Source organism: Streptomyces sp. NPDC008163 (assembly GCF_042956885.1).
Classification (GTDB): Bacteria; Actinomycetota; Actinomycetes; order Streptomycetales; family Streptomycetaceae; genus Streptomyces; species Streptomyces drozdowiczii_A.
Window position 1 is genome coordinate 170,333 of record NZ_JBIBHG010000011.1, and the last position, 179,685, is coordinate 350,017.

Sequence of the window (179,685 nt, forward strand, 5' to 3'; positions counted from 1 at the left end):
AACCACGCAACCCCCCGCCCCGGGGCGGCCCCGGGGCCCGGGGTGGGGGGGCCCCGCCAGCCGGGCGGGGCCGGACCGTACGACCCCGCCCGGCCCCCGCCGTGCTGCCGGGCCGCTCAGAAGCGCAGTTCCGCCGCGATCCGGCCGTGCGCCTTGAGCGAGTCGTCCGCGACGAAGAACACCTCCGCGCCACTGTCCAGCGCCGCCTCGACCAACTCGTCCACGATGTCCTCGCGGACGCTCGCGTCGGAGGGGTCCACCACGTCGTCGGTCACCGGCTTCAGGTGCTCCTGGTCGACCCGTACCGTCTGCTGGTAGTGCTCCTCGACGGCCACCAGACCGGCGCGGCCCTCGCGCACCGCGGCCCACACCTCGTCCAGGCCGCCGGCGAACGCCTTGCGGCCGCGCGCCGCGTCCAGCCGTCCCTCGATCTCCTGGGCGAAGTGCGCGCGCCGGGCGTCCAGGGCCGGGCGCAGCTCGGTGAGCAGATCGCGGGGCGCGTTGTCGGCCGGCGCGCCCTTGGTGACCCGGCCGACCGCGTCCTTGGCGCACTCGCTGACCTCGTCGAAGAGGGCGAGCGCCGGCGCGATGCCGACCAGGTAGAGCGGGCGGGGGTCGGTGGCGAGGACGGTACGCAGCTTCTCGTCCACCGTGCGCAGGAAGTTCCGGGTGTCCTCGCTGGCGAAGTTGCTCGCGGTGTCGCCGATCCGCTCCATGCGCTGCGGGTTGAACTCCTCGCGCGGGGCGGCCAGCGGGAAGCCGCCGACGTGCGCCTCCTGGGCGGACTCGGTGGTGCCGCTGAACAGGGCGGCGTGGTCGGCGGCCACGGTCAGCGCCCAGTAGGGGCGGGCCTGGGCCTTGGCGGCGACCAGGTTGCGGGTGAGGTAGCTGTCGCTCAGTACCACCCGTTCGGGTGCGGTACGCGGCAGCCGCCAGATCTGGAACTCGTCGGACGTGGCGAGGAGCACGAGCGCGTCCAGGGCCCGGCGCTGGTCGAGTTCGCCGGCCGCGCGGTCGAGCTGCTGCTTGATCGCGGCGCAGACCTCCCGGCTGACCTCCGGATCGGCTTCCAGCCGGTTGTGGGCATCGGAGAGCAGGTTGCGCAGCCGTACGGCGTCCTGGGCGTTGTCCGGGGCGCGCCGGTGGGTCGGCATGGTCAGGGACAGGGCCGGATAGGGGCGGGTCCGGCGGAGCTCCTGCAGCAGGCCGGCGGTCAGGGCGTCCGTGTCCATCAGTTCCCTCCCGGGGAATCGCGCGCACTGCGTGCGGAGCGGGTGAATCAACGAGTCAATTCATACCTTTTGATCCTAATATGGGCGAGTTGGTCATCCCGGGTGCGGGAAGCCCTGCTTCCCCGTGCCCGCTTCAGTGGACGGAGCGTTTGTGAACCGGACCGGCCCCGCGCGGCGCCCCTTCCCAGGCCGCGTCATCCGCAGCCTGACCCCTGCCGCGCTCGTCGCGGTGCTCGCCGCCGGAGCGGCCGCCTGCGGCGACTCCGGCACCCCGTCCCCGGGTACGGCCAGAAGCACCCGCACCCTCTCGGCCGAACCGACGGCGAGCCCGAGTCCGACCCGCAGCGGGCGCACCCCGGACGAGTTCGCCGCCTCCGTCTCCGCCGACGCCGAGCGCAATCGGCAGAAGGCCGCGGCGACCCTCAAGGGTGTCGAGGGCAAGGGCAACGCGGTGGACGACGTCTCCGTCAACGGCATCGCGGTCGCGCCCGGGGAGAAGTTCCGCAGCGCCCTGGTGCGGGTGACCAACCGGAGCGGCGAGCAGGCGTTCTTCGCCGTGCGCGTCGAGTTCGTCGACGCCTCGGGCAAGGTGCTGGACTCCGTGGTGCTCGGCTTCCCGGACGCGCCGACCGACAAGACCGTCAGCCAGCACGCGAACAGCCGCAAGGCCGCCGGCGTCAAGTCGTTCCCCCGGATCGCCCAGGCGGAGCGGAGCTGACGGCCGACGGCCTCGCGGTGGCTCAGCAGGGGCCCGTCACCAGATGGCGTCCACCCACTCGGGGTGGTCCACGAACGGGTTCCGGTTGTGCTGGTAGTCCTCGTATATGACGTCGTTGCGCCGCTTCTCGAACGCGTCCGGCGGGTCCTGCTCGCTCCATGCCTTGAGTACGGAGAGCCGGCCGATGTGCGGTGAGGAGCCGTTGGACACGCTGTCGTTGGGTTCCAGGTCCGGGAAGCCGTCGTCGCCCTCGTAGCGCACGGCCATGTAGAGGATCATCCGCGCGACGTCTCCCTTGACGGCGTCGCGCGGCTCGAAGGAGTCGGAGTCGGTGTAGTTGCCCGGGGCGTCGCCCAGCTCCGTACCGCCGTTGTCGAAGTCCTTGTTGCCGCGTGTGGAGTTGACCTGGACGTCGGACGGGCGCAGGTGGTGGATGTCGGTGCCGGGGCCGGTGGCCGTGCCGAAGTCGCCGTGGGACTTGGCCCAGACGTGCTCGCGGTTCCACTGGCCCGGGCTGCCGCCGTTGTCGCTCTTCGGCTCGGAGCGCCCGGTGTACAGCTCGATGATGTTCGAGGGGTCGGCCGGGTCCTCGTCGGTGTCCTTCAGGGCGTCCCAGACCTGGCTGTAGGTGAGCTTGCTCTGGTCGCTGATGATCGTGTGGAGGGCGCTCTTCAGTGCGGCGCCCGTCTTGCCGGTCGCGTCCTGGTAGTACGTGTCGTCCAGGGCGGTGAGCGAGGAGGCGGTGGTCCGTGGTGGCGTCGGGACGGGTGCGGCGGCCGCCGTGCCGCTGAACACCGCGAGGGCGGCGAGCGCGGCCGGCAGGGCGCGGCGCACGGGAAGGTGGCGACGGGACATGTGGGGTGTCCTCTCCGGGAATACGCGCACCGCGACGCCGTCGCGGGGTGGGGGACGGTTCCGCGGTGCGTCGTGTCCGCTATGTGTACGCGGGAGCCTTCCATGCGCACCGTCACGATGTGTGAACCCGGCGTATCTATCATGTGCAGGTCAAGTGAGGACCCGGAACCCGTTCCGGGTCCCCGCCCCGGCCTCGGATGCGGGAGCGCCGGGGGAGGGCGAGAATGACGGGAAGGACAAGGAGGCGGCATGAGCGACGAGTCCGATTCCGTATCCAGCACCCGGGGCGTGACTCCGGACGACCTCTTGCACACCGGCGCCACCGACAACCCGTCCCCGGAGGACCTGGTACTCGCCTCGGGGAAGGACCTCACCCCGGCGAACCTCGAGTGGGCGGAGCGCACCCTGGCCAGGGAGGGCCGGGCGGCCATCGACAAGCGACTGCCGTAGACAGCGGTACGGCGCGGCGGCCCCGGCCGTCGCGCCACCGGCAGGTACGGGCGCCGGGCGCCGCTCGGTTAGCCTGAACGCACAATGAACCGTTTGACGACGTCAGAGGCCGGATACGACCTCGCCCGCTTCCCCGAGGACCCCCGCGACCCGTTCCGTGCCTGGGACGCGGCCGACGCCTATCTGCTCCAGCACCTGGAGGAGGCGGTCGACGTCTCGGGGAACGTCGTCGTCATCGGCGACCGCTGGGGCGCCCTGAGCATGGTCCTGGCCGCGCACCGCCCCGTACAGATCAGCGACTCCTACCTCGGGCAGCGGGCGACCGCCGCGAACCTGGAACGCAATGGGCTGCCCGCCGACGCGGTGCGCCTGCTGTCGCCGCGCGACACCCCGCCGGACCACGTCGACGTCCTCCTCGTCCGCGTACCGAAGAGCCTCGCGCTCCTGGAGGACCAGCTCCACCGCATCGCGCCCGCCGTGCACGCCGGGACGGTCGTCGTCGGCACCGGGATGGTCAAGGAGATCCACACCTCCACGCTCAGCCTCTTCGAGCGGATCATCGGCCCGACCCGGACCTCCCTCGCGGTCCGCAAGGCCCGGCTCATCCACTGCACCCCGGACCCGGCCCTGTCCCGCACCCCGAGCCCCTGGCCGCTGCGCTACGAGCTCCCCGCGGACGCCGGACCGGCCGCCGGTCACACCGTCACCAACCACGCCGGCATCTTCTGCGCCGACCGGCTCGACATCGGCACCCGCTTCTTCCTCAAACACCTGCCGGACCGCAACGGCCCCGACCGGGTCGTGGACCTCGGCTGCGGCAACGGCGTCCTCGGCCTCGCCGCCGCCCTCGCCAACCCCGACGCCGCCCTCACCTTCGTCGACGAGTCGTACCAGGCGGTCGCCTCGGCCGAGGCGACCTTCCGCGACAACACCGGGCCGGACGCCCGGGCCCGCTTCGTCGTCGGGGACGGCCTGACCGGAGCCGAGCCCGGCAGCGCGGACCTGGTCCTCAACAACCCGCCGTTCCACTCCCACCAGGCCACCACCGACGCGACCGCCCGGACCATGTTCCACGGGGCCCGGCGCGCGCTGCGCCCGGGCGGCGAGCTGTGGGTGGTCGCCAACCGCCACCTGGGCCACCACGCCACCCTGCGCCGCGTCTTCGGCAACTGCGCGACGGTGGCGGGCGATCCGAAGTTCGTGGTGCTGCGCGCGGTCAGGCGCTGAGCGCCGCCCACCCCGGCAGCGGTTCGCGGGCCGTGTGCCAGGCCGGCGGGAGGGCGGCTACGCCGGTACGGGCGGCGATCACGCCGCCCGCGATGGCACAGGTGGTGTCGATGTCACCGCGTCCCGCGACCGTGCACCACAGGCCCTCCTCCAGGTCGTCCAGGTGCCCCGCCGCACACCACAGAGCGAACGGGACGGTGTCCGGCCCGGACATCCGGTAGCCGGAGCCCAGCACCTCCGCGGCGTGCCGGACCGAGGTGTGGGCGGGCATCCGGGACGCGATGCGGACGCCCGAGCGCACATCGCTGTCGGGCAGGTGCGCGGCGACCTCCTGGAGGAACGCGGTGCGCTCGGGGGCCGGGCCGCCCCGGCCGCGCACGGCCAGCGCCGCGGCGACGGCGACCGCCACCGCCCCGGCGGCCGCCTCCGGATGGTGGTGCGAGACCGCGCTCTGGCGGGCGGCCTGCTCGACGGCGGTGTCCAGGTCGGCGGCGTGCCAGGCACCGAGCGGGGCGACGCGCATGGCCGCCCCGTTGCCCCACGAGCCCATGCCCTCGAACTGCGCGGTCACCAGCTTCTGCCAGGGCTCGCCCGCGCCGATCCGGCGCAGCACGTCGTGCATCGATGCGCCGTAGCCGCGGTGCGTGTCGGCGGCGTACTCCTCGGCCAGGCGCCGGGCGAACCGGTCCTGGTCCACGGCGCCGTCCCCTTCGGCCAGTTCGCGGACCAGGACCAGCGCCTGCGCGGTGTCGTCGCTCCACCGCCACACGGGCTCCTCGGGCAGCGCCCGCGCCTCCAGGGGCGCGGAGCCCCCGCGGCGCAGGATGCCGAACCAGCGGTCGCCGAAGGCGTCACCGAAGGCGAGCCCGGCCAGCGAGTCGAGTGCGGGGGCAGGTACGTCGGTCATCGGAGCAGTATGACAAGCCGGGCGCTCCGCCCGCCCGGTCATTCCGGTCGTTCCGCCGCCCCGCGCCGCGCGGCGGCCGCCGCCACGGCCGCGCCGGCGGAGAGCAGCGCGCACAGCAGCCACACCGTGACGTACCCGGACTCGTTCGCCGCCTCCTGGGTGTCGGGGACGGCGCTCCCGGTCTCGGACGCCGGGGTCGCCAGGATGACCGCGATGACAGCTCCGGCGACCGCCCCGCCCAGGGTCTTGACGTTGTTGTAGAGGGCCGTGGTGATGCCCGTACGCGAGGGGGCGCCGGCCTCCGCGATCACCGTGGGCAGCGCGCCGAGCGCCACGCCGATCCCGGCCCCGGCGAGCACCTTGGCCGCCACGAGCTGCCAGATCGCCGTGTGGAACGCGGCGGTGGACAGGAAGCTCACGGCGATCAGGGCGAACGAGGCGATCAGAGCGGGGCGGTAGCCGATGCGCCGCGCGACGAGCGCGGTCAGCGAGGAGCCGACGACGGCGGCGACCCCGGCCGGCAGGGCGATCAGCGAGATGGCGAGGGCGGAGAGCCCGAATCCGTAGCCGGTGCGCTGCGGGTCTGCCGCCAGGAAGGTGGAGTCCGGGGCCAGGCTGCCGAAGTAGATGACGCCGAACGCCGCCGCGCACAGGAAGTACGGGGCGACGCTGCGGTCGGCCAGCGCCCGCAGGTCCACCAGCGGCTCGGGCACCCGCAGCTCGCGGACCGCCCACACCGCCCCCGCCACCAGGGCCAGCGGCACCGGGACCAGCACCGCGCCGGAGAGCAGGGGGCCGGTCTTCGCCGCCGAGATCCCCGCGAGCAGCAGGAGTACCGCCAGGCTCAGCAGGCCCACGCCCGGCCAGTCGAGCCGGGCACCCGGCGTCCGGCCGGACTCCGGGATCGCGAGGAACGAGACCGGGACGCAGAGCAGGGCCAGCACGGCCGGGAGGAGCAGGGTGATCCGGACATCGCCCGTCGTCCTGTGCGCCAGGCCCATCACCACCCCGCCGAGCAGCGTCCCGAGGGTCAGCGCGCCGACCAGGCGCGCGATGGCCCCGCGGGCACGTTCGACGGAGAGCCGGTCCCGTACGAGAGCGATCTCCAGGGGCAGCAGGGCCGCGAGCGGGCCCAGCAGCACCCGCCCGGCCAGCAGCACGGGCAGCGAGGGCGCGAAGGCGACGAGGAGCGAGCCGACGGCGACGCACACCAGCGAGACCCGCAGCATCCGGCGGTGCCCGTACACATCGCCGAGCCGGCCGAAGGCGGGCACCGAGACTGCAGCGGCGAGCAGTTGCGCGGCGATCACCCAGTTGAGGTCGGCGTCCGCGATCCCCAGCTCGGTGCCGATGTCCGGCAGCAGCGGGGCGATCCCGCCCTGAAGGAAGCCGCTGGTCAGCTCGAAGAGGACGAGGAGGCCCACGACGGCGCCGACCGACGCGGTCTCCGCCGGAGCGGGCCTGGTGGACTCGGTCGTGCTCATGACGGCTGCTCGGAGTCCTGGAGGCGCCGCGCCGCGAGCCCGGCCAGCAGGGCGGCGGCGTCCGCCACCGACCGGTCGTCGTAGACCGCCTGCGCGGAGTGGTTCATGGGGGCGGCCGACGGATCCTGGCCGGACGGGCACGCGCCGAGGCCCACGTAGGCCCCCGGGACCTCGTGCAGTACGTACGAGAAGTCCTCGGAGCCGGCCATCGGGCGCGGCGCCTCGAAGACCTGTGCGGCGCCGAGCACTTCGCGCGCGGTGCGCAGCGCGAACGCGGCCTCGGCGGCGTCGTTGACGGTGACCGGGTAGCCCTCGCGGTAGTCGCTCTCGGCGGTCAGGCCGTGCGCGGCGGCGATCCCCCGCACGGTCCGTTCCAAGGCGGTCCGGACCCGGGCCCGGGTCTCCTCTGAGAACGTCCTGATGGTGGCGGTGAATTCGGCGGTCCCGGGGATGACGTTCCCGGCGGACCCCGCGTGCAGCGAGCCCACCGTGATCACGGCCGGGTCGAAGATGTCGACGGTGCGCGTGACCAGGGTCTGGAGCGCGGTGACCATCTCGCAGACGGCCGGGACCGGGTCCTTGGCCAGGTGCGGCGACGACCCGTGGCCCCCGGCGCCCACGACGCGGACGGTGACCTCGTCGGAGGCGGCGAGCATCGGGCCCGGCCGTACGGCGGCGGTGCCGACGGGCAGCACCGCCGAGGTGACGTGGAGCGCGTACGCGGCGACGACCCGGGTCCCCGCCGCGTCGAGCACGCCCTCCTCGATCATCAGCCGCGCCCCGCCCATGCCCTCCTCCCCGGGCTGGAACATGAACACCACGTCGCCCGCCAGCTCCTCGCGCCGTGTGGCCAGCAGCCGGGCCGCCCCGACCAGCCCGGCGGTGTGCACGTCGTGGCCGCAGGCGTGCATCCGCCCGGGCACCTCGGAGGTGTACGGCACACCGCTGTCCTCCTGCACGGGGAGCGCGTCCATGTCCCCGCGCAGCAGCACGGCGGGGCCGGGGCGGCCACCGCGCAGGACGGCGGTCACCGAGGTGAGCTTGCCGCCGGTCGTGATCTCCAGGGGCAGCCCGGACAGCGCGTCCAGGACGGCCCGCTGGGTGCGGGGGAGGTCGAGGCCGAGCTCGGGCTGCCGGTGCAGGGCGTGGCGCAGGCGGACCAGGGAGTCGCCGAGGGCGAGGGCGTCAGTGCGTGCGAACATGCCTGGTATGGTGCCGATCCGGTCGAACGGACCGGAGCTTGTGCTCGTATCCTCCGGAACGTATAGATCGTTTGCCGATAACCACCACCACCCGGAGGCGGCCCCGTGCTGGACGAACTCGATCTGCTCCTCGTCACCGCGCTCCAGATCGCCCCGCGCGCGGACTGGCGGACCATCGGGGACGTGCTCGACATGGACGCCTCGACGGTCGCCCGGCGCTGGGCCCGGCTGACCCAGGCCGGGCACGCCTGGATCGGCGTCCACCCCTCGGTCGCGGCGAGCGGCCCGCACACCTGGACCCTGGTCGCGTTCATCGAGGTCGACTGCGTCCCCGGGCGGCTGCACGAGGTGGCCGACCACATCGCCGACGACCCGCACGTGTTCAACCTGGAGCACGTCAGCGGCAGCCGGGACCTCGTGATCACCGCGGTCTTCACCGACCACGCCCAGCTCGCCCGGTACGTCGGCTTCCGCCTCGGCGCCCTCGACGGCGTCGCGGCCTCCCGCACCCAGGTCGCCACCACCCTGCACACCGAGGGCAGCCGCTGGCGGCTCGACCGCCTCACCGAGGAGCAGCGCCGCAAGCTCGCCCCGCCCGCCCCCGGCCGGCAGCCGACGTACACCGTTCCCGAGCGCGACCTCGAACTGGTCCGGGTCCTCGGCGAGGACCCGCGCCGGCCCGTCGCCCACATCGCCGAGCGCACCGGGCTCAGCCCCACGACCGTGCGCCGCCGCCTCGACCGGCTGGACGCCGACCGGGCGCTCGCCTACCGGTGCGAGGTGGCGCGGTCGCTCTCCGGCTGGCCGGTGTCGGTCTCGTACTGGGCGGCGGTGCCGCAGAGCCGGGCGCCGCAGCTCGCGAAGAGCATCAGCCAGATCCGCGAGATCCGGCTCTGCGCCTCGCTGACCGGCCCGCACAACCTGCTCCTGGCCGCCTGGCTGCGCTCGGTGGACGACATCGGCGCCTTCGAGTCCCGGCTCACCGCCCGCCATCCGGAGCTGACGGTGGCCGACCGGGCGCTCACGCTCTGGCCGATGAAGCTCGCCGGCCACCTGCTCGACCCGCAGGGGCGCCACCTGCGCGCCGTGCCCCTGGCCAGTTGGGAGGGCACGCACTCGGACACCGCGGAGGCGGCCCTCCTGGACCGCCTCCGGACACCCCCTGGGCGCGCGCGAACCGGGTGAAGTACTCCAGCGCCGAGAAGGCGTCCACCGCCTCCTGCCCGGCCACCTTCTCGATCGGCGCGCCCTGGACCCGGCCGCCGCCGACGGGCCGCGCCGCCCGCTCCTCTTCCACCGGGGCCGGCTGGTCCGTCCCGACCGCGCGCACGCGGTGCACGCGCCCACCCCCGGTTCCTCGGCGAGGCGGGGACGTCCGGCCGCATCGCCCCCGGCATGCCCGCCGACCTGGTGCTCCTCGACGAGGACCCGCTGACGGACCACACCGCGCTGCGCCGGATCGCCGGGGTGCTGCGGGAGGGCTCCTGGTGGTCCCGCGCCGACCTCGATACCGTGCTGGAACGCGTCGCCGCCGCGCCCGGCGCCCGCTGACCACCGCACCCGTCCGCACCGGCCGGACCGCCCCCGAGCGGGAGGGACACGCACATGACGGAAGCCGACCCCGGGCTCTTCGGACCCGCATCGGTCACCTGGCAGCTGCACGGCGACCCGATGATGTGGATCGCCGGGGTGCGGGCCCTCTACCTCCAGGCGCTCCACCCCCTCGCCGTGCGCGGCGTGATGCAGAACTCCGACTTCCGCCAGGACGCCTGGGGCCGGCTCATGCGCACGGCCGGCTTCGTCGGCACCCTCACCTACGGCACCACCGAGGCCGCCGAGAAGGCGGGCGCCCGGGTCCGGAAGATCCACGCCCGCCTGAAGGTCACCGACCCGGCGACCGGCACCACCCACGGCGTGGACGAGCCCGAGCTGCTGCTGTGGGTGCACTGCGCCGAAGCCGACTCCTACCTCCAGGTCCTGCTCCGCTCCGGCTACCCGCTCACCGCCCGGCAGGCCGACCAGTACCTCGCCGAACACCGGCACAGCGCCCGGCTCGTCGGCCTCGACCCGCAGGACGTGCCCGCGACGACCGCTGAGATGGCCGACTACTTCGCCGGGATACGGCCCCGGCTCGCCCGCACCCCGGAGGCGCTGGACGTCGACAGCTTCCTGCGCCGCCCGCCCGTGCCGCCGCTCCTCGTTCCCGCACGCGACCTGCTCTGGCGGCGCGTGGCCGCCCTCGCGTACCAGTCGCTGCCGCCGTTCGCCCATGAGCTGTACGGGAGAACGGCGCCGCCGCCCGCCGCCGTGGACCGCCGGCTGCGCACCGTCGGGGCGCTCCTGCGGGCCGTCCCCGCGCGGCTGCGGTGGCGGCTTCCGCCCGGTCACATCATGAACGCGATGGCCCGGCTCGGACCCGGCAGCCGCCCCACCCCGTACACACTGAAGAGGCAGGCAGCCATACTGGACCGACCTGGGAGGGTGCGGCGACAGCGGGCTGAACGACGGGGGCGGCAACAGGGATGGCGGAAACCAGGCTGATCCAGAGCCGGTACCGGCTGCTCGACCTGATCGGTCGCGGCGGCATGGGCGAGGTCTGGCGGGCCCGCGACGAAGCGCTGGGCCGCCAGGTCGCCGTCAAATGCCTCAAGCCCATGAACGCCCAGCACGACGAGGACCACACCCGCATCGTCCGCGAACGCTTCCGCCGCGAGGCCCGGGTGGCCGCCGCCCTCCAGCACCGGGGCGTCACCGTCGTCCACGACTTCGGCGAGTACGAGGGCGTGCTCTACCTCGTGATGGAGCTGCTGGACGGCCGCAACCTCAGCCAGCTCCTGGAGGACAACGCGCAGCACCCGCTGCCCGTGGACGACATCGTGGACATCGCCGAACAGGTCGCGGACGCCCTCGGCTACACCCACCAGCAGGGCATCGTCCACCGCGACCTCAAGCCCGCCAACATCATGCGGCTGTCCGACGGGACGGTGAAGATCTGCGACTTCGGCATCGCCCGGCCGGGCCACGGCATCCCCGTCACCTCACGGCTCACCGGCGTCGGCATCGCCATGGGAACCCCGCACTACATGTCGCCCGAGCAGATCAGCGGCGGCCAGGTCGACCACCGCAGCGACCTCTACTCGCTGGGCTGCGTGCTGTACGAGATCGCGACCGGGGCCCCGCCCTTCGACCTGGAGGACTCCTGGGGCATCCTCGTCGGCCACCGCGACACCCCGCCCGAGCCGCTGCGTTCCCACCGCGCCGAACTCCCCGGGTTCTTCGACCGGGTCGTCCTCGACCTGCTCGCCAAGACCCCCGAGGAGCGCCCGGCCGACGCCCACGACCTGCGCCGCCGCATCGCCGTCGGCCGCACCGGCGAGCAGCCCTCCCTCGGCCCGGCCGGCGAGGCACCGCCCGCCCCGGTCGCCCTCTCCGGCCGGACGCCCGCCCCCGCCGCGCCGCTGCCCGCCTGGGCGGACACGATGACCGGCGGTCACAAGGCGACGGGCGCGGTGACCCCGCCCGACCACTCGGCGGGCCTCACCCTCGCCTGGACCACCGGAACCGCCCCGCCCGGCCCACGGGCCGACCGCCAGGTCCTGAGCCCCGGCCCCAGCCGCAAGGACCGGGCCGAGAACGCGCTGCGCGAGTTCGGCCGCATCGCCGAGGACCGCGCCCGCGCCCTCGGCCCCGAGCACAGCGAAACGCTCAACGCCCGGCAGCAGATGGCGTACGCGCTCGGCCGCCTCGGCCGGCACACCGAGGCCCACGAACTGCACACGGCCGTGCTCGCCGCACGGGAGCGCGCGATGGGCCCCGACCACCCCGACACCCTGCGCTGCCGCCACAACCTGGCCTTCAGCCTCAGCCGGCTGGGACGCCTGGAGGACGCCTACGGCATGGCCCGCGACGTGGCCGCGGCCCGCGCCCGGGTGCTGGGGGCCGACCACCCGGACACCCTGGTCACGCTCTACGAGGTCGGCTACACCCTGGGCCGGCTCGGCCGCTGGACGGAAGCCCTGCACACCTACCGCCAGGTCGCCGAGGCGCGGACCCGGCTGCTCGGCTCCGACCACCCGGACACCCTCGCCACCCGCTACGAGGTCGGCATCAGCCTCGGCCGCCTCGGCCGCAGCGCCGACGCCCTGGAGCTGTACCGCGCGCTCGTCGCCGCCCGGACCCGGGTCAACGGCCCCACCGACCCGGAGACGCTGCGCGCCCGCCACGGACTCGGCGTCAACCTCGGTCGGCTGGCCCGCTGGGACGAGGCCCTGGCCGAGGCGCGGGCGGTGTGCGGGGGCCGGGAACACGTCCTGGGCCCCGACCACCCCGACACCCTCGTCAGCCGCCGTGAGGTCGCCGTCGCCCTCGGCTGGCTGGGCCGCTGGACCGACGCGCTCGCCCTGTACCGCCAGGTCGCCGACGCCCGGACCCGGCTCCTGGGCCCCGCCCACCCGGACACGCTCGCCGGCCGCGACGACGAGGCGCACTGCCTCGAACAGCTGGGTCGGACCCACGAGGCCGCCGGCCTCTACCGCGAGGTGGCGGCGCTCCGGCAGCGCGGCCACGCACCGCTCTGACGCGGGCCACGCGCACCGGAGCGAGGCGGACGGCCGGGCCCGCCCCCCCGCGTCCCGGACGGCCGGGCCCGCCCGCCCCCCGTCCCGGACGGCCCGTCAGTCGGCCGACGCGGCCCAGCCCGTCGCCTCGATCCGCCGGGCGTCCGGCGGACGGCCCTCGTCGAAGACCGTACGGCCGCCGTCCTCCACCTTGATGGCGTCCACGTACACGCCCCGGCCCACGTACAGCTGATCCGTGGTGTAGCGCCACCTCAGCAGGACCCCGGCGCCGCGCACTCCGGCGAGGCCGGCGTCCAGGCGGTGCCAGACCCGGCCCGACCAGCCGGAGAGCGAGCCGTCCGGATGCGCCTCGGGCCGGGGGCGCCCGCCCTGCCCCGTCGCCGTCGTGGTGAACGGGACCGGCTGCCAGGTGGCGCCGGCGTCCGTCGAAGCCTCCAGGTGCAGGAAGTCCGAAGCCGGTTCGGTGTCCCACCACAGCGCGCAGCTCAGCCGGGCCCGCGAGGAGTCGAGCGGAAGGGCGGGCAGCGCCAGGGTGGCCGTCGACGCGCTCGTCATCCCGGAGAACCAGGCGGTGCGGCCCCGGGCCGGGCGGACCGCGACGGCGCGGGCCATCTGGTTGGCGGTGGCCACCCGCGGCGCGCTGCCGGACCGCCAGTTGCGCACCGGATGCACCGAGTTGCCCAGCACGATCAGGAACGAGTCCGTGGACGGGTCCAGGACCAGGCTGGTCCCGGTGAATCCGGTGTGCCCGGCCGTCCGGGGCGTGGCCATGGCGCCCATGTACCAGTGCTGGTAGAGCTCGAAGCCCAGGCCGTGCGCGTCACCAGGGAACGCCGTGTTGAAGTCGGTGAACAGCAGATCGACGGAGTCAGCCGAGAGGATGCGGGCCCGCCCGTACACCCCGCCGTTGAGCAGGGTGCGCGCCAGGACCGCCAGGTCCCAGGCGCAGGAGAACACCCCGGCGTGCCCGGCGACCCCGTCCAGGCTGAAGGCGTTCTCGTCGTGCACCTCGCCCCAGACCAGGCCGCGGTCGAGCCCGGACCAGGGGAGCCGGGCGTCCTCGGTCGCGGCGATCTTCGGCTTCCAGGAGGCGGGCGGGTTGTACTGGGTGCGCCGCATCCCGAGCGGTCCGGTGATCCGCTCGCGCAGCAGGACGTCCAGGGTCTGCCCGGTCAGCTTCTCCAGGACCAGCTGGAGGGAGATCAGGTTGAGGTCGGAGTAGAGGTAGACCGTGCCCGGCGGATGGGCCGGGACCTCCTTCCACAGCAGCTCCAGCTTCCCTTCCCGGGTCGGCGCGCTGTAGAGCGGAATCCAGGCGGTGAAACCCGACGTGTGGGTGAGCAGCTGACGGATCGTGATGTCCTGCTTGCCGCCGCCCGCGAACTCCGGCAGATAGGAGGCGACCGTCGCCTCCAGCTCCAGCGTGCCGCGCTCGATCTGCTGCACCGCCAGGATCGAGGTGAACAGCTTCGAGACCGACGCCAGGTCGAAGACCGTGTCCTCGGCCATCGGGATCTGCTGGTCCTCGGGGAACTCCACCCCGGTGTCGGTGGTCTCGTCGTACGCCGCATAGCGCACCGCCTTGCCGATCGGGTGGTGCAGGGCCACCGTGCCGCCCCGGCCCGCGAGCAGCACCGCACCCGCGTACCACGGGTGCTTCGGCGAGGCGGTCAGATAACGCTCCGCCTCGGTGACCAGCTGGTCGAGCGGTGCCTGCAACAGCCCGGCACGGTCGGCCGATCCGCGCCGCAGCGTCGGCCTCGCGCCCCTGCCCGCGTGCATCTGTGACGACCCCGCCCCCGACTCCGTGGCAGACGCCGTGCCCGCGAACGGGATCGGCGCCAGGGCGAGTGCCCCGCCCAGGGCCAGCATCCCACCACCGAGCCTGCGCCGGCTGATCTCCCCGGCCGCCGTGTCCTCCGTCATGCACAACCCCTTCTCACTGCCTGAAAGTAACTTTCGAAATCTCTTCCGAGCGTGAAACTTCCTGCCGAGCAGAGAGTACTGTCAGGACCCGCCGCGCCGTAGGGGCGGGAGCGGGAAAGAATCTGATGTCGCGTCAGGCCCTTGACCGCCGGACCCCGGCCGCACAGGATCACGCCATGACCGGTGTACGCAGCAGCACAGTCGACGGCGTCCTGACCCGCAGCGCACGGCGCACCCCCGAACGGACCGCCCTGCGGTACGCCGGCCGGGCCTGGACCTACCGCGAGCTGGACGAGGCCGTCTCCACCGCGGCCGCCGCCCTCACCGAGGTCCACGCGCTGCGCCCGGGGGACAGGGTCGCCGCCTACGCCCACAACTCGGACGCCTACCTCATCGCCTTTCTCGCCTGCGCCCGGGCCGGGCTCGTCCACGTGCCCGTCAACCAGAACCTCACCGGCGACGACCTGGCGTACATCCTGCGCCAGTCCGCCAGCTCCCTGGTCCTCACCGACCCGGCCCTCGCGGACCGCGTCCCCGAGGGCTTCGCCGTTCGGGCGCTGCGCGACGACGAGGGATCGCTGCTGGCCGGGCTGGGCACCCCGCGCCCGTTCACCCCGGTACGCGAACCGGCCGCCGACGACCTGGTCCAGCTGCTCTACACCTCCGGGACCACCGCGCTCCCCAAGGGCGCGATGATGACGCACGGCGCCCTCGTCCACGAGTACGTCAGCGCGATCACCGCGCTCGACCTGCGCGCCGGGGACCGGCCCGTCCACGCGCTGCCCCTCTACCACTCGGCGCAGATGCATGTGTTTCTGCTGCCCTACCTCGCGGTGGGCGCGGAGAACACGGTCCTGGACGCGCCGGACGCGGCCCGGATCTTCGACCTGGTCGAGTCGGGGCAGGCCGACAGCCTCTTCGCCCCGCCCACCGTCTGGATCGGCCTCGCCAACCATCCCGGCTTCGGTGCCCGCGACCTCGGCGGCCTGCGCAAGGCGTACTACGGGGCGTCGGTCATGCCCGTCCCCGTGCTGGAACGCCTCCGCGACCGGCTGCCCGGTCTCGCCTTCTACAACTGCTTCGGGCAGAGCGAGATCGGCCCGCTGGCCACCGTGCTCGGACCGGACGAGCACGAGGGCCGGATGGACTCCTGCGGCAGGCCCGTCCTCTTCGTGGAGGCCCGGGTCGTGGACGAACACGGCGAGGAGGTCCCCGACGGCACCGCGGGCGAGGTCGTCTACCGCTCGCCCCAGCTGTGCACCGGCTACTGGGACAAGCCGGAGGAGAGTGCGGAGGCGTTCCGCGACGGCTGGTTCCACTCCGGCGACCTCGCGGTCCGGGACGCGGACGGCTACTTCACGGTGGTCGACCGGGTGAAGGACGTCATCAACTCCGGCGGGGTCCTCGTCGCCTCCCGGCAGGTCGAGGACGCCCTCTACACCCACCCCGCCGTCGCCGAGACCGCTGTCGTCGGGCTGCCCGACGAGCGCTGGATCGAGGCGGTCACCGCCGTCGTCGTCCTGAAGGGCGAGGTCACCGAGGACGAGCTGATCGCGCACGCCCGCGAACGCCTCGCCCACTTCAAGGCGCCCAAGCGGGTCGTGTTCACGGACGCCCTCCCGCGCAACGCCAGCGGCAAGATCCTCAAACGGGAACTGCGCGACCGCCTCGCCTGACGGCCGCCCGGCCGCGTCTCACCGGACGCGGCCCACCCCCGCGTGGATGGTGTCGGTGGCGTCCAGGGTCTCCGGCGGCGGCGTGCCGTTGTGCCACCGCGGCGCGGGCACCAGGCCCGGGTCGACCATGTCGAGCCCGTCGAAGAAGCGGGCCACCTCCGCACGGTCGCGGGGCTGCAGCGTGATACCGGTCCCGATGTCCAGGCACTGGTCGATGCCCGCCCGCGCGGCCCAGCCGGCCGACCGGTGCATGAAGGCCCGGTTCTGTGCGACCCCCACCTTCGCCGGCTCCGGCACCTGCTCGCCGAGGGCCTGGTCGACCGGGTAGTGGTCCTTGCCGCCCAGCAGATAGTCGTGGACGCGCGCCGGGTGCGGCCTGCCGGTGTCGACCGGTGTGCCGGACGGGCCTGCCGTCATGGTGTGCTCCCCAACCCCTCGGCGGGAGAACACGGGTCCCCCTGCGGACGACGGTCATTCCGGCCCATCGTGCCACAGCAACCCCACCGGCCTGCGCGGAAGTTACGGGCGCTCGTCCACGATCCGCCGGAACTTCCCCACCGACCGCTCCAGCGTCTCCGGGTCCACGATCTCGACGCCCACCGACACCCCGATCCCGTCCTTCACCGCCGCCGCGACCGACGCGGCGGCCGCCGCCCGCTGTTCCGGCGTCGCACCCGCCCGGGCCTCCGCCCGCACCGTCAGCACATCCAGCCGGCCCTCCCGGGTCAGCCGCAGCTGGAAGTGCGGCGACACCCCCGGGGTACGGAGCACGATCTCCTCGATCTGCGTCGGGAAGAGGTTCACCCCGCGCAGGATCACCAGGTCGTCGCTGCGCCCGGTGACCTTCTCCATCCGCCGGAACACCCTGGCCGTGCCGGGCAGCAGCCGGGTCAGGTCCCGTGTCCGGTACCGGACGACCGGCATGGCCTCCTTGGTCAGCGAGGTGAACACCAGCTCGCCCCGCTCCCCGTCCGGCAGCGCCTCGCCCGTGACCGGGTCGACCACCTCCGGATAGAAGTGGTCCTCCCAGATGTGCAGCCCGTCCTTCGTCTCCGCGCACTCCTGGGCCACGCCGGGACCCATCACCTCGGACAGGCCGTAGATGTCGACCGCGTCGATCGCGAACCGCTCCTCGATCTCCCGCCGCATCTCCTCCGTCCAAGGCTCGGCCCCGAAGATCCCCGTCTTCAGCGAGGTCGTGCGCGGATCGACGCCCTGCCGCTCGAACTCGTCCAGGAGGGTCAGCATGTACGAGGGCGTCACCATGATGATGTCGGGCCGGAAGTCCTGGATCAGCTGGACCTGGCGGGCCGTCATGCCGCCGGACGCCGGAATCACCGTGCAGCCCAGCCGCTCCGCCCCGTAGTGCGCCCCGAGGCCGCCGGTGAACAGTCCGTAGCCGTACGCCACATGGATCTTCTGCCCCGGCCGGCCACCCGCCGCCCGGATGGACCGGGCGACCACATCGGCCCAGGTCTCCAGGTCCTTCCCGGTGTAGCCGACGACGGTCGGGCGGCCCGTCGTCCCGCTGGAGGCGTGGACCCGGCGCACCTGGTCCTCGGGGACCGCGAACATCCCGAACGGGTAGTTGTCCCGCAGGTCCGCCTTGGTGGTGAAGGGGAAGCGGGCCAGATCGCCGAGCGAGCGGCAGTCCTGCGGCTTCAGCCCCGCCCGGTCGAAGGCGGCCCGGTAGTGCGCCACGTTCTCGTAGGCGTGGCGCAGGGTGGCCCGCAGCCGTTCGAGCTGAAGCGCCTCCAGCTCGGTGCGGCTCATCCGTTCCGCCGAGTCCAGCAGAGCCGTCATGTCGGGCCTCCCTCGTCCGTGCGCGCCGTGCGGGCGACCGATCATTCGGTCGTTTCCTCCGGGAGCAGTAATTCAGGATCTTGCACCCCCTGGCAAGAGGGGTGACGCATCCGGACCGGACGGCGAATACGCCCGTACCGAACACGGCTGCGTCACCCGGACGGCCCTGTTTGGATGGGGGCATGCCGACCTTCCACTCGTACGACGGAACCGAGCTCGCCTATCACCTCGTGGGGGAGGGGGCACCGCTGATCTGCCTGCCCGGCGGTCCGATGCGGGCGAGCGCCTGTCTCGGCACCCTCGGCGGTCTGGCGGACCACCGGCAACTGGTCCTCCTCGATCTCCGGGGCACGGGGGACTCCGCCGCCCCCGACGACCCCGCCACCTACCGCTGCGACCGGCAGACCGAGGACGTCGAGGCCCTGCGCGCCCACCTCGGCCTCGAACGCGTCGACCTCCTCGCCCACTCCGCGGCCGGTGAACTCGCCGCGCTCTACGCCGCCCGCCACCCGCACCGGCTGCGCAACCTGGTCCTCGTCACCCCCACCACGCAGGCCGCCGGCCTCCCCTCCTCGGTGCGCGAGTCCCGCGAGGCGGCGGCCCTGCGCTCCTCGGAACCGTGGTACGAGGACGCGCTCGCCGCCCTGGAAGAGATCTGGGCGGGCCGGATGACCGGCGAACTGCGCGCCAGGACCCGGCCGTTCATGTACGCCCGCTGGGACGCCGCCGCGCAGGAGCACGGTGCCGCCTCGCCCGCGCAGATCAACGCCGAGGCCGCCGCGCGGTACGCCGGGGAGGGCGCCTTCGACCCGGCCGCGACGGTCCCCGTCCTGCGCACGCTGGCGGCACCGGTCCTGGTGCTCGCCGGGGAGTACGACACCGTCGTCACCCCCGACCGCGCCGCCGGACTGGCCGCGCTCTTCCCGCACGCCGAGTTCGCCGTGCAGCGCGGCGCCGCGCACTTCCCGTGGATCGACGACGCGGGGGCGTTCGCCCGCACCGTCGAGGCGTTCCTCGACCCGGAGGTGCACAGCGTCCGGGCGGGCGGGACGCGGCTCGCGTACCGGGTGTGGGGCGACCCGGCCGCGCCGCCGGTCGTCCTGGCCCACGGCCGGTGCGGCAGCAGCCGCGACTGGAACCACATCGCCGCCCGGCTGGCCGCCACCCACCGGGTGTACGCCTTCGACTTCCGGGGCCACGGGCTCAGCGACTGGCCCGGCCGCTACAGCTTCGAGCTGTTCCGCGACGACCTGCACGGCTTCCTGGAAGCCCGCAACCTCGCCGGTGCCACCGTCGTCGGACACTCCATGGGCGGGGCCGCCGCCTATCTCCTCGCCGAACGGCACCCCGGGCTGATCGGCCGCCTGGTCATCGAGGAGGCACCCCCGCTCATCCCGCTCGACCCGCCCCGCCCCGTACCCCAACGGCCGGACGAGGAGCCGGACTTCGACTGGCCGGTCGTGCCCGCCATCGACGCCCAGCTCAACGACCCGGACCCGGCCGGCCGCGAACTCCTCGGCGAGATCACCGCCCCCACCCTCGTCATCGGCGGCGGCCCGAGGAGCCAGATCGCCCAGGAGGACCTGGCGGGGATGGCCCGCGCCATCCCCGGCGCGGAGCTCGTCACCATCGACGCGGGCCATCTCGTACACACCGAACGACCGGAGGAATTCCTCACCGCCCTCCGGTCGTTCGGGGTCTGACCACCGCCTGACGCTGCGTCAGTCACGGTGCAGGAGCGCCACCAGGACGTCGTGCAGCGTCGCCTCGGCGTCCTCGGAGCCCGACTCCGTACGCCAGGCGACGAATCCGTCGGGGCGCACCAGGACGGCGCCGTCCCGGCCCGTCCCGTGCGCCTCGGCCCAGTCCGCCCCGTCCTCCGGCTCCAGCTCGCCACCCGCACCGATGCCGAACGCGTCGAGCCGCACCCCCAGTCGTCCGGCCACCCGGTCCGCGGCCCGCCGCCACACCGCGTCCGCACCGTCCGTCAGCAGCACGAACGACCGCTCGTACAGATCCAGCGTCGAGATCCGCTCCCCGTCCCGGCGCACCCAGAGATGGGGTGCCCGGCTTCCGGGCTCGCCCGTCAGCCGCATCCCTTCCGGGACCACCGGCGCGTCCGGCGCCACACCCAGCACCGCGCCCGCCGGGTAGCGGTAGCCCAGCGCCACGTTCAGCATCCCGCCCCGCTTCCCGCCGCCCACCGAGGGCGGGGGAGCGTAGCCGGGGTGGCTGTGCTCCTCGGACCGCGCCGACGCGCGCTCGCTCGTCGCCCGGGCCACCGGCAGCCGCTCCTGCCCGTACGTCTCCAGCAGCCCCCGGCCCGCCTCGCCCCGCAGCACCGCGGCCAGCTTCCACGCCAGGTTGTGCGCGTCCTGGATGCCGGTGTTCGAGCCGAAGGCCCCGGTCGGCGACATCTCGTGCGCCGAGTCACCGGCCAGGAAGACCCGCCCCCGCGCATACCGCTCGGCCACCCGCTCCGCCGCGTGCCACGGCGCCTTGCCGGTGATCTCCACATCGATGTCCGGCGCGCCGACGGCGGTACGGATGTGCCGGGCGCACCGCTCGTCCGTGAAGTCCTCCAGCGTCTCGCCGTGCTCCGGCTGCCACGGGGCGTGGAACACCCACTCGCTCTCGTTGTCCACCGGCAGCAGCGCACCCTCCGCCTCCGGGTTCGTCAGGTAGCACACGATGAACCGCCGGTCGCCCAGCACCTGCGCCAGCCCGCGCGAGCGGAAGGTCACGCTCACGTTGTGGAACAGGTCGCCCGCGCCCGAACGGCCGATGCCCAACTGCTCACGGACCGGGCTGCGCGGCCCGTCCGCCGCGATCAGGTAGTCCGCCCGCACCGTCGTGTGCTCACCGGTCTCCCGGTTTTTCAGGGTCGCCGTGACCCCCGAGGCGTCCGGGTCGAACGACATCATCTCCGTGGAGAAGCGCAGGTCACCACCCTGCTCCCGGGCCCGATCCAGCAGGACCGGCTCCAGGTCGTTCTGGCTGCACAGGCACCAGCCCGTCGGGCTGAACCGCGCCAGCGCCCCGCCCGGGTCGATCTCCTTGAACAGCCACTCCTGGTCCTCACCGGTCAGCGAGCCCGCCTGGAGGATGCCGTGGTTGTCCGCCAGCACCGAAGCGGCCGCCCGGATCTCCTCCTCGACACCCGCACGGCGGAACACCTCCATCGTGCGGACGTTGTTGCCGCGGCCACGCGGATGCGTCGAGGTGGCCGCGTGCTTCTCGACCAGCAGGTGCTCGACGCCGAGCCGGCCGAGGAAAAGGGACGCGGACAGACCCACCAGCGAACCGCCCACGATGAGGACCGGTACATGGAGGTCGACGTTCTCGTTCATCAGTTGCTCCAGCTCCGACGCCGTACAGATGCTCTGTCCATGCCCGTGCCGGACCCGGGTCGGAGCCCTTCGGACGCCTGCTCACCTGAACGGTTCATAAATCTCGCGTCGGGCGGACCAGCGTTTCACGATCGGTCACGGAGACGGCCGGGTCTCCCCGCATTCCTGCCTCCCACCGTCGAAGGAGTTCACCAGATGACCACCACCCTCTCGGAACGGATCTCACAGTCCGCCTTCGACGGATCCCGGCTGCGCGTCGTGCTGCTGCTGGACCTGCACGACGGCGCCCAGAAGCAGTTCCTGGAGGCGTACGAGCACATGCGCAACCAGGTCGCTTCGATCCCCGGTCACATCAGCGACCAGCTGTGCCAGTCCATCGAGAACCCCTCGCAGTGGCTGATCACCAGCGAATGGGAGAGCGCCCCGCCCTTCCTCGCCTGGGTGAACAGCGAGGAGCACGTCGCCACCGTGCAGCCCCTGCACAGCTGCGTACGCGACACCAGGTCGCTGCGGTTCAGCGTGCTGCGCGAGACCGGCAAGGGCTTCGAGGCCGTCCCCGACCCGCTCAAGGGCGGCCTCCAGACCTCCCCGCGCCTCGGTGACGGCGTCGTGCGCCACGCGCTCACCTTCACGGTGAAGCCCGGCACCGAGGACATCGTGGCCAAGCTCCTCGCCGACTACGAGTCGCCCCGCTCCCGCGTCGACGACCAGACCCGGCTGCGCCGCACCTCGCTGTTCATGCACGGCAACCGTGTCGTGCGCGCCGTCGAGGTCGAGGGCGACCTGATGGCCGCCCTGCGGCACGTCTCCCGCCAGCCCGAGATCCGAGCCGTCGAGGAGGCCATCAACCCCTACCTCGAACAGGACCGGGACCTCGCCGACCCCGACTCCGCCCGGATGTTCTTCACCCGCGCGGCGCTGCCCACCGTGCACCACGTCTCGGCCGGCCGCCACGCCCCCGAGAGCCTGCGCCGGCACGCCGTGTTCTACCAGGCCAAGGAGGGCTGCGGAATGGCCCTGGCCCGCCTCCTGGCCGGCCACGACGAGGAGGCCGCCGACGACACCGGCAGCCCCATCGACAGCAGCACCATCTTCCAGCGGGACGACGTCGTCGTACGCCTCCTGGAGGCGAGCGGCCCGCTCGACGCGCAGCCCGCCCAGGCCCTCGGCATCCACGGCCCCGGCAAGGCGGCCCGCCTGGCCCGCCTCCTCGACGGCGAGGCGACCACCGTCCCCGCCACCGACCAGGACGCCGCGCGCTTCCTCGCCCGGTCCGAGATGCGGCTGATCACCGACCGGCGCGCCGCGGATTCCTGAACCGCGCTCCGGCACCCCGGGCCCTCGCCCGACCCGACCACCACGCGCCCAGCGCCCAGGAGGAGAAGCAGAGATGACCACCCACCGGCCACGCATCGTGGACCTCAGTGAGACCCAGCCCAACACCAGGCGCGGAGGCGACCTGCGCGCCCTGCTCACCCCCACCGCGGTGGGCGCCACCAGCGGCTTCATGGGCCTCGCCCTCGTCGACCCCGGCGACCGCATCGGCGAGCACTACCACCCGTACTCCGAGGAGTTCGTGTACGTCGTGCAGGGGCACCTGGAGGTCGACCTGGACGGGGAGACGCACACCATGCGCCCCGACCAGGGCCTGCTGATCCCCCCGCACGTCCGCCACCGCTTCCGCAACGTCGGCGACACCGAGGCCCGCATGGTCTTCCACCTCGGCCCGCTCGCCCCCCGCCCCGAACTCGGCCACGTCGACACCGAGGTGACCGAGACCGCCGAGCGGGGTGCCCCGCCAGAACGAACCGAGGCCGCCTCATGACCCGGCGCGTGGCGGTCACCGGAGTCGGCGTCGTCGCCCCGGGCGGCATCGGCGCCCCGGCCTTCTGGGACCTGCTCTCCAACGGCCGCACCGCGACCCGGGGCATCACCCTCTTCGACCCGGCGGGCTTCCGCTCCCGGATCGCCGCCGAGTGCGACTTCGACCCGGCGGCCCACGGCCTCGACGACGAGGAGACCGCACGCGCGGACCGCTATGTGCAGTTCGCGATGGTCGCCGCCCGCGAGGCACTGGCCGACGCCGGCCTGGACCCGGAGCGCACCGACCCCTGGCGGATGGGCGTCTCCCTCGGCACCGCGGTCGGCGGAACCACCCGCCTCGAACACGACTACGTCGCCGTCAGCGAGAAGGGTGCCCGTTGGGACGTCGACCACCGCCGGGCCGGCCCCCATCTGGAACGGGCCTTCTCACCCAGCTCGCTGGCCTCCGCCGTCGCCGAACAGGTCGGCGCCCACGGCCCCGTGCAGACCGTCTCCACCGGCTGCACCTCGGGCCTGGACGCCATCGGCTACGCCTTCCACTCCATTGAGGAGGGCCGGGTCGACGTCTGCATAGCCGGTGCGTCGGACTCGCCGATCACCCCGATCACCGTGGCCTGCTTCGACGCGATCAAGGCGACCTCCCCCAACAACGACGACGCGGAACACGCCTCCCGCCCCTTCGACGCACGCCGCGACGGCTTCGTCATGGGCGAGGGCGGAGCCGTACTCGTCCTGGAGGAACTGGAGCACGCCCGGGCCCGCGGGGCGACGGTGTACTGCGAGATCGCCGGCTACGCGACCTTCGGCAACGCGTACCACATGACCGGGCTCACCCCCGAGGGCCTGGAGATGGCCGAGGCCATCAACCGGGCGCTCGGCCACGGCCGGATCTCCCCGCAGGACATCGACTACGTCAACGCGCACGGCTCGGGCACCAAGCAGAACGACCGGCACGAGACCGCCGCCGTCAAACGGGCCCTCGGCGCGCACGCCCACAAGGTCCCGATGAGCTCCATCAAGTCGATGGTGGGCCACTCCCTCGGCGCGATCGGGGCGATCGAGATCGCCGCCTGCGTCCTGGCCCTGGTCAACCAGACGGTGCCGCCGACGGCCAACTACGAGTCCCCGGACCCGGAGTGCGACCTCGACTACGTGCCGCGCACCGCCCGCCCCCTGAAGCTGCGCAGCGTCCTGTCGGTCGGCAGCGGCTTCGGCGGCTTCCAGTCCGCGGTGGCCCTGACCCGAGGGAGGACATGATGAGCACCCGAAAGGCCCGGCGCACCGTTGTCACCGGCATCGGCGTCGTCGCCCCCAACGGCACCAGCACCGAATCCTTCTGGAAGCGCACCCAGGAAGGCATGAGCGTCCTGGACCGGGTCACCCGCGAAGGGTGCGAGGACCTGCCGCTGCACGTCGCCGGCGAGGTCCGCGGCTTCGACCCGGTCGCTCTCATCGAGGAGCGCTATCTCGTCCAGACCGACCGGTTCACGCACTTCGCGATGGCCGCCGCCGACATGGCGCTGGACGATGCCCGGCTCGGCCGCGCCGACTACGAGGACCGGCCGTTCGGCGTCGGCGTGGTCACCGCGGCCGGCTCCGGCGGCGGCGAGTTCGGCCAGCGCGAACTCCAGCGGCTCTGGGGTCAGGGCTCCACGTACGTCGGCCCCTACCAGTCGATCGCCTGGTTCTACGCGGCGAGCACCGGCCAGATCTCCATCCGCGGCGGCTTCAAGGGCCCGTGCGCGGTGGTGGCCAGCGACGAGGCGGGCGGCCTCGACGCGCTCGCGCACGCCGACCGCTCCGTGCGGCGCGGCACCGACGCGGTCGTCGTCGGCGCCGCGGAGGCCCCGCTCGCGCCCTACTCCGTGGTCTGCCAGCTCGGCTACCGCGACCTGAGCGCGGCCGAGGACCCGACGCGCGCCTACCGCCCCTTCACCTCGGACGCCTGCGGCTTCGTGCCCGCCGAGGGCGGCGCGATGTTCGTGGTCGAGGAGGAGGAGTCGGCCCGCGAGCGCGGTGCCCGGGTCCGGGCGGAGATCGCGGGCCACGCCGCCACCTTCACCACGGCCGCCCACTGGGAGGAGTCCCGCGAGGGCCTCGCCCACGCCATCGAGGGCGCGCTGCGGGAAGCCGGCTGCGCCCCCGACGAGGTCGACGTCGTCTTCGCGGACGCGCTCGGCTCGCCGGCCGCCGACCGGGCCGAGGCGCTGGCCCTGGCCGACGCGCTCGGCCCGCACAGCCGGCGCGTCCCGGTCACCGCCCCCAAGACCGGCATCGGCCGGGCGTACTGCGGGGGTCCGGTGCTGGACGCGGCGGCGGCCGTCCTGGCCATGGAGAACGGCCTCGTCCCGCCCACACCCAACGTGTTCGACGTCTGCCACGACCTCGACGTCGTCACCGAGCGGGCCCGCCCCGCCGAACTGCGCACCGCACTCGTGCTCAGCCGCGGCCTCATGGGCTCGAACGCGGCCCTGGTGCTCCGGCGCCCCGCCTGAGCCCGTCCATCCCTCGCGTCCCCCCTCGTGAGAAGGAGAAGTCCCTCATGACCGAACGACTGACGTACGCAGAACTCGCCGCCCTCATGAAGAAGGGCGCCGGCCTCTCCGTCGACCCCAAGGAGATGGAGAACCGCTCCGACGCCGCCTTCGACGAGTACGGCCTCGACTCCCTCGGCCTGCTCGGCATCGTCGGCGTACTCGAGAACCGGCACGGGCAGCCGCTGCCGGCCGACGCGGACCGGTGCAAGACGCCCCGCGAGTTTCTCGACCTCGTCAACAACAGCCTCATGACAGGAGCCTGACGTGTCCGGACACACCGAGAACGAGATCGTCATCGCCGCCCCCCTGGACCTCGTCTGGGACATGACGAACGACCTGGAGAACTGGCCGCAGCTCTTCAGCGAGTACGCGGCCGTCGAGGTCCTGGAACGGGACGGCGAGCGCACCACCTTCCGCCTGACCATGCACCCCGACGAGAACGGCAAGGTGTGGAGCTGGGTCTCCGAGCGCACCACCGACCGCCCGGGCCGCACCGTGCGGGCCCGCCGCGTCGAGCCCGGACCGTTCCAGCACATGGACATCCGGTGGGAGTACGCCGAGGTAGCCGGCGGCACCCGCATGCACTGGCAGCAGGACTTCGCGATGCGCCCCGACGCGCCGGTGGACGACGCCTGGATGACCGACAACATCAACCGGAACTCCAAGGTCCAGATGGCGCTGATCCGGGACAAGATCGAGCAGCGCGACCGCGAGCGCCGCTCCGCCGCCGTCCCGGCCAACTGACCGGCAGAGAGGCACCGCTCATGCATCACGCACTGATCGTCGCCCGGATGGCACCGGGGTCCGCCCCGGACATCGCGGAGCTGTTCGCCGCGTCCGACAACAGCGAACTGCCGCACCTGGTCGGTGTCACCCGCCGCAAGCTCTTCCAGTTCGGCGACGTCTACCTGCACATGATCGAGTCCGAGCACCCGCCCGGCCCGGAGATCGCCAAGGTGACCGAGCACCCGGAGTTCCGGGCCATCAGCGAACGGCTCACCGCCTTCATCAGCCCGTACGACCCGGAGACCTGGCGCGGGCCGAAGGACGCGATGGCCCAGGAGTTCTACCGCTGGGAGCGCGGCGCCTCCGCCTGAGCGACGACCACCGCCCCGGTCCCGGCCACAGAGGCCGGGACCGGGGCGGTGTCGCTTACGCCCGGGGGGTCAGTCCGGGACCACGCACTCGAAGGCGTGCAGATACGGATTGACCGGGCGGACGCCGTCGATCCGCAGCCCCGCCTCGGAGAGCCGGTCCACCAGGCTCTGCCGGGTGTGCTTGGCACCGCCCACGTTCAGGAGCAGCAGCAGGTCCATGGCGGTCGTGAAGCGCATGGACGGGGTGTCGTCCACCAGGTTCTCGATGACGACGACCCGGGCGCCGGGGCGGGCCGCCCGGACGACGGCGGCGAGCGCCCGGCGGGTGGACTCGTCGTCCCACTCCAGGATGTTCTTGATGATGTAGAGGTCGGCGGCGACCGGGATGCCCTCCCGGCAGTCTCCGGCCACGATCGACGCCCGCCCGGCCAGCGCGCCGCCGTCCCGCAGCCGCTCATCGGCCCTGGCGATCACCCCCGGCAGGTCCATCAGGGTGCCGTCGACCGACGGATGCTTCTCCAGCAGGCTCGCCAGTACGTGTCCCTGGCCACCGCCGATGTCGGCCACCGAGCAGACGCCGGTGAGGTCGAGCAGGGCGGCGACGTCCAGCGCCGACTGCACGCTGGAGGTGGTCATCGCCGCGTTGAACACCTGCGCCGACTCGTGGGCGTCCTGGTGGAGGTAGTCGAAGAACTCCTTGCCGAAGACGTCCTCGAAGACATTGCCGCCGGAGCGCACCGCGTCCTCCAGGCGGGGCCACACCTCCCAGGTCCAGGGCTCGGTGCACCACAGCGAGATCGCCCGCAGGCTGTCCGGGGCGTCCTCCCGCAGCAGCCGGGACATGTCGGTGTGCGCGAAGGTGCCGTCGGCGTTCTCGGTGAAGACGCCGTAGCAGGCGAGCGCCCGCAGCAGGCGCCGCAGCGGCCCCGGTTCGGTCTTCACGGCGGCCGCAAGCCGCTCCGCTGTCTCGGGGGTGTCACCGAGGGCGTCGGCGACACCCAGCCGGGCTACGGCGCGCACGGCGGCGGAGCGGGCCGCGCCGAACACGAGCTCGCGCAGCCGCATCGCCGGCTGCGGGGTGGGAAGGGGCTGGACGGGAGTGGTGCCGGGGGTGGTGCTCACGGTGGTCATGCCGTCTCGCTTCTCCTCGTGCGGGGGGTCACCGGTCAGCACATCCCGGCCGGTGCGGAGGTCGTGCAGACATTGCCGGTGAACCGGTTGCCCGTGCCGGTGTCCCGGTTCGCCAGGTCGGCGGGCTGATTGCCGAGGACGACGTTGCCGCTGACGGTGTTGTCGGTGTTCTTCGCACCCACGAAGCTCTTGAACAGCACGACACCGCCCGACAGCGGGGTCGCGCCCACGTTGTCGCGGATCACGTTGTTCCGCACCTCGGTGGACGCGGTGCCGGTCAGCACGATCCCGGAGCCCTGGATCGCGGGCAGCCGGTCGGTGGCGGCGCAGAACTTGTTGTTGCCGGTGATCCGGTTGGAGCGGACCGACATGGCGCCGGCCTGCGGGGTGCCCTCGTCGCCCACGACGAACACCCCGCTGCAGTTGGCGGTGAAGGTGTTGTCGCGCACCGACAGATTGCGCACCCGCCGCGCGGTGAACCCGATCCGGTTGTCGGTCAGGGTGTTGCCCCGGACCCGGGTGCCGCCGGTGTCGGTGGCGCCGCCCTCCTCGTCGACGCTGTTGGCGACGAAGATGCCCGCGTCCCCGTTGGAGCGGGCGGCGCTGTCCCGGATGTCGGAGCGGGTGGACCGCTGCTGTGCGATGCCCCAGACACCGTTGGCGTCGGCCGTCACCGAGCGGACCGACAGCCGGTCCGTCCAGGACGCCCACAGGCCGCTGCGGGCGAACCCGGTGACGCGCAGGGACCTGACGGTCACCCCGTCCGCGGTGCGGTCCTTCGTCCCCAGGACGCAGATCCCGTTGCCCGCACCCGCGCAGTCGTCGCCGGCGGCGGCCCGGCCGGCCGGGGGCATGATGACCGTGCCGTCACCGGAGCCGCGCAGGGTCAGGCCCGGCGTGCTGATCCGGACGCTCTCGCGGTAGGTCCCCGGCCGGACGACGACGGTGTCCCCGGGCCGTGCGGCGTCCACCGCCGCCTGGATGGACTGCCCCGGTGACACCACGCGCGCACCCACCGCGGCGGCCGGTGCGGCGGGCACCGCCGCGACCAGTCCGGCGGCCGATGCGGCTGCGACGCCCACGAGACGTGTGATGTGTCTATTCCTCATGAGCCGAAGCTATGGGCGATCCCGGCCCGGTGCCACGCACGGTGACCGGTTGGACGCGGGACGTGCCCGAATGGCTCACGTCCGGGCCCCCTCGGTAGCGTGGTCGCCGTGACAGCCGAACGTGATCTCCGAGTCCTGCTGAGCGACCTGAGCCCCGAGTCGCACCCCGGCCGGTACGTCTACGCCACGGTGCCCGACGGCGCCCTGCCCGGCGGTGTCGCACCCGTCGTCACGGTCCGCGAGAGCGAAGGACTCACCCTGGTGCTCCCCGAGGCCGAGGCCGCGGCGGCCGGGCTGGCGTACACCTATGTCGCCGGCTGGATCACCCTGCGGGTGCACTCGGCGCTGGAGGCGGTGGGGCTGACCGCCGCGGTGTCGCTCGCGCTCACCGACGCGGGTATCAGCTGCAACGTGGTGGCGGGGTTCCACCACGACCACCTCTTCGTGCCCTACGAGCGGCTGGACGAGGCCGTGGCCGTGCTGAAACGCCTGGCCACGGAGTCGCGTACCGGGTGAGGGGTGTGCGTACGGGGGAGGTGTGCGGTGTGTGGAGGTGTGCCCCCGGGCCTGGGCATATGCCGGTCCGGGCCCGGCTCGGCGAGGTGAGCTGGGACACGTAACATATGTGCATGTCCTTCCTCCGCCGCCGCAGCGCCGCCACACCCGCGGGCCCCGACTTCGACGTCCTGGCCATGGACCCCGGTGACTGGCCCGGCAACCTCGGCGCCGGTCTGCTCCCCGCCCCCGATGGCAGCTGCCAGGGTGTGTTCCTCCGCTACGACCTGTTCGGCGGTCGCGGCCCCGCGATGATCATCGGCAACCTGCCGGAGGGCTCGCCCGCGCGCGAGACCGAGGAGGGGCAGGTCCCCTTCGAGGTGGCCCAGTTGCTGCTGGCGCTGGAGAACGACGAACCGGTCGAGGTCACCGGCACCGAGGACATGCCGGTCATGCAGGGCGACAACCTCATGATCGTGCGCCGGGTGAAGCTCTCCGAGAGCCGTATCTCCTGTGTGCAGTTCGACCGCAGCGACGGTGTGCTCGTCACCATCGCCAGCTGGGACCGGCCCATCACCGACGACCTGTACGCCCTCCTGAAGCCGCTGCCCGCCGAACTCTTCCAGCAGGGCTGAGCACACCCCACGGTCACCGGGCCGCGCCGCCCGGTGATCCCACTTCCGAATCCCTGCCCATCGGCGGTGGCGCCCTCGGTGCGAGCATCTGGGGGACCCTCGCATCCGAACGCATCACCTTCAACGAGAAGACGCTGTGGACCGGCGGCCCCGGCTCCACCGAGGGCTACGACTTCGGCAACTGGACCGAGCCCCGGCCCGGCGCCCTCGACGGCGTACGCCGACGCCTCGACGCGGAGGGCACCCTCGGCCCCGACGCGCTGGCCGCCGAACTCGGCCAGGCCCGCCGGGGCTACGGCGCCTACCAGGTCTTCGGCGAACTCGGGCTCGACGTCCCGGGCGCACCGCCCTCGCCACCGTCACCTACACCCACGGGGGTGCCGCCCACACCCGCGACCACCGCGCCCTCTTCGACCGGGTCGCCCTCGACATCGGCCAGCAGCTCCCCGACACACCCACCGACCAGCTCCTGAGCGCGTACACCGGGGGTGGCGGCGCCGCCGACCGGGCGCTGGAGGCGCTGTTCTTCCAGTACGGCCGCTACCTCCTCATCGCCTCCTCGCGGGCCGGGTCACTGCCCGCCAACCTCCAGGGCGTCTGGAGCAACTCCACCACCCCGCCGTGGTCCGCCGACTACCACAGCAACATCAACCTCCAGATGAACTACTGGCCCGCCGAGGTCACCAACCTCGCCGAGACCACCGCCCCCTACGACCGATACGTCCACGCCGTGCGCGAACCGGGCCGGCGCACCGCGAAGGAGATGTTCGGCACCGCCGGCTGGGTCGTGCACAACGAGACCAACCCCTTCGGCTTCACCGGAGTCCACGACTGGTCCACCGCCTTCTGGTTCCCCGAGGCCGCCGCCTGGCTCACCCAGCAGATGTACGAGCACTACCGCTTCAGCGGCTCCACCGACCACCTGCGCTCCACCGCCTACCCCGCGATGAAGGAGGCCGCCACGTTCTGGCTGGCGGCCCTGCGCACCGACCCCCGCGACGGCCTCCTCGTCGTGACCCCCGGCTACTCGCCTGAGCACGGCGACTTCACCGCCGGGGCCGCGATGTCCCGGCAGATCGTGCACGACCTGCTCACCAGCACCCTGGAGGCGGCCCGCACCCTCGGCGACGCCCCCGCCTTCCGGGACCGGCTCGCGACGGCCCTGGACGGCCTCGACCCCGGGCTGCGCACCGGCTCCTGGGGGCAGTTGCAGGAGTGGAAGGCCGACCGGGACGATCCGGCCGACACCCACCGCCACGTCTCCCACCTCTTCGCCCTCCACCCCGGCCGCCAGATCGAGGCGGGCACCGCCTGGGCCGAGGCCGCCAAGGTCTCGCTCACCGCCCGGGGAGACGGGGGCACCGGCTGGTCCAAGGCATGGAAGATCAACTTCTGGGCCCGGCTGCGGGACGGCGACCACGCCCACAAGATGCTCGCCGAGCAGCTGAAGAGATCCACCCTGCCCAACCTCTGGGACACCCACCCGCCGTTCAAGATCGACGGCAACTTCGGCGCCACCTCCGGTATCGCCGAAATGCTCCTCCAGAGCCAGCACGACACCATCGACGTCCTCCCCGCCCTCCCGGTGAGCTGGCCGCAAGGATCGGTGCGCGGACTGCGCGCCCGGGGCGGATTCACCGTGGACATCGAGTGGGCCGGGGGCGCGGCCCGCCGTGTGGTGATCACGGCGAGCCGCACCCGTACGGCGACGGTACGCGCCACGCTCTTCGCCGGGGGTACGAAGACCTTCCGGGCCCGCGCCGGCCGGAGCTACACCTTCACCACCGCCGGCTGACCGAACAGCGCCGCCACCTGCGCCGCCGAAGTGCCGAGCCCCGTGGGACCGTTGAGGTGCCACGGGGCGCCGGTGCCCCGCCGCAGATCCTCCTCGCGGTAACGCCGGCAGCCCCGGTGCCAGATCAGAATCCCGGCCAGCCAGTGCTTCAGCTCCCGCACATAGCCCGCAAGGGTCTCCCGCGCCTCCGCGTCCAGGCCGAAGTCGTCGTACAGCACCGGCAGTTCGTTCTCGGCGACATGGAGGAACTGCCGCAGCCGCGACTTCATCAGGTCGTAGAGGATCGCCATCCCCGTCGGGTAGTCCACCCCGAAGAAGTTCTGCACGACCAGGACCCCGTTGTGCACCTCGCCCTCGTACTCGATCTCCTTCTGGTACGAGAACAGGTCGTTGAGCAGCGCCGCGTAGTCGGCTGCCGCGTTCTCCAGCGAGCGCAGCGGACCGCTCTCGTAGATCTCCCGCGGCACCTTCCGGCCGTGCCCGATCCGGCACAGGCTCATCGTCAGGTCCGAGCCGAACGTCATGCGCCGCATCTCGACGTAGTCCACCGGATCGGGAATCCGGTGCTGCGCCTGGTTCGCCAGCTCCCACAGCCAGCTCTCCGTCATGTCCTCCACGGACTTCCGGAACGCGCGCCGCCCGGCGTCGTCCATCGGCCCCGCCGTACGCTCCCAGAGGTCGCCGAGCCCCCGCTCCAGCGCGTTGACCGGCTCCGGAACCGGGCTGCCGTCCAGCGGCATGAACAGCGACAGACGCTCGTTGGCCAGCCGGGCCCCCGCGAGATCGCGCGACCGGCCGTGCACCACCGGGAACCAGTCGTCGCCGTACGTGCCCCAGGCCAGCCACCCCGAGGACAGGTCGAGTCCGTCCGGCGTCGCGTCCGGGTGGATACCGGCCGCGCACAACGGCAGGTCGATCGCCCGCAGCCGCTCCTCGTCCCAGATGTGCGAACCCGGCACCCCGGGCTGCGGCCCCAGGATGCCCATCCGGTCCGCCCAGACCACCAGCCGTTCCCGGGCGCCCTCCAGATGAGGGCTCAGCGTCGTGTCGAACGGCAGGTCGAAGTCGGGCAGCAGGGACGGGCCCACGTGCTGGAAGAGCACATGGCTGTGGCTGCGCAGCCGGGCCGACTCGGAGCGCCGGGTGAAGCGGATCGAAGCGGCGGACATCCCGAAACCCGGCTCGGCCCGGCCGGCGCCGCCGTCGTTCATGTAACGGCTGGAGCGCATGTGCCACTCGTGGCCGCCGGACTGCCAGTCCTGCAGCCCCTTCACATACGCCCCGACGGCGGCGGTCTGCGCCGCGTCCAGCCCCTTGGCCGCGCAGAGCGGGCCCACCTCGGTCAGCGCGGTGTTCTCGAACTGCTGGAGCCTGGACGTCAGCAGGTCGTTCACCGCCTCGGCCGCCTCTTGGGTCGAGCAGCCGAGGAAACGCTCGAGCACCAGCACCCCGTTGCTGTTCTCGCCCTCGTCCTCCACCTCGCGCTGGTACGAGAAGAGGTCGTTGCGCAGATGGACCCCGTCCGAGAACGCGTCGCGCAGCACCCGCAGCGCCCGTTCACCGGCGACCGCCTCCGGCACCTCGGCCCCCGCCGCGTACTCCACCAGGCCGGCCGACCAGGGGGCCCCGCCCACCTTGCGGCGCATCTCGATGTACTCGACGGGGTTCGCGATGCGGCCCTCGTTGATGTTGGCGAGCTCCCACAACGACTCGTTGAGGAGGTTGCGCGTCGACTCCGCGAACCGCACCCGCCACGCGTCCGACATCGCGGGCACCGTACGCGCCCACAGATCCGCGAGCCCCGCCTCCACCGGATTCTCCGGCTCGGGCACCGGTGCACCGCGCTCCATCGGCATGAAGGCGGGCAGCCGGTCGAGATACCGCTTCCCGCCTTCGCGGTCCGGGGTCCGTTTGAACAACTCCAGGAAGTGGTCGTCGAAGAAGAAGACCCACACGTACCAGTCGGTGACCAGCGACAGCGCCTCCGCCGAGCAGTCGGGATGGGTGTACGCGCACAGCAGCGCGTAGTCGTGCGCGTCGAGGTCCCTCTCCTCCCAGATACCGGACCCCTCCAGCATCCCCATGGCCCGCGCCCACGCCTTCGTGTGCTGCCTGGCCTCCTCCACTTGGGGGTTGAGACGCGCCGGATACGGAACATAGAAGTCCGGCAGGGTGAACGGCTGAGCCATGTGCGTCCGGCCTTTCCGAGAGCCATCGCGTGCGTTCCACGCGCATCGGTCCTGTCGGCGCCAGCACTACCCTTGGTCCGTTCGGGGCACGCACCCCCGCGATTAGTCACACCGCAGAGCGCCCGTTCGAGGGACACCCGTGCCGGTCCGGACACGTAAAACCCTGGTAACGCGCCATCGCCACACCCCCGCCGATTCCCGCCCATCGCAGGTCACAGGCCCTGTCAGTGGTCTGGTCCAGTGGCTCAACGCGCGGCCCTCCCAGCACTCTTGACGCCTCTTCACCTCAGGTCACAGAGTGTGCGCGCACGCCCGAACGGCTCCACCCGGCTCTACGAAGGGTTGTCATGACGTCCAAGCAGAGGACCAGGCTCGCACTCGCCTTCACCACCGCCGGGGCACTGAGCCTCGCGCTGCTCAGCCCGGCCGCCCAGGCCGGCGCCGACGGGGTCCGGCCCGAGTGCCCGCGCGGTCTCGCCTGCGACTGGGTCCCGGCCGCCTACCAGCAGACCGGCGACCCGGCCGACAAGGAGACGTACGGCAACTACGACACCGCCGACCGGCCGCACACCAACAAGATCAAGTTCATCGTGCTGCACGACACGGAGGAGGACTTCGACACCACACTGAAGATCTTCCAGAACCCGCTGAAGCAGACCTCGGCCCACTACGTCGTACGCTCCGCCGACGGCCACGTCACCCAGATGGTCAAGAACAAGGACGTCGCCTGGCAGGCCGGCAACTGGTACGTCAACAGCCACTCCATCGGCATCGAGCAGGAGGGTGTCGCCGTCGACGGCGCCCAGTGGTACACCCCCGAGATGTACCGCTCGACCGCCACCCTGGTGCGCTACCTCGCCGCCAAGTACGACATCCCGCTCGACCGCCAGCACATCATCGGCCACGACGGCGTTCCGCCGACCAGCGCCGCCGGCACCAAGAACATGCACTGGGACCCGGGCACGTACTGGGACTGGAACTACTTCATGACGCTCCTCGGCAGGCCCACCGTGCCGACCGCCCTCCCCGGCAGCCAACTCGTCACCGTCAGCCCGAGCTTCAAGAAGAACAAGCAGGCGTTCCGCGACTGCGAGAAGAACGTGGACCTGCCCGTCCAGGGCTCCAGCGCCGTCCCGCTGCACACCGCGCCCTCCGACGACGCGCCCCTCTTCTCCGACCCCGGCATCCACACGGACGGCTCGCCCGGCACCAACTGCGCCGCCGACTGGGGCAGCAAGATCAGTGCCACCCAGCAGGCCGTAGTCGCCGGCCGCGCCCCCGGCTGGACGGCCATCTGGTGGTACGGCGAGAAGGCGTGGTTCCGTACCCCGGCCTTCACCCACACCACCGTTCCCACCTCCGGCTACGTCGTCCGCCCGAAGGCCGGCAAGGCGGAGGTGCCGGTGTACGGGGTGGCGTACCCGGACAAGTCGGAGTACCCGGCGGACTTCGCGGACCAGCGGGTCGGCACCCCGCTCCAGTACACGATCAAGGCCGGACAGTCCTACCCCGGCAGCGGCGAGGCGCCCACCGGCTTCTTCTACGCACCGACGATCGACGCCTCCCTCCCGCTGGACCACTCGTACTTCAAGGGCAAGGAGAAGTACGTGACGGTCCAGATCGGCCACCGCGTCGCCTTCGTCAAGGCGTCCGACGTGGACATCGTGCGCGCCCGCTGAACCACCGGCGCCGGTACACACAACAGCGCGCCGCGGTCCCGGTGTGTCGGCACCGGACCCGCGGCGCGCCCCGTGGGGCCGGCCGGTCAGCGCGTGCCGACCGCCGCCCGCACGGCGTTCCGGGCCATCGCGCAGTCGTCGTGCAGCCGGCGCAGCAGCAGCCGCTGCTCCTCGCCCGGGGCGAGCGCCCCCGCCCGGTCCTGCACGGCCCGGGCGGGCCCGGCCTCCCGCATGGCCCGTTGCACGGCCGTCTCGTACCGGCGGATCTCCCGCGTGAGGACGAGCATCAGGTTGACCAGGAACGCGTCGCGCGCCGCCGGGCCCGCGACCTGCGCCAGCTTGCTGATCTCGCGCCGCGCCACCGGGGCGTCACCCAGCACGGTCCACAGCGTCGCCAGGTCGTACCCCGGCAGATACCAGCCCGCGTGCTCCCAGTCCACGAGGACCGGCCCCGTGGGCGACAGCAGGATGTTGGACAGCAGGGCGTCCCCGTGGCAGAACTGTCCCATCGCGCCGCGCCCCCCGGAGTGGGCGATCCCGTGCAGCAGCTTCTGCAGGTCGCCCAGGTCCCGGTCGGTGAAGAGACCCAGCTCGTGGTAGCGGGCGATCCGCGCCGCGTAGTCCAGCGGCGCCTCGAACAGGCCCGCCGGCGGACGCCAGGCGTTGACCCGGGCGACCGCTCCGAGCACGGCGCGCAGGTCCGCGCGGGGCGGCGCCTCCGCGGGGTGGCGCGTCAGGGCGGCGACCCGGCCGGGCATCCGCTCGATGACCAGCGTGCAGTTCTCCGGGTCGGCGGCGATGAGCCGGGGCACCCGTACCGGCGGGCGGTGCCGGACGAACGCCCGGTATGCCGCTATTTCGTGCCGGAACCGCTCCGCCCACGCGGGGGAGTGGTCCAGTAAACACTTCGCCACCGCCGTCGCCCGCCCCGTGGAGCCGACCAGCAGCACCGAACGCCCGCTGCGCCGCAGTACCTGCACCGGATTGAACTCCGGGCAGATCCGGTGCACGGACGCGATCACCATCCTCAGCTGGGCGCCCTGGGGGCCCGACAGGTCCAGCCGGCCGCCGAGCGAGGGGACGCCGGGCCCTCCCGGCCGCCGGGGCCGCCCGATGCCGGGCGCCGGGACGGTGGCGCGTGGGTCGAGATACGGTCCGCCGCCCGCCTGGAGGGGACGCAGCGGCCGGGGCGGGGCGGACACGGAGGACGATGCTGTGTACATGGGCGATACAGATCCCTTCGTGCGCCGACAAGTTGCGTGCGCCACCCCGGCCGGCGGCCGTTCGGCACCCTGGGGAGTACCTAGGGCTGCCGGGCGGGGTTGCGCTTTCTTACCTGACACCGGCGCGCGGGTGTCTCTCGACATAGCGCACCCTGGCGAACCCTGGCGAATAGTCGCAAGGCATCTGACACGGGGTTACTGTCAACACAGCCGAGAACCTGGGGGCTTGACGTGACCGGAGAACCCAACACCCGCCTGTCGGACCTGTTCGGCCTAGCCGGCTGGTCCAAGGGCGAACTCGCGAGAATGGTGAACCGGAAGGCGGCGGCCATGGGCCACCCGCAACTGGCCACCGACACCTCGCGCGTGAGGCGCTGGATCGACATGGGGGAGTCCCCCCGCGATCCCGTGCCCAAGGTGCTGGCGGCTCTGTTCACCGAGCGGCTCGGTCGTGTCGTGACCATCGAGGACCTCGGGTTCGGCCGGCGCGGGCGTGCGGGGAAACGGCGAGAGGCCGGGACGCAGGACAATCCCGAGCAACTCCCGTGGCCGCCCGAACGGACGGCAGCGGTCCTCACCGAATTCACGGGAATGGACCTCATGCTCAACCGACGCGGCTTGATGAGCGCGGGCGCCGTGCTCGCCGCCGGCTCCGCCATCGCCGGCCCCATGTACGACTGGCTGCACACCGACCCCGCCCTGGCGGCACAGGCCCCGCGCGCCGGCGACCCCCAGTACGCGGACCCGGCCGGCTTCGACCGGTACGAGGCCGCCCCCATCGGCTCAGAGGAGATCGAGGCGCTGGAGCGGTCCGTCGAGGTGTTCCGGGCCTGGGACGCCTCCCGGGGCGGCGGCCTCCAGCGCAAGGCCGTGGTGGGCCAGCTCAACGAGGTGGGCGGCATGCTCGCCTACCACCACCCCGCCCACCTCCAGAAGCGGTTGTGGGGTGTCGCGGCCAACCTCGCCGTCCTGGCGGGGTGGATGTCGCACGACGTGGGCCTCGAACCCACCGCGCAGAAGTACTTCGTCATCGCCGCCCACGCGGCCCGCGAGGGCGGCGACCGCCCGCGCGCCGGCGAGGCCCTGTCCCGCGCCGCCCGGCAGATGGTCCACCTGGGCCGTCCCGACGACGCGCTGGACCTGATGAAGCTCGCCAAGTCCGGCTCCGGCGAGGCCGTCCTGCCACGCACCCAGGCGATGCTCTGCACCATCGAGGCATGGGCGCAGGCGTCCATGGGCCGGGGCCAGGCCATGCGGCGCACGCTGGGCCGGGCCGAGGAGCTCTTCGTATCGGACAAGGCCGATGTGCCCCCGCCCAGTTGGATGCAGATGTTCGACGAGGCCGACATGCACGGCATGCAGGCCCTGGCGTTCCGTACGCTCGCCGAACACGACCCCTCGGCGGCGGTCATCGCCCAGCGGCACGCGAAGCAGGCCCTGGAGCTGCGGGTCAACGGCCGCGAGCGGTCCAAGATCTTCGACTACATCTCGCTGGCCTCGGCGTGCTTCATCGCCGACGACCCGGAGCAGGCCGACCGCTACGCCCGGCTCGCCCTGGTCACGATGGGGGAGACCTCCTCGCACCGGACCTGGGACCGGCTGCGCGAGATGTACCGGCTGACCGGGCAGTTCTCCGGCTACGCGAAGATCGAGGACCTGCGCGAGCAGATCCAGCTCGCCGTCCCGCCGAACCAGCGCAAGAAGCCGGGGAGCGCGGCGATCTGAGGGGCCCGGGACGCGAGGGATCAGCGGGCTCCGCCGAAGGGGGCTGTGGCTTTCCTACGCCCCGACGCGGGCGATCAGCACGCACGCGTCGTCCAGTCGCTCGGCCGCGCCGAACGTCTCGACGACGATCCGTACGCACTCCTGCGCCGAGCGGGCCTCGGCGAAGCGAGGGGCGAGCCCCAGCAGCTTCTCCGTGCCCGGGCGCGCACCGCCGTGCCCGGCCGCGTCGTCGCGGGCCAGTCCGTCGGTGTGCAGCACCAGCACGTCCCCGGGCAGCAGGTGCGCCTCGACCTGCTCGTAGACGGCCCCGGAGGCCGCGCCGAGCAGCACCCCGTCCGGCAGCGGCAGCGGGCGTCCGGTGCCGTCGCGGAAGAGCAGGGGCGCGGGGTGTCCGGCCTGTGCCCAGTCCAGGGTGCGCGTCGCCGGGTCGAACCTGCCGCACACGGCGCTGCCCAGCGCCGGCTGAATGGAGGTCTCCAGCAACTGGTTGAGATGTCCGAGCAGGGCACCGGGCTCGATGCCGGCCGTCGCCATGCCGCGCACCGCGCCCATCACCACCGCCATGGCGGAGGTGGCCTGGACGCCGTGGCCGGTGAGATCGCCGACGGTGAGCATCGTCCTGCCGTCGGGCAGTTCCATGGCGTCGTACCAGCCGCCGCCGACCAGGGCGCTCGTCTCGGACGGCAGGTAGTGCGCGGCGATGTCCAGGGCGCCGGGACCGTGCTCGGGAAGCCGGAGGGAGGTCTGCCACGGAGGGAGGACGGCTTCCTCCGGATCAGCCGCCGCCCGGTGTCCTGTGCCGGGCTGTTCGCGGCGCAGCGAGTCATGGGTGCGGCGCACCACCCGCTGGCTGCGCCGGAGCGCGCTGACATCGCGCAGCACGGCCCACATGGAGGCGGTGCAGCCGTCCGTGTCCAGGACGGGCTCGCCCATCATGTGCAGGGTCCGGACGCGCCCGTCGGTGTGCCGGATGCGGAACTCGCCGTCTATCGGCTTGCCGTCCACCAGACAGTCCGTGACGAGCGCGGTGAGTAACGGCTGGTCCTCGGGGAGCAGCCGGGAGGGCAGGGCGTCGAGCGAGAGCCCGCCCGCCTCCGGGTCGCGGCCGAAGATCCGGAACAGCTCGTCGGACCAGCTGACCTCGTCGGTGAGCAGATTCCACTCGGCGCTGCCGACCCGGCCGATCAAGGAGCCGGCGGGCTCATCGGCCGTGTCCGCGGGCCGTTCGGAGGGCTCCGCGGACAGGCCGTCGCGGAGCTGTCCCAGATGGGCGCCGAGGTCGTCCAGGTGGTGCACCGCCAGCTCGCACAGCGCCCGCTGCCACCGCGTCCGGGGATCGTCCTCGTCCACGACGCGCACGGCGTCGCGCCGCACCGCGTCCACGTCGCCGCGCAGCCGGCGCGTGCGGTGGATCAACGCGTCGACGGCACCGCGCTCGGGCGGTTGCGGGGCGGGACGGTCCGCGGAGAGGGGGGACGGCATGTCGTACTCCGATACAGGGCGGCACAACCAGTGACGAAGGGTGGACCGCATACGACTTTCGCACAGCCGGAAGGGGCCCGTAAGTGGTTTGGCAACACTCGATGCGTTCTTGCACGGGGCATATGCCAGCGGCTGACTGTAACCCATCCTCTTTCGAACAGCCTTGCTGGTTACGGCGGTTGGTGCAAGTCGCGCGGTGCGCGGAGAGGCTTCGGTGGGCGGGAATGCGGGGGAGGGGTGCCGTGTTGTATGGGCAGAACGAAAACGAATCCCGTTCCCAGGAAGGGATGGGGGTCGTGATCGTCACCGCGTACGACCGTCCGCGTCCAGGAAGGAACGCCTCATGAAGTCCCGTATCCACCCCGTCTCCCGTCCGGTGGTCTTCCGTGACCGCGCCGCCGGGACCGCCTTTCTCACCCGCTCCACCGCCGACTCCGACCGGCGCGTGACGTGGGAGGACGGCCGCAGCTACCCGGTCATCGACGTGGAGACCTCGTCGGCGAGCCACCCCTTCTACACGGGCGCCCGCCAGGTGCTGGACACGGCGGGCCGCATCGAGCGGTTCCACCGCCGTTACGGCACCGAGGCGCCCGCCGCCCGCTGAGCCCCCTGCGGGCCGCCCCGCCCGTGCCCTGGATCACAGTCCGGGGGTGGGATTACGGGGAACAGGCAGTGGTGGTTTATCGTTCACCTATATGTGGATGACGCGCTGAGCGCCCGCATTCAAGCCGCCCCGGCTGGATTCCCCCGATCCGGCCGGGGCTTCCCCTTTCCCGGCCCGGCCGCCGCCCGGCCCGCCCCCGCCGAGGCCTCCACCAGCAGCGCGGCCAACGCCAGCGCCGCGGCCACCACCGCACCGCCCTCCGGCCACCACCTGACCGTCAGCGCGGCGAGCGCGGCCCCCGCCACCACGGCGGCCAGCCGCCCGGCGGCCCAGCCGTCGTCGCCCCGCCACGCCCCCACCGTGAGGCGCCCGACGAGCGAGGTCAGCGTCCCGGTGAAGTAGTTCGTGGGCGTCGACCGCAGCCGCCCCTGGACGCCCATCGCGAGTCCCATGAGCACCAGCACACCCAGCCGGTCCCCGTCCGACGCCGCCGTGCGGGCCGCCCACAGCCACGCCCCCGCCGCGAGCAGCACCACCTCGGCCGGCAGCATCACCGGCACCCGCCGCCACATCCGCTCACCCACCAGCGCGGCACCGGCCACCCCGCAGCCGTACGAGACCAGCGCGGTGACCACCCGCAGCGCGACGCCCTCCTCGCCCGCCCCGGCGGCCGAAGCGCCCAGCAGCACCAGATTCCCGGTCATCACCCCGGCGAAGACCTGGCCCACGCAGAGGAAGACGAACGCGTCCGCCGCCCCGGACGCGGCCGACAACAGCACCAGCGCGACGCGCTCCCGCGCCGTCACTCCAGTCCACGCGCCTGCCGGAACCTCGCCAGGCCCTCGGCCAGCTCCACCACCGGCTCCGGATAGCCCAGCCGCTCCCGCTCCTCATCCGGCAGCTTCCACGGCTCGTGCACGGCGGATCCGGACACCGAAGCCAGCTCCGGCACCCAGCGCCGGACGTACGCCCCGTCCGGGTCGAGCCGCTTGCCCTGCACGACGGGGTTGAGCACCCGGTTGGGGCGGCTGTCGGTGCCCGTGCCCGCCATCCACTGCCAGTTCATCTGGTTGTTGGGGATGTCGCCGTCCACCAGGAGATCCAGGAAGTGGCGTGCCCCCACCCGCCAGTCCACGTACAGCGTCTTGGTCAGGAAGGAGGCGGTGAGCAGCCGGCCCCGGTTGTGCATCCAGCCCTCGTGGCTCAGCTGGCGCATCGCGGCGTCGACCATCGGATAGCCGGTGCGCCCCCGCCGCCATGCCTCGACCTCGTCGGACGCGTCGGCCTCGGACCGCCACCGGTCGTGCTTGTCCCGGTAGTTCTCGTGCGAGGAGGCGGGCCGGGCCGCGAGGACCTGGTAGTGGAACTCCCGCCAGCACAGCTGCCGCACGAAGGCCTCGGCCCCCGCGCCGCCCGCCTCCCGGGACCGGTGCACCAGCTCGACGGGGGACAGGGTGCCGAAGTGCAGATGCGGCGAGAGCCGCGACGTGCCGTCCGCCGCCAGATCGTCGTGCCGGTCCTCGTAGGCGGCGAGCCCGTGCCGCCGCCAGTCCGTGAACGCCTTGCGCCCCGCCTCCTCGCCGCCCTCCGCGAGCCCTTCCGACAGACCGGAGACGTCACCGCGCGACGGCACCTTCTCGGAGCGCGGCCCGTTCGGCACCCGTACGGTGCGCGGCGCGCCGAACACCTCGCGCAGCCGCTCCTGCGACCAGCGCCGGAAGTACGGCGTGAACACGGCGAAGTGGTCCGAGGAGGCGGGCGTCACCGCGCCGGGCGCCACCGCCGTGACCACCCCGTCGTGGACGCGCAGCCGGCGACCGTCCGCCTCCAGCGCCTCGCGCAGCCGCTCCTCGCGACGGCGGGCGTACGCGCTGACGCCCGCCGCCATGTGCACCTCGTCCGCGCCGGTCTCCGAGGCGACCGCGCACACCTCCTCTGCCACGTCCCCGGACCGCAGGACCAGCCGGCCGCCCCGGTCACGCAGTCCGGCGTCGAGATCGCGCAGACAGTCGGCGAGGAAGGCGCGCCGGTTCGGGGCGTCGAAGCCCGCTTCCCCGATCGCGTGGTCCCGGACGAACAGGGGCACGATCTCGTCGGCCGACGCGAGCGCGGCGTGCAGCGGCGGATGGTCGTGCAGACGGAGGTCGGCGGTGAACAGGACGACCGCAACGGTCATGACGCAACTCCAGATGGGGACGGGGACAGCCATGCTGCCGTTACCCCGCCGCCCCGGGACGCACCGGTCAGGGCGACACCGCCGGTACCGCCCGTTCGGGTGACGTCCGGTTCTCCGCCGCCCGCGCGATGTTGCGCGCCATCCCGCCGAACACCACGGCGTGGAACGGCGAGACGCTCCACCAGTACGCGTGGCCGAGCAGCCCGCGCGGATGGAACAGGGCGCGCTGCCGGTAGCGCGAGCGGCCCTCACCGTCCCGCTCCACGTACATCTCCAGCCAGGCCGGGCCCGGCAGCCGCATCTCGGCCCGCAGCCGCAGCAGGCGCCCCGGCTCGATCTCCTCGACCCGCCAGAAGTCCAGCGAGTCGCCCACCCGCAGCCGGTCCGTGTCACGCCGGCCGCGCCGCAGGCCGACCCCGCCCACCAGCCGGTCGAGCCAGCCGCGCACCGCCCAGGCCAGCGGGAACGAATACCAGCCGTGCTCCCCGCCGATGCCCTCCACCACCCGCCACAAAGCCTCCGGCGACGCGTTCACCTCGCGCTCCCGCACGTCCTCGTACAGGCTGCCGCCCGCCCAGTCCGGGTCCGTGGGCAGCGGGTCGCTGGGCACGCCCGGCACCGAGGCGGACGACCACCGGGTGGTGACCCGGGCCTCCCGGATCCGTTGCAGGGCCAGGCGCAGCGCCGTGTCGAAGGCGAACGGCTGCCCCGCGCCGTCGTGGACGTACCCCGCGATGTCGTGCTCCCGGCACACCACCTCGTACCGCAGGGACTCGGCGAGCGGCCGGGCGATCGACGCGGGCACGGGCGTGATCAGCCCGACCCAGTGGCTGGAAAGGCCCGGTGACAGCATCGGCACGGGCAGGATCAGCCGGTGCCGAAGCTCCGCCACCTCCGCGTAACGCTGCATCATGTCCCGGTACGTGAGGACGTCGGGGCCGCCGATGTCGAACGTGCGGTTGACGTCCCCGGGCATGCGGGCGCTGCCCACCAGATAGCGCAGCACATCGCGCACGGCGATCGGCTGGATGCGGGTCGACACCCAGCTCGGCGTCACCATCACCGGCAGCCGCTCCGTGAGATAGCGCAGCATCTCGAAGGAGGCGGAGCCCGAGCCGATGATCACGGCCGCCCGCAGCGCGGTCGTCGGCACGCCGGAGTCCAGCAGGATGCGCCCGACCTCGGCCCGGGAGCGCAGATGCGGCGACAGCTCCCGCTCGGGCACGTCCTCGGGGGCGAGGCCGCCCAGATAGACGATGCGGCCGACCCCTGCGGCCCGCGCCTGCTCCGCGAAGGCGGTGGCGGCCCGCCGGTCGGTCTCCTCGAAGCCGGCCCCGGTCGTCAACGCGTGCACCAGGTAGTACGCCACGTCGATGCCGTCCATCGCCGGGGCGAGCGAGGCCGCGTCCGTGACATCGCCGCGTACGGTCTCGACGTCGCCGGCCCAGGGCTGGTCGCGCAGCTTCTCCGGGGTGCGGGCCAGGCACCGCACCCGGTGCCCGGCCGCCAGCAGCTCCGGGACCAGGCGGCCGCCGATGTAGCCGCTGGCGCCCGTGACCAGGCAGTTCAGGGGTGCGTTGGCGTGATCGCCCGTCATGAGACCTCCGCATCGGATCCGGATGCGCCGGGCCCGCGCGACCGGCCCGCCGCGACCAGTCTGACGCCGGTGGGCCCGCCCCGCACGGCGCGGGGGTGTGGTCCGGCGCTCGCGGGGCATCCGTCGCCCATGGACGCAGTGGCGGCAAGACCTCGGAGCGGTTCGGCCCGGCGCAAGGGATGGGGGCGGCTCCTGCTGCGCGTCTCCATCCTCGTACTGGCCTTCGTGGCCATGGTCGCATTCTCGGTGGTGCTGGCGAAGGTGACGCTCACCCCGTCGCCCGCCTCCGAGGAACTCGTGAAGTCGAACCTGCACCCGGGCCGCTCGCTGCGGCAGTACGCCGAGGACTACACGTTCCTCGCGGCGTGCAAGCAGGCCGGCGGCAACCTGGTGCTGGGCATGCCCTTCGGCATCCTGCTGCCCATCCTCGTCCCGCGGCGGCTCCGGATGCTCCGCATGTTCGTGCTGACCGTGGTGGTCATCGTCCTGGTGGAACTGGTGCAGGGGGCGATCGTACGGGGGCGCGCCTTCGACGTGGACGACGTCATCCTCAACACGGCGGGCGCGCTGCTGGCCTATCTCTTCGTGGGGCGGCGCCTGAGCCATCGTTACCACGTCCTCGCCGAGGACCCGGAGCCCGAGCCGGACCGCCCGAAGGCCGAACCCCGTACGAAGGCGGCCCCGCGTGCGAAGGCCGAGCCCGGGACGAGGACCGCGCCCGGCACCAGGACGGCTCCCCGCCCGAAAGCGGCGACCGGACGCACCGGGCGGTCCTCGACGGCCTGGTCGCGGCTGCGCCACGGCGTCCGCCGCCGGGCCGCGCGCGGCCGTCCTCGCAAGCGCTGACCTGCGGCGGCACGGCTACCCGATCGGCCCGTGGCCGATTGCGGACCGTGTCCGGGGGGCCGACGGTGGAAGGCCACCGGGAGTGCCGCGTACCGGCGCCCGGTGGCCAGGATCGCGGGCCCGGCGCGGTCACCGCCGAGGAGGAGCGATATGACGGACGCCCAGTGGAGCCCGGGGCCGCGCGCCGGGGACGCCGACGAGTTCCGGCCCGTGCTGGACGTCGTGGAGCCCGCCCGTCAGCGACGGCTCACCGTCTTCTTCCGGCTCCTTCTGCTGATCCCGCACCTCGTCGTGCTGTTCTTCCTGGAGATCGCGGCCTTCTTCACTGTCGTGTTCGGCTGGTTCGCCGCCCTGGCGCTCGGCCGGCTGCCCGGACCCGTCTACCGCTTCCTCGCCCAGGTCCTGGCCTACCGGACCCGGGTCGGCGCGAGCGCCATGCTCCTCGTCGACCGCTACCCGCCGTTCAGCCTGTCGCAGCCGCCGGACCACCCCGTCCGCATCGACGTCCGCCCCACGCGGCTGAACAGGCTCGCCGTCTTCTTCCGGCTGATCCTGGTCATTCCCGCCGCGATCGTGCAGGGGCTCGCCACATCCGGGTGGTCCGTCCTGGCCGTCCTGTGGTGGCTCATCACCCTGATCCTGGGCCGCATGCCCCGCCCGCTCTTCGAGGCCACGGCGGCCACCCTGCGCTACGAGATGCGGGTCTCCGCCTACTTCTCCCTGCTCAGCCCCGCCTACCCCAAGGGACTCTTCGGCGACGACGACCTCTCCGTACCGCGGGGACAGCCGCGCTCCGCCACCAGGCCACTGGTCATGGGCGGCGCGGGCAAGGCGCTGGTGGTCCTCTTCCTGGTCCTCGGGCTCGTCGGCGGCGCCACGACGTCCGTGACCCGCTCCGGCTCGGACGGCGACGACTACAGCCTGCGCGCGTAAAACGGCTCGTGCGAACAGCTGTCCAGGGTGCATGATCGCCGGATGACTTGGACCGCACCCTCAGCCACCCGTACGCCCGGCTCGCTCGTCGCCGCCGAACGCGAGATGCTCACCGGCTATCTCGGCTGGTTCCGCTCGACCCTCCTGCGCAAGTGCGCCGGGCTCACCGGTGAACAACTCGCCGAACGTACGGTGGAGCCGTCGAACCTGTCCCTGCTGGGGCTCGTACGCCACATGGCCAAGGTCGAACGCACCTGGTTCCGGCAGCGGTTCGCCGGGCAGGACCTGGAGCCCCTGTACGACCCCGCCAAGGGCAAGGACGCGGACTTCGAGGACCTGGACCCCGCCACGGCCGCCGAGGACTACGCCCGGCTGGTCGAGGAGTGCCGCCTCGCCGACGAGATCGTCGCCGGCGCCTCGCTGGACGACACCTTCACCCACGACGGGGAGGTGTACTCGCTGCGCCTCGTCCACGTCCACATGATCGGGGAGTACGCGCGCCACATCGGCCACGCCGACCTGGTGCGGGAGCGGCTGGACGGGGTCACCGGGGACTGAGGGGCCTGCGAGGGGCCCGGGAACGGTCCCGGGCCGGTTCGCCCTGCGTGAACCCGGCCGCCCGGGTCATACGGATCGTATGACCTCCACCGACTCGGCGACAGAACCGTCCACGAAGCCCGGCCCGGCCGACGACGGCCGGCGCCGCCGTCGCTGGGGCCGTGCGGCCGCCCTCGTCGCGGCCGCGCTCGCCCTGCTGTTCCTCGGCACCCGCCTCAGCCTGCTGCCCGGTTTGGGCGACATCTTCGGCGAGGAGACCCACGACCGCTCGGGCCCCGCCGTGCTCAAGTCGATCCAGGACATGAGCAGGTACGAGGCCGCGGCCGGCAGCTTCCAGGTCGTGGTCGACCTGGAGAAGGACACCAAGTACGTCCCCGACGTGATCCGGGGCAGCCGCACGCTGTACGTCGGCGCCGGCACCGTGTCCGCCTACGTCGACCTCGGACGGGTGACGAGCGGGGGAGTGGTCGTGAACAAGGACCGCACCACCGCCGAGATCCGCCTCCCGCACGCGGTCCTGGGCAAGCCGGCGCTCGACCCCGACCGCTCCTACGCGGTGTCCAAGCAGCGTGGCCTCCTCGACCGGCTCGGCGACTTCTTCTCCGACAATCCCGGCAGCGAACAGGCCGTCAACAAGCTGGCCGCACTGCACATCGGCGACGCGGCCAAGGAGAGCGGTCTGGCGGAGCGCGCCGAGAAGAACACCACCGCGATGCTCAAGGGACTGCTGGAATCCCTGGGCTTCGAGCAGGTCACGGTCAGCTACGGCACCGAGGGCACCAGCGGTTCCTGACCGCGACACGACGGCCGGGGCGGATTACCCCGGCGGCAGAAGTCGTTGAAGCCATGATGAGATGCCGCGGCCGACCCTGCGCCACGGCCGGACAGACCGACGACGGGACAGAACGCATGCCTCTCCAGGGCGAGTACGAGCCGAGCCCCTCCCAGTGGGTTCGCGACCAGGTCGAGCAGTACGAGAGCTCGGGCGGCACGGAAGGGACGACGATGCGCGGCATGCCCGTCATCGTGCTGACCACCGTGGGCGCCAGGAGCGGCAAGATCCGCAAGACGCCCCTCATGCGCGTCGAGCACGACGGCCGGTACGCGGTGGTCGCCTCCCAGGGCGGCGCCCCGACCCACCCCGTCTGGTACCACAACCTCAAGGCCGAACCCCGCGCCGAACTCCAGGACGGCCCGGTGCGCAGCGACATGACGGCCCGTGAGGTCACCGGCGCGGAGAAGGAGCAGTGGTGGGAGCGCGCGGTCGAGGCGTTCCCCGACTACGCCGACTACCAGAAGAAGACGGACCGGCAGATCCCCGTCTTCGTACTGGAGCCGGTGGACGGGAGCCACTGACGCGCCCTCGGGATAGTGTCCAGCTCGGCCCCCAGGGGGTGGGGCCGAGCGGAAGGATGCGAAACCAGATGACGACAGACAACTCCGACCTCGTCGCCTTCGTCAGGGCGCGCCTCGACGAGGAAGAGGACCTCGCGCGGGCGGCCGGCGGCGACGCCTGGCGCTGCCCGGCCGAGAAGCCCGGCGAGATCCACGACCGGGGCGGCGCGATCGCCTTCACCCTGCGTACCCACGGCCACGCCTACGACCGGCACATCGTCCGCCAGGACCCGGCCCGGACGCTCCAGCGCATCGAGACCCACCGGGTCCTCCTGGACGAGTACGCCGAGGTCGCCGCGCTCGACGTGGACCGCCCGGAGCGCGACTTCGCGTCCGGCCGGGCCTTCGGCCTGGGCTTCGTGGTCCGGCAGCTGGCCGCCGAGAACGCGGGCCACCCCGACTACCTGGTGAAGTGGCTGCCCCGGTTCACCCAGTAGACAGGCGGCGGGCCCGTCGGCTCAGAGCGCGTTCGTCCCGTGGTCGCCCCTGGTGCTCACCTGGTCGCTCCGCTCCTGGAGCCGGCGGGCCTTGTCCTGGAGACGCCGCCGCTCCCGCGGGTCCGCTGTGCGCTCCGCGGTCTCCCGCATCTCCTCGGCCTTCGCCCGGATGCGCTCGGCCCGGCCGCCGGTCTCGTCCGCAACGCTCATGATCACTCCAGGTTCTCGTCGGAGAGCCGTCCATCTCAGCGAACCAGGGCGCCCGCACGCCCGCATCCCGAACGCGGGGGCCGGTCCCGCCGGTGTCCGAATGTGACAGGGAACCGTCATTGCGGCCACCGGTGCGGTTGAGCAGGATGGAGTCATGTCCACCGCACACCGCGTCGTCATCGCGGTCTTCCCCGGCGTCGATCTCCTCGACGTCTCAGGCCCCGCCGAGGTCTTCGCCCTGGCCAACAGGGTGTCCGAGGGCCGCGACCGCTACGAGGTCCGGCTCGCCGGTCCCGAGGCGGGCGAGGTCCGGACCTCGGCGGGGGTGCGGCTGCTGGCCGACCTCACCTTCGGCGAGGTGGGCCGGGAGGTCGACACCCTGCTGGTGCCCGGCGCGGTCGACGTGACCGACGACGGGCCCGTCGCCCGGATCGACCCGGACATCGTGGCCTGGGTGAAGGAGACCGCCCCGCACGCCCGCCGGGTGGCGTCCGTGTGCGTCGGCGCACATCTGCTGGCCGCCGCCGGGCTCCTGGACGGCAGGACGGCGACCACCCACTGGTCGACCGCCGCCCAGCTCGCCGCCGCGCACCCGGAGGTCACGGTGGACGCGGACCCGATCTTCGTCCGCGCCGACCGGGGGCGGGTGTGGACCGGGGCCGGCATCAGCGCCTGCCTGGACCTCGCGCTCGCCCTGGTGGCCGAGGACCTGGGCGAGGACACCGCGCTCGCCGTGGCGCGCCAGCTGGTGATGTACCTCAAGCGGCAGGGCGGCCAGAGTCAGTTCTCCGTTCCCCTGAGCAGACCGGCCGCCTCACGGCGCGAGATCGACGCGCTGCGGCTGTGGATCGCGGACCACCTCGACCAGGACCTGTCCGCGCCCGTGCTCGCGGCGCGGATGTGCCTGAGCGAGCGCCACTTCGCCCGGGTCTTCAAACAGGAGACCGGTGTGTCGCCGGCCGCCTATGTGGAGTCCGCCCGCGTCGAGGCGGCCCGGCGCCTCCTGGAGACCACCGACGACCCGCTCGACCGGGTGGCGTCCGCCACCGGGCTCGGGTCGACGGAGACCCTGCACCGCGTGTTCCGGCGGCAGATCGCCACCACACCGGCCGCCTACCGCCGCAGCTTCCGCACCCACGCGGCCTGACCGCTCCGGACACACCCCACTGGGCACGGCGAACGGCTTCGCCCTGCCCGAAAACCTGCTGCCAACGCCCGAAAAGTCCTACCGACAACCCGAGAAAGGCACCACCATGACCACGAACCAGCCCTCCGCGACCCTCCGCGAGGTCTCCGGCCTCGACGCCCGGCTGCCCCGGCTGAGCGAATCCGTCCTGATCCTCATCGACGTCCAGAACACCTACCGCACCGGCGTCATGGCCCTGGAGGGCGCCGAGGAGGCCGTCGCGGCCTGCGCCCGGCTGCTGGAGCGGGCCAGGGCCGCCGGCACCCCGGTGGTCCACGTCATCCACGACGGCGGCGAGGGCTCCCCGTACGACATCCGCGAGCACATCGGCGCCCTCAGCGACGAGGTGGCGCCCCGGGAGGACGAGGCGGTGGTCGTGAAGCAGTTCCCGAACTCCTTCCACCGCACGGAGCTGGAGAAGACCCTCACCGCCCTGGGCGCGGAGCCCGGCAGCGGCAAGGACCTGGTGCTCGCCGGGTTCATGGCCCACATGTGCGTCACGCACACCGCCCAGGGCGCGTTCAACCTCGGCTACCGGCCCGCCGTCGTCGCGGAGGCCACGGCCACCCGCAGCCTGCCCGCGCCCGACGGCACGGTGGTGGCGGCGAGCGCGCTCAAGACCGCCGCGCTCACCGCCATAGGCGACCTGTTCGCGCCGGTCGCCCCCACGGTGGACGACATCCCGGCCTGACGGCGACGCCCGCCGGGCCGGGAGGTCAGCGCTCGACCGACGTGGTCGTGAAGCGGTCGCCGCAGACGCGGATCTGCGGGTCCCGCAGGGTCAGCGCCTCCTTGGAGCCCGGCGGGTACACCCGCAGATAGGCGCCCTGCTTCCAGCAGCCGCCGTCCGCGATGCCCTGGTTCAGCGTGTGCAGCACGACGTGCGCCGTCTTGCCGGTGGCCAGCACCGTCGCCCCGTGCGAGGCGCCGTCGCGCTTGGCAGGGGCGCCGATGACCTGGCCGTCACGCTGGATCAGGGACACGCCGGGGAAGCCGTTCAGGGTGCAGGAGTGCCCGGACTTGTTCACGAACGTGAGCTCGTAGTAGACCTGCCCGGCGCCCCCGTCGCCCTGCTTCACGCTCATGCCCAGCCCTTCGGCCGTGCACCGCGCCGGACCGGCGGCGTCCGCCCCGGACGACGCGCCGGAGTCGTCGGACGCGGCGGGGGAGGACGGTGCCGTCTCCGGGGGCGAGGAGGCCGGGTCGGACGGCTGCGGTGAGGACTGCGCGGGGCCCGTGGTCCCGGCGTGGGCCGCGGGGGAGGCCGCGTCCTCCGATCCGGAGCCGTCGTCGTTGCAGCCCGCCGCGACGAGGGCGAACGACATCATCGCGACGGGCACGAGAAGGCGGCGGCGGAGCGTACGAGTGGTGGTGCGAGAAAGTGTGCCCATAACGGGCGCCTGCTCGATTTTCTGTGATCCCAATCTGATGATCTGGCAAAAAATCCCGTGGGGCGGCGAACCGCCCCGAAGAACGCCGTTCACCGGCCCGGTCACTCCGGCTCCGGCCGGACCACCGGCAGCCCCGCCGCCTCGGCCGCCTCGGCCAGCACCTCGCGGAGCATCGCCGGGGTGAGCCGGCCGGTGAAGACGTTGCGCTGGCTGACGTGGTAGCAGCCGAACACCGTCAGCGGGCCGTCCACGCCGTCGGCCGGTCGCAGCGCCGTACGGGCGCCGTGGCCGAACACCGGCCGGGGCCGGGGGATCTGCCACCCGGCCCGTTCCAGGGCGGCCAGGGTCGCCTGCCAGCCGAAGCCCCCGAGCACGACGACCGACCGCACCGTGGGCCGCAGCAACTGGAGCTCCCGGGCCAGCCACGGCCGGCAGGTGTCCCGCTCGCCCGGCGTGGGGCGGTTGGCGGGCGGCGCGCAGTGCACGGGGGACGTCACCCGGACCCCGTACAGTTCGAGCCCGTCCGCCAGGTCCGTCACCGTGGACCGGGAGGCCAGCCCCAGCTCGTACAGCGTGGCGTACAGCAGGTCCCCGGCCCGGTCGCCGGTGAACATCCTTCCCGTCCGGTTCCCGCCGTGCGCGGCGGGCGCCAGCCCCGTGACGGCCAGGGAGGCGTCGGGGGGCCCGAAGCCGGGGACGGGACGCGCCCAGTACTCCCAGTCGCGGTACGCGGGCCGCTTGATCCGGGCGGTCTCCTCCCGCCACTCCACGAGGCGGGGACAGGCCCGGCACGCGACGAGCCGCCCGTCCAGCCCGGACAGCGTCCGGGAGCGGGCGGCGGCCCGTGCCGGGTAGTCATCGCTCATCGAAACGAGCGTACCCAGCGGAACGGACGGCCGGCCTAACCGCCCCACGACCGATCCGCCGCCCCCGATCCGCCGTGCCCGGGCCAGGGGCGCAGTTTCTCCGGGTTGCGCACCGCCCAGATGCGGTGCACCCGCTCCCCGGCGAGGCCGAACGCGGCCACGGTGACCGTGATCCCGGCGTGCTGGGCGACCAGACCGGGCCGGCCGTTCACCGTGCGTTCCAGCAGGAGGAGTTCGGGCACCTTGTCCGCGAAGTGGACCAGGTACTGGGCGACCCGCTCGGCGCCCTCGACCGGGCGCAGGGCCGCTCCGGCCAGGCCGCCGCCGTCCGTGATCATCGCGGCCTCCGGGTCGAGGAGGCCGATGAGCGCCCCGATGTCCTTGGCCTCCCACGCGCCCTTGAACGCCCGCACCAGAGCCGCCTGTCCGGTCGCCGGGACCGCCTCGGCGCGGGCCTCCCGGACGCGGCGGCGGGCCGAAGCGGCGAGCTGTCGGCAGGCCGGGGCGCTGCGGCCGACGATGTCCGCCACCTCCGCGAAGGGGTACCGGAACACGTCGTGCAGGACGAACGTCACCCGCTCGGCCGGGGTCATGGCCTCCAGGACCACCAGGAAGGCCATGTTCACGGACTCGTCCAGGGTGACCCGGTCCGCGGGGTCCGTCCGGTCGTCGCGGCCTCCGTCGGCCCGGCTGCCGACCCACTCGGAGCGGTCCGGCAGCGGCTCCGGTATCCACTCGCCGACGTAACGCTCCCGCCTGACCCGCGCCGAGCCCAGCACGTCGAGGCAGACCCGGCTGGCCACCGTCGTCAGCCACGCCCCGGGCGACGCGATGGCGTCGCGCTGCTCCGGTGACATCGCGTACCAGCGGGCGTACGTCTCCTGTACCGCGTCCTCCGCCTCGGCGACCGAACCGAGCATCCGGTACGCGAGGTTCATCAGCTGCCGCCGCTCGCCGATGACGGCGCTCAGGTCCGGCTCGGAAGGTGTGCTCATGTACGTGACCGCCCCTGGTTGCCGTCGTGCGTTTCCGCTGCTGACGGTCCGACGGAACAGCGCGCCGGAATGTGAGGCCGCCGGCGGCCTCACATTCCGTGGATCCACGTCGTCGGACCGTCGGGACAGTACCGATCCACCGCCGCGAGGCAGAAGAGAGGACCGCGTCATGGCCGCACCGACGACGGCAGCACCGAGCAGGACCACCCCCGTGAGGGCGGCGGCCCCGGGCCGGACCACGTTCGTCGAGGTCTCCCTCGCCCTGCAGACCCTGGCCGTCTTCTTCCAGGCGGTCACCGCGGGACTGCTGCTCTCCACCTCCTACGGCGAGACCCTGCACGGTATCGGCGCCCGCGTGATGTACGGCGCGACGATGCTGTACGTCCTCGCGGCGGTCCTGGCGTGGCGGCCGGGCGGCGGATCGCCCCGCCCCATCCTCTGCGCGACCGGCTTTCTCGTACTCGCCTCGGTACAGGTGGTGCTGGGCATCGCCCACGCGGCGGCGTGGCATGTCCCGCTGGGCGTCCTGATGTTCGGCCTGAGCACGGTCGCACTCGGCCACGCGGTGTTCACCAGGATGCTGCGCCGGGCGGCCGGGGGATAGCAGGGGCGGCCATTGATCCTGCTGATGGGGGGTACGCGCCGGGGACCCCACGAAAGGACGACGCATGTCCCCACAGCGCAAGAACATCTTCGTGCTCGGCCTGGACGAGGCGAACCTGCCGACTCTGAACGCCGTCCCCGACGCCGCCGGCTACCGGTTCCACCCCCTGCTGACCATCGAGGAGTTGCAGGGAGGCGAGGTTTCGGTCGCGGACCTGATGGACCGGGCGCGTACGGTGCTCGACGCCCACGAGGGCACCATCGACGCGATCGTCGGATACTGGGACTTCCCCGTCAGCACGCTCGTGCCGATGCTCGGCCGCGCGTACGGCACCCGCACCACCAGCCTGGAATCCGTCGTCAAGTGCGAGCACAAGTACTGGAGCCGGCTGGAACAGAAGAAGGTCACCGACGCCCTGCCCGGCTTCGGACGGGTCGACCTCGACAGCGACGACCCGCAGCCGCCCGAGGGCGTCGGCTTCCCCATGTGGCTCAAGCCCGCCCTCGCCTACTCCTCGGAACTCGCCTACGGCGTGGCCGACATGACGGAGTTCCGAGTGGCCGTGGAGACCATACGCAAAGGCATCGGCAGGGTCGGCAAACCCTTCGAAGAGGTGCTGGAACTCCTCGACCTGCCGCCCGAGATGGAGGGGGTCGGCGGGCAGGTCTGCCTCGCCGAGGAGGCCATGACCGGCATCCAGGTCGCCGTCGAGGGCTACGCGAACGACGGCGAGGTCACCGTCTACGGGGTGCTCGACTCCATCAACTACCCCGACTCCCCGTGCTTCCTGCGCCACCAGTACCCGAGCACCCTGCCCCCGGCGGTGGTCCACCAGCTCCACGAGGTCAGCGAGCGGACCATCCGCCAGATCGGCATGGACGCGGCCACGTTCAGCATCGAGTACTTCTACGACCCGAAGACCGGCCGGGTCAGCCTGCTGGAGATCAACCCGCGCCACTCCCAGTCCCACGCGGAGCTCTTCCACTACGTCGACGGCGTCCCCAACCACCACCGGATGATCCGCCTCGCCCTCGGTGAGAACCCCGTGGTGCCCGGCGGCGACGGCCCGTACCGCATGGCCGCCAAGTGGTACTACCGGTGGTTCGGCGAGGGAACGGTCCACGAGGTCCCCACCCCGGAGCGGATCGCCGCCATCGAGCGCGAGATACCCGGTGTACGCATCGACATGGTGCCGTCCGAGGGCCAGAAGCTCTCCACCGTCCCCCAGCAGGACAGCTACAGCTACGAGATCGCCCACATCTTCACCGGAGCGGACGACGAGGAGGGCCTGCGGCGCAAGTTCGACCAGTGCGTCGCCGCGCTCGGCCTCACCTTCGAGGACACCGCACCGGGCGGCCGCGACGTCAAGGCGTCGTGAACAAAGCCGCGAAGAGTAAGGAGCAGAGTACAGGTATGCGACACGTCGACCGACTGCCGTACGAGGTCAGCCAGCAGGACCACGTCACCATCACCATGTCGGACGGGGTCCGGCTGTCGGCGAGGATCTGGCGGCCCGTCACCTCCGACCGCCAACCGGTCCCGGCGATCCTGGAGGCCATCCCGTACCGCAAGAACGACCTGACCTCCACCCGCGACGCGATCCACCACCCCTACATCGCGGGCCACGGCTACGCCTGCGTACGCGTGGACGTGCGGGGCACCGGCGAGTCCGAGGGCGTCCTGCTGGACGAATACCTGGAACGCGAACAGCGCGACGCCGAGGAGGTCCTCGCCTGGCTCGCCGAACAGCCCTGGTGCGACGGCAAGACCGGCATGATGGGCATTTCCTGGGGCGGGTTCGCCGCGCTCCAGGTCGCCGCCCGCCGCCCGCCGAGCCTCGGCGCCATCGTCATCGCCTCCTTCACGGACGACCGGTACGCGGACGACATGCACTACGTCGGCGGTGCGATGCTCTCCGACAACCTGGCCGAGGCGGGCACCATGTTCGCCTACGCCACCTGCCCGCCCGACCCCGAGGCCGTCGGCGACCGCTGGCGGGACATGTGGCACCAACGGCTGGACTCCGCCCGCCCCTGGGTCCTCGAATGGCTGCGCCACCAGGAACGCGACGACTACTGGCGGCACGCCTCGCTCAGCGAGGACTACCAGGCGCTGCGCTGCCCCGTACTCGCCTCCAGCGGCTGGGCCGACGGCTACTCCAACGCCGTCACCCGGCTCCTGAGCCGCGTCGACGTCCCGCGCAAGGGCCTCATCGGGCCCTGGTCGCACAAGCTGCCCCACCTCGGCGAGCCCGGCCCGGCCATCGGCTACCTCCAGGAGGTCGTACGGTGGTGGGACCACTGGCTCAAGGGCGTCGAGAACGGCGTCATGGACGGGCCCATGATCCGCGCCTGGATGCAGGAGAGCGTGCCCCCCTCCACCTCCTACCAGGAACGGCCCGGCCGCTGGGTGGGGGAGCCGAGCTGGCCGTCCCCGCAGATCGAGGAGGTGCCGTACGCGCTCCGCGACCGAGGCATCGTCCGCGGCGACGAGGACCCGGCTACCGAGGTGCCGGAGCGCGTCCACACCGTGCAATCCCCGCTGTCCGTCGGGCAGTTCGCCGGAAAGTGGGCCTCGTACAACGCCCCGCCGGACCTGCCCTACGACCAGCGCGAGGAGGACGGCGGCTCCCTGGTCTTCGAGACCGCGCCGCTGCCCGAACGCGTCGAGATCCTGGGCGCGCCCTCGGTGGACCTGCTCGTCTCCTCGTCCCGCGAGACCGGGCAGGTCGCGGTGCGGCTCTCCGACGTGGCACCGGACGGCCGGGCGACCCGGGTCACCTACGGCGTGCTCAACCTCGCCCACCGCTCCGGCGCGGACCGGCCCGAACCCCTGGAGCCCGGCGAGGCGTACCAGGTGCGGGTCCCGCTCAACGGGGTCGCCCAGGTCTTCCCGGCGGGCCACCGCATCCGCCTCTCGCTCTCCACCTCGTACTGGCCGCTGGTCTGGCCGGCCGCCGCGCCCTCCTGTCTGAGCGTGTACGAGAGCGGCAGCCGCCTCACGCTGCCCGTCCGCCCGGCCGGGGTGGCGGACGGGATGCCCGAGGTGCCCTTCGGTGAGCCGGAGGGGTGCGCGCCGCCCGAGGTCAGCCGGCTCACCGAACCCGAACAGGCGTGGAACGTCTCCAGGAACCTGGTCGACTACCGCTCCGTGCTCGACATCGTGAAGGACCGGGGCATCCAGCGGTTCGAGGAGAACGGCATCGAGGTGGGGCTGCGGGCCTGCGAGAAGTACACCTCCGTCGCGGACGACTTCGGATCGGTGAGCGGCGAGTCCGCATGGACCATGCGATTCCGGCGTACCGACTGGGACGTACGCGTGGAGACCCGCACCCTGCTGACCTCGGACGACACCGCGTTCCACGTGGACGCCACGCTCGACGGCTACGAGGACGGCCGGCGGGTCTTCTCCCGCACCTGGAACGAGAGCGTGCCGAGGTCGAACCTCTGACCGTGAGCGGACCCGGCCCTGATCGGCAAGACACCCCCTAGGACTCCCGGGGGCTGGGGCGCCACTCCAGCATCATGATCGTGGCGTCGTCGGTCAGCCGGTCGTGCTGGTACTCGCGGATGGAGTGGATGAGCTGCCGCAGGGCCTCCGACGCGGGCTCACCGGCGGCCGTGGCGCGGATGACCGAGGCCGTGAAGCGGTTCAGGCCGAACTGGGTGCCGTCCGCCATGCGGGCCTCGGTCACCCCGTCCGTGTACAGCAGGATCCGGTCACCGGGCAGCAGGGGCACCTCGTGGACCACCCGTTCCGCCTCGCAGATCTTGCCCGGGGTGCCGAGCGGCGGTTCGCCGGGGCGGTCCAGCGCGTTGTCCAGGACGCGGTTCTCGCGGATCAGCAGCGGCGGCGGGTGGCCGCAGTTGATCCAGCTCAGGATGCCGCTGGACATGTCCAGTTGCAGGGCGATGCCGGTGCAGAACTGGTCGGGCAGCCACTCCGCCAGCGCGTCGTCCACCGTCCTGACGAGCTCCCGCAGCCCCGACCCCTTGCGCCGGGCGCTGCGGCAGCCGGCCACCGCGATGGCGCTGGTCAGCCCGGACGCCAGGTTGTGCCCCATCGCGTCGAGGATGACCGCGTGCAGCGTCGACTCCGTCAGCGAGTGGTCGAAGGCATCGCCGCCCAGCTCGTACGCCGGTTCCAGCACCGCCGTGGACAGCGCCCGGTCCTCACCCACCGCGCGCGGCGGCAGCAGGGTCCGCACCATCTCGGCGGGAAGCGTCATCGTCTCCGTACGCGCCCGCTGGACGAACCGGTCGCTGAACGCGCGCTTCGACGTGATCGCCATCGCCAGGACGGACGCCAGACTCGCGCACCGTTCGAGCAGCGTCCGGTCCAACGCGTCCACCTGCACGCCGATGACACCCAGCCGCTCCACCCCGTCCACCAGAGGCAGCCACGCGACCAGCGTCTCGGTGTCCGTCGTCTCGACACGCAGGGCCAGGGAGCGGAAGGCCGAACCGGCCAGGGACGCGTCCACATCGAGCTGCGCCTCGCCCGAGAGCGGGGAGAGGCGCTGCTGCTGAAGGTCGACGATGTAGATCTCCACCCGGCGCAGGCCCAGCAGACCCGCGTACCGGTTGACCAGAGCCAGTAGATCGGTCGGCGCGGTCGCGTGCACCTCCGCCAGGAACTCGTGCAGCAGCCGCTCGCCGTCACTGGTGGGGGAGTGTGTCATGGGGATATCACCCGTCCGGCAGATGTGTACGCACCGAAAGCCATACGGAAAAGTGAGGGCGGCCGGGAATTTCCCGGCCGCCCTCACTTTATGTGCCGCTTCGACGTATCGCCCGGTCAGATCTACCAGCGGTACCAGCGGCCTCGCTTTCCACCGCTGCCCGCCGGGCGGACGACGAACCCGAGCAGCCACACCACCAGGACGGCGATGGCTATCCACCACAGGGCCTTCAGGGCGAAACCCGCCCCGAAGAGAATGAGCGCAAGCAGAAGAACCAGAATCACGGGAACCATGGGTATCAACCTCCGAAGCATCGGATGCCCCGGCCCTCCGCCTGTATTCCTGAAAGAGCCCCGACTTTCCGGAGGTGGAGCGGGAAGGGGATTCCACGATGCCGGTGCCCAGGTGCGGAGACCACGTCAGGTGACACACCTGCCAAGGATCTTGCCGCACGGGTGTGTGGAACGCATGGCTCCGGGTAGTCGCTGCTTCGCGCATGCGTAAGCAGCCGCTGTCCGATGGAAGGAATGATCGCCATGCCGACATCCGTATCTGCCCAGGTGCCGGGGACCAAGACAGGTGCGCCGGCCGAACTCCCGGAGATCGCAGACCCGTTGAAGGTCGCGCCCAAGGACGCCCGGGAACTCAGCAAGCTGTTCTTCGACCGGTTGCAGACCCTCGAAGAAGGCACTGCGGAGTACCAGTACGCCCGCAATACGCTCATCGAGATGAACCTCACCCTGGTCCACTTCGCCGCGGCCCGCTACCGCAACCGCGGCAACGGGCAGATGGAGGACATCATCCAGGTGGGCACCATCGGGCTCATCAAGGCCATCGACCGCTTCGAACTCACCAGGGAAGTCGAATTCACCTCGTTCGCCATTCCCTATATCGTCGGTGAGATCAAGCGCTTCTTCCGCGACACCACCTGGTCCGTTCATGTGCCCCGACGGCTCCAGGAACTCCGGGTCACCCTGGCGAAAGCCAAGGAAGAACTGGCCACCTCGCTCGGCCGCGAAGCCACCGTCGCCGAACTCGCCGAACGCCTCGGCATCAGCGAGGAGGACGTCATCGAGGGCCTGGTCGCCTCCAACGGCTACACCGCACACTCGCTGGACGTGCCCCTCGACGGGGCGGAGTCCGACAGCCCCAGCGGGGTGAGCCGCACCCATGCGGACATCACCGGCGAGTGCGACCCGGGGATCGAGCTGGTCGAGAACCTGCACGCCCTGGCACCCCTGCTGGAGACCCTGGACGAGCGGGAACGCGCCATCGTCCAGATGCGCTTCGGAGAGGAGATGACGCAGTCCCAGATAGGTGAACGCCTCGGTCTCTCCCAGATGCATGTCTCACGGCTGATCGCCCGCATTCTGGGCAAGCTCCGCGCGGGCATCCTCACCGAGGACTAGGGCCTACTGGACGCGCGACGTGCGCGTGGACGACTCGTCCTCGTCCTCGTCGTCGTCCGAACCCGGCACATGGACGTCGTTGACATTGATGTTGATCTCGACCACATCGAGACCGGTCATCGTCTCGACGGCGTCCGTGACGTTGTTACGGAGGCTGCGGGCGGTGTCCAGGATGGGGGCGCCGTACTCCACGACGATGTCGACGTCGATGGCGGTCTCCTTCTCGCCGACCTCCACCTTGACGCCCCGCCCCGGGTCACTGGAGCGGGAGACCTTGTCCCTGACGGCTCCGATGGCCCGCGAAGGGCCCTTGCCGACGGAATAGACCCCGTCGGTCTCCCGTACCGCGATACCGGCGATGGTCGACACCACGCTGTCCGCGATGGTCGTCGTCCCTCGCGTGCCCGCCGCACCGCCGTCCAGCGTGGTGCCGCCGCTTTCGTTGGTCGCCATGAGTTCCTCGCACAGAGAGAGGTGGAGTGGGGGAGGGCTGCCCGGCGGAAGCCGTTCCGCCCTCCCTTCCACTTTCCTCCGGCTCCCGCGCCCCCGCCATTCGGGTGATCGCCGCACCCGGGGAAACCTCGGCCGGCTCAGTCGCGCGGCAGCAGCGTCCCCAGCGGCCCGAGGTCCAGATTGAGATCCTCGGGACGCACTCCGTGCTGCGCGCACAGCTCCGTCATCCGCTGCTCCAGGAGCATCAGGGTCGTGCCGATCTCCTCGGTCTGCTCCTCGGTGAGTTCACCCTCGTCGATGCGCCGGATCGCCTGGCGCTCCATCAGCTGGCGCAGCAGCTCCACCACGGTGAGCACCAGCGTGACGAGGTCCTGGCCCACTTTGCCGGACTCCAGCTCGACCCGTGCGTCCGTCACAGTGGCCCGCCGTCCGCCCAGGGCGCCGGGACCCGCTCGCTCACCGAGGACAGCAGCGCGTGCAGCGACAGGCGTACGAGAGGCACGTCGGCGATCGCGATGACCAGGTCCCCGCTGATGACCACCCCGGTCGCAAGCACCCGGTCCAGCAGATCGACCAGGGGCACCCCGATCGGCCCGCTCAGGGGTTCCGGTTCGTCCCAGGGCACGACGGAGCGCTCCACCTCTACACCTCTCCGACGAAGGAGTACGGGACCCAGGGCCCCGACAGCTCGACCTGCGCCCCGGTCCGCTCGCGCAGGCTCTGCGCCAGCCGCGCCAGCTCCGCCGCTCGGTCCTGCGCCACCAGATACGTGGCGTTGAGTACTTGGACGCGCCGGTCGTCCGGCACCCGGGCACAGTGGGAGGGCAGCCTGCGCGAGGCGGTGGCCAGGCCGCTCACGTCCGCGTCCACCACCTCCGCGATGCGCAGGCCGTCCGTCCGGTGCCGTTCACGCCGGTCCCGCAGATTCCGCTTCCGGTCGAGGTAGGCGCGGCCGGCTCCGGGCGCGGGCCGCTGCGGGCCGGCCTCGGGCGCCTCCCGGGCCGGTGCGTCGGCCACGTACACCTTCACACCCCACTCGGAGTGGTGGGCCGTACGTTCCAGCGCGGCGTGGAAGCGCCGGGCCTCCTTGGTCAGCGCCGCCCGGGCCCGCTCCTCGTCGTGGTACAGCGTGGCCAGCGGGAGGGGCACCGTCGGGTACCGGGCGGCCATCGCGCACACGACGTCGTGATGGGCCCGTGCGTACCGTTCGAGTTCGGGCTCGTCGGCCAGCCGGGCCTGCCATGCCTCGTCGGTGAAGTCCGCCGCCCGCACGGTCTGGACGACCGCGGTGAGCGCGGGGCCGAGGGGCAGGGTGCGCAGCGGGCTCCCGTCCGTGACGCCTGCCGGGCCGGTGAGATCCGGCCGCACCTCGGTGCGGCACACGGCGTAGACGTACACGGCGCGGGCGCCCGCGGGCGAGCGGACGTCCTCGGTCATGACTCGGACGCCTGTGACTCGAGGGCGTCCAGGCGGGCCCGCAGCTCCCGGTTCTCGTCCTGCAGCGCGTTGCGTGCCGCGTGCGAACTGAGCGCGGGATCGGTCTCCCACCAGTCGATCCCGGCCTTCTTCGCCGTGTCGACGGAGGCGACGAACAGGCGCAGCCGGATGGTGAGCAGTTCGATGTCCAGCAGGTCGATCTTGATGTCACCGGCGATGACGATGCCCTTGTCCAGGACGCGTTCGAGGATGTCGGCGAGGTTGGTCGTGTGCGGGCCGGCGGGTGCGTAGGCGGCGTCCTGCCGGAAGTCGAGATCAGTCACGACGGGACCTCCGCCCGCGCCGCCTGCTCGGGGCGGGCTCCTCCTCGCCGTCCTCTTCTTCCTCTTCCTCGTCCTCTTCGTCCTCCGGTTCCTCTTCCGGTTCCTCGTCGTCCTCCCACTCGTCCTCGTCCTCGTCGCCTTCCTCGTCCCCGCCTTCGTCCTCGTACTCCTCGTCCTCCGGCTGTTCCTCGCCGCCCTCGGACTCCTCCTCCTCGGCCACGGCGTCCTCGTGGGAGACGACGACCTCGCCGTCGCGGATCTCGCCGCGCCAGCCGTCGGGCTCCTCGTCGGTGAGGCTGATGTAGCGCTGGAAGTGCTTGAAGTCCAGGCGGATGCGGCGGCCCTGGGCCCGCCAGAGGTTGCCCGTCTTCTCGAAGAAGCCGGACGGGTAGTACTCGACCACCAGCATGATGCGGGTCAGATTCGGTGTCAGCTCGTGGAAGCTGACGACACCCCGCGTCGTGCCCTTGGAGCCCTCCGAGGTCCAGGCGATGCGTTCGTCGGGGATCTGTTCCTGGACGGTCGCCTTGAAGCTGCGCGAGGACGGCCCGATCTTGACCTTCCAGTCGCTCGTGACCTCATCCTCCGTCGAGACGTCCTGGACACCCTTCGCGAAGCTGCTGAAGCGGTCGTACTGGGTCCAGTAGTCGTACGCCGTACGCAGCGGCACACCGACGTCGAGGACTTCCACGATGTTCATCGACTTGCCGCCACCGCTCGATTTGCTCTTCCCCTTGCCACCACCGAACGCCTCTTTGGCCTTCTCCGTGACGTTGTCCTTCACGCCCTTGGCCTTTTCCGAGACGAACGACTTCAGCGGCGATTCGCCCTGGAGGACCCGGGAGGCCACAGCGGGCAGGGAGCCGCCGTCCCCCGCGGAGTCGGTGAGCTGCTGTGCGACATCCGTCAGCTTGCCGCTCGCCTTGCCCGTGAGGTCCTCCACCTTCGCGCTGAGGAAGCCCGACAGCTCCTCGCGGAGCCGGTCGAGACCCGACTCCTGCGTTCCGGACTCGTCCTGATCTGTCCTGGCCATGACTCGCTACCTCCGACGGTCGGTGCGCTTGGAAGCGGTCCGCTTGGACGCCGACTTGGACGCCGACGTCTTCTTCGACGCGGACTTCTTCGCCGGGGCGGTCTTCTTGGCCGCGGCCTTCTTCGCGGGTGCGGCCTTCTTGGGCGTCGCCTTCTTGGCCCGGGCCGCCTTCTTCGCGGGTGCGGCCTTTTTCGCCGCGGGCTTCTTCTCCGCGCTCTTCTTGGCGGGTGCCGCCTTCTTGGCCGGGGCGGACTTCTTGGCGGCCTGCTTCTTCGCCGGCGCCTTCTTGGCGGCTGTTCTCCTGGACGGTGCCTTCTTCGGCGGTGCCTTCTCGGCGGGCGGCTCGGCGGACTCGTCCTCTTCCTCGTACTCCTCGCCTTCGCCGTCGTCCCAGGGCTCGTCCTCGGACGATTCGTCCTCCTCCTCCGGTTCCTCCTCCTCCGGTTCCTCGTCCTCCGGTTCCTCTTCCTCTTCGTACGCGTCGTCGTACTCGTCCTCGTACGGTTCGTCGTCGTACTCGTCCCGGTCCTCGTCCTCCTCGCCCCGGCCCTCGGAGAGCCGGGCGGTGCGGTCGCCGATCGCGTCGGCCAGCGAGGACATGCTGCGGTTCGCCGCGGCCGTCACCGCCTTGCGACCCGCCTCCAGGACCTCGCCCCGCAGCTGTTCCTGGAGCTCGGCGACCTGGGGGACACCGCCGAGGCGGCGCACGCCCTCGGCGGCGAGCTGGCGGGGTTCGAGCCCGAACCTCCGGCCCGCCAGGTAGGTCGCGAGGGTCAGGGCCATGCGGCCCTTCTTGGTCCGGCCCAGCACGTAACCGCCGACCACCGCGGCTGCGAGCGCTACCTTGGCCTCGTCATCCATGAGCACGTCACCTTCGATCGTTTGGCAGTCGGCCCGCCCGAACGGCGTGCAGCCGGTCGAGCAGCCGCTCCTCTTCCCGTTCGAACTCCTCGAGCGTGATGTCTCCGGCCTCCAACTCCTGGTTGAGTACGGCCAGTTGCGCGCGCAGTACGCGGGGGTCGCGCAGTTCCCGCTCGGCGGCGTCGTTCAGCTTCCCGGCCACCCACACCACCCCCCGCACGGGTGCGACGGGCAGCGTCAGCAGACCGGTGATGAGACCCATCTCAGCCACCGCCCACGGGGACCGGCCGGGCCTCGGCGGAGACGAAGCTGTAGCACGGCAGCGGCCCGGCCAGGCGGAGCTCCACATGGCCGCGGTTCCCGGCCGCGAACCGGCGCGCCTCGGCCAGGAACGCGTCACCGGCCTCCCGCTCCACCAGGAACGACACATTGAGCGCGCACCCCTGGACCTCCGGGCCCGCCGCCACCGCCCGGGCCCTGGGCGTCAGCTCCCGAAGCACCCGCCGCCCGGCCTCGCCGGCCCGCCGCGCGAGGGCGGCGGCCACCGCCTCGCCCAGCCGCAGACTCGCCTCGTAACCCGGACGCCGCCGCGCAGCCTCCCGCAACGTGCGTACGGTGCCGTCCTCGGCGACCACATCGGCGAGCGCGCCCTCGGCGGCGAGGGCCTTCACATTGATCTCGTGGCAGCCGGCGAGCCGCTTCAGGGCCGCCACATGGCCGTGCTCACCGGCGGCGAGCTGCCGCTCCACGGTGTCCAGGTCGGGGGCCACCATGCCGAACCGCATGGGCAGCACGGGCCCCTCGTCCATCAGGCGCAGCAGCAGATCCTGGTGGGCCAGCAGATCGCGGCGGCGCGCCCGGAGGTCCGGGGGAGCGTCGCTGACGACCGCGGCGAGCCGTCCCCGCCGGACGGTCCGCAGCCGTGCGGGCGGGCCGCCGACACCGCCCTGCCCGGGCGGGAGCACCGTCCCGGCCCGGGTGATCGCGTACACGTACACACCGTCGGCCGTCACCGCTCACACCTCCGCACGGCGGCGCCGGCTCTCGCTGTCGCGCGCAGGGGCCCGCCGCTTCCTCGGCCGCTCCTCCTCCGGCTCGTCGTCGTCGCCGCCGACCGCCTTGCGCACGGTGTCGCCCACCGACTCGGCGGCCCTGCGCACCTTCCGCTTGCCGATGGACTTGGCGGCGCCGCCGCCGATCAGCTCCGGAACCGTGGTGCTGCCGGAGTCCCGTTCCAGGTCGAGCCGGTTGCACGCCTCGGCGAAGCGCAGATACGTGTCCACGCTCGCGACGACGATGCGCGCGTCTATCTTCAGGATCTCGATGCCGACCAGGGAGACCCTGATGAAGACATCGATCACCATGCCCCGGTCGAGGATCAGCTCCAGGACGTCGTACAGGGTGCCGGCCCGCGGCGGGCAGGCGACGACTTCGTCGGAGTAGGTGGTCGCGGTCATGGGAATGTCCTTCCGGCAGGGGAGTGGACGCCGCTCACTCGTCGGCGGCGCCCCGGCGGTACCGGCGGACCCTGCGGTACTCCAGGAGCTCACCGGCCCGGTCGAGCTGCACCTCGTAGGAGGCGAGGAGGCTCGTGGTGTCCGGAATCCGGGGCACTTCGAGAACGTCCACGACAACGCACCAGCCGTCGTCGGTGCGCCGGACGGCGGACACGCCCTCCGCGCGGTGGTCGATGAGACCCTCCAGGCTCTGCATGGCAGCGCGGGCCGCGTGCTCGGGGCCCCGTGCGGACGGGGCACGCCGCTTGGTCGCCGTTTTCGTGGTTCCCGCCTGGGAGCGCCGCTGATCTGCCATGGGACCCAGTCTGCTCACTCCCGCCGTCCCCGCATCTTGGGCGGGGGCATCGGGGTGCGTGCCTCGCGGTGGCGCCGGGCGCAAGGTGTAGACACTGTCTACGCGAGTCTGGTAGACAGTGTCTATGGATCAAGCACGTCAAGCCGATTCCTTGCGGGAACGCCTGATCGACGCAGGTGTCGAGCTCGTCATGAGCGAGGGGGCCGCGTCGCTCGGCCTGCGCGAGATCGCCCGCCGCGCCGGGGTCTCCCACGGCGCCCCGCGCCGCTACTTCCCGACCCACCACGCCCTGCTCTCCGCCATCGCCCGGCGCGGCTTCGCCCACCTCGCCGCCCGGTTCGCGGTGGCGGGCGAGGCAGCCGGGACACCGCGCGACCAGCTGCGGGGCCTCGCCGACGCGTTCCTGGACTACGCGGCGGAGTACGGCGGCATGTTCGAGCTGATGTTCCGCCACGACCTGCTCGACAGCGAGGCCCATGCGAGTGACGCGGACGAGCCCGGGCCGCGCCTGCGCGAGTCGACCCTGCCGTTGTTCGCGCGGCTCGTCGCACTCGTCGCCCAGGACCGCGCCCACCGCACGGAACACGGCGACGGACCCTCGTACGCCTCCGCCCCGCCGCCGGCGCTGACCGCGGCCGCCCTCTGGACCAACCTGCACGGCATCGCCGTCCTCCGCGCGAACGGCAGCCTCCAACTGGCCTTTCCCGGAGCGGGCGAGGGACCGGATCCGCTCGTCACGGCGGCACTCGACGCCCACCTCGGCCGGGCGGACGCATGACCCTCACCGCCGTACGGCCCCGCGCCGCGCTCCTCGCCTCGGTCGCGGGCGCGATGATCGTCGCCCTGGACGGCACCGTGCTGCTCGTCGCCCAGCCGGACCTGCGCGTCGGCCTCGGGGCCACCGTCACCCAGGTCCAGTGGACGAGCACCGCCTACCTCCTCGCGGTCGCCGCGCTCCTCGTGATCGCCGGGCGGCTCGGGGACCGCTACGGGCACCGGCGGCTGCTCTGCGTCGGCGTGCTCGGCTTCGGCGCCGCTTCGGCCGGCATCGCCTTCGCCCAGGGCATCGGCCTCGTGATCGCCCTGCGCGCCGCCCAAGGGGTGTTCGGCGCGCTCCTGCAACCGGCGACCCTCGCCCTGCTCAGGCTGGTCTACCCGGCCGACCGCCTCGGCCGGGCCGTCGCCTTCCGGACCAGCGCGATCGGGCTGGCCGCCGCGGCCGGTCCGGTGCTCGGGGGAGTCCTCGTCACGCACTGGGGCTGGCGCGCCGTCTTCCTGATCAACATCCCGGCCGCCCTCGCCATCGCCGCGCTCGCCCTCGCCGTGCGGACCCCGGAGGTGCCGCGCCCCGCGGACGGGCGGTTCGACCTCACCGCCGGCGCCCTCCTCGCCGCCGCGCTCGCCACCCTCGTCCACACCCTGGCCGGCATCCCGGACGAGGGATGGACCGGCACCCGGACGGGGCTCGGGCTGCTGCTGAGCGTGCTCATCGGGGCGGCGCTCGTCGCGTACGAACGCCGCAGCGCCCAGCCGGTCGTGCCGCCGACCGTGACGCGCTCGGTGCCCGTGACGGCCTCGATGGCGCTGCTGCTCACCACCTCCGGCGGACTGTTCGGGGCGCTGTTCGTCGTCACGTTCTTCCTGCAGCAGGGGCTCGGCCTCGATCCGCTCAGCACCGGACTGCGCTGCCTGCCGCTGACCCTGCTCATGATCGCCGGGGCGCCCGTGGCCTCGGCAGCGCTCAGCCGGTTCGGGCCGCGCCGCACCGCGATCACCGGCCAGCTGTGCGTCGTCCTCGCCGTCCTCGGCCTTTCCCGGCCGGGTTCCGCGTGGGAGACCGGCCTCGTCCTCGCGGTGCTGGGGGCGGGCTTCACCGCGGTCATGGTCACCGCCACCGGGACCGTCGTCGGGGACGCCCCGCCCGGGTACGCCGGGGTGGTCGGCGGCCTCAAACAGACCGCCATGAACGTGGGGCCCGCCCTCGGGATCGCCGTCGCCGCCGGCCTGATGCCGCTCACCCCTCCGGCCCTCGGCGGCCCGGGACATCAGCTCCTGCCCGTAACGGATCTCGCCCTGGGCCGGGCGCTGCCCGCCGTGGCGGCGCTCGCCGCGCTCGGTCTGGTCCCGGCGTCGCTGCTGCCCCGGCGCCGAACTCTCGCTCGAACGCCCGCCCGCGTCGTGGGGTGCGGCGACCGCCAGTAGGCTGCCGAAGGATCACGCACCCGTGGACGAGGAGCAGACCGATGGACCTCCGCCTGAGGACGATCAGCCGGGAAGAGCACCTGGCGTACGTCGGCAGTCTCCCCTCCGCGAGCCACATGCAGGTCCCGTCCTGGGGCGAGGTGAAGCCCGACTGGCGGGCGGAGAGCCTCGGCTGGTTCGACGGCGCCGGCAGGATCACCGGCACCGCCCTGGTCCTGTACCGGCCGCTGCCCAGGATCAAGCGCCATCTCGCCTACCTCCCCGAGGGCCCCGTCATCGACTGGTACGACGACGATCTCGACCGGTGGCTGAACCCGCTCCTGGAACACCTCAAGGCGCGGGGCGCGTTCACCGTGAAGATGGGCCCGCCCGTCGTGGCCCGGCGCTGGGACGCGGCCACCGTCAAGGAGGCCATCGCCGATCCCGGGGCGCACCGCCTCGGCGAGGTCCCGCCCACCGGACAGGACCCGCGCGCCCTCGCGCTGACGGACCGTCTGCGGACCATGGGCTGGCAGCGGTCCGGGGGCGACGGCGAGGACGGATTCGCCGCCGGACAGCCGCGTTACGTCTTCCAGCTCCCCCTCGCCGGCCGCTCGCCCGAGGACATCCTGGCCGGGTTCAACCAGCTGTGGCGGCGCAACGTCAAGAAGGCCGAGAAGGCCGGCGTCAAGGTCGTCCAGGGCGACTACGCCGACCTGGACACCTTCTACGCGCTCTACACCGAGACCGCCGAGCGCGACCGGTTCATCCCGCGCCCCCTGGCGTACTTCCAGCGCATGTGGAAGGCGCTCACCGCTGAACACCCCGACCGGATGCGGCTCTACCTCGCCGCGCACGACGGCGAGGTGCTGGCCGCCGCCACCATGCTCACCGTCGGCGGACACGTCTGGTACTCGTACGGGGCGTCCACCAGCCGCCGGCGCGAGGTCCAGCCCAACAACGCCATCCAGTGGCAGATGATCCGCGACGCCCACGCCATGGGCGCGCACGTCTACGACTTCCGCGGCACCACCGACACCCTCGACGAGAGCAACCACCTGCTCGGGCTGCTCCGCTTCAAGGTCGGCACCGGCGGACAGGCCGCCGAGTACGTCGGCGAGTGGGACTACCCGCTCAACAAGGTCCTGCACAAGGCGTTCAGCCTCTACATGGCGCGGCGGTAGCTCACCCCTCGCCGTCCAGGTCCAGCGCCTCCAGCGGCCGCACCGCCGGGCCCTGGAGCACCGAGCCGTCGACCCCGAAGCGCGAACCGTGGCACGGGCACTCCCACGCCGTCTCCGCCTCGTTGAACGCCACCAGGCACCCCAGATGCGTGCACCGCGCGGACACCGCCCGCACCGTGCCGTCCGGCGCCCGGTACACCGCGCAGCGGCGGCCGTTCACCCGGACCACCGCCCCCGTGCCCGGAACCACCTGGCTCACCGAGTCCAGGTGGCTGACCCGCAGCCGGTCGCCGACGAAGTGCTTGGCCACCTCCGCCTGCGCACCCAGCAGCGACCCCGCCTCGCGCACCGCGCTCCCCAGCCGCCGGGGGTCGTACAACTGCGCCCACGGCAGCGGCGGGACGCCGTCCGCGATGAGCGAGGTCAGCAGCCGGCCCGCGAGCACCCCGCCGGTCATGCCCCAGCCGCCGAACCCGGTCGCCACATAGGTGTGCCGGGCCCCGATGTGGAACGGTCCGATCAGCGGGACCGTATCGCTGGGATCGTTGTCCTGCGCCGCCCACCGGTACGCGGTCGGGCCCGCCGCCGGGAACCGCTCGTGCATCCACGCGTCCAGCCGCCGGAACCGCTCACCGGGGTCCCCGGTGCCCGGCGTGAAGCTCTCCCCGGTCACGATCAGCAGGCGCCGGCCGTCATCGAGCGGAGTGGAGCGCACCGAGCGCTTCCCCTCGTCCTCGGTGATGTACATGCCCTTCGGCGCCAGGTCCGCGGCGATGGGCGCGGCGACGACCAGCTCCCGCCGGGGTGAGAGCCGGGCGAACAGCATCGCGCGGTCGAAGACGGGGTAATGCGTGGCGACCACCACGTCCCGGGCCGTCACACTGTGCCCCGACTCGACGGTCACCCGGCACGGTGTCCCCTCGGACAGCCCGGTCACCCGGCTGCGCTCGAAGACCCGTCCTCCCTGCGCGATCAGATCCCGGGCCAGCCCCAGCAGGTATTTGCGCGGGTGGAACTGGGCCTGGCCGTCCGCCCGGACCGCCCCGCCGACCGGGAAGGGCAGTTCCGTCCCGGAGACGTACGCGACATCGAGCCCCGCGTCGGCGGCGGCCCGCGCCTCCGCCTCGATCAGGTGCCGGGACCGCGCCCCGGCCGCGTAGCTGTACGCGCTCACCCGCTCCAGGTCGCACGCGATCCCCAGCTCCGCCACGATGCCGGCCACCCGGTCCACCGCGTCCAGCTGCGACGCCGCGTACAGCAGGGTCGCGTCCAGACCCCGGGTCCGCCGCAGCCGGTCGTACACCAGCGACTGGAGGGCGGAGACCTTGGCCGTGGTATAGCCGGTCACCCCGGAGGCGACGCGGTCCGCCTCCAGGACCACGACGTTCCGGCCCGCCCGGCTGAGCTCCCACGCCGTGCTCAGGCCCGCGATGCCGCCGCCGATCACGACGACGTCCGCATCGGTGTCCGACGCCAGCCGCGGGTGCTCGGGTGCGTCGGTGCTGTCCATCCAGAAGGACTCGTCCAGCCCCGGAAGAGGGCGGGGGTGGTTCATCGTGTGCTCTCCCAATCATTCGGGGCCAGGAGGTGTCGTGCCGGTCGGGGGCGGTCATGACGCACACCACGGACGGAAGGTGCTCTGCGTCATACGGAGGCCGGGGAGCGGCGCAGTACGCTGCACGGCGATCCAGCACCCGAGGGGACGCCCCGATGCCCGCAGACCTTGCCCCGCTCATCGCCGCCACCACCCAGTGGCTGACGCGCGCGTTCCCGGCCGGCGGCGGCCCGCTCACCGCCGCGCTGGCCGAGGCGCAGGCCCGCCAAGCCGTCACGGTCGCCACCTGGCTGCGCTATCCGACCGACCTGGACGCCGCCCTCGTGGTCCTGACCGGGCCCGGCGGATCCGCCCGCCTGGACGAGGTCACCGGCGGCCACGGGCGTGCGACGCCCGGCCCGGCTGAGGTGGCCTGGCGCAGCTGGGTGGACGAGGTCGTCGCCAGCTGGGCCGCCCATCTGCTCACGGCGCCCGACGCGGCGAAGGAAGCGGTGAAGGCGCTCGACGGGACCGAGCACGGGGTGACCGGACCCGCCGAGTTCCGCCGCCTGACCGAGCCCAGCGCGTACGACCTGGCCGCCACCGCACTGCTGCGCCACCCCGACCTGCTGGAGCCGATAGCCCGCCTCCACCACACGGACCTGCTCGACCGCCTGCGCCTCGGCCCGGCCCGCGCCTGCTGAGAGCCGGGGCGCCCGGGTACGTCGGCGCCCGGTTCGGCCCAGCGCGCTTCAGCCCTTGCCGCGACCGCTCAGCAGGTCGCGCGCCCGGTCGACCAGGCCCGCACCGGGGCCGAGGAGCTTGTTGCCGGGCGGGGTGTCGGGCATCGAGGGGTGCGGACGCGTCGGGGCGGTCTTCTTCGCCGCGCGCACCTTCTCGCCCAGCTGGTCCAGGGTCTCCGGGGAGACGGCCGCCGCCAGGAGCGGGAACAGCCGGTTCTCCTCGTCGCGCACGTGCTTGGTCACTTCGAGCTTGAGCTGCGCCACCAGGTGGTCGAACTGCGGGTCGTCCGCGGGCAGCCCCTCCAGCTCCTTGAGGTGCTGCTCCACCTTCGCGTGGTCCTCCAGCTCCTCGTCGGCCATGTCGTCGCCGTCGTCCACGAACCGCCGGACCACCGGGTAGAGGTGCATCTCCTCCGCCACGGAGTGCCGGACCAGCTCGATCGTCAGCTCGTCGGCGAGCTTCCTGCGCTGCTCGTCGCCGACCGGCTGGGCCTCGATCTTCGCGAACAGTTCGTCGACCTCGCGGTGGTCCGTGGTGAGCTCCGCGATCACGTTCCCGCCGTGTCCCATGAGTGCAACCCTCTCCGCTTGTGTGGTGCGTGCGAGCCCAAGTCAGCTCACCGTTCCACAGCGGTACCCCCGAACCCCACCAACACACGGAGCCACGCCCCACTCCGGTCAGGCTGGCGTAACGGTCCCGTGCCGCACACCGTCAGGGACGTACCGGCGGCGCGGTGACACCGGAAGCCGTGCCGAGCGGCCAGGCCTCGATGTCGCGGTAGCGGATCTGCCCGGGTCCGCTCCCCGCGTTGCTGCCGACCAGGTGCAGGCGCTTTGCGGGCCACGGGCGGCCCCGGAACTCCGTGAGCAGCGCGGCGATCTCCCCGGCCGACGTGTGGTCGCCCCGGCGCACCCGGGCGAGGGTGAGATGGGGGCGCAGCGGCCGGCCCTCCAGGGGGATCCCGCAGTCCCGGACCACGGCCCGTACGCCGTCGGCGAGCCGGTGCAGTCCGTCGAGGTCGCCGGCGACGCCGCTCCACGCCACCCGTTCGTCGAACGTGCCGCCGCCGTGCAGCGCCAGGAGGGGAGCGGGGTGGGAGGCGGCGAGAGCGGCGAGCGGCGGACGCAACAGCGGAACGGTGTCCACCGGGAGGGCGCCCAGGAAGGCCAGGGTGATGTGCCAGTCCTCCACCCGGTTCCACCGCACCTCGGGGTGCGTCGCACAGGCGGGGCGCAGCTCCCGGGCCAGCTCGTCCTTGGCCGGGTCGGGCGGAGCGAGGGCGATGAACACGCGCACGGTCGCGGGCGGGGGGTCTGTCGCTGCCGGGGTCTCTTCGGTCACCCGGCATTCGTATCGCATGCGGGACCGGCCGCTCCCGCCGGGTGGCCGGCGGCGCCGCGGACCGGAACATTACGCAGGGTGAGAGGAATGGCCATTGATCCCGAATGGGGCGCGCACCCGGCGCACGGGAGCGCGATGTGTTCGGCGCGTGTCCGTGGACGAGGGGGTGTACGCCGGCGGTTATCCGAATGTGCGCGGGTCGTATTCAGCGAAATGCGCACAATCGGGACATCGAGTGGCTGAAAATTTCCGGGGGAGTGGGCCTGGCATATGTCTCCGGCCGGCCTTCCCGCATGTCGCGGCCGTACGGGCTGATAAGTAATGGGTCGAATTCGACTCTTGTGCTGTCGGCGGTCCTCTATGGTGATTGGCGTGAACGGGCGAAGCCGGACGACCGGCCGGCCATCGGCGCCACGTCGGTATCCCGAGGCGTAACGTATCTCCGGCCCGTGCGGCCGGACTTGCGCGGTAGGGACGGGCGGTGCGGTGGCGGGGGAGCGGTGAATCCGTGCGGCGCGCCCGCATATATCTGAAGAACATGCGGTGGCATGTGGGAAAACAAGTGGGGGGACAGTCGTGACCAATCCTTTCGATGACGAGTCGGGCCGGTTCGTGACGCTGGTGAACGGCGAGGGTCAGTATTCGCTGTGGCCGGCGCACATCGAGGTGCCGGGCGGCTGGAGCGTCGGCGGTCCGGAGGGTTCGCGACAGGAGTGTCTGGACGCCATCGAGGCCGCTTGGACGGACATGCGGCCCGCCGGCCTGGTGCGGGCGATGGAGGCCGACGCCGGATAGATCCGCGCGCGGGCCCGCGCGCCGCCTCGGCCCGCGGGCCGCCTGTGCGCCCCACTCGATCAGTGCCGTTCCCATTCGGGCAGAATCGATCAATCCGCAGCGGTGATCGATCACGCAATGGCGAGAATTGTTCATGCCGCTGTCACGCGGCTTTATTTCCCCATTGATGAACTGCATTGACGGACCATGCGTAGGCCTGTCCTCGATAAGCGTAAAAACCGAGCCCGCTCCCGGTTTTCGGAACGGGAAGCCGGTCCCGTGGTGCCCGATGCCCCGGCCCGGTGACGTTCTCCGCGCTTTTACCCGCCCGTAGTAGGCCCTGGACGCCGCACCGGCACAGCCGGCTTCGTCCTGCCCTCTTCGTCCCCCCGAAAGCTCTCCCCAAAGGTGTGTCCCGGCATGCGCGAAAACGGCTCTGTCTCCCCGGAATCCGCTCCCGAAGAGTTCTTCGGGACGACCGCAGCCCAGCAGGGCGTCTGGTACGGGCAACTGGTCGACCCCGACAGTCCGAAATACAACATCGGTGAATGCTTCGAGATCCGGGGCGACCTGGACGAGGCGCTATTCGCCGCCGCGGTCGACCGGGCCTGCGCGCTGTGCGACAGCCTCAACCTCGAGTTCGTCACGGAGGGCGACACCCTCCTCCAGCGCGTCGTCCGCGAGCCCGGCGCCCGCCGGCTCCGGATCGTGGACGTGTCCGGGGCCGCCGACCCCGCCGCCGAGGTCGAACGCTACCTCGCGACCGACATGGCCACGCCCGACAGCCTGCACCGCCCCCGCCACCACATGGCCCTGCTCCGCGCCGGCGACGGGCTCTCCTACTGGTACGTCCGCTTCCACCACATAGCCGTCGACGGCCTCGGCGGCGCCGTCTTCACCCGCGCCGTGGCCGACCTCTACGGACGCGCGGTGCGGGGCGAGGACCTCGCGGAGGCCACGCTGCCCGCCGCGCCCCTGCGCGAACTCGTCGCGGACGAGACGGCCTACCTGGAATCCGGCCGCCACGAGGCCGACCGCGCCTACTGGACCGCCAGGTTCGCCGGCCCCGCTGCCGAAACCGGGGACGACGACACGCACGGCGGCCGGACGCTCGTCCGCCGCCGCACCGACCTCCCCGCGCCGGCCGGCTCCGGCACACCGACCGCCACCGGCTCAGCCGGCATCCGGCTGCACAACGGCGAATCGCTGTCCGCCGAGGTCTTCGAGGACCTGCGCCGGCTCGCCGCCGCCCACCGCACCACCTGGAGCGCCGTCCTGGTCGCCGCGGTCGCGGCGTACACCGCCCGGGTCACCGGCACCCGCGAGGTCACCGTGGGCCTCGCCTCCAACGGCCGGCACGGCGGGCTGCGGCACATCGTCGGCATGACCGCCAACATCCTCCCGCTGCGCCTGACCCCCACCGGCACCATGTCCGTCGGCGACCTCGTCCGCGCGGCGGCGGCCGAGATGCGCGGCGCCCTGCGCCACCGCCGCTTCTCGCGCGAACAGCTCGCCCGCGAACTGCACACGGGCGACGACGCGGCCCGCCTCACCGGCATCGTCGTCAACATCATGGGCTACGACTACGACCGGGACTTCGCCGGAATCCCGGCACCGTCCCGGGTGCTGTCGGTCGGCCAGGTGGACGACGTGTCCCTCTTCGTCTCCGAACGGGCCGAGGGCAAGGGGCCGTTGATCGGCTTCGACGCCCGGCCCGACCTCTACCGCGCCGAGGACGTGCGACTGCACGAACAGGCCGTCGTGTCCTTCGTCTCCGCCCTGGCCGCCGCCGACCCCGGACTGCCCCTGCGCGACCTACCGCTCGTGGACGAAGCCACCGCGCCCGCCCTGCGCGCCCAGGGGCTCGGCGCGGACCTGCCCGGGAAGGCCCTCGCGCGGACCCTGCCGGAGGCGTTCCGGGACCAGGCGCGCCGGACCCCGGACGCCCCGGCCGTCGTGGACGGGGAGCGCACCCTCTCGTACCGGCAGCTGGACCGGGCGGCCGACGGTCTCGCGAGCGCGCTGACCGGCCGGGGCATCGGCGCCGAGGACGGCGTCGGGGTGCTCCTGGGACGCTCGGCCGCCGTGCCCGCCGCCACCCTCGCGACCGTCGCCGCGGGCGCCGCCTACGTCCCGATGGACGCGTCCTGGCCCGCCGAACGGCTGGGCCGCGTCGCCGAGTCCGCCCGTGTCCGCGCCCTGATCGCCGACGAGAGGACCGCCCGCGAACCCTGGGTCCGCGAGGCGGCCGCGCATCTGCCGCTCCTCGTGGTGGACGGGTGCGGCCGGGTGATCGACGGTGCGCCGGAACGGCACGGACCGCTGCCCCGCATCAGCAGACCCGACCGGCTCGCGTACGTCATGTTCACCTCCGGCTCCACCGGCCTGCCCAAGGGTGTCGGCGTCACCCATGCCGACGTGCTGGCCCTCGCCGCCGACAGCACCTGGACCGACGGAGTGTCCGACGCGGTCCTCATGCACTCCGCGTACGTCTTCGACGCCTCCACCTTCGAGCTCTGGGTGCCGCTCCTGAACGGTGGCCGGGTGGTCGTCGCCCCGGGCGGCGTCCTGGAGGCGCGCACCGTCCGCGAGGCGGTGGAACGGCACGGCGCCACCGCGCTGTTCCTCACGACCGCCCTGTTCAACGTGATGGCCGAGGCGGACCCGGCGGTCTTCGCCGGGCTCCGCGTGGTCGCCGCCGGCGGCGAGGCCGCGACCCCCGACCTCATGCAACGGGTGGCCGCCGCCTCGCCCCGCACACGCGTCCTGCACGTGTACGGCCCCACCGAGACCACCACCTTCGCCACCCGCCACCCCGTCACCGCCGAAACACCCGGAGTGCCGGCCATCGGACGCCCGCTGGACGGCATGGGCCTGTACGTCCTCGACGGCACCCTGGCCCTGGTGCCGCCCGGCGTGGTGGGGGAGCTGTACGTCAGCGGGCACGGCGTCGCCCGGGGCTACCAGGGCCGCCCCGCACTCACCGCCACCCGCTTCGTCGCCGACCCGTACGGGGGGCCCGGCAGCCGGATGTACCGCACCGGCGACCTCGTGCGCTGGACCGCCGCGGGCGACATCGAGTACGTCGGGCGCGCCGACGGCCAGGTCAAACTGCGCGGCTTCCGCATCGAACCGGCCGAGACCGAGCACGCCCTGCTCACCGACCCGGACGTGCGCGGCGCCTGCGTCGTCGTCCGCGAGGACACCCCGGGCGACCGCCGGCTCGTCGCCTACGTGGTGCCCGCACCCGGAGCCCCCACGGACACCGCCGCACTGGCCCGCCGCGTCGGGCGCACGCTGCCCGCGTACATGGTGCCGTCGGCCTTCGTCGTCCTGGACGCCCTGCCCCTCAACCCGAACGGCAAGGTCGACCGCCGCGCGCTTCCCGCGCCCCGGACGGCCACCGGCACCGGCCGGGCGCCGCGCACCGCGTACGAGGAAGTGCTCGCCGGGCTCTTCGCCGACGTCCTGGGCGTGGACGCGGTCGGGGTGGACGACAGCTTCTTCGCCCTCGGCGGCCACTCGCTGCTCGCCACCCGGCTCACCGGCCGGGTCAGGGCCGCCCTCGGCGTCGAACTCGCCCTGGCCACGCTCTTCGACCACCCCACGGTCGCCGCCCTGGCCGCCGCCCTGGACACCGCGGGCGCCGCCCGCCCCGTCCTCGTACCACAGACCCGGCCCGAGGAGCTGCCGCTGTCCTTCGCGCAGCAGCGCCTCTGGTTCCTCAACCGGTCCGAGGCGCTTGGCGACACCTACAACGTGCCGCTCGTCCTGGAGCTGGACGGCCCCCTGGACACCGAGGCGCTGCGCGGCGCCCTGGCCGACGTGGCCGTCCGGCACGAGAGCCTGCGCACCACGTTCACCGAGCGCGACGGCGTCCCCCGCCAGCTGGTCATCGCGGCGGAGGCCGCCGCCGCCCTCGTCCCCCTCACCGTCGAACAGCCCCCGGCGGGCGGGGAAGCGGACGCCTGGGAGGCGGAGACGGTACGCCGGCTGAGCACCACACCCTTCGACCTGGGCCGCGACCCCGCCCTCCGTGCCCATCTGCTCCGGCACGGGCCCGCCCGGCACCTCCTGGTCCTCGTCCTGCACCACATCGTCGCCGACGGCTGGTCCCTCGCACCGCTGTGCCGCGACCTCTCCGCCGCCTACCTGGCCAGGACCGAGGGCAATGACAGCCCCGACTGGGCGCCGCTGCGCGTGCAGTACGCCGACTACACCCTCTGGCAGCACCAACTGCTCGGCGACGACAGCGATCCGGACAGCCTCGCCGCCCGGCAGACCGCCTTCTGGCAGGAGGCGCTGCGCGGCGCCCCCGGCCTGCTCGCGCTGCCCCTCGACCGGCCGCGCCCCGCCGTGCCCAGCCACCGGGGCGCGTCCGTCCCCTTCGACCTGCCCGCCCCGGCGCACGCCGCCCTCGTCCGGCTCGCCCGCACCGCCGGGTGCACACCGTTCATGGTGCTCCAGGCGGCCCTCGCCGTGACGCTCGGCGCCCATGGCGCGGGCGACGACATCCCGCTGGGCACCGCGGTGGCCGGACGCACCGACGAGGTCCTCGACGAGCTGGTCGGCTTTTTCGTCAACACCGTCGTCCTGCGCACCGACCTCTCCGGCGGGCCGACGTTCCGCGAACTCCTCGACCGAGTGAAGCAGTCCGACATCGCCGCCTTCGGCCACAGCGACCTGCCCTTCGAACGGATCGTGGAGGCCGTCAACCCGGAGCGGTCCGGCGACCACCACCCCCTCTTCCAGACGATGCTGGTCCTCCAGAACCAGGACCGGGCCGAACCGGAACTGCCCGGCATCACCGTCCGCGACCGGTCCCGCCACCAGGGGGGCAGCAAATTCGACCTCACGTTCTCGCTGACCGAAGCGGATGAGGGGCCGGAGGACCCCGGGGGCATCGGCGGCTATCTGGAGTACGCCACCGACCTCTTCGACGGCGCCACCGCCCGCGCCCTCTGCGCCCGCTTCGCCCGCGTCCTCACCCAGGCCGTCACCGACCCCGGCCGCCCCATCGGCGACCTGGACCCCCTCACCCCGGCCGAGCGGGACGACCTCCTCGCCCGGGGACGCGGTGAACTCCGGCCCCTGCCGGTGCTCACCGCTCCCGAAGCGGTCCGGGAACAGGCCCTGCGTACGCCGGAAGCCGTCGCCGTGCGCGACGCGCACACCCACCTCACCTATGCCGGACTGGACGCCCGGGCCGACGCCCTCGCCCAGGCGCTGCGTGAGCGCGGTGCGGGCCGGGAGACTCGGGTCGCCATCGCCGCGCCGCCCTCCGTGCACACCGTCGTCGCGATGCTGGCCGTGCTGCGGTCCGGTGCCGCGTACCTGCCGGTCGACCCGGCCTACCCGCACGCCCGCATCCGGCACATGCTGGACGACGCCCGTCCCGTCCTCGTCCTCACCGCCGGGGACGTGCCCACCGGCGACATCCCCCGGCTCGCCGTCGACGCCCCGTATCAGCCCGCGACCCCGCCCCCGTACACACCGCACCCGGCGGATCCCGCGTACGTCATCCACACCTCCGGGTCAACCGGCCGTCCCAAGGGAGTGGTCGTCACCCATGGCGCGCTTGCCAACCACATGGCCTGGATGGCGCGGCATCTGACGATCGGCCGGCACGACCGGGTCCTCGCGAGGACGTCCGCCAGCTTCGACGCCTCCGTGTGGGAGGTGTGGCTGCCCCTGATGTACGGCGCCGAGGTGTGCGTGCTGCCGTCCGGAGCCAATACGGAGCCGGACGCGCTGGTCTCCTGGATGAGCCGATTCGGCGTCACCGTCGCCCAGTTCGTGCCCTCCCACCTCACCCTCGTCCTGTCCGAGGCGGGCCACGCCGCACCCCTGCCCGGTCTGCGCGCCGTGCTGTGCGGCGGCGAGCCCCTGCCGCGCGCCCTCGCCGAGGAGACGGCCGCGCTGTGGCGTGCGGAGGTGCACAACCTCTACGGGCCGACCGAGGCCACCATCGACGCGACCGCCCACCGCGTCCCCGCCGCGCCGGACACCCCGTACGAGACGGTGCCGATCGGCCGGCCCGTCGACACCATGCGCGCCTACGTCCTGGACCACCGGCTGCGGCCCGTGCCGCCCGGGGTCACCGGTGAGCTCTACCTGTCGGGCCCCAACCTCGCCCGCGGCTACCTGGACCGGCCCGCGCTGACCGCCGCCCGCTTCGTCGCCGACCCCTTCGGCGGCACCGGCGCCCGCATGTACCGGACCGGCGACCTGGTCCGGTGGAACGCGGCCGGGCTGCTCGACCACGTGTCCCGCGCCGACGACCAGGTCAAGCTGCGGGGCTTCCGCATCGAACCCGGCGAGATCGAGGCCGCCCTGCTCGCCCGCCCCGGGGTCACCGCTGCCTGCGCGGTGATCCGCGAGGACGCGCCGGGGGAGCGCCGGCTCGTCGCCTACGCCGTCACCACGGACCGGGGCCCCCGCCCGGCCGCCCTGCGCGACGCCCTCGCGGAGGCGCTTCCGCACTACATGGTGCCCGCCGCGGTCGTCGTCCTGGACGACCTGCCGCTTCTGCCCAACGGCAAGACGGACCGGCGCGCCCTGCCCCGGCCGGAGGAGGAGGCGGGGGACGGCGCCGGCGTGCTCGGCCCCCGCGAGGACCTGCTCGCCGGCATCTTCGCCGAGGTGCTGGGCCGCCCCGCTGTCGGACCGCACGACAGCTTCTTCGACCTGGGCGGGCACTCGCTCCTCGCGATGCGCGTCGTCAGCCGGGTCCGCACGGTCCTCGGCGCCGACCTCGCCGTACGCACCCTGTTCGAGCACCCGACCGTCACCGGGCTCGCCCGGGCCCTGGACACCCGGGGGCACTCCCGCCCGCCGGTACTGTCCGTGGCCGAGCGGCCCGATCCGCTGCCCCTGTCGTACGCGCAGCAACGGCTCTGGTTCCTGAACCGGCTCGAAGGCCCCAGCTCCTCGTACCACATCCCGCTGGTCCTCGACATCGACGGGCCGCTGGACACCGACGCCCTGCGCGCCGCACTCCGGGACGTCGTGGAGCGGCACGAGGCGCTGCGCACGGTCTTCCCCGAACGGGACGGAGTGCCGTACCAGTTGGTGCTGCCCGCCGATGCCGTCGCGCCCCGGCTGCCCGTCGAGAGCACCGCCCCGGCCTGGCTGGACGCGGCCGTCGCGGCCGCCGTGGACGAGCCGATCGACGTGGCCGGCGATCCGCCGCTCAGGGCCAGGCTGCTGCGCACCGCGCCCGGCCGGCACGTCCTCGTGCTGGTCCTGCACCACATCGCGGGCGACGGCTGGTCGCTCGCCCCGCTCGCCCGCCACCTGGGCGACGCCTACCGGGCCCGCCTCGCCGGCCGGGAGCCCGAGCCCGGCGGCGGAATCCAGTACGCGGACTACACCCTGTGGCAGCAGACCGTCCTGGGCGCCCCGGACGCCCCAGGCAGTGTGCTGCGCGAACAGCTGGACCACTGGCACACCGCGCTCGCCGGACTGCCCGGGCTCATCGACCTGCCGCTTGACCGCCCGCGCCCGGTCACCACCGACCCCTCGGGAGGCGTGCACTCCTTCGACGTACCGCCCGCCCTGCACGCCGCACTCCTGCGCGTCGCCAGGGAATCGGGCACCACGCTGTTCATGGTGCTCCAGGGGGCCGTCGCCACGCTGCTGCACCGGCACGGCGCGGGCGACGACATCCCCCTCGGCACACCCGTCGCGGGCCGCACCGACGAGGCGCTGGAAGACCTGGTCGGGTTCTTCGTCAACACCCTCGTCCTGCGCACCGACCTGTCCGGCGCGCCCACCTTCCATGAACTCCTGGAACGCGTACGGGAGTTCGACCTCGCGGCCTACGCGCACCAGGACGTGCCGTTCGAGCGGCTGGTCGAGAGCGTCAACCCGGTCAGGGCCCGCAACCACCACCCGCTGTTCCAGACCATGCTGGTCCTCCAGAACCAGGACGCCGTACGCCCCGAACTGCCGGGACTCGACGTCGAGGACCGGCTCGTCCACAACGGCCTGAGCAAATTCGACCTGACCTTCGCCTTCGGCGAGGAGCGGGGCGCGGGCGGACTCACCGCCGGGATCGAGTACGCCGCCGCCCTCTTCGACCACGCCACCGTCGAGGCCCTGGCGGCACGCTTGCTGCGGCTCCTGGAACAGGTGGCGGCCGACCCCGCCCTGCCCCTCGCGGACTACGACCTGCTGACCCCGGACGAACGGACCCGCACCGCCCACCGGGGCACCGGCCGCGAACTGCCCGCCCCCGCACCGGACACCACCCTGCCCGCGCTCTTCGCCGCGCAGGCCCGCCGCACCCCGGACGCCGTGGCCGTGACCGGCGACGGCACCACCCTCACGTACACCGCCCTCGACACCGTCTCCGCCGGGCTGGCCCGCGCTCTCGCCGGTCTCGGCGCGGGCCCGGAGACCGGTGTCGGCGTGCTGCTCTCCCGGTCGCCGGCCGTCGTCTCCGCATCGCTCGGCGCGGTGCGCGCCGCCGCCGCGTACGTGCCGATGGACGCGCGCTGGCCCCGGGAACGGCTCGACCAGGTCGCCGACGTGGCGGACGTACGGGTCCTCGTCGTGGACGAGCAGGCCGCCGCGTCCGCCTGGGTGACCGAGACCGCCCGCCGCATCCCGGTCCTCGTCGTGGACCGCACCGGACACGTCCTGCGCGGCGCGCCCCCGGCACCCGGCAGGCCCGCCGCCGTGCCCGGCCCGGACGCGCTCGCGTACGTCATGTTCACCTCCGGCTCGACCGGACTGCCCAAGGGCGTCGGGGTCAGCCACGCCGACGTGGCGGCGCTGGCCGAGGACTCCGCCTGGCACGGCGGCGCGGCCGACGCGGTCCTCATGCACTCGGCGTACGTCTTCGACGCGTCCACCTTCGAGATGTGGGCGCCGCTCCTGCGCGGCGGCACGGTCGTGGTCGCACCCGAAGGCGTCCTGGAGGCCGGGACCCTCCGCGACGCCGTCCTCGAACAGGGCGTCACCGCAGTGTTCCTGACGACCGCTCTGCTCAACGTGATCGCCGACACCGACCCCGGCGCCTTCGCCGGACTCCGCCTCGTCTGCGCGGGCGGCGAACTCGCCTCGCCCGACGCCATGCAGCGGGTCGCCGGCGCCGCGCCCGGTGTCCGCGTCCTGCACGTCTACGGCCCCACCGAGACCACCACCTTCGCCACCCGCTACGACGTCGCCGCCGACCTCCCGGCGGGCCCGCCGCCCATCGGCCGCCCCCTGGACGGCATGCGGCTGTACGTGCTCGACGGCTCGCTGGGCCCGGTCCCGGCTGGCGTCACCGGTGAGCTGTACCTCGCCGGACGCGGCGTCGCCCGCGGCTACACCGGCCTGCCCGCCCTGACCGCCACCCGGTTCGTCGCCGACCCGTTCGACCCGGACGGCGGGCGCATGTACCGCACCGGCGACCTCGTGAAGTGGACCCCGGACGGGCAGATCGCCTACGTCTCCCGAGCCGACAGCCAGGTCAAGCTGCGCGGCTACCGCATCGAACCCGGCGAGATCGAGTCCGTCCTCGCCTGCTGCGACGGGGTCGCCGACTCCTTCACCGTCGTACGCGAGGACGTGCCGGGGGACCGGCGGCTCGTCGCGTACGTGGTGCCCGCAGGGACCCTCCGCCCCGCCCCGGCCGACCTCGCCGAGGCCGTCGGCCGGTCCCTGCCCGCCTACATGGTGCCCTCCGCGTTCGTCCTGATCGACGCCCTGCCGCTGACCGTCAACGGCAAGGTGGACCGGCGCGCCCTGCCCGCGCCCGACCAGCACGCCGCGCCACGGGGGCGCGCGGCCCGCACCGCGCGCGAGGAGATCGTCTGCGGGCTCGTCGCCGACGTTCTCGGCCTCCCGGCCGTGGGCGCCGACGACGACTTCTTCGCCCTGGGCGGCCACTCCCTGCTCGCCACCCGGCTCGTCGCCCGCATCCGGACCGCGCTCGCCGTCGAGGTCCAGGTCAAGGCGGTCTTCGAGCACCCCACGCCCGCCGCGCTCGCCGCCGCACTCGACGGTGCCGGAGCCGCCGCCCCGCCCCTGGTGCGCACCCCGCACCGGCCCGACCCGCTTCCGCTGTCCTTCGCGCAGCAGCGCCTGTGGTTCCTCAACCGGTTCGAGGGCCCCAGCCCCACCTACAACGTGCCGCTGGTGCTGCGTCTGGAAGGACCGCTCGACGCCCCGGCCCTGGAACGCGCCCTCCTGGACGTCGTGGAACGGCACGAGAGCCTGCGCACCGTCTTCCCCGAGACCGGCGGCGTGCCCCGTCAGCTCGTCCTCGCCGCCGACCACGCCGACCTGGACCTGACCCCCCGCGCCGTCCGCCCGGACGACCTGGACCAGGCGCTGGCCGCCGAGGTCTCGCACGCCTTCGACGTCACCGCGGACCTGCCCGTGCGGGCCCGGCTGCTCGGCCTGGGCGCCGAGTCCCACGTACTCGTCCTCCTCGTCCACCACATCGCGGGCGACGGCTGGTCACTCGCCCCGCTGGCCCGCGACCTCGGCGACGCCTACCGCCGCCGCAGCCGGGGCGAGGCACCCGAACCGCCGGAACTCCGCGTCCAGTACGCCGACTACACCCTCTGGCAGCGCACCCTCCTCGGCGACGAGAACGACGCGGACAGCCGGGCCGCCCGGCAGCTGGACTTCTGGCGCACCGCGCTGGCCGGCAGCCCCGGCCTGCTCGCCCTGCCCCTGGACCGGCCGCGCCCCGCCGTCCTCACCTACCGGGGCGACGCCTTCACGTTCCCCGTGGACGCGGACACGCACCGGGCGCTCGCCGAGCTGGCCCGCGCCCGGGGATGCAGCCTGTTCATGGTGCTCCAGGCGGCCCTGTCCGTCCTGCTCTCCCGGCACGGCGCGGGTGAGGACATCCCCCTCGGCACCGCCGTCGCCGGACGCACCGACGAGGCCCTGGACGATCTGGTGGGCTTCTTCGTCAACACCCTCGTCCTGCGCACCGACCTCACCGGCGACCCCACCTTCACCGAAGTGCTCGACCGGGTCCGGGCGTTCGACCTGGCCGCCTACGCCCACCAGGACCTGCCGTTCGAACGGCTGGTGGACGCCCTCGCCCCGGCCCGGGCGCAGGACCACCACCCGCTCTTCCAGACCATGATCGTCCTTCAGAACCAGGCGGACACCGCTCTCGGCCTGGACGGCCTCACCGTGACCGAGCAGCCCGTGCGGACCGGGATCAGCAAGTTCGACCTCACGTTCACCTTCACGGAGACCCGCGACGGGGCGGGCCGGCCCACCGGGCTCGACGGGAACCTGGAGTTCTCCACCGACCTGTTCGACCCCGCCACCGCGCACGCCCTCGCCGCGCGCCTGACCCGCCTGCTCGCCTCGCTCGCCGCCGACCCCGAAGGGCGCGTCCGCACCGCCGCGTTCCTGGACGCCGCCGAGCGCGCCGCGCTGGACCGGGCCACCCCGGGGCCCGTCCGCCCGGTCCACGCCAGGACCGCCCCCGAGGCGTTCCGCGCCCAGGCCGCCCGGACCCCCGGACGGATCGCGGTCCGGGCCGGCTCCCAGCAGCTCACCTTCGCCGACCTCGACGCCCGCTCCGACGACCTGGCCCACCACCTCCACGACCGGGGCATCGGCCGCGGCGACCTCGTCGCCCTGGCCGCCGAAGGCACCGCCGACCGGGTCGTCGCGATGCTCGCCGTCGCCAAGGCCGGGGCCGCCTGCCTGCCCGTCGACCTGGACTATCCCGAGGCCCGCGTCACCCACATGCTCGACGACGCCCGCCCGGCCCTGTTCCTCGTCCACGACGCGGCGCGGGCCGCCCGGTTCACGGCCTTGCCCCGCCTCGCGCTCGGCGACCGGTCCGCCTGGCCGGCCGGACGCGGGGCGCCACCGGCCGCCGCCGCGCCGGGCCCGGACGACGCCGCTTACGTCATCTACACCTCCGGCTCCACCGGCCGCCCCAAGGGCGTCGTCGTCACCCATGGGGCGCTCACCAACCACATGGCCTGGATGGCCGCCCACCTCACCCTCACCGACGACGACCGCGTCCTCGCCCGCACCTCACCCAGCTTCGACGCCTCGGTCTGGGAGACCTGGCTGCCCCTGCTGCACGGCGGCGCCACCTGCCCCGTACCGGCCGCGCTCAACCACGACCCGGCCGGGCTGCTGGCCCGGATGCGCGACGAGGGCGTCACCCTCGCCCAGTTCGTGCCCTCCCACCTCGCGCTCCTGCTCACCGAGACCGGGGCCGAGGCGGCGCCCCCGGCGCTGCGGGCCGTCGCCTGCGGCGGCGAGCCCCTGACCCGCGCCCTGGCGGCCCGGGCCGGCCGGGCCTGGGGCGCCGAGGTGCACAACCTCTACGGCCCGACCGAGACCACCATCGACGCCACCGCCCACCACGTCCGCCCCGAGGACGCGGGCGAGGACGGCGGCATCCCGCTCGGCCGCCCCGTCGACAACACCCGCGCCTACGTCCTGGACGCCGCGCTCCAGCCCGTACCGGCGGGTGTCACCGGCGAACTCCACCTCGCGGGAGACGGCCTCGCCCGCGGCTACCTCGGCCGCCCCGGGCTCACCGCCACCCGCTTCGTCGCCGACCCCTTCGGCCCGGCCGGCAGCCGCATGTACCGCACGGGCGACCTCGTCCGGCGCGACGCCGACGGGCTCCTGCACTACGTCGCCCGCGCCGACGACCAGGTCAAACTCAACGGCTTCCGCGTCGAACCCGGCGAGATCGAGGCCGCCCTCACCGCCCTCGACGGCATCACCGCCGCCTGCGCCCTCGTCCGCGAGGACCGGCCCGGCGAACGCCGCCTCGTCGCGTACACCGTGGGCGCCCGCCCCACCGACGCCGAACTGCGCACCCGGCTCACCACGGCCCTGCCGCCGTACATGGTGCCCGCCGCCTTCGTGGCCCTGGACGCGCTGCCGCTCCTGCCCAACGGCAAGACGGACCGCGCGGCCCTCCCGGAACCGGAGCGCCCGGACACCACCCGGCCGGGCCGGGAGCCGCGCACCGCGCCCGAACGCGTCCTGTGCGAGGCGTACGCCTCCGTACTGCGCACCACCGCCGTCCGGACCGACGACGACTTCTTCGCGCTCGGCGGCGACAGCATCCTCTCCATCCAGCTCGTCAGCCGCGTCCGGGCAGCCGGGCTCGCCGTCACCCCCCGGGACGTCTTCGTCCACCGCACCCCGGAGGCCATCGCGGCCGTCGCCACACCGCTGGACGGCGCCACCGGCGAACCGGACGGCCACGGCACCGGCACCATGGAACCGACACCCATCGCCGCCTGGTTCCTCGAACGCGCCGGCACCACCGACGGCTACAACCAGTCCGGTGTGCTGAGCACCCCCGCCGGAGCCCGCGAGGACACCCTCGTCGCCGCGCTCCAGCTCCTCGCCGACCACCACGACATGCTCCGCCTGCGCGTCACCCGCACCGCCGGGGGAGACCCCGTACTCGAAACGCTGCCGCCCGGCGCCGTCACGGCCCGGCGCCGCTTCACCCGTATCGACATCGCCGGACTCGGCGCCGACGCCGCCCGGGCAGCGCTCACCGACGCGGGCGAACGGGCCCGCAGGCGCCTGCGGCCCTCCGCCGGAGCCGTCTTCGAGGCCGTCTGGGGCGACGCGGGGCCCGGAGCGCGCGGACGCCTCCTCCTCGTCGTGCACCACCTCTCCGTCGACGCGGTCTCCTGGCGCATCCTCGCCGACGACCTCGCCCACGCCTGGCAGGTGGCCACCGGCACGGCAACCGCGCTGCCCGCCGCGACCACCTCGTACCGGCGCTGGTCGCAGCTCCTCGCCGAACAGGCCCGCACACCGGCCCGCACCCGCGAACTCCCCCTGTGGGAGGAAGCGCTGCGGACACCGGACCCGCAGCTCGGCTACCGGCCGCTGGATCCCTTCCTGGACACCGCCGACGGCACCCGGACCCTCACCACCCACCTGCCCGCCACCTGGACGAAGCCCCTCCTCACCACCGTCCCCGGCGCGTTCCACGCCGGAGTCGACGACATCCTGCTCACCGCGCTCGCCCTCGCCGTCAACGCCTGGCGGAGCCGTCCGGACACCGGCGTGCTCCTGGACCTGGAGAGCCACGGCAGGGAACAGATCGCGGACCACATCGACCTGTCGCGCACGGTCGGCTGGTTCACCAGCCTCCACCCCGTCCGGGTCGACCCCGGCCCGCTGGACGTCCGCGACCCGGCACGCTTCGGCGCCTCGCTCGTTGAGCGTGCAGTGAAGCGCGTCAAGGAGCAACTGCGCGCCGTCCCCGACCACGGCGTCGGCCACGGCATGCTGCGCCACCTCAACCCCGCCACCGGCCCGCGCCTGGCCGCCGCCGCACCCCAGATCGGCTTCAACTACCTGGGACGGTACGCGGCCCCGGGCCAGGCGGCGGCCGGCGACTGGGAGGTCCTGCTCGACGCCGGCGGACCCCGCAGCCAGGACCCGGACATGCCCGTGCACCACGTCCTCGACATCAACGCGCACACCGAGGACCTGCCGGAAGGCCCGCGCCTGGTGGCCCGCTGGACCTGGCCCAGCGACCTGCTGAAGGAGGAGGACGTGGGCGCACTCGCCGAGGCGTTCAACCGCGCCCTTCGCGCCGTCGCGGAACACGCCGAACAGCCCGGAGCAGGCGGCTACACGCCGTCCGACCTTCCCCTGGTCTCGCTCAACCAGGCCCAGATCGACCGACTGCAGAACAAGTGGGGTGGACGCAAGTGAACGGGTTCCAACTGGAGGACGTACTCCCGCTGACGCCGCTGCAGGCCGGGATGTACTTCCACGCCCTGTACGACTCGCACGCCGTGGACGTCTACACCGCGCAGTTCGTCTTCGACCTCGAAGGACCCGTCGACGTCGCGACCCTGCGCGCCGCCGTCGCCGGCCTGCTCCGCCGCCACGCCAACCTGCGCGTCGGGTTCCTCCACGAGGACCTGGACGAACCCGTGCAGGCGGTCGCCGCCGAGGTCCCCGTACCGCTGGAGGAACTGGACCTGACCGGTGCCGACGAGGTGCCGGACCGGCTCACCGCCTTCCTCGCCGCCGACCGCACCCGCCGCTTCGACCTGGCCACACCGCCCCTGATGCGGTTCACCCTCGTACGGACCGCGCCGGACCGGCACCGCCTGGTCATGACGAGCCATCACATCCTGTTCGACGGCTGGTCGCTGCCCCTGCTCGTACGGGAGCTCTTCGAGCTGTACGCGGCCGGCGGCGACGACAGCGCACTGCCGCGCGTCGCCCCGTACCGCGCCTACCTCGTCTGGCTCTCCCAGCAGGACCGCGCCGCCGCCCTCGACACCTGGTCCGCCGCGCTCGCCGGCATCGAGGCGCCGACCCTCCTCGCGGAGCGGGACGGCCCGGACGGCGCCGCCGAACTGCCCGAGACACTCGTCCTCGACCTGGACGCGGCCGTAACGCACCGGCTGCGCGAGACGGCCCGCGCCCACCGCCTCACCCTCAACACCCTGGTCCAGGGCGCCTGGGGCCTGCTGCTCGGCCACCTCACCGGGCGGTCCGACGTGGTGTTCGGCACCACCGTGTCCGGGCGCCCGCCGGAGCTCCCCGGCGTCGAGTCCATGGTCGGCCTGTTCATCAACACCGTGCCCGTGCGCACCGAACCGGTGACCGGCGAGAGCCTGGCGGAGTTCCTGACCCGGCTCCAGGCCGAGCAGGGCCGGCTCCTCGACAGCCAGCACGTGGGCCTCAGCGACATCCGGGGCGTCACCGGACTGGACGAACTCTTCGACACCCTCGTCGTGTTCGAGAACTACCCGATGGACGCCGAGGCCCTGCGCACCGCCCAGCGCGGACTGCCCGGCCTCGCCGTCACCGGCTTCAGCGGCACCGACGCCGCCCACTACCCGCTCACCCTCACCGTCGCCCCCGGCGACCGCCTGCGGATCACCTTCGGCTACCGGGCCGCCGTGCTCGACCGCCAGGAGGTGGCCCGGACCGTCTCGCGCATGCGGCGGCTCCTGACGGCCATGGCCCAGGACCTCGGCCGGCGCGCCGACACCGCGCCCTTCCTGCTCGACGGCGAACGCGAGGAGCGGATCGCCCGGGGGACCGGCGCCGCGCTCCCCGACGGCACCACGGCCCTGAGCATCCCGGCGGCCGTCGCCGAACGGGCCGCCCGGCAGCCGGACGCGGTGGCCGTCTCCGGCGCCGGCGAACAGCTGACGTACGCGCAGCTCACCGGCCTCGCGGACCTGCTCGCCGCCGCCCTGACCGGCCTCGGGACCGGGGCCGAGGACGGCGTCGGCATCCTCGTCGCCCGCTCCGCCGCCACCGTCACCGCCTCGCTGGCCACCCTGCGCGCGGGCGGGGCCTATGTGCCGCTCGACCCCCGCTGGCCCACCGAACGCCTCAACCGGGTCACCGACGTCGTCCCACTGCGCGTCCTCGTCGTGGACGAGACCACCGCCTCGCTGCCCTGGGTCCGCCAACTCGGCCCGGACACCGCCCTCCTGACCGTCGACCGGGCCGGCCGCGTCCTCACCGGCGGCCCGGCCGTCACCGGCCCGCTCCCCGCCGCACCGGGCGGCGACCGGCTCGCGTACGTCATGTTCACCTCCGGGTCCACCGGACTGCCCAAGGGCGTCGGCGTCAGCCACGGGGACATCGCCGCGCTGGCCGCCCACCACGGCTGGGACGGCGGCGCCGCCGACGCCGTCCTGCTGCACTCCGCGTACGTCTTCGACGCCTCGACCTTCGAGCTCTGGGCCCCGCTCCTGCGCGGCGGGAGCGTCGTCGTCGCACCGGAGGGCCCGCTCCAGCCCGACACCCTGCGGGACCTGGTGGCCCGGCACGGCGTCACGGCCGCCTTCCTGACGACGGCCCTGTTCAACGTCCTGGCCGAGACCGACCCCGGCTCCCTCGGACAACTGCGCCTGGTCGCCGCCGGGGGCGAGGCCGCCGCGCCCGGGGTCATGCAGCGCATCGCCGCAGCCCACCCCGGGACGACCGTGCTGCACGTGTACGGCCCCACCGAGACCACCACCTTCGCCACCGCCCACCACGTCGGCCCCGACCACACCCCGGGCGGCGCCCCGCCCATCGGCCACCCGCTCGACGGCATGCGCGCCTACGTCCTGGACGCCGCCCTGAGCCCCGTGCCGTCCGGCGCCGAGGGCGAGCTGTACCTCGCGGGCCCCGGCGTCGCCCGCGGCTACCTCGGCCGGGCCGCCCTCACCGCGACCCGCTTCGTCGCCGACCCCTTCGCGGGCGACGGGGCCCGCATGTACCGCACCGGAGACCTGGTGCGCCAGGACGCCGACGGCACCGTGCGCTACGTCGCCCGGGCCGACCAGCAGATCAAGCTGCGCGGCCACCGCATCGAACCCGCCGAGATCGAAACGGTCCTGCGCGACCACCCCGCGGTACGCGCCGCCTGCGTCCTCGTACGCGAGGACCTGCCCGGCGACCGCACCCTCACCGCCTACGTCGTCCTCGCGCCCGGTGAGACGCCCGACCCCGGACTGCTCGCCGCCCACGTCGGCCGGCTGTTGCCCGCGTACATGGTCCCGGCCGTCATCCAGCCGCTGGACGTCCTGCCGCTGACGCCCAACGGCAAGATCGACCGGGCCGCCCTGCCCGCGCCCACCGCACCCCGCACGGCGGCCGGGCGGGCACCGCGCAGCGCCATGGAGGAGATCCTGGCCGGGCTGTTCGCGGATGTGCTCGGCGTGGACCGGGTCGGCACCGACGACAGCTTCTTCGCCCTGGGCGGCCACTCGCTGCTCGCCACCCGCCTCGTCGGCCGCATCCGCACCGCCCTGCACACCGAGACCGACATCCGCACGCTGTTCGAGCACCCCACCGTCGCCACGCTCGCCGCCGCCCTGGAAGGCGCCGAGGGCGGCACCCGCCCCGCCCTCGTCCCGCAGCAGCGCCCCGCCGAACTCCCGCTGTCTTACGCCCAGCAGCGGCTCTGGTTCCTGCACCGGCTCGACGGGCCCTCCGCCACGTACAACATCCCGCTCGCCGTGCGCATCGACGGACCGCTCGACGCCGACGCCCTGTGCAGCGCAGTCGCCGATGTCATCACACGGCACACCGCGCTGCGCACCGTCTTCCCCGAGGGGGAGGACGGGCCGTGCCAGCACATCACCGCACCCGGCGACGTCGTCATCCCCTTCGCGATGGAGAGCGTCGAGGAGGCGAAGCTGCGCCACCGCGTCGCGGCCGCCACCGCCGAGGCCATCGACATCGAGCGCAGCCTGCCGCTGCGGGCGACCCTGCTCCGCCTGGCGCCCGACGCCCACCTCCTCGTGCTCGTCGTCCACCACATCGCGGCCGACGGCACCTCGCTGGCGCCACTCGCCCACGACCTCGGCCTCGCCTACCGCGCCCGCGCCCGGGGCGAGGCGCCCAACTGGGCCCCGCTGCCCGTCGACTACGCGGACCACACCCTCTGGCAGCGCGACCTGCTCGGCGACGAGAAGGACCCCGACAGCCTCGTCTGCCGGCAGCTCTCCCACTGGCGGCACGCGCTGGAGGGGCTGCCCGAGGCGATCGAACTGCCCTGGGACCGGCCGCGCCCCGCCACCTCCCGGCACACCGGCGCCACCCTCGGCTTCACCGTGGACCGGGCCACCGCCCGCCATGTCACGGAGCTCGCCCGCACCTGCGGCTCCAGCGCCTTCATGGTCCTCCAGGCCGCCCTGGCGACCGTCCTGTCCCGGCACGGCGGCGGCGAGGACATCCCCCTGGGCACGGCCGTCGCGGGACGCACCGACGAAGCGGCGAACGGTCTCGTCGGCTTCTTCGTCAACACCCTCGTCCTGCGCACCGATCTGAGCGGCGACCCCACCTTCCGCGAACTCCTCGGCCGCGTCCGCGCATTCGACCTCGCCGCCTACTCCCACCAGGACGTACCCTTCGAGCGGCTGGTCGAACTCCTCAACCCGGCACGTGCCCAGAGCCACCACCCGCTCTTCCAGACCATGCTCGTCCTCCAGAACCAGACGTCCGCCGCCCTCGACCTGCCCGGCCTCACCGTCACCGGCGTGCCCGCCGAGGCGGAGGTCAGCAAGTTCGACCTGTCGTTCGCCCTCACCGAGACCTACGACGAAACCGGCGCGCTCGACGGGATGCGGGGCACCGTCGACTACGCCACCGAACTCTTCGACGAGCCCACCGTCCAGGGCCTCGCCGACCGGCTCGTCCGGCTCCTCGGCGCCGTCACCGCCGACCCGGACCGCCCCCTGCACACGTACGACCTGCTCACCCCCGCCGAGCACGGCCGCCTCACCGCCCTCGGCACCGGGCCCGCCGACGACCGGCCCGCCACGACGGTCCCCGCGCTCTTCGAGGAGTGGGCCCGGCGCACCCCCGCCGCCCCGGCCGTCCGCGACGCGCACACCACCCTCACCTACGGCGAACTCGACGCCCGCGCGGGCGCCCTGGCCCGCCACCTCACCGAGCGCGGAGTGGGCCCCGAGGACCGGGTGGCCGTCGCGCTGCCCCGGACGTCCGAGCTCGTCGTGGCCCTCCTCGCCGTCCTCAAGGCGGGCGCCGCCTATCTGCCGCTGGACCCGGACTACCCGGCCCAGCGCCTGTCGTACATGCTGGACGACGCGCGCCCCCGCCTGCTCCTCACCACCCCGGAGCTCCACCGCCGCCTGCCCGGGCACCCGGTGCCGCACCTCTGCACCGACGACCTCGGCGCGAGCGACGCGACAGCCCCTCCGGTCCGCGTCGACCCGGCCAACCCGGCGTACGTCATCTACACCTCGGGGTCCACCGGCCGCCCCAAGGGCGTCGTCGTCACGCACCGGGGCGTGCGCGCCATGGCCAGGACGCAGAGCGAGCGGCTGCGGGTCGGACCGGGCAGCCGGGTGCTGCACATGGCGTCGGTCAGCTTCGACGCCGCGTTCTGGGAGCTGTGCATGGGGCTGCTCACCGGCGCCTGCCTGGAGATCGACACCCGCGACGCCCTGCTGCCGGGACCGGCCCTCGCCGGGCTGGTCCGCGACCGGGGCGTCACCCACCTCACCATTCCGCCCGCCGCCCTCGCCGTGATGCCCCCGGACTCCCTGCCCGCCGGGCTCACCATGGTGCTCGCCGGGGAGGCGTGCCCGCCCGCGCTCGTCCACGCCTGGGCCGGGGGCCGCTTCCTGGTCAACGCCTACGGCCCGACGGAGACCACCGTCTGCGCCACCATGAGCACTTTCCAGCACGCGGAAGGACCCCTCGCCCCCGACCGCACCGTCCCCATCGGCGCCCCCGTCGACGGCACCCGCGTCTACGTCCTGGACGACCGGCTGGTCCCCGTGCCGCCCGGTGTCACCGGTGAGCTGTACGTGGCCGGCGAGGGCGTCGCACGCGGCTACCACGGCCGGGCCGGCCTCACCGCCACCCGCTTCGTCGCCGACCCCTTCGACCGCGCGGGCGGCCGGATGTACCGCACCGGCGACCTGGTGCGGTGGACACCGGACGGGCGCCTGCTCTACGTCTCCCGCGTGGACGACCAGGTCAAGCTGCGCGGCTTCCGCATCGAACTCGGCGAGATCGAGGCCGCGCTCGGCTCGCACCCCCGGGTCGCCGCCGCCTGCGTCGCCGTGCGCGAGGACCGCCCCGGCGACCGGCGCCTCGTCGCCTACACCGTGCCCGCCGCCGACGGGCCCGCCCCCGGCTGGGCCGAACTGCGCGCCCACCTCGCCGCGACGCTGCCCGAACACATGGTGCCCGCCGCCCATGTGAGGCTCGACGCCCTGCCCGTGACGCCCAACGGCAAGACGGACCGGCGCGCGCTGCCCGCCCCGGAGAGCTCGGCGGCGGCCGGCGGGCGGGCCCCGGGCACCGCCCGTGAACGGGAACTCTGCGAGGTGTTCGCGCAGACCCTCGGCGTGCCGGAGGTCGGCGTCACCGACGACTTCTTCGCGCTCGGCGGCCACTCCCTGCTCGCCGTCACGCTGGCCCGCCGGATCGGGGAGCGCTGCGGGGTGCGGCCCTCCCTGCGCGCCCTGTTCGCGACGCCCACCGTCGAGGGCGTCGACCGGCTGCTCGGCCGGGCGCCGGGAGCGGAGGAGCAGGAGGAAGCGGCGGCCCCGGACTTCGCCGCCGAGGTGCGGCTCGCGTCGGACATCACCGCCGGGCGCAGCAGCACCGCCGGGCGCGAGGGCCCGGGGGAGCGCCGCCCCGTACGGCCCTCCGCACGGCCCCTGCTCACGGGTGCCTCCGGCTTCCTCGGCGCGTTCCTGCTGCGCGACCTCATCGAGGCCACGGACGGCCCGGTCGACTGCCTGGTCCGGGCCGCGAGCCCCGACAGCGCGGCCCAGCGGCTCCGGGCCAACCTGGAGCACTACGGCCTGTGGCAGTCCCGGTACGCCGACCTGATCCACCCCGTTCCCGGCGACCTCGCGGCCCCCGGCCTCGGCCTCGACCCCGGTGAACGGACCGCCCTCGTCCGGCGCCTGGGACCCGTGCTGCACAACGGGGCACGCGTCAACTTCGCCGCCCCGTACGGTGATCTGCGCGCGCCCAACGTGGCCGGCACCGAGGAACTGCTGCGCCTCCTCGCGGACTCCGGCTCGCCCGGCCTGCACTACGTCTCCACCACGGGCGTGTACGCCCCGTCGCGCGGGACGGACCCCGCACCGCTCACCGAGTCCTCCCCGACCGGTCCGGCCGACGGCCTGCCGGACGGGTACGCGCAGAGCAAGTGGGTCGCCGAGCAGCTGGTGGGCCTCGCCCGCGAGCGCGGCCTCCCGGTGACCGTGCACCGCCCGGGCCGGATCAGCGGCGACACCGCCACCGGTGCCTGCCAGGACCGGGACCTGCTCTGGCAGCTCATCAAGGGCTGCCTCCAGGCCGGAGCGGTGCCCGACCTGGCGCACGGCACGACGGACTGGGTGCCGGTGGACTACGTCAGCGCCGCCGTGGTGGCCCTCAGCACCGCCGAACGGCCCGGGGCCCCGGCGTACCACTACACCAACCCGGACGCGCCCGGCCTGGACCGCGTCTTCGAGGCGGCGGCCCGCCTCGGATACGAGCTGCGCCCCGTGAAGCCCGAGGAATGGCGGGCATGCGTAGCCGAACACCCCGACAACGCGGCGCAGTTGTTCCTCGGCGACGACGGGTCCGGCGAGCACGGGACGGACCACCGCCGCTTCGACTCCGGGCGCACGGCACGGGCGGCCGCGGAGGCGGGTGTACGCCAACCACTGCTCACCGACGAGGTTCTGACGCGCTATCTGACGTACTTCCAGGTCACGGGCTTCCTGCCGGCCCCCGGAGCGCTTCCCGGAGCGTGAACGATCACCAACCATCAGGTTCCCGGCGATTCGCATACAACCATCCGTGCCCCTCGGAGGTCCCAACAAGTGGGAGCAAAAGACTCCTGGAGCTACAAGGGGGAAATATGCGAAACATCCGTACTCTCGCCACCGCCGGGGCCCTGACCACCCTCGTGGTGGGCGCGACGGCCGCCTTCGGCCCGACCGCGTCGGCCGCGCCCAACACCACCCCGCAGAAGGTCTGCGGCAGCGCGTACAAGACCGTCAACTCCGCCGCCGTGGGCTCCCTCGGCACGGTCTACCTGACGTACAACGCGTCGAACGGCAAGAACTGCGTGGTGACCATCCGGTCCACGCCCGGCGCCGCGAAGGACATGTCGGCGTACCTCTACGTCCCCGACACCGACGCGTCGGCGAGCGACTACGGGAGCTACACGTCGTACGCCGGTCCGGCCTATGCCTACGGCAAGGGCCACTGCGTCAGCTGGGGCGGCCAGATCGCCAACGTGTACGTGTCCGTGGAGAACTCCAACTGCGCCTCGTTCAAGGAGCAGCGGAGCCTCGAAGTCCGCTGATCCGCACCGCTCACCGGGCCCGCCCCCGCATCCCAGCGGGGGCGGGCCCGTCCAATTCCCCGCTTCACGCCTGACGGCCACTCCGTATTCCGTACGCTGCCCGGGACGGACGGACTGCTGAGGGGGAGCCACATGTCGTTGCGCAAGGGTGCCAACACGCCGGTCGCGAGCCCGCTCGTACGGGTGGAGCTCGGCTGGCGCACCGGTCCGGGCGCGCCCGACGTCGACGCGTCGGCGCTGCTGCTGACAGCGGGCGGCAGGGTCCGTTCGGACGACGACTTCGTGTTCTACAACCAGCCCGTCCACCCCCGGGGTGCCGTGCGCCACGAGGGCCGGAGGCAGGACGGCGCCGGGGTGGTCGAGACGATCCAGGTGTCGCTGCCTTCGGTGGAGCAGGACATCGCGACCGTGGTCCTCGCGGCTTCCACGGACGGCACCTTCGGCCGGGTGTCCGGCCTGTACATCCGGGTGCTGGACGCTGCGACCGGTGCCGAGACGGCACGGTTCGACCCCGTGGACGCCACCACCGAGACCGCGTTCGTGCTCGGGGAGCTGTACCGGCGCGACGGCGCGTGGAAGTTCCGCGCCGTCGGCCAGGGTTACGCCTCCGGCCTGGCCGGGCTCGCCACCGACTTCGGTATCACCGTGGACGAGCCCGCGGCCCCCGCGCCGGTCACCGCGCCCGTTCCGCCGCCCGTACGGCTGACGAAGATCACGCTGACCAAGACCGCGCCGTCGGTCTCCCTCACCAAACAGGGAGCGACCTCCGGCGCGATGCGGGTCAACCTCTCCTGGAGCGCCCGCACACCCCCGCGCGGCTGGATGAACAAGGGCCGCGACGCCGTCCGCCTCGAAGACGTCGACCTCGACCTCTCCTGTCTGTGGGAGCTGCAGAACGGGGCGAGCGGGATCGTCCACCCCATCAACAACCAGTTCGGCTCGTACGACGAGCCGCCCTACGTCCTGCTGGACCACGACGACCGGACCGGAGGCAGCGACGAGGGCGAGAACCTGACGATCAACCTCGACCACACCTCCGAGATCAAACGCCTCCTGGTCTTCGTGGCTGTCTACTCCGGCGCGTCCAGCTTCGCCGGCCTGCACGGCGTGGCCACTCTCTACCCGCCCGCCGGACCGCCCATCGAGGTCCAGCTCGACGAGTGCACGGTCCCCGCGCCCGTGGCGGCCATCGCCCTCATCGAGAACATCAACGGCGAGCTCATCGTCCGCCGGGAGGCGAAGTACCTCATCCTCCCGCCCGGCGTCTTCAAGCAGCAGGCCGTCGACCTCGCCTACGACTGGGGCCTGTCCTGGCAGTCGGCCAGCAAGGACTGACCGACTGCCGGGCCGCTGCTACCGGTATGTGACGGTGACCGGCGCGTGGACGTTGCGCTGCGGCAGGGTGACGTTCAGGGTCTTGGAGCCCGCGTCCCACGTGTACGCCTGGGCGGACAGGTGGGCCCCGTTCGCGGTGACCTGCCGGGGCGCGTGGTCCACCCTGACCGACAGGGTCCACACGCGGTCCTTCGGCTGACCCCGGAAGGACCCCTTCGCCGGGGCGATGGACACCGTGTGGCGCCCGCCGGACTCCCGGTGGGAAACCTTCGTCGTGGCGCTCCGGGCCTTGCCCGCGGCGCCCCCGTCGTCCTCGTACAGGCTGAACGAACCGGAGCGGCCCGGGGCGACGGTGAGCGTGAGGTCGTTCGCACCGGACGCCCCGTCGTGGGCGACGTCATGGGTGCGGCTCGGGACGACGGCGCCCGCCCTGACGAACACCGGCATGGTGTCCAGCGTCGTCGTGACGTCCTGCGTGGTGCCGCCCTCGTACGTCTTGCCGGTGAAGTAGTCCGTCCACCGCCCCGGCGGGAACCACACCGACGTCTTCGCGGAGGTGCCGGGCGTGGTGACCGGGGCGACCAGCATGTCGGAGCCGTAGAAGTACTCGCTGCCGGCCGTCTCGTACGCCTGCCGCTCCTCCGGATACTCCAGATACATCGGCCGGACGATCGGCACACCGGTCCGGTTGGCCTCCTCCGCGAGCGTGTACGTGTAGGGCAGCAGCTTCTCCCGCAGGTTGAGGAACTTCTTCGCGGACGCCGACGCCTCCGCGCCGTACTGCCAGGGCAGCCGGTCGCTGTGGTTGCTGTGCAGCCGGTCGACGGGCTGGAAGGTGCCGAACTGCACCCAGCGCGCGTACAGGTCGTCGGGCAGCTTCGTCGTGGTGTGCGTGCCGCCGCCGTCGGTGTACGTCTCCGAGCCCTTCAGGCCCGTCGTGTCGTTGTGGCCACCGATGTCATGCGTGACGTTGGCCATCCCGGTCGCCGCCGACTCGGCCGGGGTGTACCCCACCTCGAACTTCAGCGTGCCCCAGGTGGACGAGGTGTCGCCGGTGAAGTGGACCGTGGTGCGCTTGTCCGCCCAGGGCCCGGTGGGCACCGACTGCTGGCCGCTGTAACCGGCCGCCTGGAGCGAACCGTAGGCGCGCGAAAGGACGAACGGCCGGTCGAGGTGTGTGCCGGTGGTGTCCGCGTACTGCTGGTTGATCCACGCGTCCGGGGTCACACCGGGCAGCGAAGACTGCGAGGCGTCGCAGCACCAGTCCAGCCACCAGAAGTCGTTGCCCTGCTCGTCCATGGTTCGGTGCAGATCCATGTACGCCTGCAGCTGATCGGGGTCGCCGAAGTCGAAGACGTAGCAGTCCGGCCCCGCACCGCCGCCGCAACTCCCCTTCTTCAGCTTGCCCTTGGCGGTTCTCTGTGCCTGGTCGAACTGCGGGTCGGCCGCGAGGATGCTGGGGTGCACATTGAGCGTGTTGTGCAGCCCCTGGGACTCGGACCAGTCGAAGAACCCCTTCGGATCGGGGAACTTGGCCGTGTCGATCTCCCATCCGCTCCACGCGTTGACGGCCTTGTAGTCGGTGTCCGTCACCAGCACGTCCAACGGCACGTCCTCGGAACGGAACTTCGGCAGGATCGTGTTCCGGTAGTCCGCGTCCGTTCGGTCGATGTACTCCGAGTACCAGACCCCGTACGCCCAGGAGGGCAGCAGCGCGGGCGGCCCGGTGAGGGTCGCCAGGTCGCCGAGGCCCTGCTTGTAGTCGTGGCCGTAGCCGAAGAGGTAGCCGTCCTGGTACGGGGCGCCGCCGTGCCCGGAGCGCTGGGTCACCTTGCGGGTGGCGGAGTCGTAGAGCGCGGACGGGGTGTCGTCCAGGAGGTACCAGCCGTCCTGGTTGAGCAGGCCCGGTGTGGTGGCGGGGGCCGCGCCGTTGCCGGTGACGCCGTCGAGGCCGCGCCGGTAGCCGCCGAGGGCCAGATGGGGCTGCGGGGCCGGGTCCCCGGTCGCGGCGACGGATACGGTGTCCGCGTTCACATGGCAGCTCCCCGCGTCCGGGCAGGCGAGCGTCACGTCGTTGGCGCCCGCCTCCAGGTGGACGGGCACGGTGGCCGTGGACCAGGTGTCCCAGTCGTCCGTCGCGGGGAACGACAGGGTGCCGGTGGCGCCGCCCGCCGACACGGTGGCGGTGCGCGTCTCGTGCCGGCCGTCGCCGCCCGGGCCGTTGGCGTAACGGACCCGCAGGCTGTACGTGCCGGCCGAGGGGACCTCCACCACATGCGTGGTCAGCGACGAACCCTGGTTGAGCTCCGCGACGAAGCCGGTCCCGGCGAAGCCCGTGTGATCGGTGGCGGCCGCCGCCGAACCGATGACGCGCCCCGCCTCCGCCTCACAGCTCACCCCGAACCGGCAGTCGCCGATCGTCGTGCTGGACGCGGGCGGGAACGCCTCTCCCTCGCCCAGCAGCGCGACGCTGTCCACGTTCACACTGCCGGAGTCCGAAGCGCCCCGGGTCAGACCGACCGAGTGGTGTCCGGCGCCCAGCCGGACATCGGCGTAGACCGTGTCCCAGGTGTCCCAGTCCGCCGTCGGCGGCAGCGTCACCCGTTGCTCGTCACCGCCGTCCACCGACAGGGTGAGGGTGCGCGGCTCGCTCTTGCCGTCGCCGCCGCGCGCATTGGCGTACCGCACGGCGAACCGGTAGGCACCCGCTGCTTTGACATCGATGTCAGAGGACAGGGAGGCGCCGGTGCTCTCGAAGCCGGCGGCGAACCCCGACCCGGTGTAGCCGTCGTGGTCGGACGCCACGGAGACCCCGCCGGCCCGCAGGTTCTCCGCCTCGCACAGCTCGCCCGGCGCGCAGGTGATGCGGTGCCAGGGGCTGGCGGTCACGGGGGAGTCGCCGGCGTTGAGCCGGACCGACAGGTTGCTCGCGTCGAACGGCCCGGAGCCGACCTTGTACCGCAGGGTCACCGCGCTCGTCCTGACGGTGAGCCAGCCGTCCGCCGTCTTCGCGGTGTACGCGGTCGGAGCGAAGGAGCCCCGGCCCAAGGCGTTGAACGTCGCCTCGTCGGTGAACGCGCCGTCGCCCGCGTACTCGGTCCGGATCAGCGTGGGCGACAGGACCTGGAACCGGGCGTCGCCCGAGGTGACCGTCGGGACGCGGTGGCTGTGCGGACCGCCGGCCGACGCCGGACCCGCCGTCCCCGTCACCGTCATGGCCGCGGCGGTCCCGAGGACGGCGGCTCCACCGATCCACCGCCGCAGCCCTCTGCGTCGCCTCGCGGATGGAGGTTTCATGTGCGACTCCGTTCTCACGCCGACCGGTCGGCCCGTCCGCACCGCACCGCTCGTTGTGCATCGTTGGAAAAGTGCAAGTGGCATGAGAGTACGCCCATGGGACGGTGTCCATAAGGCGGGCAGCGGAAGCGAGTCGCCGCCGCCGCGTGGGCCACCGGGAATTCAGCCGGTTCGCCCGCTCGCCCCGGCGGCTCCCGCTGGTCGGAGGCGTCGGCGGGCTCACCGGGATCGGGCTCGGTGTCCCCGTCGCCGCGACGGGCCGCAAGGACTGAGGCCGCCCGAGTGCCCTGCTACACCGGCGGGTTGAGCTTGCGGAAGTACGTCCAGCTCGTCTCGTTCGGCTCCCTCCACTTCTCCGGTGCGTGCGCGAACTCCGGGTGGCGGTCGGCGATGTAGGCGCGGGTGCGCTCGGGCACCTCCGCGTACGAGCCCAGCTTGCGGCCCCGGCAGTGGAACGTCAGCCCGCCCGGCGCCCGGCCGCGGGCCATCCACGGCAGCCAGGGGGACATCCGCGTCCACGACATCGCGGCGGGCACACTCGGCGCCGGACCGGCCAGGTCCGCCCGGTCGGCGAAGAACTGGAACAGCTCCAGCGCCCGGTAGGTGTCCCCGGACGAGTGCGCGGGGTACTCCGCGACGGTCAGAGGGGACGGATAGGCCAGCGGGATCTCCAGGCTGAAGCACACCTGGGTGCCCAGCTCCGTCATGGGCACCGGGAAGGGCCGCCACTTCTGGTTGGCCGGGTCGTTCCAGACGTGCACCACCGGCAGGTCCTGCCAGGTATCCAGGATCTCCCGGGTGAGCGGGTCGAGGTAGAAGGCGGCCTCGCGGGTGAGCAGTTGGTACGCGTCGGGTCCGGCTTCCGCGTCCTGGACGAGGCGGGCCGCGTTGACCCCCTCGAAGCCGAAGAGGCGCTGGTAGGGCTGGTCGGGAGCCCAGGAGTACACATCGCCCGACCACCAGTACGTGACCTCCTCCCCGTCGAGGGAGGCCCGGGTGCGGGCGAGGAGGCGGAGCAGCTCAGCGGGTGTGGTCATACGCAGCACTCTGCGCGAGCACCGCTCCGGCCGGGGGCGTAACACCGCGTCCGGGGGCCGAACGGCTGAAAACCGCCGTTCCCCGGGCCCCGGCCGCCACGGAACACCCGCACACGGTTCACGAAGACCGGTGAATTCGCCGATGGCGTGGGCACCCCCTGCCCGGCACCTTGTGCGGGCAGGCCACCACATCCCCACGTTCCCCTCAGGAGTGCCCATGCCTCGTCGTTCACCGCACAGGCTCCTCGGCGTCCTCGCGGCCGTCACGGTCGCGTTCACCCTGTTCTCGCCGTCGTCCGCGGCCGGAGCCGCCGAGACGGCCGCCCCGGCCCGCGCGGCCGCGGTGCAACCGCTGGCGACCAGCACCCCGGTCGTCTTCGTCCACGGCTACACCGGCAGCGCCTCCAACTGGGTCACCGCCATGAGCGTCTTCCGCCTCAACGGCTGGTCGAGCTCGAACCTCTTCGCGTACGAGTACGACTCCTACGGCAACAACATCACCAACGCCCAGGGCCTCGCGGCCTTCGTCAACGACGTGAAGTCCCGGACCGGGGCGAGCAAGGTCGCGATCGTCAACCACTCCATGGGCGGCCTGGTCAGCCAGTACTACCTGAAGGTGCTCGGCGGCAACACCAGCGTCAGCCACCTCGCGTCCCTCGCCGGCGCCAACCACGGCACCACGGCCGCCGGCGCCTGCCTGATCTACACGACCTGCCAGCAGATGTACCCGGGCTCCTCGTTCATCGCGCAGATCACCTCGGGTGACGAGACCCCCGGCGACACCAAGTACGCCACCTGGTACTCGGCGTGCGACGGCGTCATCCTCCCGTACACCAGCACCCGCCTCAGCGGCGCGACGAACAACAACGTGGTCTGCCAGACCCACATCGGATACCTGGCCGACACGGTCGTCCTCGGCCAGGTCGCGCGGTTCATCGCCTCCTGATCCGCGCGACCCGGAAGGGTCCGGTCCCCGACGCCCTGCCGCCGGGGACCGGATCCTCCCGCCGTCCGGTCAGGCCCGGCCGCCCCGACGGCGCATCGCGGTGAAGCCCAGGGCGCCCGCCCCGGCCGCGACGAGGCCCGCCGCGCCCACCGCGGTCGCCGAGAGACCGCCGCTCCCGGTCTCCGCCAGCTGTGCGGACATGCCGGACGTCGAGGAGCCGGTCCCGGTGCCCGACGCGGCGGGGGAGGACGACGCGCTCGCGGTGACGGACGGGGAGGGGGACGGGGTACCGGTGGTGGCCGCCGCCTTGTTCACGGTGACCACGGCGCCCTTGCCGCAGCTGGTGATGCCCCGGAACGGGATCGCACCCCCGTTGACGATGGCGCACGGGGACACTTCGGTCTTTCCCAGCGGCGCGTCCTTGCGGTAGGTCACGCGGATGTCGACGGACGTGCTGCCGTGCGCCGGGAGGGAGGCGTCCTTGCCGATCACGTCGTACCCGAAGACGTCCGGTTCGGCGTTCGAGGTGATCGGCTTCAGCGTCGTCCACGCACCCGAGCGCCGCACCTGGACGGTGGTGTACCGGTTGGTGAACAGCACGTCCGTGACGTTCTCGTACGCCGAGGGGGTCGGGTTGTCGACCGTGGCCTTGAAGGCGATCGCCGGGCCGCCGGCCGTCGCGGTGGCCGGCACACCGGACAAGTGGGTGTCCAGCCCGTCGACCTGCACGTCGTCCACATCGGTGTCGTTGGCGGCGCCCGCAGCCCCGTAGGAGATCATCGTCGTCAGCTTGAGGTGGTCGGTGCCACCGTTGCTGGCGCCGTTGTGCGGGGTGCCCATCGGCAGGCCGAGGCGCAGCTGCACCGTCCGGGACTTTCCGGCGGCCAGCGGGAACTGCTCGGGGAGCTCACCGCCGTACACGGTGCCATCGATGATCTCCAGCGGCACGGACTTCCAGGTCGTTGCGTCGAGCCGGTACTCCAGGCTCAGCCCGTGCTCCGGCAGGTCGTTGACGCTGTCGATGCGGTAGATGAGGCGCGCCGACGAGGTGTCGTTCGAGCCGGTGTTGGACGCCGTGGTGGTGAAGGCGACCGGCAGACCGCCGAGGCCGACTGTCGCGGGCGCCTCGGTTGCCACGGTCAGTTGGGGCATGCCGGTGTCGGCCAGGGCGGCGGGGGCCAGGGCGGCTCCGGTGAGGGTCAGGATCAGGCCGGCGGCCGAGGCGACGGCGGACGAACGCAGGCTGCGCGCAACGGTGTTCAAGATTTCCCCCCAGGGAATGTGGGCGGCGCGGCCGGTTGCCGCGTCCCGCCGACGACGGGTGGATCAGCCCGTCGTCTCACCCAGTTGGACAGGCCGCCCGCGCTCCGGGTTGTGACCCCGAGTGTCATGGTTCTGTGACAGCCCCGCCGGCCGCTCTCACCCCCGCAACCCGTAGAAGCGCATGGCCGAATTCGGGGCGAAGCCGATCCGGGGGTAGACCGGGGCCCCCGCCGCCGTCGCGTGCAGGGTGGCACGGGTCAGACCGGTGGCGCGGGCCCCCTCGTACAGCGCCTTGCGCGTCACCGCCTCCCCGTAGCCCCGGCGCTCCCACGCCGGATCGGTGGCGACCAGCACGACGAAGAGCCGGCCCGCCGCCTCCACCGTCGCGGCACACGTCACCGGCACACCGTCCCGCAGCCCCAGGTACGCATGGACCCCCTTCTTCCACAGCGCGGACCCGGCCAGCCCGTCGCGGCCCGCCTCCAGGGGAAAGCCGTACGCGCGCGAGTTGAGGTCCGCGTACGCCAACAGGTGGGCGTCCTCGCTCACCCGTACGAACTCCAGCTCGGGGTGGGCCGGTTCGGGTAGCGGGAACAGGTCGCCCGCCATGCCCGTGCCGGGGAAGGCGTAGGCGAGACCGGCGCGCTCGGCCGCCGTGTCCAGCGAGGCGCGCGCCTCCGCGTCGAGCAGCCCCTCGAAGACCCAGAGGAAGCCCGGCCGGCTCTTCGCCCGCATGATGTCCGCCGCCTCGCCCAAGCGCCGGGCGGCGAGCTCCGTGTCCGCGCCGACCTCGGTCAGGGTGACGCAGTTCCAGAACGCGAATCCGCAGTCGGCCCAGCGCACCGCGATCCCGGGCAGGTCCCGTACATCCGCGCCTGCGTCCCGGTCGAGCACCATGGTCCGCCAGCCGACGGTGAGTTGTTCCATCGATTCGACCGACTCCGCGAGATCCGCCACCACAACTCCTGAAGGTTTCGAAGAACGGGCTTGACCTGGAGCGCACTTCAACGCCGAGCATGACGGACATGAACGCGAACACGAACCGCACCGACGCGCACACCACCCACCCCAACGACGCGAGCCCCCGGATCGTTCTGGGCACCATGGGCTTCGGCACACAGGTCGACCCCGACACCTCCTTCGCCGTCCTGGACGCCTTCGTCGCCGGTGGCGGCGGCTGGCTCGACACCGCCAACTGCTACTCCTTCTGGGCCGACCCCAGCGGCGTCGGCGGCGCCAGCGAACGCGTCATCGGCGCCTGGCTGGCGGCCCGCCCCGGCGCCCGCGACGCCGTACGCATCGCGACCAAGGTCCGGCAGAATCCGCTCGTCCCGCACTCCTGGCCCGAGAGCGCCGAAGGCCTCTCCGCCCGCGCCGTCCACGCGGGCATGGCGGAGAGCCTGGAACGCCTCGGCGTCGATCACGTCGACCTGCTGTGGGCGCACGCCGAGGACCGCACCGTCCCCCTGGAGGAGACGGTCGGGGCCTTCGGTGAACTGGTCACCAAGGGACTGGCGTTGCGGGTCGGCGCCGCGAACCACACCGCCTGGCGCGTCGAGCGGGCCCGGTCCCTGGCCCGTGAGCAGGGCGCGGAGCCGTGGACCGCCCTGCAACTGCGCCACTCCCTCGTCCAGCCGCGTCCGCTCACCCCCGTCGCGGAGGGCGGCCACCGCCACCTCACGCCCGAGGACCTGGACCTCGCCGAGGCGGAAGGGCTGGAGGTGTGGGCGTACAGCTCCCTGCTCTGGGGCGCCTACACGCGCCCGGAGAAGCCCTTCCCCGACACGTACGACCACCCCGGCAGCACCGGGGTGCTCGCCGTCCTGGACGAGGTCGCCGACGAGGTCGCCGCGACGAAGAACCAGGTCGTCCTGGCGTGGCTGCTGCACCAGGGCATCGCCCCCATCGTCGGCGTGAGCCGCGTACAGCACGTCGAGGAAGCGCTCGCCGCCCGGGACGTCCGGCTCACCGACGACCACCTGGCGCGGTTCGAGGCGGCGCGCTAGCGGGGCGCTCCTCGCGGACCCGGGGCCGGTCGGGGGCCTCCTCGCTCCCGGCTTCCGTGCCCAGCCCGGCCAGCAGCCGCAGCCCGTCCTCCGCGGGGCTGCCGGGCGCCGCCGACAGCACGATCATCTCCCGGCCCGGTGGGTCGGCAAGCGAGAAGTTCTCCTGGTGCAGCTCCAGCAGGCCGACGAGCGGATGCCGGTAGACCTTGCGCCCATGCGTACGGGCGCGCACGTCCGCGCGGGCCCACAGCCGGCGGAAGCGGTCGCTGCCCATCGACAACTCCCCGATGAGCGAGGCGAGCCGCGCGTCGTCCGGGTACTTCCCGGCGGCCAGCCTCAGATGGCCGACCGCGTCGAGGGTGCACTGCTCCCACTCCGCGTACAGACCCCGCTCGGTCTCCTCCAGGAAGAGGTGGCGGGCGGTGTTCATCCCCGGCAGCGGCCGGCCGTACAGCAGCCGGGCCAGGCGGTTGCCCGCGAGGACGTCCATGCGGTGGTCCATGATCAGCGCGGGTGCGTCGGTCACCAGGTCGAGCACCCGCAGCACCTCGGGCCGGACCCGCCCGCCGGGCGTCTTCGCGCGACGGCGCGGCTGCCGGGCGAGCCGGTCGAGGTGCTCGCGCTCGGTCTCGTCCAGGCCGAGGACGCGGGCGAGCGCGTCGAGGACCTGTTCCGATGGCTGGGTCGCGCGCCCCTGTTCCAGGCGTACGTAGTAGTCGACGCTCACCCCGGACAGGTGCGCGACCTCTTCGCGGCGCAGCCCGTCGACCCGGCGGCGGCTGTCGGCCGAGATGCCGGCGGAGGCCGGATCGACCCGGGCGCGCCGGGTCCGAAGGAATCCCGCGAGATCGTCCATGCCCCCAGTATGGCCACGCCCGGCCCGCGCGAGGGTGGCCCTGCCGGTACCAGGAAGTCCCGTCCGACGGAAGCGGCGCCCCTGAACAACGGGCGTTCCGGCCTCCAGGATCGAACCATCCGATCCGAAGGAGTGCGGTTCCCATGAAGACGCTCATCGTCCACGCCCACCCCGAGCCGAAGTCCCTCAACGGCTCCCTCAAGGACCTCGCGGTCTCGACCCTGGAGGCGGCCGGTCACGAGGTGCGGGTGAGCGACCTGTACGCGATGAACTGGAAGACCACCGTCGACGCGGCGGACTACGGGCCCGACGCCTCGGACCCGCTCCGGCCGGCCCGTGACTCCGGCCGAGCCTTCGACGCCGGCACGCTCACCCCGGACGTGCGCGCCGAACAGGAGAAGCTGCTGTGGGCGGACACCGTCATCTTCCAGTTCCCCCTGTGGTGGTACACGATGCCGGCCATCCTCAAGGGCTGGGTGGACCGCGTGTTCACGTTCCACTTCGCTTACGGCGTCGGCGAGCACAGCGACACCAAGTACGGCGAGCGCTACGGCGAGGGCACCCTTGCGGGCCGCCGGGCGATGCTCTCGGTGACCGTCGGCGGCCTCGAATCCCACTACGCGCCCCGCGGCATCAACGGCCCCATCGACGACCTGCTGTTCCCGATCCAGCACGGCATCCTCCACTACCCCGGCCTGGAGGTGCTTCCGCCGTTCGTCCTCTACGGCACCGACCGGATGACCGACGCGGACTACCCGGAAGCGGCCAAGGCCTGGCAGGAACGCCTGCTCACGCTGGAGACCACCGCCCCGGTCCCGTACCGCCGCCAGAACTTCGGCGACTACGAGATCCCGTCCCTGCACCTCAAGGAAGGCCTGGAACCGGCGGGCCGCACGGGCTTCGGGCTGCACGTTGGGGACTGACCGACGCGGGAAGCCGTCGATTGCATTAATGAGCGTGTGCAAGTATTGTCGATGCATGTAAAAAGCGCCTGCATGCATGAGCGGCGGGCCGGACCGGCCCGGCCCGCCGCACGGCGTACGACGAACACGCAAAGGACCACCCCCCATGACTTCCGTGCCCTCGATCACGCTCAACAACGGCGTCCGCATGCCCCAGCTCGGCTTCGGCGTCTTCCAGGTCCCCGACGAGGAGACCGCCACCGGGGTCGGGCACGCCCTGGACGCCGGCTACCGCAGCATCGACACCGCCGCGGTCTACGGCAACGAACGCGGCGTCGGCCGGGCCATCGCCGACTCCGGCCTGCCGCGCGAGAAGCTCTTCGTCACCACCAAGCTGTGGAACGCCGACCAGGGTTACGACCGGACGCTCGCCGCCTTCGACGCCTCCCTGGACAAGCTCGGCCTGGACCACGTGGACCTCTACCTCATCCACTGGCCCACGCCCGCCCGGGACCTCTACGTGGAGACGTACAAGGCGCTGGAGAAGATCCTCGCTGACGGCCGCGCCCGCGCGATCGGCGTCTCCAACTTCCAGGTCCCCCACCTGCGGCGGCTCATGGAGCACACCGGCACCGTCCCCGCCGTCAACCAGGTCGAGCTGCATCCCGGCCTCCAGCAGGCCGAGCTGCGCGCCTTCCACGCCGAGCACGGCATCGCGACCGAGGCGTGGAGCCCGCTGGCCCAGGGCGCGGTGCTGGAGGACGAGGCGGTCACGCGGATCGCTCAGGCCAACGGCGTAACGCCCGCACAGGTCGTGCTGCGCTGGCACCTGGCGACGGGCAACATCGCGATTCCCAAGTCCGTCACCCCCGCCCGCATCCGGCAGAACCTCGACGTCTTCGGCTTCGAGCTCACCGACGCCGACCTGGCCGACCTCGCCGCCCTCGACCGGGGACTGCGCATCGGCCCGGACCCCGACACCCTCAACTGACCCGCGCGGGCCGTGTCGCCGGCCCCGGCGCGAGGAGGACCCGCCATGCACATCGATCTCTCCGGCCGTACCGCCCTGGTCACCGGCTCCACCCAGGGCATCGGCGAGGCCATCGCCGTCGGGCTGGCCCGGGCCGGCGCCCATGTCGTCGTGAACGGCCGCGGTCAGGAACGGGTCGCCGAGGCCGTCCACGCCGTACGGACCGCCTCGGGGAACGACGAGGTCACCGGCGCGGCGGGCGACCTCGCGACCGAGGACGGCGCCGCCGCCGTCCTGCAGGCCGCACCGGCGGTCGACATCCTGGTCAACAGCCTCGGTGTCTTCGGGTCCGCCGCCCCGCTGGAGATCGAGGACGCGGAGTGGCGCCGCTACTTCGAGGTCAACGTCCTCTCCGCCGTCCGGCTCATCCGCGCCTACCTGCCGGGCATGAAGGGCAACGGCTGGGGGCGCGTCCTCAACATCGCCAGTGACTCGGCCGTGGTCATCCCCGCCGAGATGATCCATTACGGCATGACCAAGACCTCGCTGCTCGCGGTCTCCCGGGGCTTCGCCAAGGAGGCCGCGGGCACCGGCGTCACGGTCAACTCGGTCATCGCGGGCCCCACCCACACCGGCGGCGTCGAGGACTTCGTCCGCGAACTCGTCGGCGACGACCTCCCCTGGGGCGAGGCCCAGCACGAGTTCATGGTCAAGCACCGCCCCCAGTCCCTGCTGCAACGCCTCATCGAGCCCGAGGAGATCGCCAACATGGTCGTCTACCTCGCCTCGCCGTACGCCTCCGCCACCACGGGCGGCGCCCTCCGCGTCGACGGCGGGTACGTCGACTCGATCCTGCCCTGAGCCCGCCGGCCGCTACCGCTCGTCCACGCCCGCGTCCTGCGCCGCCATCACCTCGTCGCCGTGCTCGAAGGCCCACGCCCCGATGGCGTCGATGGATCCCGGCAGGGTGCGCCCCAGATCGGTGAGCGCGTACGCCCCTCGGGTACGTGCACCGGCTCGTACGGGACACCGGGTGCGAGCCCCTGCCGGTGGTGCGATCGCCTGGGCGTCGGCTCCCTCGCCGACCCACAGTCCGATGAACAGCGCCGCCGTCGCTTCCAGGAGCCCCGCGCGTTCCAGTCCGCCGCCCCTGGCGTACGCGGCCGGTTGACAGGGCCCGGGCCCGCGAAAATCGTCGGGGCCCGGCCGCGCGTTCGTGAAAGGGTGCGATCCGGCAGGGCCGAGGGGGAGGGGCATCGCTCATGGGGCTGACCTACGGCTACGACATCTACCTGCGCCCGCAGAACGTCGCCGGGGCGCTGGCCGCGCTGGCGGAGCTGGCGGCGCCGGACCCCGACGGGACTCCGCTCCACGTCACGCTGCCCGGTGGTGACCGGATCGCCCTTCCCTTCACCTCGCGGTTCGGGAGCGACCCGGTCGACTGCACCACGGGTGAGGACCTCGAACTCGACACCTCCCTCATGTTCGGCCCGGACGAGGCGATACGCGCGTACGCCGACCGGCCCGGCTACCCACCGGAAAGCGGCGGGCGGCTGGAGGTCGGCTACATCTACGCCACGGTCCGCTTCTCGTCCGCCCACCACCCGGGGTACGCGTCCATGGAGTTCTGGGCGGCGACCTCGGCGATGAGCCGCCTCTTCGAACGCTCCGTCACGGTCCGGGAGACGTTCACCGGCCTCGCGGCGGCCGCCGGGGGAGTGTGCTGCCTGTTCGACATCGGCGACGGCAGCCCAGGCGACGTGTGCTGGCTCAACGGGGAGACGCTCCGGGCGCCGATCGGCGGCCCCCGCTTCCCGGACGTGGACACGCTGGTCGCGGCCTGGCCGGACCCCGGCGCGGGGTGACGGTCCGGGAGGCGGGCCGGGGCGCGGTCCGGGAGACGGTCTGGGAGGCCGGTCGGGACGCTGTCCGCCGTAAGGCCGCCGCACGCGCCGTTGACGTGCCCATGGCGCTTCGCTAGCGTCGGAGAGCGTTCTCCTGCGCGTCGGCGGAGCGCTCTCCGCCGCCCCCACACACGTTTCGGGAGCCCCCTCATGAAGCCTGCGCGTCCCCGGGCAGCCCTCCTCGGCGCTGTTCTGACAACGTTGTCCGCGCTCCTCGTGGGCGCCGTCCCCGCCGTCGCCGCCCCGGAGGCGGCGGTGTGCAACAAGTACTGCGACGCGCGGGACCCGGCGCTCAGCCCCCAGGACCGTACTCCCGTCACGGCGACCGTGGACTCCCGCACGATCGCCCTCCACTTCGACGACACGGACGCGATGGGCTGGGGCTCCATCGACAACGGCGGGGCCGGCGACCACGTCTGGCTGGACCGGTCCATGGACGGCGGCAGGACCTGGGCATCGGGCAGCAAGCTGGGTGACACCGCCGTGCCGTCCGGGGGCCGGGGCTGGCGCACCCAGATGTACAACGTGGACGACTGGAACACCCAGGGCGTCGGAGCGCTGCGCGCCTGCGGGCAGCCGGCGGGCGGCGGCGCCATCGCGTGCACCCCCTGGGCCCGCACCACCTGGAACGCGGCACCGCCGCCGCGACCGCCCTGATGATGTCGTTCGACCGGGGCACCAAACTCTTCGGCGGCAACGGCTGGTGGACCGCGGCCAACGCGCTGACCGCCGTCATCGACAACATCCGGATCACCGGCATGGGCAGTTACCGGTACGCCATCGCCGACACGTACGAGAAGAACATCAACGCCCAGGGCGGCCAGTTCCGCAACGAGTACCTGGACGACACAGGCTGGTGGGGCCTCGCCTGGATCGCCGCGTACGACCTGACGGGGGAGAGCCGCTACCTCGACACCGCACGGGCCGACGCGGACCACATGTTCGCCAACTGGAACGGCACCTGCGGCGGCGGGGTCCGGTGGAACACCGACGGCAACTACAAGAACGCCATCACCAACGAACTCTTCCTCGCCCTCACGGCGGCCCTGCACAACCGCATCCCCGGCGACACCGTGTACCTGGACCGGGCGAAGAACGAATGGGACTGGTTCCAGCGCAGTGGCATGATCAACGGTGACCGCATGATCAACGACGGTCTCGACGGCAACTGCGCCAACAACGGCCAGCCCACCTGGACCTACAACCAGGGTGTCGTCCTGGGCGCGCTCACCGAACTGCACCGGGCCACCGGCGACCAGGGCCTCCTGACGACCGCGCGCGGCCTCGCCGACGCGTCCACCGTCCGGCTCCAGACCGACGGCGTCCTGCGCGAACCCGGCGAGGGCGACGGCTGTGCCGGGGACGGCCCCAGCTTCAAGGGCGCCTATGTGCGCGGCCTCGGCGCCCTCAACCGCACGCTCTCCGACCACCCGTACGCCGCACCCCTCACCCGCTGGGCCGACAGCGCCCACGACCGCGACCGCAACGCCCTCGACCAGTACGGCCCGCACTGGAACGGCGGCGGCGGGACCACCGACTACGGCTGCCAGCAGAGCGCACTCGACCTGCTCAACGCCGCCACCGGCTGACCCGGCGGGGCGCCCGGTACGCGAAATGCCGGGCGCCGTCACCCGGGAAGGAGCACGCGGCTGAGTACGATCCCCTGATGAGCGATGCGCATGCGGCCGGAGTGATCCGCGTGGTCGGCGCGGCGACGAACAACCTCAAGGACGTCACCGTCGACGTGCCCAAGAAGGCGCTCACCGTCGTCACGGGGGTGTCCGGCTCGGGCAAGTCGTCGCTGGTGCTGGACACGATCGCGGCCGAGGCCCAGCGGCTGGTCAACGACGCCTACCCGACGTTCGTACGCAACCGGCTGCCGCAGCTGCCCGCGCCCGAGGTCCAGTCGATGGACGGGCTCACCTTCACGGCGCTGATCGACCAGCGCCGCTTCACCGGCAACGCCCGCTCGGTCGTGGCGACCGCCTGCGACGTCGCACCGCTGATGCGGCTCGTGTTCTCCCGGATCGGTGAACCCTCCGCCGGCTACACACCCGCGTACTCCTTCAACGACCCGACCGGGATGTGCCCGCGGTGCGAGGGCATCGGCACCGTGGTCGACATCGACGCCGCCGAACTCATCGACCCGGAGAAGTCCATCAACGAGGGGCCGGTCCGCTTCAGCCTGTTCCGGCGGGGCGGATACCGGTGGAAGCGGTTCGCGTACAGCGGACTGTTCGACCGGGACAAGCCGCTGAAGGACTACACGGACGAGGAGATGGACCTCTTCCTCCACGCCGAGCAGCTGAAACTCCCGGACCCGGACCCCGAGTTCCCGAAGACCGCCCGCTTCGACGGCGTCGTCACCCGTATGCGCGACACCTTCGTCAAGAACCACCCGACGAAGATCTCCGCCCAGGTCCGCGAGGAGCTGGACCGCATCACCACCCGCCACACCTGCCCGGAGTGCCGGGGCACCCGGCTCAACGAGGCGGCCAGAGCCAGCCTGATCGACGGCCGTTCCCTCGCGGACTGGTCGGCCATGTCGGTCACCCGGCTGCGGGAACTGCTGGCGGACACCCACGACCCGCGCGTCGAGCCCGCGCTCGACGGCATCCGCGCCACGCTCGACGCCCTCCGCTCCGTCGGCCTGGGCTACCTCTCCCTGGACCGGACCTCCTCCACCCTCTCCGGCGGCGAGGCCCAGCGGGTGAAGATCGTCCGGCACCTGGGCAGCGCCCTCACCGACGTCACCTATGTGTTCGACGAGCCCTCCGTCGGTCTGCACCCCGTCGACGTCCACCTCCTCACCCATCTGCTGCTTCGGCTGCGGGACTCGGGCAACACCGTGCTGGTGGTCGAGCACCACCGGCAGATGATCGGCATCGCGGACCACGTCATCGACGTCGGCCCGGGCGCCGGGGCGGACGGCGGGCGGATCGAGTTCGAGGGCACGCCCGACGCGCTGCGCACGAGCGGCACGGTGACCGGGCGCCTGCTCGGGACCCCGCTGGAGATCGCCACCACCGCCCGCCCGTGGCAGGGCTCCGTCGTCGTCCGCAAGGCCCGCGCCAACAACCTGACCGGCTTCGACGCGGAGTTCCCGCTCGGCGTCCTCACCGCCGTCACCGGAGTCGCCGGCTCCGGGAAGAGCTCCCTCGCCACCCGGGAACTCCCTGCCCAGCAGCCCGAGTTCACGGTGGTGGGCCAGGACCCGCTGCGCGGCGGGCAGCGGTCCACCTCGCTGTCCATCCTCGGCGTCGCCGACCACGTCCGGGGCGCGTTCGCCCGGGCGTCGGACCTGGACCCGTCCTGGTTCAGCTTCAACTCCAAGGGCGCCTGCCCCGCCTGCCGGGGCAAGGGCCACCTCACCACCGAGCTGGCGTTCCTGGACGACGTCTCCACCCCGTGCGACGTCTGCGGCGGCCTGCGCTTCAACGACACCGCCCTCGCCGTCACGGTCCGGGGCAGCACCATCGCCGATGTGCTCTCCATGGCCGCACACGACCTCGCGGACCGGTTCCCCGACGATCCCGGGATCGTCGCGGCGATGTCCTGGCAGCAACGCGTCGGCCTCGGCTACATCGCCGTCGGCCAGTCCCTCGACACCCTCTCCGGCGGCGAGAAGCAGCGACTCCTCCTGGCCCGCCACCTCAGCGGCGTCGACGACCTGGCCGGCGAGCGGATCGTCCTGGACGAGCCGACCACCGGACTGCACCCCAGCGACGTGGACCGGATCAACGTGCTCTTCGACGACCTCCTGGAGGCCGGGGCCACGCTCGTCGTGGTCGAGCACAACCTCCGCGTCGTCGCCCGCGCCGACCACGTCATCGACATCGGGCCCGGCGCCGGCACCGACGGCGGCCGGGTCGTCTTCACCGGCACCCCCGCCGCCCTTCTCGACGACGATGCCTCGCTGACCGGCCGCGCCCTTCGGCTCGCCTCCGCACCCGAGACCCGGCCTCGGCGCAGGAAGGCCCGCGGCCGTACGGCAGAGTAGGGGCATGCCGACCTACACGACCATGCCGTACCACCTGGAGACCGAGCGGCTGACCCTGCGCCCCTGGGCCGAAACCGACGCCGCCGAGTTCAGCGAACTCCTCTCCGAGCGCGGCGAGGAGAACTACACCGTGGAACGCGCCCGCAAGGGCATCGCCGGTCTCCTCGCCGGCACGGAGAACACCGGCATCGCGCTCCTCCCCATCCAGCGCCGCGACGAGGGCGACTTCATCGGCTACTGCGGACTGATCATCGGCCGCTCCACCCTGGAGGAGCCCGAGATCGCCTACGAGCTCTTCCGACGTGCGCACAACAAGGGTTACGCCACCGAGGCAGCCCGCGCCGTGCTCGGCGCCGCCGCCGCGACCGGGCGGCGACGGCTCTGGTCGACCGTCGCCACCTGGAACGCGCCCTCGCTCCGGGTCCTGGACAAGCTCGACTTCGTGCGGGACCACCTGTCCATGGAGGAGAACGGCGAAGTCGTCTGGCTCACCCGCGAGTTGCCGTAAACGCTAGATCCGGCGCCGGTACGCGAACACCCACCTGTTCCCCTCCAGCGCGTCGTTCGGCTCCGGCAGCGGGCCGCGCCCGTGGCGGCGGGTGAACTCGAAGGGGGTGTGCGTCGACGCGGACCAGCCCCGCGCGGCGAGCCGCCCCGCCGAGTCGGGGCGCGGGCCCAGGTCGAAGAGGCCGAGCAGGTCGATGCCGATCTGTTCCCGTGTCGCCGTGTAGATCGCGCTGTCCCGGTACGCCAGGAGATCCGCCTCCAGCTTCGCCTCGAAGGCCAGCGCGCTTCCCTCGGTGGCCAGCAGGTCCACGGTGTCCACGAGATACGTCTCGGCGGGGCCCGGCAGGTAGAACAGCAGCCCCTCCGCCAGCCAGATGCTCGGCGCCGCCGGATCGAAGCCCGAAGCGGTCAGCGCGGCGACCCAGTCGTCGCGCAGGTCGACCGGGATCAGCACACGCTTCACCCTCGGCGCGGCCGACAGGTCCGCGAGGACCTGGTGCTTGAAGGCCAGCACGCCCGGCCGGTCGACCTCGAAGAACACACAGTCCGACGGCCAGTCCAGCCGGAACGCCCGGGTGTCCAGCCCGGCGCCCAGGAGCACCACTTGACGGGCGCCCGTCAGCACCGACCGGACGACGAAGTCGTCCAGGACCCGGGTCCGCAGCCCGAAGTAGCGGGCGAACCGGCCCCACAACGCGTTCTCGTCCCCGTCCGGCACCTCCTCGATGCGCACGGGCCACCCGTCACAGGCCGGCGCGGCCCGCACGAAGTGCTCGGCGTAGATGTCGCGGGCCAGGCTGTCCCGGCGACGGGTCTCGATCGCGCGGGCGGCGGCGACCAGCAGAGCGGTCAGCCCCACACCCCCGTCCACGCCTTCCGCCGCCAGGCCCTGGGACGTCGTACCGCATACCTCGTTCATCGGTTCCTTCCCTCCGGGATCAGGACCGGTTTGACCACCCGGCCCGCTTCGCAGTCGCGTTCGGCCTCGTTGACGTCGGCCAGGGGATAAGTACGGATCAGCTGGTCGAAGGGGAAGCGCCCGGCCCGCCACAGCTCCGTCAGGACGGGGATCAGCAGCTCCGGCACCGCGTCCCCCTCGCAGATGTGGCGGACGCTCCGGCCCCGGTCCAGCGTCCCCGGCTCCAGCGGCAGGGCGCTGTGCAGCCGCGCCACCAGGCCCAGCGTCCCGGTCGGGCGCAGCGCCCGGAGCGCGTCGTTGATCAGCGCGGGCGACGCCGTCGTGTCCAGTGCGTACCGGGCGCCGCCGTCCGTCAGCCGGCGGATGTGCTCCGGCAGCCCGGCCGCGTCGGTGGGCAGCGGGACGGCACCGAACCGCTCGGCGAGCTCCAGCCGCTGGCGGTGCCGGTCCACCGCCACGACCGCAGCCCCGGCCGCCCCCGCCGCCATGACCGCGGCGAGCCCCACCGCCCCGGCGCCGAGGACCACCAGCGTGTCGCCGGGCCCGGCGCGGAAGGTGTTCAGCACCGCCCCGGCCCCGGTGAGGAAGCCGCAGCCGAGCGGCCCGAGCAGTTCGACGGGCAGCGCGGGGTCGACGCGGACGGCGTTGCGGGCGGAGACGAGCGCGTACTCGGCGAACGAGGACTGGCCGAACCACCGCGGAGCCAGCGCCATCCCGTCCGCGTCGCCGAACCGGGGCGGCTCCTGCGCACGCCCTCCGAAGAGATTGAGCGCGGCGAAGGAGTCGCAGTACGCGGGGGCCGCGCCGCGGCAGTTCCGGCAGTGTCCGCAGGAGTCGAAGCTCAGCACCACGTGGTCGCCGACGCCCGTCTCCGTACCGGGCCCGCCGCCCGACGCCACGACGACCCCGGCCCCCTCGTGGCCGAGGACCGCCGGCAGCGGGCTGCGCCCGGCCGACCCGCGCACCGCGAGGTCGGTCCGGCACATTCCGGCGCCCGCGATCTCCACCAGCAGCTCACCGGCGGCGGGTTCGGTGTGCAGGACGACGTCCTCGACCGCGAACGGCTCCTCGTACGCGCGCAGCACCGCCGCCCGGAATCTCCTGGTCACGGCTCCTCCGGGCGGTGGACGACGAACGGCCGCAGATTTCCATAAAGCCCCCAGGGCCCGCCCGCGACGCCGACGCCGCTGTCCTTGATCCCGGCGAACGGCTGGGCGAGCGACAGCTCCGCGTGATGGTTGATCCACGCCGTGCCGCACTCCAGCCGGTCCGCCACCGCCTCCGCCCGGTCGAGATCGGTGCCCCAGACGGAGCCGCCCAGACCGAAGCCCGTGCCGTTCGCCGCGGCGACCGCCTCGTCGACGCTTCCGTACGGCAGCACCGGCAGGACCGGCCCGAACTGCTCCTGGGTCACCACCGCGCTGCCGGGCGGCACATCGGTGAGGACCGTCGGGGCGAAGAAGTGGCCGGGCCCGGCCGCCCGGTGCCCGCCGGCCGCGGCCCGGGCGCCGTCGGCCAGGGCCCGTCCGGTGAGCTCCGCCACCCGGGCCAGCTGCGGGGCGTTGTTGACGGGACCGATGCGGGTGTCCGGGTCGAGGCCGCTGCCCACCGCGACGGACTTCGCCCGCAGGGCCAGCGCCTCGACCACCTCCGCGTGCAGCCGGGCCGGGGCGTACACCCGCTTGACCGCCATGCAGACCTGCCCACAGTTGCGGAACGCGGCCCAGAACAACCGGTCCGCGATCCCCTCCACGTCGACGTCGTCCAGCAGGACCGCCGCGTCGTTCCCGCCCAGTTCCAGGGTGACCCGGGCGAGGGAGGAGGCCGCCCCCTCGGCGACCGCCCGCCCGGTGGCCACCGAACCGGTGAACGTGACGTGCCGGATGCCCGGATGCGACGCGAGGCGCGCCCCGAGGGGTTCGCGCCCGGTGACGACGGTCAGCACGTCCTCGGGCAGGACGGCCGCCAGCAGGGACCCCAGCAGCCGGGTGGCCAGCGGGGTGTACGGGGACGGCTTGAGGACCACGGTGTTGCCCGCCGCGAGCGCGGGCGCGAACTTCGCCGCCGCCAGTTGCAGCGGGAAGTTCCACGGCACGATCGCGGCGACCGGCCCGACGGGACGCCAGCGGACCTCGCTGCGCACGGGCCGCCCGTCGCTGATCCGCCGCGTCCTGGGGGCCAGGTCCGCGAAGTACCGCAGCCGGGCCGCCGTGCGGGCGACCTCGGCGTACGACTCGGCCAGCGGCTTGCCCTGCTCCCGGGTGAGCAGCCGCGCCAGGTCGTCACCGGCCGCCTCCACGGCGTCGGCCGCGCCACGCAGCGCGTGTGTCCGGGCGGCGGCGTCGGCCCGCCACCCGGACCAGGCCCGGTGGGCCCGGTCGACCACCGCGTCCAGCTGGTCCGGCCGCAGGTCGGGGGCCTCGCCGCAGGTCTCCCCGGTGGCCGGGTCGGCCACGGCGAACCACGCGTCCCCGCCCCCGCGCCCCACCTCGTCGAAGGTCCGCATCCCGGCGGTCAGCCCGCGAGGGTGACGCCGGCCGCGAACTCCCGGGCATGCCGGTCCATCTCCGCCCGGAACGCGGCCACCAGATGCGGCTGAATCCTTCCGGCATTGCGGTCACCGCCCTCGCAGACCGCCCCGCGCACCCCCACGATGTCCGTGCCGATCCGGGTCAGCGTGGCGAGGTCCGCCTGCTTCACGCTGCCCGCGAGGGCCGCGAGCAGCCCGGAGGCGTGGGCGAGTCCGACGAACTCGGCGCAGACGTCCGGCGGTACGTGGTCGAACAGCCGTGAGCCGTCCTTGATCGCCGTGTCGAGCATGGCCGCGTCGGCGCCGGACCGGGCGGCGATGTCGGGCAGCGCGAGCGGGTTGACGCAGCCGACGCGGTGGGCGTCGGCATAGCCCGAGGCGACGACCAGGGCCTCGGGGCGGTAGTCCTTCACCGCCCGCACGACCGCCCGCATCACCTCGATCCCCTGCTCGGGAGTGGTGCACCCGTAGAGCCCGACCTTGATGTACGTGGCACCCGAGACGACGGCCCCCAGCGCCGCCTGGGCCACCGTGCCGGGCTTGTACGGAACGTCGCCCACGGTCGCGGACACCGGCTTGCCGGCCGGCACCGCCTCCCGGATCTCCCTGATCACCCAGGGGAAATTGGCGCCGAGCGACCCCTCGTCGGGCTTCTTCACATCGACGATGTCCAGATACTCCGCCGCCTTCGCGCAGTCGACGGCTTCCTCGACGCTGTCCGGAGAGATGAGAAGCAACACCTTGGGCTCCTTCCGCCGCAGGGGTGCGGATCACCAGGTTGACCTGCGGTGCGCTTATCATTTCCGCCGCCCAGGGCCCCCGGTAGAGCGTGCGGAGACCCCCGGGAGCACGGCGGCCCGAGCGCACAGCGCCGCACGCCCCGGCGCGCGGAGGCGCGTGGGATCATGCGGGGATGAGCACAGACCTGGAAGTGAGCGCGCTGGCGGTCAACATCACGATCCCGGCGGAGCTCCGCTGGACCGACACCCGGCGCGGGACGGAGTTCCAGCTCACCACCCTCAACATCCGGCTCCTGCCCGACGGCCGCCTGGCCGCGAAGGCGTACGGGCGTCCGGTGGAGGGCGGACGCGGCGCCTATGTGTCGTTCCCGGTGCCCGACCGGCCGGAACTGGCGGCCCTCGTCGCCGAGGGGGCGAGCCGCGCCGGCACGCTGTGGGCGGCCCATCGCGGACTCGGCTGAGCCCGGCGGCGGACGCGCGAAGCCCCCGCGAGCGGACCGCTCGCGGGGGCACACGGCCGGGGTGCTCAGCTCTCCAGGGAGAACGTCTGGGCCGCTGATCCGTCGCACGGCTGCTGCGAGAGGTGCGCCCCGTTGGCGGTGGACGCACCGTCCACGGCCAGGCACTTGCCGCTGTTGCGGGCGACGAAGCGGTAGCGGCCGGCCGTGCCGGAGGGCTCCGCCCGCCACTGCTGGTTGGTGCCGCCCACGTAGGACCACAGGTGCACCCGGGTGCCGGACGCGGTCGCGCCGGGGCCGCCGTCGACGTCCCACACCTTGCTGTTGTGCCGGTTGACGACCTGGTAGGTGCCGTCACCGGCGGACCGGAACTGCCAGCCCTGGTTGGCGCCGGTGGTGCAGCTCCACTGCTGGAGCGCGGTCCCGTCGGCGGTGCCCCAGTCGGCGGCGTCCAGGCAGGCACCGCTGTTGGCGTTCTTCACCCGGTACCAGGCGGACGAGTCGATGGAGCCTGCGGGAGGCTCCGTGGTGCCGCCGTCGGTGCCGCTCCACACGAAGGTGGCGACCGCGCCCGCGGGCAGCGTGTAGACGAGCGACCTGCCGTTGTCGGTCAGTGAGAACTTCTGCGCGCTCGTGGCCGAGTTGACGACGTACGCGGCACGGGTGCCGTCCGGGTTCTGGAAGGCGACGTTCTCCACCCCGCCGTTGCCCTGGCTGGTCGAGCCGATGCGGGTGGCGCCGGGCTTGACGAACTTGGCGAGCTGGCCCAGCACGTAGAACTCGGCGTTGCGCGTCACGTTGCCGTTCGCGATCTCCACGACGCCGTTGCAGCGGTCCGAGCAACCGCCCTGGTGGGGGCCGCCGTTCTGGTCCAGGGCCAGGTTCCAGTCGATGACCGTCTCGCCGCCGTTGCGCATGTTCTGCACGACGAGGTTCTCGGCGTGCCACTTGAGGGTGTCGGCGAACGTGGTGGACCGGTCGGCGCTCTCCGTACCGGAGCACTCGGTGAAGAAGACCCGCTTCCCGGCGTTGACGACCTGCTGCTGGGCGGACGGGTTGCCGCCGTAGCAGTGGAACGCGGCGCCGATCACCCGGCTCATGCCCGGGGTCCCGTTGAACACCTCCAACGGGTAGTTGGGGTGGTCCCAGTTGTGGTCGAAGGCCAGCAGGTTCGTCGGCAGGTTCGCCGCCGTCAGCGTACGGTCGAGCACCTTGAAGAATTCCGCCTGCTGGGACGACGACATGGTCATCGACGGGTAACTCGCGGCGAACTCGGGCTCGTTCTGCACGGTGAGGTCGGTCAGCGTGATGCCCTGCTGCGCGTACGCCTTGATCGCCTTGACCAGGTAGTCGGCGTATGCCTGGTAGCTGTCCGTCTTGAGGCTGCCGCCGTTCAGCGCGTTGTTGGTCTTCATCCAGGCGGGCGGCGACCAGGGCGTGCCCATGAAGCGGATGGCCGGGTTGACCGAGGTGGCCTGCTTCAGGACCGGGATGATCTCGGCCTTGTCCCGGTCGATGGAGAAGGAGCCGCGGGTGTCCTCGTACGTGTAGAGGCTGTTGTCCGCGTTGAAGTCGCTGCTGCCGAGCGGCTGGCGCAGATAGCTGAGCCCGATGCCGTCGCCGGCGGACGAGAACAGCGAGCTCATCAGCGCGTTCCGCTTGTCCTGCGGCAGGCCCTGGATCAGGTGGGCCGAGGCCCCGGTGACCGAGGCGCCCGCCCCGGTGAACTTCTGGCCCTTGCTGTTGGCGTCGACGCGGATGTCGACGCTCTGCGGCGAGCCCGTGAAGGCGACGGAGCCCTCTGCGGACAGCCTCTTCGCGCCGTCGGGGGTGGTGACCCATACCTGAGCCGTGGGGTCGGCGGCCTGCGCTGCCGTACCGCCGCCGGCCAGGCCGACGGCTGCGACGGCCATCGCCAGGGCCGCGCCTGCGGCGCGCGCCCGGGGGCGTGGGGGAGTGTCGTGGGACATGTGCGGCTCTCCTTCGGTCATGCCTGGGGGAGGACATGGCGCGTCCCCCGGACACCGCAGCGGGCCGCGGCTCCGTGGACGACGGCGATATGAAAGCACACCCACTAAGTGGTTAGTAAGTAGTCGTGCGCGCATTGGTGCGGGCGGTTTCCGCGCCCCCGCCGACCCCAGGTCAGCGGGCCGGACGCCCCCGTTGACCCCTGTTCCGGCCGGTCTAAGCTGTGCCGGTGAGCAACCAGTCAGCAGGCAGGTCCGGCCGGTCGGCCAAACCCCGCACGCCCAGGAGCCCGGAAGCCCAGCAGCGGCAGCGGGACATCCTGCACATCGCGATGGACACCTTCGCCGCCCGTGGCTACAACAACGCCTCGCTCGCCGAGATCGCCGACCGGGTCGGCCTCACCCAGGCCGGTGTCCTGCACTACTTCCGGTCCAAGGCGCTCCTGCTCACCAGCGTCCTCGAACTGCGCGACCAGTCGGACATCCAGCAGCTCGGCCCGGACCGCCCCCAGGGCCTGGCGTTCCTGCGCCACCTGGTCGACACGGCGGTCCGCAACGCCGAACGCGAGGGCATCGTGCGTCTGTACGCCGTCCTGTCGGCGGAGTCCGTCACGGACGACCACCCGGCGCAGGAGTACTTCCGGGACCGCTACGACGGGCTGCGAGGCCTCGTCGCCGACGCCCTCCGCGAGGCGTGCGGCCTCCCCGACGACGGGACGGAACAGGTCGCGCACGCCGCCGACGCGATCATCGCCGTGATGGACGGCCTCCAGGTCCAGTGGCTGCTCGCGCCCGGCGCCGTGGACATGGCCGCCTCGACGGACCTGGTCGTCAACGCCCTGCTCAGGACGCTGGCCCCGGACCGCTTCGGCGCGAACGGCTGAACGGCCCATAGGGCTCCTGCGTTCCGGTGATCTTCCGGCGGAGGTCGATCCGTTCCGCTCCCGGACGCCGTTGGCCATGGGGTGCGACCGCGCACCGCGCAGGAGACGAGCAAGGGTGTGAGGCACGGATGACCCGCATGGACCGCAGAAGCATGATGCGACTGACCTCGGCGGCGACGATCACCGGGGGACTGGCGGCCGGAGCCGCCGGAACCGCCCACGCGACGCGCAGGGCCGACCGGCAGTTCACCCTCGACGGCAGGCGCACCGGCGCGAACATCCCGGACGTGCTGACCGTCGGCGTCCCGTACTACGTGCGCTACGAACTGACGGACACCGAGGGCCGCGCCGCCGGCACCGAGAATGCGCACTGCCTGCCCGTCACCGTGGGGCCCGACGGCGCCTTCGTCATGGCGACCCTGGTCCTGGACCTCGCCGACGGGATGATCACGGCCTCCACCGCCTTCCAGCGCCCGCTCCCCGCCGTGACCGAGCTGCCGCTGGGCTCGCGCCGCTGGACCCACGAGTTCGCCGTCACCGGCGGCACCGGCGGCTACAACGGTGCGGAGGGCTCGGTCAGCATCGAGCACCTCACCCGCGACGAGGACACCCTCACCGTCACCCTGACGGACAGCGCCGGCTGAGACCGGGCGGCCGTCACGGTTTCAGCGCGTCGTGGGCCCCGTCACGAAGACCGTCGGCCGGGTCTCGTCCTCCTCGCGGAAGAAACCGCCGGGGCCCGGGTGTGTCCGTCAGGCTTCGCGCACCGCCGCCAGCACCTCGTCGCGGACCTGCTCCATCAACTCCTGCGTGCGCGCCTCCACGTTGAGCCGCAGCAGCGGTTCCGTGTTGGACGGGCGGAGGTTGAACCACCAGTCCGCGCCGCCGACGGTGAGGCCGTCCAGGGTGTCCGCCGTGACGCCGGGGCGGGACTCCCACACCGCGCGCACCGCCGCTGTACGGGCGGCCTGGTCGGTGACCGTGGAGTTGACTTCGCCGGACGCGGCGTACCGCTCGTAGCGGCTGGTCAGCGCGGACAGCGGGCCGTCCTGGCCGCCGAGCGCGGCGAGGACGTGGAGCGCCGCCAGCATGCCCGTGTCCGCGTTCCAGAAGTCGCGGAAGTAGTAGTGCGCGGAGTGCTCGCCGCCGAACGCGGCCCCGGTCCGGGCCATTTCGGCCTTGATGAACGAGTGGCCGACCCGGGTACGGACCGGTGTGCCGCCCGCCGCGCGGATCACCTCGGGCACCGCGCGCGAGGTGATGAGGTTGTGGATGACGGCCGCGCCCGGGTGCCGCGCCAGCTCGCGCGACGCGACCAGGGCCGTGATCGCCGACGGCGAGACCGGGGCGCCGTTCTCGTCCACCACGAAGCAGCGGTCCGCGTCCCCGTCGAAGGCCAGCCCGAGATCGGCGCCCTCGGCACGCACCCGGGCCTGGAGGTCCACGATGTTCGCCGGCTCCAGCGGGTTGGCCTCGTGGTTCGGGAACGTGCCGTCCAGCTCGAAGTACATCGGCACCACCGTCAGCGGCAGCCCCGCGAGCACCGTCGGGACCGTGTGGCCGCCCATGCCGTTGCCCGCGTCCACCACCACCTTCAGCGGGCGGATCGCGGACAGGTCCACCAGGGAGTGCAGATACGCGGCGTATCCGGCCCGGGTGTCCCGGCCGGTGACGCCTCCCGCGCGGGCGGCCGGGGCCGGGGCGCCCTCGTCCGTCCACCGCTCCACGAGCGCGCGGATCTCGGCGAGCCCGGTGTCCTGGCCGACCGGCTCCGCACCCGCCCGGCACAGCTTGATTCCGTTGTAGCGGGCCGGGTTGTGCGAGGCGGTGAACATCGCACCGGCGAGGCCCAGCGAGCCCGACGCGTAGTACAGCTGGTCCGTCGAGCAGAGCCCGATCTCCGTGACGTCGGCACCCTGCGCCGCGGCGCCGCGCGCGAACGCCCCGGCGAGACCGGGGGAGGAGGGCCGCATGTCGTGCCCCGTCACGATCGCGTCCGCGCCGGTCACCCGGACGAACGCGGCACCGAACAGCTCCGCCGTCGTCTCGTCCCACTGGTCCGGCACCACACCGCGCACGTCGTACGCCTTGACGAGCCCCGACAGGTCGGTCCGGGGCGTCGGGTCAGTCACGGGCGTCGTCATCGGTGTCTCCATGGGCGGTACGGAAAGAGGGCGGGGCGAGGAACCACACGGCGGTGTCGGGCGGCAGGGCGTCCCCGTCGAGCGGTCCACTGCTGAGCAGCGGGCGCCCGAGCGTACGTACGGGCGCGGCGCCAAGATTGACGGCGCACCCCAACTCCCCGCGCCGGAACACCAGGACGGGCGCGCCCGGCTCCGAGAGCCAGACGGGCGGCGCCGCCGGGTCAGGGGCCGGATGGGCGCGGCGCAGCCGCAGCGCCGCACGGTACAGGGCGAGCGTCGAGCCGGGGTCCGTCTCCTGCGCGGCGACAGTGAGACCGGCCCAGCCATCGGGCTGCGGCAGCCAGGTGGCCCCGGCGTCCGCCGTGGTGAAGCCGTACGGCGCCCGCGCGCCGGCCCACGGCATCGGCACCCGCGCCCCGTCGCGCCCGCGCTCCGTGCGGCCGGACCGCTCCCACAACGGGTCGCGGATGCGGTCGACGGGCACATCGGCCTGCGGCAGGCCCAGCTCCTCGCCCTGGTAGAGGTACGCGGAGCCGGGCAGCGCCAGCATCAGCAGCGCGGCGGCGCGGGCCCGCGCCGGGGATCCGTACCGGGTGACCGGGCGCACCGCGTCATGGCTGGAGAGCAGCCAGGTGACGGCCGCGCCCGGCACACCGAACGAGTCGTCGATGACGCGGCGCAGCTCCGCCGGATCCCAAGCCGCTTCCAGAAACGCGAAGTTGAACGCCTGGTGCATCTCGTCGGGCCGGATGTAGCGGGCCAGCCGCGCCGGATCGAACACGGCCGACTCCGCGACCATCACCCGGTCGTCCGGCGCCACCGCGCCCGGCGGCGCCGGATGCGTGTCGAGCAGCGCCCGCCACTCGCGGTACAGCGGGTGCAATTCCTCCTGGTCGTAGTACGGCATCAGGTGGTTGCGCAGCGGGTCGGCGTGCTGCCCGGGCCCGGCGTCCGGCAGGCCCTCCGCCTTGAACAGGGCGTGCGCCACGTCCACCCGGAAGCCGTCCACGCCCCGGTCGAGCCAGTAGCGCAGGACCTCCATGAACGCGTCGCGGACCTTCGGATTGCGCCAGTTCAGGTCGGGCTGCTCGGGGGCGTGCAGATGGCAGTACCACTCGCCGTCCGCGGCCCGCGTCCAGGCCGGACCGCCGAACGCCGACTGCCAGTCGTTCGGCGGCAGTTCGCCGGCCTCGCCCCGGCCCGCCCGGAACAGGTACATCTCCCGCTCCGCCGATCCCGGGCCGGCGGCGAGCGCGTCCAGGAACCACGGGTGGCGGTCCGACGTGTGGTTCGGGACGAGGTCCACGATGAGCTTGAGGCCCAGCTCGTGGGCGCGGGCCGTCAGCCGTCCGGCGTCCGCGTCCGTCCCCAGGTCCGGGGCGACACCCGTGTAGTCGGAGATGTCGTAGCCGCCGTCGGCCAGCGGCGACGGGTAGAACGGGGTGCACCACACGGCGTCCGCGCCCAGGTCCCGGATGTGTTCCAGGCGCGCGGTCAGGCCTACGAGGTCGCCCGTGCCGTCCCCGTCCGAGTCGGCGAAGGACCGGGGGTACACCTCGTAGCAGACCATGTCCTGCCACCAGCTCATGCGGGAACTCCTTCGAAGAGGGCCGGGCGGGGGGACAGGACCCGCTGCTCGGCGCCGGTCGCGGCGGCGACCGTGGCCGCCTCGGCGACCGCGACCGCCGCGAAACCGCTGACCGGGCCGGCCACCGGGGGCTCACCCGTGCGGACCGCCCGCACCAGATCGGCCATCGCGGCGCGCACGCTCTGCGCGTACACGTACGGCTTGCGCGGCTCGCCGCCCAGGTCCAGGACGGCGGTCACGCGGTGCGGCACGGTGCGCTCCTCGCCCCGGCCACGGGCCGGCGCGGCGGACCCGGCGTCCCGCTCCACGCGCACGGTGATCCGCTCGCCGCCGCCGGGCCGGAACCCCTCGACGGCCAGCAGGTCGTCCCGCAGCTCCGGCAACTCCTCCCAGGCACGGGCGCCGTCCTCGTCCACCCACGCGGTGATTTCCGCGTGCACGGGGATCCAGCCGCTGATCCGCGTCTCCGCGAACCCGTGGTCCAGGCGCATCAGCTGCCGCTCGGCGCGATGGGCGTGCGTGAAGGAGTGGAGGTGCGAGGCGAGGACGCCCCCGGGGTGCACCACATCGGCGCTGACCATGTCGACCGGGCCGCCTGGGCGGCCGACCGCGGTGGCCCGCACGCTCAGCGGATCGGTGCCGAGGAGGGCGCGGGCGGCGTCGAAGAAGTGGACGCCGTGCTCGATGAAGATGCCGCCGCTGTGCGCCGCGTCCCAGAACCAGTGGCCGGGGCCCAGGTCCTCGTCGGACGCGTCGTTCTCGAACAGGAACCGGCGCGGCGGCGCGAGCAGCCCCCGCCCGGTCAGCCGCTCCACCGCCCGCAGCAGCGGGTTGTAGCGCAGCACATGGTCCACGACCAGGGCACGCCCGGCGCGCCTCGCCTCGTGGACGACCGCCGAGGCGTCCTCGGTCGTGGTGGCGAGAGGCTTCTCGCAGAAGACATGGCGCCCCGCGCGCAGCGCGGCCGTGGCCATCGCGGCGTGGGTCGCGGGCGGGGTGGCGATCAGTACGGCCGCCACGTCGTCCCGCCGAAGGAGCTCGTCCAGCGAACCCAGCGCCGGAACGCCGTGCCGCTCACCGAGCAGCCGGGCCCGCTCCGGCGAAGGGTCGGCGACCGCCGCGAGCCGCAGACCGGGCAGCCCGGCGATCGCGTCGAGGACGAACTCCGCGAACCCGCCGCAGCCGGCCAGGCCGATACCGAGGGCGCCTTCTGTCATGCCGTGCGCTCCAGGAGGGCCACGCCGATGTGCGCGTCGGCCATGCCGTAGAACACGTACAGCTCGCCGTCGATCTCCTCGATCGCCGTGGGGAAGACGACGTTCGGGACGGTGCCCGAGCGCTCCTCCTCGGTCTCCGGCGCCATCAGCGGCTGGTCCGAGCGGGCGAGGACGCGGGACGGGTCGGCCGGGTCGAGGATCATCGCGCCGGCCGCGTACGACACGTCCTGGTTCTGCGCCCACGGGTCCTCGATGGAGCCCGACACGCCGTGGTGGATGAGCAGCCAGCCCTCGGGCACCCGGATCGGGGCGGGGCCGCCGCCGATCTTCAGGGACTCCCACGGGTACTCGGACAGGGCCAGCAGCCTGTGGTCGCGCGGCCGGGTCAGCGCGGAGATGTCGGCCTCCACCTCGGCGACGGGGACATAGCTGATCCAGATGCCGGGGCGCTCGTCGGTGACACCGGCGGGCAGGTGGACGCCCTCACCCGGCCGGAACCAGCCCAGGTCCCACATCGGGCGGTGCAGCATGGCGTACGCCATCTCGCCGTCCGGGCCCGGGACCGGCTCGGGGAAGTGGACGACGTCCTTGTTCGGGAAGAGGTTGAGGTCGGTGTCCAGGTCCGGCTGGTAGGCGAACTGGATCGGGCCGAGACGGGTCCAGTCGGTGAGGTTCCCGGACACGGCGAGCGCCGGCTTCGGGCCGAGCGGGCCGTAGGCCACGTAGCTCATGACGTGCTTGCCGAGCGACGGGATCCAGGTGACGCGCGGGTCCTCGACCCCGGCGTTGTTCTTGCCGCGCTCCCAGCCCTCGTCGGGGGAGAGGACGGTACCGCGGCGCTCGACGCCGTTCGGGACGCCCGCCCCGTCGAAGGTCACCTCGGCGAGGCCGACGCGGGAGACGTTGCCCTCGGCGACCAGGCGCGGCAGCAGGTGCAGGGTGCCGTCCGGGGTGCGGCCGGAGGCGGGGTTCAGGACGCCCTCGACCTCGTTCGCCTCACCGGCCAGCGGGGACATGACCACACCCTTGCGCACCATGCGGTAGGGGATGTGGGTGGCGGTGGTGGTGGTGCTCATGGCGATCAGCCCTTTACTCCGGAATCGATGTCGGTAGAGGTGAAGTGGCGCTGGAACAGGAGGAACAGGATCACCGCGGGGAGGGCCAGCACACAGGCGCCGGCCAGCAGGGCACCGGACGGATTGGCCACCGTGCCCTGAAGGTTGGAGAGGAAGCTCGCGAGCGAGACGGCCAGCGGCTGCATGTCCGCGTTCTTGGTGACGAGGAACGGCCACAGGAACTCGTTCCACGGGCCGATGAACGTCAGCAGCAGTGCGGTCAGCACGGCCGGGCGTGCCATCGGCAGCGCGATCCTCCACAGGATGCGCAGCTCGCTCGCGCCGTCGATGCGGGCCGCCTCGAAGAGCGACTGCGGCATCTGCGCGAAGAACTGGCGGAACAGGAACACGGCCGTCGAGTTGATCGCGAACGGCAGGATCATGCCCAGGTAGTTGTCGCCGAGTCCGTAGTCGCGGACGACCAGGACGTACAGCGGCAGCGTCAGCAGCTGGAACGGGATCATCTGCACGAGCAGGAGGGCCGCGAAGACCGCCCCCTTGCCCCGGAAGCGCAGCTGTGCCAGCGCGTATCCGGCGAGCACCCCGAACACCAGCGTGCAGATCAGCACCCCGATGGTCATGATCCCCGAGTTGAGCAGGGACCGGCCCAGCGAGATCGCGCTGTTGACCGCCGCGTAGTTGTCACCGGTCAGCCCGGACGGGACCGCCGCCGACAGGTCGCCGACGGTCTGGCCGCGCAGCGAGCCGACGATCATGTAGTAGAAGGGGAACAGGAAGGCGACGGCGCCCAGCGACAGCAGCACGTAGCGGACGGCGCTGCCCCCGGCGGAGCGGCGGGCGGGCCTGCGGGTGGTGGCGCTCATGTCAGTCGCCCCTCTCGGTGAGCTTGCGGGCGGCGATCGACACGACCATCACGAAGGCGACGAGTACGACGCCCAGAGCGGCCGCGAAGTCGGGATGCCCCTGCTCGATGCCCTTCTGGTACATCAGCAGGACGGGCGAGGTGGAGGCGTGGTCGGGTCCGCCACCGCCGGTCAGCAGATACGGCTCGCTGAACAGGTTGGCGCCGGTGATGATCGCGTAGATCACGACGAGCGTCGTCGCCGGCCGTACGCCCGGCACCGTCACCGAGAAGAACTGCCGCACCTTGCCCGCACCGTCCATGGCGGACGCCTCGTACAGCTCCTTGCCGACGTTCTGCAGCGACGCCAGGTACAGCATCACGAAGAAGCCGAGCTGCTTCCAGGTCACGAACGCGGCGATCATCGGCATCGCCAGATGCGAGTTGACCAGCCAGGACGGATCCGGGGCGTGCGAGCCGAGCAGGTGGTTGACGAACCCGTCCGAGCCGAACAGGAACTGCCATACGGCGACCAGGGCCACGCTCGCCGTCACATACGGCACGTAGAACGCGGCGCGGAAGAAGCCGCGCCCCCGGATCTTCGAGTTCAGCGCCGCCGCCAGGACCAGCGAGAGGCCCACCGTCAGCGGCACGTTGATGACGAGGAAGATCAGGATGTTGAGGAACGCCTGCCCGACGACCGGGTCGGTGAACACGTCCCGGTAGTTCGACAGGCCCACCCACGGCGAGTCGATGTCCGTGCCCGGCGCGGTGAAGTAGAAGCGGTGGAAGGAGATCCACACCGTGTAGACCAGCGGGACCGCGAAGACCACCACGATGAACAGCACGTACGGCGACACGAACAGCGCGCCGGCCCGCGAGATGCCACGCCGTGCCTTGCCGCGCGGGGCGGGTGCGCTCGTGCGTACGGCGCCGGGCGCCGCGTCCAGGTTCACGCTCATGACGGGTCCCCGTACTCGTTCAGCAGGTCGGTGATCTCGGACGACGCCTTGCGCAGCCCCGCGTCCGCGGACTCGCGGCCGAACACGACCGACTTCGTCCACTCGTCGCGGAACGCCTGCCAGATGTCGATGGAGCCCGGCACGTTCGGCACCTCGACGACGCGCTGCGCCTGGTCGGCGAACGCCCTGTACGTCGGGTTCTCGGCGAAGTAGCCGGGATACTTCGCCGTCAGGTCCTCGCGCATCGGCATCTGGCCGGTGGCGTCGAGGAACTTCCCGTCCTGCGCGGCGGAGGTCGCGAACTTCAGCACGTCCCAGGCGGTGCCCCGGTTCTTGCAGGCGCTGAACATCGCCGCGGACTTCTCGTCACTGAAGGAGTGCTTGCCGCTCCCGCCGTCCGCGGTCGGCACCGGTGCCACGCCGATGTCCACGTTGTCCTTGTACGCGGCCACCGCCCACGGGCCCACGGTCGCCATGGCGGCCTTGCCGTCGTTGAGCGAGTCGCCCGGATACTGCTCCTGGGGCGCCAGCTTCTCCGCGTACAGGGTGCGCCAGAACGCCGCGACCTGCCGGCCCGCCGCCGAGTCGAACTGCGGCCTGCCGTTCTCGATCAGCTGCTTTCCGCCGCTCTGCGCGGCGAACGCCGGATAGAAGTCGTACCAGGGCTGGAAGAAGTCACTGCTCGGTGAGGGCCATATCGCGGCCTTCGCGGCGCCGCTGTGCACGAGCGTCCGGGAGGTTTCGAGGAATTGCTTGTACGTGGCCAGCTTCGGGTGCTCGGGATCGAGACCGGCCTTCGCGAACAGCTTCTTGTTGTAGAGGATCATGACCGGATTGCTCTTCCACGGCAGCTGGTAGAACTTGCCGTCGGTGGAGCGGTACTGGTCGGTGAGGGAGCCGCCGCGTCCGGCGATGTACTTCTCGCCGTCCGGGAAGTCACTGAGGGAGACGAGGCCGTTCTGCTTCTGGAACGTCGGCACCGCCGCCGGCGAGGTGTTGAAGGCGAGACAGGCCGTCGTCCCCGCGATGATCGAGGCGCTGATGGCCTCCTCGGAGGTCTTGCCCGCCGGGATCTGCTGCGCGGTGACGTGCTGGCCGGGATGGGCCTTGTTCCACGCGGCGACCATCGCCCTGCCCCACTGCACCTCCTGCGCGTTGTTGGAAAGCCAGACCGTGATCGGGCCGCGCGCCGTGGCGGCGGTGGCCGGATCGGGAGCCGACCGGCCGCAGGCCGTCGCCGTGCCCGCGAGAGCGAGCACGAGCAGCGCGTACGCCGTTCTCCTCAGCATGATTGATCTCCGAACTGTTCACGCGCGGCCTCGTCGCCGCACGGAATTGCCGGTCGGCGCGAGCACGACCGGTCGATTGCCCCTGTTACGTCACCGGCGGGGCGCCGGCCCCATCGACGCCCGGGGCACGAACTGAGCCGGGGGCAGCCGCACATGGTCGGCGGCGCCCTCGGCGACGACCGCGTCGAGCGCGCGGGCCGCCGCCTCGCCCCAGCCCCGGGCGTCCGCCCGCGCGGAGGCGAGCGGCGGGTAGCTGTACCGGGTCAGCGGCGCGTCGTCGTAACCGACCAGCGACAACTGGTCGGGCACCCGGACGCCCAGCTCCTGCGCGACCGAGAGCCCGGCCATAGCGGCCAGGTCGTTGCCGTAGACGATCGCGGTCGGCGGCTCGGCCGAGGCCAGCAGCTGCCTGGTCGCCCGCGCGCCGCCCTCGGGCGTGAACCCGCCGGGCAGCACGGGTCCTTCGGGCAGGCCGAGCGTGCGCAGGGTCTGCTCCCACGCGGTCCTGCGCCGGTGGGCGTGCAGCAGCTCCTGCGGCCCCTCGACGTGGGCGATGTCCCGGTGCCCCAGCTCCGCGAGGTGGCGGACGGCGGCCGTGTACGCCGGCTCGTCGTCCAGGCTCACCGCCGTCAGCCCGTCGCCCCACTCGGGCTGGCCGACCACGACGGCCGGCAGCCCGAGCTCCCGCAGCAGCGCGGGGCGCGGATCGTCGCGGCGCAGGTCGGTGAGGAGGACCCCGTCCACCTGCTGCTCCGAGGCGAGGCGCCGGTAGACGCCCTGCTCGTCGTCCGGGGCGGTGATGTGGATCATCAACCCGTCGCCGCGCTGCCCGATGACCGCCTCGACCCCGGCGATGAACGCCGGGAAGAAGGGGTCGGCCCCGACCTGCTCCGCGTCGCGGGCGAGGACGAGCCCGAAGGCGCCGGCCTTGCCGAGCGAGAGGGCCCGGGCCTGACGGCTGGGGGTCCAGCCGAGCTCCTGGCTCGCCGCGAGGATCCGCAGCTTCGTCTCCTCGGCGACACCGGGCCGGTCGTTCAGAGCGAAGGAGACCGTGGCGCGTGAGACACCGGCCCGCCGGGCGACATCCGCGATGGTGGGCTTGCGTGCCATGGGCCTGGACTTCCTTGCCACGGGCCGAAGACGAGTGTCTTCAAACCGGTTTGACTGCTCGAACGAGGACAACCAAACCGGTTTGGAAGGAGGGCGTCAAGAGTTCGGAGCCTGTGATGCCCGTCACCGGGGAGGGGGTGGCGTGACCGTCGGCCCGGCGTGTGAAAGGTCCGCTTGTGGCGAAAGGTCCGTTTGCGCGGGCCCGTCCTGCCGTCCCGCCCGTGAGCCGTCCGCCTGTGCGGGGATGCGGGTGCGGGCCCGGGCGAGCAGGCCCGCCGGATCCGGCTCCGCCTGGAGCGAGGCGAGGGTCATCCGCCACCACTGCTCCAGCCGCTCCGGCCAGCCCCGTTTTCCCGGCAGCTCATCGGTCAGGGCGCAGTGCCCGTAGAACCCGCACACCAGTGCCACGGCCGCCGCCGACGGCTCGACCCCGTCCGCGAGTTCACCCCGCGTCCGGGCCTGGGCGAGGAGCCGGGCGCAGGCCAGTGCCCAGGACCCGAACGGCGTCGGCACGGGCACCCCGATGGTGCGGCGCTCCGCCCACAGCCGCGCACCGGCCCGGGCCACGACGTCCTCGCTGAGGGACTGGGCGACGCGGAAGCTGAGTGCCACCAGCTTCTCCAGCGGGGGGACGCCGGGTGCGGCGTAGGCGGTGGCGAGCTGTGGCCAGGTGGCGAACTGCTCGCGCACGACGGCGAGCGCGAGCTTTTCCTTGCTGGAGTAATGGAAGTAGATCGCGCCGCTGGTCTTTCCCGAGTGGTCACTTATGTCATTGACACTCGTGCCCGCATATCCCCGTTCTACGAATAGATGTGCCGCCGATTCCAACAGCACTTTGCGGGTAGCGCGCGCCCTGTCCTGCACTTGTTCCACCTTCGCTCATACGTGCTAGCGCAGCGACGTGAAAGGCCGTCACGCTCCTCGTGAGGGGCGCAGTCGCATCGCGCGACGATCCTATTATTCATCGCCCCGGCCGCGCAGCCGGGCGGTTCTTCTCCGGGTATTCCGGTGCACTCGAATTGGTGATTGCGGAATTCGGGGCCGCCGAAATAACGTAATGGTCATGATGTTTCGGACGGGCTGATCCTCGGGGTCTCAAGTCCGTCGCGGCGCCCAGCGGAATCGACCTGGCCGCCGCGGTCACGGAGCGACGCCCGCGTCCGATTCCTCCCCTCCATAAGTGTGCCCCCAGGCACATGTCTGCGCCCTCGTGGTTCACCGGTCGGCGCAGCCTCCGAGAACGGCGGTTACATGACAGCTCATCGCATCCTCTCCTGGTCCCCGTCCGCCCTCGTCTTCGACTGCGACGGCACCCTGATGGATACGGAAAGGCACTGGCAGGAGGCCCGCACCATCACCTTCCGGCTCTTCGGGCTCACCCCGCCCGCCGGGTTCGCCGACCGGGCCAAGGGCGTGCACTACATCGAGTGCGGCGCCCTGATGGCCCAGGAGACCGGGAAAGCGGACCTGGCCGGCGAATTCGCCGACACCCTCCTGAGCACCTTCACCGCGCTGGTCGAGGAGGACCCGGTCACCATGCCGGGTGCCGCCTCGCTGGTCCGGCTGGCCGCCCGCCACCGCCCCCTCGCGGTGGCCAGCAACTGCCCGCGGGTCACGGTGGAGTCATGCCTCGACCGGGCCGGACTCCTCGGCTGCTTCCAGCATGTCGTGGTCGCAGGCGAGGAGGTCCGGCCGAAGCCCGAGCCGGACGTGTACCGGGCGGCCGCCCGCCTCTGCGGCGTGCCGCCGGAAGAGGCCCTGGCCGTGGAGGACTCGCTGACCGGCATGGAGTCGGCGCGCCGGGCCGGCCTCCGCGTGATCGGCCTCGGGACGCGCCCGCCGGACCCGGACGGCGAACAGGCCGACCTGTGGGTGGCGAGCCTGGCCGACCCCGAGCTGCTCAGCTGGGCCCGCAGCCGCCTCGGCCCCTGACCGGCGGGTCAGTCATCGGTGAGGTGGGGCGCCAGCCGCCGCACCGTGCCCGCCGCGGACGCGAAGAACAGTGCCATGCCCACGGCCCCCGGGTCCGGGACGCCGGTGGCCCGCTCGCCCAGGTAACTGGCCCGCCCCATGCGCGCCGCCTGGGACGCGGTCTCCCGCACCCCCCGCCACGCCTCGTCCGCAGCGGCGGCCAGGGCGTCGGCGGGCGGTGCGTCCCCGGCCGCCCGCAGCGCTTCGGCGGCCGGGGCCAGCGCGTCGACGAGCGTCTTGTCACCGGGCGCCGCGTCGCCGACGCGGCGGATCGCGGCCAGGCCCTCCGCGGCGCCTTCGGCGAGCGCGCCCGTCGTCAGCCCGGGACCGGATCCGGCGGCCCGGCCCATCGCCTGGAACAGCAGGCCGAACAGCGGGCCGCTGGTCCCGCCGACCTCGTCCAGGAAGGCGGTGGCCAGGGCCCCGAGGTGCTCACCGGGGCCGGCCGACGCCGCCACCCGGTCGAGCAGCGGACCGGCGGCCCGGACCCCGGCGGCGAGGTTGGCGCCGAAGTCGCCGTCGCCCGCCTGCTGGTCGAGCTCCGTCAGCTCGGCCTCCGTCGCGTGGACCGAGTCCGCGAAGTGCCCCGCCCACTCGCGGGTCCGCGTGCCGTCCAGAGCGTCGCTCGTCATGGGCCCTCCTCGCCTTCGTCCCGCAGGGGGCTGACCGGTCACCACCGCAGTGCCGGGGTGTGCACGGGTGCGTCGTAGAAGTCCAGGACGGCCGGGCCTGCGGCCATGAGCGTGAGGGAGAACCCGCGCATGTCCAGCGCTGTCACGTAGTCGCCCACCAGGTGGCGTGCGAGCCGCACCTCTCGGGCGTCGAGCACCCGCCCCAACTCGCCGAACACCGAGTACAGTTCGAGCGAGGTGACCGAGCCCAGCCCGTTGACGAGGGCGACGACCGACTCCTCGGGCCCTGGCCGCAACGCCTTCAGCAGCGCCCCCGTCATCTCCTCCACCAACGCGGCCACGGAGCCCTGTTCCCGGGTGCGGGCGGCGCGCTCGCCGTGGATCCCCACGCCGTACTCCAGCTCGCCGGACGGCAGTTCGAACGCCGGTTCGCCGGTGGCCGGCGCGTGGTGCGCGGCGGACGCGACGGCGAGCGTACGGCACCGGCCCGCGAGGCCCGTCCCCAGCTCCACCAGTTCGTCGAGCCCCATGCCCGTGTCGGCGGCGGCGCCCAGGACCTTCTCCAGCAGCACCGTGGCGCCCGTGCCGCGCCGTCCGGCCGCGATGTCCTCCGAGTCGGTGGCCAGGTCGTCGTCCACGAGGACCCGCGCGCAGGCGATCCCCGCGTCGGCGAGGCGCTCGGCCGCGATGCCGAAGTTGATTCGGTCACCCGTGTAGTTCTTCACGATGTGCAGCACGCCCCCGGAACCCGCCACCGCGCGGGAGGCCCGGAAGATCTGCCGGTTGTGCGGCGAGGCGAACACCCGCCCCGGGCACGCGGCATCGAGCATGCCCGCGCCGACGAACCCCGCGTGCAGCGGCTCGTGCCCGGATCCGCCGCCCGACAACAGCCCCACCCGCCGCGTGGGAGCGGTGTGCCGGGCGGTGACGAAACCGTCCGCCGCGTCGTACCGCACCAGATCCCCGTGCGCACGGGCGAAGCCGGACAGTGCGTCGGCCACTAGTTCACCGGCGCCGTTCTCGAAGTACCTGGCCATGAGCCGCACCCATCCCGTCCCTGGCGGTGAGGCCGTACGAGCCGACCCGGACGATAATCCCATGGTGCGGGTAACGGTCCGCATGCGGCAACTCGCACAGCGTGGCACGAGGTGAGTGGTGCGTGGGGTGACAGGAGATAGGAGAGGGGGCGCCATGAGTCGGCTCGGCAGAGGACTCCCGGCCGAGCGGACGGGCTCGGCGCCGTCGTCCGTCTCGATCGCGGTGCTGTGCCTGTCCCTGCTCGGGTCCGTGCCGCTGTGGTCGGGCCGGCCGGCCGCTCCGGAGGAATCCGGCGCGCTCAGCTTCGCGTTCGCGCTGGTGGCCGGAGCGCCACTGCTCTGGGCGCTGAGCGGACTGGTCACCTTCGTCTACGTGCTGCCGCTGGTGGCCATGGCGCACCGGTTCGGCCGGCGGAGGGGGCACGGCGAGCGTCGACGGTATGTGTGGGCGGCGACGCTCCTCGGACTGCTGCCGGTGGCAGTGCTCCCCGCGCTGGTCGCGATGGCGCGGGCCGGAGCCGGTGAGGGGCTTCAGGCCGCCGCCAGGGGCGCCCCGGCCGTTGCGGTGCTGTGGATCGCTATGACGCCGGCCGTCCTGGCCGTCTACCTCACCCTCCGGTGCGAGCGAGTCGGCCGCCCGGTGCGGCCGGTGGCCGACATCCTCCTGTGGGGGACGCTGGGCCTCTGCGTCGAGTACGTCGGGTGGCTGGTCCTCGCCTGACCGGGGTGTGCGACTGTGGGCCGCATGAGCGATGACCACGAGAGGGACCTCGCCCTGGCGCGTGCCGTGCGGCTGCGGGAGCAGGGGGAGGCCGGGGCGGCCCGCGACCGGTTGCTGGAGCTGGGCGGGCGGTATCCGCAGGACGCCGTGATCGCCTACCAGACCGCCTGGGTACACGACGTCCTCGGCCTGGAGGCGGAGGCCGTGCCGTTCTACGAGCGAGCGCTGGCGGGGGAGGGCCTGGCCCGCGAGGACCGGCACGGGGCCTTCCTCGGGCTCGGGAGCACGTACCGGGTCCTGGGGCGTTACGAGGAGGCCGCGCGGACCCTGCGGCGCGGGCTCGAAGCGTTCCCGGAGGACGCGTCGCTCCAGGCGTTCCTGGCCATGGCGTTGTACAACCGCGGCGAGGGCCGCGAGGCGGTGGGACTGCTCCTGAAGACGCTGGCCACCGCCTCCGACGACCCCGGGGTGCGGCAGTACCGGCGTGCGATCGAGCACTACGCCGACGACCTGGACGCCGTGGAGCCGGGCGGCGCGGAAGGGGTCAGCCCAGGCCCGTGATCCAGGCGTCCACCGTCGTGACCTCGCTCTGGTTCGGGAACACCTTCTCGGTGAGCACGCGGTGCACCTCCGGGTCGCGGTCGGCGCAGCCGTCGGCCAGGACGGTGAGACGGAAGTCGAGGTCGGCGGCCTGGCGGAGCGTGGAGAGCACGACACCGCTGGTGGCGAGGCCGGTCAGGACCAGGTGGTCGACACCCGACCCGCGCAGGACGAGATCGAGGTCGCTGCCCGTGAAGGCGCTGACCCGTTTCTTGGTGACGACGGCCTCACCGGGGAGCGGGGCGAGGTCGGGGTGGATCTCCGCCCCCGGGTCGGTCCCGGTGAAGGCCCCGTCGGGCAGGGCGCCGAAGAGCGGACTGGACTTGGCCTCGGGACGGCCCGGCCGGAAGCCGACGACGACGTGCACCACGGGCACATCGGCCCGACGGGCCGCGGCGACGGCCCGGGCGATCCTCGGAGTGAAGCCGGCGTCGAGACCGGGGACGCGGCCGACGATGGCCTTCTGCAGGTCCATCACGAGCAGGGCGGGACGGGTCATGGGCTTTCCTCATCGTTCTGGGAGTCGTTCTCGGAGCTTTCGCCGATGCGGCGCAGCGAGCGGTCGGCGACGGTCACCACCAGGAACAGGACGCTGGTGGCGAGCATGAACCAGGCCAGGTGGTGCAGCCCGCCGGTGTCGGCGCGCTGCCCGAAGAAGGCGCCGTTCGCGGCGGACGCGGTGATCGCGCCGAGGTAGCCGAAGGTGCGCAGCAGCCCGGCGGACGAGCCGATGCGGTCGGCGTCGGACTGGTGGTAGACCGCGTTCTGGAGAGCGAGCCCGTTCAGCCCCTGCGGCACACCGAGGACGACCACGACCGCCAGCAGCATCCACACCGGGCTGTCGCCGTGCAGGAGGAGCAGCAGCGCACACGCCACGATCTGCCCGGCCGCGCCCACCAGGAGCTTCCCGCGCACGGCCTGGCGCCGTCCGGTGAGGGCCGAGACGGCGATCCCCGTCGCGAACAGGGGCAGCTGGACCAGCCCGGCCTGCGAGGCGGACAGCCCGCGCCCCTGCTCGGTCCACTGGGTGAATCCGTACAGGAAGGCGTAGGTGACCACGTAACAGAGCAGGGCGCGGCCGTATGTGGCGACCAGGGGCAGATTCCCGCCGAGCACGCGTACGTCGATGAACGGCTCCCCGGCACGCAGCTCGCGCCACGTGAAGCCGGCACCGGCCGCGAGGGTGAGCACCAGGAGGTACCAGGCGCCGCTGCCGATATCCATCAGGAACAGCAGCAGGCAGGACAGCGCCACGGCGAACAGCCCCATGCCCGGCAGGTCCAGGCTCCGCACCCAGGAGCGGCCGTCCGCGCGGGCCGTCCCGGGAAGCGCCGGGATACGGCGCGCCCCGAGGTACAGGCCGAGGAGGGCCAGCGGGATGTTGACGGCCAGGGTGGCGCGCCAGCCGCCGATGCCGACGAGCAGCCCGCCCACGCTCGGGCCGACGACGGCGATGGTCTGGGTGGTGATCGCGAGCGCGGTCAGCACCCCGGCCGGGCTCTTCTCGCCGGTGCGCCGGGCCTCGCTGCGGATCAGGTACATGGCGGCCGGATAGCCGGAGCAGGTGCCGAATCCGAGCAGCACCCGCGCGGCGACGAGGACGCCGAGGCTGGGCGCCAGCATGCCGACGACCCCGGCGATGCCGGTCAGCGCGGTCCCGGCCAGGAACAGGCGCCGGGGCCCGAACAGGTCGATCAGCCGGCCCATCACCGGCTGGCCTATCGCGGTCGCCAGATACAGGGCGGAGATCAGCCACGCCGTCCGGGAGGGCGGAGCGCCGAAGGCCGCACCGATCGGGACCAGGGAGACCGAGATGATGGAGGAGTTGACGGGGTTGAGGGCGGCCCCCGTCATCATCGGGGCGAGCAGCCGCCGGTCGAAGCCGTGCGCCGCGTCCTTGCCCCGCCCGGGGCGCCACCGTTTCAGGGCGCGCGTCATTCCCGTACTCACGAGCGGACGATCCGCTCCAGGACGGTCATCGCCGCCAGGAGGTCGCGCCGCTCCTCCTCCGTGCAGTGCTCCTCGAGAGCGCGGGCGAGCCAGCCCTCTCCGGCGCGGCGGCGGTCCTCCAGGAAGTTGTGCCCGCCGTCGGTCACGTAGACCAGCTGCCGGCGGCCGTCCTCCGGGTCCGGGCGGCGGCTGACCAGACCACGCTCGACCAGGGCGCCGACGGTGCTTGCCACCGACTGGTGCCGCACGCCCTCGGCGGCGGCCAGATTGACCACCGAGGCCTCGCCGTCCTTGTCCAGCCGGCTGAGGACGGAGGTCTGGGAGGGCGTGAGTTCACCGCGGTCGTACGTCTCCCGAAGGCGCCGCCGCAGTCGGCTGTACACCACGCGGATCTCGTGCGCGGCACTCGCGGCCGTCTCGGAGACGGGCTGCTCGGTCTCGTTCATACGGGCAGCCTAAAGTGCGCAGCTTGGACTGCGCAATTGAGCCTGCGTTGCTGACGGCGGAGATGCACCCTTGCGTGTGACTCCGTAATTACGTAATCTCGAAACATGGACCTGGAGGAGCGTGTCACCGAGCTCGAACGACGCCTGGCCGAGTTGGTGCAGGCGTCCGCCGTGCCCGCGCCCCCCGTGGCGCAGGCCGACTTCTGGGCGCTCGATGCGCTGAAGGCACGGCACCCGGTGACGGAGGAGGCGGACGGTGCGGTGCTGTTCACCGGCGCGGTGCGCGTACCGACCGGGCATCGCTACGAATGGCAGTACGGGCTGCTGACCGAGACGGTGCTGGACGACGACTGGTCGGAAGCCGCCGCGTCATTCGCCGCGCTCGGCCACCCCGTACGGCTGACGCTGCTGCGCGAGGTCCTGGGCGGCCTGCGCACCGCGGCGGAACTGGCCGCGCTCGACGGGGTCGGGACGACCGGCCAGGTCTACCACCATCTGCGTCAGCTGACGGGCGCCGGCTGGCTGCACTCCCCGGAGCGCGGCCGCTACGAGATACCGGCGGGGCGCGTCGTGCCACTCCTGGTGGTGCTCACCGCCGCCCGCCCTGTGACCTGACCTATCGCTTGCACCGCAGACCAACAAGGGGGAGCACATGTCCGTGGACCGACGGAAGATCGCCGCCAAGATCCAGTACGCGCTGTGGGTGGTCTTCTTCGCCCAGATCGTTGCCAGGTTCTTCGTGGAACTGCCGTACAACTACTGGGTGAGTTGGCTCCCGGCGCTCGGTGCGATGGGAATCGGCCTGGTGACAGCCCGCTCCGCCCGCCACCGGATCGAGACGGCGCCCCCGGCGCCCGTCGCGGTGGCGCCCCCGGTGACCGGCCGCTGGTCCGCGGTCAACAGCCCCGCCGACAAGGTCCCGAGCCACGGCACGCACAACCTGGCGCAGACCTATGCCATCGACATCGTGGCCGAGCCGGCGGAGGGGCCCGCCCGCCCCGCCCCGGTGTGGTTCTGGCCCGTCGCCCGGCGCAACGGGGACTATCCCGCCTTCGGCGCCCCCTTGTATGCGGTCGCGGGCGCGACCGTCGTGCACGCGGAGGACGGCCAGCGCGACCACCTGAGCCGCAGCTCGCTCGCCGGGGTTCTGTACTTCTGGCTGGTCGAGGGCGTCGGCCGGACCATGGGTGGCAGCCGTCGCATAGTCGGCAACCACATGGTCCTCGACCTGGGCGACGGAACCCACGCCGTGTACGCGCACGTCCGGCGCGGCTCCCTGCGCGTCCGGCCGGGCGACGAGGTCGAGCCCGGCCATCTGCTCGCCCAATGCGGCAACTCGGGCAACTCGACCCAGCCCCATGTGCACTTCCAGCTGATGGACGGCCCGGACCTGGAGACGGCGCGCGGAATTCCGTTCACCTGGCACGGAGTCGGCGTACCGGCCGCAGGCGAGGCGTTCACCGTGGACGCCTCCGCTCCGGCACGGCCTCAGGACGTCTGACCCGGACCTCCACCGTTCTCGCCGGGCGGCCCGTCGAGAACGGTGGGGGCGTACTCCAGCAACTGGAGCCGCCCGTCGAAGGTGCGGCTCTCGACCAGATCGAGGCGGACATCGGGGTACGCGTCGAAGATCCTCTCCCGCCCGGTGGCGCCGGTGATGACCGGGAAGACGACGACCCGGAAGCGGTCCACGAGACCGGCCACGAGCAGCGCCCGGCACAGACTGAGGCTGCCGAGCGTGCGCAGCGGACGCGTCTGCGTCCGCTTCATCTCCCGCACGGCCTCGACGGCGTCGCCCCTGACCAGTTCGGTGTTCTTCCAGACGAGAGGCGGTTCCAGTGTGGACGAGAACACGACCTTGGACATGGCGTTCAGCTCGGCGAACCCGGGGTCGTCGGGCGCCTGCGCGGCGAACCCCGACATGAGCCGGTAGGTCGTGGCCCCCATCAGACTGACGTGCCGCTTCTCGCCCTCACTGTCGATCCAGGCGAGATATTCGGGCCCCTCCATCCCCCAGAACCCGGGCCAGCCCTCGGCGGAGGCATATCCGTCGAGCGAAATGATGAAGTCCACCATGAGGCTGGTCATCGGACTGTCCCTTCACGGATCCGTTGCGTGTGCCAGTAATGACCGCCGTCAACCCCCAAACTCATCGCCCACCGCGCAGCGACGGGTCAAAGTCCGACGTCCTGACCGGAAAGCTCGCCACTCGCCTGCCGAAAGCCGTCCGCCTCGGCGAACAACAGACGTCTTCTCGACACGTCGATGTCCAGGACGACGATGGTGATGCCCGCACCGATCTCGAAGCCGGCCGACCGGTCGGCCGACGGGAGCCCGGGAATCCTCACAAGGCCAGGATTCTCCCTGAAGGGCACCAGGCCGACGATCCCCTCCCCGACCTCGACGAATACGCCGATGGGATGCACCGCCTTCACCGTCCCGCGCAGTACGTGGCCCGTTTCGGTGCGGTAGGCGAAAGCCTTGAGCGGATCGGGTAGCAGGGCACGCAGGGACAGCCGGGCCTCCGCGTTGTGGGTGTCGAAGCCGATGAACTCGCACGTGACGCGCTGCCCGATCCGCACGACCTGCTCCGCATCGTCGAGGCGCCGCCACGACAGTTCGGGAATGGTGAGGAACCCGACGCCCGGGAATATGGGATGTTCCGGGCCCTTGTCCAGTGCCACGAAGACCCCGAACCTCTCGATCGCCGCGACGGTGCCGGTGAGTATCTCGCCGTCGTGCAGCGACCCGAGAAAGGTCCATAGTTCCGGGCTTTCGGCCTGCCAGTCCATGCCGCCCACCCTGGCACGACCGCGGCCGTCGATGTCAGTCCCCGTCCGTACGATCACGCCATGTCTGATGCCTTCACGGTCCTGTGGACCCATGACGTGTGCCGGGCCCTGCGCAGGGCGGGCCGGGTGGGCGAGCGGCCGCCGGTCGCCTTCAGCGGTGTGCACTCCTCGTTGCCCCGGTGGGCGGGCGCGAGCGCCGGGGACACGGTGTACGCGGTGCACGTCAGCCGGCGCCAGGTCTGCATAGTGAGCCGGCTGCACGTGGTCGACAGGGAGCGGGGTGACTGCTGCGGCACGCCTCCCGCCACCTGGGAGGACCCCGCCCATCCGGGCCACGACGACTGGTCGATGCTCGGCGCCGACGGCTGCGGCGCCGAGGCGGTGCACGTGGCGGCGACCCCCGTACGCTTCGACGTGCAGGTCCCCGGGGACCTGCTCCCGCAGCTGACCTGGCAGAACCGTCGAGGCCGCACGCGGGTCCTGAAGTATGTGGTGGACGGCCGCCTCGAGAACTCGATCAGCCTTCAGGGCTTCTACCGCCTGACCCCGGAGTCCGCCGACGCGCTGTCCGGGGTGGTCGACGGCGCACCCGGATGATGCCGACCGGCGGGAGCGGTTCCCGGCGGCTACCACCGGTGTGGACGGCGGGTGGTGGTGAGGAGGGCTGTGACCAGCGTGACCATGGCCAGGGCGATCGCGAAGTGGGCCGCCCAGGCGCCTGCCGGGGTGGGTCCGCCCCAGGCGTTGGCGGTGTCCTCGCCCCTCGTCGCCAGGGGGTACAGCAGGCCGCGGGTGAGCAGGAGGGCCACCGAGGGGGCGGCCAGCGCGAAGGCGAGGGCGTTCGCCGGGAGGCCGCGCAGGGCCCGGCCGACGACGGTCCCGAAGCGGTGCGTGTCCGACGGGGACGCGGCCGGCCCGCCGAGGGACGCGAGGCGCCGCTGGAGCCGGCCGGCGGCGGACGTCCGGCCGGTCAGGGCCAGCACCAGCGCGAGGACGGTGGCGGGCAGGGCCAGCAGCGCATGGACCAGGAGCAGGACCGCCCGCCGCGGCAGCGGACGGCGGTGCGCGGTCAGGGTGTCGGGTGCGCGTGTCATGGGGAGCCCCTTCTCGGGTTCGGTGCGGTGACCGGACCGTAGGGGTTCGGCCGGGCCGACGGCGTCATACCGGGGAGCCAACCCGGTCGTCGGACCTCAGTAGCACGGCCGGTCCTCCCGGGGCCGCCCCGCAAAGCACCGGGAACCCGAAACCAGTTGAGCGGGTGCCGTCGAAGCGGAAGGGTCTGTGGTCATGGAGTACTTCTGCTACCACCGAGACCGGCCGGGCTCCCTCGCTCTGCGCGAAGAGTTGCTGGAGGAGCACTGGTCGTACATGGACCGGTACGCCAAGGAGCTGATCGCCCGGGGCCCGACCTTCGCCGCTGACGGTGAGACGCCCACCGGAAGCGTGCACATCGTGGACCTCCCCGATGCGGCCACCGCCCGGGCGTTCGCCTTCGATGAGCCCAACTACCAGGCAGGCGCCTATCGGGACGTGCTGATTCGTCGTTGGCACAACGTGCTGGGCCGCACCATGTGGGACTTTCCCGGGGGCTCGGAAGGCGGAGGCAACCGCTACCTGGTGATCGGCTTCGGCGAAGGCCCCGCAGCCGACCCCGGCCCGCCGCCCACTCAGGACGACCTGATCGCGTACGGGCCGCTGCTGTCCGACGACGGCGGGACGTGGCTCGGTACGGCCTGCCTGCTCAGGGCCGCGGGCCCGGATGAGGCACGCGCTGTCCTCACAGCGGACCGGTATGCCGACATCGAGGTCCACGACTGGGAGTTCGGCGGACGCCGGTGAACGGGGGAGGGCCCGGCCACGTACGAGGCCGGGCCCTCCCCCGGCCCCCCGGCAGCCGAGCCCGGGACCGACGGGCTCCGCTGCCGGGGCGCACTTCAGGCGGGTTCCTCGACGGCGGGCTCTTCGACGGGGTGTTCCTCGACGCTGTGCGAGTCGGTGAGGCTCAGCGCGCCGCCGGCCGCGATCAGGCCGACGACCACCGCGAGCAGCGCGTAGGTGATCCGTTCGCCGTGGAAGAAGGACGCGACGAGGTCGCCGCTCCAGACCCCGGCGGGGAGCGACGTGGTGACCAGCGCGGCGATCAGCGTGCCGACCACCGCGGTGCCGATGCTGGAGCCGACCTCCTGGGCGGTGTCGTTCAGGGCGGCGGCGATCGACGTGCGATTACTGGGCATCGCGTCCACGAGGGCGACCGCGCAGATCGTCATCACGGTGCGCAGCCCCACGGTCATGAGCACCATGCACACCGCGATGACGGCGTACCCGTGCTCGACGCCCCAGGCGAGACCGGCCAGCGACCCTGCCAGGCAGGCCGCGCCCACCAGGCAGGCGATGCGGTGGCCGAACCGGCGGGCGAGCCACTCGGACAGCGGGGTGGCCATGAGCATCGTCACGATGATGGGCAGGTTGGCCAGGCCGGCCCGGACGGGGCTCCACCCGTACGCGTACTGGAAGTGCAGGATCAGCCCGAACATCACACTGGCCATCGCGATCGACGTCCCGATCTGCGCGAGCGCGGCCCCCCGCACCGTGCCGTTCGAGAAGACCCGCAGATCCAGCATGGGCGCCGCGCTGCGCCGCTCGTGCCGGACGAAGGCGTACGCGGCCGCGACCGCGCCCACGATCGACCCCAGGGTGATCCCGGAGAGCCAGCCGTTCTCGACACCGCTGGTCAGCGAGTAGCAGGCGAGCCCGATGGCGGCGACGCTCAGCAGCGCGCCCGGCACGTCGAGCCGGTCCTTGGTCAGGTCCTCGGGCCGGTCGGCCGGGACGCCGAGCCGGACGCCGACGCACGCGATCAGCGCGATCGGGGCGTTGACGAGCAGTAGCCACTCCCAGCGCACGTGCGCCAGCGCCGTACCGCCGAGCAGCGGGCCGAGCACGAAGCCGGACATGCCCACGATGATCATGACGGTCATCGCACGCATCCGCAGGGCCTTGTCGTCGAACAGGCGGAAGACCAGGGAGTTCGTGATCGGAGCCATCGCGGCGGCGGCCACGCCGAGCGCGGCGCGCAGGGCGATCAGCTCGCCGGCGGTGGAGACGAGGGCGACGCACAGACTGAGCGCCCCGAACACGGTGAGCCCGATGAGCAGCACCCGGCGGCGCCCGAGCCGGTCCGCCATCGATCCGGCGGTCAGCAGAAGGCCGCCGAACGTCAGCGAGTACGCACCGGTGACCCACTGCAAAGCGGTCGTGCCGCTGCCGAGGTCGCGGCCGATGGTGGGCAGGGCGATCGACAGCAGCGTGTTGTCGACCATCTCGACGAAGAAGGCCAGGCACAGGGCGGCGAGGGGTATCCACGCCGCACGCAGCGAGGAATAGGAACGGGACCCGTTTCCGGGTGGGGCGGCAGTCATGGCGCGGTCCTTTCGATCGAACATCGTTCGGCTATCGAACGCCGTACGATGAGCTACGATAGAACAGCGTTCGATACGATGCAAAAAGCGAGAGGAACGAGCCATGGCACAGCAGCGGCGCCGGGCCGACGGGGGACGCCGCCGGGCCTCGCACTCGATGGAGTCCGTGCTGACCGAGGCGGTGGCCCTGCTGGACGAGGCCGGCGCGCCCGCGCTGACCTTCCGCGCGCTCGCGCAGCGCCTGGGCGGCGGCGTCGCCAGCATCTACTGGTACGTCGCGAGCAAGGACGAACTGCTCGACCGCGCCACCGACCATGTGATGGGCACGGTGCTCGCCGAGATCGAGAAGCTCCCGGTCGGCGACGACCCCATCGAGGACCTGCGCGCGATGGCCCTGACGCTGTTCGACGCGGTCGTGGAGAGGCCCTGGCTCGGCGCGTACTTCATGCGCAACACCGATGTGCAGAGCAATTCCCTGCGTGTGTTAGAGACGCTGGGCCGGCAGACGCTTCGTCTGAAGCTCGACGCGCGTCAGCGGTTCCACGCCGTCTCCGCGGTCGTCGGGGTCGTGGTCGGCTCCGCCGTCGACATGGGGCAGGAGCCGCCGGAGGAGATCCTCGACGGCGCCGTGAACCGCGAGGAATACCTCGGCCGGTTCGCCGCGGCCTGGCGGGGGCTCGATCCGGAGGACTACCCCTTCGTCCACGAGATCGTCGACGAGTTCGACGGCCACGACGACGTGGACCAGTTCCGCTCCGCGCTGGACCTGACCCTGGCCGGCCTGCGCCTGCAGGCCGGAGCGTAACCCCTGCGGCTCAGTGGCCCTGTCGGCGCCGCGCGTCGAACCGGCGCAGCACCCGTATCACGCGCCACGCCCCGGCCGCCGCTCCGAGCAGCGTGCCTGCGGTCAGTGTGTGGTCACGTGCCGGGCCGGTGACGTCGAACACCAGGGCGGCGCCGAAGGACGCCGCGAAGACGGCCGCCCCCAGCGCGGCGGCCGTCACCAGAGCGAAGACGATCTCCACCGTCATCGCGTCCTTCTCCCACCGCGACTCGCGCCCCAAGTCCATGGCGCAAGTCTCGCAGCGCGGTCAACCCCTGCGGCAGGGAAGGGGCGTGGGGGAGTGCTTCAGCTCACCGCCTTCCGGACGAGCGCGGTGATCTGCTCCTCGGCGGGCGAGGTCAGTTCGGTCAGGGCGTAGGCGGCCGGCCACATCGCGCCGTCGTCGAGTGCGGCCTGGTCGCTGAAGCCGAGCGTCGCGTAGCGGGACTTGAACTTCTCCGCGCTCTGGAAGTGGCAGACGATCTTGCCGTCCCTGGCGTACGCCGGCATGCCGTACCAGAGCTTCGGCGCCAGCTCCGGAGCGGCCTCTGTGATGATCTTGTGGATGCGCTCGGCGAGTACGCGGTCGGTGTCACCCATTTCGGCGATCTTCGCGAGGACGTCCTGCTCCGCTGCCGCCTCCTTTTCCGCGCGGGAGGCGCCGCGCCGGGAAGCCGCCTTCTTCTCCTCGCTGGCGTGCTCCTTCATCGCGGCCCGCTCCTCGGCGGTGAATCCGCTGTACTTCTCGGAGGACTTCGACGTCGGCATGGCAGGGGTTCCTCTCGTACGGGGAAGGCGGGGCGGAGAACGGGCGTGCGGGTCAGGCGCGGTCGGCGGGGGCGGCGGGCTCCCAGGCGAAGCCGTCCGGGTCGGTGAAGGCGCCGGCGGTGCCGCCGAGGACGATCCGGTGGGAGCCGGCCGCGACGTCCGGGACGCCGAGGTCCTTGGCGAGGGCGCGGCGCTTGTACAGGGCCAGCTTGACGGCGGAGGAATCGGCGGGCTGGAACTCGGCGTACTTCCCGCCGAAGCTCTTGCCGACGGTGAGGCCCCGGTCCACGTAGAACTGCTTGGTGGCCTTCACGTCCTGGACGCCGAGCAGCAGCACGAGCTCGTCGATCTCGCGGGTGGCGGGCCCGGTGTCCTTCTTGGACGAGGTCGCGATCTTCCAGATCGTCCCGTCCGGGGCCTGTACGACGCCGCCGTACCCCCACAGCGACTTCGCGGCCGGCTTCAGCACGGTGGCCCCGGCATCGACCGCCGCGGCGACGAAGCCGTCGACGGTGGCGGGCCCGGACACGGTCAGCGCCAGGGTGAAGCCGCGGAAGCCGGTGTCCTGGGCCTCTCGGGCCCGCAGCCGGATGTGCGTGTCCACACCGAAGGCGGCGTAGAAGCGGCGGGCCTCCTCGACGTCGGCCACCTCAAGGGTCAAGGAGGAGAGCGAGGCGGTGGGCTTGGTGTCAGTGGTGGTGTCCATGCACTTCACGTTAGGGGCCGGGCCGGTGCCTGGGCTTCTTGATTCCTGACCGCTCTCGCGACCCGCTGCGCCAGGCACGCCGGCAGCCCCTCGACGCCGGGCGCCACCGCCGCGCCCGCGCCGTCCGCCCCGCCCCGGGCCAGTCGGCGGAAGCGCTCCGGCGCCATACCGACCAGCTCGGTGAAGCGGGCGGCGAATATCCCCGGCGTCGCGCAGCCGACCGCCGCGCCCACGGCGTCGACGCCGAGATCGCCCCGGAGCAGCAGCGTCGCGCGGTCCACGCGGCGCGCCGTCAGATAGGCGTACGGGGACTGCCCGTAGACGGTCCGGAACCGCCGGCTGAGGCAGCCGGGGGCCATGTCCGCCCCGCGCGCGAGCGCCACCACGTCCAGCGGCGCGGCGTAGCTCCGTTCGATCAGATCGCGGACGCGGCGCAACCGCGCCACATCGGCCGGGCGCTGCCCCGGGGTACTTCGTACGGGTGAGATGTCCATGTCCAGCAGGCTAGGGAGGCCGCGGCGTCGCCTGCTTCTCGATTCCTGATCAGCCCGGCGGCCGGAGGCGCCGTCAGGCGCCCTGCCGCTTCCGGGTGGCGTAGGTGCGGGACTTGTTGCGGTTGCCGCACACCTTCATCGAGCACCAGCGGCGGCTGCGGTTCTTCGAGACGTCCCAGAACGCCCAGGCGCAGGTGTGCTCGGCGCACCGCTTGAGCCGGGCCGCGTCGCCGGTGGTGACCAGCTCGTTCCAGGCGATGGCCAGGGCCGCCAGGGGCCGGCGCTCCGGAGGCAGTCCCGGGGCGGCGGTGAGCGTGCCCCGGGCGGTGACCAGCACCGGGTGCGCGGCGAGGACCCGCTCGGCGGCGGCGAGCAGTGCGGGGTCGGGCGTGTCGCCCACGTGCGTGCCCAGCTCCTCCCTGAGCCCCGCGCGCAGGGCGAGGTAGTCGGCGTGCACGTCCGCCGCGAGCTCCGCCGGGGCGTCGAGCAGACCGCGTCCGGCGAGCCAGGCGGACAACCCGGCGGGGGCGGCGATCTCGTCGCTCGCCTCCTCCACGTCGACCGTGTTGGCGAAGGCTTCGACCAGGACGGCCGGGACCGGCTGCTCCAGCATGCGCGTCACTCCTTCCGCATCCCCGCCATTCTACCGGCTATCCGTTTTGCCGGTTGCGCGGTGCGGGCGGCCTGGGGCACAGTTCTCTCACCGGCTAACGCGTTAGCCGGTGAGACGGCTTGGTGCCGAGACGACCAGGGGGATGGACGGCCATGACCACGACAGCGCCCGAACACTCGGGCACCACGACCGGCCGGCGCGACACCAGGACGCGCCTCGGACGCCGTAACACCGCCGTCCTCGTGGCCTTCACCGCCGCGACCAACCTCGCCGACGGCGTGATGAAGATGGCGCTCCCTCTGCTCGCCGCCCAGCTCACCGGCTCACCGGCGCAAGTCACCGCCGTCTCCCTGACCCTGACGCTGCCGTGGCTGCTCATCGCCCTCCACATCGGCGTCCTCGTCGACCGTCTCGACCGCCGCCGGCTGCTGTGGACGGCGAACGCCATGCGCGTGGCCGCGATGGCCTGGCTCACCGTCGCCGCCCTCGACGGAGGTGTCGCGCTCCCCGTGCTCTTCGCCGCCGGTGCGGTCCTCGGCGTCGCCGACGTGGCGGCCTCGACCTCCGCATCCGCCCTGGTCCCGGCCGCGGTGCCGCCCGCCGGGCGCGAGCGGGCCAACGCCTGGATGGTGGGCGCGGAGACCGTGGGGCAGGAATTCGCGGGCCCCTTCGTCGGCGGGCTGCTCCTGGCCGCCGGAACCGGCCTCGCCCTGGGCGTGACAGGCGCCTCCTACACCCTCGCCGCCCTGTCCCTGCTCCTGCTCGTCGGCCGCTTCCGCCCCACCACGCCCGCCCCGGACACGGCACCCGCTTCGGTCAACAGCCGCATCGCGGAGGGCGTACGTTTCCTCTGGAACGACCGCCTGCTACGCACCCTGTCCCTGATCGTCGCCGTGCTCTCCGCCGTCTGGGGTGCCTGGCTGGCGCTCATGCCGCTCTACGCCCAGCAGGCCATGGGGCTCGGATCCCGTGAGTACGGCATCCTGCTCAGCGCCCTCGGCGTCGGCGGCCTGGCCGGTGCGCTGACGGTGACCCGGGTGAACCGGGTCCTCGGTGCCCGCCGCGCGATGTTCGCCGACCTGATCGGCACCATCGCCATGGTGGCGCTGCCGGCGCTCACGACGAGCCTCTGGGCGGTGGCGGCCGGCGCCTTCCTCGGCGGCATGGGCGGCACCCTCTGGTCGGTCAACGCCCGCACCCTCACGCAGCACAGGGTCCCGGACGAGATGCTCGGCCGCTACGGTGCGGCGTCCCGCCTCTTCAACTTCGGCGCCATGCCCCTGGGTGCGGCGCTCATGGGCCTCCTGGCCGAACTGGGCGGCATGCGTCTCGCGTTCGGGCTCTTCGCCGCCGCGACCGCGATGACGCCGGCGCTGTTCCTCCGGAACGTGCCCCGGATCGTCGCGCGGCCGGTCAGCTGACGAAAGGGGCCGAGGAGTCGACGAGATGGTCATGGGGGCGATGGCCGCCAGGCGCCCGTAGGTCCCGTGCTCTTCTGGAGGCGGTCCGGTCGTTTGCGCACATGGCCCGCTGTGTACGAGCCCGATCTCGGGGAACGGCTTTGAAGCGGAACCGCGATCCGGGCAATAGGGGAAGAGCAGGCATGACTGGCGATCAGGAAGACGCTCAGCGGGTGAGGGACGAGCTCGAAGCCGCTATCGGGCATTACATGGCGGCCGTGGCGAGCCGACTCCTCGATGAAGGGCTGCCCGTGGCCGCGATTTCGGCGTACGGGGACTACGACGACGACAGCCAGGACGACTTCGGCGCGGACGTGGAAGGGAGCGTGGAGTTCACCGACGGATTCTGCCACGCGGCCTTCGGCGGGGGCCGGGACGCGGGGCTGCTGTGGTGCGGTGTGTCGGGCTGGTGCTTCTTCCGCATACCCGAGGGCTCGGGCCAGAGTCTGCACGAGTCCGCCCGCTGGATGGGCGGCGGCCTGACGCCCGAACCCGGCCGGGTCGCCGCGTTCTTCTCCGAGGTCCGACTGGACCCGGACTTCGCGGGCAGCGAGGACCGGCCCTTCTATCGCACGTCGCACACGGAGCCGGGGGAGCTGCTGGAGCGGCTCGCGGTCTTCGAGGCGTACGAGGGCGCGGAGCAAGTCCCGGATCATGAGCGCCGGTTCGCGCGCCGGCGCGCCGACGCGTACGGGAAGCGTGTGCTGAGCGCTCTGGCGGCGGAGGAGCAGGAGGTCGTCGAGATGGTCTTCCGCAGCGGCGAGTTGCACGCGTTGCGTACGCTTCTGGAGTACGCGGAAGGGTCGGCGCCGCAGGGCGAGGCCCGGGAGCTCGCGCGGAGACTGGCCTCGGACCTTTCACTGCGGGCCCGGCACGGCCGGAAGGACGTGGACGAGCACTGCGCGGCGTTCGTCTACGCGAACGAGCGGCGCTGAACACACCCGCCCCTACGGCTGACCTGCCCGCCCCGTGGAACGGCACACGGACGCGAACCGTCCGGTGAAGGCGGACCACGCCGCGACGGCGGCCTTCTCGTCGGCCACCGCCCGAGCGTGCAGCCGGTCCCGGTCGAAGCCCTGGGCGGTCAGCCGGTCGCGGTCCCACGCGGCGATGCTCCGGGCCTCCGCCTCGGGGTGGAACTGCACGCCCCAGGCCCGCTCGCCCACCCTGAACGCCTGGTACGGGCAGCTGTCGCTGGACGCGAGCCAGACCGCCTCCGCCGGGAGGCGGGTGATCGCGTCGACGTGCCGCTCGATGGCGGGCACCGTCCCGGCCAGCTCCGAGAACAGCGGGTCGTGCGCGGCCTCGGGCCGCAGCCGGATGGTCGTGCTGCCGAACTCCGGCTCCCCGTACGCGCCTCGCACCGTCCCGCCCGCCACCTGGGCGAGCATCTGCCCGCCCAGGCAGATCCCCACCATCGGTGTGCCGTCCGCCAGCGCCTGCCCCACCAGGCGGCGGGTGGCGGCGAGCCAGGGCGCGTGTGCGTCGTCGTCGGGGAGGAAGCCGCCGCCCAGCACGACGAGCGGGCGGCCTCCGAGTGCGGAGGGCAGCGCCTCACCGGCGTACGGGCGCAGCACCCGCAGGCCGATTCCCGCCGCATCCAACCAGGCACCGACCCGCCCGGGACCCCCGCGTGCGGTGTTCTGCACGACCAGGACGGACACGGCACGTTCACCTCCTCGTCGAGGGCGGCCCGAGCGGCCCGGACAGGTCACGGCACCGGAATGCGGATGACGGGACGGAACGGGCGCTTGACGTACCCGCTGCGGACATTGCGGCAGGTCGGCGCCTCGCACATGAAGAACTCGTCCACCTTCGCGCGTCCGGTCTCACCTCTCAGCCAGCTCTTCTCCTCGTCCGTGAGGGGCCGGTGCATCTCGTCGGAATCGCACGTATGGCAGAACAAGGTCTGAGGCTTCATGTGATCTCCCAGAAGGTCCGGATGAGCCGGTGATCGACAGTAGAGAAGACCGGGGCCGCTCCGGAAGCCCCCATTCGGCGCACTTCCCTCGCGTGACACCGCCGTTGACAGGGCGTCACACCCTCCCCATGATGGGAGCGCTCCCACACCTCGCTCCATCCGCCGTGCCGCCGAGATCCCAGGAAGGATCACCCATGGCGCCAACGCACAGATCCCCGCAAGGTCCCCGCCACCTCGCACGCGCCGCCGCCGTCCTGGCCGCCTCGCTCGCCGTGCTGGCCTCGCTGACCGGCGCGGCCCCCGCCGCACCGCGGGCCGCCGCCGACGCGGACGTCGCCGTACAGGTCAACGCCCAGGCGTCGCTGGGCACGCTGACCGGCGCCGCCCGCGGGGTCAACACCGCCATCTGGGACGCGCACATGAACGACCCCGAAGTGGCGGACCTGATGACGGCGGCCGACGTCGGGGTGATGCGCTACCCGGGAGGTTCGTACGCGGACATCTACCACTGGGAGACGCACACGGCACCCGGCGGCTACGTCGCCCCGGGCACCGGCTTCGACGCCTTCATGGGCACCGTCCGCGCCGCCGGGGCACAGCCGATCCTCATCGCCAACTACGGCTCCGGCACCCCGCAGGAGGCGGCGGGCTGGGTCAGGTACGCGAACGTCACCAAGAAGTACGGCGCGAAGTACTGGGAGATCGGCAACGAGATCTACGGCAACGGCCACTACGGCAGCGGCTGGGAGAACGACGAGCACGAGGACAAGAGCCCGCAGGAGTACGCGCGCGAGGTGCGGGCCTACGCGGCCGCGATGAAGGCCGTCGACCCCACGGTGAAGATCGGCGCGGTCCTCACCAGCCCGGGGGAGTGGCCCGACGGCGTCGTCGGCGACGGCGATTCCGGCGACTGGAACCACACCGTGCTCCCGGCGGTCGCGGACGTCATCGACTTCGTCAGCGTCCACTGGTACGCGGGCGGCTCGGACACCACCGCCGACGCGGCCCTGTCGAGGCTGGCCAAGCTGCCCGGTGAACTCCGGGAAGTCCGCGGCCAGATCGACCGGGTCGCCGGCGCGCACGCACCCGACATCGGGATCGCGCTCACCGAGATCAACACCAACACCGGCGGCGCCCGGCTCACCGCCCGCCCCAACGGCCTGTTCGCCGCCGACGCGTTCATGACCGCGCTGGAGAACGGCGTGTTCAACGTCGACTGGTGGAACACCCACAACGGCGGCGGCGAGATCACCACCGTCGACGGGGAGACCGACTACGGCGACATGGGCATGCTGTCCAGCGGAGCCTGCACCGGCGACGTCTGCGAACCGGCACCGAACACCCCGTTCCACCCGTACTACGGCATGAAGATGACCGCCCGACTGGGCACCGCGGGCGACACGATGGTCGCCGCCGAGTCCTCCGCGCAGGACGTCTCGGCCCACGCCGTGCTCCGCGACGACGGCCGGCTGAGCGTCATGCTCGTCAACAAGGACCCGGACACCGCGCGTACCGTCGCCCTCGACTACGCCGGCTTCACCCCCTCCGCCACCGCGCCCGAGGTCAGCCGTTACGCACGCGGCGACAGCGACATCACCGAGGTCACCGGCGGCGACGCGGCCGCGACCCGGGTCACGGTGCCGCCGTACGCCCTGCTCACCGTGACCCTCGCACCGAAGGCCGGTACCGGCCCCGCCGCCTCGGCCGCGAGCACCCCGGGCACCCCGCGCCCGGACGCGGTCACCGACACCACCGCGCGCCTCAGCTGGGACGGTGCGACGGGCGCGACCCGTTACCTGGTCCAGGAGCGCGACGGCGCCCACACCCGCCTGATCGGCGAGACCACCGGCACCTCCGTCACCCTGCGGAACCTGCCGCCGGGCAGCACCCACACGGTCAACGTGCTGGCCGCCGACTCGGCGGGGCGGCTCTCCGGCCCGTCCTCGCCCCTGACCTTCACCACCGGCACCCCGGCGGACGCGGTCTGCTCGGTGACGTACCACCGTGACTCCAGCTGGGGCAACGGCTTCGTGACCACCGTGACCGTGCGGAACCTGGCGTCCACCCCGATCACGGGCTGGACGGTGGACTGGGACTGGCCGACCACCGGCCAGGCGGTGGACTCCGGCTGGAACGCCACGTTCCACCAGACCGGTTCCCATGTGCGGGTCACCGCTCCCGACGGCGCGGGCCCGCTGGCGCCGGACGGCGGGTCGACCGCCTCCTTCGGGTTCGTCGGCGCCAACGACGGCCCCAACCCCGACCCGGCCGTCTTCCGCCTGAACGGCGCGGTCTGCTCGGGCGGCTGACGCCCACGTGAGGGGAGCCCCCCGCCCGGGGCTCCCCTCACGTCACCCGGTCCGCACATGCGTGGCTCCTCGCATCGGCCCGCCGAACGTGGTCGGCTGGACCGAATGACCGCCGGGGCGAGGAGCGACATGACCGACGAGCACCGCCGGCCCACGGACGCCGTCGTCGTCGGAGCCGGACTGGCCGGACTGGCCTGCGCGCTGGATCTCTGCCGCTCCGGACTGAAGGTGGCCCTCCTGGAGGCCTCCGACTCGGTGGGCGGCCGGATGCGCACGGACCGCCGGGACGGCTTCCTGCTCGACCGCGGCTTCCAGGTGTTCAACACCTCGTATCCGCAGGTGAAGCGGCGCCTGGAGCTGAGGAGCCTGCGCCTGCGGCCGTTCACCGCGGGGATCATCGCCCACACCCGTACCGGCCCCGTCCGCCTCGCCGACCCGACGCGCGAACAGGGCGCGGTGGGCGCCCTGCTGCCGGGCCGGGTCCTCTCCGCCCGCGATCTGGGCGTACTGGCGGCACTCACGGCACGCGACGCGATGCTGCCCGCCTCCTCCGTCCGGCGCCGCCGCGACGAGACGACCTCGGCGGCGCTGTTCCGGGCCGGCCTGTCGGACGACGCGATCACCGGCGTGCTCCGCCCGTTCCTGGCAGGGGTGTTCCTGGAGGACGGCCTCGAAACCTCCGCCCGCTTCTTCCACCTCGTCTGGCGGAGCATGGTGCGCGGGACGCTGTGCCTGCCCGCCCAGGGCATCGGCGCCGTACCCCACCAGCTCGCCCAGAGCCTCCCCGACGGCGTACTGCGGCTCGGCACCCCCGTCGCCGGGATCACCGACACGGGCGTCGCCCTGGAGGACGGGAGCGAAGTCCCCGCGAGCATCGTCGTGGTGGCGACGGAACCGGCGGCCGCCGCCCGCCTGCTGCCGGACCTGACCGTGCCGGACACCCGCACCGTCACGACGTACTACCACGCCACGGACCGCACCCCGCTCGCCGAACCGACGCTGCTCGTGGACAGCACCGGGCCCGTCGTGAACACCTGCGTACTCAGCGAGGTCGCCCCCACGTACGCCCCTCCCGGCACCGCGCTGATCTCCACTTCCGTCCTGGGCGCCGACCTCCCGGGCCGGGCGCAGGCGGTGCTGCGGAGGCTGGCCGACCTGTACGCCACCGACACCAGCGGCTGGACGCGGATCGCCGCCTACACGGTCGAGGGCGCCCTGCCCGCCATGCGCCCGCCCTGGCCGCTGAGCCGCACCACCCGCGTCGGCCCGGGCCGCTACGTGTGCGGGGACCACCGGGCCACCGGCTCCGTCCAGGGCGCCCTCGCCTCGGGGACCCGGGCCGCCCGGGAGGTGGCGGCGGACCTGGCGCGCCGGGCATGAGCCGCTGCGACGTGGCCGTCGTCGGGGGCGGCGCGGCCGGCCTCAGCCTCGCGCACCGTCTGGCCGAGACCCGCGCCGCCACCGTGACCGTGATCGAGCCGCCGGACGGCCCGGCGCGCCCGGCGGAGCGGACCTGGTGCTACTGGCACGCGGAGCCGGACGGCCTCGACGAAGCCGTCAGCGCGTCCTGGTCCGTGCTGCGGGTGCACGGCGCCGACGGCCGCCCCGTCACCGTCGAACCGGCCCCCTTCACCTACCGGATGGTGCGCTCCGCCGACTTCGAGCGCATGGTCCACGGCCGGCTGGCCCGGGCGGACGGCGGCCGGGTGCTGCGGGCGACGGCGGACACGGTGCGCGGGGTGCCCGGCGGCGCGGAGGTCCGCTGCACGCTGCCGGACGGCTCCGCGGTGAACGTGCGCGCCCGTCGGGTGTTCGACTCCCGGCCCCTGCCCGCCCTGCCGCCCGCGCGCACCCGGCTGCTCCAGCACTTCCGGGGCTGGTTCGTCCGCACCTCCGCCGCCCGGTTCGATCCCGGGGTCGCCGACCTGATGGACTTCCGCGTCCCCCGGCCCGCCCACGGACTGGCCTTCGGCTACGTGCTGCCGCTGAGCCCGGACCGGGCGCTCGTGGAGTACACCGAGTTCTCCCGCCGCCCGCTGACCACCGAGGCGTACGAGTCGGCGCTCGGCCACTACTGCCGCGACGTCCTCCGGCTCGGCGCGTTCACGGTGGAGCGTACGGAGCAGGGCGTCATTCCGATGACCGACGCCCGCTTCCCGCACCGCGCCGGGCCGTCCGTGTTCCGGATCGGCACCGCGGGCGGCGCCACCCGCCCGTCCACCGGCTACACCTTCGCCGCCGTCCAACGGCAGAGCCGGGCCATCGCCGCGGCCCTGCGCGACGGGAGGGAGGCCGTCCCCGCCCCCCACGGCCGGCGGGCGCTCGCCATGGACGCGATCGTGCTCCGCGCACTGGACACCGGCCGGATCGACGGCCCGGACTTCTTCACCGGCCTGTTCCGCCGGGTCCCGGCCGAACGGCTGCTGAGGTTCCTCGACGGCACGGCCTCGCTCCGGGAGGAGTGGGGCATCGGGCTCCGCACCCCCATCCGGCCCATGCTCGCCACCGCCGCCGAACTTGCCTTCCTCCCGCGCCGGACCCGGTCCGCCGCCTCAGACGGAGAGAGCCACCGATGACCCTGCTGCGCGACCACGACCTGGCCCACGCCTTCGACCACGCCTCCCGCGCCTACGACGGCCTGACCTCGCTCAACCCCGGCTACCGCACCGACCTGCTGCGCTCGGCCCGCCGCCTCCGCCTCCCCGGCGGCGGTGCCGGACTGCACCTCCTCGACCTCGGCTGCGGCACCGGCGCCTCCACCCGCGCCCTGCTCACCGCCGCGCCCCTGGCCAGGATCACCGCCGTGGACGCGTCGGCGGGCATGCTGCGCCGCGCCCTGGCCAAGCCCTGGCCGGCCCGTGTGCGCTTCCTCCATCTGACCGCCGAGGAGCTGGCCACGGCCGGTGAAGGCCCCTTCGACGCGGTCTTCGCCGCCTACCTGTTCCGCAACGTCACCGATCCGGACGCGGTCCTCGGCTCCGTACGGACCCTGCTGGCGCCGGGCGGACGCTTCGCCGCACACGAGTACAGCCTCAGCGGGTCCCGGGCGCACCGCGCGCTGTGGACGGCGGTCTGCCACGGCGTGATCATCCCGGCGGGCACGCTCACCGGCGACCGGACCCTCTACCGCCATCTCTGGCGCAGCGTCCTCTCCTTCGACACCGCGCCCGTCTTCGCCCGCCGGCTCGCCCGGGCCGGTCTGACCTCGGTGCGGATCGCCCCCGTCGCCGGATGGCAGACGGGCATCGTGCACACCTTCCTCGCCCGCGACGGCCACCCGGCCCCGACACCGGAGCACGCCCCGTGAACGCCCGACCCCCCGCCGCCCGACGAGGCCGCGACCGCAAGGCCGAAGTCCTCCTGCCCGCACCGGGCGCACCACGCTTCCGACGAGGTGACGAACCGTCCGTCGCCGTCGTCGGCGGCGGAATCGCCGGCCTGGCCGCGGCGACCCTGCTGGCCGAGCGCGGCGCCCGGGTGACCCTGTACGAGAAGGACGACGCACTCGGCGGCCGCCTCTCCGGCCACCGCACCGTACTGGCCGACGGCTCACCGGTGACGATGACCCGCGGCTTCCACGCGTTCTTCCGCCAGTACTACAACCTGCGCGGCCTGCTCCGGCGTACCGACCCCGCCCTCGCCCGCCTCGTCCCACTGCCCGACTACCCCCTGCGGCACAGCGGCGGCCTGACCGACAGCTTCGCCCGGGTGCCGAGGACACCGCCCTTCAGCGCGCTCGGCTTCGTCGCGCTCAGCCCCACCTTCGGATGGCGGGACCTGGCCGCCATGGACCCACGCGCCGCGCTCCCGCTCCTCGACGTCCGGGTGCCCGAGGTGTACGAGCGCTTCGACCGTGTCGGCGCCACCGCCTTCCTGGAGAGCGTGCGCTTCCCGGAGGCCGCTCACCATCTGGCGTTCGAGGTGTTCTCGCGCAGCTTCTTCGCCGACCCGGACCGGCTGTCCGCCGCCGAGCTGCTCCTGATGTTCCACATCTACTTCCTCGGCTCTTCCGAGGGCCTGCTCTTCGACGTACCGGCCGAGCCCTTCCCGCAGGCGCTCTGGGAACCGCTCGCCGGGTACGCCGTAAGCCTGGGCGCGGTCATCCGGACCGGGACGCCCGTTCACCGCATCGCCCCTCGTGACGGCGGCGGGGCCCACGTACACACCGGTACCGGCGCCCACCGGCACGACGCCGTGGTGCTCGCCCTCGACACCGAGGGCCTGCGGCACACCGTGGCCGCGTCGCCCGGCCTCGGCACCGGCCCCTGGCGCGACGGGATCGCCGCCCTGCGCACCGCACCGCCCTTCCTCGTCTCGCGGCTCTGGCTCGACCGCCCCGTGCGCGCGGACCGGCCAGGCTTCCTCGGCACCAGCGGCTACGACGGCCTCGACAACATCAGCGTCCTGGAACGCTACGAGGGCGAGGCCGCCCGCTGGGCCGCGCGCACCGGGGGCTCCGTCGTGGAACTGCACGCGTACGCCGTCGATCCCGGCGCCGAACACAAGGAGGTCCAGGAACGGCTGATCGACCGGCTGCACCGCGTGTACCCGGAGACCCGCGACGCGCGCGTGGTCGACTCCCGGCACGAATGGCGCGCCGACTGCCCGCTCTTCGAGGCCGGCACGTACCCCCTGCGCCCCACCGTGCGCACCCCGCACCCCTGGCTCGCCCTCGCCGGGGACGCGATCCGCTGCGACCTGCCCGTCGCCCTCATGGAACGGGCCGCCACCACGGGCTTCCTGGCGGCGAATGCCCTGCTCGCCGACCGGGGCGTGCGGGGCCAGGTGCTGTGGACGGTGCCCCGGCGAGGCCGCTCCCGCGCACTCCGGGCGCTCGCCGCCGCACGGCGTGCCTGAAACGCCTCAGCCCGGGAAGCGCCCGGTGCTGCGCAGCGCCCAGCGCCTCTCCGCGTATGCCAGGTCGTCCACCCACAGCCGCCCGGCGGTACGGCGCATCAGTGGCCGCAGCACCGGGGCGACGGCCCGGGCGAGCGCGAAGCCCGGCCGGTCCGACGCGGCGACGGTCGCCTCGACGACGGCGGTGCGCGGGCGCTCGTGATCCGGGCGGGTCAGGGGTGTCGCGTGCGTCTCCACCACGGAGGACGCGCCCTCGCCGTCCGTGATGCGCATGACGACGGTGCGCGGTCCCGGCGCCGTGAACTCGGCCCGCACCGGCACCACCAGGCGCCCCGCCACCCGGAAGGACACATCGACCACGAACGCGTCGTCCCCGTCGCCCTCCGGCTCCCGCACCACCGACAGATCGATGAACGAGTACGGGTGGAACCACGAACCGTGCCACGGGTCGAGCCGGTTGGCCACCACGTCCTGCGGTTCGCACCGACCGACCGCCGTGAACACCGCGTCCACCGCGCCACCGCGCGCCGGCCGCACGGGCACCACGGGACGGTCGGTGGGCTTCTCGCCGCCCACCTCGTCAAGGCGCACCCACACGAGTAGGCCGTCGTCGTGCACCGGGAACGGCTGCCAGCCCGCGAACGGCGCGCCGTCCAGGGCGAGTCCGTGCCAGTGGCACACCAGCGTCCCGCACACGACCCGGCTGTCCCGCAGCGGTGCACCCAGGTGCGGGCAGACACCGGACCCGGCGCGCAGCCCACCGCCTTGTGTCCGCCACAGCACGACCTCGGTGCCGCCGACCGTCCGGCCGTACGGGCGCTCCCCGACGCGCACGTCGCGTGAGGCGCCCACCACGTACCAGTTGCCGGACGGGCGGGTCGTCGCCCGCTTCAGCGCCCCGGCGACGAGCCCCGGCCGCGCCTCGCGCCACGTCGGCTCCTGCGCCGCCCAGCCGGGGCCGGAACCCCGCAGCCGCAGCGGCGGCGACCACCGCATCCCGTTCCGCCGGGTCACCGCACCGGCTCCTTCCGCCCGGCCGCACCCTGCGCCACCGTCCGGCCGCGCGCCCGCCACCTGGCCGCCGCCACGCGCAGCACGCCGGCGGCGGTCGTCGCGGCGCGCCGCCGCCGGGAGACCACCGCACGCCGGTGCAGGACGCGGTAGTCCTGCTCGGCGACCGCGTCGAGGATTCCGCCGTAGAGGGTGAACGCCGCGCGGATACAGGGGCGCACCCGGGGGTCGAGCATGCCGATGCCCGGCTCCGCCGTCCGGTACACCCCGCGCGTCAGCTCCGCCGCGGCCACCAGCGCGGCCCGGATGCGGGCGTCCTCGCGCCCGGTGCGCCGGCTCCACTCCAGCAGTGCCCGGTCCACGCCGTGGGAGGACAGCAGGTCTCCGGGCAGGTAGACGCGGCCCCGGTCGAGGTCCTCGCCCACGTCCCGTACGAAGTTGGTGAGCTGGAACGCGACCCCCAGCGCGGCCGCGTGCGGCTCGGCCTCCTGCCGGGGCACGACCGTACCGAGCACCGGCAGCATCTGCAGACCGATCACCGCGGCCGAACCGTGCACGTATGTCTGCAGGTCGGCATAGGTGGGGTAGTGGGTGACGGTCAGGTCGGCCCGTATCGAGGCCATGAAGTCGGCGAACAGTTCGTGGCCGATGCCGTACCGCTCGGCGGTGTCGGCCACGGCCCGGACCACCGGTTCGTCCCCGGTGCCGGTCCGCAGCCCGTGCGCCAGATCGCGTTCGAGGCGCAGCAGCAGCCGGTCGCGCTCCGCGGGCGACCGGTGCCGGTCCAGGTCGTCGACGATGTCGTCGGCCCAGCGGGCGAAGCCGTACAGGGCGTGCACGGCGGAGCGCCGCTCGGGAGGCAGCAGCCGGGTGGCGAGGAAGTAGGTACGGCCGTGGCGGGCGTTCAGCTGCCGGCACCGGGCGTACGCGGTGCGCAGCCCGGGGTCGGTGATGCCGGCCGCGTCCAGTTCACGACGGGTCATCGGCACCTGCCCCGACCAGAGGGGACGCGCCGGTGCGTGCCCGGCGGGGACGGGGCCCGGCGACACCGGTGATCCGGGCGGCGGCCAGCTTGCCGCTGATGAGCACCGTCGGCACGCCGACACCCGGCGTCGTGCCGCACCCCGCCAGCACCGCGTTCTCCGTCCCCCGCACGAGGTTGCGCGGACGGAAGGGACCGGTCTGGGCGAAGGTGTGCGACAGGGAGAACGGACTGCCGGCGGAGTGGCCCCGGGCCGTCCAGTCGAGCGGGGTCACCAGAAGCTCCTCCTCGATGCTGTCCGCGAAGCCGTCCAGGCCCCGGCGTTCGAGTTCGCGGACCAGGGTGTCGCGGTAGCGCGGGCCGAGATCCGCCCACGCGGTGGCCGGGGGGCCGGTCGTGGTGTTGGGGCAGGGGGCGAGGACGTAGTGCAGATGACGGCCCGGGGGCGCGAGCGACGGGTCGTGCGCCGTGGGGCGCGTGATCAGCAGCGAGGGGTCGCTCATCAGCGCGCCGGTGCGCGTCAGCTCCTCGAACGTCCGCTCCCAGGCGGCGCCGAACGAGAGGGTGTGGTGGGCGAGGTGCGGCCAGGTGCGGTCGGTGCCGGCGTGCAGGACCACGGCGGACGGCGCGTGGCGCGGCCGGACCGGGCGCCGGGGCCGGTGCCCCAGCAGCTCGTACGCGGTGGGCAGTTCGCAGGTCAGCACCACCGCGTCGCAGGCGATGCGCTCGCCGGAGGTCAGCCGCACGGCCCGTACCCGCCCCGCCGAACGCTCCAGCGCGCTCACCTCGGCCGCCCACCGCAGGTCGGCGCCCGCGTCCGTCGCCGCGTCGGCCATGGCCCGGGGGAGCGCGTGCATCCCGCCCTTCGGGAACCAGACGCCGGCCACGGTGTCCATGTAGGCGATCACGGCGTAGGCCGCGAGCGCTCTGGCCGGAGCCACACCGGCGTACAGCGACTGGAACGAGAAGACGCGGCGCAGGCGTTCGTCGGAGAGGAAGCGGCCGATCCGGCCGTCCAGCCGTCCGAACCCGCCCAGCGCCGCGAGCCGGGCCAGATCGGGATGCAGCAGCCCGAACGGCGAGTCGAAGTTCGTGTCGATGAAGCGGCTCATCTGCGCCCGGTACAGGCGCTCCAGCCACCTCCGCAGGTCGCGGTAGCCCGCCGCCTCCGCGGGCCCGGCGAAGCGCCGCACCTCCGCCTCCATGGCCTCGCCTTCGGTGTGCACGTCCAGCGAGGACCCGTCCGCGAAGCAGGCCCGGTAGGCGGGGTGCAGGGCCGTCAGCTCGACCCGGCGGTACAGGCTGTCGCCCACGGCGGCGAACGCCTCGTCCGCCAGATGCGGCATCGTCAGGACGGTGGGACCGGTGTCGATCGCGAACCCGCCCAGCCGCGTCCGCCCCGCCCGGCCGCCGGGACCGGCATCCCGTTCGACCACGGTGACCCGGCGGCCCGCCCCCAGCAGATGCAGGGCACAGGCCAGCCCGGACAACCCCGCGCCCACCACGACGACATGGCCCGTGGGGCCCGGCACGCCCTTCATCCGGCCTCCCCGTCCGGCGGTCCGGGCATGCGCGGCCCCCTCTTCGCTCGCGTTCGGCACGCACGCCGGCCTCCTGCCGGAACGTGTATCGGCCGATCTCACCCCGGCCACCGCCGAATGCGACGATCAGGACGGCGTGTCGCCCCGCGTGTCCTCCGGTCGGCGTACGTCCCGAGCGCCGATCACCCGTCGCCCTCCGGGCGGGCGGCGACCCCGTCGAGCAGGTTGGTGACGAGCGCCGTGACGAATGCGTCGGTGACGGGTTCGTCGGGGATCAGGAGGCGGTGGTACACGGCGCCCCACAGCTGGTCCACCAGGACCCGCACATCGATGCCCGCACGGATCTGGCCCGCCGCCCGGGCCTGTTGGAGGCGTTCGCCCGCGAGGCGGCGGCGGTGCGCCGAGTACAGCTTCCGGTAGGCGTCGGCGAGTCCGGGGTCGGTCTGCGAGGCGCCGATGAGCTCGGTCAGGACGCGTCCGCCGGGCGTACGGGTCATCAGGCGGGCGAACGCGCGCAGTTGGGTGAGGAGGTCGGCGCGGATGTCCCCGGTGTCGGGGAACGCCAGCGTGTCCTCGGCGGCGTGGAAGTACCCGTCGAGCGCGAGTGCCCCGATGGAGGGCCACCACTTGTACAGGGTGGTCCTGCTGGCGCCCGAGGTCTTGGCGACCCGTTCGTAGCTGAGCCCGGACATCCCCTCGGTCAGGAGCAAATGCCCGACGGCGTCCAGGACTTCGGCCCGGACCTCGTCCGCCGGGCGTCGACCCCGGCCTCTGCCCCTCGGCCCGCCGGGGCCCCTCGCCGCGTCCGGCACGTCGCTGCTCCTGATCGTAGAAGGAAGGGGGCCGCGGCCGTGATCACGCGAGGCCGCCGTTGGCGTACAGCACCTGGCCGTTGATCCAGCGGGCGGGGCCCGCGAGGAACGCGACGGTTTCGGCGATGTCCTCCGGCCGGCCCAGGCGTTCCAGTGGGGCCGCCTTGGCGAGCCTGTCCACGGTGTCCTCGTCCTTGCCCCGGAGGAAGAGGGGAGTGGCGGTGGGGCCGGGCGCCACGGCGTTGACCGTGATGTCGCGGCCGCGCAGCTCCCTGGCGAGGACGAGCGTCATGGCCTCCACGGCGGCCTTGCTGGCCACGTACGCGCCGTATTCGGGGAACTGGGTGCGGACCACGGAGGTCGAGAAGTTGATGATCGCGCCGCCGGGGCGCACGGTGCGCGCGGCCTGCTGGGAGACGACGAACGTGCCGCGGATGTTGGTGCGGTGCATACGGTCCAGCTCGGCGAGGTCGAAGGTCTCGACCGGGGCCAGGATCATGATGCCGGCCGTGTTGACCACGACATCCAGGCCACCGAACGCGGCCCCCACGGTCTCGAAAGCGGCGCGCATCGCGTCCTCGTCGGCGACATCGCCGCCCACGGCGAGCGCCCGGCCGCCGGACGCGGTGATGGCCGCGACGGTCTGCTCCGCCTTCGCCCTGTTTCCGGAGTAGTGGACGGCGACCGGGATTCCGTCCTCGGCCAGCCGCTGCGCCACCGCGCGGCCGATGCCGCCGGAACCGCCGGTGACGAGGGCGACGCGGTCGGATGTGGGCGTGTTCATGAAGGTCTCCTCGCTGGTCCACGGCTATATGAACGTCACGTCCATATAAGCATCATATGAACGCGGCGTCCATATGGGGGTGGGTGAACCGCCGAGGTGGGTGGCATATAAGGTGTGCCTTACCTAACGGTTTAATGCTGAACAAGCAATGCTCTGGGAGTACCTCATGCTTTTCCGAAAGCACGGTCTGGCCGCGGCCTGCGTCGTCCTGGTCGCCCTGGCCTCGCTGTCGGCCTGCGGCAGCGACGGCGGCCAGGCGAACGGATCCGCCGCCTCCGGGGCGGCCAAGGATTCGAAGTCGGTGGCCCAGGGAGGCAAGGACTTCGGGGACGCGGCAGCGGAGACCGCCGCGATGGGCACGGACGCCAAGCCCGGCCAGTGGCCGCGGACCATCCGCCACGCCATGGGCAGGACCGTGGTCGAGCACCGCCCCGAACGCGTGGTCGTCCTCGATGTGGGCGAGCTCGATAACGTTGTCTCGCTCGGCGTGAAGCCGGTCGGCCTCGCCCCGAGCGAGGGCTCTCCCGAACTGCCCGGCTACCTCAAGGGCCACGCGGGCAAGCCGGCGAACGTCGGCACCATCAACAGCCTCAACCTGGAGGCCATCGCAGCGCTCAAGCCCGACCTCATCCTGGGCAGCCAGCTGCGCGCCGCCAAGTCCTACGACGAGCTGTCGCAGATCGCGCCGACCGTCTTCTCCATCCGACCCGGCTTCACCTGGAAGGAGAACTACCTCCTCAACGCGGCCGCCCTCGACAAGACCGCCGTGGCCGAGAAGAAGCTCGCCGCCTACGAGTCGAGGACGAAGGAGATCTCGGCCCGGCTGGGCGCCGACAAGCCGACCGTGTCCATGCTGCGCTACATGACCGAGGGCAAGATCCGCCTCTACGGCAACGACTCCTTCATCGGCACCATCCTCAAGGACATCGGCATCCCCCGGCCCGAGAACCAGGACATCGCCGACCTGGCGACCGAGATCAGCGCCGAGAACATCGACCAGGCCGACGCCGATTACATCTTCACCGGCGTGTACGGAAGCCCCAAGGCCACCCAGAAGAGCGAGGTCCAGCGCAACCCGCTCTGGAAGAACCTGAACGCCGTCAAGAAGGGCCATGCCTACGACGTACCGGACGAGACCTGGTACCTCGGACTCGGTGTCACCGCGGCCGACACCGTCCTGGACGACCTGGAGAAGTACCTCACCAGCTGAGGCGGCACGCTCTCCGTCCGCGGAAGCACCCGCAAGGTCCGGGGCAGCACCCCGCAAACAAGGAAAGTGAGTGCGGCACATGGCGCGAACGAATCGGCGCCGCCTCGTCCACCTGACGACGTGTCTGGCACTGCTGCTCGTCGCCGTACTGCTGAGCCTCGCCGTGGGCAGCCGGGCGGTCGCGCCCGGCGAGGCCGTCTCGGCACTGCTGCACGGCGGCAGCAGCGACAACGCCCAGGTGGTCAGGGCCATGCGCGTCCCGCGCACCGTCATCGGCATCCTCGCCGGCGCCGCGCTCGCGGTGGCGGGCACCATGATGCAGGGCATCACCCGCAACCCGATCGCCGAACCGGGCATCCTCGGCGTCAGCCAGGGGGCGTCGGTCGGCGTGGTGTGCGCCCTCACCTTCTGCGGGGTGCACACCCTCACGGGCTACATCTGGTTCGCGTTCGCCGGTGCCGCGCTGGCCGCCGTCGCGGTCTACGCCGTCGCCGCAGGCGGCTACCGCGGCGCCTCACCCGTGAAGCTCGCGCTCTCCGGCGCCGCGATGAACGCCCTCCTGGGCGCGGTGGTCTCCGCGGTCGTCACCACGGACGCCCGCGCCCTGGACGAGTTCCGGTTCTGGCAGGTCGGCTCCATCGACGGCCGGGGCCCCGAAGTCATCGCCCAGATCTGGCCGTTCGTCCTGGCCGGACTCGTACTGAGTGCGGTCCTGGCCCGCGGCCTGGACGCGCTCGCCCTCGGCGACGAGGCCGCCAAGGGGCTCGGCCACAACGTGGGCCTGCTGCGGGTGGGCGGCGCGGCGGCGGCGACCGTGCTGACCGGCGCCGCGGTCGCCGCCGCCGGCCCGATCGCCTTCACCGGTCTGGCCGTTCCGCACATCGCGCGCGCCCTGGTCGGCACCGCGCACCGCTGGGTACTGCCGGTGGCGGCCGTGCTCGGGCCGGTGATGATCCTGCTCTCCGATGTGCTCGGCCGCATCGTGTTCCCGCCCTCGGAGGTGCCGGTCGCCGTGATGACCGCGCTGCTCGGTGTCCCGTTTCTCATCGCGCTCGTACGGCGCAGGGCGGTGGTCGCCGCATGAACCGCACCGCACCGGCCGCGCCCCGGGTGCGCCCGGCCGGGCACACCGTGCTGCGCCCGGGACGCGCCAGCTTCCTCGTCCACCGCAGAGCGGCTCTCGTGGCCGTCGCGCTCGCCGTACTGCTGCTGGCCGCCGTGGTGGCGTACCTGTGCGTCGGCGAGTCCTTCGTGCGGCCCGGGTCGGTCGTGGACGTCCTGCTCAGCAGGCCGAGCCCCGACACGTTCGTCGTCGGCACCCTGCGGCTGCCGCGTCTGACCGTCGGACTGCTGGCCGGGCTCGCTTTCGGGATGGCCGGCGCGCTGATCCAGACCGTGGCCCGCAACCCCCTGGCCAGCCCCGACATCATCGGGGTGACCCACGGGGCGGGCGCCGCGACGGTCGCGGCGATGAGCTTCGGCCTGGCCGGCTACACCGCGCTGCCCTACGTATCCGTCGCCGGCGGCCTGGCGGCGGCGCTGCTGGTGTACGCCTTCGCCTGGCGACGCGGCATGCACGCCGCGCGCTTCGTGCTCATCGGCATCGGGGTCTCCGTCGCGCTCGGCTCGCTGACGCAGCTGTTCCTCACCAAGGGCGACTACCTCGTCGCCCAGCAGGCGAAGGTCTGGCTCACCGGTTCGCTCAACAGCCGGGGTTACGAGGAGGCCGCACCGCTCGCGACGGTCCTGCTCCTGGCGATCCCCGCGGTGCTGTGGGCGGCCAGGGCCCAGGGCGGGGCGTCCCTGGACGACGACACAGCGGTCGCGCTGGGCATCCGGCTGGACCGGGTGCGGCTCGGCCTGACCGTCCTCGGCATCGTGCTGGCCTCCGTGGCCACCGGCGCATCCGGCCCCGTCGACTTCGTGGCCCTGCTCGCACCGCAGATCGCCCGCCGGCTCTCCCGTACGCCACACACTCCGCTGCTGTCCTCGGCGCTCACCGGGGCCCTGGTCGTCGTGGTCGCGGACCTGCTGGCGCGGCGTCTGTTCTCACCCGTCGAACTCCCCGTCGGCGTCCTCACCGCAGCGGTGGGCGCCCCTTACCTGATGTGGCTGATCGCGCGCGGCCGCAGCCGTTCCGGAGGCACCTCATGACCCGCAGCCGACTCGCCGCCCGGTCCCTGACGCTGGCGTACGAGGACCGCACCGTCGTCGACGGACTGGACCTGGAGATCCCGGACGGGCAGGTCACGGTCATCGTGGGACCCAACGCGTGCGGCAAGTCCACACTGCTGCGCGCCCTGGGCCGGCTGCTCAAGCCCAGCGGCGGATCCGTCCTGCTCGACGGCGCGGAGCTCGCCGGGCTGCCCGGCCGCCGGATCGCCCGGACCATCGGCGTGCTTCCGCAGAGCCCCGTCCCGCCCGAAGGCATCACGGTCGCCGACCTGGTGGCGCGCGGCCGTCAGCCGTACCAGAAATGGTGGCAGCAGTGGTCCGAGGCCGACGAACGCGCCGTCACGGAGGCTCTGGAGCACACCGGCACCGGCGCGCTCGCCGACCGCTCGGTGGACGAACTCTCCGGTGGCCAGCGGCAACGCGTGTGGATCGCGATGGCCCTGGCGCAGGAGACCGAGATCCTTCTGCTGGACGAGCCGACCACCTACCTCGACATCGCCCACCAGGTGGAGGTGCTCGACCTGGTGCGCCGCCTCAACCACGAGCGCGGCCGCACCGTCGTCGCCGTACTCCACGACCTCAACCAGGCCGCGCGCTACGCCGACCACCTCGTCGCCATGCGCGACGGGCGGATCGTCGCCCAGGGGCCGCCGTCCGGCGTCGTCACCTCCGGTCTGGTCCGCACGGTCTTCGGTCTCGACGCGACCGTCGTCCCCGACCCGGTCACGGGCAGCCCCCTGGTGGTGCCCGGCGCCCCGTGGCGGCCCGCCGGGGACGGTCAGGTGACGGGGACGCCCGGGTTGACCAGCCCGGCTCCGCCGGTCACCCGGTTGTCCGAGGTCACCGTGGCGGGACAGCCCGAGGAGTAGTTGGTGATGTCGATGGCGAAGCGGGTGGGGCCCGTGGCGCCGGTCAGGTCGGCGGTGTTGTTCCGGAAGACCGTGCCGCAGCCCCAGCCCGGGTCCTGGGTGTGGGTCTGGAAGCCGTCGTTGGTCGTGCCGGTGCCCCGGTTGTTCTCGACCGTGTAGCCGTTGCCCTTGATGTCGACCCAGGAATCGTCGTAGTTGGCCCCGGTGAGGCCGTCGCCGTCGAAGGTGTTCCCGGAGATCAGACCGCCGGTGGTGCCTTCCTTGACGTCGATGTTCTCGCCGCCGATGCCGGGCCCGATGACGTTGCCGACGATGCGGACGTGGTCGCTGGCGTCCGTGAGGGTGTTCGCCGTGCCGACGTACACACCTTCGCCCATTCCGTTGCCCGACAGGCCCGTGTCGTGGATGAAGGAGTTCTGTACGACCCCGTAGCCGCTCGACGTCCGGAAGTGGATGCCCTCCATGGTGGTGTGGTGGATCTCCACCGAGTCGGCCACGACATGGTCGGACGCGTCGATCATGATGCCTTTCTGGCCGCCGGTGACGGTGATGCCCCGGATCACCCAGTAGGGCGCGCCCGTGAGCTGGATGCCGTTCCCGCCGCCCGAGGGAGTGGTGAGGACCGCGGCCCGCGAGCCGGTCAGGGTGATCGGCGCGCTCGCGGTGCCACCCCGGGTGATCTTGAAGTTGCCCGAGTAGGAGCCGTCCGCCAGCTCGATCGTCTGCCCCGGAACGGCGGCGGCCAGCGCGGCCTTGAGCTCCTTTCCGTTCGTCACCCTGACCGCCGCCGCGTCGGCGCTCCCGTTCGCGGCCGAGGCGGCACCGGGGGCGGAGAGCAGACCGGCGCCGACGAGCACGGCGGCCACGGCGGTGCGCCGAATGGGACGCCCGGACCGGCCGGAGGGGGAAGGGCTGTGAAGCATGGCGAGACCTCACCGTCTTGGCAGGGGCACAACAAATCGCGGAGTGCCCCAGATTGGACTGGACCAAGGGTGCCGTCAAGGGGGAGCCGGTTCGGGCGTTACCGGAGTCAGGTCCGGGGCATGGCCTCGTATCCGATCGCGATCATGGCCGCGTCGTCGTCCAGCTGCCCGCCCACGTACCGCAGCAGATCGTCGCGGAAGCGGTCGATGAAGGAGTCGGGGTCGCCCTCGGCCCACCCCGTGACGCGTTCCGCGAGCGGGTAGAAGGCGCGCGAGGCGTCACGGGCCTCGGTGACACCGTCGGTGTACAGCAGCAGGAGGTCGCCGGGGACGAACCGGAAGCTGTCGATGTGATAGCGCGGCCGCGACAGGGCCCCCAGCCCCAGCGGGGGAGCGGGCGACGCGGCGTCCACCGTCTGCGGCCGGCCGTCGCGCAGGACGACCGGCGGGGGATGCCCGCAGGAGACCATGTGCACGCGGTCGTGCCGGTCGGGGATGTCCAGCACGGTGGCGGTGATGAACGACTCCCCGGGCCCGTCCGGCTCGGGCAGTCCCCAGGACACGCTTTCGTCCAGATAGGCGACCAGTTCGTCCAGGCTCACCCGGTGCCGGGCCGCGGCGTGGAACGCGCCGAGCAGCAGCGCCGCGTCGCTGACCGCGCTGACCCCCTTGCCCCGGACGTCACCGATGATCAGCCGCGTCCCCGACTCGGTACGCGCCGCCGCGTACAGATCCCCGCCGATCTGCGCCTCGGCCTCCGACGCGAGGTAGAGCGAGGCAGCGCGCAGCGGCCCGAGCCGCCGGGGCAGCGGGGGCAGGACCACCCGCTGGACCGCCTCGGAGACGTACCGCACCTGCTCCAGCTCCCGGGCGCGGCGCTCCCGCAGCACGCAGAAGACCACGAGGCACACCCCGACCAGGGCCAGGGCGACGATCTGCGCCTCGTGGTTGGCCGAGAGCAGCTCGTCCGGATCGCGCAGCACCCCGACCGCCGTCTGCGCGATCACCGCCAGCGCGGCCACGAAGCCGACCGCCCGGGGGCCTCCGATCGAGGGGGTGATCGCCGGGGCCGCCACGAGCAGCGGGCCCAGATGGATGTCGGGCGGTGCGAATATGTCCACCAGGAAGACCGCGATGATCCAGCCGATGGGGACAGCGAGCAGTGCCCGGCCCGCTCGCAGCGGCCGGCGGCGTCTTTCGGCGTGCTGCGCCATGTCTCCTCTTTACACCGCACCCGCCCGGCCCGCACCGGCAGACGCACGGGCCGGGCCGGGCGGGGCGCGCTGTGTCAGAGAAGGGTGACGGTGAGCAGTCCCGTCTGCTGGGTGATGGTGGAGCCGAGGCAGTCCAGGAGGCTGAGACTCGGGTAGACGGCGACGCGTTCGGACACCGAGCCCACGCCGTAGCCGGCGGTGACAGTGCCGGTGGAGGTGACGATCTCCTGGTTCACCGCGTGGACCACGGTGGTGACGGGGTAGGTGATGGTGCTCGTCCGCCCGTCGGACCAGTGGTAGGTCACGACGTTCTGCACGAGGGTGTCGCCGAGTCCCTGGGCGAGGCAGCTGACTTCCTGGTCGAAGACGGTGTGGGCGGTGCCGGAGGCGAAGGGGCCGCCGCAACTGCCGCCACCGGCCGTCCCGAGCTTCTCCGTGACGCTCTGCGAGGTGGCGCGGGGGAGCGGGCCGAGCGGCGGGGAGTAGTCCACGGTGACGGAGCCCGTGCACAGCAGCGGGCTCGTTTCGTCCGCCGAGGCGGGGGCGGCGGTGACGAGGGCGCCGGCGAGAGCCAGGGCCCCCGCCAGGGACGCGGCGATGGTGCGCATGATGTTCTCCTCGGAGGATCGGTCCCCCGGGATGTCCGCCGCGCGGCCGGGTGACGTAACTGTCCCCTTTCGGGATGATCGTCATGCGCGCGACAATCCAGGTTCATACATGTGCAGACCGGCCCACCCCGGGAACTCATCGGCGCGGCAGGCCGAGGGGCTGTGCCCGTGACATCCGGACACAGCCCCTCGGCACGCCGGCTCAGGAGAAGACGACCGACCTCAGCAGCAGTCGGTCGGAGGCGCCCTTGCCGGGCGGCAGGACGTAATAGGTGTCGCCCGCGCAGTCGGCGTCGAGGAAGACGATGGCGGTCGCGTCCGTCAGATTCCTGGGCGCCCGGGAAGCGGCCCCCGGCACGGAGGCGGGCGCGTCCAGGTTGACGCACCGGCCGCTCTCGGGGTTGTTGAGGAAGCCGACGGCGTCGTACCCGTCCTCGGTGGTGTAGGAGTACCGGAACTGACCGGTCGCGGCCGACGCCGAACCGGGCACGGCGACGAGAAGCACGGCCGCGCCGGCCGCCGCGCCGACGGCCTTGGTGAGAGAGCGAAGAGACACCGGGGATCGTCCTCTTTCTGTAGTCCTGCGAGTCGGTGCCAGGCATGCCCGCCGCCGCCGGGGAGCCAACACGGCTTCCCTCGATCGGGGGCCGTCGAATCGATTCTCCCAGGGCGAATGGCCCATTCCTCCGCAGGCGTTGGCCCGCCCCGCCCCACGCCGGGTCGGAGCGTGATGCGAGCGTGGGGGCATGACTACTGACGCACCGGCAGACGCACGGGTCACCCGGGCATGGGCCCAGATCCTGGAATGGCTCGCCGAGTACACCCCGCCGTCGTACGCGTCCCTCCGGGCCGGCGCATCCGACGACGAAACAGCCGCGCTGGAAGCGGCCTTGGGCGCCGAGGTCCCGGACGAGCTGAAAGCGCTGTGGCGGCTCTCCGCCGGTGAGGACGGCGTGAACGGCTCGGGGCTGATGCTGGGCGACTGGGCACTGATGCCGCTCGACGCCGTGGCCGACGTCCACCGGCGGCAGATGGAGATCGAGAAGGGACTCGGCGAGGACGGCCCGGCGTTCTGGGAGCCCTCATGGATCCCGTTCTGCTCCTGCGGCCCCGACGACACCGTCTCCGGCCTCTATCTCGACGGCCGGACCGGCGAGGTACACCGCTGGACCCGATACGAGGAGCGTGAGCGGGAGTACACGTCGCTGCCCGCCTACCTCGAACTCATGGCGATCAGCCTGGAAGCCCCCTTGACGGCGGCGGGCCCGGAGAAGCCCGGCATGCTGAACGGCGCCCTGGTGTGGGGACCGCCGGACGGTGAGGGCGCCGACCAGTGGGTGCGCCACCTCGGGCAGGCCCCGCCGCGCCACCCGGCCAGGACCCTCGGCGCGATCAGGGACGCCCTGCCCGGCGACGAGCGCGACGCGTTCGACGCGCGACGCGACGCGCTCGACCTGACCGACCCGGAGGCCGTCGCCGGCTTCCTGGACCGCTGGTGGGGGCGCGCCGTGGAGGTCCAGGAGGAGTTGGAGGACGAGGTCGCCTCCGCGCTGCGCGGCAACATCATGGCCCGGCCGGGGCGCGGGCTGGCGCCGGAGTACGAGGCCGCGTTGCCGCCCGCGATACGCCACAGGCCACCGTCCTTCGACGACATCCGGACCGCCCTGCGCCACGAGAGCGTCCGCGCACGGTTCGGCCACGACCTCCTGAACGCGATCCCGCCGCACTTCCCGGCGCTGCTGCTGCGCTGGTGGGACATCGCCCGGCTGATGGCCGACCCCCGGGGCGACCGGGCCGTCCGCGCGGTGGTGAGCGGCCGCCACGGTGCCCGGCAGAGCCGCTAGCCGGAGCCGTCCTGCGCGACCGCGTGCCGCCCCCGTGCCCCGCGTCACCCGGGAGAGCCCGAGGGCGGCCGTGCGCACCGGGGTGCCGGGCCCCCGGTGCGCACGCTCCTCCCCGAGGACGACATCGCGGCCGCGTACGCCGTGCAGCGGCTGCACGGCGTACGCCCGCCCGCCGAGGACCGGTGCCTCGCGGGCCGCAGGATCGGTCCGACCGGTGATCCGGCCTCGGCGTACCGGCCGCTCAGGGCACTTCTCTGGCCGGTTACGCCCTCACGCCGCAACTCCCGTGGCCGTTACATTCACCCCGACCTGACTCGTACATCCGAGGGGGAACACGTAACGATGCGAGACATACGCTTACGCTCCGGCAGCCGCACCGCCGGTCTGCTCATCGCGGTGACCGCCGCGGCGGCGACCCTGGCGGTCACCGCGATCGGCCCCGCGGCGGCCGCACCGGCCGCCGCGGCACCCGCCGGAGCGACCTCGCCCCAGCCCGGCGACGCCTGTACGGCGGCGGACCTCGGCACCCGCCACCCGTACGTCAAGAGCACCGAAGTCTCCCCGACGATCACCCACTTCAAGGGCTGGTACGTCACGGAGGGCACCACCGGCGAGCAGTCCGTCACCACCACCACGGCGACCACCATCACGGTATCCGTCGGCCTCGACGACAAGATCGAGGCGAGCTTCGCCGTCGACGCCCTCAACAAGGCCGGCGTGACCGTGGGCCTGAGCGTCAAGATGGAGTCCTCCACCACGAACACCGTGTCGACCGCGGTGACCTGGAACTTCAACCAGCCCGGCTACTACGGCGTCTACAAGGGCACCAAGAAGGTCACCGGCACCTACGGAAGCCTCAACTGCAACCGGGCCCAGCAGTCCGACGGCAGCTGGGCGCTCCGGTGGGCCGAGGGCCCCGGCAGCGGGACCTTCACCACGTACACCACCCTCGAAGAGGGCGCCGTGCGCTGCCAGGACCCGGTTCCGGCAGGGAGCATCATGGCCAAGGCGCAGAGTCTCCTCGACTGCGGCTCGACCACCGCGAAGGCCGCGCACCCGGCGGGTGCGGTCGCGCCGACGGCGCGGCAGCGCCAGGACCGCGCCGCGCAGCCCGCGGCCGAGCGTCCCCGGGCCGCCGCGCAGGCCGCCCTCGACTGCCAGTCACCCGTGTACAAGATCGAGGTACCCGGAAAGCCCCTGTCCTGGGGCGCACCGCTTCTCGCTGACGACGGCGTCCGTCTGCGGCCCTCCTCCATCTTCAGCGCCCACCTGGACAACTGGCGCCTGTGCAACGTGACGGAGAGCAACGGCGTCCTCGAAGCGACCTTGTGGAACTGGGGCAACGGCGGCTGCGCGACCATCGCGGAACCGGACGCCTCCACCGAACGCGCGATCCTGACGACGGCCTCCTGCACGGAGGACGACCTCCAGCGGTTCTACATCTACCGTGACGTCCCCGGCAGCACGTCGATCGGCGTCCAGAACAAGTACACCGGCTCGATGATGGGCCACGACCGCTACGCGGACGGCGAGTTCATACGCCAGTACTCCAGCGGCAGACAGGACGGTACGGGCACGTACGACTTGACCGGGGTCTGAACCCCGGCCACGCCCATCAGTGTCCAGCGAGCGAAGCGAACATCGCCGCTGCGGCTCCGGTGAGGAGGATCTGCAGGAAAGCGGTCACCCAGTAGCGTCGAAGGAGGAGGAAGCCGCCGCTCAGGACTGCGGTGCTCAGGACGATCCACGCTGCGCGTCGTGCCTCCGCAGGGGCGGCAGCAGCATAGACGGGGTCGTCGTAGCTTTCCGACCACCCCGTCATTGCGTAGCGGAACAGCAGATAGCCGACCAGGGCCACGTCCACGATGAGCCATACGCATCCGGCCGCGACCTGAAAGCCCTTTGACGGCTCGTCATGCCGCACACGCACCACTTCCCACCCCGCCTCGGCCCCGTGTGAGCCCCCGGCGCATCGTGCCCGCGCACCAGTGCACCGCGCATGAGTACGGCTACTCAGGGCTGGCGTCCGGTCAGCGCGCCTCGGTACGCCTTTCGAGGAGGGTGCCCTTCCGCAGCGTGATCGACATCAGATCGCTGGGTGCCTCCAGCTCCAGGCGGTGCCAGCGGCCGCGGGGGACGATGACGGCGGCGCCTGCCGGCAGCCGCACCACGTCCTCCGCACCATCCGGTGCTTCGGGTCGGAGGTGGAGGCGGATACCGCCGGTCAGACAGCACACTGCCTCCTCGGCCTCCGGGTGCATCTCCCAGTGGTCGGAGTGCACATCGGCGTCGGTCTCGACATGGAACGTCGCGATCTGCCAGGCGCCGGAGTCGCTGCTCGTCATCTGCCGTGCGGCGGCCCGGAGATCGCCGTTGGGGTGGAAATGCAGCGCGGAGGCGAACAGATCGACGGTCGTGGTCGTCATGAGGAGGTTCCTTCCAACTGGTTCTCGATGGTTTCGGTGGACCGCCGGACGGGGGCGACCGTCCGGCCGTGCGGCAGCACCCCGATGGCCACCGCGGCCGCGAGTACGAAGATGGCGGCGGCCACGGCCAGGCCCAGGGCGTAGCCGTCGTTCAGTGCGACGGGGTCCGTGGTCGGGCCGGTGTGGTGCGCGGCAAGGGTGGCCAGGGCGGCCAGGCCGATGCAGCCGCCGAGTTGGCGGGAGCTGTTCATCAGGCCGGAGGCCATACCGGCCTCGTGCGGAGCGACGCCCGTCGTCGCGGCCGCCGCGACCGGGGCCAGGACCAGCCCGGCGCCGACGCTGGTCACGAGGGACGGGCCGAGCACGTCGGCCAGGAAGCTGCCGCCGGGGCTGATGAGGGCGAACCAGGCCAGGCCCGCCGCTGCCAGCAGCGCACCGGGCACGAGGGCCACCCGGGGCGTACGGGAGGAGGTCAGACGGGTGGCGACGACGGTTCCCGCGACCAGGCCCAGCGAGAACGGCAGGAACGCGGCGCCGGTCGCGGCGGCTCCCATGCCGAGGACCTGCTGCATGTACAGGGACACGAAGTAGAAGGCCGTGAACTGCCCGGCCGCCGCCAGGAACACCAGCACGTTCGCCCCGGAGACCCACCGGCTGCGCAGCAGCCCGAGCCGCAGCAGCGGCGCGGCGACCCTCGCTTCGGCGAAGACGAACGCGCCCAGCAGCAGGGCCGCGGCGGCGAGGGTCGTCCAGGTGGCCGGGGCGCCCCAGCCCAAGGTGTCGGTGCGGACGACCCCCAGGACCAGCAGCCCGATGCCGCCCGTCGCCAGGACTGCGCCCAGCGTGTCCAGCTTCTCGCGCCGGGCGGGCACGGCATCGGCCGGGACGCCGGCCGGAACGAGCGCGAGAGCCGCCGCGACGATGGGCAGGTTGATCAGCATGACCCAGCGCCAGCCCGCGTACTCGGTCAGCAGCCCACCGGCCAGCACGCCCAGTGCTCCGCCCGCGGCGGTCACCGCGCTCCACACCCCCAACGCGCGCACCCGCTGCGGGCCTTCGGTGAAGGTGGTGGTGAGCATCGCCAGCGCGGCCGGCGCCGCCGCGGCCGCACCCAGGCCCTGGCCGGCGCGTACGGCGATCAACTGCCAGGGCTCCTGGGCCAGTCCGCCGACCAGCGAACACAGACCGAAGACGGTCAGCCCCAGCACGAACATCCGGCGGCGGCCGTACAGATCGGCGGCACGGCCCCCCAGCAGCAGGAACCCGCCGAACACGAGCGCGTACACGTGCACGACCCACGACAGGTCGAGCGGCGCGAATCCCAGCGCCGAGCGGATCGCGGGCAGGGCGACATTGACGACGGACATGTCCAGGGCGACGACGAACTGGGCGACGACGGCGGCCGCGAGCACCAGGCCGGGCCTCCCACGAGAGTTTCTATACATGTATAAAAATGTAGCGCCGGGATCCGCTGTTGTCGACGGCTGAGGAATGATGGGGGCATGGCGCAACCATCCGCAGCACGCAGAACCCCGGGCCGGCCCCCCCGAATCTCGCGCGAGGCGATCATCGGGACGGCCCGCAGGATCGTGGAGGAGGAGGGCGTGAACAGGCTGACCATGCGGCGACTGGCGACGGAAGTCGGCAGTACGGCCATGGCGCTCTACCACCACGTCCGCGACAAGGAGGAACTGCTCGTCCTGCTGCTGGACGACTACGCGGTCCGCGCCCTGCACCGCCCGGAACTCTCCGCCGACCCTCACGAGCGGGTCGTCGCGGCCGCCACAGCCATCCACGAGGCGCTCGCCGCCTGCCCCTGGATCGTGGAGGTGCTGACCGCCGACGACTTGATGTCGAAGAGCGCGCTGTGGTTCGTGGAGCAGATCGTCGACGGCCTGGTCGAAGGCGGCCTGTCCCTGGACCGGGCCGTGCACGGCTACCGCGCGATCTGGTACTACACCGCCGGGGAGATCGTGGTGCGGAGGACGGCGGCCCGGCGGCGTGCGGAGGACGACCGTGCGACGTACCGCGAGGAAGTCTTCTCCGGTCTCGACCCGGACGAGCTCCCCCGCCTCGCACAGTCAGCGGAACGCTGGGCCCCGCTGACGGCCGAGGATACTTACCGGGACGGCCTCAACGCCCTGGTGGAGGGGCTGTTGGCCGGGCGTTGAGGGGTCTCCCGAATCCCTGGGCCGTGTCCGGAAAGTCCCGTCTGGCCCGCGGGCGTACGACCGGACTTTCCGGACACGGTCTAGGCAGTTTCTTTCGGATCATCTTGCTGACCAGATGTAGATGGCGGCGATGTGGAGTCCGGCGAGGTAGATGGTGGCGGTCTTGTCGTAGCGG

160 protein-coding genes and 3 pseudogenes are annotated in these 179,685 nt (G+C 72.8%); 78 read left to right on the top strand and 85 right to left on the bottom strand.

Annotated elements, in window-relative coordinates:
• Positions 1-116 precede the first annotated feature (116 nt).
• A complete protein-coding gene (locus ACFZAT_RS24190) occupies positions 117-1,232 on the bottom strand; it encodes a chemotaxis protein (RefSeq protein ID WP_391266953.1) in 1,116 nt (371 codons plus the stop codon).
• A 151-nt stretch (positions 1,233-1,383) separates the two neighbouring features.
• On the opposite strand from ACFZAT_RS24190, the gene ACFZAT_RS24195 reads away from it, so the two are divergent.
• Positions 1,384-1,950, top strand: coding sequence for a hypothetical protein (locus ACFZAT_RS24195; RefSeq protein WP_391266956.1), 567 nt, complete (start codon positions 1,384-1,386; stop codon positions 1,948-1,950).
• Between the two features lie 36 nt (positions 1,951-1,986).
• Here the strand turns inward: ACFZAT_RS24195 and ACFZAT_RS24200 are convergent, their stop codons facing one another.
• A complete protein-coding gene (locus ACFZAT_RS24200; RefSeq protein ID WP_391266958.1) occupies positions 1,987-2,805 on the bottom strand; it encodes an endonuclease in 819 nt (272 codons plus the stop codon).
• Positions 2,806-3,054: 249 nt separating this feature from the next.
• Here ACFZAT_RS24200 and ACFZAT_RS24205 point away from each other — a divergent pair, with 249 nt between their 5' ends.
• Entirely contained in the window at positions 3,055-3,255 is a 201-nt protein-coding gene (locus ACFZAT_RS24205; RefSeq protein WP_132902592.1) for a hypothetical protein, read from the top strand.
• Positions 3,256-3,339: 84 nt separating this feature from the next.
• Positions 3,340-4,482 (top strand): methyltransferase, encoded by a 1,143-nt coding sequence (locus tag ACFZAT_RS24210; RefSeq protein ID WP_391266963.1) that lies wholly within the window; start codon positions 3,340-3,342, stop codon positions 4,480-4,482.
• Here the strand turns inward: ACFZAT_RS24210 and ACFZAT_RS24215 are convergent.
• The 3 genes from ACFZAT_RS24215 to ACFZAT_RS24225 are packed head-to-tail and all read right to left on the bottom strand — an operon-like array spanning position 4,472 to position 8,075.
• Positions 4,472-5,389 carry an ADP-ribosylglycohydrolase family protein gene (locus ACFZAT_RS24215; protein WP_391266966.1) on the bottom strand — a complete coding sequence of 306 codons (918 nt, stop codon included), beginning with the start codon at positions 5,387-5,389 and terminating at the stop codon, positions 4,472-4,474. The two genes, ACFZAT_RS24210 and ACFZAT_RS24215, sit on opposite strands and share 11 nt — an antisense overlap.
• Positions 5,390-5,427: 38 nt before the next feature.
• Positions 5,428-6,873 (bottom strand): MFS transporter, encoded by a 1,446-nt coding sequence (locus ACFZAT_RS24220; protein ID WP_391266968.1) that lies wholly within the window; start codon positions 6,871-6,873, stop codon positions 5,428-5,430.
• Entirely contained in the window at positions 6,870-8,075 is a 1,206-nt protein-coding gene (locus ACFZAT_RS24225) for an amidohydrolase (RefSeq protein WP_391266970.1), read from the bottom strand. The genes ACFZAT_RS24220 and ACFZAT_RS24225 overlap by 4 nt, the downstream gene beginning before the upstream one ends.
• A gap of 105 nt (positions 8,076-8,180) precedes the next feature.
• On the opposite strand from ACFZAT_RS24225, the gene ACFZAT_RS24230 reads away from it, so the two are divergent.
• The 4 genes from ACFZAT_RS24230 (at position 8,181) to ACFZAT_RS24245 (ending at position 12,652) form a co-directional block, all read left to right on the top strand.
• Complete coding sequence (locus tag ACFZAT_RS24230; RefSeq protein WP_391266973.1) at positions 8,181-9,260, top strand: AsnC family transcriptional regulator; 1,080 nt, start codon at positions 8,181-8,183, stop codon at positions 9,258-9,260.
• A gap of 210 nt (positions 9,261-9,470) precedes the next feature.
• Positions 9,471-9,626, top strand: coding sequence for a hypothetical protein (locus tag ACFZAT_RS24235; protein ID WP_391266975.1), 156 nt, complete (start codon positions 9,471-9,473; stop codon positions 9,624-9,626).
• A gap of 54 nt (positions 9,627-9,680) precedes the next feature.
• A complete protein-coding gene (locus tag ACFZAT_RS24240; RefSeq protein ID WP_391266977.1) occupies positions 9,681-10,616 on the top strand; it encodes an oxygenase MpaB family protein in 936 nt (311 codons plus the stop codon).
• Positions 10,598-12,652, top strand: coding sequence for a tetratricopeptide repeat protein (locus ACFZAT_RS24245; protein ID WP_391266979.1), 2,055 nt, complete (start codon positions 10,598-10,600; stop codon positions 12,650-12,652). The genes ACFZAT_RS24240 and ACFZAT_RS24245 overlap by 19 nt, the downstream gene beginning before the upstream one ends.
• 96 nt (positions 12,653-12,748) lie before the next feature.
• Here ACFZAT_RS24245 and ACFZAT_RS24250 read toward each other — a convergent pair whose 3' ends face one another.
• Positions 12,749-14,578 carry a serine hydrolase gene (locus ACFZAT_RS24250; protein ID WP_391266981.1) on the bottom strand — a complete coding sequence of 610 codons (1,830 nt, stop codon included), beginning with the start codon at positions 14,576-14,578 and terminating at the stop codon, positions 12,749-12,751.
• Between the two features lie 176 nt (positions 14,579-14,754).
• On the opposite strand from ACFZAT_RS24250, the gene ACFZAT_RS24255 reads away from it, so the two are divergent.
• On the top strand, positions 14,755-16,254 hold the full coding sequence (locus ACFZAT_RS24255) for a fatty acyl-CoA synthetase (RefSeq protein ID WP_391266983.1): 1,500 nt from the start codon (positions 14,755-14,757) through the stop codon (positions 16,252-16,254).
• An 18-nt stretch (positions 16,255-16,272) separates the two neighbouring features.
• Here ACFZAT_RS24255 and ACFZAT_RS24260 read toward each other — a convergent pair whose 3' ends face one another.
• Entirely contained in the window at positions 16,273-16,671 is a 399-nt protein-coding gene (locus ACFZAT_RS24260; protein ID WP_391266985.1) for an SAM-dependent methyltransferase, read from the bottom strand.
• A 102-nt stretch (positions 16,672-16,773) separates the two neighbouring features.
• On the bottom strand, positions 16,774-18,057 hold the full coding sequence (paaK, locus tag ACFZAT_RS24265; RefSeq protein ID WP_391266991.1) for a phenylacetate--CoA ligase PaaK: 1,284 nt from the start codon (positions 18,055-18,057) through the stop codon (positions 16,774-16,776).
• 182 nt (positions 18,058-18,239) lie between these two features.
• Here paaK and ACFZAT_RS24270 point away from each other — a divergent pair, with 182 nt between their 5' ends.
• The gene (locus tag ACFZAT_RS24270) at positions 18,240-19,760 is read left to right on the top strand and encodes an alpha/beta fold hydrolase (RefSeq protein WP_391266993.1); all 1,521 of its coding nucleotides are present in this window, start codon (positions 18,240-18,242) and stop codon (positions 19,758-19,760) included.
• An 18-nt stretch (positions 19,761-19,778) separates the two neighbouring features.
• Here ACFZAT_RS24270 and ACFZAT_RS24275 read toward each other — a convergent pair whose 3' ends face one another.
• Positions 19,779-21,407, bottom strand: a complete 1,629-nt coding sequence (locus tag ACFZAT_RS24275; protein ID WP_391266996.1) for an FAD-dependent monooxygenase — start codon at positions 21,405-21,407, stop codon at positions 19,779-19,781.
• Positions 21,408-21,602: 195 nt separating this feature from the next.
• Between ACFZAT_RS24275 and ACFZAT_RS24280 the strand changes: the two genes are divergently transcribed.
• From ACFZAT_RS24280 to ACFZAT_RS24310, 7 genes are all read left to right on the top strand, one after another.
• Positions 21,603-22,724, top strand: coding sequence for a SchA/CurD-like domain-containing protein (locus ACFZAT_RS24280; protein WP_391266998.1), 1,122 nt, complete (start codon positions 21,603-21,605; stop codon positions 22,722-22,724).
• A gap of 73 nt (positions 22,725-22,797) precedes the next feature.
• Positions 22,798-23,232, top strand: coding sequence for a cupin domain-containing protein (locus tag ACFZAT_RS24285; protein WP_018102923.1), 435 nt, complete (start codon positions 22,798-22,800; stop codon positions 23,230-23,232).
• The gene (locus ACFZAT_RS24290) at positions 23,229-24,488 is read left to right on the top strand and encodes a beta-ketoacyl-ACP synthase II (RefSeq protein ID WP_391267000.1); all 1,260 of its coding nucleotides are present in this window, start codon (positions 23,229-23,231) and stop codon (positions 24,486-24,488) included. The genes ACFZAT_RS24285 and ACFZAT_RS24290 overlap by 4 nt, the downstream gene beginning before the upstream one ends.
• Complete coding sequence (locus tag ACFZAT_RS24295; RefSeq protein ID WP_391267002.1) at positions 24,488-25,726, top strand: beta-ketoacyl synthase N-terminal-like domain-containing protein; 1,239 nt, start codon at positions 24,488-24,490, stop codon at positions 25,724-25,726. Before ACFZAT_RS24290 ends, ACFZAT_RS24295 begins: the two co-directional genes overlap by 1 nt.
• Before the next feature lie 47 nt (positions 25,727-25,773).
• Positions 25,774-26,031 (top strand): acyl carrier protein, encoded by a 258-nt coding sequence (locus tag ACFZAT_RS24300; RefSeq protein WP_018102926.1) that lies wholly within the window; start codon positions 25,774-25,776, stop codon positions 26,029-26,031.
• 1 nt (position 26,032) lies between these two features.
• Positions 26,033-26,512: an SRPBCC family protein gene (locus ACFZAT_RS24305; RefSeq protein ID WP_073969088.1), complete on the top strand. Its 480-nt coding sequence runs from the start codon at positions 26,033-26,035 to the stop codon at positions 26,510-26,512.
• Between the two features lie 20 nt (positions 26,513-26,532).
• The gene (locus ACFZAT_RS24310) at positions 26,533-26,865 is read left to right on the top strand and encodes a TcmI family type II polyketide cyclase (protein WP_073969089.1); all 333 of its coding nucleotides are present in this window, start codon (positions 26,533-26,535) and stop codon (positions 26,863-26,865) included.
• 69 nt (positions 26,866-26,934) lie between these two features.
• On the opposite strand, the gene ACFZAT_RS24315 is transcribed toward ACFZAT_RS24310, so the two are convergent.
• Positions 26,935-27,996 carry a methyltransferase gene (locus ACFZAT_RS24315; RefSeq protein ID WP_391267007.1) on the bottom strand — a complete coding sequence of 354 codons (1,062 nt, stop codon included), beginning with the start codon at positions 27,994-27,996 and terminating at the stop codon, positions 26,935-26,937.
• Positions 27,997-28,031: 35 nt separating this feature from the next.
• Complete coding sequence (locus ACFZAT_RS24320; RefSeq protein ID WP_391267010.1) at positions 28,032-29,105, bottom strand: right-handed parallel beta-helix repeat-containing protein; 1,074 nt, start codon at positions 29,103-29,105, stop codon at positions 28,032-28,034.
• Between the two features lie 108 nt (positions 29,106-29,213).
• Between ACFZAT_RS24320 and ACFZAT_RS24325 the strand changes: the two genes are divergently transcribed.
• The 3 genes and pseudogenes from ACFZAT_RS24325 (at position 29,214) to ACFZAT_RS24335 (ending at position 32,030) form a co-directional block, all read left to right on the top strand.
• On the top strand, positions 29,214-29,621 hold the full coding sequence (locus ACFZAT_RS24325; RefSeq protein ID WP_391267012.1) for an ACT domain-containing protein: 408 nt from the start codon (positions 29,214-29,216) through the stop codon (positions 29,619-29,621).
• Between the two features lie 113 nt (positions 29,622-29,734).
• Positions 29,735-30,235, top strand: a complete 501-nt coding sequence (locus ACFZAT_RS24330) for a hypothetical protein (protein WP_026171499.1) — start codon at positions 29,735-29,737, stop codon at positions 30,233-30,235.
• Positions 30,232-32,030: pseudogene (locus ACFZAT_RS24335) on the top strand (glycoside hydrolase family 95-like protein). Before ACFZAT_RS24330 ends, ACFZAT_RS24335 begins: the two are co-directional and overlap by 4 nt.
• Here ACFZAT_RS24335 and ACFZAT_RS24340 read toward each other — a convergent pair.
• A complete protein-coding gene (locus ACFZAT_RS24340; protein ID WP_391267014.1) occupies positions 32,006-34,219 on the bottom strand; it encodes a germacradienol/geosmin synthase in 2,214 nt (737 codons plus the stop codon). The pseudogene ACFZAT_RS24335 and the gene ACFZAT_RS24340 sit on opposite strands and share 25 nt — an antisense overlap.
• Before the next feature lie 347 nt (positions 34,220-34,566).
• Here ACFZAT_RS24340 and ACFZAT_RS24345 point away from each other — a divergent pair, with 347 nt between their 5' ends.
• Positions 34,567-35,898, top strand: a complete 1,332-nt coding sequence (locus ACFZAT_RS24345; RefSeq protein ID WP_391267015.1) for an N-acetylmuramoyl-L-alanine amidase — start codon at positions 34,567-34,569, stop codon at positions 35,896-35,898.
• 86 nt (positions 35,899-35,984) lie between these two features.
• Here the strand turns inward: ACFZAT_RS24345 and ACFZAT_RS24350 are convergent, their stop codons facing one another.
• Positions 35,985-37,121, bottom strand: coding sequence for a phosphotransferase (locus tag ACFZAT_RS24350; RefSeq protein ID WP_391267016.1), 1,137 nt, complete (start codon positions 37,119-37,121; stop codon positions 35,985-35,987).
• 231 nt (positions 37,122-37,352) lie between these two features.
• Between ACFZAT_RS24350 and ACFZAT_RS24355 the strand changes: the two genes are divergently transcribed.
• Positions 37,353-38,846 carry a hypothetical protein gene (locus ACFZAT_RS24355; protein ID WP_391267017.1) on the top strand — a complete coding sequence of 498 codons (1,494 nt, stop codon included), beginning with the start codon at positions 37,353-37,355 and terminating at the stop codon, positions 38,844-38,846.
• A gap of 54 nt (positions 38,847-38,900) precedes the next feature.
• Here the strand turns inward: ACFZAT_RS24355 and ACFZAT_RS24360 are convergent, their stop codons facing one another.
• Positions 38,901-40,328, bottom strand: a complete 1,428-nt coding sequence (locus ACFZAT_RS24360; protein WP_391267018.1) for a SpoIIE family protein phosphatase — start codon at positions 40,326-40,328, stop codon at positions 38,901-38,903.
• A gap of 343 nt (positions 40,329-40,671) precedes the next feature.
• Between ACFZAT_RS24360 and ACFZAT_RS24365 the strand changes: the two genes are divergently transcribed.
• On the top strand, positions 40,672-40,932 hold the full coding sequence (locus ACFZAT_RS24365; RefSeq protein WP_391267019.1) for a type B 50S ribosomal protein L31: 261 nt from the start codon (positions 40,672-40,674) through the stop codon (positions 40,930-40,932).
• Positions 40,933-41,051: 119 nt separating this feature from the next.
• Here the strand turns inward: ACFZAT_RS24365 and ACFZAT_RS24370 are convergent, their stop codons facing one another.
• The 3 genes from ACFZAT_RS24370 to ACFZAT_RS24380 form a co-directional block, all read right to left on the bottom strand.
• The gene (locus tag ACFZAT_RS24370) at positions 41,052-41,711 is read right to left on the bottom strand and encodes a DUF1275 family protein (protein WP_391267256.1); all 660 of its coding nucleotides are present in this window, start codon (positions 41,709-41,711) and stop codon (positions 41,052-41,054) included.
• A gap of 23 nt (positions 41,712-41,734) precedes the next feature.
• Entirely contained in the window at positions 41,735-43,108 is a 1,374-nt protein-coding gene (locus tag ACFZAT_RS24375; protein WP_391267021.1) for an FAD-binding domain-containing protein, read from the bottom strand.
• Positions 43,109-43,175: 67 nt separating this feature from the next.
• Positions 43,176-44,705 carry an SDR family NAD(P)-dependent oxidoreductase gene (locus ACFZAT_RS24380; protein WP_391267024.1) on the bottom strand — a complete coding sequence of 510 codons (1,530 nt, stop codon included), beginning with the start codon at positions 44,703-44,705 and terminating at the stop codon, positions 43,176-43,178.
• A gap of 129 nt (positions 44,706-44,834) precedes the next feature.
• Between ACFZAT_RS24380 and ACFZAT_RS24385 the strand changes: the two genes are divergently transcribed.
• From ACFZAT_RS24385 to ACFZAT_RS24410, 6 genes are all read left to right on the top strand, one after another.
• Entirely contained in the window at positions 44,835-45,551 is a 717-nt protein-coding gene (locus ACFZAT_RS24385; protein ID WP_391267026.1) for a VanZ family protein, read from the top strand.
• Between the two features lie 150 nt (positions 45,552-45,701).
• Positions 45,702-46,484 carry a DUF4389 domain-containing protein gene (locus ACFZAT_RS24390; RefSeq protein ID WP_391267027.1) on the top strand — a complete coding sequence of 261 codons (783 nt, stop codon included), beginning with the start codon at positions 45,702-45,704 and terminating at the stop codon, positions 46,482-46,484.
• 42 nt (positions 46,485-46,526) lie between these two features.
• Positions 46,527-47,042, top strand: a complete 516-nt coding sequence (locus ACFZAT_RS24395; protein WP_391267028.1) for a DUF664 domain-containing protein — start codon at positions 46,527-46,529, stop codon at positions 47,040-47,042.
• A 79-nt stretch (positions 47,043-47,121) separates the two neighbouring features.
• Positions 47,122-47,835 (top strand): DUF4230 domain-containing protein, encoded by a 714-nt coding sequence (locus tag ACFZAT_RS24400; RefSeq protein ID WP_391267031.1) that lies wholly within the window; start codon positions 47,122-47,124, stop codon positions 47,833-47,835.
• Positions 47,836-47,951: 116 nt separating this feature from the next.
• Positions 47,952-48,398, top strand: coding sequence for a nitroreductase/quinone reductase family protein (locus ACFZAT_RS24405; protein WP_391267033.1), 447 nt, complete (start codon positions 47,952-47,954; stop codon positions 48,396-48,398).
• 68 nt (positions 48,399-48,466) lie between these two features.
• On the top strand, positions 48,467-48,874 hold the full coding sequence (locus ACFZAT_RS24410; RefSeq protein ID WP_391267034.1) for a DUF6221 family protein: 408 nt from the start codon (positions 48,467-48,469) through the stop codon (positions 48,872-48,874).
• 21 nt (positions 48,875-48,895) lie between these two features.
• Here ACFZAT_RS24410 and ACFZAT_RS24415 read toward each other — a convergent pair whose 3' ends face one another.
• On the bottom strand, positions 48,896-49,084 hold the full coding sequence (locus ACFZAT_RS24415; RefSeq protein WP_391267035.1) for a DUF6381 family protein: 189 nt from the start codon (positions 49,082-49,084) through the stop codon (positions 48,896-48,898).
• 154 nt (positions 49,085-49,238) lie between these two features.
• Between ACFZAT_RS24415 and ACFZAT_RS24420 the strand changes: the two genes are divergently transcribed.
• Together ACFZAT_RS24420 and ACFZAT_RS24425 are read left to right on the top strand one after the other, a co-directional pair.
• A complete protein-coding gene (locus ACFZAT_RS24420; protein WP_391267036.1) occupies positions 49,239-50,231 on the top strand; it encodes a DJ-1/PfpI family protein in 993 nt (330 codons plus the stop codon).
• Positions 50,232-50,337: 106 nt separating this feature from the next.
• A complete protein-coding gene (locus ACFZAT_RS24425; protein WP_391267038.1) occupies positions 50,338-50,961 on the top strand; it encodes an isochorismatase family protein in 624 nt (207 codons plus the stop codon).
• Positions 50,962-50,986: 25 nt separating this feature from the next.
• Here ACFZAT_RS24425 and ACFZAT_RS24430 read toward each other — a convergent pair whose 3' ends face one another.
• The 3 genes from ACFZAT_RS24430 to sigJ form a co-directional block, all read right to left on the bottom strand.
• Positions 50,987-51,661 (bottom strand): DUF4232 domain-containing protein, encoded by a 675-nt coding sequence (locus ACFZAT_RS24430; protein WP_391267039.1) that lies wholly within the window; start codon positions 51,659-51,661, stop codon positions 50,987-50,989.
• A 101-nt stretch (positions 51,662-51,762) separates the two neighbouring features.
• Positions 51,763-52,527, bottom strand: coding sequence for a uracil-DNA glycosylase family protein (locus ACFZAT_RS24435; RefSeq protein ID WP_391267040.1), 765 nt, complete (start codon positions 52,525-52,527; stop codon positions 51,763-51,765).
• Positions 52,528-52,562: 35 nt separating this feature from the next.
• Entirely contained in the window at positions 52,563-53,522 is a 960-nt protein-coding gene (sigJ, locus tag ACFZAT_RS24440) for an RNA polymerase sigma factor SigJ (protein WP_391267041.1), read from the bottom strand.
• A 169-nt stretch (positions 53,523-53,691) separates the two neighbouring features.
• On the opposite strand from sigJ, the gene ACFZAT_RS24445 reads away from it, so the two are divergent.
• The 3 genes from ACFZAT_RS24445 (at position 53,692) to ACFZAT_RS24455 (ending at position 57,576) form a co-directional block, all read left to right on the top strand.
• On the top strand, positions 53,692-54,126 hold the full coding sequence (locus tag ACFZAT_RS24445; RefSeq protein WP_391267042.1) for a hypothetical protein: 435 nt from the start codon (positions 53,692-53,694) through the stop codon (positions 54,124-54,126).
• A gap of 64 nt (positions 54,127-54,190) precedes the next feature.
• Complete coding sequence (locus ACFZAT_RS24450) at positions 54,191-55,504, top strand: ATP-grasp domain-containing protein (RefSeq protein ID WP_391267043.1); 1,314 nt, start codon at positions 54,191-54,193, stop codon at positions 55,502-55,504.
• A gap of 35 nt (positions 55,505-55,539) precedes the next feature.
• Positions 55,540-57,576 carry a CocE/NonD family hydrolase gene (locus tag ACFZAT_RS24455; RefSeq protein ID WP_391267045.1) on the top strand — a complete coding sequence of 679 codons (2,037 nt, stop codon included), beginning with the start codon at positions 55,540-55,542 and terminating at the stop codon, positions 57,574-57,576.
• A 37-nt stretch (positions 57,577-57,613) separates the two neighbouring features.
• Here ACFZAT_RS24455 and ACFZAT_RS24460 read toward each other — a convergent pair whose 3' ends face one another.
• Together ACFZAT_RS24460 and ACFZAT_RS24465 are read right to left on the bottom strand one after the other, a co-directional pair.
• Positions 57,614-58,807, bottom strand: coding sequence for a SpoIIE family protein phosphatase (locus tag ACFZAT_RS24460; RefSeq protein WP_391267049.1), 1,194 nt, complete (start codon positions 58,805-58,807; stop codon positions 57,614-57,616).
• A gap of 122 nt (positions 58,808-58,929) precedes the next feature.
• The gene (locus tag ACFZAT_RS24465; protein ID WP_391267052.1) at positions 58,930-59,100 is read right to left on the bottom strand and encodes a hydrophobic protein; all 171 of its coding nucleotides are present in this window, start codon (positions 59,098-59,100) and stop codon (positions 58,930-58,932) included.
• Between the two features lie 234 nt (positions 59,101-59,334).
• Between ACFZAT_RS24465 and ACFZAT_RS24470 the strand changes: the two genes are divergently transcribed.
• Positions 59,335-60,216: a SigB/SigF/SigG family RNA polymerase sigma factor gene (locus ACFZAT_RS24470; protein WP_391267054.1), complete on the top strand. Its 882-nt coding sequence runs from the start codon at positions 59,335-59,337 to the stop codon at positions 60,214-60,216.
• Positions 60,217-60,219: 3 nt separating this feature from the next.
• Here ACFZAT_RS24470 and ACFZAT_RS24475 read toward each other — a convergent pair whose 3' ends face one another.
• The 11 genes from ACFZAT_RS24475 to ACFZAT_RS24525 all read right to left on the bottom strand — a co-directional run bounded on the left by ACFZAT_RS24475 (position 60,220) and on the right by ACFZAT_RS24525 (position 66,135).
• Positions 60,220-60,669 carry an Asp23/Gls24 family envelope stress response protein gene (locus ACFZAT_RS24475; RefSeq protein WP_391267056.1) on the bottom strand — a complete coding sequence of 150 codons (450 nt, stop codon included), beginning with the start codon at positions 60,667-60,669 and terminating at the stop codon, positions 60,220-60,222.
• A 137-nt stretch (positions 60,670-60,806) separates the two neighbouring features.
• A complete protein-coding gene (locus ACFZAT_RS24480; RefSeq protein WP_391267058.1) occupies positions 60,807-61,085 on the bottom strand; it encodes a gas vesicle protein GvpK in 279 nt (92 codons plus the stop codon).
• Positions 61,082-61,309 (bottom strand): gas vesicle protein, encoded by a 228-nt coding sequence (locus ACFZAT_RS24485; protein ID WP_073865453.1) that lies wholly within the window; start codon positions 61,307-61,309, stop codon positions 61,082-61,084. The genes ACFZAT_RS24480 and ACFZAT_RS24485 overlap by 4 nt, the downstream gene beginning before the upstream one ends.
• A gap of 2 nt (positions 61,310-61,311) precedes the next feature.
• Positions 61,312-62,106, bottom strand: a complete 795-nt coding sequence (locus ACFZAT_RS24490; RefSeq protein ID WP_391267060.1) for a GvpL/GvpF family gas vesicle protein — start codon at positions 62,104-62,106, stop codon at positions 61,312-61,314.
• Positions 62,103-62,429 (bottom strand): gas vesicle protein GvpJ, encoded by a 327-nt coding sequence (locus ACFZAT_RS24495; protein ID WP_391267061.1) that lies wholly within the window; start codon positions 62,427-62,429, stop codon positions 62,103-62,105. Before ACFZAT_RS24495 ends, ACFZAT_RS24490 begins: the two co-directional genes overlap by 4 nt.
• On the bottom strand, positions 62,422-63,462 hold the full coding sequence (locus tag ACFZAT_RS24500; RefSeq protein ID WP_391267062.1) for an SRPBCC family protein: 1,041 nt from the start codon (positions 63,460-63,462) through the stop codon (positions 62,422-62,424). The genes ACFZAT_RS24495 and ACFZAT_RS24500 overlap by 8 nt, the downstream gene beginning before the upstream one ends.
• Before the next feature lie 6 nt (positions 63,463-63,468).
• Positions 63,469-64,323 carry a histone protein gene (locus ACFZAT_RS24505; protein WP_391267063.1) on the bottom strand — a complete coding sequence of 285 codons (855 nt, stop codon included), beginning with the start codon at positions 64,321-64,323 and terminating at the stop codon, positions 63,469-63,471.
• Between the two features lie 7 nt (positions 64,324-64,330).
• Positions 64,331-64,585, bottom strand: coding sequence for a gas vesicle protein GvpG (locus ACFZAT_RS24510; RefSeq protein ID WP_391267064.1), 255 nt, complete (start codon positions 64,583-64,585; stop codon positions 64,331-64,333).
• Between the two features lies 1 nt (position 64,586).
• Positions 64,587-65,336, bottom strand: a complete 750-nt coding sequence (locus ACFZAT_RS24515) for a GvpL/GvpF family gas vesicle protein (protein WP_391267067.1) — start codon at positions 65,334-65,336, stop codon at positions 64,587-64,589.
• Positions 65,337-65,339: 3 nt separating this feature from the next.
• Positions 65,340-65,780: a gas vesicle protein GvpJ gene (locus tag ACFZAT_RS24520; protein WP_391267069.1), complete on the bottom strand. Its 441-nt coding sequence runs from the start codon at positions 65,778-65,780 to the stop codon at positions 65,340-65,342.
• 34 nt (positions 65,781-65,814) lie between these two features.
• On the bottom strand, positions 65,815-66,135 hold the full coding sequence (locus ACFZAT_RS24525) for a gas vesicle protein GvpO (RefSeq protein ID WP_391267072.1): 321 nt from the start codon (positions 66,133-66,135) through the stop codon (positions 65,815-65,817).
• Positions 66,136-66,259: 124 nt separating this feature from the next.
• Between ACFZAT_RS24525 and ACFZAT_RS24530 the strand changes: the two genes are divergently transcribed.
• The 3 genes from ACFZAT_RS24530 to ACFZAT_RS24540 are packed head-to-tail and all read left to right on the top strand — an operon-like array spanning position 66,260 to position 69,500.
• Positions 66,260-66,913 (top strand): WHG domain-containing protein, encoded by a 654-nt coding sequence (locus ACFZAT_RS24530; protein WP_391267074.1) that lies wholly within the window; start codon positions 66,260-66,262, stop codon positions 66,911-66,913.
• Positions 66,910-68,337, top strand: coding sequence for an MFS transporter (locus ACFZAT_RS24535; RefSeq protein WP_391267077.1), 1,428 nt, complete (start codon positions 66,910-66,912; stop codon positions 68,335-68,337). Before ACFZAT_RS24530 ends, ACFZAT_RS24535 begins: the two co-directional genes overlap by 4 nt.
• Before the next feature lie 41 nt (positions 68,338-68,378).
• Complete coding sequence (locus ACFZAT_RS24540) at positions 68,379-69,500, top strand: peptidoglycan bridge formation glycyltransferase FemA/FemB family protein (protein ID WP_391267079.1); 1,122 nt, start codon at positions 68,379-68,381, stop codon at positions 69,498-69,500.
• A 1-nt stretch (position 69,501) separates the two neighbouring features.
• On the opposite strand, the gene ACFZAT_RS24545 is transcribed toward ACFZAT_RS24540, so the two are convergent.
• Positions 69,502-71,055 (bottom strand): FAD-dependent oxidoreductase, encoded by a 1,554-nt coding sequence (locus tag ACFZAT_RS24545; protein ID WP_391267081.1) that lies wholly within the window; start codon positions 71,053-71,055, stop codon positions 69,502-69,504.
• A gap of 155 nt (positions 71,056-71,210) precedes the next feature.
• Between ACFZAT_RS24545 and ACFZAT_RS24550 the strand changes: the two genes are divergently transcribed.
• Positions 71,211-71,738, top strand: a complete 528-nt coding sequence (locus tag ACFZAT_RS24550; protein WP_391267082.1) for a hypothetical protein — start codon at positions 71,211-71,213, stop codon at positions 71,736-71,738.
• 48 nt (positions 71,739-71,786) lie between these two features.
• Here the strand turns inward: ACFZAT_RS24550 and ACFZAT_RS24555 are convergent, their stop codons facing one another.
• Together ACFZAT_RS24555 and thpR are read right to left on the bottom strand one after the other, a co-directional pair.
• On the bottom strand, positions 71,787-72,347 hold the full coding sequence (locus ACFZAT_RS24555; protein ID WP_391267084.1) for a hemerythrin domain-containing protein: 561 nt from the start codon (positions 72,345-72,347) through the stop codon (positions 71,787-71,789).
• A gap of 142 nt (positions 72,348-72,489) precedes the next feature.
• Complete coding sequence (thpR, locus tag ACFZAT_RS24560; protein WP_391267086.1) at positions 72,490-73,137, bottom strand: RNA 2',3'-cyclic phosphodiesterase; 648 nt, start codon at positions 73,135-73,137, stop codon at positions 72,490-72,492.
• Positions 73,138-73,695: 558 nt separating this feature from the next.
• Between thpR and ACFZAT_RS24565 the strand changes: the two genes are divergently transcribed.
• The 5 genes from ACFZAT_RS24565 to ACFZAT_RS24585 all read left to right on the top strand — a co-directional run bounded on the left by ACFZAT_RS24565 (position 73,696) and on the right by ACFZAT_RS24585 (position 98,008).
• Positions 73,696-73,914, top strand: a complete 219-nt coding sequence (locus tag ACFZAT_RS24565; RefSeq protein ID WP_073969135.1) for an MbtH family protein — start codon at positions 73,696-73,698, stop codon at positions 73,912-73,914.
• Between the two features lie 399 nt (positions 73,915-74,313).
• On the top strand, positions 74,314-88,578 hold the full coding sequence (locus ACFZAT_RS24570; RefSeq protein WP_391267087.1) for an amino acid adenylation domain-containing protein: 14,265 nt from the start codon (positions 74,314-74,316) through the stop codon (positions 88,576-88,578).
• Positions 88,575-96,116, top strand: a complete 7,542-nt coding sequence (locus tag ACFZAT_RS24575) for an amino acid adenylation domain-containing protein (protein ID WP_391267088.1) — start codon at positions 88,575-88,577, stop codon at positions 96,114-96,116. Before ACFZAT_RS24570 ends, ACFZAT_RS24575 begins: the two co-directional genes overlap by 4 nt.
• A 107-nt stretch (positions 96,117-96,223) precedes the next feature.
• On the top strand, positions 96,224-96,673 hold the full coding sequence (locus ACFZAT_RS24580; RefSeq protein WP_391267089.1) for a spore-associated protein: 450 nt from the start codon (positions 96,224-96,226) through the stop codon (positions 96,671-96,673).
• Between the two features lie 132 nt (positions 96,674-96,805).
• On the top strand, positions 96,806-98,008 hold the full coding sequence (locus tag ACFZAT_RS24585) for a TerD family protein (protein WP_391267092.1): 1,203 nt from the start codon (positions 96,806-96,808) through the stop codon (positions 98,006-98,008).
• 18 nt (positions 98,009-98,026) lie between these two features.
• Here ACFZAT_RS24585 and ACFZAT_RS24590 read toward each other — a convergent pair whose 3' ends face one another.
• Positions 98,027-101,224 carry a TIM-barrel domain-containing protein gene (locus ACFZAT_RS24590; RefSeq protein ID WP_391267259.1) on the bottom strand — a complete coding sequence of 1,066 codons (3,198 nt, stop codon included), beginning with the start codon at positions 101,222-101,224 and terminating at the stop codon, positions 98,027-98,029.
• A 251-nt stretch (positions 101,225-101,475) separates the two neighbouring features.
• On the opposite strand from ACFZAT_RS24590, the pseudogene ACFZAT_RS24595 reads away from it, so the two are divergent.
• Positions 101,476-101,577: pseudogene (locus ACFZAT_RS24595) on the top strand (lysine transporter LysE); the annotation flags it as partial.
• 18 nt (positions 101,578-101,595) lie between these two features.
• On the opposite strand, the gene ACFZAT_RS24600 reads toward ACFZAT_RS24595, so the two are convergent.
• Complete coding sequence (locus ACFZAT_RS24600) at positions 101,596-102,342, bottom strand: DUF1838 family protein (RefSeq protein WP_391267094.1); 747 nt, start codon at positions 102,340-102,342, stop codon at positions 101,596-101,598.
• A gap of 217 nt (positions 102,343-102,559) precedes the next feature.
• Between ACFZAT_RS24600 and ACFZAT_RS24605 the strand changes: the two genes are divergently transcribed.
• On the top strand, positions 102,560-103,288 hold the full coding sequence (locus ACFZAT_RS24605; protein ID WP_391267095.1) for an alpha/beta fold hydrolase: 729 nt from the start codon (positions 102,560-102,562) through the stop codon (positions 103,286-103,288).
• Between the two features lie 69 nt (positions 103,289-103,357).
• Here ACFZAT_RS24605 and ACFZAT_RS24610 read toward each other — a convergent pair whose 3' ends face one another.
• Positions 103,358-104,551, bottom strand: coding sequence for a hypothetical protein (locus ACFZAT_RS24610; protein WP_391267096.1), 1,194 nt, complete (start codon positions 104,549-104,551; stop codon positions 103,358-103,360).
• A 156-nt stretch (positions 104,552-104,707) separates the two neighbouring features.
• Positions 104,708-105,508 carry a GNAT family N-acetyltransferase gene (locus ACFZAT_RS24615; RefSeq protein WP_391267097.1) on the bottom strand — a complete coding sequence of 267 codons (801 nt, stop codon included), beginning with the start codon at positions 105,506-105,508 and terminating at the stop codon, positions 104,708-104,710.
• 59 nt (positions 105,509-105,567) lie between these two features.
• Here ACFZAT_RS24615 and ACFZAT_RS24620 point away from each other — a divergent pair, with 59 nt between their 5' ends.
• Positions 105,568-106,557, top strand: coding sequence for an aldo/keto reductase (locus ACFZAT_RS24620; protein WP_391267099.1), 990 nt, complete (start codon positions 105,568-105,570; stop codon positions 106,555-106,557).
• On the opposite strand, the gene ACFZAT_RS24625 is transcribed toward ACFZAT_RS24620, so the two are convergent.
• Positions 106,517-107,413: a helix-turn-helix domain-containing protein gene (locus ACFZAT_RS24625; RefSeq protein WP_391267100.1), complete on the bottom strand. Its 897-nt coding sequence runs from the start codon at positions 107,411-107,413 to the stop codon at positions 106,517-106,519. The two genes, ACFZAT_RS24620 and ACFZAT_RS24625, sit on opposite strands and share 41 nt — an antisense overlap.
• 143 nt (positions 107,414-107,556) lie before the next feature.
• On the opposite strand from ACFZAT_RS24625, the gene ACFZAT_RS24630 reads away from it, so the two are divergent.
• From ACFZAT_RS24630 to ACFZAT_RS24640, 3 genes are all read left to right on the top strand, one after another.
• On the top strand, positions 107,557-108,336 hold the full coding sequence (locus tag ACFZAT_RS24630) for an NAD(P)H-dependent oxidoreductase (RefSeq protein WP_391267101.1): 780 nt from the start codon (positions 107,557-107,559) through the stop codon (positions 108,334-108,336).
• Between the two features lie 145 nt (positions 108,337-108,481).
• Positions 108,482-109,306 (top strand): aldo/keto reductase, encoded by an 825-nt coding sequence (locus tag ACFZAT_RS24635; protein ID WP_391267102.1) that lies wholly within the window; start codon positions 108,482-108,484, stop codon positions 109,304-109,306.
• Positions 109,307-109,351: 45 nt separating this feature from the next.
• Complete coding sequence (locus ACFZAT_RS24640) at positions 109,352-110,146, top strand: SDR family oxidoreductase (RefSeq protein WP_391267104.1); 795 nt, start codon at positions 109,352-109,354, stop codon at positions 110,144-110,146.
• A gap of 12 nt (positions 110,147-110,158) precedes the next feature.
• Here the strand turns inward: ACFZAT_RS24640 and ACFZAT_RS24645 are convergent, their stop codons facing one another.
• The gene (locus ACFZAT_RS24645) at positions 110,159-110,542 is read right to left on the bottom strand and encodes a hypothetical protein (RefSeq protein WP_391267105.1); all 384 of its coding nucleotides are present in this window, start codon (positions 110,540-110,542) and stop codon (positions 110,159-110,161) included.
• A gap of 5 nt (positions 110,543-110,547) precedes the next feature.
• Between ACFZAT_RS24645 and ACFZAT_RS24650 the strand changes: the two genes are divergently transcribed.
• The 4 genes and pseudogenes from ACFZAT_RS24650 (at position 110,548) to ACFZAT_RS24665 (ending at position 115,697) form a co-directional block, all read left to right on the top strand.
• Positions 110,548-111,150 carry a hypothetical protein gene (locus tag ACFZAT_RS24650; RefSeq protein ID WP_391267106.1) on the top strand — a complete coding sequence of 201 codons (603 nt, stop codon included), beginning with the start codon at positions 110,548-110,550 and terminating at the stop codon, positions 111,148-111,150.
• 189 nt (positions 111,151-111,339) lie between these two features.
• Positions 111,340-112,778, top strand: a pseudogene (locus ACFZAT_RS24655) (glycoside hydrolase family 76 protein).
• Positions 112,779-112,855: 77 nt separating this feature from the next.
• Positions 112,856-115,189, top strand: a complete 2,334-nt coding sequence (locus tag ACFZAT_RS24660; protein ID WP_391267108.1) for an excinuclease ABC subunit UvrA — start codon at positions 112,856-112,858, stop codon at positions 115,187-115,189.
• A gap of 4 nt (positions 115,190-115,193) precedes the next feature.
• The gene (locus ACFZAT_RS24665; protein ID WP_391267110.1) at positions 115,194-115,697 is read left to right on the top strand and encodes a GNAT family N-acetyltransferase; all 504 of its coding nucleotides are present in this window, start codon (positions 115,194-115,196) and stop codon (positions 115,695-115,697) included.
• 3 nt (positions 115,698-115,700) lie between these two features.
• Here ACFZAT_RS24665 and ACFZAT_RS24670 read toward each other — a convergent pair whose 3' ends face one another.
• From ACFZAT_RS24670 to ACFZAT_RS24685, 4 genes are read right to left on the bottom strand one after another with little or no spacing between them, the layout of a single operon-like run.
• Positions 115,701-116,615 (bottom strand): SAM-dependent methyltransferase, encoded by a 915-nt coding sequence (locus ACFZAT_RS24670; protein ID WP_391267111.1) that lies wholly within the window; start codon positions 116,613-116,615, stop codon positions 115,701-115,703.
• Positions 116,612-117,724: a zinc-binding dehydrogenase gene (locus ACFZAT_RS24675; RefSeq protein WP_391267112.1), complete on the bottom strand. Its 1,113-nt coding sequence runs from the start codon at positions 117,722-117,724 to the stop codon at positions 116,612-116,614. Before ACFZAT_RS24675 ends, ACFZAT_RS24670 begins: the two co-directional genes overlap by 4 nt.
• Entirely contained in the window at positions 117,721-119,121 is a 1,401-nt protein-coding gene (locus ACFZAT_RS24680) for an aldehyde dehydrogenase family protein (RefSeq protein WP_391267113.1), read from the bottom strand. The genes ACFZAT_RS24675 and ACFZAT_RS24680 overlap by 4 nt, the downstream gene beginning before the upstream one ends.
• An 8-nt stretch (positions 119,122-119,129) precedes the next feature.
• Positions 119,130-119,885: a (5-formylfuran-3-yl)methyl phosphate synthase gene (locus ACFZAT_RS24685; protein WP_391267115.1), complete on the bottom strand. Its 756-nt coding sequence runs from the start codon at positions 119,883-119,885 to the stop codon at positions 119,130-119,132.
• Between the two features lie 173 nt (positions 119,886-120,058).
• Here ACFZAT_RS24685 and ACFZAT_RS24690 point away from each other — a divergent pair, with 173 nt between their 5' ends.
• Positions 120,059-120,346 carry a hypothetical protein gene (locus ACFZAT_RS24690; protein WP_391267116.1) on the top strand — a complete coding sequence of 96 codons (288 nt, stop codon included), beginning with the start codon at positions 120,059-120,061 and terminating at the stop codon, positions 120,344-120,346.
• A gap of 65 nt (positions 120,347-120,411) precedes the next feature.
• Here the strand turns inward: ACFZAT_RS24690 and ACFZAT_RS24695 are convergent, their stop codons facing one another.
• Positions 120,412-122,313: an RICIN domain-containing protein gene (locus ACFZAT_RS24695; protein WP_391267118.1), complete on the bottom strand. Its 1,902-nt coding sequence runs from the start codon at positions 122,311-122,313 to the stop codon at positions 120,412-120,414.
• 227 nt (positions 122,314-122,540) lie between these two features.
• Between ACFZAT_RS24695 and ACFZAT_RS24700 the strand changes: the two genes are divergently transcribed.
• Positions 122,541-123,194, top strand: coding sequence for a TetR family transcriptional regulator (locus ACFZAT_RS24700; RefSeq protein ID WP_391267119.1), 654 nt, complete (start codon positions 122,541-122,543; stop codon positions 123,192-123,194).
• Positions 123,195-123,331: 137 nt separating this feature from the next.
• The gene (locus ACFZAT_RS24705; protein ID WP_391267120.1) at positions 123,332-123,838 is read left to right on the top strand and encodes a hypothetical protein; all 507 of its coding nucleotides are present in this window, start codon (positions 123,332-123,334) and stop codon (positions 123,836-123,838) included.
• A gap of 108 nt (positions 123,839-123,946) precedes the next feature.
• Here ACFZAT_RS24705 and ACFZAT_RS24710 read toward each other — a convergent pair whose 3' ends face one another.
• The 9 genes from ACFZAT_RS24710 to ACFZAT_RS24750 all read right to left on the bottom strand — a co-directional run bounded on the left by ACFZAT_RS24710 (position 123,947) and on the right by ACFZAT_RS24750 (position 134,255).
• Entirely contained in the window at positions 123,947-125,338 is a 1,392-nt protein-coding gene (locus tag ACFZAT_RS24710; protein WP_391267121.1) for a phosphomannomutase/phosphoglucomutase, read from the bottom strand.
• Complete coding sequence (locus ACFZAT_RS24715) at positions 125,319-126,926, bottom strand: alpha-amylase family glycosyl hydrolase (RefSeq protein ID WP_391267123.1); 1,608 nt, start codon at positions 126,924-126,926, stop codon at positions 125,319-125,321. The genes ACFZAT_RS24710 and ACFZAT_RS24715 overlap by 20 nt, the downstream gene beginning before the upstream one ends.
• On the bottom strand, positions 126,923-128,143 hold the full coding sequence (locus ACFZAT_RS24720; RefSeq protein WP_391267126.1) for a Gfo/Idh/MocA family oxidoreductase: 1,221 nt from the start codon (positions 128,141-128,143) through the stop codon (positions 126,923-126,925). Before ACFZAT_RS24720 ends, ACFZAT_RS24715 begins: the two co-directional genes overlap by 4 nt.
• The gene (locus tag ACFZAT_RS24725) at positions 128,140-129,219 is read right to left on the bottom strand and encodes a glycosidase (RefSeq protein ID WP_391267128.1); all 1,080 of its coding nucleotides are present in this window, start codon (positions 129,217-129,219) and stop codon (positions 128,140-128,142) included. Before ACFZAT_RS24725 ends, ACFZAT_RS24720 begins: the two co-directional genes overlap by 4 nt.
• A gap of 5 nt (positions 129,220-129,224) precedes the next feature.
• A complete protein-coding gene (locus tag ACFZAT_RS24730; RefSeq protein ID WP_391267131.1) occupies positions 129,225-130,082 on the bottom strand; it encodes an ABC transporter permease subunit in 858 nt (285 codons plus the stop codon).
• A gap of 1 nt (position 130,083) precedes the next feature.
• Entirely contained in the window at positions 130,084-131,022 is a 939-nt protein-coding gene (locus tag ACFZAT_RS24735) for an ABC transporter permease subunit (RefSeq protein ID WP_391267133.1), read from the bottom strand.
• A complete protein-coding gene (locus tag ACFZAT_RS24740) occupies positions 131,019-132,311 on the bottom strand; it encodes an extracellular solute-binding protein (RefSeq protein WP_391267135.1) in 1,293 nt (430 codons plus the stop codon). The genes ACFZAT_RS24735 and ACFZAT_RS24740 overlap by 4 nt, the downstream gene beginning before the upstream one ends.
• 90 nt (positions 132,312-132,401) lie before the next feature.
• Entirely contained in the window at positions 132,402-133,421 is a 1,020-nt protein-coding gene (locus tag ACFZAT_RS24745; RefSeq protein WP_391267136.1) for a substrate-binding domain-containing protein, read from the bottom strand.
• A 123-nt stretch (positions 133,422-133,544) separates the two neighbouring features.
• Positions 133,545-134,255 carry a ScbR family autoregulator-binding transcription factor gene (locus ACFZAT_RS24750; RefSeq protein WP_391267265.1) on the bottom strand — a complete coding sequence of 237 codons (711 nt, stop codon included), beginning with the start codon at positions 134,253-134,255 and terminating at the stop codon, positions 133,545-133,547.
• A gap of 417 nt (positions 134,256-134,672) precedes the next feature.
• Here ACFZAT_RS24750 and ACFZAT_RS24755 point away from each other — a divergent pair, with 417 nt between their 5' ends.
• Positions 134,673-135,353, top strand: a complete 681-nt coding sequence (locus ACFZAT_RS24755; protein ID WP_391267138.1) for an HAD-IA family hydrolase — start codon at positions 134,673-134,675, stop codon at positions 135,351-135,353.
• An 8-nt stretch (positions 135,354-135,361) separates the two neighbouring features.
• Here the strand turns inward: ACFZAT_RS24755 and dhaL are convergent, their stop codons facing one another.
• Both dhaL and ACFZAT_RS24765 read right to left on the bottom strand, forming a co-directional pair.
• On the bottom strand, positions 135,362-136,024 hold the full coding sequence (dhaL, locus tag ACFZAT_RS24760; protein ID WP_391267139.1) for a dihydroxyacetone kinase subunit DhaL: 663 nt from the start codon (positions 136,022-136,024) through the stop codon (positions 135,362-135,364).
• A 38-nt stretch (positions 136,025-136,062) separates the two neighbouring features.
• Positions 136,063-137,061, bottom strand: a complete 999-nt coding sequence (locus tag ACFZAT_RS24765) for a dihydroxyacetone kinase subunit DhaK (RefSeq protein WP_391267140.1) — start codon at positions 137,059-137,061, stop codon at positions 136,063-136,065.
• Positions 137,062-137,215: 154 nt separating this feature from the next.
• Between ACFZAT_RS24765 and ACFZAT_RS24770 the strand changes: the two genes are divergently transcribed.
• On the top strand, positions 137,216-137,782 hold the full coding sequence (locus tag ACFZAT_RS24770; RefSeq protein WP_391267141.1) for a hypothetical protein: 567 nt from the start codon (positions 137,216-137,218) through the stop codon (positions 137,780-137,782).
• 24 nt (positions 137,783-137,806) lie between these two features.
• On the top strand, positions 137,807-138,343 hold the full coding sequence (locus ACFZAT_RS24775; protein WP_391267142.1) for a tetratricopeptide repeat protein: 537 nt from the start codon (positions 137,807-137,809) through the stop codon (positions 138,341-138,343).
• Here ACFZAT_RS24775 and ACFZAT_RS24780 read toward each other — a convergent pair.
• From ACFZAT_RS24780 to ACFZAT_RS24790, 3 genes are read right to left on the bottom strand one after another with little or no spacing between them, the layout of a single operon-like run.
• Complete coding sequence (locus ACFZAT_RS24780) at positions 138,327-138,881, bottom strand: isochorismatase family protein (protein WP_391267144.1); 555 nt, start codon at positions 138,879-138,881, stop codon at positions 138,327-138,329. The genes ACFZAT_RS24775 and ACFZAT_RS24780 overlap by 17 nt on opposite strands.
• Complete coding sequence (locus tag ACFZAT_RS24785; RefSeq protein ID WP_391267269.1) at positions 138,878-140,320, bottom strand: MFS transporter; 1,443 nt, start codon at positions 140,318-140,320, stop codon at positions 138,878-138,880. The genes ACFZAT_RS24780 and ACFZAT_RS24785 overlap by 4 nt, the downstream gene beginning before the upstream one ends.
• Before the next feature lie 8 nt (positions 140,321-140,328).
• A complete protein-coding gene (locus ACFZAT_RS24790; protein WP_391267145.1) occupies positions 140,329-140,778 on the bottom strand; it encodes a MarR family transcriptional regulator in 450 nt (149 codons plus the stop codon).
• Positions 140,779-140,883: 105 nt separating this feature from the next.
• On the opposite strand from ACFZAT_RS24790, the gene ACFZAT_RS24795 reads away from it, so the two are divergent.
• Together ACFZAT_RS24795 and ACFZAT_RS24800 are read left to right on the top strand one after the other, a co-directional pair.
• Positions 140,884-141,393 (top strand): ArsR/SmtB family transcription factor, encoded by a 510-nt coding sequence (locus ACFZAT_RS24795; RefSeq protein WP_391267148.1) that lies wholly within the window; start codon positions 140,884-140,886, stop codon positions 141,391-141,393.
• 37 nt (positions 141,394-141,430) lie between these two features.
• The gene (locus ACFZAT_RS24800; RefSeq protein ID WP_391267150.1) at positions 141,431-142,279 is read left to right on the top strand and encodes a peptidoglycan DD-metalloendopeptidase family protein; all 849 of its coding nucleotides are present in this window, start codon (positions 141,431-141,433) and stop codon (positions 142,277-142,279) included.
• Here ACFZAT_RS24800 and ACFZAT_RS24805 read toward each other — a convergent pair.
• Complete coding sequence (locus ACFZAT_RS24805) at positions 142,267-142,866, bottom strand: dihydrofolate reductase family protein (RefSeq protein ID WP_391267151.1); 600 nt, start codon at positions 142,864-142,866, stop codon at positions 142,267-142,269. The genes ACFZAT_RS24800 and ACFZAT_RS24805 overlap by 13 nt on opposite strands.
• An 86-nt stretch (positions 142,867-142,952) precedes the next feature.
• The gene (locus ACFZAT_RS24810; RefSeq protein ID WP_391267152.1) at positions 142,953-143,570 is read right to left on the bottom strand and encodes a S1 RNA-binding domain-containing protein; all 618 of its coding nucleotides are present in this window, start codon (positions 143,568-143,570) and stop codon (positions 142,953-142,955) included.
• Positions 143,571-143,630: 60 nt separating this feature from the next.
• Between ACFZAT_RS24810 and ACFZAT_RS24815 the strand changes: the two genes are divergently transcribed.
• On the top strand, positions 143,631-144,167 hold the full coding sequence (locus ACFZAT_RS24815) for a hypothetical protein (protein WP_391267153.1): 537 nt from the start codon (positions 143,631-143,633) through the stop codon (positions 144,165-144,167).
• 29 nt (positions 144,168-144,196) lie between these two features.
• Here ACFZAT_RS24815 and ACFZAT_RS24820 read toward each other — a convergent pair whose 3' ends face one another.
• Positions 144,197-144,664: a hypothetical protein gene (locus ACFZAT_RS24820; protein WP_391267154.1), complete on the bottom strand. Its 468-nt coding sequence runs from the start codon at positions 144,662-144,664 to the stop codon at positions 144,197-144,199.
• Between the two features lie 193 nt (positions 144,665-144,857).
• Here ACFZAT_RS24820 and ACFZAT_RS24825 point away from each other — a divergent pair, with 193 nt between their 5' ends.
• Positions 144,858-145,409, top strand: a complete 552-nt coding sequence (locus ACFZAT_RS24825; RefSeq protein ID WP_391267157.1) for a YciI family protein — start codon at positions 144,858-144,860, stop codon at positions 145,407-145,409.
• Positions 145,410-145,504: 95 nt separating this feature from the next.
• Here the strand turns inward: ACFZAT_RS24825 and ACFZAT_RS24830 are convergent, their stop codons facing one another.
• Positions 145,505-146,989: an MFS transporter gene (locus ACFZAT_RS24830; protein ID WP_391267159.1), complete on the bottom strand. Its 1,485-nt coding sequence runs from the start codon at positions 146,987-146,989 to the stop codon at positions 145,505-145,507.
• A gap of 157 nt (positions 146,990-147,146) precedes the next feature.
• Here ACFZAT_RS24830 and ACFZAT_RS24835 point away from each other — a divergent pair, with 157 nt between their 5' ends.
• Positions 147,147-147,794, top strand: a complete 648-nt coding sequence (locus ACFZAT_RS24835) for a TetR family transcriptional regulator (RefSeq protein WP_391267272.1) — start codon at positions 147,147-147,149, stop codon at positions 147,792-147,794.
• A 10-nt stretch (positions 147,795-147,804) separates the two neighbouring features.
• Here the strand turns inward: ACFZAT_RS24835 and ACFZAT_RS24840 are convergent, their stop codons facing one another.
• The 5 genes from ACFZAT_RS24840 to ACFZAT_RS24860 form a co-directional block, all read right to left on the bottom strand.
• Positions 147,805-148,059 carry a DUF6332 family protein gene (locus tag ACFZAT_RS24840; protein ID WP_391267162.1) on the bottom strand — a complete coding sequence of 85 codons (255 nt, stop codon included), beginning with the start codon at positions 148,057-148,059 and terminating at the stop codon, positions 147,805-147,807.
• Between the two features lie 59 nt (positions 148,060-148,118).
• Complete coding sequence (locus tag ACFZAT_RS24845) at positions 148,119-148,580, bottom strand: iron chaperone (protein ID WP_391267164.1); 462 nt, start codon at positions 148,578-148,580, stop codon at positions 148,119-148,121.
• A gap of 52 nt (positions 148,581-148,632) precedes the next feature.
• Positions 148,633-149,286: a glyoxalase gene (locus ACFZAT_RS24850; RefSeq protein WP_391267167.1), complete on the bottom strand. Its 654-nt coding sequence runs from the start codon at positions 149,284-149,286 to the stop codon at positions 148,633-148,635.
• Positions 149,287-149,291: 5 nt separating this feature from the next.
• On the bottom strand, positions 149,292-149,780 hold the full coding sequence (locus ACFZAT_RS24855) for a helix-turn-helix domain-containing protein (protein ID WP_391267169.1): 489 nt from the start codon (positions 149,778-149,780) through the stop codon (positions 149,292-149,294).
• Between the two features lie 73 nt (positions 149,781-149,853).
• A complete protein-coding gene (locus tag ACFZAT_RS24860) occupies positions 149,854-150,393 on the bottom strand; it encodes a CGNR zinc finger domain-containing protein (RefSeq protein ID WP_391267172.1) in 540 nt (179 codons plus the stop codon).
• A gap of 152 nt (positions 150,394-150,545) precedes the next feature.
• On the opposite strand from ACFZAT_RS24860, the gene ACFZAT_RS24865 reads away from it, so the two are divergent.
• Positions 150,546-151,814 (top strand): MFS transporter, encoded by a 1,269-nt coding sequence (locus ACFZAT_RS24865; protein ID WP_391267175.1) that lies wholly within the window; start codon positions 150,546-150,548, stop codon positions 151,812-151,814.
• Between the two features lie 182 nt (positions 151,815-151,996).
• On the top strand, positions 151,997-152,788 hold the full coding sequence (locus ACFZAT_RS24870; RefSeq protein ID WP_391267177.1) for a hypothetical protein: 792 nt from the start codon (positions 151,997-151,999) through the stop codon (positions 152,786-152,788).
• Positions 152,789-152,800: 12 nt separating this feature from the next.
• Here the strand turns inward: ACFZAT_RS24870 and ACFZAT_RS24875 are convergent, their stop codons facing one another.
• Positions 152,801-153,517 (bottom strand): gamma-glutamyl-gamma-aminobutyrate hydrolase family protein, encoded by a 717-nt coding sequence (locus ACFZAT_RS24875; protein WP_391267179.1) that lies wholly within the window; start codon positions 153,515-153,517, stop codon positions 152,801-152,803.
• A gap of 47 nt (positions 153,518-153,564) precedes the next feature.
• Positions 153,565-153,774: a hypothetical protein gene (locus tag ACFZAT_RS24880; RefSeq protein ID WP_391267181.1), complete on the bottom strand. Its 210-nt coding sequence runs from the start codon at positions 153,772-153,774 to the stop codon at positions 153,565-153,567.
• A gap of 194 nt (positions 153,775-153,968) precedes the next feature.
• On the opposite strand from ACFZAT_RS24880, the gene ACFZAT_RS24885 reads away from it, so the two are divergent.
• The 5 genes from ACFZAT_RS24885 (at position 153,969) to ACFZAT_RS24905 (ending at position 160,940) form a co-directional block, all read left to right on the top strand.
• Entirely contained in the window at positions 153,969-156,083 is a 2,115-nt protein-coding gene (locus ACFZAT_RS24885) for a cellulose binding domain-containing protein (protein WP_391267182.1), read from the top strand.
• 129 nt (positions 156,084-156,212) lie between these two features.
• Positions 156,213-157,463, top strand: coding sequence for an FAD-dependent oxidoreductase (locus tag ACFZAT_RS24890; protein WP_391267186.1), 1,251 nt, complete (start codon positions 156,213-156,215; stop codon positions 157,461-157,463).
• Positions 157,460-158,659 (top strand): lycopene cyclase family protein, encoded by a 1,200-nt coding sequence (locus tag ACFZAT_RS24895; protein ID WP_391267190.1) that lies wholly within the window; start codon positions 157,460-157,462, stop codon positions 158,657-158,659. The genes ACFZAT_RS24890 and ACFZAT_RS24895 overlap by 4 nt, the downstream gene beginning before the upstream one ends.
• Positions 158,656-159,390 carry a class I SAM-dependent methyltransferase gene (locus tag ACFZAT_RS24900; RefSeq protein WP_391267193.1) on the top strand — a complete coding sequence of 245 codons (735 nt, stop codon included), beginning with the start codon at positions 158,656-158,658 and terminating at the stop codon, positions 159,388-159,390. Before ACFZAT_RS24895 ends, ACFZAT_RS24900 begins: the two co-directional genes overlap by 4 nt.
• On the top strand, positions 159,387-160,940 hold the full coding sequence (locus ACFZAT_RS24905; RefSeq protein ID WP_391267196.1) for an FAD-dependent oxidoreductase: 1,554 nt from the start codon (positions 159,387-159,389) through the stop codon (positions 160,938-160,940). Before ACFZAT_RS24900 ends, ACFZAT_RS24905 begins: the two co-directional genes overlap by 4 nt.
• Positions 160,941-160,946: 6 nt before the next feature.
• On the opposite strand, the gene ACFZAT_RS24910 is transcribed toward ACFZAT_RS24905, so the two are convergent.
• From ACFZAT_RS24910 to ACFZAT_RS24930, 5 genes are all read right to left on the bottom strand, one after another.
• Positions 160,947-161,936: a DUF5914 domain-containing protein gene (locus tag ACFZAT_RS24910; RefSeq protein WP_391267274.1), complete on the bottom strand. Its 990-nt coding sequence runs from the start codon at positions 161,934-161,936 to the stop codon at positions 160,947-160,949.
• Between the two features lie 14 nt (positions 161,937-161,950).
• Positions 161,951-162,934, bottom strand: coding sequence for a squalene/phytoene synthase family protein (locus ACFZAT_RS24915; RefSeq protein ID WP_391267198.1), 984 nt, complete (start codon positions 162,932-162,934; stop codon positions 161,951-161,953).
• Positions 162,921-164,474 carry a phytoene desaturase family protein gene (gene crtI, locus ACFZAT_RS24920; protein WP_391267201.1) on the bottom strand — a complete coding sequence of 518 codons (1,554 nt, stop codon included), beginning with the start codon at positions 164,472-164,474 and terminating at the stop codon, positions 162,921-162,923. Before crtI ends, ACFZAT_RS24915 begins: the two co-directional genes overlap by 14 nt.
• A 182-nt stretch (positions 164,475-164,656) precedes the next feature.
• Entirely contained in the window at positions 164,657-165,286 is a 630-nt protein-coding gene (locus ACFZAT_RS24925; RefSeq protein WP_391267203.1) for a TetR/AcrR family transcriptional regulator C-terminal ligand-binding domain-containing protein, read from the bottom strand.
• Positions 165,287-165,329: 43 nt separating this feature from the next.
• Positions 165,330-166,070 (bottom strand): SDR family oxidoreductase, encoded by a 741-nt coding sequence (locus ACFZAT_RS24930; protein WP_391267207.1) that lies wholly within the window; start codon positions 166,068-166,070, stop codon positions 165,330-165,332.
• A 166-nt stretch (positions 166,071-166,236) separates the two neighbouring features.
• On the opposite strand from ACFZAT_RS24930, the gene ACFZAT_RS24935 reads away from it, so the two are divergent.
• From ACFZAT_RS24935 to ACFZAT_RS24950, 4 genes are all read left to right on the top strand, one after another.
• Positions 166,237-167,280, top strand: a complete 1,044-nt coding sequence (locus ACFZAT_RS24935) for an ABC transporter substrate-binding protein (protein WP_391267210.1) — start codon at positions 166,237-166,239, stop codon at positions 167,278-167,280.
• 79 nt (positions 167,281-167,359) lie between these two features.
• On the top strand, positions 167,360-168,364 hold the full coding sequence (locus ACFZAT_RS24940) for an iron chelate uptake ABC transporter family permease subunit (RefSeq protein WP_391267214.1): 1,005 nt from the start codon (positions 167,360-167,362) through the stop codon (positions 168,362-168,364).
• The gene (locus ACFZAT_RS24945) at positions 168,361-169,434 is read left to right on the top strand and encodes an iron chelate uptake ABC transporter family permease subunit (RefSeq protein ID WP_391267217.1); all 1,074 of its coding nucleotides are present in this window, start codon (positions 168,361-168,363) and stop codon (positions 169,432-169,434) included. Before ACFZAT_RS24940 ends, ACFZAT_RS24945 begins: the two co-directional genes overlap by 4 nt.
• Entirely contained in the window at positions 169,431-170,324 is an 894-nt protein-coding gene (locus tag ACFZAT_RS24950; protein WP_391267220.1) for an ATP-binding cassette domain-containing protein, read from the top strand. Before ACFZAT_RS24945 ends, ACFZAT_RS24950 begins: the two co-directional genes overlap by 4 nt.
• On the opposite strand, the gene ACFZAT_RS24955 is transcribed toward ACFZAT_RS24950, so the two are convergent.
• From ACFZAT_RS24955 to ACFZAT_RS24970, 4 genes are all read right to left on the bottom strand, one after another.
• Positions 170,234-171,247: a right-handed parallel beta-helix repeat-containing protein gene (locus ACFZAT_RS24955; protein ID WP_391267222.1), complete on the bottom strand. Its 1,014-nt coding sequence runs from the start codon at positions 171,245-171,247 to the stop codon at positions 170,234-170,236. The two genes, ACFZAT_RS24950 and ACFZAT_RS24955, sit on opposite strands and share 91 nt — an antisense overlap.
• Positions 171,248-171,354: 107 nt before the next feature.
• Complete coding sequence (locus tag ACFZAT_RS24960; protein WP_391267225.1) at positions 171,355-172,461, bottom strand: SpoIIE family protein phosphatase; 1,107 nt, start codon at positions 172,459-172,461, stop codon at positions 171,355-171,357.
• A gap of 74 nt (positions 172,462-172,535) precedes the next feature.
• On the bottom strand, positions 172,536-173,069 hold the full coding sequence (locus ACFZAT_RS24965) for a hypothetical protein (RefSeq protein ID WP_391267228.1): 534 nt from the start codon (positions 173,067-173,069) through the stop codon (positions 172,536-172,538).
• Positions 173,070-173,271: 202 nt separating this feature from the next.
• Positions 173,272-173,625, bottom strand: a complete 354-nt coding sequence (locus tag ACFZAT_RS24970) for a hypothetical protein (RefSeq protein ID WP_391267230.1) — start codon at positions 173,623-173,625, stop codon at positions 173,272-173,274.
• Positions 173,626-173,815: 190 nt separating this feature from the next.
• Here ACFZAT_RS24970 and ACFZAT_RS24975 point away from each other — a divergent pair, with 190 nt between their 5' ends.
• Both ACFZAT_RS24975 and ACFZAT_RS24980 read left to right on the top strand, forming a co-directional pair.
• Positions 173,816-174,913, top strand: coding sequence for an SMI1/KNR4 family protein (locus tag ACFZAT_RS24975; RefSeq protein ID WP_391267233.1), 1,098 nt, complete (start codon positions 173,816-173,818; stop codon positions 174,911-174,913).
• Positions 174,914-175,255: 342 nt separating this feature from the next.
• Positions 175,256-176,512, top strand: a complete 1,257-nt coding sequence (locus tag ACFZAT_RS24980; protein ID WP_391267235.1) for a hypothetical protein — start codon at positions 175,256-175,258, stop codon at positions 176,510-176,512.
• A gap of 16 nt (positions 176,513-176,528) precedes the next feature.
• Here ACFZAT_RS24980 and ACFZAT_RS24985 read toward each other — a convergent pair whose 3' ends face one another.
• The 3 genes from ACFZAT_RS24985 to ACFZAT_RS24995 form a co-directional block, all read right to left on the bottom strand.
• Positions 176,529-176,837 (bottom strand): hypothetical protein, encoded by a 309-nt coding sequence (locus tag ACFZAT_RS24985; protein ID WP_391267237.1) that lies wholly within the window; start codon positions 176,835-176,837, stop codon positions 176,529-176,531.
• Between the two features lie 106 nt (positions 176,838-176,943).
• The gene (locus ACFZAT_RS24990) at positions 176,944-177,339 is read right to left on the bottom strand and encodes a cupin (RefSeq protein WP_391267240.1); all 396 of its coding nucleotides are present in this window, start codon (positions 177,337-177,339) and stop codon (positions 176,944-176,946) included.
• The gene (locus tag ACFZAT_RS24995) at positions 177,336-178,784 is read right to left on the bottom strand and encodes an MFS transporter (protein WP_391267242.1); all 1,449 of its coding nucleotides are present in this window, start codon (positions 178,782-178,784) and stop codon (positions 177,336-177,338) included. The genes ACFZAT_RS24990 and ACFZAT_RS24995 overlap by 4 nt, the downstream gene beginning before the upstream one ends.
• A gap of 57 nt (positions 178,785-178,841) precedes the next feature.
• Between ACFZAT_RS24995 and ACFZAT_RS25000 the strand changes: the two genes are divergently transcribed.
• Positions 178,842-179,510, top strand: coding sequence for a TetR/AcrR family transcriptional regulator C-terminal domain-containing protein (locus ACFZAT_RS25000; RefSeq protein WP_391267246.1), 669 nt, complete (start codon positions 178,842-178,844; stop codon positions 179,508-179,510).
• The last annotated feature ends 175 nt before the right edge of the window (positions 179,511-179,685 follow it).

What these genes read in the sequence shown, in the direction of transcription:
- ACFZAT_RS24190 (WP_391266953.1), bottom strand. Translation starts at nt 1,232, where the DNA reads ATGGACACGGACGCCCTGACCGCCGGCCTGCTGCAGGAGCTCCGCCGG.
- ACFZAT_RS24200 (WP_391266958.1), bottom strand. Translation starts at nt 2,805, where the DNA reads ATGTCCCGTCGCCACCTTCCCGTGCGCCGCGCCCTGCCGGCCGCGCTC.
- ACFZAT_RS24205 (WP_132902592.1), top strand. Translation starts at nt 3,055, where the DNA reads ATGAGCGACGAGTCCGATTCCGTATCCAGCACCCGGGGCGTGACTCCG.
- ACFZAT_RS24210 (WP_391266963.1), top strand. Translation starts at nt 3,340, where the DNA reads ATGAACCGTTTGACGACGTCAGAGGCCGGATACGACCTCGCCCGCTTC.
- ACFZAT_RS24215 (WP_391266966.1), bottom strand. Translation starts at nt 5,389, where the DNA reads ATGACCGACGTACCTGCCCCCGCACTCGACTCGCTGGCCGGGCTCGCC.
- ACFZAT_RS24220 (WP_391266968.1), bottom strand. Translation starts at nt 6,873, where the DNA reads ATGAGCACGACCGAGTCCACCAGGCCCGCTCCGGCGGAGACCGCGTCG.
- ACFZAT_RS24225 (WP_391266970.1), bottom strand. Translation starts at nt 8,075, where the DNA reads ATGTTCGCACGCACTGACGCCCTCGCCCTCGGCGACTCCCTGGTCCGC.
- ACFZAT_RS24235 (WP_391266975.1), top strand. Translation starts at nt 9,471, where the DNA reads ATGCCCGCCGACCTGGTGCTCCTCGACGAGGACCCGCTGACGGACCAC.
- ACFZAT_RS24240 (WP_391266977.1), top strand. Translation starts at nt 9,681, where the DNA reads ATGACGGAAGCCGACCCCGGGCTCTTCGGACCCGCATCGGTCACCTGG.
- ACFZAT_RS24245 (WP_391266979.1), top strand. Translation starts at nt 10,598, where the DNA reads ATGGCGGAAACCAGGCTGATCCAGAGCCGGTACCGGCTGCTCGACCTG.
- ACFZAT_RS24250 (WP_391266981.1), bottom strand. Translation starts at nt 14,578, where the DNA reads ATGACGGAGGACACGGCGGCCGGGGAGATCAGCCGGCGCAGGCTCGGT.
- ACFZAT_RS24255 (WP_391266983.1), top strand. Translation starts at nt 14,755, where the DNA reads ATGACCGGTGTACGCAGCAGCACAGTCGACGGCGTCCTGACCCGCAGC.
- ACFZAT_RS24260 (WP_391266985.1), bottom strand. Translation starts at nt 16,671, where the DNA reads ATGACGGCAGGCCCGTCCGGCACACCGGTCGACACCGGCAGGCCGCAC.
- paaK (WP_391266991.1), bottom strand. Translation starts at nt 18,057, where the DNA reads ATGACGGCTCTGCTGGACTCGGCGGAACGGATGAGCCGCACCGAGCTG.
- ACFZAT_RS24270 (WP_391266993.1), top strand. Translation starts at nt 18,240, where the DNA reads ATGCCGACCTTCCACTCGTACGACGGAACCGAGCTCGCCTATCACCTC.
- ACFZAT_RS24275 (WP_391266996.1), bottom strand. Translation starts at nt 21,407, where the DNA reads ATGAACGAGAACGTCGACCTCCATGTACCGGTCCTCATCGTGGGCGGT.
- ACFZAT_RS24280 (WP_391266998.1), top strand. Translation starts at nt 21,603, where the DNA reads ATGACCACCACCCTCTCGGAACGGATCTCACAGTCCGCCTTCGACGGA.
- ACFZAT_RS24285 (WP_018102923.1), top strand. Translation starts at nt 22,798, where the DNA reads ATGACCACCCACCGGCCACGCATCGTGGACCTCAGTGAGACCCAGCCC.
- ACFZAT_RS24290 (WP_391267000.1), top strand. Translation starts at nt 23,229, where the DNA reads ATGACCCGGCGCGTGGCGGTCACCGGAGTCGGCGTCGTCGCCCCGGGC.
- ACFZAT_RS24295 (WP_391267002.1), top strand. Translation starts at nt 24,488, where the DNA reads ATGAGCACCCGAAAGGCCCGGCGCACCGTTGTCACCGGCATCGGCGTC.
- ACFZAT_RS24300 (WP_018102926.1), top strand. Translation starts at nt 25,774, where the DNA reads ATGACCGAACGACTGACGTACGCAGAACTCGCCGCCCTCATGAAGAAG.
- ACFZAT_RS24310 (WP_073969089.1), top strand. Translation starts at nt 26,533, where the DNA reads ATGCATCACGCACTGATCGTCGCCCGGATGGCACCGGGGTCCGCCCCG.
- ACFZAT_RS24315 (WP_391267007.1), bottom strand. Translation starts at nt 27,996, where the DNA reads ATGACCACCGTGAGCACCACCCCCGGCACCACTCCCGTCCAGCCCCTT.
- ACFZAT_RS24320 (WP_391267010.1), bottom strand. Translation starts at nt 29,105, where the DNA reads ATGAGGAATAGACACATCACACGTCTCGTGGGCGTCGCAGCCGCATCG.
- ACFZAT_RS24330 (WP_026171499.1), top strand. Translation starts at nt 29,735, where the DNA reads ATGTCCTTCCTCCGCCGCCGCAGCGCCGCCACACCCGCGGGCCCCGAC.
- ACFZAT_RS24340 (WP_391267014.1), bottom strand. Translation starts at nt 34,219, where the DNA reads ATGGCTCAGCCGTTCACCCTGCCGGACTTCTATGTTCCGTATCCGGCG.
- ACFZAT_RS24345 (WP_391267015.1), top strand. Translation starts at nt 34,567, where the DNA reads ATGACGTCCAAGCAGAGGACCAGGCTCGCACTCGCCTTCACCACCGCC.
- ACFZAT_RS24350 (WP_391267016.1), bottom strand. Translation starts at nt 37,121, where the DNA reads ATGTACACAGCATCGTCCTCCGTGTCCGCCCCGCCCCGGCCGCTGCGT.
- ACFZAT_RS24360 (WP_391267018.1), bottom strand. Translation starts at nt 40,328, where the DNA reads ATGCCGTCCCCCCTCTCCGCGGACCGTCCCGCCCCGCAACCGCCCGAG.
- ACFZAT_RS24365 (WP_391267019.1), top strand. Translation starts at nt 40,672, where the DNA reads ATGAAGTCCCGTATCCACCCCGTCTCCCGTCCGGTGGTCTTCCGTGAC.
- ACFZAT_RS24375 (WP_391267021.1), bottom strand. Translation starts at nt 43,108, where the DNA reads ATGACCGTTGCGGTCGTCCTGTTCACCGCCGACCTCCGTCTGCACGAC.
- ACFZAT_RS24380 (WP_391267024.1), bottom strand. Translation starts at nt 44,705, where the DNA reads ATGACGGGCGATCACGCCAACGCACCCCTGAACTGCCTGGTCACGGGC.
- ACFZAT_RS24385 (WP_391267026.1), top strand. Translation starts at nt 44,835, where the DNA reads ATGGACGCAGTGGCGGCAAGACCTCGGAGCGGTTCGGCCCGGCGCAAG.
- ACFZAT_RS24390 (WP_391267027.1), top strand. Translation starts at nt 45,702, where the DNA reads ATGACGGACGCCCAGTGGAGCCCGGGGCCGCGCGCCGGGGACGCCGAC.
- ACFZAT_RS24395 (WP_391267028.1), top strand. Translation starts at nt 46,527, where the DNA reads ATGACTTGGACCGCACCCTCAGCCACCCGTACGCCCGGCTCGCTCGTC.
- ACFZAT_RS24400 (WP_391267031.1), top strand. Translation starts at nt 47,122, where the DNA reads ATGACCTCCACCGACTCGGCGACAGAACCGTCCACGAAGCCCGGCCCG.
- ACFZAT_RS24405 (WP_391267033.1), top strand. Translation starts at nt 47,952, where the DNA reads ATGCCTCTCCAGGGCGAGTACGAGCCGAGCCCCTCCCAGTGGGTTCGC.
- ACFZAT_RS24410 (WP_391267034.1), top strand. Translation starts at nt 48,467, where the DNA reads ATGACGACAGACAACTCCGACCTCGTCGCCTTCGTCAGGGCGCGCCTC.
- ACFZAT_RS24415 (WP_391267035.1), bottom strand. Translation starts at nt 49,084, where the DNA reads ATGAGCGTTGCGGACGAGACCGGCGGCCGGGCCGAGCGCATCCGGGCG.
- ACFZAT_RS24420 (WP_391267036.1), top strand. Translation starts at nt 49,239, where the DNA reads ATGTCCACCGCACACCGCGTCGTCATCGCGGTCTTCCCCGGCGTCGAT.
- ACFZAT_RS24425 (WP_391267038.1), top strand. Translation starts at nt 50,338, where the DNA reads ATGACCACGAACCAGCCCTCCGCGACCCTCCGCGAGGTCTCCGGCCTC.
- ACFZAT_RS24430 (WP_391267039.1), bottom strand. Translation starts at nt 51,661, where the DNA reads ATGGGCACACTTTCTCGCACCACCACTCGTACGCTCCGCCGCCGCCTT.
- ACFZAT_RS24435 (WP_391267040.1), bottom strand. Translation starts at nt 52,527, where the DNA reads ATGAGCGATGACTACCCGGCACGGGCCGCCGCCCGCTCCCGGACGCTG.
- sigJ (WP_391267041.1), bottom strand. Translation starts at nt 53,522, where the DNA reads ATGAGCACACCTTCCGAGCCGGACCTGAGCGCCGTCATCGGCGAGCGG.
- ACFZAT_RS24445 (WP_391267042.1), top strand. Translation starts at nt 53,692, where the DNA reads ATGGCCGCACCGACGACGGCAGCACCGAGCAGGACCACCCCCGTGAGG.
- ACFZAT_RS24450 (WP_391267043.1), top strand. Translation starts at nt 54,191, where the DNA reads ATGTCCCCACAGCGCAAGAACATCTTCGTGCTCGGCCTGGACGAGGCG.
- ACFZAT_RS24455 (WP_391267045.1), top strand. Translation starts at nt 55,540, where the DNA reads ATGCGACACGTCGACCGACTGCCGTACGAGGTCAGCCAGCAGGACCAC.
- ACFZAT_RS24460 (WP_391267049.1), bottom strand. Translation starts at nt 58,807, where the DNA reads ATGACACACTCCCCCACCAGTGACGGCGAGCGGCTGCTGCACGAGTTC.
- ACFZAT_RS24465 (WP_391267052.1), bottom strand. Translation starts at nt 59,100, where the DNA reads ATGGTTCCCGTGATTCTGGTTCTTCTGCTTGCGCTCATTCTCTTCGGG.
- ACFZAT_RS24470 (WP_391267054.1), top strand. Translation starts at nt 59,335, where the DNA reads ATGATCGCCATGCCGACATCCGTATCTGCCCAGGTGCCGGGGACCAAG.
- ACFZAT_RS24475 (WP_391267056.1), bottom strand. Translation starts at nt 60,669, where the DNA reads ATGGCGACCAACGAAAGCGGCGGCACCACGCTGGACGGCGGTGCGGCG.
- ACFZAT_RS24490 (WP_391267060.1), bottom strand. Translation starts at nt 62,106, where the DNA reads ATGACCGAGGACGTCCGCTCGCCCGCGGGCGCCCGCGCCGTGTACGTC.
- ACFZAT_RS24500 (WP_391267062.1), bottom strand. Translation starts at nt 63,462, where the DNA reads ATGGCCAGGACAGATCAGGACGAGTCCGGAACGCAGGAGTCGGGTCTC.
- ACFZAT_RS24505 (WP_391267063.1), bottom strand. Translation starts at nt 64,323, where the DNA reads ATGGATGACGAGGCCAAGGTAGCGCTCGCAGCCGCGGTGGTCGGCGGT.
- ACFZAT_RS24510 (WP_391267064.1), bottom strand. Translation starts at nt 64,585, where the DNA reads ATGGGTCTCATCACCGGTCTGCTGACGCTGCCCGTCGCACCCGTGCGG.
- ACFZAT_RS24520 (WP_391267069.1), bottom strand. Translation starts at nt 65,780, where the DNA reads ATGACCGCGACCACCTACTCCGACGAAGTCGTCGCCTGCCCGCCGCGG.
- ACFZAT_RS24525 (WP_391267072.1), bottom strand. Translation starts at nt 66,135, where the DNA reads ATGGCAGATCAGCGGCGCTCCCAGGCGGGAACCACGAAAACGGCGACC.
- ACFZAT_RS24530 (WP_391267074.1), top strand. Translation starts at nt 66,260, where the DNA reads ATGGATCAAGCACGTCAAGCCGATTCCTTGCGGGAACGCCTGATCGAC.
- ACFZAT_RS24535 (WP_391267077.1), top strand. Translation starts at nt 66,910, where the DNA reads ATGACCCTCACCGCCGTACGGCCCCGCGCCGCGCTCCTCGCCTCGGTC.
- ACFZAT_RS24540 (WP_391267079.1), top strand. Translation starts at nt 68,379, where the DNA reads ATGGACCTCCGCCTGAGGACGATCAGCCGGGAAGAGCACCTGGCGTAC.
- ACFZAT_RS24545 (WP_391267081.1), bottom strand. Translation starts at nt 71,055, where the DNA reads ATGAACCACCCCCGCCCTCTTCCGGGGCTGGACGAGTCCTTCTGGATG.
- ACFZAT_RS24550 (WP_391267082.1), top strand. Translation starts at nt 71,211, where the DNA reads ATGCCCGCAGACCTTGCCCCGCTCATCGCCGCCACCACCCAGTGGCTG.
- ACFZAT_RS24555 (WP_391267084.1), bottom strand. Translation starts at nt 72,347, where the DNA reads ATGGGACACGGCGGGAACGTGATCGCGGAGCTCACCACGGACCACCGC.
- thpR (WP_391267086.1), bottom strand. Translation starts at nt 73,137, where the DNA reads ATGCGATACGAATGCCGGGTGACCGAAGAGACCCCGGCAGCGACAGAC.
- ACFZAT_RS24570 (WP_391267087.1), top strand. Translation starts at nt 74,314, where the DNA reads ATGCGCGAAAACGGCTCTGTCTCCCCGGAATCCGCTCCCGAAGAGTTC.
- ACFZAT_RS24580 (WP_391267089.1), top strand. Translation starts at nt 96,224, where the DNA reads ATGCGAAACATCCGTACTCTCGCCACCGCCGGGGCCCTGACCACCCTC.
- ACFZAT_RS24585 (WP_391267092.1), top strand. Translation starts at nt 96,806, where the DNA reads ATGTCGTTGCGCAAGGGTGCCAACACGCCGGTCGCGAGCCCGCTCGTA.
- ACFZAT_RS24590 (WP_391267259.1), bottom strand. Translation starts at nt 101,224, where the DNA reads ATGACGGTGACGGGGACGGCGGGTCCGGCGTCGGCCGGCGGTCCGCAC.
- ACFZAT_RS24600 (WP_391267094.1), bottom strand. Translation starts at nt 102,342, where the DNA reads ATGACCACACCCGCTGAGCTGCTCCGCCTCCTCGCCCGCACCCGGGCC.
- ACFZAT_RS24605 (WP_391267095.1), top strand. Translation starts at nt 102,560, where the DNA reads ATGCCTCGTCGTTCACCGCACAGGCTCCTCGGCGTCCTCGCGGCCGTC.
- ACFZAT_RS24620 (WP_391267099.1), top strand. Translation starts at nt 105,568, where the DNA reads ATGACGGACATGAACGCGAACACGAACCGCACCGACGCGCACACCACC.
- ACFZAT_RS24625 (WP_391267100.1), bottom strand. Translation starts at nt 107,413, where the DNA reads ATGGACGATCTCGCGGGATTCCTTCGGACCCGGCGCGCCCGGGTCGAT.
- ACFZAT_RS24630 (WP_391267101.1), top strand. Translation starts at nt 107,557, where the DNA reads ATGAAGACGCTCATCGTCCACGCCCACCCCGAGCCGAAGTCCCTCAAC.
- ACFZAT_RS24635 (WP_391267102.1), top strand. Translation starts at nt 108,482, where the DNA reads ATGACTTCCGTGCCCTCGATCACGCTCAACAACGGCGTCCGCATGCCC.
- ACFZAT_RS24640 (WP_391267104.1), top strand. Translation starts at nt 109,352, where the DNA reads ATGCACATCGATCTCTCCGGCCGTACCGCCCTGGTCACCGGCTCCACC.
- ACFZAT_RS24645 (WP_391267105.1), bottom strand. Translation starts at nt 110,542, where the DNA reads ATGCCCCTCCCCCTCGGCCCTGCCGGATCGCACCCTTTCACGAACGCG.
- ACFZAT_RS24650 (WP_391267106.1), top strand. Translation starts at nt 110,548, where the DNA reads ATGGGGCTGACCTACGGCTACGACATCTACCTGCGCCCGCAGAACGTC.
- ACFZAT_RS24660 (WP_391267108.1), top strand. Translation starts at nt 112,856, where the DNA reads ATGAGCGATGCGCATGCGGCCGGAGTGATCCGCGTGGTCGGCGCGGCG.
- ACFZAT_RS24665 (WP_391267110.1), top strand. Translation starts at nt 115,194, where the DNA reads ATGCCGACCTACACGACCATGCCGTACCACCTGGAGACCGAGCGGCTG.
- ACFZAT_RS24670 (WP_391267111.1), bottom strand. Translation starts at nt 116,615, where the DNA reads ATGAACGAGGTATGCGGTACGACGTCCCAGGGCCTGGCGGCGGAAGGC.
- ACFZAT_RS24680 (WP_391267113.1), bottom strand. Translation starts at nt 119,121, where the DNA reads ATGCGGACCTTCGACGAGGTGGGGCGCGGGGGCGGGGACGCGTGGTTC.
- ACFZAT_RS24690 (WP_391267116.1), top strand. Translation starts at nt 120,059, where the DNA reads ATGAGCACAGACCTGGAAGTGAGCGCGCTGGCGGTCAACATCACGATC.
- ACFZAT_RS24695 (WP_391267118.1), bottom strand. Translation starts at nt 122,313, where the DNA reads ATGTCCCACGACACTCCCCCACGCCCCCGGGCGCGCGCCGCAGGCGCG.
- ACFZAT_RS24705 (WP_391267120.1), top strand. Translation starts at nt 123,332, where the DNA reads ATGGACCGCAGAAGCATGATGCGACTGACCTCGGCGGCGACGATCACC.
- ACFZAT_RS24710 (WP_391267121.1), bottom strand. Translation starts at nt 125,338, where the DNA reads ATGACGACGCCCGTGACTGACCCGACGCCCCGGACCGACCTGTCGGGG.
- ACFZAT_RS24715 (WP_391267123.1), bottom strand. Translation starts at nt 126,926, where the DNA reads ATGAGCTGGTGGCAGGACATGGTCTGCTACGAGGTGTACCCCCGGTCC.
- ACFZAT_RS24720 (WP_391267126.1), bottom strand. Translation starts at nt 128,143, where the DNA reads ATGACAGAAGGCGCCCTCGGTATCGGCCTGGCCGGCTGCGGCGGGTTC.
- ACFZAT_RS24725 (WP_391267128.1), bottom strand. Translation starts at nt 129,219, where the DNA reads ATGAGCACCACCACCACCGCCACCCACATCCCCTACCGCATGGTGCGC.
- ACFZAT_RS24730 (WP_391267131.1), bottom strand. Translation starts at nt 130,082, where the DNA reads ATGAGCGCCACCACCCGCAGGCCCGCCCGCCGCTCCGCCGGGGGCAGC.
- ACFZAT_RS24735 (WP_391267133.1), bottom strand. Translation starts at nt 131,022, where the DNA reads ATGAGCGTGAACCTGGACGCGGCGCCCGGCGCCGTACGCACGAGCGCA.
- ACFZAT_RS24740 (WP_391267135.1), bottom strand. Translation starts at nt 132,311, where the DNA reads ATGCTGAGGAGAACGGCGTACGCGCTGCTCGTGCTCGCTCTCGCGGGC.
- ACFZAT_RS24745 (WP_391267136.1), bottom strand. Translation starts at nt 133,421, where the DNA reads ATGGCACGCAAGCCCACCATCGCGGATGTCGCCCGGCGGGCCGGTGTC.
- ACFZAT_RS24755 (WP_391267138.1), top strand. Translation starts at nt 134,673, where the DNA reads ATGACAGCTCATCGCATCCTCTCCTGGTCCCCGTCCGCCCTCGTCTTC.
- dhaL (WP_391267139.1), bottom strand. Translation starts at nt 136,024, where the DNA reads ATGACGAGCGACGCTCTGGACGGCACGCGGACCCGCGAGTGGGCGGGG.
- ACFZAT_RS24765 (WP_391267140.1), bottom strand. Translation starts at nt 137,061, where the DNA reads ATGGCCAGGTACTTCGAGAACGGCGCCGGTGAACTAGTGGCCGACGCA.
- ACFZAT_RS24770 (WP_391267141.1), top strand. Translation starts at nt 137,216, where the DNA reads ATGAGTCGGCTCGGCAGAGGACTCCCGGCCGAGCGGACGGGCTCGGCG.
- ACFZAT_RS24775 (WP_391267142.1), top strand. Translation starts at nt 137,807, where the DNA reads ATGAGCGATGACCACGAGAGGGACCTCGCCCTGGCGCGTGCCGTGCGG.
- ACFZAT_RS24780 (WP_391267144.1), bottom strand. Translation starts at nt 138,881, where the DNA reads ATGACCCGTCCCGCCCTGCTCGTGATGGACCTGCAGAAGGCCATCGTC.
- ACFZAT_RS24785 (WP_391267269.1), bottom strand. Translation starts at nt 140,320, where the DNA reads ATGACGCGCGCCCTGAAACGGTGGCGCCCCGGGCGGGGCAAGGACGCG.
- ACFZAT_RS24790 (WP_391267145.1), bottom strand. Translation starts at nt 140,778, where the DNA reads ATGAACGAGACCGAGCAGCCCGTCTCCGAGACGGCCGCGAGTGCCGCG.
- ACFZAT_RS24795 (WP_391267148.1), top strand. Translation starts at nt 140,884, where the DNA reads ATGGACCTGGAGGAGCGTGTCACCGAGCTCGAACGACGCCTGGCCGAG.
- ACFZAT_RS24800 (WP_391267150.1), top strand. Translation starts at nt 141,431, where the DNA reads ATGTCCGTGGACCGACGGAAGATCGCCGCCAAGATCCAGTACGCGCTG.
- ACFZAT_RS24805 (WP_391267151.1), bottom strand. Translation starts at nt 142,866, where the DNA reads ATGACCAGCCTCATGGTGGACTTCATCATTTCGCTCGACGGATATGCC.
- ACFZAT_RS24810 (WP_391267152.1), bottom strand. Translation starts at nt 143,570, where the DNA reads ATGGACTGGCAGGCCGAAAGCCCGGAACTATGGACCTTTCTCGGGTCG.
- ACFZAT_RS24815 (WP_391267153.1), top strand. Translation starts at nt 143,631, where the DNA reads ATGTCTGATGCCTTCACGGTCCTGTGGACCCATGACGTGTGCCGGGCC.
- ACFZAT_RS24820 (WP_391267154.1), bottom strand. Translation starts at nt 144,664, where the DNA reads ATGACACGCGCACCCGACACCCTGACCGCGCACCGCCGTCCGCTGCCG.
- ACFZAT_RS24825 (WP_391267157.1), top strand. Translation starts at nt 144,858, where the DNA reads ATGGAGTACTTCTGCTACCACCGAGACCGGCCGGGCTCCCTCGCTCTG.
- ACFZAT_RS24830 (WP_391267159.1), bottom strand. Translation starts at nt 146,989, where the DNA reads ATGACTGCCGCCCCACCCGGAAACGGGTCCCGTTCCTATTCCTCGCTG.
- ACFZAT_RS24835 (WP_391267272.1), top strand. Translation starts at nt 147,147, where the DNA reads ATGGAGTCCGTGCTGACCGAGGCGGTGGCCCTGCTGGACGAGGCCGGC.
- ACFZAT_RS24840 (WP_391267162.1), bottom strand. Translation starts at nt 148,059, where the DNA reads ATGGACTTGGGGCGCGAGTCGCGGTGGGAGAAGGACGCGATGACGGTG.
- ACFZAT_RS24845 (WP_391267164.1), bottom strand. Translation starts at nt 148,580, where the DNA reads ATGCCGACGTCGAAGTCCTCCGAGAAGTACAGCGGATTCACCGCCGAG.
- ACFZAT_RS24850 (WP_391267167.1), bottom strand. Translation starts at nt 149,286, where the DNA reads ATGGACACCACCACTGACACCAAGCCCACCGCCTCGCTCTCCTCCTTG.
- ACFZAT_RS24855 (WP_391267169.1), bottom strand. Translation starts at nt 149,780, where the DNA reads ATGGACATCTCACCCGTACGAAGTACCCCGGGGCAGCGCCCGGCCGAT.
- ACFZAT_RS24860 (WP_391267172.1), bottom strand. Translation starts at nt 150,393, where the DNA reads ATGCTGGAGCAGCCGGTCCCGGCCGTCCTGGTCGAAGCCTTCGCCAAC.
- ACFZAT_RS24865 (WP_391267175.1), top strand. Translation starts at nt 150,546, where the DNA reads ATGACCACGACAGCGCCCGAACACTCGGGCACCACGACCGGCCGGCGC.
- ACFZAT_RS24870 (WP_391267177.1), top strand. Translation starts at nt 151,997, where the DNA reads ATGACTGGCGATCAGGAAGACGCTCAGCGGGTGAGGGACGAGCTCGAA.
- ACFZAT_RS24880 (WP_391267181.1), bottom strand. Translation starts at nt 153,774, where the DNA reads ATGAAGCCTCAGACCTTGTTCTGCCATACGTGCGATTCCGACGAGATG.
- ACFZAT_RS24885 (WP_391267182.1), top strand. Translation starts at nt 153,969, where the DNA reads ATGGCGCCAACGCACAGATCCCCGCAAGGTCCCCGCCACCTCGCACGC.
- ACFZAT_RS24890 (WP_391267186.1), top strand. Translation starts at nt 156,213, where the DNA reads ATGACCGACGAGCACCGCCGGCCCACGGACGCCGTCGTCGTCGGAGCC.
- ACFZAT_RS24895 (WP_391267190.1), top strand. Translation starts at nt 157,460, where the DNA reads ATGAGCCGCTGCGACGTGGCCGTCGTCGGGGGCGGCGCGGCCGGCCTC.
- ACFZAT_RS24900 (WP_391267193.1), top strand. Translation starts at nt 158,656, where the DNA reads ATGACCCTGCTGCGCGACCACGACCTGGCCCACGCCTTCGACCACGCC.
- ACFZAT_RS24910 (WP_391267274.1), bottom strand. Translation starts at nt 161,936, where the DNA reads ATGCGGTGGTCGCCGCCGCTGCGGCTGCGGGGTTCCGGCCCCGGCTGG.
- ACFZAT_RS24915 (WP_391267198.1), bottom strand. Translation starts at nt 162,934, where the DNA reads ATGACCCGTCGTGAACTGGACGCGGCCGGCATCACCGACCCCGGGCTG.
- crtI (WP_391267201.1), bottom strand. Translation starts at nt 164,474, where the DNA reads ATGAAGGGCGTGCCGGGCCCCACGGGCCATGTCGTCGTGGTGGGCGCG.
- ACFZAT_RS24930 (WP_391267207.1), bottom strand. Translation starts at nt 166,070, where the DNA reads ATGAACACGCCCACATCCGACCGCGTCGCCCTCGTCACCGGCGGTTCC.
- ACFZAT_RS24935 (WP_391267210.1), top strand. Translation starts at nt 166,237, where the DNA reads ATGCTTTTCCGAAAGCACGGTCTGGCCGCGGCCTGCGTCGTCCTGGTC.
- ACFZAT_RS24940 (WP_391267214.1), top strand. Translation starts at nt 167,360, where the DNA reads ATGGCGCGAACGAATCGGCGCCGCCTCGTCCACCTGACGACGTGTCTG.
- ACFZAT_RS24945 (WP_391267217.1), top strand. Translation starts at nt 168,361, where the DNA reads ATGAACCGCACCGCACCGGCCGCGCCCCGGGTGCGCCCGGCCGGGCAC.
- ACFZAT_RS24950 (WP_391267220.1), top strand. Translation starts at nt 169,431, where the DNA reads ATGACCCGCAGCCGACTCGCCGCCCGGTCCCTGACGCTGGCGTACGAG.
- ACFZAT_RS24955 (WP_391267222.1), bottom strand. Translation starts at nt 171,247, where the DNA reads ATGCTTCACAGCCCTTCCCCCTCCGGCCGGTCCGGGCGTCCCATTCGG.
- ACFZAT_RS24960 (WP_391267225.1), bottom strand. Translation starts at nt 172,461, where the DNA reads ATGGCGCAGCACGCCGAAAGACGCCGCCGGCCGCTGCGAGCGGGCCGG.
- ACFZAT_RS24965 (WP_391267228.1), bottom strand. Translation starts at nt 173,069, where the DNA reads ATGCGCACCATCGCCGCGTCCCTGGCGGGGGCCCTGGCTCTCGCCGGC.
- ACFZAT_RS24975 (WP_391267233.1), top strand. Translation starts at nt 173,816, where the DNA reads ATGACTACTGACGCACCGGCAGACGCACGGGTCACCCGGGCATGGGCC.
- ACFZAT_RS24980 (WP_391267235.1), top strand. Translation starts at nt 175,256, where the DNA reads ATGCGAGACATACGCTTACGCTCCGGCAGCCGCACCGCCGGTCTGCTC.
- ACFZAT_RS24990 (WP_391267240.1), bottom strand. Translation starts at nt 177,339, where the DNA reads ATGACGACCACGACCGTCGATCTGTTCGCCTCCGCGCTGCATTTCCAC.
- ACFZAT_RS24995 (WP_391267242.1), bottom strand. Translation starts at nt 178,784, where the DNA reads ATGTATAGAAACTCTCGTGGGAGGCCCGGCCTGGTGCTCGCGGCCGCC.
- ACFZAT_RS25000 (WP_391267246.1), top strand. Translation starts at nt 178,842, where the DNA reads ATGGCGCAACCATCCGCAGCACGCAGAACCCCGGGCCGGCCCCCCCGA.